Annotated in this window: 192 protein-coding genes, 4 tRNA genes, 4 pseudogenes and 2 riboswitches (1 of these 202 cut by a window edge); of the genes and pseudogenes, 93 read left to right on the forward strand and 107 right to left on the reverse strand. The window is 59.2% G+C overall.

Annotated features, from left to right (window positions below; translation table 11 throughout):
- A protein-coding gene (gene ahpF / locus ACA054_RS17360; RefSeq protein WP_497685350.1) for an alkyl hydroperoxide reductase subunit F crosses the window boundary here: on the reverse strand, positions 1-1,108 show its 5' portion. Its footprint begins 455 nt before the window's first position; the window shows 1,108 of its 1,563 coding nt (coding positions 1-1,108); its start codon is at positions 1,106-1,108; its stop codon lies off the left edge, out of view.
- 139 nt (positions 1,109-1,247) lie between these two features.
- Positions 1,248-1,811: an alkyl hydroperoxide reductase subunit C gene (gene ahpC / locus ACA054_RS17365; RefSeq protein WP_007975937.1), complete on the reverse strand. Its 564-nt coding sequence runs from the start codon at positions 1,809-1,811 to the stop codon at positions 1,248-1,250.
- A 209-nt stretch (positions 1,812-2,020) separates the two neighbouring features.
- Here ahpC and ACA054_RS17370 point away from each other — a divergent pair, with 209 nt between their 5' ends.
- On the forward strand, positions 2,021-3,034 hold the full coding sequence (locus ACA054_RS17370; protein WP_497685351.1) for a DNA-binding protein: 1,014 nt from the start codon (positions 2,021-2,023) through the stop codon (positions 3,032-3,034).
- Here ACA054_RS17370 and gorA read toward each other — a convergent pair.
- From gorA to galU, 4 genes are all read right to left on the reverse strand, one after another.
- The gene (gene gorA, locus ACA054_RS17375) at positions 3,031-4,389 is read right to left on the reverse strand and encodes a glutathione-disulfide reductase (RefSeq protein ID WP_497685352.1); all 1,359 of its coding nucleotides are present in this window, start codon (positions 4,387-4,389) and stop codon (positions 3,031-3,033) included. The genes ACA054_RS17370 and gorA overlap by 4 nt on opposite strands.
- Before the next feature lie 107 nt (positions 4,390-4,496).
- A complete protein-coding gene (locus ACA054_RS17380; protein ID WP_497685353.1) occupies positions 4,497-6,020 on the reverse strand; it encodes an MFS transporter in 1,524 nt (507 codons plus the stop codon).
- A gap of 623 nt (positions 6,021-6,643) precedes the next feature.
- The gene (locus ACA054_RS17385) at positions 6,644-7,948 is read right to left on the reverse strand and encodes an IS4 family transposase (protein ID WP_497690236.1); all 1,305 of its coding nucleotides are present in this window, start codon (positions 7,946-7,948) and stop codon (positions 6,644-6,646) included.
- Between the two features lie 493 nt (positions 7,949-8,441).
- Complete coding sequence (gene galU / locus ACA054_RS17390; protein WP_008065368.1) at positions 8,442-9,281, reverse strand: UTP--glucose-1-phosphate uridylyltransferase GalU; 840 nt, start codon at positions 9,279-9,281, stop codon at positions 8,442-8,444.
- A gap of 292 nt (positions 9,282-9,573) precedes the next feature.
- Between galU and ACA054_RS17395 the strand changes: the two genes are divergently transcribed.
- Both ACA054_RS17395 and ACA054_RS17400 read left to right on the forward strand, forming a co-directional pair.
- The gene (locus tag ACA054_RS17395) at positions 9,574-9,762 is read left to right on the forward strand and encodes a hypothetical protein (protein ID WP_497635128.1); all 189 of its coding nucleotides are present in this window, start codon (positions 9,574-9,576) and stop codon (positions 9,760-9,762) included.
- 131 nt (positions 9,763-9,893) lie between these two features.
- Entirely contained in the window at positions 9,894-10,175 is a 282-nt protein-coding gene (locus ACA054_RS17400; RefSeq protein ID WP_497685354.1) for a hypothetical protein, read from the forward strand.
- Between the two features lie 11 nt (positions 10,176-10,186).
- On the opposite strand, the gene ACA054_RS17405 is transcribed toward ACA054_RS17400, so the two are convergent.
- Positions 10,187-10,417 carry a hypothetical protein gene (locus ACA054_RS17405; protein ID WP_497685355.1) on the reverse strand — a complete coding sequence of 77 codons (231 nt, stop codon included), beginning with the start codon at positions 10,415-10,417 and terminating at the stop codon, positions 10,187-10,189.
- 72 nt (positions 10,418-10,489) lie between these two features.
- Positions 10,490-10,846 carry a hypothetical protein gene (locus ACA054_RS17410; RefSeq protein WP_497685356.1) on the reverse strand — a complete coding sequence of 119 codons (357 nt, stop codon included), beginning with the start codon at positions 10,844-10,846 and terminating at the stop codon, positions 10,490-10,492.
- A 211-nt stretch (positions 10,847-11,057) separates the two neighbouring features.
- On the opposite strand from ACA054_RS17410, the gene ACA054_RS17415 reads away from it, so the two are divergent.
- From ACA054_RS17415 to ada, 5 genes are all read left to right on the forward strand, one after another.
- Complete coding sequence (locus ACA054_RS17415; protein WP_497685357.1) at positions 11,058-11,360, forward strand: DUF1883 domain-containing protein; 303 nt, start codon at positions 11,058-11,060, stop codon at positions 11,358-11,360.
- A gap of 35 nt (positions 11,361-11,395) precedes the next feature.
- Positions 11,396-11,566 carry a hypothetical protein gene (locus ACA054_RS17420; protein WP_497690405.1) on the forward strand — a complete coding sequence of 57 codons (171 nt, stop codon included), beginning with the start codon at positions 11,396-11,398 and terminating at the stop codon, positions 11,564-11,566.
- A 120-nt stretch (positions 11,567-11,686) separates the two neighbouring features.
- Entirely contained in the window at positions 11,687-12,391 is a 705-nt protein-coding gene (locus ACA054_RS17425; RefSeq protein WP_497685358.1) for a 2OG-Fe(II) oxygenase, read from the forward strand.
- A gap of 5 nt (positions 12,392-12,396) precedes the next feature.
- Positions 12,397-13,062, forward strand: a complete 666-nt coding sequence (gene alkB / locus ACA054_RS17430; RefSeq protein WP_497690327.1) for a DNA oxidative demethylase AlkB — start codon at positions 12,397-12,399, stop codon at positions 13,060-13,062.
- 87 nt (positions 13,063-13,149) lie between these two features.
- Complete coding sequence (gene ada / locus ACA054_RS17435; RefSeq protein WP_497685359.1) at positions 13,150-14,214, forward strand: bifunctional DNA-binding transcriptional regulator/O6-methylguanine-DNA methyltransferase Ada; 1,065 nt, start codon at positions 13,150-13,152, stop codon at positions 14,212-14,214.
- A 1,064-nt stretch (positions 14,215-15,278) separates the two neighbouring features.
- Here ada and acuI read toward each other — a convergent pair.
- Positions 15,279-16,262 carry an acrylyl-CoA reductase (NADPH) gene (gene acuI, locus ACA054_RS17440; protein WP_497685360.1) on the reverse strand — a complete coding sequence of 328 codons (984 nt, stop codon included), beginning with the start codon at positions 16,260-16,262 and terminating at the stop codon, positions 15,279-15,281.
- Positions 16,263-16,442: 180 nt separating this feature from the next.
- On the opposite strand from acuI, the gene ACA054_RS17445 reads away from it, so the two are divergent.
- The 8 genes from ACA054_RS17445 (at position 16,443) to ACA054_RS17480 (ending at position 22,408) form a co-directional block, all read left to right on the forward strand.
- On the forward strand, positions 16,443-17,507 hold the full coding sequence (locus tag ACA054_RS17445; protein ID WP_497685361.1) for an NAD(P)H-dependent flavin oxidoreductase: 1,065 nt from the start codon (positions 16,443-16,445) through the stop codon (positions 17,505-17,507).
- A gap of 133 nt (positions 17,508-17,640) precedes the next feature.
- Positions 17,641-18,408: a molybdate ABC transporter substrate-binding protein gene (gene modA, locus ACA054_RS17450; protein WP_497685362.1), complete on the forward strand. Its 768-nt coding sequence runs from the start codon at positions 17,641-17,643 to the stop codon at positions 18,406-18,408.
- Positions 18,409-19,089: a molybdate ABC transporter permease subunit gene (gene modB / locus ACA054_RS17455; RefSeq protein WP_497685363.1), complete on the forward strand. Its 681-nt coding sequence runs from the start codon at positions 18,409-18,411 to the stop codon at positions 19,087-19,089.
- Between the two features lie 3 nt (positions 19,090-19,092).
- Positions 19,093-20,172, forward strand: a complete 1,080-nt coding sequence (gene modC / locus ACA054_RS17460; RefSeq protein WP_497685364.1) for a molybdenum ABC transporter ATP-binding protein — start codon at positions 19,093-19,095, stop codon at positions 20,170-20,172.
- A gap of 75 nt (positions 20,173-20,247) precedes the next feature.
- A complete protein-coding gene (locus ACA054_RS17465) occupies positions 20,248-21,267 on the forward strand; it encodes a DNA topoisomerase IB (protein ID WP_497685365.1) in 1,020 nt (339 codons plus the stop codon).
- Between the two features lie 73 nt (positions 21,268-21,340).
- The gene (locus ACA054_RS17470; RefSeq protein ID WP_497685366.1) at positions 21,341-21,562 is read left to right on the forward strand and encodes a hypothetical protein; all 222 of its coding nucleotides are present in this window, start codon (positions 21,341-21,343) and stop codon (positions 21,560-21,562) included.
- A 130-nt stretch (positions 21,563-21,692) separates the two neighbouring features.
- Positions 21,693-21,923, forward strand: coding sequence for a hypothetical protein (locus tag ACA054_RS17475; RefSeq protein WP_046820095.1), 231 nt, complete (start codon positions 21,693-21,695; stop codon positions 21,921-21,923).
- A 200-nt stretch (positions 21,924-22,123) separates the two neighbouring features.
- Positions 22,124-22,408 carry a hypothetical protein gene (locus tag ACA054_RS17480; RefSeq protein ID WP_497685367.1) on the forward strand — a complete coding sequence of 95 codons (285 nt, stop codon included), beginning with the start codon at positions 22,124-22,126 and terminating at the stop codon, positions 22,406-22,408.
- A 65-nt stretch (positions 22,409-22,473) separates the two neighbouring features.
- Here the strand turns inward: ACA054_RS17480 and ACA054_RS17485 are convergent, their stop codons facing one another.
- Positions 22,474-23,121, reverse strand: a complete 648-nt coding sequence (locus ACA054_RS17485) for a TetR/AcrR family transcriptional regulator (protein ID WP_497685368.1) — start codon at positions 23,119-23,121, stop codon at positions 22,474-22,476.
- Positions 23,122-23,301: 180 nt separating this feature from the next.
- On the opposite strand from ACA054_RS17485, the gene ACA054_RS17490 reads away from it, so the two are divergent.
- Positions 23,302-24,138: an NAD(P)H-binding protein gene (locus tag ACA054_RS17490; protein ID WP_497685369.1), complete on the forward strand. Its 837-nt coding sequence runs from the start codon at positions 23,302-23,304 to the stop codon at positions 24,136-24,138.
- A gap of 93 nt (positions 24,139-24,231) precedes the next feature.
- Positions 24,232-24,441, forward strand: coding sequence for a hypothetical protein (locus tag ACA054_RS17495; protein WP_497690328.1), 210 nt, complete (start codon positions 24,232-24,234; stop codon positions 24,439-24,441).
- Positions 24,442-25,266: 825 nt separating this feature from the next.
- Here the strand turns inward: ACA054_RS17495 and ACA054_RS17500 are convergent.
- The 10 genes from ACA054_RS17500 to ACA054_RS17545 form a co-directional block, all read right to left on the reverse strand.
- On the reverse strand, positions 25,267-26,040 hold the full coding sequence (locus ACA054_RS17500) for a ParA family protein (RefSeq protein WP_497685370.1): 774 nt from the start codon (positions 26,038-26,040) through the stop codon (positions 25,267-25,269).
- A gap of 281 nt (positions 26,041-26,321) precedes the next feature.
- Positions 26,322-26,408 (reverse strand) — tRNA-Leu (locus ACA054_RS17505).
- Positions 26,409-26,652: 244 nt separating this feature from the next.
- Positions 26,653-27,930, reverse strand: a complete 1,278-nt coding sequence (umuC, locus tag ACA054_RS17510) for a translesion error-prone DNA polymerase V subunit UmuC (protein ID WP_497685371.1) — start codon at positions 27,928-27,930, stop codon at positions 26,653-26,655.
- Positions 27,923-28,348: a LexA family protein gene (locus ACA054_RS17515; RefSeq protein WP_497685372.1), complete on the reverse strand. Its 426-nt coding sequence runs from the start codon at positions 28,346-28,348 to the stop codon at positions 27,923-27,925. The genes umuC and ACA054_RS17515 overlap by 8 nt, the downstream gene beginning before the upstream one ends.
- Before the next feature lie 201 nt (positions 28,349-28,549).
- Positions 28,550-28,623 (reverse strand) — tRNA-Cys (locus ACA054_RS17520).
- A gap of 45 nt (positions 28,624-28,668) precedes the next feature.
- A tRNA-Gly gene (locus tag ACA054_RS17525) sits at positions 28,669-28,744 on the reverse strand.
- 63 nt (positions 28,745-28,807) lie between these two features.
- Positions 28,808-29,368, reverse strand: coding sequence for a CDP-diacylglycerol--glycerol-3-phosphate 3-phosphatidyltransferase (pgsA, locus tag ACA054_RS17530; protein WP_497685373.1), 561 nt, complete (start codon positions 29,366-29,368; stop codon positions 28,808-28,810).
- A 33-nt stretch (positions 29,369-29,401) separates the two neighbouring features.
- The gene (uvrC, locus tag ACA054_RS17535; protein ID WP_497685374.1) at positions 29,402-31,225 is read right to left on the reverse strand and encodes an excinuclease ABC subunit UvrC; all 1,824 of its coding nucleotides are present in this window, start codon (positions 31,223-31,225) and stop codon (positions 29,402-29,404) included.
- 2 nt (positions 31,226-31,227) lie between these two features.
- On the reverse strand, positions 31,228-31,869 hold the full coding sequence (gene gacA, locus ACA054_RS17540) for a response regulator transcription factor GacA (RefSeq protein WP_008015884.1): 642 nt from the start codon (positions 31,867-31,869) through the stop codon (positions 31,228-31,230).
- A gap of 128 nt (positions 31,870-31,997) precedes the next feature.
- A complete protein-coding gene (locus ACA054_RS17545; protein ID WP_497685375.1) occupies positions 31,998-32,474 on the reverse strand; it encodes a GNAT family N-acetyltransferase in 477 nt (158 codons plus the stop codon).
- Positions 32,475-33,111: 637 nt separating this feature from the next.
- Here ACA054_RS17545 and ACA054_RS17550 point away from each other — a divergent pair.
- The gene (locus ACA054_RS17550; RefSeq protein ID WP_497685376.1) at positions 33,112-34,188 is read left to right on the forward strand and encodes a 3-deoxy-7-phosphoheptulonate synthase; all 1,077 of its coding nucleotides are present in this window, start codon (positions 33,112-33,114) and stop codon (positions 34,186-34,188) included.
- Between the two features lie 820 nt (positions 34,189-35,008).
- On the opposite strand, the gene ACA054_RS17555 is transcribed toward ACA054_RS17550, so the two are convergent.
- Positions 35,009-36,313 carry an IS4 family transposase gene (locus tag ACA054_RS17555; RefSeq protein WP_497690236.1) on the reverse strand — a complete coding sequence of 435 codons (1,305 nt, stop codon included), beginning with the start codon at positions 36,311-36,313 and terminating at the stop codon, positions 35,009-35,011.
- Between the two features lie 377 nt (positions 36,314-36,690).
- Here ACA054_RS17555 and ACA054_RS17560 point away from each other — a divergent pair, with 377 nt between their 5' ends.
- From ACA054_RS17560 to ACA054_RS17605, 10 genes are all read left to right on the forward strand, one after another.
- Positions 36,691-37,572: an esterase/lipase family protein gene (locus ACA054_RS17560; protein WP_497685377.1), complete on the forward strand. Its 882-nt coding sequence runs from the start codon at positions 36,691-36,693 to the stop codon at positions 37,570-37,572.
- 83 nt (positions 37,573-37,655) lie between these two features.
- Positions 37,656-37,937, forward strand: a complete 282-nt coding sequence (locus tag ACA054_RS17565) for a peptidylprolyl isomerase (RefSeq protein WP_497685378.1) — start codon at positions 37,656-37,658, stop codon at positions 37,935-37,937.
- 135 nt (positions 37,938-38,072) lie between these two features.
- Entirely contained in the window at positions 38,073-39,941 is a 1,869-nt protein-coding gene (locus ACA054_RS17570; protein ID WP_497685379.1) for an extracellular solute-binding protein, read from the forward strand.
- Positions 39,941-40,999: a microcin C ABC transporter permease YejB gene (locus tag ACA054_RS17575; RefSeq protein WP_497685380.1), complete on the forward strand. Its 1,059-nt coding sequence runs from the start codon at positions 39,941-39,943 to the stop codon at positions 40,997-40,999. Before ACA054_RS17570 ends, ACA054_RS17575 begins: the two co-directional genes overlap by 1 nt.
- The gene (locus tag ACA054_RS17580) at positions 40,999-42,021 is read left to right on the forward strand and encodes an ABC transporter permease (protein WP_497685381.1); all 1,023 of its coding nucleotides are present in this window, start codon (positions 40,999-41,001) and stop codon (positions 42,019-42,021) included. Before ACA054_RS17575 ends, ACA054_RS17580 begins: the two co-directional genes overlap by 1 nt.
- A gap of 14 nt (positions 42,022-42,035) precedes the next feature.
- Entirely contained in the window at positions 42,036-43,613 is a 1,578-nt protein-coding gene (locus ACA054_RS17585; RefSeq protein WP_497685382.1) for an ABC transporter ATP-binding protein, read from the forward strand.
- A gap of 137 nt (positions 43,614-43,750) precedes the next feature.
- Positions 43,751-45,166, forward strand: a complete 1,416-nt coding sequence (locus ACA054_RS17590; RefSeq protein WP_497685383.1) for a sigma-54 interaction domain-containing protein — start codon at positions 43,751-43,753, stop codon at positions 45,164-45,166.
- A gap of 287 nt (positions 45,167-45,453) precedes the next feature.
- Complete coding sequence (locus ACA054_RS17595) at positions 45,454-46,845, forward strand: GntP family permease (RefSeq protein WP_497685384.1); 1,392 nt, start codon at positions 45,454-45,456, stop codon at positions 46,843-46,845.
- A gap of 7 nt (positions 46,846-46,852) precedes the next feature.
- On the forward strand, positions 46,853-47,626 hold the full coding sequence (locus ACA054_RS17600; protein ID WP_497685385.1) for a 3-hydroxybutyrate dehydrogenase: 774 nt from the start codon (positions 46,853-46,855) through the stop codon (positions 47,624-47,626).
- Positions 47,627-47,765: 139 nt separating this feature from the next.
- Entirely contained in the window at positions 47,766-49,721 is a 1,956-nt protein-coding gene (locus tag ACA054_RS17605) for an acetoacetate--CoA ligase (protein WP_497685386.1), read from the forward strand.
- A gap of 18 nt (positions 49,722-49,739) precedes the next feature.
- Here the strand turns inward: ACA054_RS17605 and ACA054_RS17610 are convergent, their stop codons facing one another.
- Together ACA054_RS17610 and ACA054_RS17615 are read right to left on the reverse strand one after the other, a co-directional pair.
- A complete protein-coding gene (locus ACA054_RS17610; protein WP_497685387.1) occupies positions 49,740-53,588 on the reverse strand; it encodes a hypothetical protein in 3,849 nt (1,282 codons plus the stop codon).
- Positions 53,589-53,727: 139 nt separating this feature from the next.
- Positions 53,728-54,837, reverse strand: a complete 1,110-nt coding sequence (locus tag ACA054_RS17615; protein ID WP_497685388.1) for a PilT/PilU family type 4a pilus ATPase — start codon at positions 54,835-54,837, stop codon at positions 53,728-53,730.
- Positions 54,838-54,957: 120 nt separating this feature from the next.
- Here ACA054_RS17615 and ACA054_RS17620 point away from each other — a divergent pair, with 120 nt between their 5' ends.
- Together ACA054_RS17620 and ACA054_RS17625 are read left to right on the forward strand one after the other, a co-directional pair.
- Positions 54,958-57,495 carry a PAS domain-containing hybrid sensor histidine kinase/response regulator gene (locus ACA054_RS17620; protein WP_497685389.1) on the forward strand — a complete coding sequence of 846 codons (2,538 nt, stop codon included), beginning with the start codon at positions 54,958-54,960 and terminating at the stop codon, positions 57,493-57,495.
- Between the two features lie 66 nt (positions 57,496-57,561).
- Positions 57,562-57,837, forward strand: a complete 276-nt coding sequence (locus ACA054_RS17625) for a peptidylprolyl isomerase (RefSeq protein WP_007933743.1) — start codon at positions 57,562-57,564, stop codon at positions 57,835-57,837.
- Between the two features lie 170 nt (positions 57,838-58,007).
- Here the strand turns inward: ACA054_RS17625 and ACA054_RS17630 are convergent, their stop codons facing one another.
- From ACA054_RS17630 to ACA054_RS17675, 10 genes are all read right to left on the reverse strand, one after another.
- Positions 58,008-58,943 carry a sugar kinase gene (locus tag ACA054_RS17630; RefSeq protein WP_497685390.1) on the reverse strand — a complete coding sequence of 312 codons (936 nt, stop codon included), beginning with the start codon at positions 58,941-58,943 and terminating at the stop codon, positions 58,008-58,010.
- Between the two features lie 131 nt (positions 58,944-59,074).
- A complete protein-coding gene (locus ACA054_RS17635) occupies positions 59,075-60,292 on the reverse strand; it encodes an amino acid deaminase (protein WP_497685391.1) in 1,218 nt (405 codons plus the stop codon).
- 39 nt (positions 60,293-60,331) lie between these two features.
- Entirely contained in the window at positions 60,332-61,096 is a 765-nt protein-coding gene (locus ACA054_RS17640; protein ID WP_497685392.1) for an IclR family transcriptional regulator, read from the reverse strand.
- 155 nt (positions 61,097-61,251) lie between these two features.
- Positions 61,252-61,641: a RidA family protein gene (locus ACA054_RS17645; RefSeq protein WP_497685393.1), complete on the reverse strand. Its 390-nt coding sequence runs from the start codon at positions 61,639-61,641 to the stop codon at positions 61,252-61,254.
- Positions 61,642-61,670: 29 nt separating this feature from the next.
- A complete protein-coding gene (locus tag ACA054_RS17650; protein ID WP_497685394.1) occupies positions 61,671-62,465 on the reverse strand; it encodes an amino acid ABC transporter ATP-binding protein in 795 nt (264 codons plus the stop codon).
- Positions 62,462-63,124, reverse strand: a complete 663-nt coding sequence (locus tag ACA054_RS17655) for an amino acid ABC transporter permease (protein ID WP_497685395.1) — start codon at positions 63,122-63,124, stop codon at positions 62,462-62,464. Before ACA054_RS17655 ends, ACA054_RS17650 begins: the two co-directional genes overlap by 4 nt.
- A gap of 9 nt (positions 63,125-63,133) precedes the next feature.
- A complete protein-coding gene (locus ACA054_RS17660) occupies positions 63,134-63,796 on the reverse strand; it encodes an amino acid ABC transporter permease (protein ID WP_007960243.1) in 663 nt (220 codons plus the stop codon).
- A gap of 51 nt (positions 63,797-63,847) precedes the next feature.
- Positions 63,848-64,696 (reverse strand): transporter substrate-binding protein, encoded by an 849-nt coding sequence (locus ACA054_RS17665; protein WP_497685396.1) that lies wholly within the window; start codon positions 64,694-64,696, stop codon positions 63,848-63,850.
- 1,077 nt (positions 64,697-65,773) lie between these two features.
- Positions 65,774-67,333 (reverse strand): TerC family protein, encoded by a 1,560-nt coding sequence (locus ACA054_RS17670; RefSeq protein ID WP_497685397.1) that lies wholly within the window; start codon positions 67,331-67,333, stop codon positions 65,774-65,776.
- Between the two features lie 378 nt (positions 67,334-67,711).
- A complete protein-coding gene (locus tag ACA054_RS17675; RefSeq protein ID WP_497685398.1) occupies positions 67,712-68,578 on the reverse strand; it encodes a LysR family transcriptional regulator in 867 nt (288 codons plus the stop codon).
- Positions 68,579-68,681: 103 nt separating this feature from the next.
- Between ACA054_RS17675 and ACA054_RS17680 the strand changes: the two genes are divergently transcribed.
- Positions 68,682-70,226 (forward strand): MFS transporter, encoded by a 1,545-nt coding sequence (locus tag ACA054_RS17680; RefSeq protein WP_497685399.1) that lies wholly within the window; start codon positions 68,682-68,684, stop codon positions 70,224-70,226.
- A 164-nt stretch (positions 70,227-70,390) separates the two neighbouring features.
- On the opposite strand, the gene ACA054_RS17685 is transcribed toward ACA054_RS17680, so the two are convergent.
- The 4 genes from ACA054_RS17685 to cobW all read right to left on the reverse strand — a co-directional run bounded on the left by ACA054_RS17685 (position 70,391) and on the right by cobW (position 77,123).
- Positions 70,391-71,002: a VWA domain-containing protein gene (locus tag ACA054_RS17685; RefSeq protein WP_497690329.1), complete on the reverse strand. Its 612-nt coding sequence runs from the start codon at positions 71,000-71,002 to the stop codon at positions 70,391-70,393.
- 53 nt (positions 71,003-71,055) lie between these two features.
- Positions 71,056-72,054 (reverse strand): magnesium chelatase ATPase subunit I, encoded by a 999-nt coding sequence (locus ACA054_RS17690; protein ID WP_497685400.1) that lies wholly within the window; start codon positions 72,052-72,054, stop codon positions 71,056-71,058.
- A gap of 149 nt (positions 72,055-72,203) precedes the next feature.
- Positions 72,204-76,049, reverse strand: coding sequence for a cobaltochelatase subunit CobN (gene cobN / locus ACA054_RS17695; RefSeq protein ID WP_497685401.1), 3,846 nt, complete (start codon positions 76,047-76,049; stop codon positions 72,204-72,206).
- A 3-nt stretch (positions 76,050-76,052) separates the two neighbouring features.
- A complete protein-coding gene (gene cobW / locus ACA054_RS17700; protein ID WP_497685402.1) occupies positions 76,053-77,123 on the reverse strand; it encodes a cobalamin biosynthesis protein CobW in 1,071 nt (356 codons plus the stop codon).
- A gap of 99 nt (positions 77,124-77,222) precedes the next feature.
- Positions 77,223-77,434: riboswitch (cobalamin riboswitch) on the reverse strand.
- Between the two features lie 176 nt (positions 77,435-77,610).
- Positions 77,611-77,835, forward strand: a riboswitch (cobalamin riboswitch).
- Between the two features lie 121 nt (positions 77,836-77,956).
- Here cobW and ACA054_RS17705 point away from each other — a divergent pair.
- The 4 genes from ACA054_RS17705 to cobM all read left to right on the forward strand — a co-directional run bounded on the left by ACA054_RS17705 (position 77,957) and on the right by cobM (position 80,104).
- On the forward strand, positions 77,957-78,151 hold the full coding sequence (locus ACA054_RS17705; RefSeq protein ID WP_497685403.1) for a CbtB domain-containing protein: 195 nt from the start codon (positions 77,957-77,959) through the stop codon (positions 78,149-78,151).
- A gap of 11 nt (positions 78,152-78,162) precedes the next feature.
- On the forward strand, positions 78,163-78,867 hold the full coding sequence (locus ACA054_RS17710) for a CbtA family protein (protein ID WP_497685404.1): 705 nt from the start codon (positions 78,163-78,165) through the stop codon (positions 78,865-78,867).
- Positions 78,864-79,277 (forward strand): cobalamin biosynthesis protein, encoded by a 414-nt coding sequence (locus ACA054_RS17715; RefSeq protein ID WP_497685405.1) that lies wholly within the window; start codon positions 78,864-78,866, stop codon positions 79,275-79,277. Before ACA054_RS17710 ends, ACA054_RS17715 begins: the two co-directional genes overlap by 4 nt.
- 80 nt (positions 79,278-79,357) lie before the next feature.
- Positions 79,358-80,104 carry a precorrin-4 C(11)-methyltransferase gene (gene cobM, locus ACA054_RS17720; protein ID WP_497685406.1) on the forward strand — a complete coding sequence of 249 codons (747 nt, stop codon included), beginning with the start codon at positions 79,358-79,360 and terminating at the stop codon, positions 80,102-80,104.
- A 143-nt stretch (positions 80,105-80,247) separates the two neighbouring features.
- Here cobM and nfuA read toward each other — a convergent pair whose 3' ends face one another.
- Both nfuA and ACA054_RS17730 read right to left on the reverse strand, forming a co-directional pair.
- Complete coding sequence (gene nfuA, locus ACA054_RS17725) at positions 80,248-80,832, reverse strand: Fe-S biogenesis protein NfuA (protein WP_007912592.1); 585 nt, start codon at positions 80,830-80,832, stop codon at positions 80,248-80,250.
- 188 nt (positions 80,833-81,020) lie between these two features.
- Positions 81,021-83,330 (reverse strand): fatty acid cis/trans isomerase, encoded by a 2,310-nt coding sequence (locus ACA054_RS17730; protein ID WP_497685407.1) that lies wholly within the window; start codon positions 83,328-83,330, stop codon positions 81,021-81,023.
- A gap of 156 nt (positions 83,331-83,486) precedes the next feature.
- On the opposite strand from ACA054_RS17730, the gene metH reads away from it, so the two are divergent.
- Positions 83,487-87,197: a methionine synthase gene (metH, locus tag ACA054_RS17735; RefSeq protein WP_497685408.1), complete on the forward strand. Its 3,711-nt coding sequence runs from the start codon at positions 83,487-83,489 to the stop codon at positions 87,195-87,197.
- 56 nt (positions 87,198-87,253) lie between these two features.
- Here the strand turns inward: metH and ACA054_RS17740 are convergent, their stop codons facing one another.
- Positions 87,254-94,213: an NEL-type E3 ubiquitin ligase domain-containing protein gene (locus tag ACA054_RS17740; RefSeq protein WP_497685409.1), complete on the reverse strand. Its 6,960-nt coding sequence runs from the start codon at positions 94,211-94,213 to the stop codon at positions 87,254-87,256.
- A 171-nt stretch (positions 94,214-94,384) separates the two neighbouring features.
- Here ACA054_RS17740 and ACA054_RS17745 point away from each other — a divergent pair, with 171 nt between their 5' ends.
- Positions 94,385-94,606, forward strand: a complete 222-nt coding sequence (locus tag ACA054_RS17745; RefSeq protein WP_497685410.1) for a DUF2970 domain-containing protein — start codon at positions 94,385-94,387, stop codon at positions 94,604-94,606.
- Between the two features lie 14 nt (positions 94,607-94,620).
- On the opposite strand, the gene ACA054_RS17750 is transcribed toward ACA054_RS17745, so the two are convergent.
- Positions 94,621-94,767 carry a hypothetical protein gene (locus ACA054_RS17750; protein WP_497685411.1) on the reverse strand — a complete coding sequence of 49 codons (147 nt, stop codon included), beginning with the start codon at positions 94,765-94,767 and terminating at the stop codon, positions 94,621-94,623.
- Positions 94,768-95,288: 521 nt separating this feature from the next.
- Between ACA054_RS17750 and ACA054_RS17755 the strand changes: the two genes are divergently transcribed.
- Entirely contained in the window at positions 95,289-96,947 is a 1,659-nt protein-coding gene (locus tag ACA054_RS17755; RefSeq protein WP_497685412.1) for a nitrite/sulfite reductase, read from the forward strand.
- Complete coding sequence (locus tag ACA054_RS17760; RefSeq protein WP_497685413.1) at positions 96,931-97,425, forward strand: DUF934 domain-containing protein; 495 nt, start codon at positions 96,931-96,933, stop codon at positions 97,423-97,425. Before ACA054_RS17755 ends, ACA054_RS17760 begins: the two co-directional genes overlap by 17 nt.
- Positions 97,426-97,511: 86 nt before the next feature.
- On the opposite strand, the gene ACA054_RS17765 is transcribed toward ACA054_RS17760, so the two are convergent.
- From ACA054_RS17765 to sohB, 3 genes are all read right to left on the reverse strand, one after another.
- Positions 97,512-101,414 (reverse strand): leucine-rich repeat domain-containing protein, encoded by a 3,903-nt coding sequence (locus tag ACA054_RS17765; RefSeq protein WP_497685414.1) that lies wholly within the window; start codon positions 101,412-101,414, stop codon positions 97,512-97,514.
- Positions 101,411-106,177 carry an NEL-type E3 ubiquitin ligase domain-containing protein gene (locus ACA054_RS17770; RefSeq protein WP_497685415.1) on the reverse strand — a complete coding sequence of 1,589 codons (4,767 nt, stop codon included), beginning with the start codon at positions 106,175-106,177 and terminating at the stop codon, positions 101,411-101,413. The genes ACA054_RS17765 and ACA054_RS17770 overlap by 4 nt, the downstream gene beginning before the upstream one ends.
- A 238-nt stretch (positions 106,178-106,415) precedes the next feature.
- Positions 106,416-107,438 carry a protease SohB gene (gene sohB / locus ACA054_RS17775; RefSeq protein WP_497685416.1) on the reverse strand — a complete coding sequence of 341 codons (1,023 nt, stop codon included), beginning with the start codon at positions 107,436-107,438 and terminating at the stop codon, positions 106,416-106,418.
- A gap of 201 nt (positions 107,439-107,639) precedes the next feature.
- Between sohB and ACA054_RS17780 the strand changes: the two genes are divergently transcribed.
- From ACA054_RS17780 to ACA054_RS17805, 6 genes are all read left to right on the forward strand, one after another.
- Positions 107,640-108,350 carry a histidine phosphatase family protein gene (locus ACA054_RS17780; protein WP_497685417.1) on the forward strand — a complete coding sequence of 237 codons (711 nt, stop codon included), beginning with the start codon at positions 107,640-107,642 and terminating at the stop codon, positions 108,348-108,350.
- Between the two features lie 72 nt (positions 108,351-108,422).
- A complete protein-coding gene (locus ACA054_RS17785) occupies positions 108,423-108,737 on the forward strand; it encodes an SCP2 sterol-binding domain-containing protein (RefSeq protein WP_497685418.1) in 315 nt (104 codons plus the stop codon).
- A gap of 294 nt (positions 108,738-109,031) precedes the next feature.
- Positions 109,032-110,879, forward strand: a complete 1,848-nt coding sequence (locus ACA054_RS17790; RefSeq protein ID WP_497690330.1) for an amidohydrolase — start codon at positions 109,032-109,034, stop codon at positions 110,877-110,879.
- A gap of 122 nt (positions 110,880-111,001) precedes the next feature.
- Positions 111,002-111,865 (forward strand): LysR family transcriptional regulator, encoded by an 864-nt coding sequence (locus tag ACA054_RS17795; protein WP_497685419.1) that lies wholly within the window; start codon positions 111,002-111,004, stop codon positions 111,863-111,865.
- A 1,119-nt stretch (positions 111,866-112,984) separates the two neighbouring features.
- Positions 112,985-114,136, forward strand: a complete 1,152-nt coding sequence (locus ACA054_RS17800) for a sterol desaturase/SRPBCC family protein (RefSeq protein ID WP_497685420.1) — start codon at positions 112,985-112,987, stop codon at positions 114,134-114,136.
- Positions 114,133-115,221 carry an SMP-30/gluconolactonase/LRE family protein gene (locus ACA054_RS17805; protein ID WP_497685421.1) on the forward strand — a complete coding sequence of 363 codons (1,089 nt, stop codon included), beginning with the start codon at positions 114,133-114,135 and terminating at the stop codon, positions 115,219-115,221. The genes ACA054_RS17800 and ACA054_RS17805 overlap by 4 nt, the downstream gene beginning before the upstream one ends.
- 112 nt (positions 115,222-115,333) lie before the next feature.
- On the opposite strand, the gene ACA054_RS17810 is transcribed toward ACA054_RS17805, so the two are convergent.
- Positions 115,334-115,576 carry a hypothetical protein gene (locus tag ACA054_RS17810; protein WP_497685422.1) on the reverse strand — a complete coding sequence of 81 codons (243 nt, stop codon included), beginning with the start codon at positions 115,574-115,576 and terminating at the stop codon, positions 115,334-115,336.
- Positions 115,577-115,686: 110 nt separating this feature from the next.
- Positions 115,687-115,920 carry a DUF465 domain-containing protein gene (locus tag ACA054_RS17815; protein ID WP_497685423.1) on the reverse strand — a complete coding sequence of 78 codons (234 nt, stop codon included), beginning with the start codon at positions 115,918-115,920 and terminating at the stop codon, positions 115,687-115,689.
- Between the two features lie 217 nt (positions 115,921-116,137).
- On the opposite strand from ACA054_RS17815, the gene ACA054_RS17820 reads away from it, so the two are divergent.
- Positions 116,138-116,659, forward strand: coding sequence for a DUF4142 domain-containing protein (locus ACA054_RS17820; protein ID WP_497685424.1), 522 nt, complete (start codon positions 116,138-116,140; stop codon positions 116,657-116,659).
- 58 nt (positions 116,660-116,717) lie between these two features.
- On the opposite strand, the gene ACA054_RS17825 is transcribed toward ACA054_RS17820, so the two are convergent.
- Positions 116,718-116,906, reverse strand: coding sequence for a hypothetical protein (locus ACA054_RS17825; protein WP_497690406.1), 189 nt, complete (start codon positions 116,904-116,906; stop codon positions 116,718-116,720).
- Between the two features lie 286 nt (positions 116,907-117,192).
- Between ACA054_RS17825 and ACA054_RS17830 the strand changes: the two genes are divergently transcribed.
- Genes ACA054_RS17830 through ACA054_RS17855 form a run of 6 tightly spaced genes read left to right on the forward strand, consistent with a single transcriptional unit; the run spans position 117,193 to position 122,620 of the window.
- Positions 117,193-118,044 carry an STAS domain-containing protein gene (locus ACA054_RS17830; protein ID WP_497685425.1) on the forward strand — a complete coding sequence of 284 codons (852 nt, stop codon included), beginning with the start codon at positions 117,193-117,195 and terminating at the stop codon, positions 118,042-118,044.
- Positions 118,045-118,048: 4 nt separating this feature from the next.
- Entirely contained in the window at positions 118,049-118,411 is a 363-nt protein-coding gene (locus tag ACA054_RS17835) for an STAS domain-containing protein (RefSeq protein ID WP_497635290.1), read from the forward strand.
- Positions 118,408-118,812 (forward strand): anti-sigma regulatory factor, encoded by a 405-nt coding sequence (locus tag ACA054_RS17840; RefSeq protein ID WP_497685426.1) that lies wholly within the window; start codon positions 118,408-118,410, stop codon positions 118,810-118,812. Before ACA054_RS17835 ends, ACA054_RS17840 begins: the two co-directional genes overlap by 4 nt.
- Entirely contained in the window at positions 118,809-119,819 is a 1,011-nt protein-coding gene (locus ACA054_RS17845) for an ATP-binding protein (protein WP_497690331.1), read from the forward strand. Before ACA054_RS17840 ends, ACA054_RS17845 begins: the two co-directional genes overlap by 4 nt.
- Positions 119,812-120,687 carry a sensor histidine kinase gene (locus ACA054_RS17850; RefSeq protein WP_497685427.1) on the forward strand — a complete coding sequence of 292 codons (876 nt, stop codon included), beginning with the start codon at positions 119,812-119,814 and terminating at the stop codon, positions 120,685-120,687. The genes ACA054_RS17845 and ACA054_RS17850 overlap by 8 nt, the downstream gene beginning before the upstream one ends.
- Positions 120,677-122,620 carry a PAS domain-containing hybrid sensor histidine kinase/response regulator gene (locus ACA054_RS17855; protein WP_497685428.1) on the forward strand — a complete coding sequence of 648 codons (1,944 nt, stop codon included), beginning with the start codon at positions 120,677-120,679 and terminating at the stop codon, positions 122,618-122,620. The genes ACA054_RS17850 and ACA054_RS17855 overlap by 11 nt, the downstream gene beginning before the upstream one ends.
- Positions 122,621-122,839: 219 nt before the next feature.
- Here the strand turns inward: ACA054_RS17855 and ACA054_RS17860 are convergent, their stop codons facing one another.
- The 15 genes and pseudogenes from ACA054_RS17860 to ACA054_RS17930 form a co-directional block, all read right to left on the reverse strand.
- Positions 122,840-125,491 carry an excinuclease ABC subunit UvrA gene (locus tag ACA054_RS17860; protein ID WP_497685429.1) on the reverse strand — a complete coding sequence of 884 codons (2,652 nt, stop codon included), beginning with the start codon at positions 125,489-125,491 and terminating at the stop codon, positions 122,840-122,842.
- Positions 125,492-125,654: 163 nt separating this feature from the next.
- Positions 125,655-127,766 carry a hybrid sensor histidine kinase/response regulator gene (locus tag ACA054_RS17865; RefSeq protein WP_497685430.1) on the reverse strand — a complete coding sequence of 704 codons (2,112 nt, stop codon included), beginning with the start codon at positions 127,764-127,766 and terminating at the stop codon, positions 125,655-125,657.
- 255 nt (positions 127,767-128,021) lie between these two features.
- Positions 128,022-129,791, reverse strand: coding sequence for a type VI secretion system baseplate subunit TssF (tssF, locus tag ACA054_RS17870; protein WP_497685431.1), 1,770 nt, complete (start codon positions 129,789-129,791; stop codon positions 128,022-128,024).
- 100 nt (positions 129,792-129,891) lie between these two features.
- Positions 129,892-133,275 (reverse strand): ImcF-related family protein, encoded by a 3,384-nt coding sequence (locus ACA054_RS17875; protein WP_497685432.1) that lies wholly within the window; start codon positions 133,273-133,275, stop codon positions 129,892-129,894.
- Entirely contained in the window at positions 133,268-134,404 is a 1,137-nt protein-coding gene (locus ACA054_RS17880) for a KPHS_23130 family T6SS system protein (protein ID WP_497685433.1), read from the reverse strand. Before ACA054_RS17880 ends, ACA054_RS17875 begins: the two co-directional genes overlap by 8 nt.
- Positions 134,401-134,664, reverse strand: coding sequence for a PAAR domain-containing protein (locus ACA054_RS17885; RefSeq protein ID WP_497685434.1), 264 nt, complete (start codon positions 134,662-134,664; stop codon positions 134,401-134,403). The genes ACA054_RS17880 and ACA054_RS17885 overlap by 4 nt, the downstream gene beginning before the upstream one ends.
- On the reverse strand, positions 134,664-137,018 hold the full coding sequence (locus tag ACA054_RS17890; RefSeq protein ID WP_497685435.1) for a T6SS phospholipase effector Tle1-like catalytic domain-containing protein: 2,355 nt from the start codon (positions 137,016-137,018) through the stop codon (positions 134,664-134,666). Before ACA054_RS17890 ends, ACA054_RS17885 begins: the two co-directional genes overlap by 1 nt.
- The gene (tli1a, locus tag ACA054_RS17895) at positions 137,006-137,521 is read right to left on the reverse strand and encodes a Tli1a family immunity protein (RefSeq protein WP_497685436.1); all 516 of its coding nucleotides are present in this window, start codon (positions 137,519-137,521) and stop codon (positions 137,006-137,008) included. Before tli1a (ACA054_RS17895) ends, ACA054_RS17890 begins: the two co-directional genes overlap by 13 nt.
- Before the next feature lie 76 nt (positions 137,522-137,597).
- Positions 137,598-138,100, reverse strand: a pseudogene (locus ACA054_RS17900) (phospholipase effector Tle1 domain-containing protein); the annotation flags it as partial.
- Positions 138,088-138,609, reverse strand: coding sequence for a Tli1a family immunity protein (gene tli1a / locus ACA054_RS17905; RefSeq protein WP_497685437.1), 522 nt, complete (start codon positions 138,607-138,609; stop codon positions 138,088-138,090). The gene tli1a (ACA054_RS17905) and the pseudogene ACA054_RS17900, both read right to left, overlap by 13 nt.
- 19 nt (positions 138,610-138,628) lie before the next feature.
- Positions 138,629-138,940: a hypothetical protein gene (locus tag ACA054_RS17910; RefSeq protein WP_497685438.1), complete on the reverse strand. Its 312-nt coding sequence runs from the start codon at positions 138,938-138,940 to the stop codon at positions 138,629-138,631.
- Positions 138,928-139,425 carry a Tli1a family immunity protein gene (tli1a, locus tag ACA054_RS17915; protein ID WP_497685439.1) on the reverse strand — a complete coding sequence of 166 codons (498 nt, stop codon included), beginning with the start codon at positions 139,423-139,425 and terminating at the stop codon, positions 138,928-138,930. Before tli1a (ACA054_RS17915) ends, ACA054_RS17910 begins: the two co-directional genes overlap by 13 nt.
- 19 nt (positions 139,426-139,444) lie before the next feature.
- Positions 139,445-139,870: a YceK/YidQ family lipoprotein gene (locus ACA054_RS17920; protein WP_497685440.1), complete on the reverse strand. Its 426-nt coding sequence runs from the start codon at positions 139,868-139,870 to the stop codon at positions 139,445-139,447.
- 55 nt (positions 139,871-139,925) lie between these two features.
- Entirely contained in the window at positions 139,926-140,696 is a 771-nt protein-coding gene (gene tla1, locus ACA054_RS17925) for a toxin Tle1 chaperone Tla1 (protein ID WP_497685441.1), read from the reverse strand.
- Positions 140,697-140,712: 16 nt separating this feature from the next.
- The gene (locus tag ACA054_RS17930; protein WP_497685442.1) at positions 140,713-143,112 is read right to left on the reverse strand and encodes a type VI secretion system Vgr family protein; all 2,400 of its coding nucleotides are present in this window, start codon (positions 143,110-143,112) and stop codon (positions 140,713-140,715) included.
- 599 nt (positions 143,113-143,711) lie between these two features.
- On the opposite strand from ACA054_RS17930, the gene ACA054_RS17935 reads away from it, so the two are divergent.
- A complete protein-coding gene (locus ACA054_RS17935; protein WP_497685443.1) occupies positions 143,712-144,023 on the forward strand; it encodes a DUF6124 family protein in 312 nt (103 codons plus the stop codon).
- Positions 144,024-144,104: 81 nt separating this feature from the next.
- Here ACA054_RS17935 and ACA054_RS17940 read toward each other — a convergent pair whose 3' ends face one another.
- Positions 144,105-144,794 carry a GntR family transcriptional regulator gene (locus ACA054_RS17940; RefSeq protein WP_497635299.1) on the reverse strand — a complete coding sequence of 230 codons (690 nt, stop codon included), beginning with the start codon at positions 144,792-144,794 and terminating at the stop codon, positions 144,105-144,107.
- 140 nt (positions 144,795-144,934) lie between these two features.
- Here ACA054_RS17940 and ACA054_RS17945 point away from each other — a divergent pair, with 140 nt between their 5' ends.
- The 7 genes from ACA054_RS17945 to ACA054_RS17975 all read left to right on the forward strand — a co-directional run bounded on the left by ACA054_RS17945 (position 144,935) and on the right by ACA054_RS17975 (position 152,308).
- Entirely contained in the window at positions 144,935-146,020 is a 1,086-nt protein-coding gene (locus ACA054_RS17945; RefSeq protein ID WP_497685444.1) for an ABC transporter ATP-binding protein, read from the forward strand.
- A gap of 1 nt (position 146,021) precedes the next feature.
- The gene (locus ACA054_RS17950) at positions 146,022-146,939 is read left to right on the forward strand and encodes an ABC transporter permease (RefSeq protein ID WP_497685445.1); all 918 of its coding nucleotides are present in this window, start codon (positions 146,022-146,024) and stop codon (positions 146,937-146,939) included.
- Positions 146,936-147,724: an ABC transporter permease gene (locus tag ACA054_RS17955; RefSeq protein ID WP_020795454.1), complete on the forward strand. Its 789-nt coding sequence runs from the start codon at positions 146,936-146,938 to the stop codon at positions 147,722-147,724. Before ACA054_RS17950 ends, ACA054_RS17955 begins: the two co-directional genes overlap by 4 nt.
- 17 nt (positions 147,725-147,741) lie before the next feature.
- A complete protein-coding gene (locus ACA054_RS17960; RefSeq protein WP_497685446.1) occupies positions 147,742-148,803 on the forward strand; it encodes an extracellular solute-binding protein in 1,062 nt (353 codons plus the stop codon).
- A gap of 149 nt (positions 148,804-148,952) precedes the next feature.
- Positions 148,953-150,149, forward strand: a complete 1,197-nt coding sequence (locus ACA054_RS17965; RefSeq protein WP_497685447.1) for an amidohydrolase family protein — start codon at positions 148,953-148,955, stop codon at positions 150,147-150,149.
- On the forward strand, positions 150,146-151,633 hold the full coding sequence (locus tag ACA054_RS17970; RefSeq protein WP_497685448.1) for an amidohydrolase family protein: 1,488 nt from the start codon (positions 150,146-150,148) through the stop codon (positions 151,631-151,633). Before ACA054_RS17965 ends, ACA054_RS17970 begins: the two co-directional genes overlap by 4 nt.
- Before the next feature lie 12 nt (positions 151,634-151,645).
- Positions 151,646-152,308 carry a flavin reductase family protein gene (locus ACA054_RS17975; protein ID WP_497685449.1) on the forward strand — a complete coding sequence of 221 codons (663 nt, stop codon included), beginning with the start codon at positions 151,646-151,648 and terminating at the stop codon, positions 152,306-152,308.
- A gap of 139 nt (positions 152,309-152,447) precedes the next feature.
- On the opposite strand, the gene ACA054_RS17980 is transcribed toward ACA054_RS17975, so the two are convergent.
- The 5 genes from ACA054_RS17980 to ACA054_RS18000 form a co-directional block, all read right to left on the reverse strand.
- Positions 152,448-155,546, reverse strand: coding sequence for an error-prone DNA polymerase (locus ACA054_RS17980; RefSeq protein ID WP_497685450.1), 3,099 nt, complete (start codon positions 155,544-155,546; stop codon positions 152,448-152,450).
- The gene (locus ACA054_RS17985; RefSeq protein WP_497685451.1) at positions 155,522-156,937 is read right to left on the reverse strand and encodes a Y-family DNA polymerase; all 1,416 of its coding nucleotides are present in this window, start codon (positions 156,935-156,937) and stop codon (positions 155,522-155,524) included. The genes ACA054_RS17980 and ACA054_RS17985 overlap by 25 nt, the downstream gene beginning before the upstream one ends.
- Positions 156,938-156,944: 7 nt before the next feature.
- Positions 156,945-157,562 (reverse strand): translesion DNA synthesis-associated protein ImuA, encoded by a 618-nt coding sequence (gene imuA, locus ACA054_RS17990; RefSeq protein WP_497685452.1) that lies wholly within the window; start codon positions 157,560-157,562, stop codon positions 156,945-156,947.
- Positions 157,562-158,179, reverse strand: a complete 618-nt coding sequence (lexA, locus tag ACA054_RS17995) for a transcriptional repressor LexA (RefSeq protein ID WP_497685453.1) — start codon at positions 158,177-158,179, stop codon at positions 157,562-157,564. Before lexA ends, imuA begins: the two co-directional genes overlap by 1 nt.
- 185 nt (positions 158,180-158,364) lie before the next feature.
- Positions 158,365-159,279, reverse strand: a complete 915-nt coding sequence (locus ACA054_RS18000; protein ID WP_497685454.1) for a LysR family transcriptional regulator — start codon at positions 159,277-159,279, stop codon at positions 158,365-158,367.
- Positions 159,280-159,382: 103 nt separating this feature from the next.
- Here ACA054_RS18000 and ACA054_RS18005 point away from each other — a divergent pair, with 103 nt between their 5' ends.
- The 3 genes from ACA054_RS18005 to ACA054_RS18015 all read left to right on the forward strand — a co-directional run bounded on the left by ACA054_RS18005 (position 159,383) and on the right by ACA054_RS18015 (position 164,008).
- Entirely contained in the window at positions 159,383-161,125 is a 1,743-nt protein-coding gene (locus ACA054_RS18005) for an amidohydrolase (protein ID WP_497685455.1), read from the forward strand.
- Between the two features lie 111 nt (positions 161,126-161,236).
- Complete coding sequence (locus ACA054_RS18010) at positions 161,237-161,974, forward strand: TorF family putative porin (protein WP_497685456.1); 738 nt, start codon at positions 161,237-161,239, stop codon at positions 161,972-161,974.
- Between the two features lie 1,314 nt (positions 161,975-163,288).
- Positions 163,289-164,008, forward strand: coding sequence for an ATP-binding cassette domain-containing protein (locus tag ACA054_RS18015; protein ID WP_497685457.1), 720 nt, complete (start codon positions 163,289-163,291; stop codon positions 164,006-164,008).
- A 95-nt stretch (positions 164,009-164,103) separates the two neighbouring features.
- Here ACA054_RS18015 and ACA054_RS18020 read toward each other — a convergent pair whose 3' ends face one another.
- The 9 genes from ACA054_RS18020 to ACA054_RS18060 form a co-directional block, all read right to left on the reverse strand.
- Positions 164,104-164,379 (reverse strand): DUF971 domain-containing protein, encoded by a 276-nt coding sequence (locus ACA054_RS18020; protein ID WP_497685458.1) that lies wholly within the window; start codon positions 164,377-164,379, stop codon positions 164,104-164,106.
- A complete protein-coding gene (locus ACA054_RS18025; RefSeq protein WP_497685459.1) occupies positions 164,376-165,338 on the reverse strand; it encodes a HEAT repeat domain-containing protein in 963 nt (320 codons plus the stop codon). Before ACA054_RS18025 ends, ACA054_RS18020 begins: the two co-directional genes overlap by 4 nt.
- Complete coding sequence (locus tag ACA054_RS18030; RefSeq protein WP_497685460.1) at positions 165,335-166,183, reverse strand: ABC transporter ATP-binding protein; 849 nt, start codon at positions 166,181-166,183, stop codon at positions 165,335-165,337. Before ACA054_RS18030 ends, ACA054_RS18025 begins: the two co-directional genes overlap by 4 nt.
- Positions 166,183-166,965 (reverse strand): ABC transporter permease, encoded by a 783-nt coding sequence (locus ACA054_RS18035; protein ID WP_497685461.1) that lies wholly within the window; start codon positions 166,963-166,965, stop codon positions 166,183-166,185. Before ACA054_RS18035 ends, ACA054_RS18030 begins: the two co-directional genes overlap by 1 nt.
- A gap of 138 nt (positions 166,966-167,103) precedes the next feature.
- Positions 167,104-168,510, reverse strand: a complete 1,407-nt coding sequence (locus ACA054_RS18040; protein WP_497685462.1) for an ABC transporter substrate-binding protein — start codon at positions 168,508-168,510, stop codon at positions 167,104-167,106.
- Between the two features lie 235 nt (positions 168,511-168,745).
- Positions 168,746-168,991 (reverse strand): 4Fe-4S dicluster domain-containing protein, encoded by a 246-nt coding sequence (locus tag ACA054_RS18045; protein WP_008060065.1) that lies wholly within the window; start codon positions 168,989-168,991, stop codon positions 168,746-168,748.
- A 26-nt stretch (positions 168,992-169,017) separates the two neighbouring features.
- The gene (locus tag ACA054_RS18050; protein WP_497685463.1) at positions 169,018-170,748 is read right to left on the reverse strand and encodes a fumarate reductase/succinate dehydrogenase flavoprotein subunit; all 1,731 of its coding nucleotides are present in this window, start codon (positions 170,746-170,748) and stop codon (positions 169,018-169,020) included.
- The gene (locus ACA054_RS18055) at positions 170,745-171,497 is read right to left on the reverse strand and encodes a GntR family transcriptional regulator (RefSeq protein WP_497685464.1); all 753 of its coding nucleotides are present in this window, start codon (positions 171,495-171,497) and stop codon (positions 170,745-170,747) included. Before ACA054_RS18055 ends, ACA054_RS18050 begins: the two co-directional genes overlap by 4 nt.
- Positions 171,498-171,800: 303 nt before the next feature.
- Positions 171,801-172,685, reverse strand: coding sequence for a Dyp-type peroxidase (locus ACA054_RS18060; protein ID WP_497685465.1), 885 nt, complete (start codon positions 172,683-172,685; stop codon positions 171,801-171,803).
- Positions 172,686-172,947: 262 nt separating this feature from the next.
- Here ACA054_RS18060 and ACA054_RS18065 point away from each other — a divergent pair, with 262 nt between their 5' ends.
- Positions 172,948-174,570, forward strand: coding sequence for an NADP-dependent glyceraldehyde-3-phosphate dehydrogenase (locus ACA054_RS18065; protein WP_497685466.1), 1,623 nt, complete (start codon positions 172,948-172,950; stop codon positions 174,568-174,570).
- A gap of 104 nt (positions 174,571-174,674) precedes the next feature.
- Positions 174,675-175,655, forward strand: a complete 981-nt coding sequence (locus ACA054_RS18070; protein ID WP_497685467.1) for an FUSC family protein — start codon at positions 174,675-174,677, stop codon at positions 175,653-175,655.
- 6 nt (positions 175,656-175,661) lie between these two features.
- Here ACA054_RS18070 and ACA054_RS18075 read toward each other — a convergent pair whose 3' ends face one another.
- A complete protein-coding gene (locus ACA054_RS18075) occupies positions 175,662-176,555 on the reverse strand; it encodes a DMT family transporter (RefSeq protein ID WP_497685468.1) in 894 nt (297 codons plus the stop codon).
- Positions 176,556-176,692: 137 nt separating this feature from the next.
- Between ACA054_RS18075 and ACA054_RS18080 the strand changes: the two genes are divergently transcribed.
- On the forward strand, positions 176,693-177,130 hold the full coding sequence (locus ACA054_RS18080; RefSeq protein WP_272602465.1) for an Lrp/AsnC family transcriptional regulator: 438 nt from the start codon (positions 176,693-176,695) through the stop codon (positions 177,128-177,130).
- A gap of 66 nt (positions 177,131-177,196) precedes the next feature.
- Here ACA054_RS18080 and ACA054_RS18085 read toward each other — a convergent pair whose 3' ends face one another.
- Positions 177,197-177,868 carry a Bax inhibitor-1/YccA family protein gene (locus ACA054_RS18085; RefSeq protein WP_008060078.1) on the reverse strand — a complete coding sequence of 224 codons (672 nt, stop codon included), beginning with the start codon at positions 177,866-177,868 and terminating at the stop codon, positions 177,197-177,199.
- A 123-nt stretch (positions 177,869-177,991) separates the two neighbouring features.
- Between ACA054_RS18085 and ACA054_RS18090 the strand changes: the two genes are divergently transcribed.
- The 5 genes from ACA054_RS18090 to ACA054_RS18110 all read left to right on the forward strand — a co-directional run bounded on the left by ACA054_RS18090 (position 177,992) and on the right by ACA054_RS18110 (position 181,935).
- Positions 177,992-178,079 (forward strand) — tRNA-Ser (locus ACA054_RS18090).
- A gap of 203 nt (positions 178,080-178,282) precedes the next feature.
- A complete protein-coding gene (locus tag ACA054_RS18095) occupies positions 178,283-178,489 on the forward strand; it encodes a hypothetical protein (RefSeq protein ID WP_497685469.1) in 207 nt (68 codons plus the stop codon).
- Between the two features lie 555 nt (positions 178,490-179,044).
- Complete coding sequence (locus tag ACA054_RS18100; RefSeq protein WP_497685470.1) at positions 179,045-180,040, forward strand: hypothetical protein; 996 nt, start codon at positions 179,045-179,047, stop codon at positions 180,038-180,040.
- Positions 180,040-181,083: a hypothetical protein gene (locus ACA054_RS18105; protein WP_497685471.1), complete on the forward strand. Its 1,044-nt coding sequence runs from the start codon at positions 180,040-180,042 to the stop codon at positions 181,081-181,083. Before ACA054_RS18100 ends, ACA054_RS18105 begins: the two co-directional genes overlap by 1 nt.
- A gap of 36 nt (positions 181,084-181,119) precedes the next feature.
- A complete protein-coding gene (locus tag ACA054_RS18110; protein ID WP_497685472.1) occupies positions 181,120-181,935 on the forward strand; it encodes a short-chain dehydrogenase in 816 nt (271 codons plus the stop codon).
- A 102-nt stretch (positions 181,936-182,037) separates the two neighbouring features.
- Here the strand turns inward: ACA054_RS18110 and ACA054_RS18115 are convergent, their stop codons facing one another.
- Positions 182,038-183,156 (reverse strand): hypothetical protein, encoded by a 1,119-nt coding sequence (locus tag ACA054_RS18115; protein WP_497685473.1) that lies wholly within the window; start codon positions 183,154-183,156, stop codon positions 182,038-182,040.
- Positions 183,157-183,676: 520 nt separating this feature from the next.
- Between ACA054_RS18115 and ACA054_RS18120 the strand changes: the two genes are divergently transcribed.
- Positions 183,677-184,174: a hypothetical protein gene (locus ACA054_RS18120; protein WP_497685474.1), complete on the forward strand. Its 498-nt coding sequence runs from the start codon at positions 183,677-183,679 to the stop codon at positions 184,172-184,174.
- A gap of 593 nt (positions 184,175-184,767) precedes the next feature.
- On the opposite strand, the gene ACA054_RS18125 is transcribed toward ACA054_RS18120, so the two are convergent.
- The 4 genes and pseudogenes from ACA054_RS18125 to ACA054_RS18140 form a co-directional block, all read right to left on the reverse strand.
- Positions 184,768-185,766: a serine protease gene (locus ACA054_RS18125; RefSeq protein WP_497685475.1), complete on the reverse strand. Its 999-nt coding sequence runs from the start codon at positions 185,764-185,766 to the stop codon at positions 184,768-184,770.
- A gap of 157 nt (positions 185,767-185,923) precedes the next feature.
- Positions 185,924-186,538: an iron-containing redox enzyme family protein gene (locus ACA054_RS18130; RefSeq protein ID WP_497685476.1), complete on the reverse strand. Its 615-nt coding sequence runs from the start codon at positions 186,536-186,538 to the stop codon at positions 185,924-185,926.
- Positions 186,539-186,600: 62 nt separating this feature from the next.
- Positions 186,601-186,870 carry a hypothetical protein gene (locus tag ACA054_RS18135; protein WP_497685477.1) on the reverse strand — a complete coding sequence of 90 codons (270 nt, stop codon included), beginning with the start codon at positions 186,868-186,870 and terminating at the stop codon, positions 186,601-186,603.
- An 850-nt stretch (positions 186,871-187,720) separates the two neighbouring features.
- Positions 187,721-188,027: pseudogene (locus ACA054_RS18140) on the reverse strand (VOC family protein).
- 533 nt (positions 188,028-188,560) lie between these two features.
- On the opposite strand from ACA054_RS18140, the gene ACA054_RS18145 reads away from it, so the two are divergent.
- Positions 188,561-189,226: a GIN domain-containing protein gene (locus tag ACA054_RS18145; protein ID WP_497685478.1), complete on the forward strand. Its 666-nt coding sequence runs from the start codon at positions 188,561-188,563 to the stop codon at positions 189,224-189,226.
- 299 nt (positions 189,227-189,525) lie between these two features.
- The gene (locus ACA054_RS18150) at positions 189,526-191,385 is read left to right on the forward strand and encodes an ABC transporter ATP-binding protein (protein ID WP_497685479.1); all 1,860 of its coding nucleotides are present in this window, start codon (positions 189,526-189,528) and stop codon (positions 191,383-191,385) included.
- 146 nt (positions 191,386-191,531) lie between these two features.
- On the opposite strand, the gene ACA054_RS18155 is transcribed toward ACA054_RS18150, so the two are convergent.
- Entirely contained in the window at positions 191,532-192,416 is an 885-nt protein-coding gene (locus tag ACA054_RS18155; RefSeq protein WP_497685480.1) for a LysR family transcriptional regulator, read from the reverse strand.
- Positions 192,417-192,582: 166 nt separating this feature from the next.
- On the opposite strand from ACA054_RS18155, the gene ACA054_RS18160 reads away from it, so the two are divergent.
- The 4 genes and pseudogenes from ACA054_RS18160 to ACA054_RS18175 all read left to right on the forward strand — a co-directional run bounded on the left by ACA054_RS18160 (position 192,583) and on the right by ACA054_RS18175 (position 196,473).
- On the forward strand, positions 192,583-193,938 hold the full coding sequence (locus ACA054_RS18160) for an MFS transporter (RefSeq protein WP_497685481.1): 1,356 nt from the start codon (positions 192,583-192,585) through the stop codon (positions 193,936-193,938).
- Between the two features lie 15 nt (positions 193,939-193,953).
- A complete protein-coding gene (locus tag ACA054_RS18165; protein ID WP_497685482.1) occupies positions 193,954-194,409 on the forward strand; it encodes a type II 3-dehydroquinate dehydratase in 456 nt (151 codons plus the stop codon).
- A gap of 130 nt (positions 194,410-194,539) precedes the next feature.
- A pseudogene (locus ACA054_RS18170) lies at positions 194,540-195,836 on the forward strand (OprD family porin).
- Positions 195,837-196,182: 346 nt separating this feature from the next.
- Complete coding sequence (locus tag ACA054_RS18175) at positions 196,183-196,473, forward strand: hypothetical protein (protein ID WP_497685483.1); 291 nt, start codon at positions 196,183-196,185, stop codon at positions 196,471-196,473.
- Positions 196,474-196,572: 99 nt separating this feature from the next.
- Here the strand turns inward: ACA054_RS18175 and ACA054_RS18180 are convergent, their stop codons facing one another.
- Positions 196,573-197,061 carry an Lrp/AsnC family transcriptional regulator gene (locus ACA054_RS18180; RefSeq protein ID WP_497685484.1) on the reverse strand — a complete coding sequence of 163 codons (489 nt, stop codon included), beginning with the start codon at positions 197,059-197,061 and terminating at the stop codon, positions 196,573-196,575.
- A gap of 131 nt (positions 197,062-197,192) precedes the next feature.
- On the opposite strand from ACA054_RS18180, the gene ACA054_RS18185 reads away from it, so the two are divergent.
- Positions 197,193-198,653: an L-lactate permease gene (locus ACA054_RS18185; protein ID WP_497685485.1), complete on the forward strand. Its 1,461-nt coding sequence runs from the start codon at positions 197,193-197,195 to the stop codon at positions 198,651-198,653.
- Between the two features lie 32 nt (positions 198,654-198,685).
- On the opposite strand, the gene ACA054_RS18190 is transcribed toward ACA054_RS18185, so the two are convergent.
- Together ACA054_RS18190 and ACA054_RS18195 are read right to left on the reverse strand one after the other, a co-directional pair.
- The gene (locus ACA054_RS18190) at positions 198,686-199,402 is read right to left on the reverse strand and encodes a class I SAM-dependent methyltransferase (RefSeq protein WP_497685486.1); all 717 of its coding nucleotides are present in this window, start codon (positions 199,400-199,402) and stop codon (positions 198,686-198,688) included.
- A gap of 142 nt (positions 199,403-199,544) precedes the next feature.
- Positions 199,545-199,910, reverse strand: a complete 366-nt coding sequence (locus tag ACA054_RS18195) for a KGG domain-containing protein (RefSeq protein ID WP_497685487.1) — start codon at positions 199,908-199,910, stop codon at positions 199,545-199,547.
- 260 nt (positions 199,911-200,170) lie between these two features.
- Between ACA054_RS18195 and ACA054_RS18200 the strand changes: the two genes are divergently transcribed.
- Both ACA054_RS18200 and ACA054_RS18205 read left to right on the forward strand, forming a co-directional pair.
- A complete protein-coding gene (locus tag ACA054_RS18200) occupies positions 200,171-200,728 on the forward strand; it encodes an ATP-dependent Clp protease proteolytic subunit (protein WP_339552187.1) in 558 nt (185 codons plus the stop codon).
- Positions 200,729-200,840: 112 nt separating this feature from the next.
- Positions 200,841-202,169 carry an SDR family oxidoreductase gene (locus tag ACA054_RS18205; RefSeq protein WP_497685488.1) on the forward strand — a complete coding sequence of 443 codons (1,329 nt, stop codon included), beginning with the start codon at positions 200,841-200,843 and terminating at the stop codon, positions 202,167-202,169.
- 37 nt (positions 202,170-202,206) lie between these two features.
- On the opposite strand, the gene ACA054_RS18210 is transcribed toward ACA054_RS18205, so the two are convergent.
- The 5 genes from ACA054_RS18210 to ACA054_RS18230 all read right to left on the reverse strand — a co-directional run bounded on the left by ACA054_RS18210 (position 202,207) and on the right by ACA054_RS18230 (position 205,754).
- Positions 202,207-202,587, reverse strand: coding sequence for a nuclear transport factor 2 family protein (locus tag ACA054_RS18210; RefSeq protein WP_497685489.1), 381 nt, complete (start codon positions 202,585-202,587; stop codon positions 202,207-202,209).
- On the reverse strand, positions 202,584-203,717 hold the full coding sequence (locus ACA054_RS18215; protein ID WP_497685490.1) for an alkene reductase: 1,134 nt from the start codon (positions 203,715-203,717) through the stop codon (positions 202,584-202,586). Before ACA054_RS18215 ends, ACA054_RS18210 begins: the two co-directional genes overlap by 4 nt.
- A 57-nt stretch (positions 203,718-203,774) precedes the next feature.
- The gene (locus ACA054_RS18220) at positions 203,775-203,930 is read right to left on the reverse strand and encodes a hypothetical protein (RefSeq protein ID WP_497685491.1); all 156 of its coding nucleotides are present in this window, start codon (positions 203,928-203,930) and stop codon (positions 203,775-203,777) included.
- A gap of 25 nt (positions 203,931-203,955) precedes the next feature.
- Entirely contained in the window at positions 203,956-205,215 is a 1,260-nt protein-coding gene (locus ACA054_RS18225) for a cation:dicarboxylate symporter family transporter (protein ID WP_497685492.1), read from the reverse strand.
- A 113-nt stretch (positions 205,216-205,328) separates the two neighbouring features.
- A complete protein-coding gene (locus tag ACA054_RS18230) occupies positions 205,329-205,754 on the reverse strand; it encodes a VOC family protein (protein WP_497685493.1) in 426 nt (141 codons plus the stop codon).
- A gap of 204 nt (positions 205,755-205,958) precedes the next feature.
- Here ACA054_RS18230 and ACA054_RS18235 point away from each other — a divergent pair, with 204 nt between their 5' ends.
- Positions 205,959-206,837: a LysR family transcriptional regulator gene (locus ACA054_RS18235; RefSeq protein WP_497685494.1), complete on the forward strand. Its 879-nt coding sequence runs from the start codon at positions 205,959-205,961 to the stop codon at positions 206,835-206,837.
- Positions 206,838-206,879: 42 nt separating this feature from the next.
- On the opposite strand, the gene ACA054_RS18240 is transcribed toward ACA054_RS18235, so the two are convergent.
- On the reverse strand, positions 206,880-207,116 hold the full coding sequence (locus ACA054_RS18240) for a hypothetical protein (protein ID WP_497685495.1): 237 nt from the start codon (positions 207,114-207,116) through the stop codon (positions 206,880-206,882).
- Between the two features lie 143 nt (positions 207,117-207,259).
- Here ACA054_RS18240 and ACA054_RS18245 point away from each other — a divergent pair, with 143 nt between their 5' ends.
- Genes ACA054_RS18245 through arsH form a run of 4 tightly spaced genes read left to right on the forward strand, consistent with a single transcriptional unit; the run spans position 207,260 to position 210,134 of the window.
- Complete coding sequence (locus ACA054_RS18245) at positions 207,260-207,637, forward strand: metalloregulator ArsR/SmtB family transcription factor (RefSeq protein WP_497685496.1); 378 nt, start codon at positions 207,260-207,262, stop codon at positions 207,635-207,637.
- Complete coding sequence (locus tag ACA054_RS18250; RefSeq protein ID WP_497685497.1) at positions 207,631-208,920, forward strand: arsenic transporter; 1,290 nt, start codon at positions 207,631-207,633, stop codon at positions 208,918-208,920. Before ACA054_RS18245 ends, ACA054_RS18250 begins: the two co-directional genes overlap by 7 nt.
- A gap of 29 nt (positions 208,921-208,949) precedes the next feature.
- Positions 208,950-209,420, forward strand: a complete 471-nt coding sequence (locus ACA054_RS18255; RefSeq protein WP_497685498.1) for an arsenate reductase ArsC — start codon at positions 208,950-208,952, stop codon at positions 209,418-209,420.
- A gap of 12 nt (positions 209,421-209,432) precedes the next feature.
- Complete coding sequence (gene arsH / locus ACA054_RS18260; protein ID WP_497685499.1) at positions 209,433-210,134, forward strand: arsenical resistance protein ArsH; 702 nt, start codon at positions 209,433-209,435, stop codon at positions 210,132-210,134.
- A 14-nt stretch (positions 210,135-210,148) separates the two neighbouring features.
- Here the strand turns inward: arsH and ACA054_RS18265 are convergent.
- The 11 genes and pseudogenes from ACA054_RS18265 to ACA054_RS18315 all read right to left on the reverse strand — a co-directional run bounded on the left by ACA054_RS18265 (position 210,149) and on the right by ACA054_RS18315 (position 221,751).
- Positions 210,149-211,516 (reverse strand): annotated as a pseudogene (locus ACA054_RS18265) (ATP-binding protein).
- On the reverse strand, positions 211,513-212,175 hold the full coding sequence (locus ACA054_RS18270) for a response regulator (protein WP_497685500.1): 663 nt from the start codon (positions 212,173-212,175) through the stop codon (positions 211,513-211,515). Before ACA054_RS18270 ends, ACA054_RS18265 begins: the two are co-directional and overlap by 4 nt.
- Before the next feature lie 11 nt (positions 212,176-212,186).
- Positions 212,187-212,831, reverse strand: a complete 645-nt coding sequence (locus tag ACA054_RS18275; protein ID WP_497685501.1) for a tetratricopeptide repeat protein — start codon at positions 212,829-212,831, stop codon at positions 212,187-212,189.
- Positions 212,828-213,637, reverse strand: a complete 810-nt coding sequence (locus ACA054_RS18280) for an SDR family oxidoreductase (RefSeq protein ID WP_497685502.1) — start codon at positions 213,635-213,637, stop codon at positions 212,828-212,830. Before ACA054_RS18280 ends, ACA054_RS18275 begins: the two co-directional genes overlap by 4 nt.
- Positions 213,624-214,298 (reverse strand): iron-containing redox enzyme family protein, encoded by a 675-nt coding sequence (locus tag ACA054_RS18285; protein ID WP_497685503.1) that lies wholly within the window; start codon positions 214,296-214,298, stop codon positions 213,624-213,626. Before ACA054_RS18285 ends, ACA054_RS18280 begins: the two co-directional genes overlap by 14 nt.
- On the reverse strand, positions 214,295-215,776 hold the full coding sequence (locus tag ACA054_RS18290; protein WP_497685504.1) for an AMP-binding protein: 1,482 nt from the start codon (positions 215,774-215,776) through the stop codon (positions 214,295-214,297). The genes ACA054_RS18285 and ACA054_RS18290 overlap by 4 nt, the downstream gene beginning before the upstream one ends.
- A complete protein-coding gene (locus tag ACA054_RS18295; protein WP_497685505.1) occupies positions 215,766-216,443 on the reverse strand; it encodes a thermostable hemolysin in 678 nt (225 codons plus the stop codon). Before ACA054_RS18295 ends, ACA054_RS18290 begins: the two co-directional genes overlap by 11 nt.
- 223 nt (positions 216,444-216,666) lie before the next feature.
- Positions 216,667-217,464 carry a transporter substrate-binding domain-containing protein gene (locus ACA054_RS18300; RefSeq protein WP_497685506.1) on the reverse strand — a complete coding sequence of 266 codons (798 nt, stop codon included), beginning with the start codon at positions 217,462-217,464 and terminating at the stop codon, positions 216,667-216,669.
- Positions 217,465-217,538: 74 nt separating this feature from the next.
- Positions 217,539-218,774, reverse strand: coding sequence for an NAD(P)/FAD-dependent oxidoreductase (locus ACA054_RS18305; protein ID WP_497690332.1), 1,236 nt, complete (start codon positions 218,772-218,774; stop codon positions 217,539-217,541).
- The gene (locus ACA054_RS18310; protein WP_497685507.1) at positions 218,713-220,368 is read right to left on the reverse strand and encodes an FAD-dependent oxidoreductase; all 1,656 of its coding nucleotides are present in this window, start codon (positions 220,366-220,368) and stop codon (positions 218,713-218,715) included. The genes ACA054_RS18305 and ACA054_RS18310 overlap by 62 nt, the downstream gene beginning before the upstream one ends.
- Positions 220,369-220,404: 36 nt before the next feature.
- On the reverse strand, positions 220,405-221,751 hold the full coding sequence (locus ACA054_RS18315) for an NAD(P)/FAD-dependent oxidoreductase (RefSeq protein WP_497685508.1): 1,347 nt from the start codon (positions 221,749-221,751) through the stop codon (positions 220,405-220,407).
- A 127-nt stretch (positions 221,752-221,878) separates the two neighbouring features.
- On the opposite strand from ACA054_RS18315, the gene ACA054_RS18320 reads away from it, so the two are divergent.
- From ACA054_RS18320 to ACA054_RS18330, 3 genes are all read left to right on the forward strand, one after another.
- Positions 221,879-222,769, forward strand: coding sequence for a LysR substrate-binding domain-containing protein (locus tag ACA054_RS18320; RefSeq protein ID WP_497685509.1), 891 nt, complete (start codon positions 221,879-221,881; stop codon positions 222,767-222,769).
- A 77-nt stretch (positions 222,770-222,846) separates the two neighbouring features.
- The gene (locus ACA054_RS18325) at positions 222,847-223,338 is read left to right on the forward strand and encodes a GNAT family N-acetyltransferase (RefSeq protein ID WP_497685510.1); all 492 of its coding nucleotides are present in this window, start codon (positions 222,847-222,849) and stop codon (positions 223,336-223,338) included.
- 2,198 nt (positions 223,339-225,536) lie between these two features.
- Entirely contained in the window at positions 225,537-225,866 is a 330-nt protein-coding gene (locus ACA054_RS18330) for a hypothetical protein (RefSeq protein ID WP_497685511.1), read from the forward strand.
- An 86-nt stretch (positions 225,867-225,952) separates the two neighbouring features.
- On the opposite strand, the gene cynR is transcribed toward ACA054_RS18330, so the two are convergent.
- Positions 225,953-226,834 carry a transcriptional regulator CynR gene (cynR, locus tag ACA054_RS18335; protein ID WP_497685512.1) on the reverse strand — a complete coding sequence of 294 codons (882 nt, stop codon included), beginning with the start codon at positions 226,832-226,834 and terminating at the stop codon, positions 225,953-225,955.
- A 121-nt stretch (positions 226,835-226,955) separates the two neighbouring features.
- On the opposite strand from cynR, the gene cynS reads away from it, so the two are divergent.
- A complete protein-coding gene (gene cynS / locus ACA054_RS18340; protein WP_497685513.1) occupies positions 226,956-227,423 on the forward strand; it encodes a cyanase in 468 nt (155 codons plus the stop codon).
- A gap of 60 nt (positions 227,424-227,483) precedes the next feature.
- Positions 227,484-228,143, forward strand: a complete 660-nt coding sequence (locus ACA054_RS18345; RefSeq protein WP_497685514.1) for a carbonic anhydrase — start codon at positions 227,484-227,486, stop codon at positions 228,141-228,143.
- 43 nt (positions 228,144-228,186) lie between these two features.
- Here ACA054_RS18345 and ACA054_RS18350 read toward each other — a convergent pair whose 3' ends face one another.
- Complete coding sequence (locus ACA054_RS18350; protein ID WP_497685515.1) at positions 228,187-229,689, reverse strand: aldehyde dehydrogenase family protein; 1,503 nt, start codon at positions 229,687-229,689, stop codon at positions 228,187-228,189.
- A 165-nt stretch (positions 229,690-229,854) separates the two neighbouring features.
- On the opposite strand from ACA054_RS18350, the gene ACA054_RS18355 reads away from it, so the two are divergent.
- Complete coding sequence (locus tag ACA054_RS18355; RefSeq protein ID WP_497685516.1) at positions 229,855-230,646, forward strand: N-acetylmuramidase domain-containing protein; 792 nt, start codon at positions 229,855-229,857, stop codon at positions 230,644-230,646.
- Positions 230,647-230,686 lie beyond the last annotated feature (40 nt).

Raw genomic sequence — 230,686 nt, forward strand, 5'->3', positions numbered from 1 at the left:
TGGCCGCTTCAACGCCGGAGTTGCCTCCGCCAATCACCGCCACGCGCTTGCCTTTGAACAACGGGCCGTCGCAGTGCGGGCAGTACGCCACGCCCTTGTTGCGGTACTCCTGCTCACCGGGCACGTTCATTTCACGCCACCGTGCACCGGTGGCCAGGATCACCGTCCTGGCTTTGAGTTTTGCGCCGCTGGCGAAGTGCACTTCGTGCAGCTCGCCCGCCTTGCCCGGCAGCAGTTTGTCGGCGCGCTGCAGGTTCATGATGTCCACGTCGTACTGCTTGACGTGCTCTTCCAGTGCGACCGCCAGTTTCGGCCCTTCGGTTTCCTGCACGGAGATGAAGTTTTCGATGGCCATGGTGTCGAGCACCTGCCCACCAAAACGCTCAGCCGCGACGCCAGTGCGAATGCCTTTGCGAGCGGCATAGATGGCCGCCGAAGCGCCGGCCGGGCCACCGCCCACCACCAGCACGTCAAAGGCTTCCTTGGCGCTGATCTTCTCGGCCTGACGCTCGATGCCGCTGGTGTCGATTTTGGCGAGGATTTCTTCAAGGCCCATGCGACCCTGGCCGAAGTTCACGCCGTTGAGGTAGATGCTCGGTACTGCCATGACCTGGCGCTCATCGACTTCAGCCTGAAACAGCGCGCCATCGATGGCGACGTGGCGGATATTGGGGTTGAGAACAGCCATCAGGTTCAACGCCTGAACCACGTCCGGGCAGTTCTGGCAGGACAGCGAGAAATAAGTCTCGAAGTTGAACTCGCCCTTGAGCGAGCGGATCTGTTCGATCACTTCGGCACTGGCCTTGGAGGGGTGGCCGCCGACTTGCAGCAAGGCCAGTACCAGGGACGTGAATTCGTGGCCCATCGGGATGCCGGCGAAACGCAGGCTGATATCCGCTCCCGGCCGGTTGATCGAGAACGATGGCTTGCGGGCATCGTCACCGTTGTCGAGCAAGGTAATCTGGGTGGAAAGACTGGCAACGTCTTTCAGCAGTGCGAGCATTTCCTGGGATTTCGCACCGTCGTCGAGGGATGCAACGATCTCGATCGGTTGGGTGACCCGTTCCAGGTACGACTTCAACTGGGTTTTAAGATTGGTGTCCAACATACGGGCGATTTCCTTTTTGCTGATTCATTTAGAGCAGGCATAAAAAAACGCCCGAGCGAATCTCGCCCGGGCGTTTTTATTGGGCGGTGCAGCTTACTGAGTAGGTGCGGCGTTGCGCCCTGATGCAGCGATCACAGACTTAGATCTTGCCGACCAAGTCCAGGGACGGCGCCAAAGTGGCCTCGCCTTCTTTCCACTTGGCTGGGCAGACCTGGCCCGGGTGAGCAGCGACGTACTGGGCAGCCTTGATCTTGCGCAGCAGCTCGGAAGCGTCACGGCCAACGCCGCCGTCGTTCAGTTCAACGATCTTGATCTGGCCTTCAGGGTTGATCACGAAGGTGCCACGGTCAGCCAGGCCAGCTTCTTCGATCAGCACGTCGAAGTTGCGGGAGATGGCGTGGGTCGGGTCGCCGATCATGGTGTACTGGATCTTGCCGATGGCTGGCGAAGTGTTGTGCCAGGCAGCGTGGGCGAAGTGGGTGTCGGTGGAAACGCTGTAGATCTCGACGCCCAGCTTCTGGAATGCGTCGTAGTTGTCAGCCAGGTCTTCCAGCTCGGTCGGGCAGACGAAGGTGAAGTCGGCCGGGTAGAAGAACACCACAGACCACTTGCCTTTCAGGTCAGCGTCCGAGACTTTTACGAAGTCGCCATTTTTGAATGCGTCAGCTTTGAACGGTTTAACTTGGCTGTTGATGATAGGCATCGTTGACTCTCCGTCAGGGGTTAAGAAGTTGATGGAGAGAACTTTACCCACTCGACGGACGGTTGGCTCATTGGCAAACCTCATGTCGCTGATTGGCTTTCGCTATTAGCCAACAGTATTAATAGAAGAAAACTGAATTTACCCCCAACGAATGGTAGAATGCGCCTTTTCGTGGTACGTACCACACAGCAAAAATCGCAGGAGATTTCATGGCCCGTGGCGGCGTAAATAAACAGGTGGTGCAAGCGGCGCGATTGGCGATTCTTGCGCGCGGCGAAAACCCCAGCATCGATGCCGTACGGATCGAAATGGGCAATACCGGCTCGAAAACCACCATCCATCGCTATATGAAGGAACTCGATGATAGCACCCCGGATGCTGACGAGGCACCGTCCGAGCCGATCGACGATGAGTTACTGGCATTGGTAACACGCCTGGCGCAGCGCCTCAAAGAGCAGGCGCAGGAGCCCATTGACCAGGCCCGCGAGCAGTACGAGCAACAACGCAAGGCGCTGGAAACGCAGTTGCATCAAGCCGAGCAAGCCAATACGCAACTGCAGCAGCACTACGAACTGCAGAGCCTGGCACTGACCCAGGAATCCGAGGCGCTGCAAAGTACGGGCTCACTGCTTCAGGGCGAACAAACCCGCAATGCCGGGTTGAGTCAGGCACTGGCTGATTTCGAACTGCGCCTGCAAGACAAGGACGAGCAGATTCGCTCGCTCGAAGAGAAACACCTGCACAGCCGTGACGCCCTGGAGCACTACCGCAACGCGGTCAAGGAGCAGCGCGAGCAAGAGCAAAACCGCCACGAAGGTCAGCTGCAGCAACTGCAGATGGAGGTGCGCCAGGCACAACAGAGCGCCTTGGTGCGCCAGGACGAAATCACCCAGCTGCACCGCGACAACGAACGCCTGCTGACGGAGAATCGCGGCACACTGCGCGAGCTGAGCCTGCTGCAAGAGCAGCTCAAGCAAAGCAATGCCCGCCAGGATCAACTGCTCGACCAGGCCACCCGAGTCGACAGCGAACGCACCCTCCTCCAGGAACGCCTGCGCGTCGCCATGCTGGAAAGCCAGGCGCTCAAACAGAGCGTCGACGAGCAAGCGCAGGTCAACAAGTCACTGGAAATCGAACTGCTGAAAACCCGGGCAGACCTGGAACAAAGCGCACGCCTGGCCGCTGCCGTTGCAGCAGCGCCAGACGTCGCCAGGGACGCTTAACCGTCGACCGGTGTACGCAGGGTGACGAACTCTTCGGCGGCCGTCGGATGCACACCGATGGTTTCGTCGAAGTGGCGCTTGGTGGCGCCGGCCTTCAAGGCGATGGCCAACCCCTGGACGATTTCGCCAGCCTCCGGCCCGACCATGTGGCAGCCCAGCACCTTGTCGGTCTGGGCGTCCACCACCAGTTTCATCAGCGTGCGCTCCTGGCATTCGGTCAGGGTCAGCTTCATTGGCCGGAAGCGGCTTTCGAAGATCTGTACCTCGTGGCCGGCTTCGCGGGCTTCCTCCTCGGTCAGGCCGACCGTGCCGATATTGGGCAGGCTGAACACCGCCGTCGGGATCATCTTGTAATCCACTAGGCGATACTGCTCAGGCTTGAACAAGCGTCGCGCCACCGCCATGCCTTCAGCCAGCGCCACCGGCGTCAGCTGCACCCGGCCAATCACATCGCCCAGGGCCAGGATCGAAGGCTCGGCCGTCTGGTACAGGTCATCCACCTCGACGAAGCCTTTCTTGTCGAGCTTCACCCCAGTATTTTCCAGCCCAAGGTTGTCCAGCATCGGACGCCGCCCGGTGGCGTAGAACACGCAATCGGCCTCCAACTGACGACCATCCTTGAGCGTCACTTTCAGGCTGCCATCGGCTTGCTTGTCGATACGTTCGATGTCGGCATTGAACTGCAGATCCATGCCGCGCTTGGTCAGCTCTTCCTGCAGATGCTTGCGCACGGAACCATCGAAGCCCCGCAGGAACAGCTCGCCGCGATACAGCAGCGTGGTCTGGGCGCCCAGGCCGTGGAAGATGCCGGCGAATTCGACGGCGATGTAGCCACCACCTACCACCAGCACACGCTTGGGCAGCTCCTTGAGGAAAAACGCCTGGTTGGAGCTGATCGCGTGCTCGTGCCCAGGAATCTGCGGAATCTGCGGCCAGCCACCGGTGGCGATCAGGATATTCCTGGCGCTGTGGCGCTCGCCGTTGATCTCGACCGTATGCGGATCGACGATCTTGGCGTGGCCTTCGTGCAGCGTCACACCACTGTTGACCAGCAGGTTGCGGTAAATGCCATTGAGGCGATTGATCTCGCGGTCCTTGTTGGCGATCAGCGTCGCCCAATCGAACTGCGCTTCATCCAGGCTCCAGCCGAACCCCGAAGCCTGCTCGAAGTCCTCGGCGAAATGCGCGCCGTACACCAGCAGTTTTTTCGGCACGCAGCCGACGTTCACGCAGGTGCCGCCCAAATAGCGACTCTCGGCCACGGCCACTTTCGCGCCAAAACCGGCAGCAAATCGAGCAGCCCGCACACCGCCAGAACCGGCGCCAATCACATAAAGGTCAAAATCGTAGGCCATTTTCAATCTCCTCGGCAGGCGAATAGCATACCTGCGGACGGCCACTGAGCAAGCGTTGTGCTGAAATGCTTGGGCCGTGCGATGCGCGGCCCAATCTCCGCTTTCGATCAATGTCCTGCTGCAGATTGCGTTTTCGCTGTCCGCAGAGTGCGCCAAGCAATCAAAATCGCCATGAGTGCCAAGCCGAAGGTCACCCATGAAACCAAACCGATTCCACCTTCAAATGCCCTTCCCGCCTGCGCCATCAATTCCCTTGCTTGATCAGCCGACAATTCTGCCGCCACATGATAAGCGCCAGACAGCGTCTCACTTGCCAGCATCATCTGCACTTCGCTCAGGAACCCTGGAAGCTGCAATGCATCGCGATAGTAGGCGGTGACGACACCGCCGAGCACTGTCGTCCCCAAAACTACGCCCACTTCATAGGCCGTTTCGCTAATGGCCGACGCGGCGCCCGCCTTTGCCGGTGGTGCAGCTGACAAAATCACATCATTGGACACCGTCGCGATCGCGCCCACGCCAATGTTCAGCAAGGCGAAAGCCACCACTAGTACGGTCAGGCTACTGCCCATGCTGGCAACCAGCAAAAACGCCGCGCCAGCAAACGCCATCAAGATTGGTATCAGCACATGCACTTGTATTCGCTGCGCGACAGGCACGACCGCCATCCCCACGACAATCGCCATGACCTGACCAGGAACCAACGCGAGACTGGCACTCAAGGGCGACATCTGAAGTACGATCTGCAAGAACTGAGTGGTAAAGAATACGAAGCCAACGAGAAACGCGAGACTCATCAAATTGATCGCGACAGAGCCGCTAAAGGTGCCACTGCGGAACAGACTCAGGTCCATCAGCGGCATTGGCAGACTTAACTGTCGACGCACAAACATCCAGCCCGCTACTGCGCCTACTGCAAATGCGGTCAGCGCCATCCAGTCGATGCCATTACTGGCGCTGTGTTTGATGCCATAAACAATGGCACCAAGAGCGGACATCGATTGCAGGATGCTTATCGGATCCAACGGTCCTGAAGCATCTCGCCCGGATTCAGGCAACAACAGTGGCCCCAACACCAGCAATGGCACCAACACGGGCACCGCCAACAGGAAAATCGACCCCCAACTGAAAAATTCCAGCAACACCCCCCCCACCAAAGGACCGAGTGCCGAGCCGACCGTCAACGTCGTTGCCCAGATCGCGACTGCCAGTCTGCGCTCCTCTCGGTCCTCGAACACCGAACGTATCAACGCCAACGTTGAGGGCATCAGCATTGCACCGAAAACGCCCATACAAGCTCGCCCGGCAATCAGCTGCGTGGCGGTATCGGAATACGCGGTTAGCACCGACACAATCGCAAAACCCAAGGACCCGGCCAACAACAACTTACGATGACCGACTCGATCCCCCAGACTACCCATCGACACCAGCAACCCCGCCAATACCAGCGAGTAAGCATCGATCATCCACAACTGCTGGCTAGCGCTCGGACGCAGGGCCTCGGCAATCTTTGGCAGCGCGAATCCAAGCACCGTATTGTCAACTGTCACCAGCAATACAGGCAGCATCAGTACGCTTAGGCTTAGCCACCGTGTTGTGTGGCCTTGCGCCGCGCCTCTTGTTAAAGCCATTCACGAACCTCCTTGTAATCATAAGAATCCGGGGTAATCAGCCCCACGACTCGATCCCTACGTGTCGTCGCGGTAAAACATCTATCGTTTAAACACCTTGCGCTCATAATCCCAGTTAAAACGAACGTTAGTAACGAGCAGCTAACATGATTTACCTGCATCTATCTGCAAATCAGAATTTTCTCTCGAGAAACCTGGCAATGGATGTAAGCCAGTACCTACGTGCTCGTGCGCTATATGTGCGAGCGGGCGGCGAACCAGGCGCTGCGGTGTTGTGTCTGGTGCACCGCGTTATCGTTCTTCGCCGGCAAGCCTGGCTCCTACAGAGGTAATGCGTACGGCTTCAAATCAGGCCGGCCGGTCGACCGCCTCGCTTTGGCTTTTGATTTGGCTTTTGATTTTCTTGCCACATCGAGAGGCCGAGTGGAGGTTCTGCGCAGTGGGCAAACCGGCATGGATGCCGGTTTAGCCGCCGCCGGCCATGGATGGCCGATGGCGGCGGGCCCACGGAGCAGGACCGGAGCGAGGGCATGCCGAGCATTAGCGAGGCACCGAACGTCAGGGGCAAGAGCCCTTGGTTACTTGGGGCTTTTCCAAGTGACTCGCTGTAAGAGCCATCCCTTTCAAGGTCTTTTGACTTTTGCGGCCTTGAGCACCCGATCCGTCGACACATGGGCATGCACTGCCTTACCTTCAAGCCACTCCTTGGGCTTGGGCACCTTGGGCCCGCGTGTGCTTTTGGCGACCTGTTTGGGCTTGATATTCCTGGCCAGCGCCAACAGGCGCTGTGCCGTAGTTTCTGAGCTCGATTGAAGTGATAAGTAATCTGCAGGCAACGCGATCTGCATGCCCTCATAACCGCTACGCACTTGCACGGTCAGGTGGAAGATCGAAGCCTCCCATCCCTCTGGCTGCGTTTGGCGATGAGCCTGCTCAACGCTGCGCTTAAGCACTGACAACACGTTGTAGGCCAACACCGCCGAAGCAAACCCGAGCAGGGCCGCCTTGGGGTTGCCCAAGGTTCCGAGTTCACTGTCCAGCACCGACTCCAGGCGCTGGAACATCCCTTCGATACTCCAGCGACGACGGTACAAATCGGCGATTTGCTCAGCGCTGATGGTCTCGGGCAAGTTGCTCCAGAACAACAACGTGGTGTCGCCTGATTCGGTAGCTTTTTGCAGATTCAGCTCGACACGCCGCCACTGACGTCCACCTTTCACTTCGATGATTTGCTCACGCACGCTTCCGGTCGCGACCGCGACAGGTTCCTGCCAGTCGCCTTCCTGAAACAGGCGCGGATGTTTACTCGGCTCACGAACAATGAAGGCAGCCCCGGCGTCTTCACAGGCCTCCATGACCGGGAGCGTGCAGTAGAGTCGATCGGCCATCCACAACTGGCCGGCACGGGCGTTTTCCAGCAACGGCAGCACACCGACACGCTCACTGGCATAAGCATCTTCACAGGGCTGGAGGTCGACGACCTGGTCCAGATCAGGGTCGTAAACCACGACCGAAAAACCAGGCCGCGCGGCACCTCGTTCACGGCGCAAAGCATCCAGACGTTTTTCACTGGCAGGCAGGTGGTTACCGTCAACGACCCGCAGTTGCCAGCCGGGCAAAATGGCAGAACAGCCCAACTCCTCAATCGTCGGCGTCAGGCGCTGCGCACTGCCGCTCACCAAGGCGCGCAGCAGCGCGGGCTCTGTGCGGCTGACCTTGTCGTAAAGCGCCGCCAAGCTGACGGGCAGATCATCCATCTGCCGTGCGGCGGCATGCAGCGAAGGGCGCAACCCCAGTGAAACAAGGGACATCAGCTCAACGATGGTCGAAAACAAAAGCTCGCGCGGGTACTGCCGTTGACGGTGTTCTTCGAACACCTGATCGACCCACTCAGCTGGAATGGCCTGCTCCAACACCAATTTGGCCATGACACTGGCCGGTGTTTTTTTCTCGAACCGCGCTAAAACCTCTGCCCACATCGTCTCGTCTTCCTGACCGGAGTTTTTGGAGGATTTTAACAAAGACCTTGAAAGGGGTGGCTGTAAGAGCGAAACCCTAGGTGGCCGTTACCGTAGGAATGGATATGTACTCTGTCAACAAACTCCACGTCGGCTGTCAGGCCGCCTTCGCGAGCAAGCCCGCTCCCACAGTAGATCGGGTACAGCCGCGAGAGATTGGTCGGTTGTCAGGCCGCCCTCGCGGGCAAGCCTTGCTCCTACAGAAGATCGGGTACAGCCGCAAGCGATCGGTTGGCTGTCAGAACGCCTTCGCCGGCAAGCCTGGCTCCTACAGGAAACCAGGCGCTTTTTTAGCGCGCACAAAAGCAAACGCCCCGATCAAGTCGGGGCGTTTGTTTGGGCCTTCACCAGCTTGATTTCAGCTGGTGAAGATCCCTTTTCAGTACAAGCGGCTGGGGCGCTATCAGTAAGCCTTGCCCGTCTTGTAGAAGTTCTCGAAGCAGAAGTTGGTCGCGTCGATATAACCTTCGGCGCCACCGCAGTCGAAACGCTTGCCCTTGAACTTGTAGGCCATGACGCAGCCGTTCTGGGCCTGCTTCATCAGGGCGTCGGTGATCTGGATTTCGCCGCCTTTGCCTGGCTCGGTCTGTTCGATCAGGTCGAAGATGTCCGGGGTCAGGATATAGCGACCGATGATGGCCAGGTTCGACGGCGCATCTTCAGGTTTTGGTTTTTCGACCATGCTGTGCACGCGGTATATGTCGTCGCGGATCATCTCGCCGGCGATCACGCCGTACTTGTTGGTCTCTTGCGGGTCGACTTCCTGGATGGCCACGATCGAGCAGCGGAACTGCTTGTACAGCTTGACCATCTGGGTCAGTACGCCGTCGCCTTCGAGGTTGACGCACAGGTCGTCCGCCAGCACCACGGCGAAGGGTTCGTCGCCGATCAGCGGACGGCCGGTCAGGATCGCGTGGCCCAGGCCTTTCATTTCGGTCTGGCGGGTGTAGGAGAACGAGCAATTGTCGAGCAGCTTGCGGATGCCGACCAGGTACTTTTCCTTGTCGGTGCCCTTGATCTGGTTTTCCAGCTCGTAGCTGATGTCGAAATGGTCTTCCAGGGCGCGCTTGCCACGACCGGTGACGATGGAGATTTCCGTCAACCCGGCGTCCAGGGCCTCTTCGACGCCGTACTGGATCAGTGGCTTGTTTACCACCGGCAGCATTTCCTTGGGCATGGCTTTAGTCGCTGGCAGGAAGCGAGTGCCGTAACCGGCTGCTGGAAACAAGCATTTCTTGATCATATAAGTCCTTGAAAGGGCTGTGTGTACGGGTTTCGGCGCAGTCTAATCAGGCGGCGTACACCTTACAATGCCCCGCACTGGCTAACCGATGCCATCATAGAGAAATATTCTCGCCGTTAGTTCCGCAGCGAGCACCGCGAATGGATCAGTAGCCTGTTATTGATAGCAGAGTCCGCCAGACTTGCACGACAAGTCAACCCACGGGCACGCGCACCACCGCGTGCGCATCGGCACCCGAACGGTGCATTTGGCGGTATCATGGCGCCATTGAACCAGCCAACGAGGCAAATAGATGTCAGAAGCAAAAAGCGTCAACGGGTACTTGATCAACAAGGCCAAAGACGGCCAGTGGTGGGTAGCCGGCGTTGGCGGTGAGAACATCGCCGGGCCTTTCCCGGCCGAAGCCATGGCAATCGAAGTGGCATCGGTGTTGCAACTGGAACACCCGGCCCCCAAACGACGGGGCAAGGACAAGAACTGATCCAGGCCTGACGCCCTGCTCTTGTGCAGGGCTTTTTATGTGAATGACGGCAAGAAGTGGCCTTTCGCTATAACCTTTTGCTACCCGCGCTGTCACAGGCTTTGCCCCCTCATCCTGACGACGACAACGACATGACCAAATTTTTGCCGCTGATAGCGGTTCTGGCCCTCACTGGCTGCGCCACCTCCGAAACCACTTACCTGAACAATGGCGAACAAGGCCTGGCTATCGACTGTTCCGGCGAGGCCAACTCCTGGGCGACCTGTTACGAAAAGGCCGATGCCTCCTGCGCCGGCACCGGCTACCGGATCGTTGGCACCGACGGCACACCCTCGCTCAAGGAAAGCGACAAGACCCTGGGCGTCGACGTTGGCAACTACAAAAACCGTAGCGTCGTGGTGGTGTGCAAGTAGGGCATCGTGCCCTACATGTGGATTTCCGCGAACTTGATCCCCAGGCCGCGGACGGTCTCGACCAACTCGTCGAGACTGCTGAAGGACTCGACTTCGTCGCTATCGTCCACCAGGAAAAAACTGCGCCCGGCGCTTTTCTTGAAAAACACGATCCATTCCCCCGGATTTGCCGGGTTCTGAATCACATGGGTGGCGCAGATTTGGCCCTCTGCGTGCCGCTCCCGTACCCGCTCTCGCTTCATGTTCGACTCCAGAAATGACAATGCCGCCAAAGGGTCGCTTTGACGGCATCGGTGCTGACGGTCGACAGTCTATCAGCCGGATATGCACGCCGTGGCGGCATCGCGAACATCAAAGGGGCGTAGCGGCACGTTGGAAATGCGCTCATGCAGCTTGATGCCGCTGCCGCCGGAGCGTTCCACGATATCAAACACCGCGGCCGGTCCCGATGAAAGCTTCTGCGGTACGATCACCCGCACTCCGTCTTTCTGCTCCTCGATTTGCAAGGCACCACGGCTGTCGGCGAGTTTTTCGCTCAGGCAATGCGCGTACTCATGGGGCTTCTTGCCTGAAATCACATTCATGGTCGGCAGCGTCTGGTTGATGTCCGAAACACTCGCACAACCACTGATTGCCAAGACCCACGGCAAGCCCCACATGCCCCACTTCATAAGAAACCTCCGATAAAGACCCTCCGACAGCTCAAACACGGGTTTTCTCCGAGGCTGACTGCTTTTTTCTTCCAAGGCGTGCGCAATATCCATTTTTATTGCTCAACCGGGCCCGGACAGCCAGATAATAACGCCTCAGGGCTGATAAACTGCGCCAATCGCCCATGCTATCGTTTTGATTTTGTAGAAAAAACCCTTCTGGAGGCGCCTCATGAAATTTATCCACCAGCGCGAGCACCTCAACGAAGACGACATCGTCGTCATTCAATGCTCGCAAACCTGCAACATACGCTTGATGAACGACGCCAACTTCCGCAGCTTCAAGAATGGCGGTCGTCACACCTATCACGGTGGCGCGTTCGACACCTTCCCGGCCCGCATCACGGCGCCGAGCACCGGCTTCTGGAACATTACCATCGACACGGTCAACCGCCGGCCGATCAGTGTGACGCGCAAGCCGACCCTGAGCCATTCGATCAAGATCATCCGCCGCTCCAGCACGAAACTGAGCTGAGCAGCGCCCCAATACGCAGACAGACAGGTATGACCGTGGCCCAGACGACCAAGTACGTCATCAAATACAAACTCAATGGCGAACGCCGCTTCGAATTTGCCCAGCTGGAAAATGGCACTGAAGAAGAAGCCAAGGCCGCGCTGGACGCTCTTCATGACCAGGGCGAAGACGTGATCAGCGACATCAGTGTCCGCAAAGCGCTGTAACATCGCCTGGAGCGACAACATGGACGTCTGCTCCCTGCCGAGATTTGACCGCAAGTGTCGGAGTGCTCACATTCGTTATGCCCCTTAGTCTCGCCACCTCAATAACCTGAGGGCCCGGCAATGAGCGAGCAATTTCTGGACAGGCTGGACTGGACCTTGCTGGAACAGCAACTCGATCAGGACGGCTGCGCGGTCATCGCATCGCTGTTGAGCCACAAGGCCTGTGATGAAATCAGCACCTTGTACGGCCAATCCGAACGCTTTCGCTCGCACGTGATCATGGCCCGCCACGGTTTCGGCCGTGGCGAGTACAAATATTTCAACTACCCCTTGCCGCCGCTGGTGGCCCGCCTGCGCAGCGCGCTGTACCCGCGACTGGTGCCGATTGCCAATCGTTGGCATGAGCAGATGGGCTTGCCGAGCCGTTTTCCAGACAGCCACCCGGCCTTCCTCGAGCGTTGTCATGCCGCCGGCCAGCAGCGCCCGACGCCCTTGTTGCTGCAATACGGACCACAGGACTACAACTGCCTGCACCAGGATCTGTATGGCGAGCATGTCTTCCCGCTGCAGGTGGCGATTCTACTGTCAGAGCCTGGGGAAGATTTCACCGGCGGTGAGTTCGTGCTGACCGAGCAGCGCCCGCGCATGCAGTCGCGCCCGCAAGTCATCGGTCTGAAAAAAGGTGACGGCCTGATCTTCGCGGTCAACCAGCGCCCGGTAAAAGGCGCGCGCGGTTACTATCGGGTGACCCTGCGCCACGGCGTCAGTCGCCTGCACAGCGGAAAACGGCATACCCTTGGGATCATCTTCCACGACGCATCATGAGCACCATGAACCCGACCACCCTTGACCTGTTTGCCGATGCCGAGCCCGAGCAAGAGCGCCGACGCGAGCAGATCGGCGAACAGTCCTACGTCCTCAGAGGCTTTGCCCTGCCTTGGCTTGCGCGTTTGCTGCCGGCACTGGAGGCCGTGTTGGCGGACGCACCGTTCCGGCAAATGATCACCCCAGGCGGTTTCACCATGTCGGTCGCCCTGAGCAGTTGCGGAACATGGGGCTGGACCACCGACCGCAGCGGTTATCGCTACACCCGCGACGATCCCCGGACCGGCCTGCCTTGGCCAGCCATGCCCGAGGTTTTTTTCCAACTGGCGCAGGCGGCGGCACGGGAGGCAGGATTCACCGATTTCGTGCCGGACTCCTGCCTGATCAATCGCTATGTACCTGGGGCAAAAATGTCATTGCATCAGGACAAGGACGAAAAATCCTACGCTGCGCCTATCGTTTCGGTATCGCTGGGGTTGCCCGCGATGTTCCTGTTCGGCGGCTTCGCGCGCAGCGACAAAAGCCAACGGGTGCCGTTGTTGCATGGCGACATCGTGGTCTGGGGCGGCGTGGATCGCTTGCGTTATCACGGCGTCCTGCCGATCAAGGATGGCCAACACCCGCGCTTGGGCGAGCAGCGAATCAACTTCACTTTTCGTACCGCGCAGTGATGCTGTGGAGTTTGACCGCAAGCGCCGGAGTGTGGATGTATTGGCCGGTGGTTAATCTGCGGCAAACGGGTCAACGGAAGTAAAACCATGACAAGCCAATCGACAACCATCAGCACCGAAAACGATCCACGCTGGGCCGCGGTGGTCGCCCGCGACCCACAAGCGGACGGACAGTTTGTCTATGCGGTGAAAACCACCGGGATCTACTGCAACCCCAGCAGCCTCTCGCGCTTGCCGAAACCGCAGAATGTCGAATTTTTCGATAGCGCCGAACTCGCCCTGGCCGCCGGTTATCGTCCAAGCAAGCGCGCGGCAAAGGATCAAAGCGCTGTCGCCGCGCAACATGCCGCCACCGTGGCCGCCGCGTGCCGCCAGATCGAAACTGCCGAGGCGCTGCCCGCGCTGAACGAACTTGCGCAAGCGGCAGGACTGAGCAGTTTTCATTTCCATCGGGTGTTCAAGTCCGTGACCGGCCTGACACCCAAAGGCTATGCCGCGGCCCAACGTTCGCGCCGAATGCGTGAGCGGCTGGCGGATGGCCGCTCGGTCACCGATGCGTTGTACGCTGCCGGCTTCAATTCCAACAGCCGTTTCTATGAGGCGGCGGATCAGGTGCTGGGGATGAAACCCACTGATTACCGTGCCGCGGGGCAAAACAATGACATTCGTTTTGCGGTTGGCCAGTGTTCCCTCGGCGCGATTCTGGTGGCGCAAAGCGAGCGTGGAGTCTGCGCGATTCTCCTGGGTGATGATCCGCAGCAACTGGTCTGCGACCTGCAGGACAAGTTTCGTCGCGCCAATCTGATCGGCGCCGATCAGGCCTTCGAACAGTTGATCGCCAGGGTCGTAGGCTTCATCGAAGCCCCGGCCCTGGGCCTGGACTTGCCGCTGGATGTGCGCGGCACGGCGTTTCAGGAGCGGGTCTGGCAAGCCCTACGTGAGATTCCCGCCGGCAGCACCGCCAGCTACGCCGACATCGCCCAGCGCATCGGCAACCCAAAAGCTGTTCGCGCAGTGGCACAAGCCTGTGGCGCGAACAGCCTGGCGGTCGCGATCCCCTGCCACCGCGTGGTACGCAGCGACGGTAATCTGTCGGGGTATCGTTGGGGTGTGGAACGGAAACGGCAATTGCTGGAGCGGGAAAAGCCCTGAAAAGAGGGATGCGGGTGATGCGGCAGACAGGCCGGTCGGCCGCCTCGCTTTTGCTCTGGCTTTTGATTTTCTTGCCCCCTCCCGCTCTGAGCCTGTCCGTCAACCTGTGACGACCGCCATCGGCGCCTCTACCAAAGTTGATCCATGCCGCGTCGAAGCCTCTGGGAGATAGTTGTCTGAGTACATATCCATTGCTGCGGTAACGGCCACCTATGGTTTCGCCCTTACGGCGACTCACTTTTCCAAACGCCGAAAAGTAAGCAAAAGGCTCTTGCCCCACCACTCGGTGCCTCGCTTAGGCTCGGCATGCCCTCACTCCGGCATTGCTCCGTGGGTCGCCGCGATGGGCCATCCATGGCCCAGCGCGGCTAAACCGGCGTCCTGCCGATTTACCCACTGCGCAATGCCTGCGTTCGGCCATCGTGGTTTAACGGGGCGCCCAAATCCAAAGCCAAAGCGAGGCGGCCTGACAGCCGACCTGACTTTGGCTGCGTGCGCTTGACCTGATCGTTCCCACGCTCTGCGTGGGACTGCATCCTGTGACGCTCCGCGTCACCGTTGCGCACGGATCACGTCATGCGTCGTCAGCGGAACGCGGAGCGTCCCTGGCGGCATTCCCACGCAGAGCGTGGGAACGATCACTTCTCGGACAGACCTGCAATCAGGTCGGCTTTAAGGCCGCCTCGCTCTGCTTTGGCTCTTGATTTTCTTGCCCCCTCGAGAGGCCGAGTGGAGGTTCTGCGCAGTGGGTAAACCGGCATGGATGCCGGTTTAGCCGCGCTGGGCCAAGGATGGCCCATCGCGGCGGGCCCACGGAGCAGGACCGGAGCGAGGGTACCCCGAGCCTTAGCGAGGGGCCGAACGCCAGGGGCAAGAGCCCTTGGTTACTTGGGGCTTTTCCAAGTGACTCGCTGTAAAAGCGAAACCATAGGTGGCCGTTACCGCAGGAATGGATATGTACACCTGAAAGAGATTGGTCGGCTGTCAGACCGTCATCGCTGGCAAGCCAGCTCCCACAGTAGATCGGGTACAGCCGCAAGCGATTGGTCGGCCATCAGCTCTGATCAGCGATTCACATCCACCACCACCCGCCCCCGCAATTGCCCAGCCAACAGTCGCGGCGCAGCCTCGATCGCTTCACTCAAACCGATTTCATGGCTGATCAGCGGCAACAAATCAAAGTCCAGATCCTCGGCCAATCGCCCCCAGGCCTCTACACGCCTGGCCTTGGGTTGGGTCACACTGTTAATCCCGGCAAGAGTCACCCCGCGCAGAATAAAGGGCGCAACGGAGGCCGGAAAGTCCATTCCCTGGGCCAGACCGCAGGCGGCAACGGTGCCTTCTGATTTGGTGCTGGCACAGGCATTGGCCAGGGTGTAGCTACCCACGGAGTCGATGACCGCTGCCCAACGTTCCTTGGCCAGGGGTTTGCCGGGTTCGGACAAGGTAGCGCGATCGATGATTTCGCTGGCGCCCAGTTGCTTGAGGTATTCGTGTTCCGACAAGCGACCCGTGGAAGCGACCACCCGATAGCCAAGCTTGCTCAGCAACGCAATGGCGAAACTACCCACACCACCGTTGGCACCGGTGACCAGTACTTCGCCTTGCCCGGGCGTCACACCGTTGCGTTCCAGCGCCATGATGCACAGCATCGCCGTGTAGCCTGCCGTGCCGATGGCCATAGCCTGTGCTTCAGTGAATGCCTCGGGAAGCGCGATCAACCAGTCGCCCTTCAGACGCGCCTTTTGCGCAAGACCACCCCAATGCCCTTCGCCCACCCCCCAGCCATTGAGCAGGACTTTGTCACCGACCTTGTAGTCCGGATGCCCGCTGGCTTCGACGGTCCCTGCCAGGTCGATCCCCGGTACCATCGGGAATTTTCGCACCACGGGGCTGCTGCCGGTGATCGCCAGGCCATCCTTGAAATTCAGCGTGCTGTACGCCACACGCACCGTCACATCGCCCTCGGGCAGCTGATCCTCATTGATCTGTTGCAGTGTGGCCCGGTAACCGCTTTCGTCTTTGTCGATCAGAATCCCTTGGAACATTGCTGCCTCCTGGTGAGATCACCTGTTGTGGTGTGATTTAAATACCACATCGCAAAAAAATATCGTACTCGACTTTAAGCCAATTCGCCTGCGGCAAACATGACTGGCATAACCTCGATCATTGCTGCTACAAATCGAACCTGTCGCCCTGCCCGGTTTCAACATTGGAGAACACCTCAAATGAGCCAATGGCCAAATACCCGCATTCTTGACCTGCTCGGAATCGAACTGCCGATCATCCAGGCCCCCATGGCCGGCGCTACCACCGCGGCCATGGTCATAGCGGCGAGCAACGCCGGCGGCCTCGGCTCGATGCCCGCCGCCATGCTGAGCGTCGAGCAATTGCGCGAAGAGCTCAAGAGCATTCGTCAACACAGCCAGCGCCCGATCAACGTCAACTTCTTCTGCCATCAACCGCCGGCGGTCGACGAGCAACGCGCTCAGGACTGGAAGAACCTGCTGCAGCCCTATTATCGCGAACTGGGGGTCGACTTCGATGCGCCGACACCGGTGTCCAATCGCGCGCCGTTCGATCTGGCCGCCTGCCAAGTGATCGAAGAATTGCGCCCCGAGGTCGTGAGTTTCCACTTTGGCCTGCCGGAAAACTCCCTGCTGGATCGGGTAAAAGCCACCGGGGCCAAAGTGCTGTCCTCGGCGACCACGGTCGAAGAAGCCATTTGGCTCGAGCAGCATGGCTGCGACGCAATCATCGCCATGGGTTTTGAGGCGGGCGGACACCGGGGCATGTTTCTCAGTGATGACCTGAGCAGTCAGGTCGGCACCTTCGCCCTGGTGCCACAGGTCGTCGATGCCGTGAAAGTACCGGTGATTGCCGCTGGCGGCATTGCCGATGCGCGGGGTGTTGCGGCGGCGTTCATGTTGGGGGCTTCGGCGGTGCAAGTAGGGACGGCGTACCTGTTCACGCCAGAGGCCAAGGTCAGTGCCTCGCATCACCAGGCATTGCGGACCGCCAGGGAAAGCGAGACGGCGCTGACCAACATTTTCACCGGTCGCCCGGCGCGGGGGATTCTCAATCGGGTGATGCGCGAGCTCGGACCGATGAGCAGCCAGGCACCGCGCTTTCCCCTCGCGGGCGGTGCATTGATGCCGTTGCGCGCCAAAGGCGAGGCAGACTTCAGCAACCTTTGGGCCGGACAGGCGTTTACCCTGGGGGTCGAGTTGAGCACCGCAGAACTGACCCGGCGCCTGGCCGAGGAAGGGTTGGCGAAGTTGCTTCAGCGCTGACGGTTGTGGCGAGTAACCACGTCACTCGCCACAACCGCGCTGCAACACATTCCGTTTACCGGCATTTCGCTATATATTCTTATATATAACGATTCACCCCTCTCGCAACATTTGCCTGTGACGGAGCCGTTTCATGACCCTGCGTGCCTCACGTTTTGCCCCCACCTGCCTGGCGAGCCTGCTCGCCGTGTTCGCCTTCGGCTCTGCCCAGGCGGACGAGGTCCAGGTCGCTGTCGCCGCCAACTTCACCGCGCCGATCCAGGCCATCGCCGCCGATTTCGAAAAGGACACCGGGCACAAACTGGTCACTTCCTTCGGTGCAACCGGTCAGTTCTACACCCAGATCAAGAATGGCGCGCCGTTCGAGGTGTTTCTTTCGGCAGACGACACCACCCCGCAAAAACTTGAAGCCGAAGGCGACGCCGTCAAGGGCTCGCGCTTCACCTACGCCGTTGGCACGCTGGCGCTGTGGTCGGCCAAGGAAGGCTACGTCGATGCCAAGGGCAAAGTGCTGGCCGATAACCAGTATCAGCATCTGTCGATCGCCAACCCGAAAGCCGCACCTTATGGCTTGGCGGCGACCCAAGTGCTGGCCAAAGAAGGCCTGACCGACAAGGTCAAGGACAAGATCGTTGAAGGCCAGAACATCACCCAGGCCTACCAGTTCGTGTCCACCGGCAACGCCGAGCTGGGTTTTGTCGCCTTGTCGCAGATCTACAAGGACGGCAAGATCACCAGCGGCTCGGCGTGGATCGTTCCGGCCGACCTGCACGACCCGATCAAACAGGACGCGGTCATCCTCAACAAGGGCAAGGACAACCCGGCAGCCAAGGCACTGGTTGACTACCTCAAGGGGCCAAAAGCCGCTGCCGTCATCAAGTCCTACGGTTACCAAATCTAAATGTCGCTATCGAGTGCCGACTTTTCCGCCATCTGGCTGACCCTGAAACTGGCGTCCCTGACGACCGTCATCCTGTTGCTGGTTGGCACTCCGCTGGCGTTATGGCTCTCGCGCACCCAATCCTGGCTGCGCGGCCCGGTAGGGGCGATCGTCGCCCTGCCCCTGGTGCTGCCACCCACGGTGATTGGTTTCTATCTATTGCTGGCGCTCGGCCCCCACGGCTTTGTCGGCCAGTTCACCCAATCCCTGGGGCTCGGCACCCTCACCTTCAGTTTTGCAGGATTGGTGATTGGCTCGGTGCTGTACTCGATGCCGTTCGTGGTCCAACCGCTGCAAAACGCTTTTTCCGCCATTGGCACTCGCCCACTGGAAGTGGCCGCGACCCTGCGCGCCGGTCCTTGGGACAGTTTTTTCAGCGTCACCCTGCCCCTGGCCCGACCCGGTTTCATCACCGCGGCCATCCTCGGCTTTGCCCACACCGTCGGCGAATTCGGCGTGGTGCTGATGATCGGCGGCAACATCCCCGACAAGACCCGAGTGGTCTCGGTGCAGATCTACGATCACGTTGAAGCCATGGAATATGCCCAGGCCCATTGGCTGGCCGGGGTCATGCTGGTGTTCTCTTTTGCGGTGTTGCTGGCGCTGTACTCCAGCCGTAAAACCAAAACAGGCTGGAGCTGATCGATGATTCAAACGCGTCTGAAGCTGAGTTATCCGGGGTTCGCCCTCGATGTCGATTTGCAGTTGCCCGGCCGTGGGGTGACGGCACTGTTCGGGCACTCCGGCTCTGGCAAGACCACCTGCCTGCGCTGCATCGCCGGGCTGGAGCGGGCCGATGAGGGTTTTATCCAGGTCAACGAGCACGTGTGGCAAGACAGCGACAAGGGGATTTTCGTCGCACCGCACAAGCGCGCACTGGGTTACGTTTTTCAGGAAGCCAGCCTGTTCCCTCATCTGTCGGTGCTGGCCAACCTGCAATTCGGCCTCAAGCGCATCCCCAAGCCACAGCGCCGGGTGGACATGGCGCACGCGAGCGAACTGCTGGGCATCAGTCACCTGCTCGATCGGCATCCGCAGCACCTTTCCGGCGGCGAACGGCAGCGCGTTGGCATGGCGCGCGCGCTGCTCACCAGCCCGTCACTGTTGTTGATGGATGAACCCCTGGCAGCGCTGGATGCGCAACGCAAAAGCGAAATCCTGCCTTACCTGCAACGGCTGCACGATGAGCTGGACATCCCGGTGCTGTATGTCAGCCACTCCCAGGATGAAGTCGCACAACTGGCCGACCACATCGTCCTGCTCAGCGACGGCAAGGCACTGGCCAGCGGCCCCATCGGCCAGACCCTGGCACGCCTCGACTTACCGCTGGCGCTGGGTGACGACGCTGGCGTGGTGATCCAGGGGCATGTCGCGGCCTATGACGCCCACTACCAGTTGTTGACACTGCAACTGCCCGACACAGACCTGAACATTCGCGTGACTCACACGCCAATGGCCGCGGGTCAGGCGTTGCGCTGCAAGGTCCAGGCGCGAGATGTCAGCCTCAGCCTGCAGGGCGATTACCAAAGCAGCATCCTCAATCGCCTGCCGGTTACGGTGGTCAGTGAAATGCCCGCCGACAACAGCGCCCATGTGCTGGTGCGCCTGGACGCCGACGGCAGCCCTTTGCTGGCGCGTATCACCCGCTATTCCCGGGACCACTTGCACCTGCACCCGGGCCAACGTCTCTGGGCGCAAATCAAAGCCGTGGCGGTGCTGGCGTAACGCCGTGGGCACGACTGCCGCGGCGCGGGGTCAATGGCTGTAACGGCCCCCGATCCCTCGCCCAGGACAATCGCCATGCCCGATGCACTGCCCCGTGACCTGCATTACGTCGACGACACCCAGCCGGGCATCACCCGCAGGAAACTGCGCGGTAAATTCTGCTATTTCGATCCGGCTGGCCAACGCATCGTCGACCCGGACGAAATCCTGCGCATCAATGCCCTGGCGGTACCACCGGCCTACACCGACGTGTGGATCTGCACCGACCCGCGCGGCCACCTGCAAGCCACAGGCCGCGACGCCCGTGGGCGCAAGCAGTACCGCTATCACCCGCGCTGGCGAGAAGTGCGTGACACCGACAAGTACTCGCGCCTGCGGGATTTCGGCCTGGCCCTGCCGAAATTGCGCAAACAACTCGAAGCCTTGCTGGCGGCACCGGGTTTCAGTCGCGACAAGGTCATGGCCACGGTCATCACCTTGCTCGACGCGACGCTGATCCGTGTCGGCAATACCCAGTACGCACGGGACAACCGTTCCTACGGCCTGACCACCCTGCGCAGCCGTCATGTGGAAATCAACGGCAGTGCGATCCTGTTCCAGTTTCGCGGCAAGAGCGGCGTCGAACATCAAATCACCGTCAAGGACCGGCGCCTGGCGCGGATCATCAAGCGCTGCCAGGAGATTCCCGGGCAAAACCTTTTTCAATACCTCGATGAAAACGGTGAGCGACACACGATCACTTCCGCCGACGTCAACACCTACCTGCAAACCCTGACCGGCGCCGACTTTACCGCCAAGGATTACCGCACCTGGGCCGGCAGCGCACTGGCCCTGGCGGTTTTACGCGAGCTTGAGTGGCAACCCGAGTCGCAGGCAAAACAGCATGTGGTGGCCATGGTCAAGGATGTCGCCAGACAGTTGGGCAACACCCCAGCGGTGTGCCGCAAGTGCTACATCCATCCAGCGGTGCTCGATAGTTTTTTGCTCGGTGCCCTGGCGCAACTGCCAAGGCCCAGGGTGCGTAAAAACCTGCGGGCGGAGGAAGTCGCACTGGCAATGCTGCTGGAGAAAATGGCCTCTGAACCGACGAACTGACCTGTCTATTTTTTTGCACGATTGCAAATGACTTCTATAGTTGATCTGTACACGAATCAGCCGCGGTGAAGCCATGGAAGACATTTTCGTCGTCAAGCGCTGCAACAAGATCATCATTCATGGACGCCGGGCTGGAGAAACCGTGCATGAACCCGCTGAGGCCGCTCTCTGGTACCGCATCGCCGATACCCGCACCAACGGCTTCATCGGTGACGGATACGATCTTGAACACGACGCCCAACGCGTATGCCGACAGCTCAACGCCCGGTCACAAATGACGGTCCGCCAAGACTGACGAACATTCGCGAACCGGTTACGGGTCTATACTGAGAAGGCTGAAGGTTCAGCGCCCCATCGGTAGACAGCTCGCTTGCGGCGGGTTTTTTATTGCCAATCTTCAGGTTTCTTCAACGGAGGTGTTCCCCATGTCCGAAAAAGAGTCCATCACCACCCTGCTTACCCTGCTCGATTCCCGTCAGGTTCGCCTGGCTGCCGCGTGCAAGGAAATCGCCGACTGGGTCGATCATCAAGGCGGACACCCGACTGCGCTCAGAATCCGTGATCGTCTGAACGACATCGAGAAGGATACGCCCCTGATCCGCAACACCCTGTCGTCGCTGCGGCCAGTCGAGCCGCCTCTGCCGCGGTTCAGATGATTCCGATCTGGATACCGATGCACAGACACGACCTGACGCGGGACGCATGACCGGCGACGCTATCGTCACCGCGTGTGTGTCTGTCTGATCCTTGAACCCCAACCCAGCCAGGCGCTGGGATTTTTTTTGCGCCCGTGAGCAGCGAACGTCACCCAAGCAGGGTTGTCTAATGATTACCTCGTTACGAAGGAGGCGTTCAGATGGTCACCCACTTCAAAATCAGCGGGCACCTGGCCTGCGGTCACAAGGGCAACAACCTCACCTCCACCCGGGAATTGAATCGGGTGAAATGCAGAAGCTGCCGAAACACCGACGCTTACAAAGAGGCGCGCAAAACCGAACGCAGCGCTACACGCCGCGCCGCACGCAAGGCAAAAGTCGTTCATGTCGCCATTGATTGGCGCCAGTCCTGGATCGAGCGGCTGACCGCCATGGCAGGACTGCAACGGCTGCCACGGGGTTTTCATGGGCAGGCCTTTGTCTAGAGGCAACAAATTTTGGGCCGATCCCGTCGGCCCAATTTTTACTCGTTGTTACCCTGCACGTCTCTTCAACGCTTCTTCTGCACCAGCCCGAGGACTTCCTGCAGCGACATGCGCTTGAAGGACTCCACCAGCCTGCGGCCTTCCTCAGGCCCGGATGAAATGGCCAGCCTCATGGTCGCTTCTCCCAGGTGCCAGATCAAGAAAGCCGCATCCGCCAGTCGCTGAGCGTCGGCCCTTGGTGCTACCCGCAGCATAGCCTGGGCAAGCATGGCGCCGGCGATTCGACTCTCTTGCAATTCCAGCTCAAGCAACTGCTTGTCGGCCTGCATGCCCGACCAGATGTCACGCATGGCCGGTGTCGCCAGGACGATCTCGTAATACTGATCGAGCAGCGCCGAATAGGCCGCTTGCAACCCTTGCACATCCTCGACCGCACCCAGCGCCTCCTCGATACAGCGGCGACTCTGGGCGTTATAGCGTTCGGCCAAGGTGCGAACGATCGAGCTTTTGTCGGGGAAGTACTGGTACAGAGAGCCAATCGAAATCTGCGACAGCCCGGCGATTTCACTCATCTTCACCTGATCGCTGCCTTTGCTCGCAATCAACTCCGTGGCCACCGCCAGAATGCGCTCCTGACGCTCGCGGCTGCGTTGTTGCGCAGGAACGCGTCGACTCGGCACCTGCTGGGACACTTCAGTGGTTTTGTCTGGCACGTGGCTGCCTCTCCGATCAAAAACATGACAATGACTCACCTTAGCATTGCGCGCAGGCGGACCCAACAGGGTGGCATCCATACGTCGGTTTTGCGCTTCGGTCGATTGACGGAAAAACATGAGGGTTTATCATCTTTTAAACATGAGCATCACTCACATTAGTGACTGGAGATGAACGCGATGAAAACCTCTCAAGAACCCATGCTGATTCTCGGCGCGACGGGTAAAACCGGCCGGCGCATCGTTCAACGCCTGCAAGCGCTCGGCTTGCCCGTTCGCCAGGGTTGCCGTGGGTCGAACCCGGCCTTTGACTGGGAGGATCGATCGACCTGGGCCGCGGTGCTTGAAGGTGTTCACTCGGCCTACGTCTGTTATCAACCCGACCTTGCGGTGCCAGGCGCGCTGGAGTGCATCCAGGCATTCACCGACCAGGCCGTTCAACAGGGCGTACGCAAGTTGGTGTTATTGTCGGGCCGCGGGGAGATGGAGGCACAACAGGCCGAAAGCGTGGTGCAGAACAGTGGCGTCGACTGGACAATCCTGAGGGCCAGCTGGTTCTGCCAGAACTTTAGCGAAGCGCACTTTCTCGAGCCGATCCTGCAAGGCGAACTGGCCCTGCCCGTCGGCCCTGTCGCGGAACCTTTTGTCGACGCAGAGGACATTGCCGACGTCACCGTCGCAGCACTGACCCAACCCGGGCACTCAGGTGAGCTCTATGAATTGACCGGGCCACGAGCGCTGACTTTCGCCGAGGCTGTGGCCGAGATTGCCCGCGCGACAAACCGCGACATCGGCTTCATACCCGTACCGGCCGAAAAGTATCGCCAGGCGCTGGAACAGCAACACCTTGCGCCCCCGCTGATCGACCTGGTCATGTACCTGTTCACCACCGTACTCGATGGCCGCAACACAGCGATCGCCGACGGCGTGCAACGAGCGTTGGGTCGGCCGGCGCGGGACTTCAGCGACTACGTCCGGCGCACCGCTGCCGAGGGTGCCTGGGCTCGTCCGATGTGAGGCATTGGCAACAATGGCCTTCCTCGGCTAGGGTCACTTTGCGTATCGAACCGAGGCGTCTTGATTGGCGGAAATCAGCCCATGGAGGAAGCGATGTCATCCACTCGTAATGCCGAACAAACCTATCGGCAGTGGTCCAGCCCGATCCTGCTTGAACTCAAGGAGAGAGAGCATCAAATGACCCCATCAGACCGCGAGGCCCTGCAGACCATTCTGCTGGAAAGAAGACTGATCGATGTCGGCAACCCTAACGGCAGCGATCGGCGCAAGGCAAATTTGAGCAGTGAGGACAAACAGGAATAGCGAGGCGGCCAACCCTTTTTTTGGCGTACATATCCATTCCTGCGGTAACGGCTACTTAGGGTTTCGCCCTTACGGCGACTCACTTTTCCAAACGCCGGAATGCCGGCCCAGCGAAAAGTAAGCAAAAGGCTTTGCCCCAACCACTCGGTGCCTCGCTGTGGCTCGGCATGCCGTAACGAAGGCATTGCTCCGTGGGTCGCCGCGATGGGCCATCCCTGGCCCAGCGCGGCTAAACCGGCGTCCTGCCGGTTCCCCCACTGCGCAATGCCTGCGTTCGGCCATCGTGGTTTAACGGGGCGCCCAAATCTAAAGCCGAGGCGGCCTTATAGCCGACCTGGTTTTGGCAAATCCCCCCAATCCCCTGTGGGAGCGAGCCTGCTCGCGATGGACGTCAACGATAACGCGCCCTGTCTGAATGAACACGTTGTCTGGACGTTTTTCGCGAGCAGGCTCGCTCCCACAGGGGATCGCGGACAAGCCTGCAATCAGGTCGGCTGTCAGGCCGCCTCGCCTGCTTTGGCTTTTGATTTTCTTGCCCCCTCGAGAGGCCGAGTGGAGGTTCTGCGCAGTGGGCAACCCGGCATGGATGCCGGGTTAGGCGCCGCCGGCCATGGATGGCCGATGGCGCCGGGCCCACGGAGCAGGACCGGAGCGAGGGCATGCCGAGCCACAGCGAGGCACCGAACGCCAGGGGCAAGAGCCCTTGGTTACTTGGGGCTCTTCCAAGTGACTCGCTGTAAAAGCGAAACCATAAGTGGCCGTTACCGCAGCAACGGATATACACCCAATCCAAATATGCACCTGCGCCCTGTGCGAAGAACTCTCCTAAGCCGCTCGCTCCAGAGCATCCAGCAAGTTGGCGAACTCCAGCGAAAGCTTATGGCGAGGAGCAAGATGGACAAGGGGAACCGACACTTCGTGAGACTCGCGCATCTTGACCGAGCTGCTCAGGTAAACCGGTAGCAGAGGTATCCCTTCGGCCAACAGCTCATCCACGAGATGCTGGTGCAGTCCGGTGTGTCCGGAGAACTGGTTGACCACCACCCCTTCCACTGTCAGTGACTCATTGTGATCAAGACGCAGCTCTTTTACCTGTGCGATGACGCGATACATTGCCTGGCGAGAAAAGCTGTCGCAGTCGAACGGAATCAGCAATCTGTCCGCAGCCACCAAGGCGCTGAATGTGTAGAAATTCAGTGACGGCGGTGTGTCGATATAGATGCGCTCATAGTCCTCAGACAGTTCAATCAGCAGCTTGCGCAACTTGTTGACCTTGAACTTGCTCTCGAGTTTTGACTGCAGGTCAGACAGCTCAGGGCTGGCGGTCACCAGGTCGAGATTGGCGTAAGGCGTCCTGGTGATGTTCACGCGATTCTTCCTGCCTTCGAAACCGCCGCACAAGGTCTGTTTGAAAAAATCGGCGATGCCCGCAGGAATGTCTTCGTTCATCAGGCCGGTGAGATAGTGAGTCGAATTGGCCTGGGGATCGAGATCAACCAGCAGCGTCCGGTACCCCTCGGCAGCACTCACAGCGGCAAGGTTGCAGGCAATGCTGGATTTTCCAACACCGCCTTTCTGATTGAATACGACACGACGCATGGGACTTGCTCATCCATGAAAAAGGCCAAAGGCCAACTGAAGGAAAGTGTAAGAAGCCGTGTCAATTGTATGACCGAATCATTACAGTTTTACGACAGTGATGGGCGCAAGCCGCGGATTAGAGCGATGGGCTGCCAGTTTGAAGCTTGGTCAGTTTTTTCGAAGCCGCGGCTTGCCGCGAATGATCAAAGAGTCCTTCATGGCGCTTTCAAAGCTTTTTTAAACGTCAGAAACAAACAAGGGTTTGCATCAGCTTTCGCCCGCAAACCCTTGATTTTAGATGGTGCCCGAAGCCGGAATCGAACCGGCACGCCCTTACGAGCGGGGGATTTTAAGTCCCATGCGTCTACCAGTTTCGCCATTCGGGCGGTAGCGCGGTGAAGCAGAGGGGGGAATATATACATCCCGTCCGGGTGAAGCAAGTTTGCGACGATGTTTTTCGCAAACTGGATCGAGCCGATTGTGACAAAAAAAGCTCTTTAAATCATGGATCTACAGAGCTTTTCTACAGCGCTGGGCAAGATCGATAGCAACCCTGCAGCCTTTGCAGCTTGAAATCGACAATATTACCCATTGTTCGAAACGGCCAACCGGCAAGCTCAAACTACCTGATCAAACACACGCGACCCTCCAAAGCTGGTCCAGCTTCGTGGTATAGCTCTGGCTCATCATTTCCCGGCGCATACCCCAATCGGGATGGGTCGGAACACTGGCGGATCGAAGGGTGCCCCTTCCCCACCTTCCGTTGATCTGATCCAGCACCGCCATGACGCGGCTTGCCTCGGCCGGTTGCGAGGTGGCAAACAGATCATCCGTGTACTCGCCTGGCTGGCACAGGTTCAGCAGCATAACCTCCGCTTTGCTATAGGCGAATCCGGGGCGGAATACTCGATCAAGCGCATCGACGGCCGTCCTGGTCAGCAGACGCAGGTCATCGGTTGGATACGGCAAATCCACCACCACACCGTTCGCGTATTTGGCTTCCTCGGGGTTGAACATGCCGGTACGGATACTGACCCTGATCTTCTTGCACAGAGAATTCTGCGCCCTGAGCTTTTCCGAGGCACGCATCATGTAGGTGGCGACCGCCTCCTTGATAGGTGGGAGTTCCTTCAGCCTCATGCCGAACATTCGGCTGCAGCAGATCTCCTGCTTCGGCGGGTCCGGCTCATCCAGCTCCAGGCACGGCGTGCCCGCCAGTTCCCGGGCGGTCTTCTCGATCACCACGCTGAAGTGTTTGCGCAGCGACCAGGCATCCGCCTTGGCCAGGTCCATGGCTGACTTGATGCCCAGCGCGTTCAAGTGCATTTTCATGCGCCTGCCCACGCCCCACACTTCACCCACGTCGGTGTTGCGCAGTACCCAATCTCGCTTTGCCGGGTCGCAGATATTCACGACACCGCCAGTCTGGGCCTGCAAGCGTTTAGCCGTGTGGTTGGCCAACTTGGCCAGGGTCTTGGTGGGAGCGATGCCAACGCCGACCGGGATACCGGTGCACCGCAGCACCTGGCTGCGAATCCGTCGACCGAGAACGTCCAGCCCTTCGATACCGGACAGGTCGGCGAAAGCCTCATCGATGCTATACACCTCGACCGCTGGCACCATCGACTCGATTAGCGTCATCACCCGTTCGCTCATATCGCCATACAGGGCGTAGTTCGATGAGAAGGCGACAATGCCCTGCTGTCGAAGTTTGTTCTTTATCTGGAAATACGGCTCACCCATTTTCACGAAAGGCTTCGCGTCGTAGCTGCGTGCGATAACGCAGCCATCGTTGTTCGAGAGGACGACGATCGGGACCTTGGCCAGGTCCGGGCGAAACACCCGCTCGCAACTGGCATAGAAGCTGTTGCAATCGATAAGACCGTAGACCGGCGCTGGCTTAGACATGGCTGCGCACACTGCCCGTGATCACACCCCAGATCGACAGCTCGTCACTTTCCAGAACATACCGCGGGGGGTATTTGGGGTTCTCCGACAGCAGGATCACGTCCTTTCCCCGAATGCACAGGCGCTTGCAAACCGGATCGTTGTTCAGCAATGCAACGACGATATGGCCATGAGCCGGTTCAAGCGAGCGGTCCACTACCGCCAGATCACCCTCGAAAATTCCCGCCCCTTGCATGCTCTCCCCGGTGATCGATACCAGGTAGACGTGCGGTGCGCGGATGTTCAGCACTTCATCCAGAGAGATGTGCGCCTCGATGTGATCCGCTGCCGGCGATGGAAAACCTGCCGGCACCTGGAACAGACAGAGCGGCAGTTTCCGACCACCCTGGGCAATAGGTCCTAAAATTGCAAAGCTCATGACGCACGACTTCCAATACTGTACGAATATACAGTTAACGACCAGAAGGCCTTGCGGTCAATTTTTTTGTAGGAAATACCTGATGGGCGGGTAAGTTATGTGCGGACGACTTTCGCGCCGCCTAACAATTGCGGAACACACCACTTTCCTGAGACCAATAAAAAACCCCGCAGATCATTCGATCTGCGGGGTTGTTTATAGTGGAGGCCGAGGTCGGAATCGAACCGGCGTAGGCGGATTTGCAATCCGCTGCATAACCATTTTGCTACTCGGCCTCAAAACATCTGTTGTCAGTAGCGCGACATCAAATGCGTAAAACTTGGAGCGGGAAACGAGACTCGAACTCGCGACCCCGACCTTGGCAAGGTCGTGCTCTACCAACTGAGCTATTCCCGCGTCTTGGTGTGGCGCATTCTATAGAATCCAGAAGCCCCGTCAACCCCTTGATTCAAAAAAGTTTTATTTCTTTTGCACGTCAGTCTTCAGATGCGGCCAGGCAGCCCGCAGGTACTGAACCATGGACCACAATGTCAGGCCTGCGGAGACCATCAGCAAGGCGTATCCCAACAGGACCCAAAAGCTGAAATCCGATGGATTGGCCAGCAGGATCACCAGCGCCAGCATTTGCGCGGCGGTTTTCCATTTTCCCAGGTTCGACACGGCCACGTGCGCACGGGCACCGAGTTCGGCCATCCATTCGCGCAAGGCCGAGACCACGATCTCGCGACCGATGATCACGGCAGCCGGCAGCGTGAGCCACAGGTTGCCGTGTTCCTGTACCAGCAACACCAGGGCGACGGCGACCATCAGCTTGTCGGCCACCGGGTCGAGGAAGGCCCCGAACGGCGTGCTTTGTTCCAGGCGTCGGGCCAGGTACCCGTCCAGCCAGTCAGTGGCGGCGGCGAAGGCGAAGACCGAGGCTGACGCCAGGTAACTCCAGTGGTAAGGCAGGTAGAACAGCAAAATGAAGATCGGTATGAGCAGGACACGTAGAACGGTAATCAGATTAGGGATATTCATCGGCACAACTGGCTACGAGGTGAGGGGGGCATTCTACTCGCTGTGCAGATTGGCATAAATCAACTCTGCGAGCTTTTTACTGATCCCGGGGGCTTTGGCGATCTCTTCGATGCTGGCACGAGACAGCTCCTGCAATCCACCAAAATGTTTGAGCAAATCGCGGCGACGTGTCGGCCCGACCCCGGCAACGCCTTCAAGGGTCGAGGTGCGCCGGGTTTTCCCGCGTCGCGCGCGGTGCCCGGTAATCGCAAAACGGTGGGCTTCGTCGCGAATCTGCTGGATCAGATGCAGCGCGGGGGAATCACCGCGCAAGGTGAATTCGTGGGCGGCGTCGTTGAGGTACAGGGTTTCGAAACCGGCCTTGCGCGTCGCACCCTTGGCCACGCCGAGCAGGATCAGGTCGGGGACCGCCAGCTCATTGAGCACGTCGCGAGCCATCGACAGCTGGCCCTTGCCGCCATCGACCAGCAGGATGTCCGGCAGCTTGCCCTCCCCGTCCTTGAGCTTGCTGAAGCGTCGGGTCAGCGCCTGGTGCATGGCGGCGTAGTCATCGCCCGCCGTAACGCCTTCGATGTTGTAGCGCCGGTAATCGGACTTGATCGGGCCTTCGGGGCCAAACACCACGCACGAGGCCACGGTCGCCTCCCCGCTGGAGTGACTGATGTCATAGCACTCGAGGCGCTGGGGTGGCTCGTCCAGCTTGAGCACTTCTGCCAGGGCGTCGAAACGCGCAGCAACGTGTTGCCGGTTGGCCAGGCGCGCGCCCAGGGCCTGCTCAGCATTGGTCACCGCCAATTGCTGCCAGCGCGCACGCGTACCGCGCACCCGGTGGCTGATGGTCAGTTCGCGACCGCGCAGCTCGTCAATGGCCGCGATCAGTGTCGGAAAATCTTCGTGAACCACATTGACGATCAGCTCGCTCGGCAAGTCGCGTTCGGGACTGCTGATGTAGTACTGGCCGAGAAACGCCGCCATGACTTCTGACACGTCTTCTTCGATACCCACCTGCGGGAAGAAGTTCTTGCTTCCCAGCACTCGCCCGCCGCGCACACTGATCAGGTGAACACAGGCGCCGCCCGGATTGACGAACGCCGCAATTACATCGACGTCGCCCGTGCCGCCTTCCATGCTCTGTTGATCCTGAACCCGGCGCAGCAGCGAAATCTGATCGCGCAGTTCGGCGGCACGCTCGAATTCGAGGTTGATCGCCGCCTCTTCCATGGCCGCGGACAACTCGTCGCTCAACGCGTTGCTGCGACCCTCGAGGAACATCACCGAGTGCCGCACATCTTCGGCATACACCTGTGGGTCGACCAGGCCGACACAAGGTGCCTTGCAGCGCTTGATCTGGTATTGCAGGCAAGGCCGCGTGCGGTTCTTGTAATAGCTGTCTTCGCATTGGCGAACGAAAAAGGTCTTTTGCAGCAGGCTCAGGCTTTCGCGAATCGCTCCGGCACTCGGATAGGGACCGAAGTATTTGCCCTTGGCCTTCTTCGCCCCGCGGTGGATGCTCAAGCGTGGAAACTGGCCATCGGAGAGAAAAACGTAAGGGTAGGATTTGTCGTCGCGCAGCAGGATGTTGTACGGCGGACGCCACTCCTTGATCAACGTCTGCTCAAGTAGCAAGGCTTCGGTTTCATTGGCCGTGATTGTCGTTTCGACCTGGGCGATACGGGCGACCAGCGCTGCTGTCTTGGGGGCCAGGCCGGTTTTTCGAAAGTAGCTCGACAGGCGATTCTTGAGATTCTTGGCCTTGCCGACGTAGAGCAGGCGCGCATCGCTGTCGAACATGCGATAGACACCGGGGCGCCCGCTGACCGTCGACAGGAAGGCGCTTGGATCGAATTTTTCAGTCATTTTCAGAGGCTGGCATCAACCATGCCGTGACGCACCGCCAACAGCGTCAACTCGACATCGCTGCTGATCGAAAGCTTTTCGAAAATGCGATATCGGTAGGTGTTCACGGTTTTCGGCGACAGGCACAACTTGTCGGAGATGATCTGGACTTTCTGGCAGCCGACGATCATCAGTGCGATCTGGATTTCCCGCTCCGACAGGGCGTCAAAGGGCGAATCGTTGGTCGGCTGGAAAGACTTGATCGCCAGTTGCTGGGCAATTTGCGGGCTGATGTAGCGCTGCCCGGCAAACACCAGGCGGATGGCCTGGACCATTTCCGGCAATCCGGCACCCTTGGTCAGATAGCCCGCTGCACCGGCTTGCAACAGTCGCGTGGGAAACGGATCTTCCTCGCACACGGTCACCGCGACGACCTTGATGTCGGGATGGCTGCGCAATAATTTGCGGGTGGCTTCAAGACCGCCGATCCCGGGCATTTTGACGTCCATCAAGACCACATCGGGTTTCAACTCGCGCGCCTTGAGCAGGGACTCTTCCCCGGACTCTGCCTGGCCGACTACTTGCAGGCCATCGATGTCAGCCAGCATTCGCGTAATGCCTGTACGAACGAGATCATGGTCATCGACTACTAGCACCCTAATCAAGCAGACACCTCGCGATATGATCTTATTTGGATTGCCCGCCACCTTAGCAAAAAGCATCTGGCAGACCTAGCGCCAAGCGTTATATAAAAAGTTTCCATTCATCTTCTCGGGCCTGACGGCAGCGTGTTTCAGCGTGGCGTAGCGGATACGTCGCGCTCCATGCGCAGGAAACACTCGTCCCTGCCCACCACCTTCAAGCCCTTGCGTTCGTACAAGGTTCGCGCCGGGTTATTTTCGAAAACCGTCAAGCGCAAGACCGGGCGCTGCTCCCTGCACGCCAGTGCCAATACCTGATCGATCGCCCAGGAACCGGCACCCTGCCCTCGATACGCCTGGCCAATATGCAGTTCGCGAATGTACAGCGCCCGGGCATCCCGACTCAGGCTGACGAACCCCAGTCGACGCTCGCCGCGCACAATCACCCGGTTGTCACGTCCGGCCCAGGCGACATCGAAGGCTTCGTCCAGCCACAACAAATCGTGCTGGATGTAATACCGCAGCATGTTGACGCACGTCAGGTCCCGGGCGAAATCGAGGTCGTGGTCCGTCGCCGGGCGCCAATCAACATCCGGCAAGCCCCGGCGAACGTCGTGCAATGGCGTCATGCTTGATCCTGTGACGGTGCGTCGTTTTCAAAAAACAAGGAGTGTGTCACAACCTCACGGGCACTCAAGCGATAGAAAACGCCGTCGATGATCGATAGCATTTTCTGATTGAATCCTCGTACCGGCCTCTAGTAAGCTCGGTGCATTCATCGGAGACCGACCATGTTCAACGCCCGCCCACCGCTTCGTACCGCCAGCGCCCCGCGCTCGGTTGCGGCTGCCCGGGTGAACGACGTGTGCGCTCCGGCAAGTTTTTATTTTGGGTATTGGTTTAGCCACTGGCGCGCCTGATACCCACACGGCGCCCACTTCAAACGGGTCGCCACCAGAGAATTTTCAACCCCCGGTCGGCCTCCCGACCGGGGGTTTTGTTTTTTTGGGGCCGCCACTCGCTCCAGACACGTTTAGCGACACACCGCCATCAAGAGGATTTTACAAATGAACTACGCCACTTATTACCGTCACGACAGTTTTACCGCCTGGCGATTTACCACCCTCCGCTCGGGACAGCCTGCCGCCTCCGATCGGTCACCCACCGGTGGCAAGCACACACACGCAGCCAATCCGGCCAATTGTCGAACACCCCAGTAGGGCCGAGCGCGCGGGAACGACCCGCCGCCGCCCAGGAAGCCTGAACATGAACTCGTCCGTCTCTGCTCTGCCACTGTCGACCCTCAACCCTGCCAACGAAGCGCTGACCCTGCGCCTGCCAAGTTCGTTGCAACTCAAACAACAATTGCCACTGAGCAACGCCCTGGCCCGGCAAGTCGCGGCTCACCGCCAGGCGGTTCGCGCGATCCTCGACGGTGAAGACTCCCGCCTGCTGGTCATCGTCGGCCCCTGCTCGATCCATGATCCGCAATCAGCGCGCGAATACGCCGACAATCTGGCTCGCCTGGCCGTCGACGTCAGCGACCAGATGCTCCTGGTGATGCGCGCCTACGTCGAAAAACCTCGCACCACGGTCGGCTGGAAAGGCCTGGCCTACGATCCGCACCTGGATGGCAGCGATGACATGGCCGGCGGCCTGACCCTGTCCCGCGAGCTGATGCGTGAAATGCTCATGCTCGGCTTGCCGGTGGCGACTGAACTGCTGCAACCCATGGCCGCGGGCTACTTCGATGACCTGCTGAGCTGGGTGGCCATTGGCGCCCGTACCACCGAATCGCAGATCCATCGGGAGATGGCCAGCGGCCTGGGCATGCCGGTAGGCTTCAAGAACGGCACCGACGGCGGTGTCGGCGTGGCCTGTGACGCCATGCGCTCGGCCGCCCACCCGCATCGCCATTTCGGTGTCGACAGCCAGGGCCATCCCGCGATCATCCAGACCCCGGGCAACGCGGACACCCACCTGGTGCTGCGCGGCGGTCATCACGGCCCGAATTACGACCGCGCCAGCATTGCCCGCGTGCACGGCGACTTGACCCGACTGAAGATCCCGGCCCGGATCATGGTCGACTGCAGCCACGCCAACAGCAGTAAAGATCCGCTGCGCCAACCCGCTGTGTTCAATGACGTACTGGAACAACGTCTGCAGGGTGATCGCTCGCTGATCGGCATGATGGTCGAAAGTCATTTGTTCGAAGGCTGCCAGCCGCTGAGCCCGTCGCTGAAGTACGGCGTTTCGGTCACCGACGGCTGCCTGGGTTGGAGCGGGACAGAACAGCTGTTGCGCCAGGCGGCGGAGCGGCTACGGACACAGGAAAACCGCTGACGTGTCCTGCGCCAACCCTTCTTCTTGCGCAGATGGGTTGGGGGCTGCAGGTGCATATTTGGATTGGGTGTATATCCGTTGCCGCGGTAACGGCCACTTATGGTTTCGCTTTTATAGCGAGTCACTTGGAAGCACGGAACGCCGCCCGACCTGTAGGAGCGAGCCTGCTCGCGATGGACCTGAGAGCACCGTGGGGTGTCTGGTGCCCAGCGTCATCGTTGACGACCATCGCGAGCATGCTCGCTCCTACAGGGCCCGCCGCGATGGGCCCTCCTTGGCCCAGCGCGGCTAACCCGGCATCCATGCCGGTTTACCCACTGCGCAGAACCTCCACTCGGCCTCTCGAGGGGGCAAGAAAATCAAAAGCCAAAGCAGAGCGAGGCGGCCTTAAAGCCGACCTGATTGCAGGTTTGTCCGCGATCCAACTGTGGGAGCGAGCTTGCTCGCGATGGACGTCTAGACAACACGATCATCCAGACAGGGCGCGTTATCGTTGACGTCCATCGCGAGCAGGCTCGCTCCCACAAGGGATTGGGGGTATCTGCAAAAGTCAGGTCGGCTGTCAGGCCGCCTCGCTTTTGTTTTTGATCTGGGGAGCCCCGTTAAACCACGATGGCCGAACGCAGGCATTGCGTAGTGGGTAAACCGGCAGGACGCCGGTTTAGCCGCGCTGGGCCAGGGATGGCCGATCGCGGCGACCCACGGAGCAATGCCGGAGTGAGGGCATGCCGAGCCCTAGCGAGGCACCGAGTGGTGGGGCAAGAGCGCTTTGGTTACTTTCGCGCTTTTCGAAAGTGACTCGCCGTAAGGGCCATCCCTTTCAAGGTCTTTTGACTTTTGCGGCCTTGAGCACCCGATCCGTCGACACATGGGCATGCACTGCCTTACCTTCAAGCCACTCCTTGGGCTTGGGCACCTTGGGCCCGCGTGTGCTTTTGGCGACCTGTTTGGGCTTGATATTCCTGGCCAGCGCCAACAGGCGCTGTGCCGTAGTTTCTGAGCTCGATTGAAGTGATAAGTAATCTGCAGGCAACGCGATCTGCATGCCCTCATAACCGCTACGCACTTGCACGGTCAGGTGGAAGATCGAAGCCTCCCATCCCTCTGGCTGCGTTTGGCGATGAGCCTGCTCAACGCTGCGCTTAAGCACTGACAACACGTTGTAGGCCAACACCGCCGAAGCAAACCCGAGCAGGGCCGCCTTGGGGTTGCCCAAGGTTCCGAGTTCACTGTCCAGCACCGACTCCAGGCGCTGGAACATCCCTTCGATACTCCAGCGACGACGGTACAAATCGGCGATTTGCTCAGCGCTGATGGTCTCGGGCAAGTTGCTCCAGAACAACAACGTGGTGTCGCCTGATTCGGTAGCTTTTTGCAGATTCAGCTCGACACGCCGCCACTGACGTCCACCTTTCACTTCGATGATTTGCTCACGCACGCTTCCGGTCGCGACCGCGACAGGTTCCTGCCAGTCGCCTTCCTGAAACAGGCGCGGATGTTTACTCGGCTCACGAACAATGAAGGCAGCCCCGGCGTCTTCACAGGCCTCCATGACCGGGAGCGTGCAGTAGAGTCGATCGGCCATCCACAACTGGCCGGCACGGGCGTTTTCCAGCAACGGCAGCACACCGACACGCTCACTGGCATAAGCATCTTCACAGGGCTGGAGGTCGACGACCTGGTCCAGATCAGGGTCGTAAACCACGACCGAAAAACCAGGCCGCGCGGCACCTCGTTCACGGCGCAAAGCATCCAGACGTTTTTCACTGGCAGGCAGGTGGTTACCGTCAACGACCCGCAGTTGCCAGCCGGGCAAAATGGCAGAACAGCCCAACTCCTCAATCGTCGGCGTCAGGCGCTGCGCACTGCCGCTCACCAAGGCGCGCAGCAGCGCGGGCTCTGTGCGGCTGACCTTGTCGTAAAGCGCCGCCAAGCTGACGGGCAGATCATCCATCTGCCGTGCGGCGGCATGCAGCGAAGGGCGCAACCCCAGTGAAACAAGGGACATCAGCTCAACGATGGTCGAAAACAAAAGCTCGCGCGGGTACTGCCGTTGACGGTGTTCTTCGAACACCTGATCGACCCACTCAGCTGGAATGGCCTGCTCCAACACCAATTTGGCCATGACACTGGCCGGTGTTTTTTTCTCGAACCGCGCTAAAACCTCTGCCCACATCGTCTCGTCTTCCTGACCGGAGTTTTTGGAGGATTTTAACAAAGACCTTGAAAGGGGTGGCCGTAAGGGCGAAACCGTAAGTGGCCGTTACCGCAGCAATGGATATCCCCCCAATCCAATTCTTATATACATGCCCATCCACCCTCAAGTCCCGCGCAAAAACCCTGCGAAGTTAAAGACCAAGGCCACATCCACCTCCGAGCATTCGTACCGTGCCTATGCCTTTTTCCCCAGACCATAGCGGCTATTTCATGCATCGCTACGGCGTTGGAGTCTTTAGAGTGACGTTGAAGTCACTTTCTTGAACCCTGGAAAAAGGAATGAACATGCAACGGAATGCAAAGACTCATTATCCAATCCTGCTGGTGCACGGGCTTTTCGGCTTCGAGCGGATCGGCAGCGCGCACCTCTTCCACGACGTCAAGCAGGCCCTGCGGTGCGCCGGGGCGAGCGTGTTTGTCCCGCATGTATCCGCCACCCACAGCAACGAAGTGCGCGGCGAACAGCTTCTGGCGCAGATCCAGCGGGTACTGCAGGGCACAGGCGCCCACAAGGTCAATCTGGTCGGCCACGGCCAAGGCGCGTTGACCGCACGATATGCCGCCGCGACAGCGCCAGGCAAGGTTGCTTCGGTGACGTCCGTCAGCGGACCGAACCACGGGTCGGAACTGGCCGACTTGCTGCGCGAGGCACTGACGCCCGGCAACCTGCCGGAGACGGTGGCCGAAACCGTTGCCACCTTGTTCGCCGACCTCCTGTCGTTGCTCAGTGGCAAGCGTCGGATACCGCCAAATGCCATCGCCGCCCTGAGCGCCCTGACCACGCAAGGCGTGGGCGCATTCAACCAGAAGTATCCTCAAGGCTTGCCGAAGATCTGGGGTGACAAGGGCCGCGAACAGGTCAATGGCGTGCGCTACTATTCCTGGAGTGGCATCCTGCAGGGACAGCGGCGAGATGAAGGTCTTGACGCAGTGGACCCGTTCCATGGCCTGCTGCGGGCGCTGTCACGTTATTTCACCACCGAGCCCTTGCAGAACGATGGCCTGGTCGGGCGTTACAGCTCCCACTTGGGCACCATCATCCGCTCCGACTATCCGCTGGACCATCTGGGCACCCTTCGCCCGTCAACCGGTCAAAATACAAAGCGCATTGACCCGATTGATCTTTATGTGCAGCACGCCGAGCGCCTGAAAAAAGCCGGGCTTTAATGGCAACGGAACTTTGAGGAGAAATAGCCCACTGAATCCGGTAGGCTCAGCATTTTACCGTACATTCAATGGAGAGTTTTACCATGGCCAAAGCCACTGCCCGTCACATCCTTGTTGCCAGCGAAACCAAGTGCAACGAACTGAAGGCCCAAATCGAGGCGGGCGCAGACTTCGCCGAAGTCGCCAAAGCCAACTCCACGTGCCCTTCCAGCCGCCAGGGCGGTGACCTGGGCTCGTTCGGCCCGGGCCAGATGGTCAAGGAGTTCGACACCGTGGTCTTCAGCGCACCGCTCAACGTGGTGCAAGGTCCGGTCAAGACCCAGTTCGGCTACCACCTGCTGGAAGTGACCAGCCGCCAGGACTGATAGCCCCCTGGATTGGCTGTGCAACGGCCCGCCTTCTGGTGGGCCGTCGTGTTTCAGATACTTAATACGGCTGGCGAGGGACGCGCCGCTAGCGTACAAATCGTGGTTAACCACCACCCGGCTCTAAGGCTGACAATGCGACTGGCTTTCCCGACTTTATTGTTCACTGCCGTGGCCCTGCTCCTGGGCGCCGCCGGTGTGAATGCCGCACCGCAACATGCGTTGACCGTATACGGCGAGCCCGCCAAGTACCCTGCCGGCTTCAGCCATTTTGCCTACACCAACCCGCAGGCGCCCAAGGGCGGGACAATGCGGCGTTCGGCGATCGAGATCGGGCATTTCGATCACGTCCTGCCTTATATAGACAAGGGCATCGGCGTGACGCAGATCGATGGCCTGCTCTACTCCCCCCTGGCGCAGCGCTCGCTGGACGAGCCTTACACCGTGTACGGCCTGGTGGCGCAGAAAATGGAGCGCTCCGACGATGGCCTGTCCCTGCGTTTCTACCTCAACCCCAAGGCGCAATTTGCCGATGGCAAGCCGATCACTGCCCAGGACGTGCGCTACACCTTCGATCTTTTGATGACCCAGGGCAGCCTGCGCTATCGCACGCAGTTCGCCGACGTCAAAGGTGTAGAAATCGAATCGCCATTGACCGTGCGCTTCGACTTCAAGAACAACGAAAACCGCACCCTGTCGCTGGACATCGCGACCTTGCCGGTGTTTCCCGAACACTGGTGGAAGAGCCGTGATTTTGCCGATGGCGGTGGTTACGAACCGCCCCTGGGCAGCGGACCGTACAAGGTCGGCAAGGTCGATTCGGGGCGCAGCATCACCTTCGAGCGCAACCCCGACTGGTGGGGCAAGGACCTGCCGGTCAGCCGCGGGCTGTACAACTTCGACCGTTTCAGCATCGAGTACTTCGGCGATACCGATGTCGCGCGCCAGGTATTGCGCGGCGGTGCCTACGACTACAACCGCGAGTTTTCCGCCACCGGATACTCCATAGGCTATGACAGCCCGGCCCTGAGCGACGGTCGCCTGCAAAAGGCTCACCTGGCCACCGAAGCGCCACAATCGGCCCAGGGTTTCGTGTTCAATCTGCAAAAGCCGATGTTCCAGGACCGCCGGGTGCGCCAGGCGCTGGCGATGCTCTGGGATTTCGAATGGAGCAACCGGCAGATGATGCGCAACCTGTACATCCGCCAGCAGAGCTACTTTTCCAATACCGACCTCGCGGCCCGGCAGTTACCGGATGCCGGTGAGCTGGCGATTCTGGAACCCTTGCGTGGACAGGTCCCCGATGAAGTCTTCAGCCAAGTGTTCGAACCACCGAAAACCGATGGCAGCGGGTTGATTCGTGACAAGCAGTTGCAAGCCCTGGACCTGCTCGAACAGGCCGGGTGGAAACCCCAAGGCGATCAACTGGTGAACGCCGACGGCGAGCCACTGAGCTTCACCTTCCTGGTCAGCCAGAACGGCATGGACCGCTTGCTCCTGCCCTACAAGCGCACCCTGAAACAGATCGGCATCGACCTGAACATCCGCCGCATCGATTCGTCGCAGTACGTCAATCGCCTGATGAGCCGCGACTACGACATGATTGTCACCGGCTATCCGGTCACCACCTCTCCCGGGGGCGAACTGATCAACTACTTCGGCTCGGTCTCGGCCAACGATCCCGGCGCCAACAACTACATGGTATTGAAGAACCCGGCGGTGGACACCCTGATCAACGGCCTGATACGCGCCAACACCCAGGCCGACATGCTGCACTATGCCCATGCGCTCGACCGGGTGCTGCAATGGAACTACTACTGGATTCCCAACTATTACCCGCCGGGCAGCTCCACCGTGTGGTGGAATCGCTTCGGCATACCGAACGTGCAGGCGAGCAATGACGAAGCCATCGAGAGCTGGTGGGAAATGAGCACTACGCCGCTGACCAACCAGCAAATGACCGCCGAGCGCATCCGTCGTGGCAGACCCGGAGGACCGCATTGATGTGGGCTTATATCGTGCGGCGCCTGCTGCTGATCATCCCGACACTGGTGATCATTCTCCTGGTCAATTTCGTCATCGTCCAGGCCGCACCGGGTGGCCCGGTGGAACAGGCCATCGCGCATTTGCAGGGCATTGGCGGTGGCGGCGTCGGTGGCAGCTCCAGCGAGACCATGGGCCATTCCCGGGCCAGCCGCGGTCTCGATCCGCAGTTGATCAAGGACATCGAAAAGCAATACGGCTTCGATAAACCGGCACCCGAACGCCTGTGGCTGATGCTCACCAGTTACGCGCGCCTGGACTTCGGCAAAAGCTTCTTTCGCGGCGCCACCGTCACCGACCTGATCCTGGAAAAAATGCCGGTCACCATCTCCCTCGGGCTCTGGGCGACGCTGATCACCTACCTGGTGTCGATTCCCCTGGGGATCCGCAAGGCCGTGCACCACGGCAGCCAATTCGATGTCTGGAGCAGCACTGCGATCATCATCGGCTATGCCATGCCGGCCTTCCTGTTCGCCATGTTCCTGATCGTGATGTTCGCCGGCGGCACCTCACTGAACTGGTTCCCGGTACGCGGGCTGGTCTCGGACAATTTCGAGTCGCTGTCGACCCTGGGCAAGATCGCCGATTACTTCTGGCATCTGGTACTGCCGGTGACAGCGCTGGTGATTGGCGGTTTCGCGACCCTGACCATCCTGACCAAGAACTCGTTCCTCAACGAGATCACCCGTCAGTACGTAGTCACCGCCCGCGCCAAAGGCTTGAGCGAACGCCGGGTGCTGTACGGCCACGTGTTCCGCAACGCCATGTTGCTGGTGGTGTCGGGAATTCCCCAGGCCTTTATCAGCGTGTTTTTTGCAGGCTCGCTGCTGATCGAAGTGATTTTCTCCCTCGATGGCCTGGGGCGCATGAGCTACGAAGCGGCGGTGTCACGGGACTACCCGGTGGTGTTCGGTTCGCTGTTCATCTTCACGCTGTTCGGCCTCCTGATAAAACTGGTCGGCGACCTGTGCTACACCCTGGTCGATCCGCGGATCGACTTCGCCGCGAGGAACGCCTGATGCTGAAGCTTTCGCCGTTAGGCCGACGCCGCTTCGAGCGCTTCAAGAAAAACCGCCGCGGCTGGTGGTCGCTGTGGTTGTTCGTCGGGCTGTTCCTGCTGACCCTGGGTGGCGAACTGATCGCCAACGACAAACCGCTGGTCGTCAGCTATCAAGGCTCGTTGTACTTCCCCGCGCTCAAGCGCTACACAGAACAGGAATTTGGCGGGCAACTACCCTTCCAGGCCGATTACCGCAGCGATTATGTGCAGAACCTGATCAAGAAGGATGGGGGCTGGCTGCTGTTCCCGCCGATCCCCTTCAGCGACGACACACCGAACTACGACCTGAACCAACCGGCCCCGAGTCCGCCTTCGAATGTGAACTGGCTGGGCACCGACGACCAGTCGCGGGACGTGTTGGCGCGGGTGATTTTCGGCGCGCGGGTTTCGATCCTGTTTGCCTTGATGCTGACCTTCGTCAGCGCGCTGATCGGCATTGCCGCAGGCGCGCTGCAAGGCTATTACGGTGGCTGGGTCGACTTGCTCGGTCAGCGCCTGCTGGAGGTCTGGTCCGGGTTGCCGGTGCTGTACCTGCTGATCATCCTCTCGGGGTTCGTCGAGCCGAATTTCTGGTGGTTACTGGGGATCATGGCGCTGTTTTCCTGGCTGGCCCTGGTGGACGTGGTGCGTGCCGAATTCCTGCGTGGGCGCAATCTGGAATACGTCAAGGCCGCCCGTGCGCTGGGCTTGACCGACCGCAAGGTGATTGTGCGGCACATTCTGCCTAATGCCATGAACGCGACATTGAGCTACCTGCCGTTCATTCTGACCGGGGCCATCTCGACCCTCACCGCGCTGGATTTTCTCGGTTTCGGCATGCCGGCCGGCAGTGCATCGTTGGGTGAGCTGATTGGTCAGGGCAAGCAGAACCTGCAAGCGCCTTGGCTGGGTATGACGGCGTTTTTCACCCTGGCGTTGATTCTTTCTCTACTGGTGTTCATCGGCGAAGCATTGCGTGACGCCTTTGACCCTCGTTCGTGACGCGGACTGTTGATATGAGCAACCTGATCGAAATTCGTGACCTCAGCGTCGCCTTCAGTGGCCAGACAGTCGTGCGCAATCTGTGTCTGGACATCCGCCCCGGCGAATGCCTGGCGCTGGTGGGCGAGTCGGGTTCGGGCAAGTCGGTGACGGCCCACTCGATCCTGCAATTGCTGCCCGAATGCGGCACCGAGACGACCGGCAGCATCCGTTATCGCGGCCAGGAACTGGTGGGCGCCGATGCGCGCAAATTGCGCGAACTGCGGGGCAATCGCATCGCGATGATCTTCCAGGAGCCGATGACCTCCCTGAACCCGTTGCACAGTATCGAGAAGCAGATTGGCGAGACCTTGCTGGTGCACAAGGGCCTGGCCGGCAAAGCGGCACAAGCGCGGATTCTCGAGTTGCTGCATCTGGTGGGCATCCAGAAGCCCAAGGAGCGGCTCAAGGCCTATCCGCACCAGTTATCCGGTGGTCAGCGCCAGCGGGTGATGATCGCCATGGCCCTGGCTTGCGAGCCGGAATTGTTGATCGCCGATGAACCGACCACGGCGCTGGACGTGACGGTGCAACGCAAGATCCTGCTGCTACTCAAGTCGCTGCAGCAGCGACTGGGCATGTCGTTGCTGCTGATCAGCCACGATCTCAATCTGGTGCGCAGCATTGCCCAGCGAGTCTGCGTGATGAAAGCCGGGGAAATAGTCGAGCAAGCCACCTGCGAGACGATGTTTACCGCACCGAAACACCCTTACAGCTGCGTGCTGCTCAACGCCGAGCCGGAAGGCGAAGCCCTGCCCCGGGACGAACGGGAAAAAGTCCTGGAAGTGCACGACCTGCGGGTGCAATTTGTCGTCGGTGGCGGACTGTTCCAACGCAAGACTTACCTCAAGGCCGTGGACGGCATCAGCCTGAGCATCCAGCGTGGCAAGACCCTGGGCATCGTCGGCGAATCGGGTTCCGGCAAGTCCACGCTCGGCCAGGCGATCCTGCGCCTGCTGGACTCCGAGGGCGGTATTCGCTTCCAGGGCCAGGCGCTCGATGGCCTGACGCAGAAGCAGTTGCGGCCGTGGCGCAAGAAAATGCAGGTGGTGTTCCAGGACCCGTTTGGCAGTCTCAGCCCGCGCATGTCCGTGGCGCAGATCATCAGCGAAGGCCTGGAGGTGCATAGTCAGTTAAGCACCGAGCAATGCAACGCCGAAGTGATCCGGGCGCTGCAGGAAGTCGGGCTCGACCCGCAAAGCCGGCATCGCTACCCCCACGAGTTCTCCGGTGGCCAGCGCCAGCGCATCGCCATCGCCCGGGCGCTGGTGTTGAAACCTGCGCTGATCCTGTTGGACGAACCGACCTCGGCGCTGGATCGCACCGTGCAAAAGCAGGTGGTCGCCCTGCTGCGCCAGCTTCAGGAAAAGCACGGGCTGACCTACCTGTTCATCAGCCATGACCTGGCGGTGGTGCGCGCCCTGGCCCACGACATGATCGTGATCAAGGACGGCAAGGTGGTCGAAAGCGGCGCCAGCCATGATGTGTTCGAATCGCCGCAGCATCCGTACACCAAAGAGCTGTTGGCGGCGGCGCATGTGGGGCAGGCATAATCCCGTCAGACCGCGTCGCGGCCTTCGCGAGCAGGCTCGCTCCCACATTGGATTTGTGAACGACACAGATCAATTGTGGGAGCGAGCCTGCTCGCGAAGGGGCCAGCAAAGGCAACACATAATCAGGATCAACCCCCATGAACACCACCGAAAGCCTCAAGGACTACCAGCGCGTGCGCCTGCTGGCGATCCGCTCGCTGTTCGAGATCATCGAGCAGTCAAGTGAAGGCACGGTGATCGTCGACCGCGACGCCAACATCGTCTGGATGAACGAGCGCTATGCCAAGCGTTTCGGCCTGCCATCGGCCGAAGGCGCGATTGGCAAGGCCTGCGAAAGCGTGATCCCCGGCAGCCTGTTGCGCGAGGTGGTGCGCACCGGCCGACCGATTCTGCTCGACATGCAGGACACCCCCAAGGAACCGCTGGTGGTCATGCGCCTGCCGATTCACGACGACGCCGGCGAGGTGATCGGCGCCATTGGCTTTGCCTTGTTCGACGAGTTGCGCAGCCTGTCGCCGATGCTCAAGCGCTACATGAGCATGCAGGAAGAACTTGCTTCCACGCGCTCGCTGCTGCGGGCGCGGCAGACCAAGTACAACTTTGCCCACTTCATCGGCACCAGCGCCGCCAGCCTGGAAGTCAAGCGCCGTGCCCGGCGCAGCGCCAGCACCGACTCGCCGGTGTTGCTGCTCGGTGAAACCGGCACCGGCAAGGAATTGCTGGCACAGGCGATCCACAATGCGTCGCCGCGAGCACACAAGGCGTTTGTCAGCATCAACAGTGCGGCGATTCCCGAATCCCTGTTGGAAGCCGAATTCTTCGGCACCGCCCCTGGTGCCTTTACCGGCGCCGACCGCAAAGGCCGCGCTGGCAAACTGCAGATCGCCCAGGGCGGTACGCTGTTCCTCGATGAAATCGGCGACATGCCATTGCCGCTGCAAAGCAAATTGCTGCGGGTGCTGCAGGAAAAGGAATTCGAACCGGTCGGTTCCAACGAGGTGATCCAAAGCGATGTGCGGGTGATCGCCGCGACCTCGACCGACCTGGAAGCGGCGATCAAGCGTGGCGAGTTTCGCGCCGACCTGTACTACCGCCTCAACGTCCTGCCGATCCAGGTTCCACCGCTGCGCGAGCGTCTCGATGACCTGCCCGCCCTCAGTGAAGCGATTCTTGAGGAACTGCGCAGCCAGCACGAACTGAACAGCGATGCGCTGGCACTCCTGGGTCAACATGCCTGGCCGGGGAACATTCGCGAACTGCGCAATGTGCTGGAGCGGGCGGCGTTGCTCAGTGATGACCTGCGGCTGACGGTGGTGGATATCCGTGCTGCGATCGGGACTTTTTCGCCGGTTGAGCGCGTGGCGCCGTTGCCTGTGGAAGTGGTGGAGCATGAGACGTTCAGTGCCGCGCGGGAGCGCTTTGATCGGCAATTGATTGAAGCGGCCCTGGCGCAATGCGGGGGCAAGGTAATTGAAGCGGCGGCGCGGTTGGGGCTGGGGCGGTCTACTTTGTACAAGAAGATGGTGGCGTTGGGGATTGCCGATTCTCCATAAAGAGACATGAATCTCCATTGCTAGACAGTCCATCGCGAGCAGGCTCGCTCCCACAGTAGATCGAGTTGCCAAGGAAAACGCGGTCCAATGTGGGAGCGAGCCTGCTCGCGAAGAGGCCTCCACCATCACCGCAAGTCTCAAAACAGAGACACCCCATCTTGAGCCGCCTACAGAAAACGAAATATCTCCTTATATTTCAACGCCTTACACTTATGGCACGAAACTCGCTTTAGCCCTTCCCCACAAAAGATCCACCCTTAAAAAAATAACAATCCAGGAGACACACCATGAGTGTGATCATTGCCTTGGCAGCCCTCGCGCTGCTGATGCTGGCTGCCTACCGTGGCTATAGCGTTATCCTTTTTGCCCCGATTGCCGCCCTCGGCGCCGTCCTGCTCACCGACCCTTCTGCCGTCGCCCCTGCCTTCACCGGGGTGTTCATGGAAAAAATGGTCGGGTTCATCAAACTGTATTTCCCGGTGTTCCTGTTGGGCGCGGTGTTCGGCAAACTCATCGAGTTGTCCGGCTTCTCGCGCTCCATCGTCGCGGCGGCCATTCGTTTGCTCGGCACCCGCCAGGCGATACTCGTGATCGTGCTGGTCTGCGCCCTGCTGACGTACGGCGGCGTCTCGCTGTTCGTGGTGGTGTTCGCGGTCTATCCGTTTGCTGCGGAAATGTTCCGCCAGAGCAACATTCCCAAACGCCTGATCCCGGCGACCATCGCCCTCGGCGCCTTTTCGTTCACCATGGACGCCCTGCCCGGCACCCCGCAGATCCAGAACATCATCCCCAGCACCTTCTTCAACACCACCGCCTGGGCCGCGCCATGGTTGGGTTTGATCGGGTCGATCTTCGTGGTCTGCGCCGGCATGCTGTTTCTGCAGCGCCAGCGCAACAAGGCTCAGCATAGCGGCGAAGGCTATGGCACCGACCTGCGCAACGAGCCGGAAACCGCTGCCGACATCAAACTGCCCAATCCGTGGATCGCACTGTCGCCGCTGCTGGCCGTCGGCATCATGAACCTGTTGTTTACCCAGTGGATTCCGCAGTGGTACGGCAAGACCCACAGCCTCGCGCTGCCGGGCATGGCTGCGCCGGTGACCACCGAAATCGCCAAGCTCACGGCGATCTGGGCAGTTCAGGCTGCGTTGCTGGTCGGCATCATCATGGTGCTGGTGTTCGGCTTCCAGGCGATTCGCGGCAAATTGGCCGAAGGCAGCAGAAGTGCGGTCAGCGGTTCATTGCTGGCAGCGATGAACACGGCGTCGGAATACGGTTTTGGTGCGGTGATTGCGTCGTTGCCGGGCTTTCTGGTTCTGGCCGACTGGCTCAAAAGCATCCCTAACCCGCTGGTCAACGAAGCGATCACCGTGACCCTGCTGGCGGGCATCACCGGTTCGGCGTCCGGCGGCATGAGCATTGCGCTGGCAGCCATGGCCAATGACTTCATCGCAGCGGCCCATGCGGCCAACATTCCCCTGGAAGTACTGCACCGCGTCGCCGCCATGGCCAGTGGCGGCATGGACACCCTGCCGCACAACGGCGCGGTGATTACCTTGCTGGCGGTGACCGGCCTGACCCACCGCGAAGCCTACAAAGACATTTTCTGTATTACGCTGATCAAGACCCTGGCGGTTTTCGTAGTGATCGGCACTTTCTACGCCACTGGCATTGTGTGAGGTATTGATGACGACTCTTTCGGGCAAGACCGCATTGGTTACCGGTTCCACCAGCGGCATCGGCCTGGGCATTGCCCTGAGCCTGGCCAAGGCTGGCGCCAATCTGATTCTCAACGGTTTTGGAGATGCATCCAAAGTAATTGCCGAGGTAGAACAGTTCGGCGGCAAGGTGGGCCATCATCCGGCCGATGTCAGCGACCCCGCTCAAATCGCCGACATGATTGCCTACGCCGAGCGTGAATTCGGCGGTGTCGACATTCTGGTCAACAACGCCGGCATCCAGCATGTGGCGCCGGTGGACGAGTTCCCGGTGGAGCGCTGGGATTCGATCATTGCCATCAACCTGTCATCGGTGTTTCACAGCACTCGCCTGAGTTTACCGGGTATGCGTGCCAAGGGCTGGGGCCGGGTGATCAACATCGCCTCGGTGCATGGCCTGGTGGGTTCGACGGGCAAGGCCGCTTATGTCGCCGCCAAGCACGGCGTGATCGGGCTGACCAAAGTGGTCGCTTTGGAAACGGCCACCAGCAACATCACCTGCAACGCGATTTGCCCGGGCTGGGTGCTGACGCCGCTGGTGCAGAAGCAGATCGACGATCGCGCCGCCACCGGCATAGACCCGCAGCAGGCGCAGCATGACCTGCTGGCCGAGAAGCAGCCGTCGCTGGAGTTCGTGACGCCGCCGCAGCTGGGTGAACTGGTGCTGTTCCTGTGCAGCGAAGCAGGCATGCAGGTGCGTGGCGCGGCATGGAATATCGATGGTGGGTGGTTGGCGCAGTAGCCCACAGATGATCGTTCCCACGCTCTGCGTGGGAATGCAGCCCGGGACGCTCTGCGTCCCAAGAGCCGAACGCGGAGCGTCCGTTGAGGCATTCCCACGCAGAGCATGGGAACGATCCGATCACAAGAAGAGGCAAATCATGTCCGAAGTACTGTGGCAACCCACCGCCGAACGCATCGGCAAGACCCGCATGGAGGCCTTTCGGCGCTTCATCAATCAACGGCACCACCTGCACATCGACGACTACCCCGCCCTGCACCAATGGTCGATCGATCAGCGCCCGGACTTCTGGCAGGCCATCGTCGACTTCTTCGACATCCGCTTCCATGAGCAGCCCGACGCGGTGTTGCTGGAAGGCGCGCAAATGCCCAGCGCCCAGTGGTTCCCCGGCGCGACCCTGAACTTCGCCGAACACCTGCTGAGCCGTCGCGACGATGCGGTGGCAGTCGTGGCCGTGGGTGAAAACGGTCAGCGTGAACAGTTGACCTGGGCCGAATTGGCGGAGCATGTCGCCGGTTTTCAGAATGGCCTGATCGCGGCCGGTGTCGGCCTTGGCGACCGGGTCGCCGCGTGTATGCCCAATACTTGGCAAACCCTGGTAGCCATGCTCGCCACCACCAGCCTCGGGGCGATCTGGTCCTGCTCGTCGCCAGACTTCGGCACCCAAGGGGTGATCGACCGCTTCGGCCAGATCGAACCGAAAGTGCTGATCACCTGCGCCGGCTATCGTTACGCCGGCAAGGTGATCGACCAGAGCGCCAAGGTCAACGAAATCCTAGAACGTCTGCCGTCATTGCAGCAGTTGGTCATCGTGCCTTACGCGCGCCCCGAAACACACATCGAAGATTTCCGTACCCAGGCCAACGTCACACTTTGGGACGATTTCTATGATCCGGGTGGCGACCCTGATTTCGTCCCGGTGCCTTTCGCCCATCCGCTGTACATCCTCTACTCCAGCGGCACCACCGGCGTGCCCAAATGCATCATCCACAGCACCGGCGGCGTGCTGTTGCAGCACGTCAAGGAACACGGCCTGCATTGCGACCTCGGGCTCGGCGACCGCTTGTTTTACTACACCACTTGCGGCTGGATGATGTGGAACTGGCTGGTGTCGGCCCTGGCCGTCGACAGCGCCGTGGTGCTGTACGACGGCTCGCCATTTCATCCCGGCCCGGAGCGCTTGATCGACCTGATCGACGACGAACGCATCAGCGTGTTCGGCACCAGTCCCAAATACCTCGCGACCTTGGAAAGCAACGGCGTGAAGCCTCGGCAAAGCCATGATCTCGGCACGCTGAAAACCCTGTTGTGCACCGGTTCTGCGCTATCGCCGCAAAGCTACGACTACGTCTACCGCGACCTCAAGGCCGACCTGTGCCTGGCATCGATGTCCGGTGGCACCGACATCGTTTCGTGCTTCGTGAACGGCAATCCGTTGCTGGCGGTGCGGCGCGGCGAAATCCAGGGCAAGAGCCTGGGGATGACGGTCGAGGTCTGGAACGACGCCGGTCGTGCGGTCATTGGCGAAAAAGGTGAACTGGTCTGCACCCGACACTTCCCGGCCATGCCCGTCGGCTTGTGGAACGACCCGACCGGGGAAAAGCTGCGCGCGTCTTATTTCAGCCTGTTCCCCGGCGTTTGGGCCCAGGGCGATTACGCCGAACAATTGGCTCACGGCGCGATGATGATTCACGGGCGCTCGGACGCGGTACTCAACCCCGGTGGCGTGCGCATCGGCACGGCGGAAATTTACCGTCAGGTGGAGAAAGTCCCGCAAGTCACCGACAGCGTGGCCATCGGTCAGCAATGGCAAGACGACGTGCGGGTGGTGCTGTTCGTGCGGTTGGTCGAGGGGGTGGAGCTGGACGAGGCGCTGCAACAACAGATTCGCCAGGTCATTCGCGCCAACACCACGCCACGCCACGTACCGGCGAAGATTGTCGCGGTGACGGACATTCCGCGCACCATCAGCGGCAAAGTGGTCGAGTTGGCAGTGAGGAATGTGGTGCATGGCGAGCCGGTGATAAACACCGATGCGCTGGCCAACCCCGAAGCGCTGGAGCAATTTCGGGATCGGCCGGAACTGGCTTTTTAAACGGCCTGCGCTTCTGATTTATCCAACGGACGCACCAGGCCTGCCTGACGCAGGCCTTTGCGCTGTCACGTCAGGGTTGTTCAGCGTGATCCGCACCGGAACGCCGATCGCGCTATCGGGATTTGCTTCAATTGCACCCCGCAGCAGGGAGATGTTGCGTTCATACCCGCCCTTGTCCGTGTACAACTGGCTCAACAGCGAAGTGGCCACCGCCAGTGAGTCGGCGTTTTCAAAGGCTTTGGAACTGACGTGGAGGTCATTGCCTTCATCGGTCACCGCGAGCTGCCCGCCGGCAAGGTTCAGCAGCGCCGACACGTCCAGTGACTGTCCACCGCCGACGTTGCCGGCGTCGCGGGCATAGGCGACATCACCGATCTGCGCAGGTCCGTGAAACAGTTCATGGATCAAGTCGTCTGCGACCACATCATGGTTGAAACCCAGGCCGATGAAGTGCCTGTTGAGATTGGGGGTGTAGATTTCAATGAACGCCGTATCGGATTGCCCGGTTGCACTTTTCCACCGTCGGTAAGCGCTAGTATCGAAAGCGGCAATGTGGTGGGTTTCCTTGAGCGGATCGAGAATAAAATTGCTGATGGACACGCCCGCAAAGTCCGCCCTGACCGCTCTCAGATAGTTCAGCAACTGATTGATTGCCTCGTTCGAGTCGCTTCCCATCAGCAGTCTGGCGACCAGCTTGCGTTGTGCCTCGAAGTCACGATGGGTGAGGGCATTGATCGCGTTTTCGATTTTGGTCCGGGCCCGCGGCAGGCTTTGCTCAATGAACTGTCGGGTATAACTGATGGGCAATGTCTTGGTGGAGCGCGGCAAGCGGACAGGGGCCACATAGGCAAAGTTGTTCAGTTTTGGCCCCCAGGTTTTACCCAGCCGGTCGAGGGCGTACCATTGAAAATTACTTCGCGCCGCCACCACCGTGAGAGTCTCACCGACTGCACCACGGGGGCGCCAGTTACCCTGTCCGGCATGGAGGCTATTGGCCGCGCGGACTAGGTCATAGGATTTATGGCTGCCATGGAGTCTGCCCAACTGGGACTTCGCCAGCCCGAGAAGCTCTTGCGCCTGCCTGCTGAAACGTAACGTGCCCTTGTGGATGAGCTTCCCGGCGCCATAAAACACTGTTGGTACATCATCCACGGGGTTGAAAAGGGAAACGGACGTCATGAAGGCCAACTGGGTCAAGCGCGCAGCTTTGGTCGTCGTAGAGATGGCTTTTGCCGAAATGCTCAGCGCTTTGGCGCCCGCCCCCACGAAGGCGCCTCCCAATGCAATTGTGTCCATGACGCATCCATAGATCCCGTCGACGACCTTGTTGTGTTCTCCCGAAGATAAATCTTCGATGCATTTCTTAAAGGGAACCACCAGGTTCACGATGTAATCTGCAGTCTCTTCACCCCTTTTGCGTTCGCTTTCGAGCGCTGTCGGCACGGTCGCCATTGATTCGATTTCGTCAAAAGTACGGAACGGATGATTGATCACAACGAACTCGGCAATTCGCACCAGCTGTGGATTACCGAAGCTCCTGTAGGTACTCTGCTGCCGCGTCGCCACAGACGCTGGCGCGGGGACTTCACCGAGCTTTTCAATAATCGCCATGGAGCTGCTGGCGTCATTCTCAGCGACAACCCCGTCCGTGTATTCAACAACAGAGAGCGGCAACGATTCGGGAGGCGTAGGTCGAAGGGGCGCATTCAGATCCCCGTTGAAGTCCATTCTGGCGGCAGCCCGCAACTTGCCTGTTGAGATGATCAGCGCCGCGAGCGTGTTGTTTTTCCGCAGCTCACCACGCAAGGTAAACAACTCATAACACGCGGCCGTGTTTCCGTGGGTAGCGCACATGACAATGCCAAAGCGCCCCTTGACAGCATCGTTACTGTGCTGGGTTTCATAGGTTGTTGAAACAGGCACAGGCGATATTGAGAAGTAAGACTCGGTCCTGGTCGCCGGAAGACGAACGGTAAAAAAAGTAATCTTACCTTTCAGAAAGATGTCCAGATCATGGGGAAGCATGTGTGAAAGGGCCAGCTTCACATTGGTCATCAGCGCTTGGTTCAAATTGCCGTGATAATCCCGCAATTGGCGATGGTATTCGACATTGTTGGGCGGCAGCCTCTGCAACCTGGGAAAGCGACTATAAAGGCTGGTGACGGAAGGATCGTAGTAGGTTGGCCTTTTGTAATTGGTCTGACCGGCCAGCAAATCAGGTGTTCTGGAAATAACTTTGTCGGGAAAGACCGCACGAAAATCCCACTGTCCACCTGTCAGATCTGCCGACATGTGCAAGTCGACGATCGACATGGGGTTTGGGGATGCATAGAGGCCGGGGTGTTGATAGATCACTTTATCGTCGAGGAAATCACACTCCGGCACCGCGCCTTGCAACGCTTCACGCGCGATGGTTTCGCGGTTGGGCATGGGGCTGGAATAGACGCGCGCCAGATGGGTGAAGTTCTCCGCGTATTCCTGGAACGCCGTGATTGCCCGTTCCGCGGTTTCCTTCGCCGCTTGAGTGAGTTCGCTTGCGCTGATAACTCCATTCATCAGTGCCCAGTCAACAATCGGATCGATCATTGCCAAATCCCGCAGTCGGGACAGCGGTTCGCTGACAGGCTCCAATTCGACATACGCCATGATTTGCGCAAACGTCAGCACTCGCGATGCACCCTTCCTGACCGCTTCCGCCAAGGCAACACCATGGCAAAAGGTCACCCAGGCAACCGAGCCCATCGTCAGCGCCGATGGAACGCCCCTGACCAGAAATTCCGGTGCGATCTCCGCCAGTAGCAGGTGGCACGCCAGCGGCGCCGTGGCAGGATCAACCCAGCCTTTGGTATAGAGAAAGGCTTGCAGCTCTTCACGCACTATGGCTGGCGAGCGCTCAACATTGCCTGGCGTATATAAAGCGAAACCACCGATACTCTTGCGGTCCTGGGTGCTGCCGAGAGTTGGATAAAGGTCCAGCAACAAACTCGTTATCAGCAGTTGCTCGAGATCTTGCGAAGAGACAGCTTGCCCGGATTGGGCACCGAACCAATCCAACGCCTCCAGCAGTGTCCTGGCGCTGGCCTGGGCCACAGGATGCTTGACCAACTGAACCATCCGTTCAGCGGCGTTATCGTGCGTCGCCAGACCGCGGCCCGTTTCGCGGTACAACTTATCCAGCAGCTTGGTGTTATTGGCGACAAGCGGGGTGACCTGCCGAATGGCAGTACGTTGTTCAGTCGACAAGACGGCTAACGACGGGTCATCCGAAACGAGCTGGCCCCAATAGTTACCCAACTCATCAACATCAGGATCAAACTCGAATAGCGCAATCAGGTTTTGCACTTCGCTCGCATTTCGAGGAACTGCCAGGCCATGAAACTTCAGCCATTGTTCCACATCCACTAAATCCTCGGTATAAACGTAACCGCCGGCTTGCCTGGCAATATCCCCGATCACCAGCAGCTTCTGGTAGTAGTGGGACTCCTGGACGATATCCACGTCGACGACTTCCCACACTGAACTGTCTTCTCGAAATATCTCCAACCCACTACTTTCATTAATTCGGGTTGCTGCCATCTTCTCGGGGCGGTGACGACGGAGTTCATCCATCACGACCGTGTAGTTGGCCAGGTGATTCCACGCCACTCGGCCAGGCATATGGACTTCATGAAGCGAAGACCCTTCTACCAATTCCAACTCATAGCCTTGCCAGCTGTAATCCCCGTCGCCCTCTTGCTCCTCGATAATAGTTGGCAACAGGCTTAGTACGGATTGTCGCTCTGCAGCATCGGCCTTTAACCACTGATGCTGCACTTCGGAAACAGCACCGAAAATCTGATAGCTTTTATATTTAAGTTTTTCACACATAAAACAACCTCATGGATTTTATTTGTCGACTGGTTAAGCACCCCTGAATCCTTACTTATCCAGGAGCAACTAAACAGCAAAAATCTATAAGGCGACGTTTCAAGCATTCGAATCAACAAATTTCAAGCGACGCCTATAATCAATCAGCCAACCCCCAACCATCACTGGACGCGCTTAATATCGACGTTCCGTCCCTGTGCAACTTGAGTCGCAACTTTAAATTATTCAGCGAGTCCGCATTTTTTAACGCTTCGTCTTCGCTGATCACACCGTCCACCACCAGGGCATACAGTGCGCCATCGAAGGTCTGCATCCCGGATTCAACAGACTTTTCCATGATGTTTTTAAGTTCATCCAGTTCATTGCGCCGTATCAGGTCGCCAACGGTCGGTGTGCCCAGCATCACTTCTACTGCTGCCCTGAGCTGACCGTCACGAGTGCGCACCAGACGCTGGGAAACAAAGGCTTTAAGATTGTTACTCAGGTCATGCAGCAGTTGCATCCGCCGTTCCTGCGGGAAGAAATTGATAATGCGATCCAGCGCCTGATGGGCGTTGTGAGCATGCAAGGTGGAAATCACCAAATGCCCGGTGTCGGCAAACGCCAGGGCATGCTCCATGGTTTCGCGGTCGCGGATCTCGCCGATCAGCACCACGTCCGGCGCTTGGCGCAGAGTGTTTTTCAACGCGGCATGAAAACTGCGGGTATCGACACCGACCTCGCGCTGGTTGATGATCGATTGCTTGTGCCGGTGGATGTACTCGATCGGGTCTTCGATGGTGACGATGTGACCGCTGGCGTGACGATTGCGGTAGTCGATCAATGCCGCCAGCGAGGTAGACTTGCCCGAGTCGGTAGCGCCGACGAATAGCATCAGCCCCTGCTTGAGCATCACCGTTTCGAGCAGCACCGACGGCAGCTTGAGGTCTTCGAAGCGCGGAATGTCGAGCTTGACGTTGCGCACCACCATCGACACATCGTTACGCTGTTTGAAAATATTCACCCGAAAGCGCCCGATCCCGATCAGGGAGATCGCCAGGTTCATCTCCAGTTCCCGATCGAACTCAAGGCGCTGTTCGGCGTCCATGATGGACGCCGCAATCGTCGCAACCTCTCCCGGCTTGAACGGTTGATCGGCCAGGGCGGTGAGCATACCGTCGAACCGCGCACTGGGCGGTGCACCCGTGGACAGGTACAGATCGGAGCCATCCTGGCTGGCCAGGCGTCTTAACAACGCGTCGATTTCCATGGCAAAAAGCACCCGCGAAGCATTCAATGATAAAAAATGACCTGAAGCAGGTCATCCGGCGTCTACTGCCCTGCAAGGATAGTAGAAACAGCCACACCGACTTATGTGCAGGACATCTTGATGAACGCATCACCGACCGGCAGCGATGCCCAGGCCTTGATTGCCAGACTCGACTGGGCGAACAGCCCGCTAGGCGCTGCCGGCACCTGGCCGCAGAGCCTGCGTACCGCCGTGGACATCGTGATTCATTCGCCGATGCCGATGCTGCTGCTATGGGGACCGCAGCTGACGCAGATCTACAACGACGGCTTCGCGCTGCTGGCCGGCAGCAAGCATCCGCACGCTTTCGGACAGCCAACCCACCTGATCTGGCCCGAATTAAAGGACTTTACCGACCCGATTTACAGCGCGGTCCTACAAGGCCAGGTGCGAACCTACAGCGAACAGCGCTTCACCCTGCAGCGCGACGGTATCGATTCCGACTTCTGGCTTGACCTGACCTACAGCCCCATCCGCGACGAAAACGCGCAGGTCGCCGGGATCCTGGTCACCGCCATCGAAACCAACGAACGCCGGCGCATCGCCCTCGAACTGGAACAGCGCTCCGCCGCGAGCCTCAAGGCCCAGCAAGATACCGAAGAACGCCTGCAACTGGCCCTCGCCGCCACCGACGCGGTCGGCACCTGGGACTGGGACATCAGTGAGGACCGTTTCATCGCCGACGCTCACTTCGCCCAATTGCACGGCATCGAACCGGCCCTGTCCGGCCAATTGCCGATCAGCGAATACCTGCACGGCGTCCACCCCGAAGACCGCACCCTGATCGCCCGCAGCATCAAGCATTGCATCACCCATGGCAGCGAATACGCCGAGGAATACCGACTGCTGCAACCCGATGGCCAGTTGCGCTGGGTCTTCGCCCGCGGACGCTGCTACAAGGATCACCATGGACGGCCGATCCGTTTCCTCGGCGCCGCCCTCGACCTGACCGATCGCAAAAACACCGAGCAGGCCTTGCGCCAGAGCCAGACCGAACTGCAGTTGATCATCAACGCCATGCCGATCCTGATCAGCTACGTCGACCGCGAGGAACGCTTTCGCCTGAACAACGCCGCCTACCTGGACTGGTATGGCCTGACGCCCCAGGAACTCTACGGCCGCACCATACGGGAAGTGCTGGGTGATGAGGCCTACGCCTTGCGTGCCGAGCACATCGCCCAGGCACTGACCGGCAAGGCCTGTTGCTTCAGCATCAGCACCCCGCACCGCGATGGCAGCATCCGCCAGGCGCTGATGAATTACCTGCCGCGTCACGGCCCGGATGGCGCGGTGAATGGTTTCTACATCTTCGTCATCGACGAAACCGAGCGTAAAAAGACCGAAGAAGCCCTGCGCAACCTCAACGAAACCCTTGAAGAACGGGTGAGCGCCCGCACCCGACAATTGGCCGAGGCCAATGAAAAACTGCTCAGCGAAATGTTCGAACGCGAGCGCGCCGAAGAAGCCCTGCGGCATGCGCAGAAGATGGAAGCGGTTGGCCAGCTCACCGGCGGCATTGCCCATGACTTCAACAACATGCTCACCGGAATCATTGGCAGCCTCGACCTGATGCAACGCTACATTGCCGACGGCCGCGCCGCCGAGATTGCCCGCTTCACCGAGGCCGCGGTGTCCTCGGCCAACCGCGCCGCCGCCCTCACCCATCGACTGCTGGCGTTCTCAAGGCGTCAGTCGCTGGATCGCAAGACGCTCAATGCCAATGACCTGATCCACTCTCTGGAAGACTTGCTCAGCCGGACCAAGGGCGACCATATCGTACTCAAGCTGCAACTAACCAAAGACGTCTGGCCGGTCAGCACCGACGTCAGTCAACTGGAAAACGCCCTGCTCAACCTGGTGATCAACGCCCGGGACGCCATGCCCGATGGTGGCCAGTTGTGCATCGAAACCGCCAATGTCTATCTCGACGGCAGTGACATCACTACCCTGGAACCGGTCAAGGCCGGTGATTACCTGATGATCGCGGTCAGCGACAACGGCACCGGCATGACACCCAAGGTATTGGCCAAGGCGTTCGACCCGTTCTTCACCACCAAACCCATCGGCCAGGGCACCGGATTGGGGTTGTCGATGATCTACGGTTTCGCCCAGCAGTCCGGTGGCCATGTGACCCTGTTCAGCATGCCCGGCCAAGGCACCAGCGTACGCCTGTACCTGCCGCGACTAGTCGGCATGCAGCCGCAGGATGTGCTATCGCCCGTGATCAGCGAAGCACCATCGGCGATTGCCGGCGAAACGGTAGTACTGGTGGAGGACGACCCGGCGGTGCGCATGCTGGTATTCGATCTGCTCAAGGAGTTGGGTTATCACGCCTACGAAGCCGAAGACGCGAAGACCGCCCTGCCCTTGCTCGAATCCGACTTGCGGGTCGATCTGTTGGTCACCGACGTAGGCCTGCCCGGGATGAATGGCCGGCAACTGGCGGAAATTGCCCGTCAGCATCGGCCCGAGCTGAAAGTGCTGTTCATGACCGGTTACGCGGAGAAAGCCGCTGAACGCCAGGGCTTTCTCGAAGAAGGCATGGACATGGTGGCCAAACCCTTTTCCATTGATCTGCTCGCCAACAAGATTCGCACGATGATCGGTCAACCGCAGTGAGTTAGGGCATAATCGCGCGCCCCCGCTTCACCACCCATGCCACCACCGCTGCAAGGTACACGCCCCATGAAAGCTCAAGCCCGCCATATTCTGGTGAAAACCTCGGAAGAAGCCGAGCAACTCAAGCAGCGCATCGCCAAGGGCGAAGCCTTCGATGTGCTGGCCAAGAAGTACTCCACTTGCCCGTCGGGCAAACGCGGCGGTGATCTTGGGGAAGTACGGCCGGGCCAGATGGTCGGTGCGATCGATGCGGTTATCTTTAAGAAACCCCTGCGGGTAGTGCATGGGCCGATCAAGAGCAAGTTCGGTTATCACCTGGTGCAGGTGTTTTATCGGGATTGATTGTTCGCTTCAGGTTTCTGTGGTGTAGGGATTTTTGTGGTCAATGGATTTTTGTGGCGAGGGGATTTATCCCCGCTGGGTCGCGGAGCGGCCCCAAAAAATGGGCCTGCTGCGCAGTCCAACGGGGATGAATCCCCTCGCCACAGATCCGCCTGAGCAAAAAAGGTGAATCAGCCCTTCGGAATGAGTGCCCCCGGCACCTGGATCACCTTGCTCGCCAACCGATGCCCGGCCTCTGCAGCCTCAACCGGGCTCCCACCCTTGAGCCGCGAGGCCAGATACGCCGCACTGAACGAATCCCCCGCCGCCGTGGTATCCACCACCCGCTCGACCTTCTGCGCCGGCACTTCGAATGACTCGCCGTCACACCGAATCAGGCAAGCCTCAGCGCCGCGCTTGAGCACCACTTCAGGCGTGCCAATCTGCTCGTACGCTGCAAACACCGCCGCACAATCGGAGAATTGGAACAGCGCCTGCTCGTCATCGACGGTCAACAGTGCCAGGTCGACATAGGGCAGGACCTTGCGATAAGCCACCCGCGCGTCTTCCACCGAGGCCCACAAACGCGGTCGGTAGTTGTTGTCGAAGACAATCCGCGCATCGCGCTGGCGGGCCTCGATCAGGGTTTCCAACAGTTTTTCCCGACCTTGTACGCCCAATACCGCAAGGGTGATGCCGCTGAAATACAACACGTCGTAATCGGGCAGCGCGGCCAGGATCGGCGCGGCGGCCGGGGTGGTGAAGCAATCGCGCACTGCCGCTTCATTGCGCCAATAGAGAAAACGGCGCTCGCCGGTGGCGTCGGTCTGGATGCAATACAGCCCCGGCAAGCGGCCGGGCAAGCGCTGGACCATGCCCAGGCCAATGTTTTCGGCGGCCCAGCTCTGGCACATGGCATCGCTGAAACTGTCATCGCCCAGGGCGGTGACGTAATCCACCGAACCCGCCGCGCCCAGCTCTCGGGACAGGTAGACCGCGGTGTTCAAGGTATCGCCGCCAAAACTCTGTTGCAGACTGCCGTCGGCGCGGTGTTGCAGCTCGATCATGCATTCGCCGATCAGGGCGATGCGCGGGGTGTTGGGGCCCAGGGTGTTGATGGTGTTCATGTTGTGGGTCTCTGGTGTTGCTGTGGTGTCTGTCATGGCCCCTTCGCGAGCAGGCTCGCTCCCACATTGGAATGCATTCCCCTTGTGGGAGCGAGCCTGCTCGCGAAGGCCGCGCCGCGGTCTCAAACCTTTTAGAAACAGGTCTCCATGGTCTCGACGACGTTCAATTGCTCATCCACCAGGCAACCCACGCGCCACTTGTCGAACGTCAGGCACGGATGCGAAGTGCCGAAAGAAATGATGTCGCCCACCCGCAGATCAACCCCCGATGCCACGGTCATGAAGGCATGCTGGTCCATCACGGCGGTGACCTTGCAGGTGCTCACATCATCGCCCTTGGCCGGCACCACACCGGGCTGGTAACGCAGCAACGGCACCGGCAATCCCGCGTCATAGGCCACGTCGCGTTTGCCCAGGGCAATCACCGCAAAGCCTGGCTCCGGCAAGGACTGCACATGCGCCCAGACCTCCAGCGCCGCACGCAAGCCCTCATGCAGATCGCTGCGACGGTCGAGCACGCAGCATTGCGCTTCCTTGTAGATACCATGGTCGTGCGCCACATAGCTGCCGGGACGCAAGACGCTGAGGAAACGTCCGCCAGCGTTCTGCGCCTCGAACTCTTCGGCAATCAAGTCATACCAGGCCGAACCTGAAGCCGTGATGATCGGCTTGGTAATCGCGAAGGTGCCGCTGTCCTGCAACTGCACCGCCAGACGTACCAGGGAGCCGGCGAAAGCGCGGATGCCGCTCACCGCGTGATCGCCGTGGATCACGCCTTCATAACCTTCGATCCCGGTCAGGGCCAGCGCCGGTTGTGCGGCGATGGCCTTGGCCAGGTCGAGCACCTCTTGCTCGCTACGGCAACCGCAACGACCGCCAACCACACCGTATTCGATCATCACGTTCAGGCGCACACCCCGTGAAGCGAAATAGGCGCCGAGGTCGGCGACGTTGTCCGGGTGATCGACCATGCAATAGAAGTCGAAGCCCGGATCAGCCAGAAGATCGGCAATCAAGGCCATGTTCGGGGTGCCGACCAGTTGGTTGGCCATCAGCACCCGGTGCACGCCGTGGGCGTAGGCCGCACGGGTTTGCGTGGCGCTGGCCAGGGTGATGCCCCAGGCGCCCGCGTCCAGTTGCCGACGAAACAGCGCCGGGGTCATGCTGGTCTTGCCGTGGGGCGCGAGTTCAGCGCCGCTGTTGCTGACAAAGTCCTGCATCCAGCGGATGTTGTGTTCCAGCGCTTCGCGATGCAGCACCAGCGCTGGCAGGCTGACGTCGCGCACCAGGTTGGCGCCAGTGTGGGCAAAGCCCTTTTCCACGGCGGCAGTATTTTTCGCAGAAGACATGGTCGAACTCCTCACATTCGCGGCTGCGGACAGCCGCTGTTATTCGTTGATGCGACGGGCCAGGCTGTTGGCGCTGTCGATCAGCACCCGGCGGTAGTCGGTGTAATGGGTCTTGGCATCGGCCCGTGGGGCGACGATGCACAGGGTCGCAATGGCCACGCCATCGGGGTCTTTGACCGGGGCGGCGAAGCAATGGGTAAAGGTGTCGGCCACGCTGTCGAAGGAGAAAAAGCCATCGATGCCGGCCTGACGGATTTCCTTGAGAAACTGTTCCAGCGGCAAACGTTCGCCGTTGGGCAGGATGAAGTCGTCGTGGTCGATCAGGTCGACGATTTCCTCGTCACTCAGATGCGCCAGCAACAGGCGCCCGGACGCGGTCCAGGGGATGGGCGCGTTCTCGCCGATGTCCGAGGAAATGCGGAAATGCCGCTCACCCTCCTTCATCAGCGCCACGGTGTATTTGCGCCCGTTGAGCAGGCACATCTGGGCAGTCTCGTGGGTCTGGCTGACGATGTCCTGCAGGGCGTGATCGGCCTCGCGGGTCAGGTCGAAATGGCGCAGGTGCGCCTGGCCGAGGAAATACAGCTGTCGGCCGAGATAGACGTGACCGTCCTTGCCCACCGGTTCCAGGATCCGCCGCTCGAGCAACGAGGCCACCAGCTCGTAGACCGTGGATTTCGGACTGCCGATGCCGTTGGCGATGTCGTTCGGGCGCAGGGGCTGGCCGATCTCCTTGAGGAAATCGAGGATATCGAACGCCCGGTCCAGACCGCGTGCCCGGCGCTTGATGGTGTCTTCGCTCATGTCAGTGGTTCCCAATCAAATTCGCCAGGATTCAATGATCGTTCCCACGCTCTGCGTGGGAATGCAGCCCGGGACGCTCTGCGTCCCAAGAGCCGAACGCGGAGCGTCCGTTGAGGCATTCCCACGCAGAGCGTGGGAACGATCAGTGCTCGGGTTCAGGCCTTTTTCTTGTACGCGATGCAGTCGATCTCGACCTTGCAGTCGACCATCATGTTCGCCTGCACACAGGCCCGGGCCGGTGCGTGTTCAGGTTTGAAGTACTCGGAGAAGACCTTGTTGAAACTCGTGAAATCCCGCGGATCTTCCAGCCACACCCCGGCACGCACCACATCTTCCAGGCCGAAACCTGCCTCTTGGAGAATCGCGATCAGGTTCTTCATGGTCTGGTGAGTCTGCTCGACGATGCCGCCAACAATGATCTCGCCATCCACCGCCGGCACCTGGCCGGACACGTGCAGCCAGCCATCGGCTTCAACGGCGCGGGCGAAAGGACGAGGCGTACCGCCAGCGGCGCTGCTGCCGGTGCCGTAACGAGTAATGCTCATGAGTGTTTCTCCTGATTGAAAAGTGAGGATCAAAAACGTGTGCTTTTGAGAAATTCCGCCAGTCGTGGCGATTGCGGGCGCTCGAACAGTTCCTTGGGCGGACCCTGCTCTTCGATGCGCCCCTGATTCATGAAAACGATCTTGTCCGAGACCTCGAATGCGAAGCGCATTTCGTGGGTCACCAGCAGCATGGTCATGCCGTCTTCGGCCAGGCCCTTGATCACGCTGAGCACTTCGCCTACCAACTCCGGGTCCAGCGCCGAGGTCACTTCGTCGAACAACATCAGGCTCGGGTTCATCGCAATCGCCCGGGCAATCGCCACGCGCTGTTGCTGACCACCGGACAACTGGCCGGGAAAATGATCGCGGCGATCCAACAGGCCGACCCGTTCCAGCCACTTTTCCGCCAGGGCCACCGCTTCGTCCTTTTGCAACTTCTTGACCTTGAGCAAACCGAGGGTGACGTTCTGCAGCGCGGTCAGGTGGGGGAACAGGTTGAATTGCTGGAACGCCATGCCGGTCATGGCGCGATGGCGGGCGATGACCTTCTCCGGGTGGCGGATGCGCTTGCCATTGACTTCGTCATAGCCGATGGATTCGCCGTCGAGCAGGATCTGCCCGCCCTGGAATTCTTCGAGCATGTTCACGCAGCGCAGCAGCGTGGTCTTGCCCGAACCGCTGGAACCGATCAGCGTCACCACGTTGCCGCGCTGCATGCTCAGGTCGACGCCCTTGAGCACTTCGAGCTGGTCGTAACGCTTGTGCAGGCCGCGAATGTCCAGCAGCGGCTGGCCGTTTTGTGCATGGGTTTGATTCTGAGTCATGGCAAGGCCACCCGCTTTTCAATGTGCCGGCCGAGTAATTCGATGCCGTAGTTGATCACGAAGAACAGAAAACCGGCGAACAGGTAAAACTCCAGGGTCATGAAGTTTCGGGCGATGATCTGCTGGGTGCTCAGCAGCAGTTCGGCCACGCCGATCACCGACAACAGCGTCGAAGCCTTGACGATCTCGGTGGACGAGTTGACCCAGGTCGGCAGGATCTGCCGCAGCGCCTGGGGCAACAGCACGTAGCCGAGGGACTGATAGAACGTCAGGCCGATGGCCTTGCTCGCTTCCATCTGCCCGCGCGGCAATGCCTGCAACGCACCGCGCACGATCTCGGCGACGTGGGAACCGCAAAACAGCGTCAGCCCCAGGGCACCGGCCTGAAACGCGCTGATCTGCCAGCCCAGCGCCGGCGCCATGTAGAAGCAGGCCAGCACCAGCACGAACACCGGAGTACCGCGAATCACATCGACGTAAAAACGAAACGGCGCGCGCATCCAGAACTTGCCATAGGTCAGTACCAGACCGGCGAACACACCGAGCACCGTGCCGAGCAAAATCGCCAGCGCCGACACCTGCACACTGGTCAAAAAGCCTTGCCAGAGCGGCTCGCGCGCGATCCACAACTCATGCAACCAACTGGGGGATTCGTACATGGGGGCCTCCTATCGGCGGATCGCCAGACGCTGCTCGAGGTAACGCAGCAGCATGGCAATGAGGTAACAGGCCGCCACATAGAGCGCCGTGGTCACCAGCCAGGTTTCAATTACCCGGTAGCTCTCGACATTGATTTTGCGCGCGTAATAGGTCAGCTCCGGCACGGCGATCGCCGCTGCCAGCGAGGTGTCCTTGAACAGCGAAATGAAGTTGTTCGACAGCGCCGGCAAGACATTGCGCAGCATCACCGGCACGGTGACATAGGCCTTGACCTGCCACTCGCCCAAACCGATGGCCAGGCCGGCTTCGCGCTGTCCCTTGGGAATGCTCAGCAGGCCGCCGCGGAACACTTCGGTCAGGTAGGCCCCGGCATACAGCGACAGGGTGATGATGAACGACGGAATCTTGTCCAGACGAATCCCCAGGCTAGGCAAGGCGAAGTAGATCAACAGAATCAACACCAGGATCGGCGTGTTGCGGATCACCGTGACATACACCGAAGCCAGCACCCGCAACGCGCGATGCCTGGACAACAAGGCAAACGCCATCAGCAGGCCGATCACGCAGCCGATGGCGATCGACACCAGCGCCAGTTCAAGGCCCAGGCCGAGCCCCGCCAGCAAGGTGTCGAAATCGCGCCACACGGCGGCAAAGTTCAACTGATAGTTCATGGTCGGCAGTACCTTGAGCGGGGCGCATTACGGCGCCCCACTCTCGCGGGATCATTTGAATTCGACGGGGAAACCGATGGCCGGTGAAGGCAGATCGACACCGAACCACTGTTTGAACGATGCCGCGTAGGTCGGGAATTCAACGCCGGTCATGGCTTCATGCAGGGTGGTATTGATGAAGTTCAGCCAGTCCTGATCGCCGCGCTTGACCGCACACGCGTAGGTTTGCGGGCTCCAGGCGTAGGCCGGGCTGCGGTAGCGGCCAGCGTTCTGCACCATCAGGTACTTCACCGAAGACTGGTCGGTGGCCGCCGCGTCGGCACGGCCTGAGTTCACCGCCTGGTACATCAGGTCCACGCTGTCGTACTGATCGACCTTGGCCTTGGGCAGCGCCTGGTGCACCAGCTCTTCGGCGTAGACGTTTTGCAGTACCGCCACGGTGACGCCGTCACCCGCGGCTTTCATGTCGTCGATTTCCTTGTACTTGCTGTTGGCCGGCAACAGCAGGCCGACGCCTTCGCGGTAGTACGGCAGGGTAAAGGCTACTTGCTGGGCCCGGCTGGCAGTCACGGTGATGAACTGGCAGCTCATGTCGACCTTGTCGGTCAGCAGGTTGGGAATCCGCGCATCGGACGACTGCACCACGAACTCAACCTTGGTCGGGTCGTTGAACAAGCCTTTGGCGACCATGCGCGCAATATCGATATCAAAACCCTGCAACTTGCCATCCGCGCCCTGGAAGTGCCAAGGCGCATTGGTGCTGCCGGTGCCCACGATGAGTTTGCCGCGGGCCAGAACGCTGTCGAGCTTACTGTCCGCCGCCTGGGCCACGCCCACGGCCGCAGCAGACGCTGCAAAAAGAAAAACACACGCTTTGAACAAGGAAGGTCGGCGATGCATGGCAAGCACTCCAGGGTGATGTTTATTCCGCTATACCGGAACACGGTATGTAACAACGGAATAGACAGCAGAAAGTGTGCCACAGGTAGTGAACAGAATGTAGGGGGATTGAAAAGTGTTTTGAATCAGATGGATGGAATGAAGCGAGGAAAAGGCGTTACTAAAGGAGACGGTGGCGTAGCGCTACCGTTGGCTACGGATGGCGGGTATCTGGTTCACAAATGGTGCGTAAGTGTTTCTGAATCGCGTCTTCCAATTGGCTGAGTATTGCCCCTATTCCTGTCGGAAAATTCCATATGCCCCTTTTCGCGAGCAGGCTCGCTCCCACATTGTGAATGCGTTTCCCTGTGGGAGCGAGCTTGCTCGCGATGGACGTCAACGATAACGCGGGTTGTCTGAATGCCCGCGTTGTCCGGGCGTTTTTCGCGAGCAGGCACGCTCCTACATTGGAATGCGTTTCCCTGTGGGAGCGAGCTTGCTCGCGATGGACGTCAACGATAACGCGGGTTGTCTGAATGCCCGCGTTGTCCGGGCGTTTTTCGCGAGCATGCTCGCTCCTACATTGGAATGCGTTTCCCTGTGGGAGCGAGCTTGCTCGCGATGGACGTCAACGATAACGCGGGCTGTCTGAATGCCCGCGTTGTCCGGGCGTTTTTCGCGAGCAGGCACGCTCCTACATTGGAATGCGTTTCCCTGTGGGAGCGAGCTTGCTCGCGATGGACGTCAACGATAACGCGGGTTGTCTGAATGCCCGCGTTGTCCGGGCGTTTTTCGCGAGCAGGCTCGCTCCTACATTGGAATGCGTTTCCCTGTGGGAGCGAGCTTGCTCGCGATGGACGTCAACGATAACGCGGGCTGTCTGAATGCCCGCATTGTCCGGGCGTTTTTCGCGAGCAGGCACGCTCCTACATTGGAATGCGTTTCCCTGTGGGAGCGAGCTTGCTCGCGATGGACGTCAACGATAACGCGGGTTGTCTGAATGCCCGCGTTGTCCGGGCGTTTTTCGCGAGCATGCTCGCTCCTACAGGTGCAGCGCGGATCCTCGCTCGCGAAGGGGTCCTCAGGTCGGGGATAAAATCAACCGCCAACGCGCGCCAAATACACCCGCGTCACCCGCCGCTCTTCAACCGACATGACGGTCAACCGCCAGCCTTCCCACTGATGGCTGTCACCGATCATCGGCAGCCGATCCAGCAGGCTCACCACCAGACCGGCCAGGGTTTGATAGTCGTCGGTCGGTTCTGCCGCAAACCCGGTCCGTTGACGCACCCGCGCCAGGTTCAAGGCGCCGCTGACCACGAACCCGCCCTTCGCCTCGACCACATCCGGGCCTTCGATCTCGCTGGCGTCGGGCAGCTCTCCGGCAATCGACTCGAGGATGTCGGTCATGGTCAGCACGCCGACGAAGTCACCGAATTCGTTGACCACAAACGCGATGTGGGTCGAGGCATTGCGCATCTGCTCCAGGGCATTGAGGATCGAATAGCTGTCCAGCAGGTTGATGGTATGGCGCGCCAGGTGTGCAAGATCGGGCTGGTTGCCTGCCAGGAACTCCTTCAGCAGCTCCTTCTTGTGCACGAAGCCCAGCGGCTCATCCACCGCGCCGTCGCGAATCAGCGGTAGACGGGAGTAGGACGAGTGCATCAGCCGTGTACGAATCGACTCGGCGTCTTCAGCCAGGTCGATGTGATCGACGTCGGCACGCACGGTCATCAGTGTCCGGATTGGCCGCTCGGCCAGTTGCAGCACGCCGCTGATCATCACCCGCTCGCGGCGATCGAACAGCTCTTCGCCCGGTGCCTCACCGTTATCCAGCATGTCGGCAATGTCTTCCCCGACCTCTTCCACCGCTAGCTTGCGCCCGCCGAGCAAACGCATCACCGCATGGGCGGTACGCTCACGCATCGGCCGCAAGCCCTGCATCGAGCGCTTGCGCCGTGCCCGGGCAATCTGGTTGAACACCTCGATCAGGATCGAGAAGCCGATGGCCGCATACAAATAGCCCTTTGGAATGTGGAACCCCAGGCCTTCGGCGGTTAGGGCAAAGCCGATCATCATCAGGAAGCCCAGGCACAGCATGATCACCGTGGGGTGCGCATTGACGAAGCGGGTCAACGGTTTGCTGGCAACGATCATCAGGCCGATGGAAATGATCACGGCGATCATCATCACCGCCAGCTCATCGACCATGCCCACCGCGGTAATCACCGCATCGAGGGAGAACACCGCGTCGAGCACCACGATTTGCGCCACGATGGGCCAGAACAAAGCGTATGCCGTACTGGACGTGCGCTCGCCAACATGGCCTTCGAGCCGTTCATGCAGCTCCATGGTCGCCTTGAACAACAGGAACACACCGCCGAACAGCATGATCAAGTCACGGCCGGAGAAGCTCTTGTCGAACACTTCGAACAATGGCTGGGTCAGGGTCACCAGCCAGGAAATACTCGCCAGCAGGCCCAGGCGCATCAACAACGCCAGGGACAGACCGATGATTCGCGCGCGGTCGCGCTGTTCGGGCGGCAATTTGTCCGCCAGAATCGCGATGAACACCAGGTTGTCGATGCCCAGTACCAGCTCCAGCACAATCAACGTCAACAAGCCCAGCCACGCGGTGGGGTCAGCTAACCATTCCATGAAAACGTCTCGATCTCTTCAGTGAATTCAGAATGCCGGGCACGGCAAGGCATGGCGCAGGGGGCGGGGAACTGCAATGACAGGGAGATCGGAACGCCAGAAGACCGGATGTTTCGCGTGCATCAGGAGCGCGCGTTGGCGCGAGGGGAAAGGATAACTGGGGGGCTCCGTAAGGGTGTTCATGCAAGTCCTGAAAAGGAAAAAGGACTTGAATCGTACAGGCGATAGCGACAGTTCCTACAGTCAGAAATCATTTCAACATCTGTAGCACCGTTGGAGTTGTGTTGTTCTGGAGGACGTCATCGCGAGCAAGCTCGCTCCCACAGGTTATGTGAACGACACAGCTCAACTGTGGGAGCGAGCTTGCTCGCGATGCTTTCAAAGGTTCTTCACACGCTCGATGTAACGCACAACGGCCGGCGATTTCTCGAACCGCCGATGGACCAACGCCAGCCATGACGTCGCGGCGCAATCGGTGATCGGGCGGTATAGCACATTCGGCAAACTGACATGCCCGACCACCGACGCCGGCACCACCGCCACGCCTTGACCGAGGGACACCAGGGCAATCACTGCCACCAGCCCACCTGGCTGTGCGCCCAGCTTCGGCACGAAATTGCCCTGACTGGCGACTTGCAAGGTGCCAACGACTTGCTCGGGAAGAATGAAGTTTTCGTTGTTCAAATGTGCACAGGTAATGGCCGGCAAACGGCTGAGCCACGAGTCGACTGGTAGCGCCAAAACAAAGCCTTCATCGCTCAGACGCACACTATCGATACCCTCGGGCAGTGCCAGCGGGCAGCGGATATAGCCCAGGTCGAAGCGCCCTTCAAGGATCATGTTCGGCAGGCTGGCCATGGGGCTTTCCCGCACATTGAGGCTGACATCCGGGTATTGGCCGGCGAAATCCTGCACCTGTTTTTGCAGCAACCCCGAATATACCGCCGATGCGACATAACCCAGTTCGATGTGGCCAATGTCCCCGCGCCCGGCGCGCTGGGCGTTTTGCTGGGCGTATTCGAATTGCCGCACCGTCGCCTCGGCTTCGATCAACAGTGCAGCGCCGGCTTCGGTCAAGCTGACTTCACGCGTCTGGCGCACGAACAGGCGCGTGCCGAGTTCGTTTTCCATGTCCTGGATCTGCCGAGTCAAGGTCGGCGGTGCGATGCCGAGTTGTTCGGCGGCGCGAGTGAAGTTGCCTTGCCGGGCAACAGCGAGGAAATAGCGGAAATGACGGATATCCATCGATGCGTTAGCTCAAAGGTAATGAAGTGACGGTGCGCGCCTAACAAAGGGATCGTCAGCCAGCGATAAGCTGCACCAAACCTCACAGTAGAGAACCCTGGCCATGTCCGTCAAACCCAAGGTGAGCCCGCGTCTGACCTTGCTCACCGCCTCGGCGGTATGCTCGCTGATTGTGCTCGACACCAATATCGTCGCCGTTACCTTGCCTAGCATCGCCCGAGACCTGGGGGCGAATTTCGCTGACATCGAATGGGTGGTCAGTGCCTACATGCTGGCCTTCGCCGCGTTGCTGTTGCCCGCAGGCAGCCTGGCGGACCGTTTTGGCCGGCAGAAAACCCTGATGTGGGGGCTGGGTATTTTCATTATTGCCTCGATCGGTTGCGGCGCCGCACCGAATGCACTGTTTCTCGACATCGCCCGCGCGATCAAAGGCGTCGGCGCGGCGCTGCTTTTGACCTCGGCGCTCGCCTCCATCGGCCACACCTTCCACGATGAAGTCGAGCGCGCCAAAGCCTGGGCGTTCTGGGGCGGTTGCATGGGCGTGGCCATGACGGCGGCGCCGACCTTGGGCGGCTTGATTACCGAATACGTCGGTTGGCGCTGGATTTTCTACCTCAACCTGCCAGTCGGGATGTTCCTGATGTTCATGGTCTGGCGCGCGGTGCCGGAATCCCGCGACGCCCAGGCCGCGCGCCTCGACCCATGGGGCAGCCTCGCCTTCAGCGCCAGCCTGTTGTGCCTGATCTGGGGCTTGATCGAAGCCAACCGGATCGGCTGGAACAACCCCTTCACCTACGCTCGTCTGGTGGGCGGCGCCCTGTTGCTGGGTTTGTTCGTGGTGATCGAGCGTCTGCAACAGCGGCCGATGATCGACCTGCAACTGTTCCGTCACCCGCGTTTCATCGGCGCGTTGCTCGGCATGTTTTCCTACGCGGCGTGCGCCCAAGTGATGATGACCATGCTGCCGTTTTACTTGCAGAACGGCCTGGGTTTTAGCGCCATTTCCGCGGGGTTGGGCATGCTGCCGTTTGCCGTGACCATGTTGATCTTCCCGCGCATTGGTGCACGACTGACGGGACGCGTGACTCCCGCGAACATGATGGCCATCGGTCTGACCCTGGTGGGCAGCGGTAATTTGCTCAGCGCCTGGGCGGTCAATAGCGGCGGTTACCTGCCCTTGGCCCTGGCGATTGCCGTGACCGGTGCCGGCGCCGGCCTGCTCAATGGTGACACGCAGAAAAACATCATGGCCTGTGTGCCACGGGAGCGTACCGGCATGGCCTCGGGTATGAGCACCACCATGCGTTTCAGCGCGGTGATGCTGGCGATCGGTGTGTATGGCGCATTGCTTTCGGGGCATAGCGAACGGTTGCTGCACGACGGCCTGGCGGCACAGGGCGGGCAATGGCTCGAACACACCCAGGGCGTGGCTTCGCGGGTGGTGGCGGGTGACATGCCGGCAGCGCTGAGTCTGTTGCCGGAGGCCGCGCAGTCGGTGGTCGAGCCGCTGGCGCGACAGGCGTTCGTGGGTGGTTTCAGCCTGTTGCTGTGGGTCGCGGGTCTGGCGGGATTGTTGGGGGCGGTGGTGGTGGGCACGCTGATGCGTAATCCTATTCCAGCGCCTCAACCGATCTTGACCTATGAATGACGTCACTACGGATCATGCCGTCGGTGCAGCATTGGTGGGTCTATCGCCTTCGCGAGCAGGCTCGCTCCCACAGGGGATTCCGGTGCTCATGAAACCTGTGTCTCACCCAGATCACTGTGGGAGCGAGCCTGCTCGCGAATAGGCCAGCACAGGCACCACAGGAATCACCCTGCAAACAGCTCGTCGATATGCCGATACTCGGATTGCAACTGCACCGCCAATACCTTGCTGCGTCCGAGACGAATGGGCCCGCGCTCGATGTCGATCACCATCCCCGGACAATCGAGCGCGGGCAACGACGGCCACTCTTTCAGACGGCCATCGGTCACCACCAATAAGCGCTGCTGCTCCGCCGGAAAACGCTTTCGCCGCAAGGCAAGCCAAAGCGCCGCTTCACCCAGCGCCGCCAGCAACGGCGTGCCGCCACCCGCGCCGAGTCCGTCGAGCCAATGGCGCAAACCGCTGGACGCCTTCAAACCCTGCACCTGCCACTTCGGCACCGCACCGCTGGCCGTCAGCAATGCCAGGCGCGCGCGCTGGCGGTAGGCGTCGTCGAACAACTGCGCCAGCAAACCCTTGGCATCGCTCAAGGCTTGATGACGGCGGGTCGAAGCCGACGCGTCGACAATCACCAGCCACAGTTCATGAGCCGAGCGCGTGCGCAGCTGGAACAACACATCCTGGCGCTGACGCGGCCGGCCGTTGAGCAAGGTGCCGGGCCAATTGATCGAGCCGTTGCGGGCGGCATGACGTTTACCCTGCTTGCCGTGATCCAGCCGTCCGGCGCGGGGTCTGGCATTCGCCCCCGCGTCAGATCGAGGGCGAATGCCTAGGGCTTTTTTGGCCAGCTCGGCACTTCACGCCGCGCGCCGACCGGCAACGCTTGAGCGGGCATTTCGCCCCACTGGCCCTGGCCTTCGCTCGGGTTGGAATTTTGGCCGGATTGGGCCTGGTTTTGTTGTGGTGCCGGTGGCGCGTGCTCACGACGACGATGGCGCAAGGCAAACTCGGCGACCGCGTCGATATCCGCTTCGCCAATGGAGGTTGCGCCCCGCCAGGCAGCATGCGCACGCGCCGCACGCAACCACACCAGATCGGCGCGCAAGCCATCGACACCGGCGGCAAAGCAACGCTCGGTAATCTGCGCCAGCGCTTCATCGTCGAGGGGAATGCTCGCCAATGTGCTGCGCGCTTTTTGGCAGCGCTCACGCAACGACTGCTGCTGGCTCTCCCATTCGACGCAGAATTGTTGCGGATCACTGTCGAAATCCAGGCGCCGACGGATGATTTGCCCGCGCTCCGTCGGTGCGGTGTGGCCACTCAGGGCGACGTTCAAACCAAAGCGATCGAGCAGCTGCGGACGCAACTCGCCCTCTTCCGGGTTCATGGTGCCGATCAACACAAACTTCGCCGAATGCCGATGGGAAATGCCGTCGCGCTCGATCAGGTTAGTGCCGCTGGCGGCCACATCGAGCAGCAGATCGACCAGGTGATCCGGCAGCAGATTCACTTCATCGACATAGAGCACACCACCGTCGGCCTTGGCCAGCACACCGGGGGAAAATTGCGCGCGACCTTCACTCAGGGCCGCGTCGAGGTCGAGGGTGCCGACCAGGCGTTCTTCGGTGGCACCCAAGGGCAAGGTGACGAATTGGCCGCTGGCCAGCAGGTCTGCAAGGCCGCGAGCCAGGGTCGACTTGGCCATGCCGCGCGGGCCTTCGATCAGCACACCGCCGATTTTCGGGTCGATGGCGGTCAGGTACAGCGCGAGTTTCAAATCGTCGGCGCCGACCACGGCGGAGAGCGGGAAATGGGGGGTGTCGGTCATGTCGGGTTACTCATCATGGTCGGTAAGTGATCGTTCCCACGCGCAGCAAAGGAATGCAGCCCGGGACGCTCTGCGTCCCCTCTAAAGCCGAACGCGGAGCGTCCGTTGAGGCATTCCCACGCAGAGCGTGGGAACGATCTCTAAACCCGTTAACTGTCTTCTTCTATATCCAGCAACAAGTTCTCCAGCGCTTCGCGGTAATCCCCCGGTTCTTTCCACATCCCCCGCTGTTGCGCTTCGAGCATGCGCTCGGTCATGTCGCGCAGGGCATGAGGGTTATGCTCGCGCACGAAATCCCGGGTGCCCGGATCGAGCAAATAGGCATCCGCCAGCAGCGCGTACTGGTGATCGTCGATCAACCGGGTGGTGGCGTCGAAGGCGAACAGGTTGTCGACCGTCGCGGCCATTTCGAATGCGCCTTTATAGCCGTGACGCTTGACCCCGTCGATCCACTTCGGATTGGCCGCCCGGGAGCGGATGACCCGGTTCAGCTCTTCCTTGAGTGTGCGGATCTTCGGCAAGTCCGGCTGGCTGTGATCACCGTGATAACTGGCCGCCGCCTCGCCACGCAGGCTTTCCACGGCGGCCAGCATACCGCCCTGGAATTGGTAATAGTCATTGGAGTCGAGCAGGTCGTGCTCACGGTTGTCCTGGTTTTGCAGCACCGCTTGCACCTGGCTCAGGCGCTGGGAGAACTGTTCGCGCGCCGCGGTGCCTTCGTCAGACCCGCCGTACGCGTAGCCACCCCAATTCAGGTAAACCTCGGCCAGGTCCTCGCGGCTCTGCCACAGACGACCATCGATGGCGCCCTGCACGCCCGCGCCGTACGCGCCGGGTTTGGCACCGAAGATCCGCCATCCGGCCTGCCGTCGCGCCGCGTCTTCATCCAGCCCCGATTGCAACAACGCTTCACGCTCGGCGCGTACCTTGGCCGCCAGCGGATTGAGATCGTCCGGTTCATCGAGCGCGGCGACCGCTTGCACGGCCGCATCGAACAAGCGAATCAGATTGGCAAAGGCATCGCGGAAGAAACCCGATACCCGCAAGGTCACGTCCACCCGCGGTCGATCGAGCAAGCTTAACGGCAGAATTTCAAAGTCGTCGACCCGCTGACTGCCGGTGGCCCAGACCGGCCGCACGCCCATCAACGCCATGGCCTGGGCGATATCGTCGCCGCCGGTGCGCATGGTCGCGGTGCCCCAGACCGACAGGCCGAGTTGACGCAAATGATCACCATGGTCTTGCAGGTGGCGTTCGAGAATCAGGTTGGCCGACTGGAAACCGATGCGCCACGCGGTGGTGGTCGGCAGGTTGCGCACGTCCACCGAATAGAAGTTGCGCCCGGTGGGCAGCACGTCGAGGCGACCGCGACTCGGTGCGCCACTGGGGCCGGCGGGGACGAAACGGCCACTGAGGGCGTCGAGCAGGCCGCGCATCTCGGCCGGGCCGCAGGCGTCCAATCTTGGAGCGACGACTTCGCGCAAGTTGTCGATGATGGCGTTCACTTCAGACCAACTCGCCTCCTGTGGGAGCGAGCCTGCTCGCGAAAGCGGTGTGTCAGATGATATTGATGTGGCTGACACTCCATCGCGAGCAGGCTCGCTCCCACAGGGGTCATTCAATGTCTGTGAAATAAGCTGTGTGGCGAACAGTTCGAGACGCTCGCGGGTATCGCCGGTGGTACGCCAGGGTTCATCGCTGATCGACAACAATGCATCTGGGCGCGGGCCGATCCATGGTTGGGCCAGCGCACAATCCAGCGGATCGAAGCCCAGCGCAAACGCCTTGGCCAGCGCCCGCAGCAGACTCGATTGCGCCCCACGGCCATCGCCCCGGGGGATGCGCAGCAGGGCGAGCAAGGTGTCGATACGCAAGCTTCCGGCCGGCGACTCGCCAAACACGTGCAAGCCATCGCGGATCTGCGACTCTTTCAAGTCGCACAGGTAAGTGTCCAGGCGCGGCAGCCAGATCGCCGCATCGGCATTGCTGTCGAGTTGTTCGTCCAGTTGCAGTTCGCGATCGATGTGCGTGTCACGCACCAGTTGCAGGATGTCCCGTTGCAACTCCCGGGCGCGGCGCGGATCGAGCAGTTGCGCTTCGTAATACTCGTCGGCCAACAGCTCAAGGTTTCGCAATGGCCCATAGGTTTCAGCGCGCGTCAGCGGCGGCATCAAATGGTCGATGATCACCGCCTGGGTACGGCGCTTGGCCTGGGCACCCTCGCCCGGGTCGTTGACGATAAACGGATAGATGTTCGGCAGCGGCCCGAGCAGCGCATCCGGCCAGCACTGCTCCGACAGCCCCACGCCTTTGCCCGGCAGCCATTCCAGGTTGCCGTGCTTGCCGACATGGATCACGCCGTGGGCGCCGTAAGTGTTGCGCAACCAGAAATAGAACGCCAGGTAGCCATGGGGCGGCACCAGGTCCGGGTCGTGATACACCGCACTTGGATCGACCTGGTAACCCCGCGCGGGCTGGATGCCGACGAAGGTCAGGCCAAAGCGCAACCCGGCGATCATCATCCGCCCGCCTCGGTACATCGGATCGCTGTCGGGCGTGCCCCAACGCCCCAGCACTGCCTGACGATTGGCTTCTGGCAGCGCGTTAAACATCTGCAGATAATCGTCCATGGCCAGGCTTTGCTGGCACGGGCGTTGATCCAGGGTATCGAGGTCGTTGCTGACACCGCCGAGCAATTGCTGGATCAACGCGGTGCCGCTGTCCGGTAACTCGGCTGGCAGCGGATATCCATTGACGTGCAGCGCTCGCAGGATGTTCAGCGCGGCCGCCGGAGTGTCGAGGCCAACGCCATTGCCGATGCGACCATCACGGGTCGGATAATTGGCAAGAATCAGCGCAATGCGTTTTTGCCCGTTGGGCACCCGCGCCAGATCGATCCAGCGCTGCGCCAGCTCCGCGACAAAGTCCATGCGTTCCGGCTGCGCGCGGTAGCAGACCACGTCGGACTGACTGCGCTCACTGCGCCACGCCAGGTCCTTGAAGCTGATCGGCCGGCTGATGATGCGTCCGTCCAGTTCCGGCAACGCAATGTGCATCGCCAGATCCCGCGGGCCTAGACCCTGCTCGCTGGCACGCCATCCGGGCTCGTTGTCCTGGGCGCAAATGGCCTGGATCACCGGGATGTTGCGGCGAAACGGTCGCAAGTGCGGTGCTTCAGGGCTGGATTGGGCGAAGCCGGTGGTGTTGAGAATTACCCCTGCCTCGACTTCATCCAGCCAATCCTCGACCACCGAAAGGCAGCCGGGCTCTTTTAAACTGGCCAGCGCAATCGGCAACGGATTAAGCCCCGCCGCCTGCAAGCGCTGGCAGAAAACATCGATGAAAGCGGTGTTTGCCGCCTGCAAATGCGAGCGGTAAAACAGCACCGCCGCCACCGGTTGCCCGGTCTGCCAGTCGGCTTGCCAGTCACTCAGTGCTGCGGGGCTTTTTTGCGGGTGGTAAATCGCCGTGCGCGGCAGGGTTTGCGGCTCGGCCCAGGCGTAGTCGCGATCCAGCCAGCGATTGGCCAGGCAGCGGAAAAAATCGAGGGCATTGCTCATGCCACCCTGGCGCAGGAACTGCCAAAGCCGGTCGCGGTCTTCAGCGCCCACGGTGCTCAGGTCGCTGAGCTCCGGGTCAGGGCGATCATCGCCCGGCACCAGGATCAGCTGCACACCACGCTGCGACAATTCCACCAGCCGCTCCACGCCATAACGCCAATAGGCAATGCCGCCGTGCAGCGAAATCAGAATGACTTTGGCGTGGCGCAATACTTCGTCGACATACAGATCGACCGACGCATGATTCTGCACCTGCATCGGGTTGGCCAGGCGCACGCTCGGGTAGTCGTCTGGCAACTGCTGCGCCGCTTCGGCGAGCAGCGCCAGGCTGGAGTCGCCGCTGCACAGGATCACCAGCTCGGCGGGGGTTTGACCAAGGTCGGCAATGTTGTCATCCGACACGAATCCGCCGGGCTGGGTCCTGAGCAGGTGCATGGGTTACACGCTGAGCGCGGCGCGCAATTGCGCTTCGAGCAAGGCGGCGTCCAGTGCCTGGCCGATCAACACCAGACGGGTGGTGCGCGCTTCTTCAACGCCCCACTGGCGGTCGAAATGCTTGTCGAAACGGGAGCCCACGCCCTGGATCAGCAGACGCATCGGTTTGTTCGGGATCGCCGCGAAACCCTTGACCCGCAGGATGCCGTGCTGGACCACCAGTTGGGTCAGCGCGTCCATCAACAGGCTTTCGTCGGATGCCGGCAGTTCGATGGAGATCGAATCGAAGGCATCGTGATCGTGGTCATCATGATCGTCGTCGCCGTCATGGTGGTGATCGTGGTGGCTGTGACGGCTGTCGATGTGTTCTTCGGAACCGGCGCCGAGGCCGATCAATACGTCCAGCGGCAGGCGACCGCTACTGGCTTCGATGACTTTCACCGCTGGCGGCAATTCCTCGGCGACTTCCAGGCGCACACGGGCCAGGTCTTCAGGGCTGATCAGGTCGGCCTTGTTGAGGATCACCAGGTCGGCGCTGGACAGCTGGTCGGCGAACAGCTCGTGCAGCGGCGATTCGTGGTCCAGGTTCGGGTCGAGTTTGCGCATGGCGTCGACCTGGTCCGGGAACGCGGCGAAGGTGCCAGCCGCCACGGCCGGGCTGTCGACCACGGTAATCACCGCATCAACGGTGCAGGCGCTGCGGATTTCCGGCCACTGGAAGGCCTGGACCAGAGGTTTTGGCAGGGCCAGGCCGGAAGTTTCGATCAGGATATGGTCGAGATCGCCGCGACGGGCCACCAGTTCGCGCATCACCGGGAAGAACTCTTCTTGTACGGTGCAGCACAGGCAGCCGTTGGCCAGCTCGTAGACGCGGCCGTTGGCTTCTTCTTCGGTGCAACCGATGGAGCACTGCTTGAGGATTTCGCCATCGATGCCCAGCTCGCCGAACTCGTTGACGATCACTGCGATGCGGCGGCCCTGGGCATTGTCGAGCATGTGCCGCAGCAAGGTGGTTTTGCCCGAGCCGAGGAAGCCGGTAACGATGGTGACGGGGAGTTTGGCCAGTGTTTTCATCGGATGCCCTTTGGCAGATGGCGGGCATACGGGACGAGAACCGGCCACGCACAAGCGCGCCGCAAGCGTTTCGCCACCGGATCACCCCGCCCGGTTGTAGTGAGAATCTGTATCGAGGCAGGTCTCCTGGCTGACGGCTGGCCAGTCGTTGGACTGGCGGTTGCTGCGCCTTCCCGCGCGCGCCATGGCTGGCGCATGCAGTGGCATGGCAGAAACTGAACCGTTCACAGTTGCGGGGGCAGCCGCGGCATTGACCGCGTTCCCTTCTTAGCTTCGACAAACGCCGAAGAACCTCGAAAGCGCAAGGCTACGCATGGTATTGGGACGGGTCAATGTCTTGTGTCGCCCGCATCGGCCCCTTCGCGAGCAGGCTCGCTCCCACATTGGAATGCGAACACCTGTGGGAGCGAGCCTGCTCGCGAATGAAGCGACTCGGTCTCGAGTTGAGAACCCTTGCCAATTGACGCCCGCCCCTCGCCCATGCTCTCCTACGCATCTTGTTACGGGTGCCCTTCACAGGGTGAAACGGGAAACCGGTGCCGCATGTGCTTTACTTCAAGCCATGTCAGTCCGGTGCTGCCCCCGCAACGGTAAGCGAGCGAAGCGTCAGATCCACTGTGCCAATGTGGCATGGGAAGGTGATGCTTGCAGGTCAAGGCGAAAGCCTGCGCCCCTCGTGAGCCCGGAGACCGGCCCGCAACACAAAGTGACCAACACGATCACTGAAATAACAAACCCGCGGTGGGCGGGCGCTGTTTGAACCTCTGCGCGCCCGGTCGTGCAGGGTTTTGCATGCGCCTTCATTCCCCGCTGACAGACCAGAGGGAAACGCCATGTCGATCATCAGCAGCACCGGCCATAGCAGCACCGCCAGCACCACCACAACCCTGACTCAACGCCTGACCGCCGCCGTTTGTGCGTCGATCCTCGGCGCTAGCCTTGTGTATTTCGCCGGTTTCTCGCACATCGAAGCCGTTCACAACGCTGCTCACGATACGCGCCACAGTTCCGCGTTCCCGTGCCATTGAGACCTGCCGACATGATCAAGCGTATTGCGCAAACCGCAGGTTTCACCGGGCTGCTGGCCGCCCTGCTGCTGACCCTGCTGCAAAGCTTCTGGGTCGCCCCGCTGATTTTGCAGGCCGAAACCTACGAAAACTCCGAACCGGCCGCCGTTGAAGTCCACGAACACGCCGCGGGCGTCGCTGCCCACACCCACGACGCCGAAGCCTGGGAGCCGGAAGACGGCTGGCAGCGCGTGCTGTCGACCACTGGCGGTAATCTGGTGGTGGCGGTCGGTTTCGCCCTGATGCTCGCCGGTCTCTACAGCCTGCGCGCGCCGACCAAAACCTCTCAGGGCCTGCTCTGGGGTCTGGCTGGCTACGCGACTTTCGTGTTGGCGCCGACCCTCGGCCTGCCGCCTGAGCTACCAGGCACCGCGGCTGCCGATCTGGCGCAACGGCAAATCTGGTGGATCGGCACCGCCGCCTCCACAGCAGTCGGCATCGCCCTGATCGTGTTCAGCCGGCACTGGCTGATGAAGATCCTCGGCATAGCGATCCTTGCCGTTCCTCATGTGATTGGCGCACCGCAACCGGAAGTGCATTCGATGCTCGCCCCGGAAGCCCTGGAGGCGCAGTTCAAAATCGCTTCGCAGCTGACCAACGTGGCGTTCTGGCTGGCCCTGGGCCTGATCAGCGCCTGGTTGTTCCGCCGCAAAAGCGATGGCCAGTACCACGCATGACTAACCTCGGCACAGCGCCGACCCTGGTGGTCGGCCTGGGCTGCCAGCGCGGCTGCCCCGTCAGCACGCTGCGGGCCCTGCTTGACCAGGCATTGCAGGCGCACCAGATCGAACTGCATCAGATCAAGGCCCTGGCCAGCATCGATTTGAAGCGCAACGAACCGGCCCTGATCGAGCTGGCCGAGCAGCTTGGGTTACAAATGCTGTACTTCAGCAGTGAACAATTGGCGGCTTATCAAGCGCACCTCAGCCACCATTCGCAGATCGCGTTCGAGCGTACCGGCTGTTACGGTGTGGCGGAAAGTGCCGCTCTGGCACTGGCCGAACAGCTGACCCAGTCACCGGCGAAACTGCTGATCCCGCGACAAAAATATGCCCAGGCCACCCTGGCATTGGCTGGCGCCGCGTAAAATCCCCGATAATCCGCATTCGATCATGAGCAATCTTCATCTGAAGCCTTGCCCAGCCCCATTTTCAACAGGAGCCGACGATGACCGTCTACTTCATTGGCGCAGGTCCCGGCGACCCGGAACTGATCACCGTCAAAGGCCAACGGCTGATTCGCAGCTGCCCGGTGATCATCTATGCCGGCTCGCTGGTGCCCGCCGCAGTGCTGGAAGGACACCGCGCCGAGCAGGTGGTCAACAGCGCCGAACTGCACCTGGAACAGATTATCGAATTGATCAGAACCGCCCATGCCAAGGGTCAGGACGTGGCTCGCGTGCACTCCGGTGACCCGAGCCTGTATGGCGCCATAGGCGAGCAGATTCGCCATCTGCGTGAGCTCGCTATTCCTTTTGAAATCATTCCCGGCGTCACCGCAACGGCCGCCTGCGCGGCGCTGTTGGGCGCGGAACTGACCTTGCCGGACGTGTCACAGAGCGTCATCCTGACTCGCTACGCCGACAAAACCGCGATGCCCGCTGGAGAAGAACTGGGCAGCCTGGCTCAGCACGGGGCGACCATGGCGATTCATTTGGGGGTCAAGCATCTGCAGAAAATCCTCGCCGAATTGCTGCCGCATTACGGCGCGGACTGCCCGATTGCGGTGATTCATCGGGCGACCTGGCCGGATCAGGACTGGGTGGTGGGGACGTTGGCGGACATTGCCGAAAAGGTTGAAGCCAAGGGGTTTCGGCGGACGGCGTTGATTCTGGTGGGTCGGGTGTTGGGTAGTGAGCAGTTCAGCGAGTCGTCGCTGTATCGTGCGGGGCATGCACATTTGTATCGCCCCTGAAGGCCCCTTCGCGAGCAGGCTCGCTCCCACATTGGAATGCGATCAACTGTGGGAGCGAGCCTGCTCGCGAAGGGGTCAGTGAATTTTACTCATAAAAAAACGGCGCTCACGGGGCGCCGTTTTTTCATTTCGCAGTGAACACCTTAGTAGTAGGCGTTTTCTTTCTGCGTGTGGTCAGTCACGTCACGCACACCCTTGAGCTCGGGAATACGCTCGAGCAAGGTGCGCTCGATGCCTTCCTTCAAGGTTACGTCAGCCTGGCCGCAGCCCTGGCAACCGCCACCGAACTGCAGGACGGCGATGCCGTCTTCGACCACGTCGATCAGGCTGACCTGGCCGCCGTGGCTGGCCAGCCCCGGGTTGATCTCGGTTTGCAGGTAGTAGTTGATGCGCTCGTTGACCGGGCTATCGGCATTGACCATCGGCACTTTGGCGTTAGGCGCCTTGATGGTCAGCTGGCCGCCCATGCGGTCGGTGGCGTAGTCGACAACGGCATCGTCCAGGAAAGCTTCGCTGAAATGGTCGATGTACGCGGTGAAGCTTTTCAGCCCCAGCGCGGTGTCTTCGGGTTTTTCTTCGCCCGGCTTGCAGTAGGCAATGCAGGTTTCGGCGTACTGGGTGCCAGGCTGGGTGATGAAGACGCGGATGCCGATGCCCGGGGTGTTCTGCTTGGAGAGCAGATCAGCCAGGTAATCGTGGGCGGCGTCGGTGATGGTAATAGCGGTCATGGAAACTCCTCGCAGGCTTGGGCGCAGTTTACGCCAATCATCGCGCCGGACAAAGTCCTAGTATTTTTGTCGGGAAAGATTCCGACAATCCCCCCTGTAGGAGCTGCCGCAGGCTGCGATCTTTTGATTTTGATTTTCAAGATCACAAGATCGCAGCCTGCGGCAGCTCCTACAGGGGTTTAGCGTGTTTACAGGTTCTCGTAGCGATTCATGTCCAGCACGCCCTCTTCCACCGGTTCGGTTTCGTGGATGTAGCGACTCAGGTCATGGAAATATTGCCAGAACTGCGGATGACTGCGACGGATCCCCCAACGTTCGACGATTTTCTCCAAACGATCGGCATCCTTGGCGTTTTCCATCGCATCCACGAATTCCGGGACTTGATCGGCGGGAATGTTGAACATGAAGTTCGGGTAACTGCTGAGTACGCCCGGGAAAATGGTGAGCGTATCGAGCCCCGGCTGAAATCGCAGCGACTCGCCCAGCAGGAACGCCACGTTGCTGTGCGCACGGTTGCGCAGCAGGCTATAGACCACACGCTGACCGCTCGCGGTTTCGACGCGCAGCATGGTCGCTTCCGGCAGTTGATCGATGACCCTGAGGCCGGCCGCCGGACGTGAGGCCAGGCGACTCAATGCCTGCTCGGCTGACTGCAGGACCGGATCGATGTTCGGCCGCGAGCAATAGGCGCCGTCGCAGCGATTGATCGGATCAGGCTTGGCGTTCAGCTCGCCGTAGCGCGCCAGCAGCTGCATGGCGAAGTCGCGCTTGGGGTCCTTTTCATCGAGTTTCAGCGCGGTCGGCGTGTCGTCGTCAATGGCTTCATAGTCCAGCCACATCTTGAATTTCCCGCTGTTCTGGTACCAATCGTCAAGGAAGCCCTCCCGGGAATCAGCCGGCATCAGGCGCAGGAAATTCTGCTCGGCGCCATTGCGGATCAGGTCGAAATACAAGCGCGTCTGGGCCTGGTGGGAAACATTGCCGAACACGTCGAAATTCACCGCCAACTGATAATAAGTACGCTCCAGCAGCGGAAAGTCGAACAGCCACATGGTTTGCGGCACGTCGCCGATCAGGCCCTTGGTCACTGCAGCGCTGTCGAAATGGCGGAAAATGCTCAGCAATGCGTTGTCGTTACCGGCCCACAGGCTCGACCAGCTCGGCGCCGGCAGATCGGCATAGCTGTCCCGGCGCAGGGCTTCATATTCGTTACGTTTGTCGCGGTAGTCGTGCCACAGGCTCAGGACACTGCCAACGTCGTCATTTTGCCCCGGCATCGCCAGCAACGGCGTGGCCTGGCCGCGGTAGTTTGGGTCAGTGATATAGAGGTCATGCTCCGGCGCCTGGAACAGCGCCCAGAAGTTGTCGCGGATCACATCGGTTGCGATCTGCCCCCGGCAGACCGGACCGCGAATAAAGGTGCGCACGAAATACTCGGCGTTATCGAGCATGAACTGATAACGCGCCTGGGCCGGGATCGCTTCGAAGGTCGTAAACGGATTGGCCCGGCGTTCCGGGCCGTAGCCCGGCAAGGCGTTGACCTGCCAGTTGCCGTTATAGAATAGGCTTTTGACCCGGGCCATCTTCGCCGCGCTCAGCGCATAGGTGATGTGGGTCTTGTGCACGGTCACGCCCTGCACCGGCCACAGGCGGTAATAAACCTGAGTGCCAGGGTCGTCATTCGGCCGGCGGGTGTTGATCAGGTCGATGGGCTGGCCGGTCGGCGTGCGCGAACGCACCCACTGGAAGAAATGCCCCGGCTCGCCATCCTTGAAATAGATGTGCGCAAGAAACCAGTGCTCGAACAACCAGCGCCCTACCAGACTCTGCCGGGCGCCCGGTGCGTTGAGCAGGTTTTCCCACTGTACTACCTGCAACGCTTCTTTCGCGCTGGGTACCAGGCCCTGCTCATCGATCGGTGCACCGGAAGCCAGCCAGCGTTGCAGCGTCTGGTACTGCTGGTCGGTCAGGCCGGTGACCGCCAAGGGCATGCCTTCCTTGGGATGCGCGCTGGCATATCCGCCGAACTCGGCAGGCAGCGCGCACATGTTGTCGCGATTGAGGCCCAGGACGATGTCCTCGGGCAATTTGGCATTGGGTTGCAACCTGTTGGTGTGACCCAGTTCAAGCATGCGCGCCATCAATGCAGCCTGGCTGCCCTGGGCGTCGAGCACCGAATAGAAGCCTTTTTGTTGCCAGGCCCGCTTGCCAAACGCGTCATAAAACAGCCGGCTCGGCGCAACAGCCTGGCTGCGATCACCGTCATACACCGGGACTTTCGTCGCACCACGTGCCGCGCCCTCCCCGCTGCCCAGGTTGAGCTGACAGGCGGCGTCGTTGCAGGCGTGGCAGGCCACGCACTTATCGGTGAAGATCGGCTGAATGTCGCGACTGTAGGAAATAGCTGAGGAAATACCTAGGGAAAGCGCCGGATCTTGCGCAACCGCGCCAAAGCTTAAAAGCAGCAATACACTGCCGATGACGACGCGATACGACATGTCCCTGGTCCCGATCCTTTAGAAAACGCCGCGATTCTACCGGGCTGGCCACCACACCAACATGAGCGATATTCATGGAAAACCCGGACATGCTCTAAAAGCGCACAGGTTTGCTATCATCCCGGCCCTTCGTCATGGTCTTTCCGAGTAGTCCCAATGTCCGATCGCAGCGTTCGCCTCCAAGCCCTCAAGCACGCCCTCAAAGAGCGCATCCTGATTCTCGATGGCGGCATGGGCACGATGATCCAGAGCTACAAGCTCGAAGAGCAGGATTACCGTGGCAAACGCTTCGCCGACTGGCCGAGCGATGTCAAAGGCAACAACGACCTGCTGGTGCTGACGCGCCCGGACGTGATTGGTGGCATCGAGAAAGCCTACCTGGATGCCGGTGCCGATATCCTGGAAACCAACACCTTCAACGCCACGCGGATTTCCATGGCCGACTACGGCATGGAAGAACTGGCCTTTGAGCTGAACGTAGAAGGCGCTCGCCTGGCGCGCAAGGTCGCCGATGCGAAAACCCACGAGAACCCGGACAAGCCACGCTTCGTCGCCGGCGTGCTCGGTCCTACAAGTCGTACCTGCTCGCTGTCGCCGGATGTGAACAACCCCGGTTACCGCAACGTGACCTTCGATGAACTGGTGGAAAACTACACCGAGGCCACCAAAGGCCTGATCGAAGGCGGCGCCGACCTGATCCTGATCGAAACCATCTTCGACACCCTCAACGCCAAGGCCGCGATCTTCGCCGTACAAGGGGTGTTCGAAGAGCTGGGTATCGAGTTGCCGATCATGATTTCCGGCACCATTACCGATGCCTCCGGCCGCACCCTGTCCGGCCAGACCACCGAAGCGTTCTGGAACTCCGTGGCCCACGCCAAGCCGATTTCGGTCGGCCTGAACTGCGCACTGGGCGCCAGCGAATTGCGCCCGTACCTCGAAGAGCTGTCGAACAAGGCCAACACCCACGTTTCCGCACACCCGAACGCCGGCCTGCCCAACGAGTTCGGCGAGTATGACGAACTGCCGTCGCAAACCGCCAAGGTCATCGAAGAGTTCGCCCAAAGTGGCTTCCTCAACATCGTCGGCGGCTGCTGTGGTACCACGCCTGGCCACATCGAAGCCATCGCCAAGGCCGTGGCCGGTTATGCGCCGCGCCAGATTCCGGAAATCCCCAAGGCCTGCCGTCTCTCGGGCCTGGAGCCGTTCACCATCGATCGCAACTCGCTGTTCGTCAACGTCGGCGAGCGCACCAACATCACCGGTTCCGCCAAATTCGCCCGCCTGATCCGTGAAGACAACTACACCGAAGCCCTGGAAGTCGCCCTGCAGCAGGTCGAAGCTGGCGCCCAGGTGATCGATATCAACATGGACGAGGGGATGCTCGATTCGAAGAAGGCCATGGTGACCTTCCTCAATCTGATTGCCGGCGAACCGGACATCTCCCGCGTACCGATCATGATCGACTCCTCCAAGTGGGAAGTGATCGAAGCCGGCCTCAAGTGCATCCAGGGCAAGGGCATCGTCAACTCGATCAGCATGAAAGAAGGCGTCGAGCAGTTCATTCACCACGCCAAACTGTGCAAGCGCTACGGTGCCGCGGTGGTGGTGATGGCCTTCGACGAAGCCGGCCAGGCCGACACCGAAGCGCGCAAGAAAGAGATCTGCAAACGCTCCTACGACATTTTGGTCAACGAAGTCGGCTTCCCGCCGGAAGACATCATCTTCGACCCGAACATCTTCGCCGTGGCCACCGGCATTGAAGAACACAACAACTACGCTGTGGACTTCATCAACGCCTGTGCCTACATCCGCGACGAACTGCCCTATGCGCTGACGTCGGGCGGCGTGTCCAACGTGTCGTTCTCGTTCCGCGGCAACAACCCGGTGCGTGAGGCGATTCACTCGGTGTTCCTGCTGTATGCGATCCGCAACGGCCTGAGCATGGGTATCGTCAACGCCGGTCAGCTGGAGATCTACGACCAGATCCCGGCCGAGTTGCGTGACGCCGTGGAAGACGTGGTGCTCAACCGCACCCCGGAAGGCACCGACGCCCTGCTCGCCATCGCCGACAAGTACAAGGGCGATGGCAGCGTCAAGGAAGCCGAAACCGAAGAGTGGCGTGGCTGGGACGTCAACAAGCGTCTGGAACACGCCCTGGTCAAAGGCATTACCACGCACATCGTCGAAGACACTGAAGAGTCGCGCCAATCCTTCGCCCGTCCGATCGAAGTGATCGAAGGCCCACTGATGTCCGGCATGAACATCGTCGGCGACCTGTTCGGCGCCGGCAAAATGTTCCTGCCGCAAGTGGTGAAATCCGCCCGGGTAATGAAGCAGGCCGTGGCGCACTTGATTCCGTTTATCGAACTGGAAAAGGGCGACAAGCCAGAGGCCAAGGGCAAGATCCTCATGGCGACCGTAAAAGGCGATGTGCACGACATCGGCAAGAACATCGTCGGCGTGGTGCTGGGTTGCAACGGCTACGACATCGTCGACCTCGGCGTCATGGTGCCGGCGGAGAAAATCCTACAGGTGGCCAAGGAACAGAAGTGCGACATCATCGGCCTGTCCGGCCTGATCACGCCGTCGCTGGATGAGATGGTCCATGTGGCTCGTGAGATGCAGCGCCAGGATTTCCACCTGCCGTTGATGATCGGCGGCGCTACTACCTCCAAGGCGCACACGGCGGTGAAGATCGAGCCCAAGTACAGCAACGACGCGGTGGTGTATGTCACTGACGCCTCCCGCGCTGTCGGCGTGGCGACCCAGTTACTGTCCAAAGAACTGAAGGCCGGCTTCGTCGAAAGAACCCGCGAGGAATACATCGAAGTCCGCGAGCGCACCGCCAACCGCAGCGCCCGTACCGAACGCCTGAGCTACCCGGCTGCGATCGCCAAGAAGCCACAGTTCGACTGGAGTGCCTACACGCCTGTCAAACCGACCTTTACCGGCGCCAAAGTGCTGGACAACATCGACCTGAAAGTACTGGCCGAATACATCGACTGGACGCCGTTCTTCATTTCCTGGGATCTGGCCGGCAAGTTCCCGCGCATCCTTCAGGACGAAGTGGTCGGTGAAGCCGCGACCGCACTGTACGCCGATGCCCAGGAAATGCTCGCCAAACTGATCGACGAGAAACTGATCAGCGCCCGTGCGGTGTTCGGCTTCTGGCCGGCCAACCAGGTGCGCGACGACGACATCGAAGTCTACGGCGATGACGGCAAGCCCTTGGCCAAGCTGCATCACCTGCGCCAGCAAATCATCAAGACCGACGGCAAGCCGAACTTCTCCCTGGCTGACTTTGTGGCGCCGAAGGATAGCGAAGTCACCGACTACGTGGGCGGTTTCATCACCACCGCCGGCATCGGTGCCGAAGAAGTGGCCAAGGCTTATCAGGACGCCGGCGACGATTACAACTCGATCATGGTCAAGGCCCTCGCCGACCGTCTGGCCGAGGCCTGTGCCGAATGGCTGCACCAGCAAGTGCGCAAAGACTACTGGGGTTACGCCAAGGACGAGACGCTGGACAACGAGGCGTTGATCAAAGAGCAATACACCGGCATCCGTCCTGCACCGGGCTACCCGGCGTGCCCGGATCACACCGAGAAAGCCACGCTGTTTGCACTGCTCGACCCACAAGCCCGTGAAATGCAGGCCGGCCGCAGTGGCGTGTTCCTCACCGAGCACTACGCGATGTTCCCGGCGGCAGCGGTCAGCGGCTGGTATTTCGCCCATCCGCAGGCGCAGTATTTTGCCGTGGGCAAGATCGACAAGGATCAGGTGCAGAGCTACACGTCGCGCAAGGGTCAGGAGTTGAGCGTCACCGAGCGCTGGCTGGCGCCGAACCTCGGTTACGACAACTGACCGGGTGAGCTCTGGAGTCGAGCCTGAGTCGACTCCAGAGTGCCGTCAGCTGAAGATCAGCTCGGGGCCTGCTGGGCCAACTCACGGGATGTGAGTTCGCTCAGCAGGTTCTGCCGATCGACCCTGTTGTCGGCCTGAAGCGCTTCCAGCGCCTGGAAGTACGCCTGATTGAACTCCGAATACCTGTCCTCAAGTGCAGTGCTTACGGCCTGGAAGTCTTCCTGCAGCCGGGTGAACTCGGCCGGGTATTTTTCCTCCAGGTAATCCCTCCAGTACTTGCGCGCCATCAGTTGCTGGCTGAACTCGGGTGTCTGCTCCTCGGCGATGATCCGCGCATAGGCCAGGTCGAGATCCGCCGCTGTCACCTGCGCCAGATTGGCATAGAGCATGCCTTTAGGCTGGCCGGGCAAATCAAGGCGTTGCGCCAGACCGATGCGATAAGCCAGGCGGATTTCCGCCGGATCGATATTCGGGTGCGCCACAATCCTGATCCTGGCGACTTCCTCGACTTGCGCCAGGCGAAACAGGCGCCTGGACAGGTTGAGCAGCTCGCGACCTTTATGTTCCGGGACAATGGATTTCAAGGCTTCGTACTCGAAGACCTCGACTTCCAGCTCGTTGAACAACAGGATTCGGCCATCGCCACAGGTCGCCCGATGCCGCAGCGCCTTCGCCAGCCCCATCAGGCGTTGGCTCAGCGCCTCGTCACCATAAGCGGATTCGAGAACGCGCCAGACCCGCTGCGTCAGGCCCAGGCGATCCACGCGGTAGTCTTCGGTGTGCTGCAGCTGCGAAAAAATATAAGCAAAATCCTGGGTAGTGTCCTGCGCCATCAAGGCGTTCCACATCGCATGCTTCTCCGAGTCAGCCGCCACGTTGTCGAACCAGCGGTCCTTTTGTGCAGTGGGTGTCTCCTGATCGGGATGCACATCGCCCTCACCTGCATCCGATGATTCTGTGGATTCGTAACCTGCCAGCAGGTCGTCGATTTCCCGGGAGGTGAACCCCAGCCCTCGTCCGGTTTCATGCAGGTAGCCCTGCAGGCGAATGAACTCGTCCGGCTCCAACATGTTATCGAGCAGGCTGGTACCGGCCATCAAGTTTGCATGCTGGGGCTGCAATGCCGCTGCAGGTATGGTGGAGATTTGATTGCCCGCCAGTTCCAGGGTTGTCAATGCTGGCGCTTCCAGCACCCCCGTCGGCCACTCACGCAGATTGTTGCTATGCATATCCAGGGTATGCAGTTGGTCGAGACCGGTCATATCGAACTCCCACAACTGGTTCTCACCCAGATTCAGCCATTGCAAGCGCGGCAGTGAGCGTAGCTGGCGTTGCAACGGCGCACTGGCGCGGATATCGCAATAAACGACGTTTAATCGGGTGAGATCTTCACAGCGCGTGACCGCTTCCGGCAAGCTGCCCAGACCGTTGTGATCGAGTGTAAGACTGCGCAGACGGGGAAATGAGCGCAGAAACGCATCCGAATGGGTCGAGAGCCCAACCCTTGTCAGATCCAGCTCGACGACATGATTGAATGTAAACGGCATGGCCGGCAGTTCGCCGATGATCAGGCCGGTAAAGTCAATAACGGTACCGGGCGGTGCACCCTCGCCCCCAGGGGCGTCCCGTAACGTGCTGCGCCAGCTTTCCAGCAATTTATCAGCCGCACGGCGGCGGTCCACCGCATTGATCCAGGTGCGGCCGTGGCGCGAAGCCGGGACATCGATCCACTCATTCAAACTTTTGATCAATTGAGAGTGTTGTTTTTCCCATTCGACAATGCGGTTTTCAATTTCAACCGCGCCCAGTCCTCGGTCGAGCCATCCCTCGGTAAGCCCGACGGCCTCGCGCTCGGCCAGTTGAGGATCAAGTCGTTGCAGTCGGGCAGCCAATGTCCCGGGGGCTTCACCGGGCGTCAGCTCCAGCGGTAATAAAAGATCGGGGCGCTCCGATGCTTCCACCGGAAAGAACTCGGGATCGCCACCGGTTCGACCGGCCTCCAGTTGCGCCCGAGTAATGCCCATTGGGGTCTGGGAGGGCGTGCGTTGCGCGTACGCGCGAACTGCCGCCAAACCATCCGGGCTCAGCCGGCAACCTTGCAGCGAGGTGATGCCCAGGAGTCGATCATGGCCGGTCATTGCAGCCACCGGGATGTCGGTGACAGCGCTGTGATTCAGGGAAAGGCGGTGCAAGTCGCGCAGCGATAGTACGCCTTCGGGCCATCCCGTCAGGCGGGTATGCCCCAGGTTCAGGCTCTGCAGGTTGGTCATCGAGCTGACGTCCAGGGCGCCGACCCGGTTGTAGGCAAGATTCAGCGTCTTCAACGATATCAAGCGGTTCAACCGGGACTGAGCCAACGGGGTGATCGTCAGTTCGTTGAACGCAAGATCGAGCGCGGTCAATTCCGTAAGCGTACTCAATATCTGGGGGATTTCGGTCAGTCGGTTGGCGCTCAGTTCCAGAGCTGTCAGCTTGGGGAAGCCCGGCAGAAAATCGCTGACTTGCCTGGTCGTTACGCCCATGCCGCTCAGGTTCAAGCGTTCGATATGGGCAAACACCGTATCGCCCAGTTCGGGCAGGTCCCCTATTGCCCCAAACCCGGTCAGGTCCAGCACTTCGCTGCCATTCAGGGGAGCTGCCCACGATGGTCCTGCCACGGCTTCGCGTGGCGCATACTGCGCGCGTAACCCGTTGCGCGCGCATTCGCGAACTCTCTCGGCAACCAGTTGACGATGGTGCAGTTGCACCTCTTCGGCACTCACCCTGACTGGCGTGTTCTGCCACGCGTCCAGCGCCAGATTCAACGCGCTTCGCTGTCGGTACAATGCATCAACCTGATCCAGCAATGCTACGCCCATTACTCCTTTGGCATTGAACCGGGCCAACGCCTGGGAAGCGAAAGAGTAATCATCCGGCATCAGTGATGACAGGCGCGCACGACAGTAGTGGTCAACCATCTGCGGTTCCTGAACCAAATGGGCCGGGTGATCGTGGACATAGTTGTAGGCCTTGCGGAAAGCTTGCGGCTCCATGGCACCCCAGTTCATTTTCAAGCCACGCCAGAGCGCCTCATGTCCGCTGTACAGCCCGGCAGGCAGCTCCTGAATCCGAACCGCCTGCAAGTCCAAAGCTTCAAGCCTGGGCAGGTTCAATACTCCAGAGGGCCAACTGTCCGGCTGGCCGGCCAATCGCAGGGAGCGCAGGCTCGTCAGCTTGCTGAAGTCCATCGCGACCCCATCGCCTTGAAGCGACAGGGCTTCCAGCTGCGTCATGCCCTCAAGCGCCTGCAGGAACTCGGATGTATAAACCTGAGCAATGCCGTTGAGATTCAATTCGGTTATAGCGGTCAACTCACCGAGCTTCCCGGCCAGGGCAACAATGTCCTGCCCGTGCACGGTGATTTCGAGTTTTTTCACCTGCGCGAATTTTTCCAGGACCGTCACTCCGGAGGCACCGGTAAGCTGGCTACTATTGAGTCGGACCGTGCGTACATGGCTGAAATCGGCAGCCCATTCGGGCAATGCGTCAGCCCCGCGCAAGTCCAGCTCGAAGGCGGGTTCCTGCCCTCGATACAGCCCGGAGCGCCAGCAGCGGAGTATCTTTTCCGCTTGCAACCTGCGCGCAGACTCGCCTGCACCAGTGCCGATCCAGGCGTTCAACTGTTGGTCCAGCGCCGTGAATTCCCGCTTGCGATTGTTCAGTAGATTGAACACCTGCTGGTGGCTATCCCCGGCGCTCAGACGACTCCTGACAAATTGGCTGGCTTGCGCGTCGGAAATGTTGGGGTAGAGGTCACGCACCCTGGTGACCAGCCCCGCATCGGGAAAACCTTCTCCCCGGCCGCTGGCCAGGTAACCGAGTTGGCCTGAGGGCAAGCGCAGGTATGGGCCAGGGCCGTCGACGGGACGTTGATTCAGTACCCGCGACATCTCCTCGCGATGGGTGCTGGCATAGCTGGCCAATTCCTGTTGCAGTGCCTGGCCCGGATTACCCTGCAGGTTCAGCCGGGTGGCTTGCGGTGCCACCTCCACCAGCGATTCGTATAGATTGCGCCCGTGCGCTGGCACGCTATTGAGCGCCCCTCCCTGAGCGTTGAACGCGCGATAACCACCTTCATGCTTGACCAGATAATGGCGCACGGTCGCGCTATCGCTCCCAACACTGTCCAGCAACGGCCCCCTGATAGATCTGGCACGAATTTCCACGCGTATTTGTGCTGTCCAACCGGGCAAATGCTGCAAGCCGTGCACCGCCAGCCGGTCACTGGCCACTGAAGCCATGCTTTCCAGGCGCATGCCGCAGAGCGCGCGGGTCAGGGCGCTCTGCTGGATATGCGGACGAATTGCCTTGGCCTGGCGCAGCGACATTTTTCCGTTGCTGCGCAATTGGGTCATCTCGCTGGCACTGGAGCCATTCAGCACTTCCCGGGCGGCCTCGGAGGATAGTGTGGGGAAAGTGCGCTGCAGTCGCTGGATATCCGCGTCCGGCGACTGCTCCGGGATATGAAGACGTTCAAACAGGGAATTTTTGCTGGTCAACGCCTGGTCGGCCAAGCGGTCCCTGAGCATCTGCACCGGGTCCGCACCTCTTTGCGCGCTGCGCGCCCCCAGCAATTGAACCCTTTGCTCTTCATCGAGCGCCGAGACGACGGCTTCTGGCAGTTTGCCGGCGCGGATTTCGGAACGCGTGAGCTTGATGGTCGGCCTGGTACTTTGCTGCGCTGCGGCAGAACCGTAGCGCTGGGAAGCGCCCCAACGTTCGGCGCCCTCGAAGACCTCCAGAACTTCTTCGACGGGCCAGTCTGGCAGCTCCAGAACCAGAGGAACGACAAGATCAGTTGCGCTGTCAAGGCGGGTGCCGGTGCGCAGCCCCACGACCAATTCGTTTACCTGCTGATCAGCCCTGAACGCCGCAATTGTCTCGGCCAGACGCGGTGGTGGCGACTGATTATCGAAGTGCATCTGGCGCAACGCATCATCACTGACCCCGCTAACCTGCGCGAGCTGCTGCAACTGCGCATCAGAGAAAGCCTCCATCTGCGGTCCCATGCGGCGCAACAGCGTCAAGCGATCCCACTCCAGCGGTCGCTCATGGAAGTGACGCCAGGCACCCCGTTGATTGTGATGTAACGTTGGCTGGTAGGCCCCGGGATCGTCGGGGTGCTTGATCCGCCACTGTTCAAGCGCCGGATCGAAGGTTTTCTCGAAGACCTCACCCTCAATTTTGATATAGGTTTTGCCCCCTACTTCGTATTGCCCCAAGGCGTTTGGCGTCAGGCCATCAAGCTGAACGGCACTCTCGTAGCCGGTCAGGACAGGATTCCACAGGCGCGACTCGCCAAACGGCGTGGTGATGGTGTGCATTCCATCGACGAACCGCGATGCAGTGATCGGTGGTGCCTTGCTCGCCAATGCGCCGAGTACGGCCATGAAGGCCACATTTCCCATCACCGACTTGAGGTGTCCCCAAGCCTCTTCGGCATCCCCCTCCTTCCACGCTTCCACCCCTTCATAGACCTCGTAACCCAATTGCACGACGGTCACCAGCAGCATCGCTTCGCCCAGGCCCGGAACGAAAAAGGCGGCGACGTTGAGTACATTCAGGCCCCACTCGGCCAGGTGTTTGAGGCGTTCGATCCAGGCCTGGTGGTCGACTGCGGCAGTTGGAATCGCCAGCAACCGGGCATTGGACTTGACCCTGGCCAGATGAGCCTCGTAGCGCGCACCGAACACTTCGACGTCGAAGTATGTTTCGCTCAGGGCCAGGTTGACGTCGTCGTTCCAGACCTCTTCGTACATGCCGCCGCTATAGGCCGCTGGGTTGTAGGGTAGGCCCGGATAGACCGGGCTGGGGTTCCATCGATGGGTTTTGAGCTGGGTCTTGAGCCGGCGGAAAAACCTCGGCGACTCGTCCTGTGGCAGCAAACCGGCGATGAAGCGCTGGAAGGTTCGCGAACGCAGGCGGATAGTCAGGTCTTTGGCAAACGCCCCGAGTGAGGAGAACTCCTTGACTGGCTGCCGCGGGTCGCCCGGCATGCAGACGATGATTCGCGCATTCGGCTCGAGCCCCATACTCCAGGCGGGTACCGGTAAAAACGCTTCGGCGATGTCCTCCAGCGTCGAAGTGGGTTTGCGGGTCACCGGGCCGATGATCAGCACATCGCTCAACTGCGAGCCCAATGCCGTCAATTGACTGCAGGCCACCGCTCGCCCGTCGATCATCGGATCGGGGCTGCCATCGAGAACTGCCAGCAACGTGGTATACGCCGAATGACTGAGGTCCGATTTCATCCGCGCGATATGCGCCTGCAGACGCATCATTTCCTTGTTTGCCGTAATCGTCTGCTCGCGCACCGTCGTACGGGCGCCGGGCGCATCGAACACGGCGCTCAGGTGATCCTGGTACTGCTGGCCCAGGTCCAGCTGCCGGCACAGGCTGGCGAACTCCCCCGGTTTGATCGACATTTTGTCGCGGATCTTGTAGCGCGTACTCCAGAACGGGTAACTGTTGCTTTCATCGTAAAGTTCATGCTCCATCGCTCCGGCCGGAGCCAGCGCACTGGTTTCCTGCAGGGAAACTTCATCAAACGGTTCATCCGCCTCGAAGTTGCGTAAAGCGGCCTGCAACAGAGTCTGCTCATCGGCCCGGTTGGGCGCGCGCAGATGGTAGAGCATGGTCTTGGTCACATCCGGCGACTGGCCGAAGGTCTTGTTCATGGCCTCTGTCAGTAGCGGCTTGGCGAATTCGGTGATGCCCTTGAAGTCTTTCAGGGTCTTGGCCAGCGCCCGGGTAGCACTGTTGCTGCTTACCTGGCTGTTGTACAACGCCAGGCGCATCGCTGGAGATGCCTCGGCGTATAGCAGCGGATAGTTTTTGGCGAACACCTGGGCGGGATACAGGGGCTGGGCCAGGCTGGCAATATGTGTGGGCGCGAGGTGTTGAATCCAGTCGGGCAGACGCTGCTTGATAAACTGAACATGAAATCCATGATCGACAGGTTTGGAGAGCTCGGGCATTAGGTAAGTCCTGATGACTGTTAGGTAAACCATCAGGAAATCACGGCCCTCAAGGCGCATGGCGGTACATAGTTATGGCGTGCACGAACCTTTCGCAGTTGCCCAAGGCTGCGTTCACCTACGCTGTTATTTGACTATGCTTACAGCTCACACCGGCATGACGAGGGGTATATGGACGATCCAGTTGACAACAATAAGCCGCCGACCTTCTGGCAGATGTTGCACAGCGTCATGGCGGCGGCATTCGGCGTGCAGAGCGGGAAAAATCGTGCGCGCGATTTCACCCACGGCAAACCGAGTCACTTTGTGATCCTGGGGATTCTGTTTACGGCGGTGTTCGCCCTGGCGCTGTTCGCCATCGTCAAGCTGGTGCTCTACCTGGCAGGTATCTGACGCGGTTCAGCGCATCAGCGTGTACCCGTGAATTGCGCGTAGGTGACCCAGAAGCTTTCCCGGGTCGCACCAGGGCTGAGGAACAGCACCGATTCGGCGCGCGCGGCCGGTCCCCAGGCAGCGCCGAGCGCCAGCAAAAAGGTGAAGCAGTAATTGAACATTGGTCGTCCGGGCCCCGAAAATCCGCCGCGCATTCTAGCCAGCGAACTGCGGCAAATCGGCCTTTACTGTGGGTTTTGTCCGACAATCGTCGAAATCAGGCCCGGACGAGGTCGGTTACTGATGGCTGACCCAGAAAATGGCAGTTCCAACGACCAGGATGATCAGGAACAAAATGGCCCAGGCATCCACCGTGCTATCGGGTTTTGAAGCTTTGGTAGAGTTGCTCATTGCATCGCCTCTTGTCGGTTTTATCGGTGATTGCAGGAAGACACGCCCACAGTAAAGCCGATGATTCCCCACACCACAAACATGGGTTTGGTAACAACGATTCTCGTTAGTCGTTTTGGTTCTTTACATATACTCAAACATCACTTTTGCGCATAACTACAAACTGGTATCTTGCCCCCGGCTCCGTTGGGAGTGCGCGGCCGTGCGCGCAGAATTGCCGAGGCAGTATCGGCTTCAGCAAGCCAAAAAAGCAGCTGGAACCGACCGGCCCAAGCCTGAGAACAGGACTTATATGTACGTATACGACGATTACGATCAGCGGATCATCGAGGACCGCGTCAAGCAGTTCCGTGATCAGACCCGACGCTATCTGGCAGGCGAGCTGAGCGAAGAAGAATTCCGCCCCCTGCGCCTGCAAAATGGCCTTTACATCCAGCGCTTCGCGCCGATGTTGCGGGTGGCGGTGCCTTACGGCCAACTGACTTCGCGCCAGATGCGAATGATGGCAAAAATTGCCCGTGACTATGACAAGGGCTACGCCCACATCAGTACCCGGCAGAACGTGCAGTTCAACTGGCCGGCGGTGGAAGACATCCCGGACATCCTGGCGGAACTGGCCACCGTGCAGATGCACGCGATCCAGACCAGCGGCAACTGCCTGCGCAACGTCACCACCGACCAGTTCGCCGGTGTCGCCGCCGACGAGCTGATCGATCCGCGCCCGTGGTGCGAAATCGTCCGCCAGTGGACCACCTTCCACCCGGAATTCGCCTACCTGCCGCGCAAGTTCAAGATCGCCGTCAACGGTTCGACCTCCGACCGTGCCGCCATCGAAGTCCATGACATCGGCCTTGAGCCGGTGCACAACGCCGCGGGCGAACTGGGTTTCCGCGTGCTGGTTGGCGGTGGCCTGGGCCGTACGCCGGTGGTGGGCGCGTTCATCAATGAGTTCCTGCCGTGGCAGGACCTGTTGAGCTACCTCGACGCCATCCTGCGGGTCTACAACCGCTATGGCCGTCGCGACAACAAGTACAAGGCGCGGATCAAGATTCTGGTCAAAGCCTTGACCCCTGAAGTCTTCGCCCAGAAAGTCGACGCGGAAATGGAACACCTGCGCGGTGGCCAGACCACGCTGACCGAAGCCGAAGTGCATCGCGTCGCCAAACACTTCGTCGACCCGGACTACAAGGCCCTGGACAACCAGAGCGCCGCGCTGGCCGAACTCGACCAGCAGCACCCGGGCTTTGCCCGTTGGCGCGTGCGCAACACCCTGGCCCACAAGAAGCCCGGTTATGTCGCCGTGACCCTGTCCCTGAAGCCGACCGGCGTTGCCCCGGGCGACATCACCGACAAGCAGCTCGACGCCGTGGCCGACCTGGCCGACCGCTACAGCTACGGTCAGCTGCGTACTTCCCACGAGCAGAACATCATCCTGGCTGACGTCGAGCAGGACAAGCTGTTCGCCCTGTGGGGCGAGTTGCGCGAGCAAGGTTTCGCTACGCCGAACATCGGCCTGCTGACTGACATCATCTGCTGCCCGGGCGGCGATTTCTGCTCCCTGGCCAACGCCAAGTCGATCCCGATCGCCGAATCGATCCAGCGCCGTTTCGACGACCTGGACTACCTGTTCGACATTGGTGAACTGGACCTGAACATCTCCGGTTGCATGAACGCCTGTGGTCACCACCACGTCGGCCACATCGGCATTCTCGGGGTGGACAAGAAAGGCGAAGAGTTCTACCAGGTTTCCCTCGGCGGCAGCGCCAGCCGCGACGCCAGCCTGGGCAAGATCCTCGGCCCGTCCTTTGCCCAGGAAGCCATGCCTGACGTGATCGAGAAGCTGATCGACGTGTACATCGAACAACGTACCGAAGACGAGCGCTTCATCGACACCTACCAGCGTATTGGCATCGACCTCTTCAAGGAACGCGTCTATGCAGCGAATCATTAAGAACAACGAAGTCGTCGACGAAACCTGGCACACGCTGCCCAAGGATTTCAGCATCGACGAGATCACCAATTGCGACGATTACATCGTCCCGCTGCAGTTGTGGCGTGAGCACAGCCGTATGCTCCTGGCCCGCGACGGTGGCTTGGGTATCTGGCTGGACGCCGATGAAGAAGCCGAGGAAATCGGTGAAGACGTGGCGCAGTTCCAGGTCATCGCCCTGAACTTCCCGGCCTTCACCGATGGCCGCAACTACTCCAACGCCCGTTTGCTGCGTGACCGTTACGGTTTCAAAGGCGAACTTCGGGCCATTGGCGACGTGCTGCGCGACCAGTTGTTCTACCTGCACCGTTGCGGTTTCGATGCGTTCGCGATTCGCGCCGACAAAGACCCGTACGAAGCCCTGGAAGGTCTCAAGGACTTCTCCGTGACTTATCAGGCCGCCACCGACGAACCGCTGCCGCTGTTCCGTCGCCGCTAAAGCTGGCGAGTTTGCTCGCGAAGGGGTGTCCAGCCACATCAGTGGCAACGGACACACCCTCGCGAGCAAGCTCGCTACTACCCTGGTTAATGTTCTCCGACCGGAAACGGTTGCCCCATCGCTACCCAGTTGGCGTAAAGCCTTGCTCGGTCTTCCAATGCGGTGAATACCGCGATCGGGTTATTGAAAGCGCCCCCCGGCATCGGAGGATTCAGGGTCAATTGCCCCCACAATTCATCCGAAGCATCCGCTTGCGCCAGCAGCTGCCATACCCTTGCCTGAAGATCCGGATAATTGACCACGAAATCCGGAGTGAGGGTCAATGTATTCATGGTCCCTAGTAACCGCATACCACGAGGCTTCAGCGCCACGCTATTCCAGACCTGAAGCCTCAGACCGCGCTGCCCCGCCTCAATGCCGGCTAACCAGGCCGCCGGCTCCGAATAGTCAGGCCTCGGCGCACTCAGCCACAGGTTGATGCCCGTTTGCTGGCGATGCGTGATTAGCCGTTGCAGGGTGTCCTCATCGGTTAACGGGTTGTTCCACAGCAGCACCCGGTCAGGGGCGATCGCTTGATTAAGTACGGCCTGCGGGACACGATGAATCTGGTTACCCCTTAAATCCAGGGTTGTCAGGTATGGCTGATCCATGATCCCGACGGGGCACCTCGTGATGCGGGCATTTCTCAAATCCAGAGATCGCAACTGGTTCATTCCCAATACAACGGGAGGGATGTCCAATGGATTGTCGCTCAGATCCAGCGCTTGCAGATTAACCAACTGACTCAATTGCCCTGCCGTATTTTCCCTTAACGTCAGGTGAGTGGAGCGCAAATTCAGCGAAGTGAGATGCTGTAACTGAGGAATTACTGGCGGCAACACGCTTTCCAGTTGCCCATTAAGGTTGGGTAATCGCAGGTCCGTATCTTGCAGGTTCAATATCCGTAAGTTTGGAAAGCCTTCGATAAAGCCGTTAAGCGTTTGCGCTTCAATCATGTGAAAGTGTTGAAGATTCAACTCGACGACATCATTGAATCGCACATTGAGCTCCGGCAATCGATGGAAGTCTTCGTGGCTCATATTCATCGTGAAGCCTTGGGTATGGTTCCCTGCATAGTGGCTATTTTGCTGCGGATTGCGTTTTTGTAAGATTGCAATCAATTCATCGGCCAGTTCTTGCCTGGTGGCGAGCTCACTCGCTACCGTAGTTTGCAGCAAATCGAAATTATGAACCGCAATTTCCCGGACTGTCCGTCCCACAGCCTCAGGATCCCCGGCTCGCAGGAAGGGGATGTCGGTGTCGTAGACGTCAACCCAGACCTGCATAAACCAGGTGTCCATATCCACATGCAATTGCTGCAACCGCAGTTTTGCGCTGTCGATATGAGCCTGAACATCGCTTCCAAGTCGCTGCAATATCAAATCGGCGTCTTCATTGGAAAATTCCGGGTAGATCTCCTTGAGTTGTAATCTCATCACATGATGAGTCAGCTCCGCATTTTGAAAAGTACCCGGGAATGCTCCCCCTCTTAACCCCTGCGCTTCAAAGGACAGCTTCGAGTCCATTCTGGCAAGACCAACGGCCAGTTCTGAACGGGACAACAGTTGATCGTTGACTTTAACCTTCAATTGCGCCGCAGGGGTTTTGGACGTCAATCCCAATGCCGAACACTCGTCCCCGGACAGAATCTCGACGACCGCCTCATAAAAATCTGTCGCAGCGGCAGGCTGAGTGGACAAGTCACTGTGAAGATAGCGCTCGCCGGACTTGACCACTGTTCGGCAATCGGGCGTGTCCAGTGGCCCACTACGATCCAGAAGCCGACCACCGATCGAACCTTCGCGGACTTCAATTCGCATACCCTCAGGCCAACCAGGCACGTACTTCAATGAGTGCAAGGCCAGGCACTCCGCCTCGGGGTTGGCGATCGAGCGCAGATAAAGACCTTCATAAGCACGATTGAGGCGCACATGTTGCTGATATTGGCGAGCCTTACTGTCCAACTGATTGAACAGCCGTTTTGCTTCGGTAACATCCGGCAATGCCTTGAGATCAACGCCGTAACGGTCAAGCATCTGTTCCACGGCAGCTCTGGGTAAATCGGGATACTGTCGTTGAAACAACCGCACCCATTCGTTCTCTGTCTTTTGCAGTTCCTGATAGCGACGATCGAACAACTCGGCACGTGCAGCGGGTGAGTCAGCCAGCCCTGCTACTTCCTGATCGATCCTGAAGCGATTAATGGTGTCGGCCAGTAACGGGGTCGGCGCACGTCCTGCCTGCATCAGGCGCAGCATGTCATCGTCGACTGCGCTGACCCTGCCAATCTGAGCCAGCACTTCGTCACTGAATGTGCCTGCCGGAACACCAATTCCACGCAAGAGATCGGTACGCGTCAGCAATGGCAAGGCCGGCGTAGTGTTGATGTCTGGCCCGGAAACAATACCTGCCTCGGGAAATTTCGACGATTCGCCGCTGCCTTGCCCTGCTTTGGCCAAGCCCGCCTCCCCAGCCCCTTCGTGGCTGATCGACGCCGCCTCTGCGACCAGCGGCAGCGCATTGAGCACGCCGAACACCGTGCGAGTGATACCTTGCGAACGCTTGTCGGCCGTATCACCGTTGATGGCCTGGTCCAACCCGTATCCGGCATCGATCAGCCCGGCCAGCGCCAACACCCCCTCGCCGCCCGGTACAAACAATGCCAACGGACCAAACTGATTGACCCATTGGACGATCGGTTCGACCACGGCACTCAGATTGTCGCGATTGACTTGCGCGTCGTCACGGATGGTTGTGACACTGTCCCGTTCCGCCCGCTTCATCGTCAGCACAAGCTGTGCGAACGGATCGGTCGCCGGTGCCTGATCGTCGAAGCCGATGTAATCGGCGGGATCCCAATAACCGTCATTGTTGAAGAAGCCGGCATTGTTGGTCAGCCAATGCTTTTTGGGGTACATCGCCATGCCGTCCAGCGCGGTCAGCACACCCGCATGGAAAGTGCCATCCTGACGATCATCCTCGGTAAAGTGGGACGCCAGGGCCTGCTTCGTGTCCTCGACGTTGCTCTGTTTCACCACCCATTGATGCAGCTTCGAGACGTCAGTGAACTCATGCAGCGGCGAAGAATTGCCCGGGATGTACACCAGCACCCGGTCACTCGCCGCTTCGCGAAACATCCAGATATCGATAGCGGTATAGCGATAAAGCTTCAGACGGCTCGCCGTGACCTTAGGCGGCATCCGGGTGGGTGCTTGCAGCTGTTCGATTTTCAGGTTTTCCCAGGGCTTATCAGGTGGCAGACCCGCCGCCCGTAGCGCCAGCTCCACGCCCTGTGAGCTCAGGCGTCGCTCCTGCCGTTGCAGCCACGCCGCCATGACAAACGCTGCCTTGACCAAGGTTCTCAAACCACAGGGCTGGGGGGCGACGAGGACTTCATCTTCAGGCCAAGCCTGATCAAGGTACGTTGCATACAGGACCTTCAGGTCCAGTTCCCAGACCCACTGTTTGAACTTCGCAGGCCTCAAGTCGATCTGCGTGAGCGGCCCATAGGCTTGTGGCGTGGTTCGGCGATAGATGCCTTCATAGGTCTGGTGATTGCCACTTCCGTGGTCGGCAAACTCATCGACCTTGTCCACGATGCGTACGGCGGGCCCGACATCGGGCGGTGCGTACAAACCGAAGGCGTTCTCAGCGAAACGACCGTCACCCACGGTTTGATAGTTGGACAACAGTGTCTGCAGCAATGATCGGGAACTGGCCACTCGGCCCTGCTCGACACCTTCGAGTGCAGGATGACCCTTGAAGTGGTAATCCAGGGTCACCAGCAAGGCCGTGCGCGGATCGATGTCCGCCCCCCATTTGTCCTTGATCACACGCTCGGCAAATTCCCCAGGGGTCTGTGGCAAGGTCATGTCGAGTACGGCTTTCAATTCGTTACGCAGGCCCGGCGCGCTTGGCGCATTCGCGCTGCCTTTAGAAAGAGCGGTCATGACGATGCCTCCGACTGAGAGCTGATACCGGGAACCACTGGTGCGGGATGACGAGTCAAAGCCTGCGAGGTCAGCTGCCTGAACAATGTCCGTCGATCATTCTTGAAATTGTCGACAACGGCATTCGTGCGCTGGGTAGAGACCTCTCGAGTCAGCTGAGGTTGTCCGTCGATTTGCGCAAAGCCCAACGCCGCCCGGTCGGTGATCGCCAGGAACTGATCAGGGTGAGAGGCTTCCAGATACTCCGCCCAAAATCTCTGCGTGAGCATCCATTCCTGTAATGCGCTGGTCCCTTCGGCGGTCAGCACGCTCTGATAAGCCTGTTCCAGGGTCGCCGCGGAAACTTCGACGTTCCATCCCGACAGTATCGACCGGGGCTGAGACGGCAACGCCAGGCGTTCGGCCAGGCCCACGCGATAGGCAAGGCTGATCTCCAGGGCGTGGGCGTAGGAGGCAGACTCGGAGCCAGGCCGCGCATTGATATCCGCCAGGGCTATCCCTTCGACTGCCTGCAGCCTGAACAAGCCCCGCAGCAGAGTGATGAGTTGCTGCTCCAGCGACTCGATGCCGGTAGTGGCCGCGACCTTGGCTCGGTAGCACAACACCTGGACTTCCATCTCGCTGAAGATTGCCGAATAACCATCTGCGCTGAACCGGCCGACCTGAGCCTGGCGAAACAGCGAACGTCGCAGCCGATCATCGGTGGCAGCGGCCTCCATGACATTCCAGACCCGTGCACTGAAGTGGCTGTAGACACGGGTGAAATCGGCCGTGTTCGACAACCGTGCCAGTACGTCGAAAAAGCGACTGGAATCAGGGTAGGCCTGTAATGAATCCCACAGCCTTTGCCTGCGCTGCGCCTCCACCGAGCCAAGTCCCACCAGCCACTCCAGGCTCTGTGCCTGGGTCGGGCTATATGTACCGGGCCTGCGGTACTCAGAGGCAATGATTCCCAGGCTCATACCGGTATTGCGCTGGTGCTCGGCGACCTTTTTCAGGGAGTCGGCGGACAACGGGTTGCCATGAATATTGATTCCCCTGTTCTGCAACGCGTTACCCTTGAACGCCTCATCCGGCAGGGTCTCTATCTGGTTGTCGCGCAAGTCGAGTTCGCGCAGCTGCAGCAATTCCGAGACTCCCGCAGGCCACTGGGTGATCCCGGTCCCCCGCAGGTTCAGTTGTTCCAGGTGTTGCAGTCGGCTGACATCGGGGACCCTGGTCAGTGCCGCATTGAACGACAAATTTACCGATTCCAGGCGGGTCATTCCTGCCAACAGCGTCACCGACTCGGTGGTCAGCTGGATCAGGTTTTCGCTCAGGTCCAGCTGCACCAGCCTGGACATGTCACCCAGGGCCAACGGCAACCTGGTCAGGTGATTTGCGCGCAATGACAAGTGGCGAAGATTGCGAAAGTTGTGCAGAAAGGTGTTCAGTCCGGCGCTGGCACCAACGCCGTTCATCACCAGGCGGCCGACATGACTGAAGTCGCCGACAATGACCGGTAGATCGCCCAAAGGTTGGGCATCGAACATCAGTGTGGAAAGAAGCGTGTCGCCGGACTCGGTGAATTCGGGCTCTTTGCGCCAGCAGCGAATGATCGTCTGGGCGGTGCGATATTTGCCGATACTTGCGACCTCCTGCCTTGAGCCATCGGGCTGCTGGTGCCAGGTTTTACGCACGACCCACTGGCTCAGGACCTGACGGATCGTTTGAAATTCCAGCCGCAGCGCTTCCAGCCTGGTCAACACTGCAATTTCGTTGGTCCCCAGGGAATTCACCAGTGCATGTATCTTTGTCGGGGAAAGCAGCGGATACAGCTCCAGCGCCCGACGCACCACGACGTCGCTGCTGGTATTGATCAGCATAGGGTCCGGTCTGCCGGCTCCAACTCCGGTAACAGGTCGGTCGGCCAGTCTCATGGGAGACGTATAGCCCGACCATAGCGGCAAGGCATCGACGACTTGCGCAATGGCTGTTCGCCGGGTCAAGGCCAGCTGGGTTATTTTCTGGCGCAATGCGGCGCCAGCGTCGTTCGAGCTCACTCCCAGCGCGTCCTTGCGTTGGGCCGAGAGTCCGTGCCACAGGGCCTCGAAATAGCGTTCCCGGGTACGTTTGAGAAATGTTGTGGACGTTGTCTCGGCATCGACCGAGACACGGTATCCATCAGCCAGAATATCGACTCGCACCTTCTGCGCAGCTTGTGCCGAGCCGATACTGACCAGTCGGTTCACTGCACTTGATGGCTCGCTTATCTGCACCCACGTATCGTCGGTCCAACCCGGAAGTTGCTTGAGGGTATCGAGGACCAGCTGGTCCGTGGACATGCCTCCCGTCGAGCCCAGGTACAACCCTTCGTAAGCCCGACTCAGATGCGTCACCTGCAGATAGCGGCGCGCCTCCTCAGCCAGCCGCAAAGGTACGTTGCCAGCCTCCAAAGCTTCCAGTTCACCCGCTTGGGCATATCTCAGCAGTTCCTCGGCAATGGCCCGGGGAAGATGGGTAAATTGTCCCATCAAGAACGTTACCCGGGCATCACTGGTGAGTTCGCTGCGCTGGTAGATGCGCTCGAACAGCTGAGGCTTGTGACTTTCAGCCTGTTCGGCAACGATCCTGGCCAAGGCCGTTTTCTGGACTGTCGCGTCCGCAGAGTTGGTGCCCAGAAGCCTTTCTCGTTGTGTCTTGTCCAGGGCCGACAGCAACGAGGCCTGGAGTTGCCCCCTGCGTAACACGTCTTGATTGAGAGTGATGATTTTCCCCGCCCCGGCAGTGATCGTGCCATGCAGATCGACTTGCCGACCGGCAGCATTGACCACCTTTACTGCGTAGATGCCTGGCCAATGGCTGGAAGCAGTGAGCAGGTGCAATTGCAGATCAGGGTCTGCCTGGGAAGCCCTGGACGGATCGTTGATCTGCCCGATAAAGTCCGTGACTGCGGCGTCGGCGCGAAATCGTTGCACGGTATCGACCAGCAATGCCGGAGGCTGACTGCGGTCGACGTGGGCTTGACGCAACACAGAATCATCGATGGCGCATGCGGAAAGTATTTGCCGGGCCGTGGTATCGGACAACTCATCGCGGCTATAACCGAAACGGCGGAACAATTTGAGCCGGTCCCATTCTTGCGGCAGCTCCGAGTCATGGCGCCATGCACCCACATCGTTGGTTTCAAGCACAGGTGAATAGGTCTCGTCGCTCCCCACCGGGGGCAGCACTTCCCATAGATCCGTGGTGGCTTTCGGGCGAACGGCATACAGGCCGGTATCGATTGGCAGGTAGGCCTGGCCGCCCAGCCAGTGCAGGCCCCTGGCATCCGCTGCCAGTGTGCTGGGCAGGCGCAGACTTTGCTGATATACCGCCAGATCGGGATTCCACAGGCGCCCCCGTGAGTTCTTGCCGGGGATTTCCCTCAGGCGCTCGACGAAAACCGAGGTCCTGATGGATGTGAAAATTCTGCCAGCGGCCGCCGTACCTGCCGCGAGAGCCGCCATCAGGATCAGGTTTTCCAAGGTATCAAACAGGCAGTCCGTGGCCTGTTCCTGCTCGCCCTTGGCCCAACTGGCGATTCCCTCATACACCTCTGACAGCGTCTGCAGGGCCGTCACAGCCAACAGAATGTGGCCAACCACCGGTACGAAAGAGGCACCAAACAAAAGAATGTTGAGGCCGATGTTTTTGTAGGTCTCAAGTCTGTCAAGGCGGGTTTTTTCGTCTTCATCGTCCGTTGGCACTACCAATAGCCTGGCGTCCGCCAGCACCAGACTGGTGTGCTGACGAAACACCTGCTGAAACGGATCACCCTGGATGTCGACGCCAGAGACGCTGACGAAAATGCTGCTGACAGGTAACGGTGAGCCGCTGGGCAACGCCAGGCCTTTATCAAGGGCAAGCAGAAACGCCGAGCGCTCACCCAGTTTGATGTAGCGCATGAAATGTTGGCGGAAATCGTTGACCCTCAATCTCTGACTCAACTCCAGCTCAAAATCACTGAACGAGGCGTATTCCTTCAACGGGTGCAGCGGGTCATCCGGCAAATAGACCACGCAGCGGTTATCGACATCATCGTGTTCGTCTACCGGCCCGATAAACAGCGCGCCATTGATAGTCACATCACACATCTTCAACGCCTGGTAACCCAGTGTGTTGTTGCCCAAATTGAGCGATTGTCGAGATTTGACGCCCTGCAAGGCCTCGTGCATTTCAACACTGATGGCCTTGGTCATCAGCGCTACATGTCGCTTCACGTCAAAGCTGTTCTTCGCGTGCGCAACATACTTCCCGGATAACCCGTCCGCCTCGACGGCAGGTTCAAACATTGATTTGATATGCGCCTGGTATTGCTTGCCCAGATCCAGTTTGCGGCATAACAACGCAAACTCATGGGGTTCAATGGCCAGCACCTTATTGACACTGCCGGTGATTTTTTCGGGAATGTATATCGTGGATGTATCGCTGTAGTTTGCGGAGAGTGTTTCGCTGAGTTCGAAATTCTCGCAGGCCGCAGACAGCAAATCCCGGTCAATCGGCAATACCAGCTTCTTGCGCAAGCCCAGCAGGCTGGAGGTTGAGCGTACGTGCTGGAACACCACGCCCACTGTTTCAAATGGCGTGCCCAGCTGGTCCGACATGGCTTTGGCGAGTAGCGGCGTGCAGAAGCTTGCAGGCGATTGCAGCCCCTTCAGGCGACTGGCCAGTTCACTTCTGGAGTCATGGCTGGCGGTCAAGCTGTCATGGAGTTGACGGCGACGTTCACTTGATGCGGTCAATAACCAGGCGGGGACATTGGATTTTATCTGGTCAAAAAAAACACCCTTTTGATCTGGCGTCAAAACGGGAATGTTGGGTGTTGCGGGTTCAGCAGGCATGATAGATCACTCGAAACTGACGGAGAACATCAGCTTATCGAGCCTTTTTTTTTAACTGCCCTACATATGTATAGCCATAAACAAAAACGGCCCGTTTCATTGCACAACAATGAAACGGGCCGAACGTTAGTTGCCGTTGTTACCAGAAGCGTTGTTGAGTCAACCGGCTCCACCAGCTCAGCAGCAGGCGATCGACCGAACCGCTGGCCGCCATGCCGATACGTTCCTGCAAGCTTTTACGTTCGGCATAGTGCAAGTGATACAACTCGGATTTTTTCGCCCGTTCCGCCAGGTACTCGTCGCTGGTCTTGAGCTCGTCCACCAGTTGCAGATCGAGCGCCGCGATGCCCAGCCAGATCTCACCAGTGGCGACCTCATCGATGGCCAGTTGCGGGCGATAACGCGAAACGAAGTTCTTGAACAGCTGATGGGTGATGTCCAGGTCTTCCTGGAATTTTTCCCGGCCTTTCTCGGTATTTTCGCCAAATACGGTCAAGGTGCGTTTGTATTCGCCGGCGGTCAGCACCTCGAAATCGATGTCGTGTTTTTTCAACAGGCGGTTGACGTTGGGCAACTGCGCCACCACGCCGATCGAGCCAAGGATGGCGAACGGCGCGCTGATGATCTTCTCGCCGATGCACGCCATCATGTAGCCGCCGCTGGCCGCGACCTTGTCGATGCACACCGTCAGCGGCACGCCAGCGTCACGGATGCGCGCCAGTTGCGACGACGCCAGGCCGTAGCTGTGAACCATGCCGCCGCCGCTTTCCAGGCGCAGCACCACTTCATCCTTCGGCGTCGCCAGGGTCAGCAGCGCAGTGATCTCGTGGCGCAGGCTTTCAGTGGCCGAGGCCTTGATGTCGCCGTTGAAGTCCAGCACGAATACCCGGGGTTTGGCGTCGGGCTGTTTCTTCTGTTTTTTCTCGGTCTTGGCCTGGGTCTTGCGCAAGGCCTTGAGCTGGTCCTTGTCGAGCAATGTTTGCTCCAGGCGTTCGCGCAGCCCCTTGTAGAAATCATTGAGTTTGCTGACCTGCAACTGGCCGGCTGACTTGCGTCGACCCTTGCTGCGCAAAGCCGCAAAGCTGGCCAGGACCACCAAAATGGCGATCACCAGGGTCACGGTCTTGGCCAGGAAAACGGCGTACTCGGACAAAAACTCCACAGGGACTCCTTAAACGTTGCGCGGCATGCAAGCGCGCGGGATATCACCAGCATACCCATGCGCCGCCCCTGCTACCAGCCGTGAAACCTTTGGCAACAGGGCTCTAACAAGCATTTCAAACAAGCGTATGTTTTTTCATTGACAGCTCAGCGCCATCCCCATAACCTCGCCAAACCTTCAACGTACCGGGATGACGCGGACGTGGGCAGCATCTATTTGATTCGACATGGCCAGGCCTCCTTTGGTGCAGACGACTATGACGTCCTGTCGCCCACCGGTATTCGCCAGGCGGAAATCCTCGGCCGGCACCTGGCCGAACTCGGTATCAGCTTCGATCGGTGCCTGTCGGGCGACCTGCGTCGCCAGCAACATACGGCCAATAGCGCGCTCGAACAATACGCCGCCGTGGGCCTGCCGGTGCCGATCCTGGAGACCGATTCGGCATTCAATGAATTCGACGCCGACGCGGTGATCCGCGCCCTGCTCCCGGCGATGCTGCCGGACGAGCCCGAAGCGCTGAACATTCTGCGCAACGCCGCACAAAATCGCGCCGAGTTCCAGCGTATTTTCGCCCTGATCATCGAACGCTGGCTCGCCGGCAGCTATGACACTCCGGGCCTGGAAAGCTGGCTGGGTTTTGTCGAACGCGTGCAGGCCGGTTTACAGCGCATCCTCGAACTAGCCGACAACACCCAGAAAATCGCCGTATTCACCTCCGGCGGCACCATCACCGCCCTGCTCCACCTTATTACGCAAATGCCGGCAAAACAGGCTTTTGAATTGAACTGGCAAATCGTCAACACCTCGCTCAACCACCTGAAATTCCGTGGACGCGAGGTGGCCCTGGCTTCCTTCAACAGTCATGCGCACCTGCAACTGCTGAAGGCCCCGGAACTCATCACGTTTCGCTGAGTCCGGACTATTGTGACTGTAATCACCCAGCACTTATTACCCTGCTCTAATTACCAAAAAAAGGATCAAACCATGACCTCCGTAGCAGATGCCGTACAAGCAATGAAAGCCAAGTTCAACCCAGCCGCTGCTGCCGGTCTGGACCTGGTCTTCGGTTTCCGCATCGACGAAGACAAGAACTTCTCGCTGGTCGTCAAGGACAGCACCTGCGAACTGCTGGAAGGCGAAAACCCGGACGCCCAGGTGACCCTGGTGATGGATGGCGAAACCCTGGAAGGCATCGTCAGCGGCGAAACCGACGGCATGCAGGCATTCATGGGCGGCAAACTGCGCGCTGAAGGCGACATGATGCTGGCGATGAAACTGTCCGAGCTGTTCCCGGCCTAAGCGCGCCGCTTGCGACTTTCGCAAGCACGCCTGGCTGCAAACGAATCCCGCCCCTTGTGGCGGGATTCGTGATTTTCGGCGCATGGAAACAGCTACCTGTGGATTTGCCGTCTATATTCCTTCTGGCCGCATGCGGCTGCTTTGAACTGTTTGCCCTCAACTTACGTTTCGCGGAGGACTGACATGAGCCCACCTGAGGATCACAACGGCATCAACCGCCGCCATGTACTCCAAGGTCTGTCTGCAGGCGCCGTCGGTGCCTGGATCAGCCCGCTATTCGCAGGGAGTAAAACCATGCCAGACACCCCCGCCGACCTCATTCTCTATAACGGACGGCTGCACACCGTCGATCGCAAGAAACCCCAGGCCAGTGCCGTCGCGATCAAGGACGGGCGCTTCGTGGTGGTCGGCAGCGACGCGCAGGCCATGGCCCTGCAAGGCCCTGGCACACAAGTCGTCGACCTGCATGGGCGCACGGTGATTCCCGGCCTCAATGACTCACACTTGCACCTGATCCGTGGCGGCCTCAACTACAACCTCGAACTGCGCTGGGAAGGCGTACCGTCGCTGGTCGATGCCTTGCGTCTGCTCAAGGACCAGGCCGACCGCACGCCAACGCCGCAGTGGGTACGGGTGGTCGGTGGCTGGAATGAATTCCAGTTCGCCGAAAAACGCCTGCCCACGCTCGACGAACTGAACAAGGCCGCGCCCGACACCCCGGTGTTCGTCCTGCACCTGTACGACCGTGCACTGCTCAATCGCGCCGCGTTGAAAGTGGTGGGTTATACCCGCGATACGCCAAACCCGCCGGGCGGCGAAATCCAGCGCGATGCCAACGGCGATCCCACCGGCATGTTGATAGCCCGGCCCAACGCCATGATTCTGTATTCAACCCTGGCCAAGGGGCCGAAGCTGCCGCTGGAGCATCAGGTCAACTCCACCCGGCAATTCATGCGTGAACTCAATCGCCTGGGTGTCACAAGCGCGATCGACGCGGGCGGTGGCTATCAGAATTACCCGGACGACTACCAGGTCATCCAGCAACTGGCCAAGGATCAGCAGCTGACCGTGCGCATCGCCTACAACCTGTTCACCCAGAGACCCAAGGAAGAACTGACCGATTTCAAGAATTGGACCAGTACCTCACGCTACGGCCAGGGCGACGATTTCCTGCGACACAACGGTGCAGGGGAAATGCTGGTGTTCTCGGCGGCGGACTTCGAAGACTTCCTTGAGCCGCGCCCGGACCTGCCGTCCACCCTGGAGCAAGACCTGGAACCGGTGGTACGGCACCTGGTGGAGCAACGCTGGCCGTTTCGCCTGCATGCCACCTACAACGAATCCATCAGCCGCATGCTCGACGTATTCGAGAAGGTCAACCGCGACATTCCGTTCGACGGCTTGCCGTGGTTTTTCGACCACGCCGAAACCATCACCCCACAGAATATCGAGCGGGTCAAAGCACTGGGTGGCGGGATCGCCATCCAGGATCGCATGGCGTTCCAGGGCGAATACTTCGTCGACCGCTACGGTGCCAAGGCTGCCGAACACACGCCGCCGATTGCACGCATGTTGGCCGAGGGCGTACCGGTAGGCGCCGGCACGGATGCGACGCGGGTGTCGAGCTACAACCCCTGGACGTCGCTGTACTGGCTGGTCAGCGGCCGGACGGTCGGCGGCCTGGCGTTGTACCCGGAGGGCTTGAGCCGTGACACCGCGCTGGAGCTGTTTACCCATGGCAGCGCCTGGTTCTCCTCCGAGCAAGGCAAGAAGGGCCAGATCAAGGTCGGGCAACTGGCGGACCTGATTGCGCTGTCGGCGGACTATTTCCATATGGAGACCGAAGGCATCAAGGGTATCGAATCGGTGCTGACCATAGTCGATGGCAAGGTTGTCTACGCCAGCGTCGAGTTCGAAAAACTCGGGCCACCGCCCATCCCCGTGGTGCCAGAGTGGTCGCCGGTGGCCAAGGTGCCCGGCCACTGGAAGCCATCGGCACCGCTGACGGCGCAGGTTCATCAATGCGTCGGGGCTTGTGCGGTGCATGCGCACAGTCACGAACGGGCACGCTTGTCGGATGCGCCGGTCAGTGACTTCCGCGGGTTCTGGGGGGCCTTTGGCTGCTCCTGCTTCGCGTTTTGACCTGAAGAGCAAAAGATCGCAGCCTTCGGCAGCTCCTACAGGGAAATCTCTGTAGGAGCTGCCGAAGGCTGCGATCTTTTGATTTGTCTTACAATGCGAGCACCTCCCGCAACGGCCGCCTCATGGACATCGATCTCGCCCGCACCTTTCTGGAAATTGTCCGCCACGGCAGCCTTGCCGCGGCCGCCGAGAAACTCCACGTCACCCAGACCGCGATCACCGCGCGGGTACAGAAGCTGGAAAGTCACCTGGGCAGCACGCTGTTCGTACGTAACCGTGCCGGTGCCCGCCTGACGCCCAATGGCGAGGCCTTCGTGATTTATGCCAATCAACTGGTGGAAACCTGGGAAGCCGCGCGCCGAGACTTGCCCTTGCCCGAGGGGTTCCACGACGTCCTGCACATCGGTGGCGAGGTCAGCCTGTGCAATCCGTTGATGCTCAGTTGGGCCGGCGTATTGCGCGACAGGATTCCCGGCCATGCGCTGCGCATGGAAATCCGTGACGGCGAAAACCTGCTGCGCCAACTCGAGCTTGGCGTGCTCGATGCGGCACTGGTCTATCAACCCGAATACTGGCCGCGCTTGCAAGTCGAGCAGATCCTCGAAGAAAAACTCATCCTCGTCCGCCACCCCGAACGCCCCGAACCCTACGTGTACATCGACTGGGGGCAGCACTTCCGGCGTCAGCACGACGCCGCCCTGCCGGAAAAAGCCAAGGCAGCGCTCAGTTTCAACCTTGGCCCCCTGGGTTTGCAGTACATCCTCGAACACGGTGGCAGCGGCTACTTCCGTACCCGGGTGGTCCAGAGCTACCTGGAAAACGGTATGCTGGAGCCCGTACCCAAGGCCCCGGAATTCAGTTACCCGACCTATCTGGTTTACTCCCGCGACCGCGACTCGGCAGCACTGCAACGGGCTTTCGATCTGCTGCGCGAGGTGATCAAGAGCGATGACGACTGGTCGCAACGCTGGAACCCGCTGAGCTGAATTCGCTTCCCACAGGAGATCTCGTTCACCTGAGATCAGGCCGGCCGGTCGGCCGCCTCGCTTTGGCTTTGGCTTTGGCTTTGGCTTTGGCTTTGGCTTTGGCTTTTGATCTTCTTGCCCGGCCTGAGAGGAGCGCTTTTTTTTGCTGGATTTTTTTGGCGTACATATCCATTGCTGCGGTAACGACCACTTATGGTTTCGCCCTTACGGCGAGTCCCTTTTTCAAACGCCGGAGTGCCGGCCCAGCAAAAAGGAACCAAAAGGCTTTGCCCCACCACTCGGTGCCTCGCCTGGGCTCGGCATGCCCTCTCTCCGGCATTGCTCCGTGGGTCGCCGCGATGGGCCATCCCTGGCCCAGCGCGGCTAAACCGGCGTCCTGCCGGTTTACCCACTGCGCAATGCCTGCGTTCGGCCAGCGTGGTTTAACGGGGCGCCCAAATCTAAAGCCAAAGCGAGGCGGCCTGACAGCCGACCTGACTTTTACGGCTGTACCTGCTCCCCTGTGGGAGCGAGCCTGCTCGCGATGGTCGTCAACGATAACGAGCCCTGTCTGGATGAACGCGTTGTCTGGAAGTCCATCGCGAGCAAGCTCGCTCCCACAGTTGGATCGCGGACAGACCTGCAATCAGGTCGGCTGTCAGGCCGCCTCGCTTTGGCTGTTGCTTTTGATTTTCTTGCCACATCGAGAGGCCGAGTGGAGGTTCTGCGCAGTGGGCAACCCGGCATGGATGCCGGGTTAGCCGCGCTGGGCCAAGGATGGCCCATCGCGGCGGGCCCACGGAGCAGGACCGGAGCGAGGGCATGCCGAGCCACAGCGAGGCACCGAACGCCAGGGGCAAGAGCCCTTGGTTACTTGGGGCTCTTCCAAGTGACTCGCTGTAAAAGCGAAACCATAAGTGGCCGTTACCGCAGGAATGGATATGTACACCATTAAAACCTACATCGCCTGACGCAACGCCTTCGCCGGCAAGCCTGGCTCCTACAAGACCTTCATCAGCCGTGAGAGCGGAACTATAAATCGCCATGACCGCAGCATCACCAAAAATCCTGATCAGCTACCAACCAAATCGCCGGGATCGACTAATCTGCTGGAGATAACAATAACAACAGGTGATTGCAGTGAGGCAGACCACCGAAGCATTCCGCGCCCGTTACCGTTGCGACATTCATCCTCGCTACAACCCTTGGCTGCATGGCACCTTCGTGCTGGTGTTCGGCCTGATGGCGATCGCCGCTTTCTGGAGCACCGTGCACCAGGTACAGCCCCTTGAATGGCTTGCGGTACCGCTGGCCTTGTTGTTCTTCAACTTCGTTGTGTACATGGTGCATCGGCACCTTGGCCATCACAAAAAAAACTTCGCGCGGATGTTCTATGCCCGCCATGCCGGCGACCATCACAGCTTTTTCGCCCCCGGCAACATGACCTACGACAGCGCCCGCGATTGGCGGGTGATCCTGTTCCCGGCCTGGCTGATCGTGTTGCACACACTGCTGATCACCCTGCCCCTGTGGTGGCTGCTCAAGCCCTTGGACGCCAACGTCGCCGGGCTGGTCGGCGGCTGCCTGGTCCTGGGGTACCTGACCTATGAAGTGTTCCATGCCTGCGAGCATCTGCCGCCGCAAAATCGCGTCACGCGCCTGCCATGGATCCGCCAGATGCGTCGCCTGCATGAAGTGCATCACCGCCGCGAGATGATGCAGCAACGTAATTTCAACATCGTTTTTCCGTTGATGGATTACCTATTCGGCACCCTCTACTGGGAGCCGGAACCGGAGCCGGCCATCGAGTACCTGAAGAGAACGCCCATGACCCGCATGCAGCATCAGATCGACATCGCCGGTAATCCGGTTGCCGTGCTCGCCTATGCCAGCACCGTGACCAACTGGCCGCAGTGGCATCCATCTTCCCTCAGGATCAACAGCCCGAAGGGACCTTTGCATGCTGGCGCGCGATTCGAGGAAGACATCCGCGCCGGTGGGCGTGATGGACACTTGAGCTGGGTGGTCGATGAGTATCTGCCTGGACGCCGCTGGATTGCCCGGGCCCATGACGATAATGGCCTTTCATTGATGCTGACCTACGAATGCGCGGCCGAGGGCGATGGCACGCGGTTTGTGCGCACGCTGGAATACCGGTTCAGCGGATGGGCGATGCGAATGGCCAACCAATTGCTGCTCAAGCGCCGGATCGATCGTGAATCGGCGACGTCGATGCTGGCGCTTCGCGACACCGCGGAAAAACACCTGGCGCAGTCGGGAGTCCGTGCGTGAGCCGACCGATCAGGTTTCACCATGGGGTATTGCTGCTGATCGTTGCCCTCGGCGCCTTCCTGCTATTGATGCCGACCAAGGTCGACCCCGTGGCCTGGACGCCGCAACCGGCGCCGTCCCTCAGCAGCGGCCTGTATGCGGACAACCAGCGCCTCAAGGGCGTGGCACGCGTCGGCGCCGCGGACATCGACGGCCCCGAAGCGCTGCTCATGGAAAATAATGGGCTAATCACCGGGTTGCATGATGGCAGGGTCATCCGCACCAGCCTGGACGGCCAGGACACCAAGCTATTGACCGATACCGGCGGCCGGCCCCTGGGGTTGGCTCGCCACCCCAATGGCTTGCTGGTGATCGCCGACGCCGCCAAGGGCTTGTTGTCCCTGGACGCCCAAGGTCGACTGGTGGCCTTGACCACCAGCGCCAATGGCGTGCCGTTGGGTTTCACCGACGACGTGGCCATCGATAAACCCGGGCACTACGCCTACTTCAGCGACGCCTCCAGCCGTTTCGGTTACGGCAAGGATGGCGAGGCAATCATCGAACATGGTGGCGACGGACGCTTGCTGCGTTATGACTTCCAGACCGGCAAGACCTCGGTGCTGTTGGACAAGCTGGAATTTGCCAATGGCGTCACCCTGGGTCCGGACGATGCCTTTGTGCTGGTCAACGAAACCGGCGCGTATCGCATCAGTCGCTACTGGTTGAGCGGGCCGAAAGCCGGCACCCATGACCTGTTCATCGACAACCTGCCGGGGTTGCCGGACAACCTGGCTTTCAACGGCCGCGACCGTTTCTGGGTGGCACTGTATGCGCCGCGCAACGCCTTGCTCGACAAAACCGCAGCACATCCTTTCGTGCGCAAGATGATCGCCCGAGCGATGACCGTTCTGCCCAAGCCGGTGGAAAAACGCGCCTTTGTACTGGGCCTGGACCTTGAGGGCAAGGTGATCGCCAACCTGCAGGACGGCAGCAGCGGGAATTACTCGCCGATCACCACCGTGCGTGAGTATGGAGAGTGGTTGTATTTTGGTTCATTGAAGGCGAAAAACATGGCGCGATTGCCGCTAGGTACCGCATTGCAGTGAACCTGTGGGAGCGAGCCTGCTCGCGAAGACGGCAGCACATACAACATCGATGTTGACTGTCAGGCCGTCTTCGCGAGCAGGCTCGCTCCCACAGGGTTTGTCGTGAACTGGATTACCGCGAATCGAACTCGCCATCGCGTTCCGCATTATCGGTTTCTTCACGCACCCGCTCAGGATCAATGTCAGTACCGTCATCCTGATCCATGGGGATGGCACCTTCGTTGTTCGGCAATTCATCGATTCCCGGCTCATCCTCCGGATTGACGGCAGTGCGTCCGGGACTCAGGGGTTCGGGATGGGTCGGAATGGGGTCGTAACCACCCTGCTCTTCGCTGGGAAATTTTGGATCAGACATGAGGCACCTCGCATGTAGCCACGTCATCGGGCTCTGAACATTCGAGGTGCCGGTTAATATCGCCGTTCCAATTATTCAGCCACCGATTGTCGGTGGCTCATCACGGTGCATCAGGACGACGCCTGGAGTTGCCTGACGATCTTGTCCTTGACCTCCAGGCGCTTCGCCTTGAGCTTTGTCACTGCGTCATCGCTGGATTTGGCTTGCTCTGCCTTCACCACTTCGGCATCCGCCTGCGAGTATTTGTTGATCAGTGAATCCAGTAACGGATCCTTGGTGCGTTTCTGCTGGATTTCTTCCTTTGTGCAACTCAAATCCTGAAAAAGGTCGTGGGGCACCGGCATGGAACACCTCCGTTTGTTAATCGGTAGCAAACGCGACTGATTGCGTTCGCCAACTATCAGAATGGCCTTGGTTGACCGGTTCTGTCGACCATCTGTCAGACCAGCGGTGCCCGTTCGTCGTCCTGTCGCAAAGGCGATAAAACCTTTGCCCCATCCGCGACCTCCACAGCATAACGATCAATTCGATCGCCCATGAAAACTGTGTGGAGAAGAACCAATGGACGGATTTAACCTGCGCCATCTCACTCTGGCCATCGCCTTGAGCACCTGCATGGGCGCGGCATTCGCGGCAGACTCCAATGATTTTGTCGACAAGGCAGCCGCCGGCGGCATTGCCGAGATCGAGACCAGCCGACTGGCGCTGGAAAAAAGCCAATCGGCAGACGTGAAGGCATTCGCCAACATGATGATCACCGATCATTCCAAGGCCAACGATGAACTCGCGGCCATTGCGAAAAAAAATGATATTGAAGTGCCGGACAACACGACTCTGGTGAAACAGGCCAAGGAAAAGATCCTCGATATGCGTGACGAGTCTTTCGATGCGGCTTATGCCAACAACCAGGTCAAGGCTCACGAAGACACTATCGAGCTGTTCAAGAAGCAAGCCAATACCGTGACCGACGACAGGACCAAAGGTGCAACAGCGCTCAAGGGCTTTGCGCAAAAAATGTTGCCCGGACTGGAAAAACACCTGGATATGGCGAAGAAACTCCAGGCCGCCCATCCGGACAAATAATCCTCATCAAACAAAAAGACCGCATCAATGGATGCGGTCTTTTTATTCGCGCCTAGGCCTAGCCGCCGTCGGTGTCGATGTCGGCGTCCGTGTCATCGCCAGGCTTGGGCCGATCAGGATTGGGCTTGAAGCCTGGGCTGAACTCGTTGTCGTTGTCGCTGTGGACATTTTTCTGATCAACCGCTTCGTCGGCACTTTCCGGCGCTGGGGTCTTGGCGTTTTCGTCTAGTCCATTTTCATCTTTCATAGGTACCTCGTTCGTCACTGCGCGGCCGAAACAGTCGGGTCATAACAGTTCGAAGCCGCAAAACAGGCAACGTTCCCTTCGCTTCTGCAGGAGCTGGCGCAACCTGCGATTTTTTGATTTTTTTTAGTGAAAAAAGATCGCAGGCTGCGCCAGCTCCTACAGTCCATGTACAGCGAATGAAAATTGCTGTCGAACGCGAACAACTATTTCATGCGGCAAATGTCACTGCTTTTGGACCGATCATTTTTTCGGCAAGCCAACACCCACCAGCAAGGAGCCAAATCTCATGGCGGCACTGCAATCCAGCACCCTCGATGCGATGAAAAAAAACCAGTCACAATTGCTTGCCGAATGGACCCACGGCCTCGAAGCCAGCGGTGCCGCGCGTAACCTCAAGGAGCAGGATCTCAAGCTACAGACGTCAGAGTTCCTGCAGTTGATCGTCTCGGGACTGGAAAACGGCAACGGCCAGAACATTACGACTCCCGGCTGGGAAGAAATTCGCCAGTTCCTCGAAAAACTCTCCCACAGCCGCGCCCTGCTTGGCCAGGATTCGCACCAGACCGCCAGCTTCATTTTTGCGCTGAAGGGTCCGCTGTTTGCGCTGCTGCAAAATCATTATCAGGACACCCCGGCTCTTCTGGCCGAACAACTGTGGGAAATCTCCGAGCTGCTCGATGCATTGGGCATGCACATCATCCGCACGTTCCAGAAATCCCGCGAGGCGGTGATCAAGCGCCAGCAGGAAGAACTGCTGGAGCTGTCGACCCCGGTGGTCAAGCTCTGGGACGGCGTCCTGGCCCTGCCGATGATTGGCACGCTGGACTCGCAACGCACCCAGGTGGTGATGGAATCGCTGCTGCAGCGGATCGTCGACACCGGCTCCGAGATCGCCATCATTGACATCACGGGCGTACCGACCGTCGATACCCTGGTGGCCCAGCACCTGCTCAAGACTGTCACCGCGATTCGCCTGATGGGTGCCGACTGCATCATCAGCGGGGTTCGCCCACAGATCGCCCAGACCATCGTGCACTTGGGGCTGGACCTGCAAGGCGTGGTCACCAAAGCCAACCTGGCCGATGCCCTGAAGCTGGCCCTGACCCGTTTGGGACTGACTGTCAGCAAGGCGGGCTGAGCCGATGGAACGCATTCCGATTCTGCAAATGGGCGACTTCCTGCTGGTGACCATCCAGGTGGACATGCATGACCAACTTGCGCTGACGCTGCAAGACGACTTGTCCGAGCGCATCAGCAGGACGTCCGCCCGCGGCGTGCTGATCGATATCTCCGCCCTGGACATGGTGGACTCATTCATCGGCCGGATGATCGGGACCATTTCCGGGCTGTCGAAAATCATGGATGCCCAGACCGTGCTGGTCGGCATGCAGCCTGCGGTGGCCATCACCCTGGTGGAGCTGGGCCTGACCCTGCCCGGTGTCAGTACCGCGCTCAATGTCGAGCGCGGGATGAAACTGCTTCAGGAACGAGTACGCAACCAATGACTGTGCGCAGCAGCGGCACTCATCCGATTCACATCGAGCAGGACGTTGTCCTGGCCCGCCAACTGGCGCGCAAACTCGCCCAGGAATGCGGCATGCGCCTGATCGACCTGACCAAGCTGGTGACCGCGGTCAGCGAGCTGGCGCGCAATACCATGGTCTACGGCGGTGGCGGCGACATGGACTGGCAAATCCTCGATGAAAACCCGCGCACGGGCCTGCGCCTGGTCTTTCGTGACGAAGGGCCGGGCATCCCCGACATCAAGCTGGCAATGACCGATGGCTGGACTTCCGGTTCCGGCCTGGGCCTCGGCCTGACCGGTGCCAAGCGCCTGGTCAATGAATTCGAACTCGACACTGCGCCAGGAAAGGGTACTCGCGTAACGATTACCCGATGGACATGAACATCGGCGGTTCGATGACCCAAGTGCTGGTCATCGAGGACCAAAGCCAGATCGGTCATGCACGCCGCACCGCGCAGAAACTCGCGGAACAATACGGCTTCGACAGCACTGATGCGGGACGCGTCGCGCTGGTTGCCACCGAGCTTGCCAGTAATATTCTCAAACACGCCGGCCGAGGCGAATTGCACCTGAGGGTCTTGCCCCGTGCGAGCGGCGCCGGCATCGAGATGCTCGCCATTGACCGCGCACATGGCTTTGATGTGCACGCATGCCTGGCCGACGGCTTCTCCACCGGCGGCACCCAAGGCATCGGACTTGGCGCCGTATCGCGCCAGACTGAGGTGTTCGATGTCTATGCCGATTCACGGGGTGCCGTACTGCTCACGCGATTGTACCCTCGCACGGACAAAGCCCCGGACCGGCGCATGGGTGTCAGCCAGCATTCGTTGCATGACGATCCCGCCTGCGGCGATACCTGGCACCTGGCGTTTGACGGGCCGCGCATCAGCGCCCTGGTGATCGATGGCCTGGGCCATGGTGAAGAAGCCGAACGCGCCGCCCTTGCCGGCGAGAAAGCCTACGCGTTGCTGCCATTCGCCTCACCACTGCTGGTGCTGGAGGACATTCATCAAGCCATGACCGGCACCCGTGGTGGTGCGGTGGCCATTGCCCAGTTCGACGCTGGCAGCGACGCCTTGAAATTCGTCGGCATCGGCAACATCGGCGCCTGTCTGGTCACGCCGGACAAGTCCCGCGGCCTGGCCTCCCACCCCGGCATCGTTGGCGGGCAGTATCGAAAGGCGCAGCCCTTTGACTATGCTCAGGTAAGCGGACAACTGCTGATCATGTACAGCGATGGCCTGCAGTCGCGCTGGAACCTTTCGGATTACCCCGGCCTGGTGCACCGCCATCCCGCCGTGATTGCCGCCATTCTGCACCGCGATTTCTGTCGTGGGCGCGACGATGTCACGGTACTGGTCATTGCTCTGGAGGCAGACCATGGCTGAATTACCCATGAGTCAGATGGACGAACAAACCGCGCTGATCGCACAACTGCAAGGCGAAACCAACGCCCTGCGTGAAGAGCTGGATGAAACCAACCAGGGCGTCCTGGCGCTGTACGCCGAACTCGACACCCAGGCCGAACAGCTGCGCCAGGCCTCGGACCTCAAAAGTCGCTTCCTGTCCTACATGAGCCATGAGTTTCGCACGCCATTGGGCTCGATCCTGAGCATCGCCAGCCTGCTGACCGATGAACTCGACGGACCACTGAGCAGCGAACAGCACAAGCAGGTGGCCTTCGTCAGCAATGCCGCGCGGGAGCTGAGCGACATGGTCGACGACCTGCTCGACCTGGCGAAGATCGAAGCCGGGCGTATCACCATTTCACCGGCCTGGTTCGACATGTTCGATCTGTTCGCAGCCCTGCGCGGCATGTTTCGCCCGATTGTCGATACCAGTGCCGTGGACCTGATCTTCGAGGAGCCAATTGGCCTGCCCCGGTTGTACACCGACGACAAGAAGCTCGCGCAGATCCTGCGCAATTTCATTTCCAACTCGTTGAAGTTCACCACCCGCGGGGAAGTCCGGGTCTCGGCGCAACTGGAAAACCGCGACTACGTGCGTTTTGCCGTCAGCGATACCGGAATAGGTATCGCTCAGGAGCTACATGGCGCATTGTTTGAAGACTTCTCCCAAGTCGACTCCCCGCTGCAAAAGCGCCTCCGTGGAACCGGGCTCGGGCTGTCGCTGTGCAAACGCTTCGCGCTGCTGCTGGGCGGCGAAGTCGGGGTACAGAGCACGCCGGGCGTGGGCTCGACCTTTTTCGTGATCATCCCGCTGGCCATCGCCTTGGAGCCTGCCGATGAAACGTGACCTGCGCTTGCTGATCGTCGATGACAACGTTGCCACGCGCTACGCCTTGCGGCGGCGCCTGGAACGCCACGGCTATGAGGTGCTGGAGTCCGGCACCGGCAGTGAGGGCCTGGAGTTGATTGCCAGCGTGGCGATCGACGCCTTGATCCTCGACGTCAACCTGCCGGACATGAGCGGCTTCGACATCGTGCGCAAACTGCGATCAGATCCTGCTACCGCCCTGCTCCCGGTGATTCATGTGTCCGCGGCGTCGATCCAGACCGGCGACATCATCACCGGCCTCGACGCCGGTGCCGACGCTTACCTGATCCACCCGGTGGACCCGGATGTACTGCTGGCGACCCTGCGCACCTTGCTGCGGGTGCGCGAAACCGAAAATGCCCTGCGTGAAAGCGAGGCGCGCTTTCGCGAGATTTTCGTCAATGTGTCGGCACCCATCGCCGTGCTGGATGCAGAACTCAAAGTCCACGAATGCAACCATGCGTTCGCCCAACTGATCCAGGACAACCGCAACCCGGATACCCTGCGCCAGTGTTTCGCCGACGATCAGTGCGCCATCATCGAGGAACTGCGACTGCGCCTGGCGTATGGCGAGCGCTGGAAAGGCACCTTGAGCATGCGGGTGCAGGGTGAAGTTCGCGAAACCGAGTGGCAGATTTCACCTTACCGCACACCGGCATTGAGCCTGGTGTTCGTCGAGGATGTCACCGAGCACAGGCACCGCGAACGCTCGCACCTGGCGCGCCTGGACGATGCCACGACCCAACTGGCCAATGAAGTCGCCGAACGCGCGCGCACTGAAGCCCAGCTGTTGCAGGTGCAAAAAATGGACGCGCTGGGCAAGCTGACCGGAGGCATTGCCCACGATTTCAACAACCTGCTCACCGGCATCATCACCAGCCTGGAATTGATCCAGAAGCGCGTTGCCGAGTCCCGCACCGACAAGGTGGCCTTCTATGCCGAAGCGGCATTGAACTCGGCCATGAGTGCCGCCTCCCTGACCCATCGCCTGCTCGCGTTCGCCCGTCAGCAGCCACTCGATACCCGGCCCGTGGACATCAACGAGCACATTCGTTCCCTCGAGGAATTGCTGGTGCGCACCATCGGCGAACGCATTGCCTTAAGGCTTGAACTGACGAGCAAACCCGCCATCGCGCTGGTCGATCCGATTCAACTGGAAAGCGCCGTACTCAACCTGGTGATCAATGCCCGCGACGCCCTGCCCCAGGGTGGCAATATCTGGGTCAACACCTATGCCGCCTATTCCCACGGCGACCCCAACCTGGCCGATGGCGCCTATGTCGCCCTGTCGGTGCGCGACGACGGTACCGGTATCGAACACAACGTCATCGACAAGGTGTTCGACCCGTTCTTCACCACCAAACCCCTGGGCCAGGGTACCGGGCTAGGGTTGTCGACCATCTACGGTTTTGCCCGCCAGTCAGGTGGCGATGCGCACATCCGCAGCGTGGCGCGACGCGGAACCGAAGTCACCATCATGTTGCCGGCCAGCGCCGACCCCACCGCCAGCGCAGTCGAATCGACGACGATGCCCGCTCAGGGCGGCGGTGAACATGTGCTGATCGTCGAAGACACGCCATCAGTGCGCATGTTCGTGGCCGAAGTGCTGGTGGATGCCGGCTACCGTTGCACCCAGGCGGGCGACATCGAAGGCGCCCTCGAACGGCTGCAGAACGACGAATCCATCGACCTGTTGCTGACCGATGTCGGCCTGCCGCGCATGAGCGGCCGCGAACTGGCCGATATCGCCCGAGGCTGGCGCGAACATCTGCCGATCCTGTTCATGACCGGCTATGCCGAAACCGCGATCAACCGCCAGGTGTTTCTTGGTGAAGGCATGGAGATATTGATCAAGCCGTTCCAGATCAATGAGCTGCTGGACAAGGTGCGGCGCACGATCAACGGCGCTTAAGATCAAGGATCGCAGCGATGGCGGCATAACGGTCACCACCGCATCGCCAGCAAGCCGGCTCCTACAGATGTGCGTCACGCCACAAATTCAACATACACCGCAAATACTGTAGGAGCTGGCTTGCTAGCGATGGCGGCATAACGGCCACCATCGCATCGCCAGCAAGCCGGCTCCTACAGATGCGTGACACGCTGCCGCAGGCTGCGATCTTTTGATCCATCACGCCCCAAGAACCCGGGCGAGGAACGGCGCCGTCCGGCTCTTTCTGCTGTTCGCGACTTTCTGCGGCTCACCCGCCACAACAACCTTGCCACCCTGATCCCCCGCCCCCGGGCCGATATCGATCACCCAGTCACTCTGCGCCACTACCCGCATTTCATGTTCGACAACGATTACCGTGTGCCCTGCCGTCACCAGGTTGTTCAACTGCTCCAGCAAGCGATCGACGTCACGCGGGTGCAGGCCCGTCGTGGGTTCGTCGAGCACGTAGAGCGTCGCCCCGCGCTGGTTGCGTTGCAGTTCGGTGGCCAGCTTGATGCGCTGGGCTTCACCACCGGACAGCTCGGTCGCCGGTTGGCCGAGGCGCAGGTAACCCAGGCCGATATCGCGCAGCACCTCCAGGGAACGGCGCACCGCCGCTTGTTCGGCGAACACCTCCACTGCCTGGTCCACGGTCAGTTGCAGCACCTGGGCGATGGTCCGGCCTTGCCAGGTGATCGCCAGCGTCTCGGGGTTGTAGCGCGCGCCGTGGCAGGTCGGGCATGGCGCGTAGACGCTAGGCATGAACAACAATTCGACACTGACGAAACCTTCACCTTCACAGGTCGGGCAGCGGCCCTTGGCGACATTGAAGGAAAACTGCCCGGCGTCGTACCCCGCCGCCTGCGCTTCGGGCGTGGCGGCGTACAGCTTGCGCACATTGTCGAACAGGCCGGTGTAGGTCGCGAGGTTGGAGCGCGGTGTGCGGCCAATGGGCTTCTGATCGACCTGCACCAGCCGCTTGATCGACGCCAACCCCGCCGTGACCTGCCCGCCACTGACGGTCGGTGCTTCATCTTCCAGGCTCAGCTCCTGCGCTTCACTGTCGGCACCGGGGCGCCCGAGATGCGCGCCGACCAACTCAAGCAACGCCTGGCTGACCAGGCTGGATTTACCCGAACCCGACACACCGGTCACCGCCGTGAAACAGCCCAACGGAAACTCGGCGCTGAGATTGTTCAGATTGTTGCGCGTGACGCCTTCCAGACGCAGCCAGTCACTGGCCTTGCGCGGGCGACGGGGTTGGCTGACGTGTTCGGCGAACAGGTAGGCGCGGGTCTGCGAATCCCTCACCGCTGCCAGCCCCGCCGGTGCACCGCTGTACAGCACCCGACCGCCGTGCTCGCCCGCCGCCGGTCCGACATCGATCAACCAGTCGGCGCGGCGCATGGTTTCCAGGTCGTGCTCGACCACGAACAAGGTATTGCCCGCCGCTTTCAGGCGTTGCAGGGCTTCGAACAGCGCCTCACCGTCGGCCGGGTGCAAACCGGCCGAAGGTTCGTCGAGCACGTAGATCACGCCGAACAACTGCGAGCCCAGTTGCGTCGCCAGGCGCAGGCGTTGCAACTCACCGGACGACAGCGTCGGCGTGCTGCGCTCCAGGGCCAGGTAACCGAGGCCCAGGTCGGTCAGGGTACTGACCCGCTCCAGCAAATCCTGGGCAATGCGTTGCGCGGCGAGGCGTTTTTCCACCGAGAGATTCGGCGTGTGACGCACATCGGGGGCGTTGGCGTGGCCACTGGCGCCGTGGGCCACGCGCTCTTCACGGGCCTGGCGGGTCTGCAGGTGAGTCAATACCTCACCCGCCTCATCGCCCCCTTCGCCCTCTTCGCCTTCTTCAAGATAGTGTCGGGCCGCCACCGGCTTGAGGACTTCGGCGACTTGCAGCAATGGCATCTGCGACAGTTCGCCGATGTCGTAGCCGGCGAAGGTCACCGACAATGCTTCGTGCTTGAGGCGCTTGCCCTCGCACAACGGGCAAGGGCTGCCGAGCATGAAGCGCGAGACGCGCTTCTTCATCAGCGCACTTTGCGAATGGGTGAAGGTGTGCAAAATATAGCGCCGTGCGCCGCTAAAGGTGCCCTGGTAACTCGGTTCCATCTTGCGCTTGAGGGCGACCCGGGTTTCCTGCGGTGTGAGCCCGGCGTAGACCGGGACCGTCGGGGTTTCTTCGGTGAAGAGAATCCAGTCACGCTGCTTTTTCGGCAGGTCACGCCAAGGAATATCGACGTCGTAGCCCAGGGTCACCAGGATGTCCCGCAGATTCTGGCCTTGCCAGGCCATGGGCCAGGAGGCAACCGCACGCTGGCGAATGGTCAGGCTCGGGTCCGGAACCATCAGCGCTTCGGTGACCTCGTACACCCGGCCCAGGCCGTGGCATTGCGGGCACGCGCCCTGGGGTGTGTTCGGGGAAAAGTCTTCGGCATAGAGCATCGGCTGTCCCGCCGGGTAACTGCCGGCGCGGGAATACAGCATGCGGATCAGACTCGACAAGGTCGTCACGCTGCCCACCGAGGAACGCGTGCTCGGCGTGCCCCGTTGTTGCTGCAAGGCCACCGCTGGCGGCAAGCCCTCGATGGAATCGACATCCGGCACGCCCACCTGATCGATCAGACGCCGCGCATAAGGCGCCACGGACTCGAAATAGCGGCGCTGTGCTTCGGCATACAGGGTCGAAAACGCCAGGGACGACTTTCCTGAACCGGACACCCCGGTGAACACCACCAAGGCATCGCGGGGAATGTCGACATCGATGTTCTTGAGGTTGTGTTCCCGGGCGCCGCGCACCCTGACCATGCCTGAGGGAGGGTTGCACGTGCGCTTGTCAGTCATGGGACAGCCTTGATCGGAAGGTTCAAAAAAAACACAAACTGTAGGAGCTGGCTTGCCAGCGAAGAGGCCCTCAAGTCTTGCAGGGATTTCGAGACCGCCTTCGCTGGCAAGCCAGCTCCTACAGTCCGGACGTGTTCAGCCGTTAAGTACGGTACGGACATGTTCAGCCGTTGAGTACGGTACGAATCATCTGGGCCAGCGCTTGCGGCCCGTAAGGCTTGCTCAGCAAATGGGTGTCCGGGCTGAGCTGGTGGTTGCGCGAGATAATGTCACGGGTGTGACCCGAGGTGAACAACACCGCCACCGGGGGATTCTGCACCTTGGCCCATGCCGCCAGGTCCGAGCTTTTTATCAGGCCGGGCATGACCACGTCGGTAAAGATCAGGTCCACCGCCGCCCCCTCCAGCAACATCTGCATGGCAACGTCGGCATTGCCGGCGGTGAGCACCTGATAGCCCTCTTCGCGCAGCAACTCCACGGTTGAAACGCGCACCGCCTCATTGTCCTCGACCACCAGGATCCGCTCGTTTGCCCCCCGTTGCTGCACATCGGCACGGGGCGTTTCACTGTCCATTGAACGCAGGCTGCGCGGAAAATACATCTGCACCCGGGTGCCCTGCCCAACGACGCTGGACATCTCGATATGTCCGCCACTCTGCTTGACGAAGCCGAACACCATGCTCAAGCCCAGTCCCGTGCCCTGGCCGTCAGGCTTGGTGGTGAAAAACGGTTCAAATGCCTGGGCGAGCACGTGCGGCGGCATACCTGCACCACTGTCGGCCACGGATACCCGCACATAGTCGCCGGCGACGATGCCCCTGCCAGCGCAAAACCCTTGATCAAGGCAGATGTTCTCGGCGCAAAGGTCAATGGTCCCCTCACCCTTCATGGCGTCTCGAGCATTGATCGCCAGGTTCAGGATGGCGTTTTCCAGTTGATTGCGATCGACGAAGACCTGCCAGGAGTCTGCAGGAGCGCTCATATGGACCTGGATGGTTTCGCCCAGCGCGCGCTGCAACAGTTCACCCAAGCCATCGAAAATCTGCTGAGGCGTACAAATCGCCGGGGACAACGGCTGGCGACGGGCAAACGCGAGCAATTGCGAGGACAATTTTGCACCGCGTTCGACGGCGGCAATCGACGCCGCCACCCGGCGCTGGACATTGGCGTTCTGCGGCTCATGCCGGGCCAGCAAGTGCAGGTTGCCGGCGATCACTTGCAACAGGTTATTGAAGTCATGGGCCACGCCGCCCGTCAGGCCACCAATGGCTTCGAGTTTCTGTGACTGACGCAACTGTTCTTCCGCCGCCAGCCGCGCTTCGACTTCGTCGGCTACACGCTGCTCCAGATCGCGGGTGAACCTGAGCAAGGATTCTTCGGCGATTTTGCGTTCATGGATGTCGATCAGCACCCCGGGAAACCGAAATGGTTCGCCCTGTTCGGTGAACTCGCAGCAGCCACTGGCGAGTACCCAACGATAGCTGCCATCGGCGCGCAGGACCCGGTATTCGGCATTGAAGGGCGCGCCGGTCTCCACGGATTGCTGGACCTGTTCTTGCAGCCAACCGAGGTCGTCGGTGTGAATCCGTGCCTGGGCAATGTCCGATGGCAGGTCGGCCAGGTCTTGCTCGACCGGGTAGCAAAAGGTGCGGGCGAAACGCTCGTCGCCGCTCAGCACATTGGCCTTGACGTCCCAGACAAACGAACCGAGCAAGGCGCCGGCATTCAGTGCCAGGCGTACCCGCTCGTTGTCGGCGCGATAAGCATCTTCGGCAGCACGGCGACGACGTTCGGAAATCACATGCTCCGTCGTCTCCACGACCATTGCCATGACCCCGGCCGGCTTGCCATCATCGTTAGCCACCGGGCTGTAATAGAGGTCCAGCCAGACATCTTCGGGAACTCCGTCCCTGAGCAGCACCAACTCTTTACCACGGTAGGACAAGGTGCCCCCGGCCAGACAGGTATCGACCACATGCCGATTGAATTCGGCAACTTCCGGCCAGCCCAGTTCTACCGGAGAACCCAATAGATAAGGATGGCGCCCGCCGGCAAATTTCGAATAGGCGTCGTTGTAGATCATGTAGCCGGGCCGCCCCCACAGCATCACCATCGGCAGTGGCGAGGCGAGCATCAACTGCACCGAGCTGCTCAGGCTTTTTGGCCAGGAATCGAGGCTCCCAAGCTCAGTCCGGCTCCAGTCGAACGCACGAATACGCTCGGTCATTTCGCCGTTCCAGCCGGCACACCCGTGGCTATCCTCTAGAAACTGCATCGGTTGGCTCTATCCCGGAAATCCACACCCGTTTGTTTCGAGCATCGCGGATGGCAATGGTTTCATAGAGGTATAGCTGATTCTCGCGGCCCATCTTGATCGACCCGAATCTGCGGCTGGCGAAATCCCTGTGGAAGAGAGCTTGAACTGGTCTACAGAGGGGATGGTGATCGTGCCGTGTTCCGCTTCGTGCCAGGTGGCGCTGCTCGCCGTCCAGTACCGGATCCGTCCATTGCCTGGAGCAATCCCGGGCTTTCAGCCGGGAACACGCTGACTGTGATTCTCAGTCCATCGCAGGCACTTCCCAGAAGGTTGAAGGATCAGCGTGAGCTGGTTGAACAGGTGGATATCGGCGTACAAACCGAAGAAGCGATTGAGCATCTCGCCGAACAGGCTGATGTCACCGTCGCCGGAAAAACCGTTGGCATCGAGCGTGACTTCGATGTCAACGCCACGCAGCAGAAAGCCTTTTTCAAAACGCTGCATCAAATGGTGCCTGACCTCGACGATGGCCGCCAGACGCCGCCGGTTCAGTTCGTCCCCCGTCCAGTCATACAACGCCAGCGTGCCGCGCAATACTTCGGCATTGTCGAGCATCGGCAGGAAGTTCGAGCCCAGGTGGCTGAGCACTCGCCAGTGGAAACGGTCGCGGTTCGGCGGGTAACACGGCAATGTGGGCGCGCACAGATTGCGCACCTGCAAACCGATCTTTGAGGATTGCCCCGGTGTGTCGAGCAACGTGCTTTGCAATGCTTTGCGCGGGAGCTGGCCGTTTGTACCGGTCAAGCGCAGCGACAGGCTCTGGTTGAGGCCCAACTGGTCCTTGTCAAAACCCTCACCGCCGAGAATCAGCCAGGTGTCTTGCAGGCCATTGGCCCCGCGTTTCAAGCGGGTATGGAAATAACGCTCGGGCACATCATCACGCAACATGCCACCCTTGTGGCGAAAGCTGGTGAACGGTACGTAATCCTGGTGCTCGCCATTCCACGACGCAGTAACCTGATCCACCGAATAGATTTCAGTATGACCGTCCTGCAAACGCATGGGACGAAGCAGGTAGTCGGTTTGTAGCGGCTGCAGCGTCAGCGGGTCGGACTCCAGTGTAAACGCATTGATCACCGGCACCGCATGCAGGCGAATGTGCCCGGTGCTCAGGTTGAATGCTTGCGGCCAGGGCTCGCGTAACACCACGTCCAGTTCGAACCAGCGATCGCCCGGCTTGATACTCAAATGCTCCAGCCCACACAGGGTGACGAACATGAACTTCTCGCGGAAGGTGAAATACTCCAGCAACAGCTGATAGCCGCTGAAGGCGCTGTCGCCCTTGGGCCACAATCGATCGTCATCGGCAAACCCCTTGGGCGAAAAATAACCTTCCAGCACAGAGCGGTCCGCCTGTTCAGGCAGGCGTACATACAAGGCTTGAGCGTTGAGGGTCAGTGCCTGGTGCAGTGCACTGGCCAGCGGTGCGTCGGCATTCAGGTACAGCGGCAGGCGACTCAGGTCGATCTCGCTCCAGGCGCTCATCGCCCCCCGGGCGAAGCGCAATCGTAGTACTGAACGCCCGTCCGGCTCATGGGCCAGACGCACAGACTCCAGGGCGAGTGGCCGCAGTGTCAGGTCCTGGGTGGTGGTGTATCGACAACGGGTGCGCTGCGCACCGATGGGCTGCGACAGCACTTCGAAGCCGGTGGCGATCAACTCGCTGCGCTTCATCTGCGCAAGCTCCGGTGCCAGCTCGACGATGCAGAGCGAGGGAATGGTGCGCAGGTAATGCGGCCACAACAGACTGACCAGGCCTTCGGTCAGCTCCGGCAGGTCATCGTCGAGCTTTTCGCGCAATCGCCCCATCAGGAAGGCAAAGCCCTCGAACAGGCGCTCCACATACGGATCACGTGCGCCCGGCTTGTCCAGATTTAGTTGCGCCGCCCGGTCTGGAAAGGCTTCGGCAAACTCCTGGCCGGCCTCACGCAGGTAGCGCATCTCGGCGTCGAAGTAACGCAGTGTCAGATTTTCATTGCTCAAAGAAAGACTCCTGATGAATGAGGTTTAACCGCAGAACGCGACGGCGCGTACCGAAGGGCGTCGCGTTAGCCGAGGCATGGGGCAAACAATTTGCGCAAAATCATTTTTTAACCCTCCCGTTTTGTGCCGCCGCCCCCCCTTCACCCAGGAAGATCTGCGTCGGCAATTCAAAGCCCCGCAACTTGAGCAACGCCATCGGCCCTGCCCCCAGTTCGGTGCGCAGGTACCAGGTCAGGCCGATGCCATCGGGCGCCTTGAGCACCAGGCGAAAACGGCTGTCGCCGTCGTCCAGTGGCGTGACCTGGGCCTGTTCCAGCAAGCGGATCAGGCCCCAGGTGCCCGGGTAGTCGCCGAACAGCCGTTCGTTGGCCCGCACGCTGGTCCAGGTCAGGCTCGCGCCGGGGTATTGGCTGCGACCCGGCCAGTTGAAGCGCTGCCAGCTTTCCTTCTGGTTGAAGTACTCGTGTTTTTCGCCATTGAGGGTGAAGGTGGTTTGCACCACATCGCGCACCGGTTTGCCTTGCAGCTCGAAGCTCAGGCCCATGCCGCCGTCGGTAAACAGCACGTCGGCCAGATGGCTGAGCTGGTTGATCGCAGTGATGAACTGCGGGTTGAAGCGCAGGCCCTGGCTGTGTTGCGTGTCGGCCACCCAGCGACTGCCTTCCTTGCGCAGCAAGCCGCCCAGTTCGCGCTGCAGGAATTGCTCAAGGCGCCCGGAGTCGGCGCGGATCATCTGCCCGAGCATCGGCAGCGAGGCGTCGCTGGCAGTCGCAGCGAAGGGAAAACGACCGGTGAACGCTTGCTGCCATTCGTTGACGATCGCCCGTTGCCACTGGCGGTTGAGGCTACTGGCCGAGGGTTGCAGGACGCGCTGCCAGGCTTGCTCCAGCGGCTGCACGAACAGGGTCTGGCCGATACCACCCCACTCCGCGCCGAGGCTGGCGGCCAGCTGGCTGCCGTAGGCGCGGGTGTCGGTGAGGTCGACGCTCTTGCCCTGGAACACCGTCTGCGCCAGGGTCTGGGTCATGTCCTGCGGGTCGGCGGCGTGGTTTACCTGTTGCAGGGTCAGGCGGGTGCGCGTGACCTGGTTGAGGAACGCCTGCAGGCTCAGGCGCTCGCGGTCGTCCTGGCCTTCGGGGGTTTTACCGAGCAGGGCCAGCAGCGGGCCGAAGGTAGCGTCCAGGGGGCTTTTGGGTCCCTGTTGCTCGATCAACGGCACCGGGGCCTGTTGGGCAATCAGCTTTTGCGCCGAGCTGATCAGCGAGTCGGCCAACGCCTGAGTGCGCGTGCCGGCCTGCCCCTGATAGGCCAGGGTGTTCATCAGGGCAATCAGCGGTGATTGGCGCACGTCGCTCATCAGGGTCAACTGGTCGATCACCTCGCCCAGGCTGTTGGCCGGCTGCCAGCGCAGGCGGTTGAGGAACTTCAGCCAGGCGCTGGCGTAGTCCTGGAAGTAGCGTTGGGTCAGGCGCTCGCGCAGCATGTCCGGGGTCAGCTCGGCGGCGATGTCGCCCGGCTGGTCGCTGAGCACCCAGTCGATTTCCTCGCGCCGCGCTTCGGCGATAGCCTCGATCGCCGGCCGCACTTGGCCTTCCCAGGCCTGGCGGGTAAACACCCCCGGCACGCTGGCCTGGCTGACGAACAGCGCCCGTGCCTCGGTGTCGCCGACCATCTGCGCCAGGTTCAACGCCGGGTAATGATTGGCCGAGGCGTCGAGCACCTGGCGGTACAGGCTGGCTTCGGCATTACGCTGTCCCAACTGGCCGAGCAGCAGCTGGCGGACCTGGGCCACCAGCTTCGGGTCGGCCGTGCTGCGCCAGTCCGGATGTGCCGCCAGTTGTTCGCCATAGAACTGCCAGAGCATCGGCGACAGGCCGTGCCACAGCCCCGGCGAAACCCCGCCGGCGCTCGGCTCGAGCGTGCCCAGGGTCTTGACCAGAAAACCCGCATCGGATTTTTCCGGGCGCGCCAGCATCAGGTAGGCCTTGAGTTGCTCGTAGGCCAGCGGCGCGCGTTTGACCCGTTCGGGGCTGTCGGCGGGCAACTGGACCAGAGCGCCGAGCTGCTGTTGCAGGCTGGCCAACGCCGGGTCGCGCAGCAGGCGCTGGTTGGCTTCGACGTAGGTGGGCCAGAGCATTTGCAGCAGTTCTGGATTCTTGTTCAGGCCGAAACGCTGGTACCAGGGCGTGCCGTGGGCGGCGCGGTAGTCCAGGCGGCCGAGCTCGCGGGTCAGCTCGTTGAGGGCGAGGAATTGTTCGTCACGGGTGGAGGATTGTTGCAAGGTCGCCAGCGACGTTTGCACCTGGGCGATGTGTACGCGGTTGCTGATGAAGGACAGCAGCATGCCGGTGCTCCAGAGCAGTGCCAGCCCCAGCGCCAGTGCATAGCCCACTCGCGTGACACCCCAGCCCAGCCGGCGATGGTGCTCCTTCTTGTCACCGAGCACGCCGTCCCAGGGCGGTGTGGCGTGCCACAGGTTGTCCGTTTTTTCTAAGGTGTCTTGACCGCTCTGCAGCGGCAGGCTGAACCACAACCCGCGCAATGGCACGCCCCGGGCGAACACGCGGAACAAAGGCGCCAGCGCCTGCCGCCAACGGGCGATACCCTCGGCCTGCAGATCGCGGGACAGGCGCAGCAGGAAATCATGATGATTGGCGTCGTAGATCTGCGCCCAACCGCTGTCGCGCAGGGGTTCCAACAAATCTTGCAGAGCACCCTCCACGGCCAGCGGCGTCCCCCCTGATGGCAGCAGACAACCGACCGCCTGGGTCTCGCGTTTGTCCTGATCCCAGCCACTCTCGCAGACCTGCCATAGGTGCAGCGGCAACTGCCAGCGCAGCTGGCGGGCCAGTTCTTTCAAGTGACGTACGCCGGCGTCCATCGCCCGGGCATCAGTGCTTTGCTGTTTGTTTAGAGCCCAAATCACGCCGTCGAGGGCGCGCCAGCGGCTCAGGCCTTGCCATGGGGCGAGGCGGTTATAATCGAATTTGCTTTGGATGCTGCCGCCCCAGAGCAAAATGGTGTCGTGGCCGGCGAGCCATTTTTTATCTTTCAGGTTTGGGGCAATAGCAGTGATCTGGTCGGGTTCCCCGACGACCAGCAGCAGGCGGATTTTGCGGCGCCAAAGGAAACTGTGGTTCTCGTGCAGGTATTCCTTCAACTCAACGACCCAGGAATTGTCTGGCGGAGCACTCTCTTTGCTTAATGGCGAAATCGGTGCATCAACATCCACTCCTGTCACGCGCGTCGCCCAAGCCACCGCCAAACGATCCCAGGCCAGAAGTATCACCGGACAGAACCCGCACAAGGCAAACCAGGTACCCGCCCCCCACAGCGCCAACGTTTTGAGTGGCAGTCGAGGCCAGCCGAAGTACTCGCGGCTCAAGTCGTACAGCAGACACCCGAACACCACCACGACCGTCACGACCAGCAGATAGCCCAATCCCACCTTCATCAGAGAGCCTTGGCTCGTTTGCTTAATCATTGCCATGAGGCACCGCCATTCCAATAGCCAATCGATTATTTCCGTCCTGACTCAGCCAGCCACAAGGCTGTCCGGCCTCCCTTGCCTGCAACAACGCCAGGGACATGCCGATGAAGGGCGCCAGTTGCGCCAACACGCCCCAGTGCCCGGACAATTGATGTTCGCCAGACTGCCAACCACCTTTCAGAAAAGTGCCGTGGCTGGTTTTATCCAGCGCCAGGCAATCCGGTGGTGCTGCCTCCAACCCGGCGTAGCGCTGGATCTGTACACAGAGTTCAGCGGGTGATTCGTCGAGCTCGCTCAACAGGTACTCGCCCCTGTGCAACAACTGCCGCCCCTGGCGGCTCACCAGCCAGAGAAATCCTGCTTCACCGGGTAGCCCAGGCGCTTCGGTCTCCGGCACCGACACCACTCCGGCGCACAACAGCCAATCAGCCTTGTCACAACAATCCTGGTGAAAGGCATCGATCATTCGATCAAGATCGGACAGGTCCTGCAGAGGCAAACGCGTTTCGGGCAACGTCACGCCGGTTTTGGCCAATACCTCGACAAAGGCAGCCTGGTCGCGCTCGTCCCCCACCCAAGCGATACCTCGCAGGTGCGGCCAGCGGTCATTCAATTGCGTAAGCGCAAGGGTTAACCGAGCCAAACGTCCGGCCAAAGCCGGCGCACGCTCAGCGGTCGTACCCAGCGACACCGCGCAGCGCAACATGGGCTGCGCAGCACCCTCCGGCTTCGATGGCTTGGGTGCGGGCACGCCGGCCATCAAGCCGTGGTAATGCGTTTGCTCATCGCCCACGGGCCCCAGTAGTAATACCTGCTCCACCGGCAAACCCAAGCGGCGACGCCCCCACCAGCGCTGTAACGCGGCATCAACCGTGCGTTGATACACATCGCGGTTAAACAGGCCGATTTGCCACCCCAGCACGCGCAGCGCCATCGCCAACGCCCAGCAAAAAGGCATGACGGCACTCCACATCCACAGCTCTATCCTTGGCTGCTCCTCTGGCCATAACGACAACAAAAACGCCGACTGCAACCCCCATAGCAGCAGCAAAGCCAGCCACCAGCGTCGCCAACGCGGTTCGCGCGGTTCGATAACGTCCGGGTATTGCGGCGCGTGGTTCATGGCGCCACTACCATGAACGAGGCCGCAAGCGAGCTGACCAGGGTGCAACCACACTCACACTCATGCCCGTCCAGGGCCACGGGCTTGCCGTCCATGATCGCCACCGTGGTGCCCTCTGCGATGTGCGTCAGGCCGTGCAAATCGCAGCGGGCCTGATCGCCCACGCAGGCGACCGGCTGACCGAATGCCTCGTAGTGACCTTCAAGCACTTCACCACCAAAAGGGCTCATCGAGTCCCCCACACGTACCAGAGGCAACATCAGACGACCTCCCCGGTGAGTTCGAACAGACTGCCCGCCTCGCGCAGAAAGGCGGTGGTGCGGTCGATGCGTTGCGCATAGTCTTCCTGGGCAATCTGCTGCTTCAGCTCAGCCGCCACCTTGCCGATATGCGCCGTCGGTTTCAGCAACTGCGCGGCCTCCGGCAGGAACGGCAGCGCCACACCACGCGCCTTGTCGATCACTTGATAGCCGATGGTGGCGCCACCGATACCCGCGACCAGCCCGCCAACCCCACCCAACGCCCCACCCCGTTTGATGCCGTACACCGTTGCGCCGGCCAGCATCGCAACGCCCAGTATTCGTCCCGCTACCACCACCGGTGCCAGGTCCCGGCTGTTGTCATTGCCGAAATACGTCATGCGATAGAAGAAGTAGCCCGCCCATATCTCACGCGATCCCAACGCGTCATGCATGAACCAGGCGCGTGAGTCGTGTATCTGGTCATCGAACAGCGCGACCACCAGCGCCATGCGCGGGTCCTTGCTGGGCGTGCCTCGGGCGTCGCTGAACAATTGTTTTGTGCGCAGTTCACCTGCCGCTTTGATCGCAGCGTGGTCCTGCAACTCATCGTTTTCGTTGAGCAGATAGATAGCGTCGCGCAACAGCACATCGGTGATCGTGCCGACCGCACTGGTTTGCTTGCGGTCGAAGCCTTTGTAGTCGCGCTTGAATTCCGCTGCCGCCTGGCTGAGTTGAGTCTTGTCGATCTGCGGTTCGTAGATGGGCGGGCCGGGGTGGTTCGTCGCCGCCTCGGGTGTTTTCAGCCGATCGGCAAAAATGATTTTTTTCTGTTTTTCATAGGCCTCGCGTTGATCACTGGTGTCGAAGACCGTGACTTCATTGGCCTGGGTGAAGAACGGCTGATGTTTGTAGCTGTCGTTATTCTGCAACGGGTCATCGGCGTAACGACCAATGCGCCAGCCGGTGATCCAGCCGAGTTGATCGGCCAGGGTTTCTTCCACGGTGATGCCGAGTTGCTGTGGTTTGTACTCCCAGGGTTTTGTGTGGGTGGGGGTGTCGGTGGTGATGCCTGGGAGGGTGTGGCGCCAGGCGTTGAAGCGCTCGATTAGCTTCTCACTGAGTCCAAACTCTCTATCGGTTGCCGGACTCATGACACGCCATTGTCTAGACGGCTGCAGGCATTTTGGTAGCACCGTATCCGGCACCTGCAACGGCGCGCCTCCAGCGAAAGCTTCGGAATACATGTCGTGCAGGACGATTTGTGACACCAGCTCATTGGTGCCACCTCGGGCTTTGCCTTGGTCATTCTGCGGATAACCGCCACCGACATCGGAATGCACACCGGGATACACCACTTCATAGGTGTTGAGCGGGTACTGACCGTCCTCATTGCGGATCGAGTCCAGCGGAAAACACGAGCGCTGCTCGAAGGCCGCGACGAAGTGTCGGCAACGTTTGACGAAGTTCGGAAATTTCGCGGCGTCAGGCAGCAGCTGACTGTCATCGGCCCAGTCCATGTGCCCGGCAAAAAAAGGCGCCGCATGGGCGATGCCGACGGAGGCAACGGTGTCCAGCACACCGAGAAACTCGACGCTGACCGGCAGGCCGATCAGACGTTGCTCAGGCAACGTGGCACCGGCCGGCGTGTCGAACAACTGGCTCAGCCAAGTCACGAAGGTGCGGGCCTCTGCGGCACCGCGCGAGAAGCCGTATACGTACAGCTTGATTCCCAGCACCTTGGGGCGCCTGGACTTTTCTTTGCATTTTTCCAAAGGATCCAACACCCCTTTCATGATTCGCCGTCGCTTGCCTTCCCCCTGGACGCTCATCAACGGAGCCTTCCAGGTGCTCATATTTTCGACATGTTTTTTGGCAATGGCGTCATCAATGCCGTTTGGAGTTAGAGCAATCGACAGTGCACTGGCCACCTGTATTAACGCCCAGTTGATCCGATCTTCACCTCCCGTCGCGAAACGTAGCCCGTTTGCGCTGTAATCGAGTTCACCAATTTCCGGAAACGCCGTGCCGACACCGGGCATGTAATAAGAGAAGTAACCCTCTTCTTCCGCTTTCTTGCCTCTTAGCGACGCATGGTAGAGTCTGGCTATATTGCTCGGGTGGTTCTTCTTCGTGTCATTGAACTCGTTATTGTTAGTTCCATCGAAGAACAAACTGATGTGCAAGCTGTGACAGCACTCGAAACCCTGGGACTGTCCTTTGGAATTCACGCCTTGCTGATGGCAATGCTCCTCGGCGGTTTGTTTTTTGTAATTGGCAGTCACCGTCACAACATCACCAGGCAAACGCCCCTCCGTCGGAAAAACCGGCGGCGCCCACACTTTGGCGCTTGAATTGCTTTTTACTTCGGACATACGGCTGGCTCCTTCATATCCAGAGGTTCTTTAATTGGGTAGTTTGGCGAGTAATAAGACCAGCAGGAACTGGTAACCTTGACTTGATTGCAAACTAAAAAGTGCACACTCAATCCACACCGTTTAGTTTCTGGCCATTCTGGGATATCCACTATTGTGCTGTAGTGCTGATATTTAGATTTGTGCCCTTCCATAAACTCTCTGAACTCATTCGTCCCGAGTGGGGGTGACTTAGCAAAAGGCTCCAGATCAACTTCCCATTCAATATGCGCCTTCAAACCAGGACGCCATTTAATCGGCATGATAATGCAACAAGAGCGCCCCCCTCCACCGTCCGCCCTATAGCCATTAACCGCGAGCCAATTAATATTATTCAGTGTATGGTTAACAGCCTGTATATTCCCTCCGGCCATTTCATTGTCCGCCGTGGAACATCCAATTAACGCTAATCCAAAAAAACCCAATAACCATCGCCCCCTGGTTTTTTTCATTGTTATCTCCATCGCCCATCACTCCCTTATTTCATTTAAGGCTGCATGGGAAAAAGCCTGCATGGCCTCTTTCCAATGCAGCCTGAATTTTGGCTACGGCGTCATCAATGCCGTTCGGAGTCAGCGCAATCGACAGTGCACTGGCCACCTGTATTAACGCCCAGTTGATCCGATCTTCACCTCCCGTCGCGAAACGTAGCCCGTTTGCGCTGTAATCGAGTTCACCAATTTCCGGAAACGCCGTGCCGACACCGGGCATGTAATAAGAGAAATAACCCTCTTCTTCCGCTTTCTTGCCTCTTAGCGACGCATGGTAGAGTCTGGCTATATTGCTCGGGTGGTTCTTCTTCGTGTCATTGAACTCGTTATTGTTAGTTCCATCGAAGAACAAACTGATGTGCAAGCTGTGACAGCACTCGAAACCCTGGGACTGTCCTTTGGAATTCACGCCTTGCTGATGGCAATGCTCCTCGGCGGTTTGTTTTTTGTAATTTGCTGTCACCATCACAATATCACTGGCAAACGACCTGACACCGGAAAAACCGGCGGCGCCCAGACTTTGGCGTTTGAATTGCTTTTTACTTCGGACATACGACTGGCTCCTTCATATCCAGAGGCTCTTTAATTGGGTAGTTTGGCGAGTTAAAAGACAAGCAGGAGCTGGTAACCTTGACTTGATTGCAGACTAAAAAGTGCACACTCAATCCACACCGCTTCGTTTCAGGCCACTCGGGAATATCCACAACAGTGTTGTAGCGCTGAAACTTCGCCTCATGTGCAGCCCACGCTTCTTCATCGAACCCATATCCAGATTTTTTTCGTTTTATTTTTGCATATGGCGCAGGATCAACTTCCCATTCAATATATGCCTTCAACCCAGGGCGCCATTTAATCGGCATAACAATGCAACAAGAGCGCCCCCCTCCACCGTCGGCCCTATAGCCATTAACCGAGAGCCAATTAATATTATTCAGCGTATGGTTAACCGCCTGTATATTCCCTCCGACCATTTCGTTGGCAGCCGTGGAGCATCCAACCAACGCCAATCCAAACAAACCCAACAGCCGCCGCACCTTGGCTTTATTCATTATTATTTCCATCGCCCATCACTCGCTTATTTCATTTCAGGCCGCATGAGAAAGATCCCCCGGGGAGCTTTCCCATATAGCCTCTCGGGTAATTCTTATTCGTATCGTTGAACTCGTCATTGTTAGTGCCATCGAAGAACAGACTTATGTGCAGACTGTGACAGCACTCGCCCACATGGGACTGTCCTTTGGAATTCACGCCTTGCTGATGGCAATGCTCCTCGGCGGTTTGCTTTTTGTAATTGGCAGTCACCGTCACAACATCTCCTGGCAAACGGCCCTCCATCGGAAAAACCGGCGGAGCCCATACTTTGGTGTTTGAATTGCTTTTTACTTCGGACATACAGTTGGCTCCTTCATCTGCTTAGGTTCTTCAATTGGGTTATTGGGTGATCCGTACCCCCAACACGAAGTCGTAACTTTTATTTGATTGCACGTTAAAAAATGCACACTCAAACCACACGAGTCTGTTCCCGACCATTCTGGAATTTCCACGATGGTGCTGTAGCGCTGAAATTTCGCTTCATGTGCAGCCCACGCATTTTCATCGAATCCGTAGCCAGTAGTTTTTCTTTTTATTTTTGCATAAGGCTCAGGATCGACTTCCCATTCAATATGCGCCTTCAAACCTGGGCGCCATTTGGTTGGCAGAACAATGCAGCACGAACTTCCACCGCCACCGTGAACTCTGTAACCGTTAACCGAAAACCAGTTAATCGAATGCAGGGTATGATTAACCGCTTTTAGATTACCTCCCGCCATTTCATTGTCCGCCGTGGAACAACCAAACAACACCAACCCAAAAAAGCCGAACAACCATCGCGACATCGGTTTTCTCTCCGCAAGACTACAGCACGACTTTGGTAGGACAGGCATTCACGTCGAGATCATAAAACTCAAGCTTTTCCTCATCAGGGAGCCCTTTATCAGTCAGACAATACTTATCCAGAAGGTAGCCTTTGAACTCCCTGTCAGCGATGAGTTTTCTCTTGTGATCGCTGTGTAACAGCATCGTGTCGACAAGAAAATCCACGGGCATGCCGAGGACAATAATGAAGGGGCACGCAATGCTCAGATAACAAAGTACAGGCGTATAGTCGTAACCTCCACGACCTTCTAGCGTGAGCATAGCCCAATCATATTGTATGGCTGGATAGTAATAGTTCGAGCCATGGCTTTTCTGCGACGACGCGTCTCGCTCAATCAAAGTCCCGCAGCCAACAGTAGAAAACACAAAAATCAACAACGGTATAAGCATCATGCGCTTCAGCATGCGCGCCTCCTTCGCTCGTTTATCCATATAGCTCGCCACGAGCATTAAACAGCTATCAACATTGCACATTCGGAATGGGTAAGTTCTGCCGAACGTAGTCGCTCAAATCGCCAACATAACTTTGCTGTTTGGCTTGCACCATCAATGAGTACAGCAGGTTGAAACGCTGTTCCTGATCACCCTCCAAATGATCAAACTCGCCGCCATTGAGCAGTTCCTGAGCGGCGCCGATGCTCATGATCCATGCGCATTGCTCATTACTAAGACTTACAAAGGGACTGACTTTGACGCCGCTCTGGTCCCTCAAGCGAGTGCCTGGCAGCCATTGCAACTGGTTGTCGCGATCAAGCCAGCCAAAGAAGCAGGCGACTCGCAGGAACTCAGCGCGCTGTTCACTGGTGAGGATGGCGTTCATCAGCATGGGAAAGATTCGCGGATCGTAAAAACGCAACAAGCCGGCCCGCTCGCCCCACTGCATTTGAAGCAGAGCTTGCAACGCATGACTCAGTTCTTCAAACGGCAGGGACGAGACCAGTACCATCAGCCGAGCCTCTGATGCGCCGTGTTCGATCAGCTCTTCCAGCCAAGCCCTGTGTTGCCAGATGCTCAGGTCCAGGCGCATCAACAACGGTGCCTGGTCCAGCAGGTTTTCCTCCGGCGTGCCCGTGAACAATGAGAACCATGGCGCCTTGGGGCTTAGCTGTTGCAGTCCGGGAACGGCGCATTTGCTCCACGCGGCCTGATCAAGCAAAAGATCAACTTCCTGTACTTCGGCTCTGGCGCACACCTGCTCGATCTGCTCCAGCCATTGAGTTGGCGTTTTCATCTTTGTCTTTCCTCCATCAACCTTGGCGCATCAGCAAACCAATGGCCTTTGCTTGAGCCTTTTTCAGGCACTCCTCGCACACCGACTTGGGCAGCACCGCCAACGGGAAACGCTGGCCACCAGGCCCCTCCCAGATGTGTTGCCCCCTGGAGCGAATCTTGGCGTGACTGTCGAAAAGGATTCCTTCCTCCGGGTCGAGGTGGATCGCCGCATTTCCACTGCCAAGCGTGATGCCTTTTTCGGACAACAGCTTCAGACGCCCCTGCACCGACTGCACGGTGATGTCCCGCTGGGCGATCAGGTTCATCAGGTCGCCGTGGGATTCGATTTCCAGTGGGCCCTCGCCGGAAACCAGGCGCATGCCTTCTCGCTGGGCGAGCAGCGAGATGCCTTTTTTGGCGTGTGCCGACAGACGCTGGTCGGCGGCAAGGTTGATGTCGTTCCGGCTTTGCAGGTACATCCCATCGCCACTGTTGAGCAGCAGACTGGCCGGCGTTACCGCACCGATGCCGTCGGGGGCGCTCAAGAGGATGGCCGGGGCGGACAGCCCTTTGGCGTCCGCTTGTAGTTGCTGCAGACCGTCGATGGCGGGTGGTCGACTGTTATGGGCCTGGGCAATTTCCTGCCACTCGGCCATTTGCTGGCGGGCGCCTTCGATCTGGCTGGTGGCCGGCGCCATGGCGAGTACATCGTCAGCAGCCTTGATTTGTTCATCGGCGCTGATGAACAAACCCTTACCCGCGCGCAATGCACCCCAATCGTCCGTGCGCAGTTCAAACCCTTCCCCGCGCTTCTCCTTCCGGGCATCCACCAGATGCCCCAAATTCAGCTGGCTCTTGCCGCCATACTCGGTGCTGAGCTTGACGTGCTCCTGCCCGCGCCGATCTTCCATGCGCAACTTGTTGTTGGCCGGGGTGCGCAGCACGTTGCGGGTGTAGTCGCGGTTGCGCAGGGTCACGTGGTCCGGGTGTTCGCTGTCGTGCAGGGCGTGGGCGATGTAGGGGCGGTCGGGGTCGCCTTGTTCGAAGGCGATGGCCACTTCGGTGCCGCAGATCAGCGGCAGGTGCAGGCCATGAGTGTCGCCGGCGTAGGCGCGTGCCTGGCGCAGCCACATGCTTTCCTCGCCGAGTTTCCAGGGGTCGCGGTCGAATAGGAAGTTGACCTTGTAGCGGCCTTGGAGATCGATTTCGGCGTATTTGTCGTGGGCTTCGCCGCTGGTGACCCGGGCGGGGACGGTGCCGGCGATTTGGGGTTTGGCCGGCAGTGGCGGGCGAAAGCACAGGGTTTCCGAATAGGGCATGGCTTCAAAGCGGCACTCGAAGCTGGCATCGCGGGCGGCACGGGTGCGCACGGCGATGATCGCGCAACGCGGGGTGAAGGCCTGCGGTGCTCCGCCGCCGGTGATGGTCAGCACCTGGCCCGGTGCCAGGGTGGCGCTACTACTGATACCGCTCAGGTGGGTCTGGTCGTTGAGGTACCGCTCGTGGCGCAAGCGTGCGTAGAAGTAGCCGCTTTCGCTTTCCAGGTCTTCGTGCTGATCGTAGGCGCCACCGAGCACGCGGTAGGGCTCCGCGTAGTGGTAGGCCTCGCCGTAGGTGATTTTCGCACCGCGGGTCTGGTCGACATCGGCGTCGAGGTGGGCGCTGGCGTCAAGGGGCTGATAGGTACGGATGTTGACGTTTTTTTCCACCACCTGGTGCCTGGTTTGCAGGCTCCACACGCCATCCGCATCGTTGCTGCTGAGCCCGGCGGGCGAGAAGTTTGGCAACTCGACGTCGAACTGGTAGCCGCGCTGGCCGTCGCAGAATTCCACGACGTCGATGTGCAGGCGTTGGTCGCTGGTGAGGCGGTACCAGATGCCCACTTCAGCCAGCAGGCGGCTGATGAAGGCCAGGTCGCTTTCGCCGTACTGCATCACTTGTTCGCGCCGGGGGTACTCTCGTGCCAGGCGGAACAGGAAGTCCTGGCCTCGGAAGTCGTGGCGGCTACGCAGGATGCTTTCGACGATTTCCGGTACCGACTGTTGCTGGTAGATACGGTATTGCCGGCCGCGCTTGAGCAACGCCAAACGCGGTTGCAGAGTCAGTTCGTAGCGGGCTTCGTCGACGGAGGCAGACAGGCGTTTTAACGCTGTGATCACGCCGTTCAGGGTGCGCAGCGCTTTGATTTCAGGGGTGGGCAGGCCTTTTATCAGCGGGGGTTGCTTGGCGGCGTACAGGCTGAAACTGGCGTCCTTGCCCAGCAGTTGTTTGGCCGCGAGATCCTGCTCTGTGCTGGTGAATTCCACGTGGTAGGTGAAGGGTTGGCTGAGGCGTTCTTCACCATGGAAGGCCAGGACGTCGAGGTGGGTCGCAAGATCGCGGACCCAGAGTTTATGATGGCTGTGGCTGAAGAAAACGGTTCGTGCGGTGTTCATGTACAGACCTCCCTGAGAGCATACGGGGAGGCTTCATTTCCATCCCTCGTTCAAGTGCTCGACAGCATTGGGGAAGCTGACACGCGCTGAAAATAAGACGTTTCCTTATTGCGCGTAGGACGCGTCTGGGTATTGGTATAACTGATATGTAGGAGTTTTCCTGCTCTTGGGCGCGGGCGATTTCTGACAGCAAAAATCCGTTCGCGCCAAGGTCGGTTCAGCCTTGGTTCGCCGCTCTGTTGCGAGCCATTTGCAGCGTGTTTAAAGCCCCGCCAGGTTACTTCCCGAAAGCCACAGCGCCTTGCGCCATTGCCTACAGTTACGCCAGAATCCGCCGGCTTGTGCGCCTTGGGGCCGGTCGGTAACTTGATCGCCGTCACTGATTGTCAGTGATCGGGTTTAGTAGCCCGGCTCATCTTCTGAAACGGTTGCACAAGCGTTCCTCAGTCAGACGTTCGTCTGCACTTGATGGTAGCTGTGCGCATGGCATCTTCGGATGCGCCGGGTTTGGAAGGTTACCGGTCTACTAACTTGCGCACAGCTGCCACCCTTTTGTTTAGTAGCGGGACAGGTTGCAGCTCTAACGAGAGGTACCTTCCATGTCTAAACCAACATCAAATTCGCCCGAAACCGATCCGGCAACTCCTTCAGACCGCATCCCCTCTGCCGCCGACATCCAAGCGACCCCGCGCAAACTCTGCACCATGTTCATCGTCAACCCGGAACTTGATAGCGAAACGTTACTGGCGCATGCCTGTGAGTCGCTAGCTTCGGCCAATGTCATGACCCTGGATCTGGCGGATCGTACGCAGGGGAGCAATCGCAATACGCTGCTGGGTATTGCCCAGGTCATCATGCTGGGTGAGTTGGCGGTGAATAGGGTGCTGGATCGGATTGATCCGCCTGAATAGAGCAACGAGGCTGGGATCTTTTGATCTTGAAAAATCAAAGTCAAAAGATCGCAGCCTTCGGCAGCTCCTACAGGGGGAGCATTAGACCTCGATCAGGTGCTTGAGCGGGTGATAGCCGGTTTTCAGAGTCGCCGCCACATCCAGAATCGCCTTCTCGATACCGTTCAAATGGATGCAAGTCAGCTCGATCGCCGCGCTCTGGTTACCTGCCTCGATGTACTCGATCAAACGCAGGTGTTCGTCGTCGCGGCAGGCTTCGTGACTGTCGTCATCCAGCGCGGCGGCGTACAGCGAGGCTCGGGAGATCAGCTTCTGGAACCAGTCGAGCAACACCGGATTGTTCAGGCTGCGGGCCAGCTTGATATGGAACTCGCCGAGCAGGTGGATCAAGCGTTCGTGGTCACCACTGCGATGCGCCTCATCCTCAAGCAGCAAGTGATCGCGTAAATCCCGGGTCACCGCCGTATCGCGCCGGCGACACAGTTCGCTGACGATGCCGATCTCGACCAGGCGCCGGGTTTCGAACAACGAACGGATCTCTTCATCGCTCGGCAGCGACACCGACGCACCTTTATTGGGCTCGGTGGTGACCAGTCCATCGGCCTCTAATTGCTTGAGCGCGGCACGAACCGACGTGCGGCTGACATTGAAAAGTTCGGCCAGCGAAGCCTCGCCCAGCTTCATGCCGGGACGCAGCGAGCGTTTGCTGATCGCCTCGTAAACCCCTTGGTAGACGCGGTCGACCGTGGTTTCCAGTTTCTTTTCCGCCATTCGATGACTCCTTCAGCGCTACGCAACCCGCCCCAGGCGAATGAACAGCCTTGCAAAAGGGGGTTGCATGAGCAGATTAATCCGGGTATTTCTAAATTGCATCCAGATTTTGCATACAATAATTAGAGGAATGCACCATTATGGGTCATCCAGTTGCAATCGAAGTGCGTAACGTCTCCAAACGGTATTCCGACGATCCAGGGCTGGCTCCAGCCCTCGACAACGTTTCTGTCGACATTGCCGACAACGAGTTCTTCACCCTGCTCGGTCCTTCCGGCTGTGGCAAAACCACCCTGCTGCGCACCATCGCCGGTTTCGAGCATGTCAGCGAGGGCGAGATTCGCCTGGCCGGCGAACCGGTCAACGATCTGCCGCCGTTCAAGCGTCGGGTCAACACGGTGTTCCAGAGCTACGCGCTGTTTCCGCACATGAGTGTCGCGCAGAATATCGCCTTCGGCCTCGAGATGCAGGGTCTTGATCGCAAGCAGATCGCGCAACGGGTCGATGAGATGCTGGCGCTGGTGCAAATGCAACACCTGGCCAAGCGCAAACCGGCGGAGTTGTCCGGTGGCCAGCAGCAACGGGTGGCGCTGGCCCGGGCCCTGGCGCCCAAACCCAAAGTGCTGTTGCTGGATGAACCGCTCTCGGCGCTGGACCTCAAGCTGCGCAAGGAAATGCAGGTCGAACTCAAGCGCGTACAGAAGGAAGCCGGGATCACCTTCATTTTCGTCACCCACGATCAGGAAGAAGCCTTGACCCTGTCCGATCGCATCGCCGTCATGTCCGCCGGCAAGATCCTGCAGATCGGCACCCCGAACGATATCTATGAACACCCGCAGCATCAGTTCGTCGCCCAGTTCATCGGCGACATCAACTTCCTCCCCGGCCACCTCAAGCGCGGCCAGCAAAATGAAAAAATCTTCGTGCCCAACGGCATGCCGGTGGAAATCCCCTGCCCGGCACAAGGCTTCGAGGGCTCGCGGGTGCAACTGGCGTTCCGCCCGGAACGTTCGCAACTGGTCGACCCGGCGCAACCGCACCACCTGCGCGGGGTGATCGAGGCAGTGCTGTATGTCGGCACCGCGACCCTCTACCAGTGCCGCTTGAACAACGACATCAAAGTCATGCTGCGCGAAAACAACGAAGGCCTTAACCGCAATCGCGGGGTCGGTGACCGTGTCGCGGTCAACCTGCCACCCCACGCCTGCCTGTTGATGGAGGCTTGAGATGAGCGTCAGCAGCACTTCCCCCGCCCTCAACCGTGCGCTGCTGCTCAGCCCGGTGGTTCTGACCCTGCTGGCCCTGATCGCCATTCCGCTGGGCATCATGGGCTACATCAGCCTGTTGCCGCGCAACGTCTATGGCGGCGTCGACTGGCAGGCCGACTGGCAATTGCAAAGCTACGTGCAGCTGTTTTTCCAGGAAGGTTTCGATGGCGAACTGGAGCTGAACTGGGTCTACGCCCAGGCGCTGCTCCGCTCGGTGTGCCTGGCCGGTGGCACCACGGTGTTGTGTTTCCTGTTCGGCTTTCCGGTGGCGCTGTGGATGTCGAGCCTGACCCCGCGCCGGCGCAACCTGATGGTGTTGCTGATCACCATCCCGTTCTGGACCAACCTGCTGATCCGCAACTACGCCTGGTTGATCATCCTGCGCGAACAGGGCTGGGTCGCCCAGAGCCTCAACGCACTGTTGCCCCAGGCCGGTGGCATCACCCTGCTCTACAACGACTTCGCGGTCAGCGTCGGGCTGGTCTACAGCTTCCTGCCGTTCATGATCCTGCCGATCTACTCGACCCTGGAAAAACTCGACTGGCGTCTGGTGGAGGCGGCCTATGACCTCGGTGCCAACCGCTGGCACGCGCTGCGGCGGATCATCCTGCCGTTGTCGATGCCGGGGGTGATAGCCGGCTCGCTGCTGGTGTTCGTGCCGAGCCTGGGTGCCTTTATCACTCCGGCGATTCTCGGCGGCGGCAAGACCCTGATGATCGGCAACCTGATCCAGCAACAGTTCGGCACCGCGCGCAACTGGCCCCTAGGCAGCTCATTGTCGTTCCTACTGCTGGGGATTCTGCTGCTGTCTTTGGTGCTGTATGCCCTCTATAGCCGCAGCGCTGCCAAAACTCTTCGTCGGGGAGCCACCGCATGATCGCCCTGCACCTGAAAAAACTACCCATGACCCGGGAAGTCAGCCTGCTGATCCTGGCCTACCTCTACTTGCCGATCTTCGTTTTGATCGCCTACAGCTTCAACGCCAACCGTTCGGCGACGGTGTGGACCGAGTTCTCGTTCGCCTGGTACGGGCGGATCCTGGCCAACCCGTCGATCCAGACCGCCGCACTGAACTCGATCATCGTCGCCGGCATCGCCACGGTCTGCGCCACGGCGATTGCACTGCTCGCGGCATTGGCGACCTACCGGCCGTTCTATGGGCAGAAGATGGTCGAAGGCGGGATCAACCTGCCGTTGATCCTGCCGGAGATCGTCACCGCCGTGGCCACCCTGCTGCTGTTCATGGCGCTGGGAATCAAGCTTGGGTTGCTGACGGTAATCGTCGCGCACATCGGCTTTTGCATTCCTTTCGCTTACCTGCCGATCCGCGCACGGCTCAATGACCTGGACAAGAGCCTGCTGGAAGCGGCGAACGACCTGTACGCCAATCCGTGGCAGGTGTTCCGCCGGGTGACGCTGCCGCTGTTGTGGCCGGCGGTGCTGTCCGGTTCGGTGCTGGCGTTCGTGGTCAGCCTCGACGATTTCATCATGACCTTCTTCGTCGCCGGTCCCGGTTCGACCACCTTGCCGGTGTACATCTTCTCCGCGATCAAGGCCGGCGTGACGCCGGAGATCAACGCGATCTCGACCCTGATGCTGGTGATTTCCATCGTGCTGGTGGTGCTGGCCTTCTGGCTGGGACAGCGCGGCAAACAACAATGAGCCTGGAGTGTTCGTCCATGAAAGTGAAAAGCATGCGTTTCGCCGTTGCCGGTCTGGCCTTGAGTTGCTTCACCGCACTCACTGCGTTCGGCGCCCAGGCCGCCGAGCCCAAGGAACTGTTCTTCTACAACTGGACCGATTACTACCCGGTCGATCTGCTGGCCAAGTTCGAAAAGGAGACCGGGATCAAGGTCACCATGGACGGCTACGACAGCAACGAAACCCTGCTGGCCAAATTGCAGGCCGGTGGCGCGGCGTACGACGTGATCGTGCCGTCGCAATCGATCATGCGCACCTTGATCAACCAGAACCTGCTGTTGGAAATCGACGCCTCGGCCCTGCCCAACTTCCAGCACGTCAAGCCGGCGTTCCGCGACCCGAGCTTCGACCCCGGCCGCAAGTTCTCGGCACCTTACCTGTGGGGCACCACCGGGTTCTCCTATGACAGCGCGCGGGTGCCGGGCGGCAAACTGGACGACTCGTGGAAAGAGTTCTTTGAACCGCGCAAGGAACTGCAAGGACAACTTGCCGCCCTTGACACCTCCAGCAGTGTGATCAACGCCGCCAGCCATTACCTGAATGTCGATGAATGCAGCGAAAACCCGCAGGACGCCAAGCGCATTCTCGAACTGCTGCAAAAACAGAAACCCTTCCTGAAGATGTACAGCTCGGACAACACCGTCGACCGCATGGCCTCCGGTGAAGTGATCATGATGCAGAACTGGAACGGCTCCACTGCTCGGGCCACTTTGCAGAAAAACACCATCAAGTACGTCTACCCGCGCGAAGGCCTGGCCATGTTCCAGGACAATTTCGCCGTGCCGAAAAGCGCACCGCACCCCGGCAACGCGAAGATTTTCATCGACTGGATGATGAAGCCGGAAAACGCCGCCGCCGTGTCCAACGCCATCGCCTACGCCAACGGCATTCAGAGCGACAAGCTGATCGATGCCAAGTGGCGAGTCATGGACGCCATCAACATGCCCGACGAATTCGCCTCGCGCCTGCGCCCGGAGAAGGAATGCAGCAACAAGGCGCGTGAACTGCAGGACCGGATCTGGGCGAAGCTCAAGGGCTGATCCAAAACCGAGTCGCGGCCTTCGCGAGCAGGCTCGCTCCCACAGTGGTTTTGTGTTGATCACAAATATTGGGAACAACTCATAAACCTGTGGGAGCGAGCCTGCTCGCGAAGAGGCCCTCCCACACAACACAGAATTTGAGGTATGCAATGACTCAACCCCGCTGGCTACGAAATGTACGCCCCTACGGTTCAACCGCCGAAGACCTGCTGATCGAAAACGGCCATTTCACTCAACGTCGCCTCGCCTCGACTTCCGAGCTGCTGGCCACCGACATCGACGGCCAAAACCAACTGCTGACCCCTGCCCTGGTGGAAAGCCACGTGCACCTGGACAAAACCCTCTGGGGCCAACCCTGGCGTCCGAACAGCGCCGGTCCCACCCTCAAGGACTACATCGCCAACGAGCGGCGCATCCTGCGTGAAGTCACCGCACCGATTGCGCAACGGGCTGGCGCCCTGCTGGAAAACTGCATCGCCCGGGGCTCCCTGACCCTGCGCTGCCACGTCGATATCGACCCGGAATTCGGCCTGCGCCATGTCGAAGCCATGCAGCAACTGCAGGAAACATACCGCGACCTGATCGACCTGCAACTGGTGGTGTTCCCGCAAACCGGCCTGATCAGCCGCCCCGGTACCGCCGAGCTGATGCGCGATGCCATGGCCCTGGGCGTGGAGAACGTCGGTGGTCTTGATCCGTGCGGCATCGACAACGACCCGATCGCGCAACTCGACTTCGTGTTCAAGCTGGCCAGCGAGTTCGACCGCGGCGTCGACATTCACCTGCATGACAAGGGCGAGCTGGGCCTGTGGCAGATCGCCCTGATCGCCGACTACACCGAGCGCTTCGGGCTTCAAGGCCGGGTGATGATCAGTCATGCCTATTGCCTGGGCATGTTGCCGTGGAGCCAGGTCAAGCCGGTGGCCGAACGGCTGGCAGCGCTGGGAATTTCGCTGATGAGTTCGGCGCCGGCCGATTGCGCGGTGCCGCCGTTCCTCGCCCTGCGCGAGGTCGGGGTGAATGTATGCCTGGGCTCGGACGGCATCCGCGACGCCTGGTCGCCCATGGGCAACGGCGACATGCTGGAACGGGCGATGTTGCTGGCGTTTCGGTTCGATTTGAACAAGGACGAAGAACTGGCGGCGGCGTTTGAAGCGGCAACGGTCAATGGCGCTCGGGCGTTGGGTTGTGAAAGCTATGGCGTGGAACTTGGCCGGCCAGCGGACTTCCTGCTGATGCCAGTGCAGACCCTGGGCGAAGCCGTGGTTTCACGACCGGTGCGGCAGGTCTATCGCGGTGGGCAGTTGATCGCTTCCGGCGGTCGTTTGCTGGAACGCCGTTTGTGAAGCGCATCGGACTTCGGGCCACTTGCGTGGTCGGCTTCGACGGCACGCAGCATGTGCTGTGGCGCAACGGCGAAGTGGTGTTCGAAGGCTCACGGATTGTGTTTGTCGGGCGTGATTATGCCGGGCCGGTGGATCAGTGGATCGATTACGGCAACGCGCTGATCGGCCCAGGTTTCATCGATCTGGATGCCCTGGGCGATCTAGATTCCACGGTGCTGACCCTGGACAACGGCGACGAGAGCGACATGGGTCGGATGTGGTCGGCACAGTATCTGGCGCGCGGTTCAAAGGAAAGTTACAGCCCCGAAGAAGAAGTCTTCAAGTACCGCTACGCCTTCACGCAATTGATCCGCAACGGCATCACCACGGCCATGCCGATCACTTCGATGTACTACCGCGAGTGGGCCGAGACCTATGACGAATTTGCCGCGGTGGCCGACGTGGCGGCCGAGTTGGGGCTGCGCACCTACCTCGGCCCCTGCTACATGAGCGGCATGAGTTATTGGCAGGCTGACGGCACGCTGGCCCATCACTGGGACGAAGCCCGGGGCATGGCCGGGCTCGATGCGGCCGAGCGGTTTTTCCAGGATTTCGAGGGTGCTCATGCAGGGTTGATTCGCGGCGCGCTGTTTCCGGATCGCATCCAGACTTGCACGCCAGCGTTGCTGCAACGCACCGCCGCACTGAGCCGGGAACTCAACGCCCCGATGCGTTTGCATTGCTGCCAAGGGCTCGGCGAAGTGGCGATGGTTGAACAACTTCGCGGTTATTCGCCGCTGGGCTGGCTGGAAGATCTGGGCCTGCTAACCCCGCGCAGCCTGTTGCCCCATGGCATATATACCCGGGGCGATGACGACCTGCAACGGCTGGTGGAAGGCGGCGCCAGTCTGGTGCATTGCCCGGTGGTGTTTGCCCGGGATGGCGAGGCGCTGAATTCGTTTGGTCGCTATCGCGCCAAGGGCATCAACTTCGCTCTGGGCACCGACACCTGGCCGGCGGATTTGCTCGACAACATGCGCCAGGGTTTAAACATCGCGCGCTTGATGGAAGGCGGCAATTCGCTCACCAGCACGCTGGATCTGTACAACGCCGCCACCCTCGGCGGTGCCAAGGCCCTGGGCCGCGACGATCTCGGGCGCCTGGCGCCGGGGGCCAAGGCCGACATCACCGTGTTCAGTCTGCGCGGCCTGCACTTGGGGCCGCTGTTCGACCCGCTGAAAAACCTGGTCCTGGCCGGGCGCGGTGACGATTGCATCGCCAGTTACATCGATGGCCGCTGCGTGATGCAGGACGGTCAGGTTCAGGGTGTCGACTACCCCGCCCTGCAACGCCAGGCCCAACAGCAATTCGAAAAACTGATGCGCAGCCACAGCGACCGGGCCTTCGGCCAACCGGACTGGAAGACCCTGTTCCAACCGGCCATCCCGTTCGCCGACGACTACAGCGCACAGGCGCCGCTCTGCGCCATTGATCCACTCCTTTAGAGAATTCTGCCCATGCAAAGCTTCGACTTCAGCCAACTGAGCCCACGGGACAAGTACAAGATTCTGATCGGCAGCGTGGTGCCACGGCCGATTGCCCTGGTCACCACCGTCGACGCTGAAGGCCGGATCAACGCCGCACCCTTCAGCTTTTTCAATGCGCTGTCGGCCGATCCACCGATCCTTGCGCTGGGCGTGGAGAACTACGGCGACCAGAGTCCCAAGGACACCACGCGCAACATCCAGCTCAACCAGGAGTTCACCGTGAACATCGTCAGCGATGCCCTGGTGGAAGCCATGAACGTCTGCGCCGTACCCTTCGCCCCTGGTTTCGATGAACTGACCGCCGCCGGTCTCACCGCTATCCCCGGCACCACGGTCAAATGCCCGCGAATCGGCGAGGCTCCGGTGGCACTGGAATGCCGGCGGATGATGGCGCTGTCCATCGGCCAGTCGCGGGAGATCATCTTTGGCGAAGTGTTGATGGCCCATGTGCGCGATGAGCTGATCGACCCGAAGACTTTGTACATCGATCAACTGGGGCTTGATGCGATTGGGCGGATGGGCGGGCATGGGTATGCGCGCACGCGGGATTACTTCGATTTGCCGACACGCTCGTTGCAGGCGTGGACGGATGCGCCGGGGGGTGGGGAACGGTTTTGGCCGCTAGCTAAGTAGTACGCTGCGCACGTGATCGTTCCCACGCTCCGCGTGGGAATGCCGCCAGGGACGCTCCGCGTTCCGCTTCTGTAGGTGACGCGGAGCGTCACGGGATGCATTCCCACGCGGAGCGTGGGAACGATCAGCGTGCGGGGGGTCAGCGGAAATCGTGGCTACGCACGCTGATGCCATCCAGTAGCGGACTCAAATCACTCAACCGCCCGGCAATCAGGTGCCGCACCTCCCCCTCCTTCTCCCAACGCCCATCGACCTTGAGCAACTGCGAGCCCACAAGCACCTGGCGCTGGCGCTCCGCCAGGTCGCGCCAGACCACCACGTTGACGTTGCCGAACTCGTCTTCCAGGGTGACGAAGGTCACGCCGCTGGCGGTGCTCGGGCGTTGTCGCCCGGTTACCAGCCCGGCGACGCTGACCGGTCGCCCATGCTCCACCTCCAGCAACTCCTTCGAACTGCGGCAGCGCCGGGCTTTCAACTCACCGCGCAACAATGCCAGCGGATGCGGCCCAAGGGTGGTGCCGAGACTGTTGTAATCGGCCAGCAGATCCTCACCGACCGTAGGTTTGGGCAGCGCCACCGCGCTCTCCTCCTGACGAGGCAGGCCGGCAAACAGGCCAAGCTGCTTTTGCACCCCCGCCACTTCCCAGCGTGCTCGGTGCCGGTCACCGGCCATCCCACGCAATGCACCGGCATCGGCCAGTTGTTCCTGGGCGCGAGCATCCAGGCATGCCCGTTCGCCAAGGTCGGCGATGTCGGCAAACGCGCCTTTCAAACGCGCCGCCTCGATGCGCCGGGCATCGTCCTCGCGAAAACCCTTGATCATGCGCAAACCCATGCGAATCGCCGGTTGCGCACCGGCAATCGGTTCGAGGCTGCAATCCCAGTCGCTGGCCCGCACGTCTACCGGGCGAATCTGCAAATGGTGACGGCGCGCGTCCTGCAGAATCTGGTCCGGGCTGTAGAAACCCATGGGCCAACTGTTGATCAGGGCACAGGCGAAGGCCGCCGGTTCGTGGCATTTCAACCAGCAACTGGCGTAGGTCAGCAAGGCAAAACTGGCGGCATGGGATTCGGGAAACCCGTAGCTGCCAAAGCCTTTGATCTGCTCGAAAATCTGCGCGGCGAAATCCGCACTGTAGCCTTTATTCTTCATCCCGGCGGCCAGACGATCCTTATGGGGCTCCAGTCCACCATGGCGTTTCCAGGCAGCCATTGAGCGGCGCAACTGATCGGCCTCGCCGGGGCTGTAATCGGCGGCGACGATGGCGATCTGCATCACTTGCTCCTGGAACAGCGGCACGCCGAGGGTACGTTTCAACACCTCGCGCAACTCTTCGGAGGGATAGCTTTCGAGTTCTTCCTTGTTTCGCCGACGCAGGTACGGGTGCACCATGCCGCCCTGGATCGGCCCGGGACGAACGATGGCCACCTCGATCACCAGGTCATAGAACTCGCGCGGCTTGAGCCTGGGCAGCATCGACATTTGTGCCCGGGACTCGATCTGGAACACGCCAATGGTGTCGGCGCGGCCAATCATGTCGTAGGTCAGCGAGTCTTCGGAGGGAATCGTCGCCAGACTCAAGTCCAGGTTGCGATGCCGCCGCAGCAAATCGAGACAACGACGAATTGCGCTGAGCATGCCTAATGCAAGGATATCGACCTTGAGCAGGCCGACCGCGTCCAGATCGTCCTTGTCCCACTGGATGATGGTGCGCTCGGTCATGGCAGCGTTTTCCACCGGCACCAGAGTGTCCAGGGGATGCTCGGAAATTACGAAACCGCCGGGATGCTGGGACAAGTGCCGGGGGAAGCCGATCAGTTGTTGCGTCAAACTCAACACCCGGCGCAGCACCGGGCTCTCGGGGTCGAAACCGCCTTCACGCAAGCGCTCCACGGGCGGTGTTTCATCACTCCAGTGACCACAGCAATCGGCCAGGGCATTGATCTGGTCCGGCGGCAACCCCAACGCCTTGGCCACATCGCGCACAGCGCCTGCCGCATGGTAGGTGCTGACCACGGCGGTCAACGCCGCGCGGGTCCGGCCATAACGCTGGAACACGTACTGCAAGACTTCTTCGCGGCGTTCGTGCTCGAAGTCCACATCAATGTCCGGCGGTTCGTCGCGCTCCTTGGAAAGAAAGCGCTCGAACAACATGTTCATCCGGTCGGGGTCGATCTCGGTGATGCCCAAGGCGAAACACACCGCCGAGTTCGCCGCCGAGCCACGGCCCTGACAGAGAATTTTCTCGCGCCGGGCGAAGGCGACGATGTCCTGGACGGTGAGGAAATAACTCTCATAGCCCAGCTCGGCGATCAGCCCCAGTTCCTTGTCGATCAGCCCGCGCACCTTCTCGCTCGCACCCTGGGGCCATCGCTCGCGAATGCCACGCTCGGTCAATTCCCTCAGCCAGGACGCTGCGCTGTGTCCATCGGGCACCAGCTCCCGCGGATACTGATAACGCAACTGACCAAGATCAAAGGTGCAGCGCCGGGCAATGTTCAGGGTTTCGTCGAGCAAGGCTGGGGGATAGAGCTCGCGCAACACATCGAGGCTGCGCAGGTGCCGTTCGCCGTTGGGGTGCAGGCGCAGCCCGGCATCGGCCACCGGCAGGTGATGACGGATCGCGGTCATGGTGTCCTGCAAGGCGCGGCGACCACGAGCGTGCATGTGCACATCGCCGCTGGCCACGGCCGGTATGTGCAGTTCCCTGGCCAGGGTCAGCAGATCATGCAGGCGCCGGGTATCGTCCTGAGCGCGATGCAGCTGGACCGCCAGCCACAGGCGTTCGGCGAAGACCTGCTTTAACCAATGACCCTGTTCAACGTCATTGACCAAGTCCGGCACCCACAGCGCCAACAGCCCTGGCAACGGTTCGCCGAAGTCTTCGCGCAGCACTTGATACTGACCTTTCTGCGTACGGCGTCGGGCTCGGGTGATCAGTCGGCACAGCGTCTGGTAACCCTCGAGGTTTTCCACCAGCAACACCAGTTTCGGGCCATTCTCGATGCGCACTTCACTGCCGATGATCAATGGCAGCTCCACGGACTTCGCCGCTTGCCAGGCGCGGACGATACCGGCCAGGGTGCACTCATCGGTGATCGCCAGGGCCTGATAGCCCTGTTTTTTCGCCCGTTGAAACAACTCAAGGGCACTTGAAGCACCGCGCTGGAAACTGAAGTTCGACAGGCAGTGCAGCTCGGCATAACCGGCGTTCATGCGAACCAGCCCTGCAGCCACAACGGACCACCCTCGCCCACCGCGCGGTAGGCCCAACCCTGCTGGCCGGCACGGGTTTCGATCAGGTAGTAATCGCGACGCACGTCGTCGCCATCCCACCAACCGGACTCGATGCGCTCCGGTCCCATGAGAATGCGCGTCGAGTCTTCGTGCACCGCCAGCGGTTCAGTCAGCAGCCACCCCGGTCGCTGCACGGTCGGGAAGCTCGCACAGGGCTGGTTGTCGGCACTGGCCTGCCACGCGCACTCGGGTCGGTGATCGGCCTGAAAGCGCAGGCCGTGCACCGCGTCATCCCCCAGCCGTGCGCGCAGGCGCTCGCGCAGTTGCTCCCAGGGCAAGGTCTGCTGCGGGCGATCGTCGAACAGCTCCTGAAACTGCGGAACGAAGCTCGGCAAGTCTTCGGCGCGCAGGCGAAAACCGCGCACCGGGGCCTCGACCTGGACTTGCTCCAGGCGCCCCCGGGCCAGTTCGAACAGCATCGCCGGGTCACGCTCGGCGCTGAGCAGGCCGACCTTGATAACCGTGTCCGGCAATCCGGCATGCTCCAGGTGCAGGTCGAAACGCTGCACACCGCTGTCCCGACCGCACAGGAACGCCGACAGATCCCCCGTCAATCGGCGCAACGGAAACAGCAAGGCCTGATGGGATTGCACATCGAAATTGAGCTCGATGCGTACATCAAAACGGTCGGGCGGCAGGTAGAACGCTAGCGCCAGACGTCGTGTACCCAGCAAGGCATCCAGGTGCTTGAGCACCTGGGCTTCGAAACGCCGGGCCAGGCTATTGCGGGGCAGCGCCTGCACCTGAGTCAAGGTGCGCAGGCCCATGCGCGACAACGCGGTGGCGACGCTGGCCTCCAGCCCGATGCGGTCAATGGGCAATTGCCCCAGGTGATGCTGCAAGGCTTGCTCGTCGGGCACCACCAGGCCGTCATAGGCGTTGGCCAGCATCCGCGCTGCCACCGGATTGGGCGCAGCGACGATGCGGTGACGAAAGCCCAGTTCACCGAGTTCGCTGCGCAGTCGCGCCTCGAATTGCGGCCAGGCGCCGAACAACCCCAGGCTGGACTCGATTTCGAACACCAGCGCCCGTGGGTAATGCACGCTGACCTGGGAACTGAAGCGATACGCCCACGCGGCCAGGAATTGCTGCCAGTGTTCGATGTCGGCGGCGTCGTACTCGGCGGTGGCAAAGCCCTTGCTCAAGGCCTGGGCGGCGCTCATGGACTGGCCGGGACGCAGACCCAGCGCCCGCGCCGGGCCATTGACCGCCTGCAACACCCGACGCTGGGCCGGCCCGGTCAACAGCGCAAGAGGCTCTTCGGGGTCGGCGCGCTGACGCAGTACCGCGTCCAGCGCCAATTGCGGGAACAGAATACAGACCCAGCGCATGGCAACCTCAATGCCCCACGGCGAAGGCAATCGGTGCCGAACGAGCCAAGCCGCCGCGGCACTTGAGTATCCGCAGTTGCGCAGGCTTGGCATCGATGGCGATACGCAGGGCCGCCGGCGACGGGTTGATCGCTTCACTGAGCGAGCGATAGGCGAACGCCAGGGTCGAGCCGGTTTCCGCGGCCACCTGCAAGCGGCGCAAGGCGCGGTCATCGGCCTTGTGCGGCCAGCACAACACCGCGCCGCAACTGCCCGAACGCAGGCATTGTTCCGCCGCCCACAACGCATCGCGCTCGCTGGCCTGGATGATCGACAACTGACGCAGATCGACCCCGGCGCTCTGCCAGGCTTGGGGGTATGGCACGTAGGGCGGCGCCACCAGCACGATGCGCTCGCCCGCCGCCGCCAGCCGCGCCAGCGCCGGCCACACCAGTTGCAGCTCGCCCACGCCCTGCCCGGCCAGGAGGATTTCCGTCAGTGCCGCCTCCGGCCAGCCGCCCGTGGGCAGCGCCGCATCCAGCACGGCATGCCCGGTGGGTTGCGGGCTGACGGCCGGCGGCGCAGGCCGGCCCTTCCAGACCTGGCCGCCATTGAACAGCGTATCCAGCGCAACGACGGCACCCATCAGCCTTGCCTCACCAGACCGCAGAACACCCCTTCGATGGCCAGGTCCCGGTCGGCTTCGACGATGATCGGCTGATAGGCCGGGTTGCGCGGCAACAGGCGAACCCGGTCGCCGACCCGCTCGAAACGCTTGATGGTGACTTCGCCGTCGAGCCGCGCCACGACGATCTGGCCATTGACGGCCTCGGGGCTGCGGTGCACGCCCACCAGGTCGCCGTCGAGAATCCCGTCCTCGATCATCGAGTCGCCGCGAACCCGCAGCATGTAGTCCGGTACCCGCGAGAACATCGACGGATCGAGCAGCAAGCGGCTATGGACCTCGGCATCGGCACCGATCGGCGCACCGGCCGCCACCCGGCCAAGCACCGGGATGTCCAGAAGCTCGGGACGCGGCGGCTGCCCGAGCAAGCGAATGCCCCGGGCCTGATGCGCGTTGACCTCGATAAACCCGGCTTCGGTCAGTGCCAGCACATGCTTGCGCGCCACGCTGCGGGAGGCGAAACCGAACGCCTCGCTGATCTCAGCGAGGCTCGGAGACTGACCGTGCTCGGCGATGCGCTCGCGGATAAAGGTCAGGATGGCGGTACGGCGGGGAGTCAGAGTCGTCATGGAGTACATTTGTACTCTTTCCGTATTTTCCTGGCAAGCACTTGCAGGAACCGCCTGTCGACGCGTTATCGTTAACGTCCATCGCGAGCAAGCTTTGCTCCTACAAGAGGACGGTGGTGTTTACAAAATTCAGGCACGCCACCAATCCGTTGTAGGAGCAAAGCTTGCTCGCGATGGCGGCGTGTCAGCCGACATCAGTGTTGGGTATCAGCCAGATACGCCGCGATGTAATCGATGAACGCCAGCACCTTGGCCGTGGCCCGCCGATGGCTCGGGTACACCGCCAGGATGTGTGGGCCAAAACTGTCCGGGTCGATGTCATAGTCGGCCATCACCCGCACCAATCGCCCATCGGCGATGTACGGCGCCGCGCTCCACAACGGCGTATGCAACAAACCACGCCCGGCCAAGGCATTGGCCAGCAACAAATCGTAGTTGTCGCTGCGCAACCGTGGCGACTGATGCTGCGGCAGGCTCAAGCGCTGGCCGTCGCGCTCGACCCACCAGAATTCACGGCTGAGCAACGGATGGCGATACAGCAACCATTCGTGATCATCGACGGTTTGCGGGGTGACCGGCAGCCCTTTGCGCGCGAGGTATTCAGGGCTGGCGCACAGCGCCAGGCGATTGCTGCCGACCACACGAGCGATCAACCCCGGCAAGTCGTCATGGCCTTCTCGCAAAGCCAGGTCGTAGCCGCTTTCCAGCAGATTGACGAAGTCATCGCACAGGTCCACTTGCAGGTTGATCTGCGGGTATTGCTCAAGAAAACCGCCACACACCTGATCGAGAAATGCCTGCCCATAGGCCAGCGGCGCGGTGATCTTCAAACTGCCGCGCAGGCCATGCTGCAACTGCTCGATTTCCTCGCCGGCCTCGTCCAGTCGCTGCAACACCTGACGCGCGGTTTCCAGGTAGAGCCGCCCCGATTCCGTCAGCGAAATCCGCCGGGTGCTGCGCTCGAACAAGCGCGCACCCAGTTCTGCCTCAAGGTGATTGACCGCTTTGGTCAGGGCCGACGGGGTCTTGCCCAATTGCTCGGAGGCGCGACTGAAACTGCCCAGTTGCGCCGTGACCACGAACATTTTCAGTGCACCCAGCTTGTCCATTCTTTTTCCATTCAGGCAAAAACGTTTTTCGTGAGCGAGGCGTTCTGCCGAAGGCGGCAAGCCACTAATCTGGCCATCAGACGCAATAACAAGGAAACATTCAATGAAAAGATTCATCCCGAATCTCTTGATGCTGGCAGTCAGTTTTGCCTCGTTGGAAGCCATGGCGGCGACTGATCTGGTGCTGTTCAACGGCAAGATCTTCACCGCCGACCGCAACCAGCCCAAGGTTCAGGCGTTGGCGGTACAGGACGGCAAAGTGTTGCAAGTCGGTAGCGATGCGCAGATCAAACCCCTGATTGAGTCAGGAACCCAAGTCATCGACTTGGGCGGCAAGACCTTGATGCCCGGTTTGATCGATAGCCATTCCCACGCCATTTTCGGCGGCCTGGAAATGAGCTCGGCCAACATGGAAGATGAAGTGGTCGACCTCGACGAGCTGGAAAAACGCCTGCTTGCCTGGCGTGAAGACGGCAAGGCCAGGCACGGCGATGTCCTGAGCGTGGCCGGCATGAGCTCGACTTACTGGGCACAGGCCGAAGCCCTGGGCAAAAAATTCAACAGCGGCGAATGGGCCGACGTGCCCGTGGTGTTCACCGGCAGCGACCATCACACGGCCTGGGCCAACAACGTGATGCTCAAACGCGCAGGCATTGATGCAGCGCTGCTGAAAAAACTGCCGGACGCCGAGAAAGACACCATCGGCAAACTCGCCGATGGCAGTCCCAATGGATTTCTGGTGGACGCCGGTTGGGACCGGGTCGCCTCGAAAATGCCGGTGCCGAGTGCCGCCGACATGCTGAAAGCGGCGCAAACCGCCGTGAGTTACAACAATAGCCTCGGCATCACGGCGTGGATGGACCCCGCCGCCAACGCGGCTCCCGGCGAGCCGGTTTTTGCAATGAAGCCCACGGAGAAAACCGTCGGTGTGTTGCCGGTGTACAAGGCGTTGGCCGAGAGCGGCGGCATGAGCGCCCACGTCGCCGCGCTGCTGGTGGCCAATTCGAAAAGCGTGCCGGCCGATCTCGATACACTGGACAAGGTCCGCCAGCAATTCCAGGGCATCCCCAACCTGACGCTGCCCGGCATCAAGATCTTCGCCGACGGCGTCATCGAGTACCCGGCGCAAAGCGCAGCGATGATCGACCCTTACACCAACTCGCACAAACCGGGCGAATTGTTGATCGATCCGAAACGCTTCGGTGAGCTGGTCAGCGCCATCGACCAGCGCGGCTGGCTGGTGCACATCCACGCCATCGGCGACCGCGCGGTACGCGAATCGTTGAACGGCATCGCCCAGGCGCGCAGGGACCGGCAGAGCGGCGTGACCCACTCCATCACGCACTTGCAGATCGTCAATCCGAAAGAGTTCGCCCGCTTCAAACCGCTCGACGTCATCGCCTCGATGCAACTGCTCTGGGCCAGCGGCGATGAATACACCCTGGACATGATCAAGCCGTACATCAGCGCCCAGGCGTTCCGTTACCAGTACCCGGCGCACTCGTTGCTCAAACAGGGCGCGACCATCGCCGGGGCCAGTGACTGGGCGGTGTCTTCGCCCAACCCGTGGAACGCCATGGCCCAGGCCATCACCCGGGAGGGTCCGCTTGGGGTGCTCAACGCCGATGAACGCATCGACCGCGAAACCATGTTCTACGCCTACACCCTCAACGCCGCCCGCACCATGGGCCTGGACAAACAGATCGGCTCACTGAGTGCCGGTAAACAGGCCGACTTCATTGTGGTCGACCGCGATGTGTTCAGCGTCGATGAGAAAGCCCTGAACGATACCCAGGTGCTGCAGACCTGGTTCGCCGGCCGTCAGGTCTACGCGCAAACCCTCTAGAAAAAAAACCGCAACGCCTTCCCTGCCCGACCTTGTGTTTCTCGACACGAGGCTCGGCGCAGCCTTGCCTGAAATCTGCCCATAACAATCACAATAGCGGGACGTACCCCCATGAAAGCTTTCACCCTGTTCGCCCTCGGTTCCTTGAGCCTGCTGCCCTTGAGCAGCCAGGCCGTGACCTTGAACGATGATTTCTCGTTATTAATGGATGTGACCCTGGCCAGCGACTACCGCACCCGCGGCATCTCGCAAACCCAGAATGATCCGGCCCTACAAGGCTCCATCACGCTGGCCCACAGCAGCGGCCTGTACCTGGGTGCGTGGAGTTCCAACGTCGATTTTGGCGGTGGCCTGAAAACCCGGCAGGAAGTCGACTACTACGCCGGTTGGCTGTGGCAGGCCACCGATGACGTCAGCCTCGACCTGGGCTATCTCAAATACTCGTATCCGAAAGAGAGCCAGTTCAATCAGAGCGAGGGCTATGGGATTCTCAGCGTCTATGGGGTGAAACTCGCGGCCTATTACTCCGCCGATGCGCCGGGCATCGACAGCAAGCAGAACTCGCTCTACAGCTACGTCGGTTACGAGACCGAATTGCCCTACGATGTGGGCCTGAAATTGCGCTATGGCTTGATGGACTTCAAGGATCTGCACCTGTATTCGAGGTCGGGTGAAGCCGAGGATTCGTACCACGAATGGGAGGTCAAGCTGACCCACGAACTGGCGGGTGTGATGCTGGGCCTGAGCTACATCGACACCGACCTGTCGAAGAGCCAGTGCATCAGCAATTGGGGCTTCGACGATGTGTGCAGCGCGACGGTAGTGGCGAGCGTCAGCAAGTCTTTCTAATCGCCATAGATCCCTGTGGGAGCGAGCTTGCTCGCGATAACGGACTGCCATTCACCATCGATGCTGACTGTGCTGCTGTCATCGCGAGCAAGCTAGCTCCCACATTAGACCTCAGTCGTTTCGGGGGGCGAGTTGTGCCAGGTAGGTCCTGCAGAGTGACTTATTAAAAAACGAGAGCTACCGCCTGTCGCTTTTTTTAAAAAAGAGAAAATCAATAAAATTACCGCCCATCAAAAAATGGAAACCGCACATTTTTTCCTACAGAAATTCTTTACCTACGCCAGCAAAGTTTCTTCCCTTCGCCAAAAACTAAATCTCAGTCTTTAAAAGACTTCCAAAGCCATATCTCTAAGATTCACATTCCCACCACCAGAACGAACAACTTTCACTTCCTAAAATCATGTAAGACCCGTCCTAAAATCGAAAAGAAACTTCCTACGACGCAAAACTCCACCACTTGCACCAAAAACCAAAAGAGACTAAACCTAACAACACCACTTAACTCCAAGCGGCAAATACAACGAATGAAATCAATGAAAAACATGATCCCCTTCCCGCAGAGAAATTGATCATGACCAAAAACATCCTCCCCAGAGTTCTATCCCTAACATCCATATTCATAAAGGAACAACTAAAAGAACCAATTGCCTTCTTTTGGATCATGATATCACCCTGCGCAATGTTCTACTTTTTTGCAGCAACCAGGCAAGACCAAAACTACTTTTCGAATAACTACACATCGATATCAGCATGGTTCTACGCCTACATCTCCTCTAGCGTCGCATTATTTGGATTTGCTTTCTACATCATCGGAAGAAGAGAAAGCGGATTCACCCGGTCATTCATCTACTCACAGGAATCGAAACTGATTTTTCTTTTATCGCATTTTCTTGCATACTCCCTGATATCAATAGCGTATTGCACAACTTTTTACCTGACAACCAAACTCCCATTTGGAGACTATACCCCCTTTGAGCTATTGGACATCGTGCTACGTTTTTACATTTGCTTTATGATGTTTTGCGCTTTCGGCGCAGCATTTTCATTGCTGCCCATCAACTTTCAGAACTCGAATACATTGCTCTCTATTTTTTCGTTCTGCATGCTGATCCTCGGCGTTATGAGCACCAGTATAGCCAACCACATTACCGACAGTTTAAATCTCGCAAACCCTCTAACACTTGCAAGCCACTTAATGGAGCAGGGCCTTGAGTCCAACAAGCTCATCACAGCAACAATAATTATTTTATTTCTAATAACACTGCACAGAACTTTCAAGTACCTAAGAATCAACCCCGTGTGGAGTCGATACTAATGAAAAAATTCAAGGCGCAAGGCATTGATTTTGCCTACCCAAACACCCCCCTTTTGACCCAGGCTTCCCTCGAAGTATCTCAAGGTGAAATTGTCGGCATTCTAGGGCCCAACGGATCAGGCAAAACGTCTTTTTTTGACATTGTCTGCGAACTTAAAAAAGCAAACTCCGGCTTGATAAAAAACGACTTCAGTCACTTCTTATACCTCTCTCAAATCATCAGTACTCCCCCGCCGCTTCGCATGCGTGACGTTTTTAGAATGGTGACCGCATTGTCTTCAAGTGAACCCATGACACAAGATAAAACGCTAAAAAAACTATCTGCATGGAGCCCTGCGATAGTGAGCCGCTACCAAGACATATGGAACAAAAAATCGGCGCTGTGCAGTTACGGAGAGACACGCTGGTTCTTTACCCTCACTCTGCTTTCAATGCCTGCAGAGTTCGTGATTCTCGACGAACCGACCGCGGGTGTAGATCCGGAGTTTCGTCACTATATTTGGCAATGCCTTCACGGCGCGGCAAAGGAAGGCACTGCCATTCTGGTTTCTTCTCACAATGTCGAGGAGGTGATCAACCACTGTCATTACTTCTATATGATCAGCCAGCAACGCTTCAATCGCTTCGCCAATGGAAATGAATTCATGCATCGGTATGGAACAAAAACTGTGGATGATGCGTTTATCCGAGCCGTTACTGAACCTGTATTCGCTGCATAGGCCCCTGTAGGAGCTGCCGCAGGCTGCGATCTTTTGATCTGTTTTTCTTAAAGACAAAGTAAAAAGATCGCAGCCTGCGGCAGCTCCTACAGAGTTCAGGTCAGGCTGGAGAGATAGGCCCATGGATAGATTCCGCGTTCATGCCCATCACTGAATACCAGTTGCAACCCATACCCCTGCGAATTCACCTCGATCAGCCGTACGCGGGCGTCGACCATCGGCGGTGTCCCGCGCAATCGAAACGCCCGGCACTGCGAACACGGGCACTGGCGGCGTAACTCGGCATGATCCAGCCACTGCTCGCGGCCATCCGGCCAGTTCAGTCGCAACTGCTGCCTGCTGGGGGAATTGCCGATGGTCACCGGGTTCATTGCAGTTGGCTCAGGGCAATGCGTACGGCTTTGCGCACTTCCGGGTCGCCATCGTCCTGCGCGGCCAGCAGCGGCGCAATCGCGCCTTTTTCATTCAATTCGCCGAGGGCCAGGGCGGCTTCCTTGCGCAGGTTGCTGATGCGGTGGCCGAGGGTTTCGATCAGGGGGTCGAGCGCCGGGGTGTAGCGCAAACGGCCGAGGCTGCGGGTGGCGCGCAAGCGGACTTGCCAGTAATCGTCGCTCAGGGCTTCGACCAAGGCCGGGCCGGCGTCGATGTGTCCGACTTTGCCCAGGGTAGTGGCGGCTTCTTCGCGCACTTGCCAGGCCTGATCCTGCAATGCCTGGCGTAACGCCGGCAGAACCTGTGCATCAGAGGCCAGGCCCAACGCGCCGGTAGCGGCGCGGCGGACTTCGGTGTCCGGGTCAGTGCTGGCCAGTCGAGCCAGGGCCGGCAAGGCGTCGAGCTGCTTGAGCCAACCCAGCACGCCGACGGCTTCACGACGGACATTGGCGTCCTGATCGCCCAACGCCAACAGCGCCGCCGATACCGCTTCTGGGTAGCGCAACTCGCGCAAGGCCCTGAACGCAGCAATGCGCACGCCGATGTCGGCATGCCTGGTCCACGGCAGAATCACCCTCCCCGCTGCTTCGCTCTTGAGCAAACTGAGGCTTTGCGCGGCGGCAGCTTGCACCGCTGCGGATGAATCGGTCAGCGCCTGGCACAGCGCTTCAACCACGGGCTCATCCTCCCAGGCTTCCAGCAACCGCGCGGCTTCGGCACGGACGTCGGCGGCCGGGTCTTCGGCCAGTCGATTGACCAGCCACAGCAGGCCGTCCGGTTCTTCCAGATCGGCCAGCTCGATCAGCGCGATGCGGCGTACGCCGGCGTCCTCATCGGTCAGGCGTGGTTGCAGGGCGAGAATGTCATCGTTATCGGTTACATCGAATAGTGAGGTCATAGGGCAAATCGCGGCAGTTTGTTTTCTGGGGGAAGTCCGAGAGGGTTCAGGCGGGGCAGCTGCCGACCGTCTTCGTGACGCAGTAATTCGAGGCAGTGACGCTTCAAGCGGGAGAACTCATGGCTGGTCACCAGTTCGGTGGTGCGTGGCCGGGGAAAATCCAGGCGTAGGTCTTCGATGATTCGCCCAGGTCGCGAGCTCATGACCAGCAAGCGGTCAGCGAGGAACAGCGCTTCGTCGATGTCATGGGTGACGAACACCACGGTGGTGCGAATGCGCGTCCAGATTTCCAGCAGCAGTTCCTGCATGTTCAAGCGGGTCAAGGCATCTAGGGCGCCGAACGGCTCGTCCATCAGCAACAGGCGTGGTCGGTTGACCAGCACCCGGGCGATTTCCACCCGCTGCTGCATGCCACCGGAGAGCTGATCCGGCCAGCGTTCGGCAAAGCCTTCGAGGCCCACCAGCGCAATAATTTCATCGGCGGCCCGGTACCGTTCGGCTTTGCCGATGCCGCGCATTTTCAGGCCGAAGGCGACGTTGTCGCGTACCGTGCGCCAGGGAAACAGCGTGTGTTGCTGGAACACCATGCCGCGTTGCGGCGACGGGCCGAACACCGCCGTGCCATCGACCTTGAGGCTGCCAGCGCGCGGTTGCAGGTGACCGGCCAGGGCGCCGAGCAAGGTGGACTTGCCGCAACCGGACGGCCCGAGGATGCACACGAACTGCCCCGGTTCGATCTGGCAATCGAGGCCCTGCACGGCTTCAAAAGCGCCGCGGCCCTCGCCCAGGCTGATCGACAATCCGCAGATATCGATCCGCCCTTCAGGCTGTTGAAAAACACTCATCAGGCTTTTCCTCGTGGTCGATGCCAGGGCGTGAACACGCCGCCCAGGCGTTTGATCAGCAGACTGCTGCCCATCCCGAGTACGCCGATCAGCAACATGCCGACCACGATGTCGGGGTAGTTCTGGATGGTGTAGGACTCCCAGGTGTAATAGCCGATGCCGTATTGGCCGGAGATCATCTCGGCGGTCACCAGGCAAAACCACGACGTGCCCATGCCGATAGCCAGGCCGGTGATGATGCTCGGTGCGGCACCTGGCAGAATCACTTCCAGCAACATCGCCCGTCGCCCTGCCCCGAGGCTTTTCGCCGAGGCGATCAGCCGAGGATCGACGCCTTCGACGCCGTGCACGGTGTTGAGCAGGATCGGGAACAAGGCGCCGGTAAAGGTGATGAAGACCATCGACAGCTCGGACGAGGGAAACATCAGGATCGCCAGGGGAATCCAGGCCACAGCGGGGATCGGGCGCAGCACTTCCAGTGGTGGCAGCAACAGATCTTCGGCCCATTTCGAGCGGCCGATGGCCAGGCCCAGGCTGATGCCGATGACCAGTGCCGCGAGGTAACCGGCGAAGACCCGGCTGAGGCTGCTGCCAAGGTGTTGGCCGAGTTTGCCGGAGTCGCCGAGGCCCAGGGCCGCTTCAATCACGGCAAGCGGTGTCGGGACGTTGGCGAAGGTCACAAGGCCGAGGTTCCAGTGGTGACTGGCGGCGAGTTGCCAGAACAGCAGGCAGAGCAGCAGTGAGGCGGCTCGAGGGATCCAGCGGTTAAATGATCCGTACACAATATTTCCTCTCAACCAAGATCACTGTGGGAGCGAGCCTGCTCGCGAAAGCGGTGGGTCAGTCGACATCGATGGTGGGTGTCAGTACGCATTCGCGAGCAGGCTCGCTCCCACAGGGGGATTGCGGGGCTCTAGGTGTTAGCGCACGGCCACGGCCTGGGTCGTGGCATCGGTGAAGTCGAACACCTTGCCGCCCTGTGCCGTAGCGAATTGCTGGGCCTGGCCCTTGAGCAGAAACGCGCTGAGGTGTCCTTTCGCATCACTGGCAAACCACGCCTGATCAGCCAGCAACTTGATCCCGCTGTCACTGGCTTGGGCATACACCGCGCGGATGTTCTTGCCTTCCTGCTTCAGCGCGGCCAGCGCGGCGAATGCCGCTTGTGCCGAGGCGTACTGACGGACTTTCGGCTCGCCGCGCACCCAGATCTCGGCCACGTGGCTGAAGTCGGTGATGGCTTCGCCACTGGCTGCATCGACGGCTTTGAGCGGCGTCTGCTGGTAATTTGCAAGCTGCGCGCTGTAGTCCAGGTTCGACGCCTTGAACGCGGCGCGAATGTACTGGTCGTCGATGAAGGTATTCAGATCGAGTCCGCGATCAGCCTTCTTCAGCAACTTGAGGGTGTCGATGGCAGTGCCGACGGCCTGGCGGTATTCCGGCTTCCAACTCAGGTCGCGGGTCTGCACGCCCAACGGGCCGTGGAACAGATAGTTGACCTCGGCGTCGACCCCGGTGACTTTGGCGATCAGCTCGCTGTACTTCTCCGGCTCGGCGGCGAGTAGCTGGTTGGCTTCGATACTGGCGCGCAGGTAGGCGACGACGATTTCCGGGTACTTCTTCGCGTAGCCCTGATCGACCAACGCACCATGGAAAGTCGGCGCGCCGGCCTGGGAACCGTCGTAGATCTTGCGCGCGAACCCCCGACTCGGGAACAGCTCGGCGAACGGCACGAAGTCGGCGTGGGCGTCGATCTTGCCGGCCTGCAATGCGGAACCGGCGACTTCCGGCGGTTGGGCAATGATGTTCACGTCCTTGAGCGGGTCCCAACCCTGGGCCGCCACCGCGCGCAGCAACATGCCATGGGCAGTGGACGCGAACGGCACGGAAATGGTCTTGCCCTTGAGCTCGGCCAGCGATTGCACGCCCGATGCGCTCGGCACCACGATGCCGTTGCCACTGCCCTTGGTGCTGCCCGATAGCACGCTGATAAACAGGCTGTGCTTGCCGGCGGTTTCAAACGCCACGCCGTTGAACGAACCGGGGAAATCGGCCATGGCGCCAAAATCAAGTTTGCCGGCGACCATCTCATTGGTCAGCGGTGCGCCACTGGTGAAGTTCTTCCACTCCACTTCGTACTTGGCGTCCTTGTATTGGCCGTCGTGGGGCAGGTATTTGTCCAGCAGGCCCAACTCGCGAATCAACAGGCCGCCGGCGGCGCAGTTGATGGTGGTGTCCTGGGTGCCAATGGCGATGCGGATGGTTTCCGCCTGCGCCGACAAGGTGAATGAAGCCAGTACCAGACCGGCAAATGCTACACGCAATAACATGGTGAATCCCCTCGAATCATTTATAGGATATTCGTCTCCGCCACGATCAGGGCGTGGTGGGAAACGAGGGGTGTTTTTGAAGCAGGCGTCCGGGTGTTGCCGGATGGCTTTTTGAAGCTGGCCTCGATCCATTGTGGGAGCGAGCCTGCTCGCGAAAGCGTCCTGTCAGTCCACAGAGATGCCAGCTGTGCCGGCCTCTTCGCGAGCAGGCTCGCTCCCACATTTGGACTGTCATTCAACGCAACAAATAAGGGATATCCACTTTCACCGCCCCGGTCGGGCAGTCCTTTTCACAGGGCATGCAGTACCAGCACTCATCGAAGGCCATATAGGCCTTTTGCGTGGCCGGGTTGATCGCCAGCAAGTCCATCGGGCACACGTCTACGCACACGGTGCAGCCCTTGTGGGCGATGCAAAGGTCCTCGTCGACCGTGACGGGGGCATTGGAGCGAAAGAATATTTCCTGGGGTTGATAGGCCATGTTCGGTCTCTCTTTTATGGACGGCATCAAGCCGCGTCGGCACCGACCCGCAACCGGTCGTAGGCCTGCATTTCATCGGCGTCCAGCGGGATGATGTAAGGCTCGACGGCTTTCTTGAAACTGGTCATCACGCCGTTTTCACCCTTCTTCAGGTGGCAATGGCAGAACCAGTCGCTGTCGTTGCGCTGCGGGTGGTCGACCCGGTAGTGGTAAAGCCCCCAACGGCTTTCGGCGCGGAACAACGAAGCACGGGCGGCCATTTCGGCGCAGTCGCGGATCATGCTGACTTCCATGGCGCGCATCAGTTCGTGGGCGTTATGGGCCTTGATCTGATCGAGGTCGCGCTGGATATCGCTGAACCGCTGCAGGCCGATCTGCATCTTCTTGGTCACTTTCGGCGGCTGCAGGTAGTCGTTGACGAAGCGGCGCAGCTTGTACTCGACCTGGGCCGGTGGCAGGCCGTGTTCGCGGTCAAGGGGAGCATAGACCCGTTGTTTTTCGGTTTCGATCTGCGCGGCATCCAGCGCGGAAAACTCGCGCCCCGCGACAAAGTCCGCCGCATTGTTGCCGGCAAACCAGCCATAGGTGAACGCACCGAGCATGTAGTTGTGCGGCACCGCGGCCATGTCACCTGCCGAATACAGGCCTTTGACCGATGTCTCGGCCTTCTCGTTGACCCACACTCCCGACGCCGAATGGCCGCTGCAAAAACCGATTTCGGAGATGTGCATCTCGACCATCTGCGTGCGGTAATCGGTGCCGCGATTGGCGTGGAACTGACCGCGACTCGGGCGCTCGTTGCTGTGCAGGATCTCTTCGATGTTCTGGATGGTTTCTTCCGCCAGGTGATCGAGTTTTAGGAACACCGGGCCGTTGCCGCTTTCCAGTTCCTGATGGAACTCCCACATCATCTGGCCGCTCCAGTAGTCGCACTCGATGAAGCGCTCGCCCTTGTTATTGGCGGTGTAGCCGCCCAGCGGACCGGTGACATAGGCGCAGGCCGGGCCGTTGTAGTCCTTGATCAGCGGGTTGATCTGGAAGCATTCCAGGTTCGCCAGTTCCGCCCCGGCGTGATAGGCCATGGCGTAGCCGTCGCCGGCATTGGTCGGGTTCTCGTAAGTGCCCATCAGATAGCCCGAGGACGGTAGGCCCAGACGCCCAGCGGCACCGCAGGCGAGGATCACGGCTTTGGCCTTGATCACATGGAAGTCGGCGGTGCGGCAATCGAAACCCATCACGCCGTTGACCGCACCCTCTTCATCCTTAAGCAAACGGGTGCAGACCAGCCGGTTGGTGATGCTGACCCGCGCCCGCTTCAACTGGCGGTACAGGACTTTCTTGATGTCATGCCCTTCCGGCATCGGCAGCACATAGGCGCCCATGTGGTGGACCTTTTTCACCGCGTAGTCGCCGGTCTCGTCCTTCTCGAACTTCACGCCCCAGCGGTCCAGCTGTGAGAGGGTCTCGAAGCTGTGGGTCGCGTAGGCATACACCGCGGCCTGATTGACGATGCCGTCGTTGGCGATGGTGATTTCCTTGGTGTACTGCTCCGGCGTCGAATGGCCGGGGATGATCGCGTTGTTCAGGCCGTCCATGCCCATGCTGATCGCGCCGCTGCGCTTGACGTTGGCCTTGTCGATCAACAACACCCGCAGATCGCGGTTGCGTTCCTTGGCCTTGATCGCCGCCATGGGACCTGCGGTGCCGCCGCCGATCACGACGATGTCGTATTCCTGTTCGAGAGTCGTTCGGGTCATGCCTGCGCCCCTTTTTGCCGGTCGATCCGCAAGCGGTACTGGAAGGCATCGCCACGGTAGTAAAGGTGTTCGAAATCCACTGGGCGGCCTTCGGCGTCGTGGGTCAGGCGCTCGATGCGCATGATCGGCGAGCCGGCCTCGACGTTCAGCGCCTGGGTCAGGTCGCTGTCGGCCAGTACCGCGTCGATGGCCAGGTCGGCGTGACCGAGGGCCAGGCCGCAGTCGTTTTCAAGGATGAGGAAAATGTCGCGAGTCACCAGATCGGCCTTCTCAAGGCGCTCGCCGATGGCCTTGGGCAGGTAGGTGATTTCCAGCGAAATCGGCTCGCGGTTGATCAGGCGAACCCGCTTGATCTGCGCCACGGTCTCGCCTTCGGCGACCTGCAAGCGTTCGGCGACCAACTTGTCGGCGGCGATGAACTTGAAGCTGCGCAGGCGGTTGATCACCTCATAGCCACGACCGGTCATGGACTCGGCCAGGCCTTTCAAGGTGCTGACGTTCTGGAAGGTTTTCGGTTTGGCGACGAAGGTGCCTTTGCCGTGGATCTTGAAGATCAACCCTTCCTTCTGCAGATCGCCGAGGGCCTGGCGCACGGTGATGCGGCTGACCTTGAACAGCGTGCCGAGCTCGCTTTCGGAAGGCATCTGGCTGTCCTGCGGGTATTCACCGTCGAGGATGCGTGCGCGCAGCACATCGCGTAGCTGGGTGTGCAGGGGAACGCTGCTAAGGGATAGAACGTTATCGGTCATGAAGATCACTTATCATAACGAGTTATGACGTGATCTTAGAGTTCTAAGGAAGGGCTTGAGAAATACTGTTTGAGCATAAGGTTAGATGCGCCCGCCTACCTGACACACCGCAGCGCCTGGTTCACCTGTAGGAGCCAGGCTTGCCGGCGAAGAACGATTACGCGGTGCAACAGGTAAACCGCAGCGCCCCGTTCGCCTGTAGGAGCGAGGCTTGCCCGCGAAGAACGATGACGTGGTGCAACAGATACACCGCGGCGTCTGGTTCGCCGGCAAGCCTGGCTCCTACAGCACGTGCATGCGGGATCAGGTGAGCAATGCGCACAAGTCCAGTCGACTATCTTTCAACGGCGGACACCAGTAGTAGCCCCCGGTGATCGGCCGGCTGATACGGTACAGACCGTCGGTGATGCCATCTTCCAGACCGCTCATGCGCCGTAGCTGGACTTCGAAGGCATCGAGGGAAAAGCCGAAGGCCAGGAACATCAGCCCGGCGCGGTCGCCTTCGATCCACGGCATCGAGCGGCGAACCACGAACGCTTCGGGGGCAAAGCTCTCCTGGGCGGTGCGTTTGACGTGGGCAGAGATCGGCGCGTCGTCGAGTTCTTCGTTGTCGCTCAGGCGACGACCCATGATGTCATCCGTCTCATGGGACGGCATCGCACGAAAGCCCTTGAGGTCATGCTGCCACTGCTGGAGCGCGGCGAAGCTGCCGCCCACCATGCCCTCGGCGCCCTGACCCACCAGCGCGGCGGCCGCAGCGGCTTCGTCACGGGGATTTTCGGTGCCGTCTTCGTAGCCGGTCAGGTCATGACCGTCACGGTGACGGAAACCCTCGGTCACTTGCACCAGGCGCAGGGCTGGCGCCAATGCTGCCTCGAAGGCGTTACTGCGGTTAAGCAGTTCGCCACGGTCGACCCCATGCAACCAGCACCAGAGCGCCTGTTGCGTCGACGGGTTGTCGACACCGACACCGGTCAGCGCCGGAAAAGCCCGCAGGCCTTCGATATGCCCGTCGAGGGCCTTGACCAGGGATTCACCGAAACCGACCACCGCCGATTTGCCATCCACCAGTTGCATCAGCTTGTCCAGCGCGGCCGGCAGTGCCGCGGCCGATTCCAGGGCGAAGAACATATGACGGGCGAGAGGCGGAACAGGGGTGGCGAGAATGCCCGGCTGGTAGTGACTCATGTGAACTCCTTATGAAAGAGCGCGAAGTTTAACCTCGGCACCGGCCATTGTGTGCGCCCAGGTCAAAAGATCGCGTTTCACCCAACGCCGATTGCGGTCTACGCTTGAAGCACAATAGCCACACCTTCACCCCTCTACTCTGCCCATCAGCGCTCGATTGCAGTTAAAAAACCGCATCAACAAGGCGTATAACCCTTGAATCGGATTCTTCAACGGCTAGCCATAAGCGCACGGCTGACATTACACACGGGGTAGCGACATTATGACCGCACAGATTCTTGGCAACCTGTTTCCAGACGCCGCCGGCATCCCGGAAAAATACCGTCTCGACGGCCAGACCGAACAACGTGAGTACCTGGTCGACGGCGTCTTGAAAACCTGGCCAGGTCCCCTTGCCCAGGTCCGCAGCCCGGTGTACCTGAGCGGCCCTGGCGGCGATGAACAAGTCATCCTCGGCAGCACGCCGCTGCTGGATGCCGCCACCGCCTTGACCGCCCTCGACGCCGCCGTGCGCGCCTATGATCGCGGCCAGGGTCTGTGGCCGACCATGCGCGTGGCCGAGCGCATCCAGCACGTCGAAACCTTCCTGGGGCACATGCGTGAACAGCGCGAAGCGGTGGTCAAGCTGCTGATGTGGGAAATCGGCAAGAACCTCAAGGACTCGGAGAAGGAATTCGACCGCACCTGCGATTACATCGTCGACACTATCAACGCCCTCAAGGAACTCGACCGTCGCTCCAGCCGCTTCGAACTGGAACAGGACACCCTCGGCCAGATCCGCCGCGTACCGCTGGGCGTGGCGCTGTGCATGGGTCCCTATAACTATCCGCTCAACGAAACCTTCACCACGCTGATTCCGGCGCTGATCATGGGCAATACCGTGGTGTTCAAGCCGGCCAAGCTTGGCGTGCTGTTGATTCGCCCGTTGCTGGAGGCATTCCGCGACAGCTTCCCGGCCGGGGTGATCAACGTGATTTACGGCAGCGGGCGCGAGACGGTCAGTGCGCTGATGGCCAGCGGCAACATCGATATCTTTGCGTTCATCGGCACCAACAAGGCCGCCAGCGACCTGAAGAAACTGCATCCAAGGCCGCATCGCCTGCGTGCGGCGCTGGGACTCGATGCGAAGAACCCCGGTATCGTCCTGCCGGAGGTGGACCTGGACAACGCGGTCAACGAAGCGCTCACCGGCGCCCTGTCATTCAACGGCCAGCGTTGCACCGCGTTGAAGATCCTGTTCGTCCACGAAGACGTGGTCGAGGCCTTCATCGAGAAATTCAACGCTAAACTCGCCTCACTCAAACCCGGCATGCCGTGGGACAGTGGCGTGGCGCTGACGCCGCTGCCGGAATCGGGCAAGGTCGATTACCTGCACGCGCTGGTGGCCGACGCCGAGAGCAAGGGCGCCAAGGTGGTAAATCCCAATGGCGGCGAGGCCCGCGCGTCGTTCTTCTACCCCGCCGTGCTGTACCCGGTGACGCCGCAGATGCGGGTCTACCAGGAAGAGCAATTCGGCCCGGTGGTGCCGATCGTGCCCTATCGTCACCTGGACACGGTGATCGACTACGTCCTTGAATCGGACTTCGGCCAGCAGCTGAGCATCTTCGGCACCAACCCGGTGGCGGTCGGTCGACTGGTCGACACCTTCGCCAACCAGGTCGGGCGCATCAACCTCAACGCCCAATGCCAGCGCGGCCCGGACACCTACCCGTTCAACGGCCGGAAAAACTCCGCCGAGGGCACCTTGTCGGTGCATGACGCCCTGCGGGTGTTTTCGATCCGCACGCTGGTGGCGACCAAATTCCAGGAGACCAACAAGGATCTCATCAGCGAGATCATCAGCGGTCGCAGCTCGAGCTTCCTGACCACTGATTACATCTTCTGAGGAGAGCCGACCTGAGCGCATCCACGGCTCTTCGCCTGCCACCGCTACTGCGCCGGTTTCTGCGTCCGCTGCTGGACCCGTACCGGCGCTATCGCCATGCGCGGATGATCCATGCGGTGCGCGTGTCGCTCGGGTTACTGGCGACGATCCTGCTGACCACCGGCATCCACCTGCCCCACGGTGAGTGGGCCTCGGTGACGATGCTGGTGGTGATTGGCGGCTTGCAGCACCACGGCAACATCGGCAAGAAAGCCGCCGAACGGGCCATCGGCACCCTGGTCGGGGCGGCTATCGGCCTGGTCCTGGTGGTGCAACAGTCCTGGCTCGGCATGCCGTGGCTGACCTATTTCGCCATGGCGGTGGTGTGCGGATTCTTCTCGTACCACGCCATCGGCAAAGGCGGATACACCGCGCTGCTGGCCGGCATTACCGTATTCATCGTCGCCGGGCATGGCGACAACCCAGTCTCTGACGGGCTGTGGCGCGGGGTAGATATCCTGATCGGCATCGCGCTAGCCCTGGCGTTTTCCTTCGCCCTGCCGCTGTATGCGGTCTATTCCTGGCGTTACAACCTGGCTGACGCCCTGCGTGATTGCGCGGCGATTTACGGGCGCATCATCGATGGCCAATCGGTGACTGCCGACGAACACCTCAAGTTGATGGGTCGCCTGAACACCGTGATGGTGCAACTACGCTCACTGATGCCATCGGTGTCCAAGGAGGTGAAGATTTCCATGAACGAATTCGATGCCATCCAACGTCACCTGCGTCTGTGTGTCAGCACCCTTGAGATACTGGGCAATACCCGGCCGGATGCCAGCGACCCGCAGAGCATGGTTCACCTGCAATCGGCCTTGAAGGCAGAGCATCGGCTGATTCGCGTGCAACTGATCGGCATGGCCCGGGCGCTGAAGTCCGGCGTCACCCACCGGCTGGACCGTCCCGCGGCGTTACCGATCGTCAGTCTTGATGCCCCGGTCTATAACGCCCTGGACGGTTACCGCCTGTTGACCGAGCAACTGCTGGTCAACATCGGCCAGATGCGCCAGCGACTGGCCAAGACCGCGCCGTGCTGGAACATCTGAATCGCTTTACGGGGTAACGGTCCGCCGGAACTTCAAGCTCCAGCCCTGCTGCATACCGGCAGCGGCCAGCAGAATCGCGGCAACCCCGATCCATTGCAGTGGTTCCAGGCGATGGCCGAAGGCAAACCAGTCGACGAAAATCGCCGCAATCGGGTAGATGAACGACAGCGCGCCGGTCAGCGCCGTCGGCAGTTTCTGGATCGCTCCATACAACAGCACGTACATCACGCCGGTGTGCACGATGCCCAGGGTGACCAGACTACCCCAGGCGCTTGGCCCCTGCGGAAGGGCCGAAAAGTGCGCAAATGGCGCGAGCAGCAACACACCAGTGCTGACCTGAACCAACGCAATCAGGTGCGGCGGTGTACCGGTCAGGCGCTTGATGATCAACGCGGCAATCGCGTAGAGGAACGCTGCACCCAAGGCCAGAACGATACCTATCAGATACTCGTTACCGCTTTCGCCCTCCCCGCCATGTGCGCTGACGATCGCCAACATCCCGAGAAACGAAACAGCCAGCCAGGCCAGTTTCTGCAGGGTGATTTTCTCGTTGAGAAACACCGCCGCCAGCCCCACCAGCATGAACGGCTGGACGTTATAGACCGCCGTACCGATGGCAATCGAGGCCCGGGAATAGGACGCGAACAACAACACCCAGTTACCGACGATCGCGACACCGCTGAGCACCGCCAGCAGGAAGGTGGTGCGGGTCAGGATGCCCGGACGCAAAAAGCCGAATGCCGCGCAAATCAACAGCAAGGTGCCGGCCCCGAACAGGCAGCGCCAGAACACCACATCCAGCACCGGTTGCCCGGACACCAGCACGAACCAACCGATGGTTCCGGAGATCAGCATGGCGGCGGTCATTTCGAACGAGCCGCGGCGTATTGAGTTGTCCATCATCAGACTCCCGTGATTGATGGGCAAAGTATGCCAATCCACCGGGATGCTGCTCCAGCGCAAAAAGCAGGCTAAACTCGGAATTTGCCTTTAATGCGAAGGCGATTTTGCAAAACTGCCTAATAGAGGTTTTCGCCATGACCGATGACATCGACCAGGTGCTGATCACGGCCTTGATGGAAGACTCGCGACGTTCGCTCAAGGCCCTGGCGCAAATCAGCGGCCTGTCCTCGCCCAGCGTCGCCGAGCGCCTGCGTCGTCTCGAAGAACGCGGCGTGCTCAAGGGCTACACCGTGGAAATCGACCCGAAATGCTTCGGCTATCAACTGCAGGCCATCGTGCGCGTTCGCCCGCTGCCCGGCCAATTGCAGGAAGTGGAACGGCAGATCATGGCCATTCCCGAGTTCACCGAATGTGACAAGGTCACCGGTGACGACTGCTTCATCGCCCGCCTGCATGTGCGTTCGATGGAACAACTGGACACCCTGCTGGACCGCCTCAACACCCACGCCGAAACCAACACTGCCATTGTCAAGAAAACCCCGGTCAAGCGGCGCTTGCCGCCAATGGCATAGCCGCCGGTACGTTTACCGAGGATAAAAAAAACCCGCCGAAGCGGGTTTTTCAATCATGGCTTGCGATCAATCATCGCGGCTCATGATGCCAAACAGCTGCAACAAGCTGATGAACAGGTTGTAGATCGATACATACAGGCTGATGGTGGCCATGATGTAGTTGCGCTCGCCGCCGTGGATGATGGCGCTGGTCTGGAACAGAATGCAGACCGAGGAGAACAGCACGAAGCCCGCGCTGATCGCCAGTTGCAGGCCGCTGATCTGGAAGAAGAAGCTGGCAACCACCGCACCCAGCAACACGAAGAAACCCGCAGTAATGAAGCCACTGAGGAAACTCATGTCCTTGCGGGAGATCAGCACATAGGCCGACAGGCCGCCAAACACCAGTGCTGTCATGGCAAAGGCCGAGCTGACCACTTCAGCGCCGCCCTGCATGCCCAGGTAACGGTTGAGGATCGGGCCGAGCAGGAAACCCATGAAACCGGTCAGGGCAAATGCCGACACCAGGCCCCAGGCGGAATCACGAAGCTTGTTGGTCAGGAAGAAAAGGCCGTAGAAACCGATCAGCACCACGAAAATGTTCGGGTAGCCGACACGCATCTGCTGGGCGACATACGCCATCACGCCGCTGAATGCGAGGGTGAGAGCCAGCAAGCCATATGTGTTGCGCAGGACGCGGCTAACCTCTAGCTGCTCAGCCTGCACGCTGTTATTAACTGCGTAATCCTGTTCGCGCATGGCGACACTCCTGTTGGTTTGAAACGTTCAGTCGCAAAGATCATAGCAGACCCCCTGTAACAAGCTATGCAGAGAGTTTGACAGTGTGTTTCATTCAGGTATTATGGCGCCCGCAACACAAACGGAGGTGTGGCCGAGTGGTTTAAGGCAACGGTCTTGAAAACCGTCGACTGTAACAGGTCCATGAGTTCGAATCCCATCGCCTCCGCCATCTTTATACGACAAAGCCCTGATTATTCAGGGCTTTGTCGTTTCTGGGGTTTGACGAAAATCCATCCTCGAAGCGTTACAAAATTTTTCGGGTAGCGTTACAAAACTTTCCGGTTTTCCCCTCATCGGCGCCCTGTCGACCGCTACGTTTTCGCATCGGGTGGTACAACATTTCAGATGCTACCTCTTCAAGGAGGATTCACGATGCCAAACTCAGACCTGCTCCCTTCCCTGCTATTCAAGATCAACGAAAATCAGCTCCCCCTTGAAGCTGCCATCCTAGAGCTTTCTAACTGGGTGGAGATGCGTGGGTCAGACGTCGCTTACAACGTTCGCGGCGCCTTAAAAACAATTGACCGGAACGAAGAGTTCATCAAGATAACGCTCGCCGTACTCATGACGCCAGAGTGAAACCCTCATACTCCTCGCTTAGCTTATCGCTGACGGTTGTAGCAGTCGCTCACGAATGAACAGAAATTTTCGATGCGGCAGTTCACGCGACGACCAAGAGAAGGGTAGGTAAGCTCGGTGTGTTCGACGGTTCAGGGAAGCCTGGCGATTGCCAATATAAAGCCTTTCGTTAGTCCGCTTTCGGCTCATCCGATTGAGGTGCGCTAAATTTCACCATCGCCCACTTGGAAAGGTAGACTGTATTTCTCAGCAAGCGGCCCAATCAAAAGCATCTCTGGGTCGTGTCAATGCCTATGCAGTTCGTGTAGGAATCTATATTGTAGGCAACTATCAGAATCGTCGGTGTAGCTGGCAGTACTTTGTCGTCTCACTCAAACAAGGAGCTTTTTAGTGGATTTGATACATGATCGCCGCACAGATTGTTACTCAGCTCTCGGAAAGATGACAACTGGAGAATACCTTAGTTTGGTCCGAGGGGCGCACGCGCAGCGTGGCGGCATTACAGGATAGCGAGAAGTTCTTAAAACCACAACAGCAAAGCGGATACGAGATCGAATGATTGCTGACATTCGCGCCGGTGCAGTTTTGCCGCCAGTCGTGATCGGCGTTATTGTAGATGAATCCGTAGTAAACGATATCTATTCTGGGAATTTATCAGATATCACATCATTTCTTGAAGCTGTTTCGCGCCATGAGCTTACAATAATTGATGGAATGCAACGAACGGCGGCATTGATTGAGGCATGCGAAATTGATGTTAGCATTACATCTCGAGAGATGCGAGTGGAGTTTTGGGTTGCGAGATCGGTTAGATCACTAGTCTACAGAATGTTGGTGCTAAATACAGGGCAAGTCCCTTGGACGCTCGCGCGCCAGTTATCAGTCGTATATGCGCCGTTGCTGGAAGAAATAAAGAACAAAGTTTCTGGTATCGATCGAATTTTTTCACCCGACAAACCTGGCAGACGTGTGGCTAGCGCCCAATTTAGCTCAGATGCATTAGTTGAATTATATTTGGCGTTTTCCCTAAGAAAAACAAATGTTGACACAAAGGAAACATTATCAGAAGAATTTTCACGTCTAGACTTCGTAGACAATCTCGCTGATACAGGGTTTCAAGATCATTTTTACAGCGCTCTATCGATGCTTGTTGAACTTGACAAGGCCTTTGATCGCTACGGCAACGGGAATAGCGGACGATTTTCACGTGGTAAAGAGGTATTCGGAAGCCAGCCTGCTCGAATTGGCTTTATGGTCGCCACAGCTCAATATGTTTTGGGACGACCAGGACTCGATAGAGATGTAGAAGATAGAAGTACTCGGATGGAAACCGTTGTTAGCCATGCCACTACCATGGTGAACAAGTTGAACAATTTGGATCCAGTTGAGGTTGGTAACTTTCTTCGCTTAGATGTATTGAGCGAGATTTTAGATAAAAAAGTAGGACAGGTCGGCCGGTATGAGCGGAGCGTATTCGTAGAGGCATTTAAGGTCCTCATAGAGGATGGCTTTGAAATACCAAACATGGAACCATGCTGGCGTGCAAGCTAATGGCCTCTAGGAATAAAATTGAAGCAAACAAGATAATATTTGCAGGCTTAGATGAGTACTGTTCCGCAAATGGAGAGCCACTTCCGAATGCCGGAGAAGGACGGTGGATCGTAAGTGCAAAAGGAACAGATCAACGACGCTTAGTAAAAGCGGACTTGACATCCACGATATCTTTGAGCACGTCATTGAAGCTTGCCCGCTTTGATGTTGATGGTGTTTCATTGTTCTGCACTGTGGGCCTTGAACTGCTAGATGAAATAGCAGGCCTGCTTGACGAAGGAGTGGGCGGCGGAATGATGACTGCGGTATTGTCAGAACTTCACCCAATGCCCAAGGCTACACCGCTTGAAGTTAGAAATGCTATTGGAACAGGCATAAATACAGATGGATATATGGGGCATGAGGTTCTTGAAATCTCGCAATTGTACCCGACACTTAGGGTCTTTTCAGGCGTGGATATTAGCGAGGACGAAACGCCTCGGGTATTTTTTTTAATCTGTTTAGCAGATCGCATTCGTGCTGGCGTTTGGATGGACAGGCGATTAAGGGCGAATCTAAAACTGATTGCTGACCTAAGCCCAGTCGCTATCCCATATAGAATTCTGTGCCGCTCTCTGTTTGATACGGATCCCAGCGCTGTCTTTTTAGCATTGTACAGATGCCTGGAAGCGCTTTACGCCTATTCCCACACATCTGAGCTTATGGGAAAACTTGGCATGAATCTGGAATGGAATCATGTCGCTCAAGTGTTAGAGGAGACACTTGCTTGGCGTCCGCGCGAGGAACCAAGCTTGGGATTGCTGTTGCAACAAGCAGTATCGGAAGACTTGAGAACAATGCTTTCTGCATTGGGCGCCACCTTGCCTGCAAATGCCGACTTAGTCAATTATACAACGAAGCAGATGTATCAACTACGCAACTCCTTAGTTCACTATAGGGCGTTTCATCAGTCATTTGATCCCGACAAGGTTGATTGGAATCGTCTATGTGAAGCAACGGCCCTGATGGTTCTTCATATATATTCATCGATAGTTGGCGATTAAAATCGTTTAGTTACTGACTACCCAGAGAACCGACCCATGAACACCGAAACAAAAGCAACGAAACACCTAAAGCTCCCTACGGCCAATGAATTTTGCCTTACTGTGCCACTTTATGAGCCATTCCAATATGAAGACAATGAAGACAATCCGTTTTTTCATTTAGAACATATCGATTCCACATTGGACTTTTATTGTCCCGAATGTGGACAGCACAGTGTTTTCACAGCGCAAAAAAACACTTACAACAAGCAAAGCAACTACATTAACTATGTCTTCAGCTTACAATTTCGCTGCTCAAGAAAGTCAGCACATCAAGCCCTGTTCATTTTTAGAGCTCATCGGGGCACTATACAAAAGATAGGTCAGTTGCCGTCCCTTGCAGATCTAGCTATGCCAGATCTTCGGAAATATCGACAAGTGCTTGGAAACGAAAGATTTAAGGAGCTTACGCGTGCTATTGGATTAGTAACGCATGGAGTGGGTGTTGGTGCCTTCGTTTATCTTCGACGAATTTTTGAGTCGTTAATTGAGCAAGCACACATTACGATGTCGACCGAGCCTACTTGGGATGAGGACGCTTATATCAAGGCTCGTATGGATCAGAGAATCGAACTTCTTAAAGAGCACCTGCCAGACTTTTTGGTTCAGAACCGTGGTCTGTACAGTATTTTGAGCGTCGGCGTTCATACATTGACTGAGGAAGAGTGTCTTGCGTCATTTCCTGCGGTCAGGCTTGCAATTGAGCTTATCCTTGACGATCTTCTCGAGCAGGCAGAGAGACAGAAAAAATTAAAAGACGCCGCACAATCTCTTGCGGCGCTCAAAGCGTCTGGTGGGCGTGCAGAGTCGTAGTCAATTCCTCCTTGCACATCTACTTTCCTCACTACGTACCAACGCAGCCCTACGCGATGCGGCGTTGGGACTGCATTGCTCCGGATTAAAAAATTCTCTCGCTTATCTCATTTGAGAAATGAACCTGGCGACGAGCGTGTCCATGTCGGAAAGCTTATCAATAAGACGCTGATCAATATCCTGAACTACCTGCATGAGTTCAGCGCTCAGCATATTCATGGTCGATACGCGTGACAGGTCAAGATCCTCTATTTCAACTAATGCCAGACCCAGTGGAATACCGAGCCTTGCATTTAGCTCCTGTAAAATCACGTTCCCCAGATCTTGGTATCTCACCTGGGTTTCCTGGATCTTTCCGGCAAGAAAGCCTTTTGCATACTCTAGCCCGTGCTTTGCAGCGTAAGCAGCAATAAAAGGACTAAATAATTCATTCTCAACTACTTTGACAGGATCTAATATATCAAGTGAAATGCGCTGCTCAAAGCAATAGCAGCAAATAAGATAGGTTAAGTACGTATAGATAAAAGCCCCAAGGGCACCTCTTCTCTTTTCGATACTTCCACAATCTTGCAGATAACGAAACTGACAATAATACGCTACAGCTTCAGCTAGACTTTGATGTCGAAACAGGACATTATCATCAGCGGAGTCTTGCCGAGCATTAATGAAGTCAACTGCGTGCCCAATCTCGTGGCAGAGCATGTCCACGGAGCTAACTTGATTGCTGTCGAGTGAATAATAAACGTGGTGATTGTCCATGTTGCACGCTACACACTCCGCTTCAATGTATGCGCACTCATGATGCTCTAGTTTTACCTCCTGTATTTTGAAAAGCTCAATCTTGGTAATAGCATTTACATAGCTAATAGCTTCCCCAAAGGAAGAAGCGGTAATATCACTCAGGTCGTTCACATCCACATTTATTAAGTCGCTCAACGTCCGACTTGACAATCTTATTGAGTTATATATCGCAAAAATTGATCGCAATTCTCTTTGGGACCATTTATTCCAATCCGGGCAGTTCTGCAGTAGCAATGAACTGATGCTGCTACGAACCTGATCTGCCTTAGCGTCATCACGCTTGTAGTATTTGCAGTATTCAAGTTCCAGATCATAGAGTTCTTCCCTAAACAATGAGCGCTGAGGTGGCACGGTTTCTCGCATCTGCCTTATTTTCTCAAAGTAGCATAGTGGAAAATTGAGTAATGGGGTTGCACCCAAGCTTCTTCCCAATCCCTGGACGTAGCCCAGGATCGGGTGTTACGTCGAACAGTTCGGTAACTTCTCACCGCAAGACGTGTTGGTCAAGGTTCACGTTATAGATCACAGGCGCCTCCCGCTATCGCTAAGGCCTAGGGATACCTATTTGAGTGAGGTGAAGGGGTGAAATCGCCGAGATAGACGCATCACCGTCATCCGGTACCGGAATAGTTTTACCCCTAACCGGAAAAACTTTTCCGACCTATGCTGACCGCACGCAATACGTGCAAACAAAGGGGGCCCCGCCAGCCAGCTTTAGTTCGACGCTGCAATGACTGCGTTCGGCCAGGAGCGGACGGTGGAATGCGTGACGGTAAATGGGCTGCATCACCGATGCTACTTTCGAATCTAGAAGGTAGCAGGGCTTGCCGTCACCCTTGCCGTGTATCTCCGGGCGATGTCGCGTTTTGCGCAACCACGTCTAAACTTTGACAAGGATTAACAGAGCGATCAGGAGCGTTGTACGACGTGCCGTCGCAACATGGCACGCCGTTTAATAGTAAAAATCATGAGCTCAAAACACGACGACCAATTGGCGCTTGTGCACCTCGCACTCATAGACATGGAGAGAACCGAAAGATCAGTTGGATATCTGCTTCGTGAAGAAGACAAGTACCTAAAAGGCGCGCTATTCAGAAATGCGGTGATTTCGTATGCTAAACCATTTCTCAATAATAAATTCAGAGATGGAACGAAAGGGCTGCGAATTAGCACAAACTACGTACCGTCTGAACTGAAAATTTTCCATGATGAGATTCTTGCGCTTAGAAATCAACTTGTCGCGCATACAGATATGACACGGCAACGCCCAGTTATAGAGCAGCATAAAAATGAAATCAGGCACAACTTCTCCATGATGATCAAGGGGTATGAGACAATCCACGAAGACCATCTTATCGAGCCTTTGCTTAAGTTGGCTAAAGCTGTTCACAGGAATCTTATGAATGAACATTCCAATCAGGTAAAAAAAGATTTCTAGCAAGGAGTTCCACCCGAGGTCCCTGTCGCCGCTTCGCGTCGTCAGGGCCGCTGGCGCAAGCGCTCGTAGCGTTCCACTGTCGGACGTCCAAAATCAAGAAGATGGCCGAAGGACGAATACATAGCCAAAATTGCCGCAATCCTTGAAGGTTGCCCCGAAGGAGATCACCAGTGGCTACAGCATAAGCTCAACTTCGACAACGAAAAAACCATCACTAAAAGGCTGCACTAATTGATTGACCGCTTTGCAAGCGCGCTTGGTGGAGAGGCATCAATATATTCAATTGTCCGAGGCACAGTAAGAACCCGCGACTACCATGCTCACTACGATCCATAAGGCGCAAACAGGGCACTCCTCTCATTAACTTTCCGCTTGCGAGCTTTTTTCGCATTAATCTTTCTGGTTCGTCTTGGATTGACCGTGGAGGAAGCTATCGACCTGACTCGCCCCCCTCAAGCGGCCGCTTCGCAACACCACTTACATCGAGCAAAACGGAGACTAGAAGCTAGTACGCTTCTAGGTCTCCGCAATTTCAAGTGACAAGACAGAACGGATCGCAACAGGTAGAAAACTTTCGGCTATATATAATTTTATTATGACCCTACTGATTCTTGTATCCAGCTTTTATATTTTACTACGCGAGTGTATACGCCTGGAAACCCCTCACGTCCGCAGCCATATCCATAACTAACCACACCAACCAACACGCGCCCCTCAGTACTAGCCCCATGTAGCGGCCCTCCACTATCACCCTGGCACGAGTCGAGGCCAGTTTTCCCTGCGCACACCTGAAATGGAGTTATCGAGTTATCGTACGACTTCGTACAGCTATCATTAGCAACTATTGGAACTCCTACTTTCAATAGAGTCGTAGATATCGCTCCTTGCTCTGTCGTATGTCCCCAGCCGGATACTGTAAGATTTGAGTTTTCTGTAACAAGGGAAGCTTCAACAGCGTCTAGAGGTAGAGCAATGGATGGTAGGGTGTCCTGAACGTCGATATGCAAGAGAGCTATATCATTTTGATGCTTATCGCCGTTTTCGCTTGTAGGATTCCACTTAGGATGTGTTAGTGGGTCGGAAAGCAGTTTAATTCGGCTACCACCACCTGTCAGACTATTGGTTCCTATCATGACCAATATATCATCTTTTAAAAGCGGAGATCTATACCTGTCACTTATGCAGTGTGCGGCGGTAACAATCCAACCATTACCGATATGACTACCACCACAAAATAACGCTCCGGTCTTAGAGTTAAGTAGAGCAACTTGCCAGGGAAATTCGTTTGGACCAACCGGAATCCCACCAAGTATCCTGTCGAGCCCATCCTGACTATTTAGCCTCAATATCAGAGGTGAGTTCAATGATTCAAATGCGATTCCCTCTATCGATGTCAGCCTATATTGAAGCGGGCCGTGAGATGCGTTTAGCTCATCAACAGATCTGTTTTGGGGGGGCACCAACTCTTGGAGCTTTTGTAGGATTTTAATATTCTCATTGATTGTAACTTGTTTTTGGTTTTCGGAAAACACTTCTCCAGAATTGCAGATCAATAATGTCAACAGCAGAAGGCTCATTTTTTTATAGATCATTATTTCTCTCCCACACCCTATTGATGAATTATTTTTTTGCCATAAGCGTAGACCTAACCCCGAACAATAAATCTTTGAATTACTTTAAAACTTCTAAGACCGGTTAGTAATGCGGTTACTAATTCGCCGCCTCACACCTTCCTATTCACGCCCCATTTCAAAGCCAATGCTTGGCAGCTTTTGATATACAGTCAAGCGTAATATTGGCGCTCCAGGCAATACTCTCTACAACCTGCACCGGCGCGCTATCAATATACTCAAACAAGGCATCCTTATGCTCCTCATCCTTTATTGAGTGAAATCTTGAAAATCTGAATAGCTTTTTCCCATATATAAGCTCAAGCTTTTCTATTTCTGATATTGGCGTCGGCGTACCTTCGACTACAGCCATATAACCTAAAAGACAATAAGGATTTTTATGGTGTATCATGTAGTATTGAGCACCTATCATAAACATAGCGTCTTCATCACAACTAGAAAGTTCTACTCCGTGTGCGGTCAAGTCATCTGAGAGCCATCTTGCGTGATCACGCTCTTCCTCCAAGTGCTCAATAAAATATGACAACACACTATCGCGATAAGTGCTAGACTCAACTTCCTTTAGCCGTTCTATCGCAGATGATATAAGATTTTCGGTTGCAACAACTGAGCTGTATACGAACTTTAGGTTTCTCACTATACATTGTATTTTGTCACCATTTACATAAAAGAAATCCTGCTTTCTGCGGATAATCATTTGCCTTAAATCCGAAGCAAAACCATTACTAATCATGAAAATTCGCTTCTCCAAATTTTATATTTGGGTGAGGTTCAACCTCACCCAGCCACTATTAATTAAAAACCTCCAGAGGCGATCGCCACGCCGATGCTAGTTGCGATAATAACCTCTGGAAGATCATCTCCTTTTGCTCCTCCATTGAGAGCGATTGCTATTGCAGTTTGATCTGCTTTAGATTCTTCTATATCTTGCGCGGTGATCGAATACCCAGCTTCTTTAATGACGTTATACGCAGCAAGGACTGCGGCGCTTTGCACCTTCCGTCTAAGATCACCATTTACTGCTAGAATTTCCCTAAGAGTTTGTTTCGTCTGCGAATCACTCATGGCTATCTCCAATAAATGAATGGATGCGATTTCGTTAACTTCAAAAAATCTGTTTGCGCACTCCTGCTGCCTTTTATTCGCGCAGATTAATCCCTGTTACTTTTATCGATGAAACCACCCTAAAAATTTAGATTTTTATTTGCCCAACGGACACCTTGCATTGTTTGATTCTCGGCATATCCGAATTTGACATCTTGAGAATCATCCAACCGCGCAACTTTACGGTAGTTCACTGCGCTGAAGAGCAATCAATTATTTTGAAACTAAAATTTTTTTTAAATAGCTAAAAACTATAAGGTACTTAGAAGTATTAAATTGATTTAACCGGCGCTAGAATTGACGCATCCTTTCGAATGTAAACTGCGCCAATGAGTGTGGATTAGAATTTTGGTCACTATAATAAGTCTCTTTAACGATTCTAATAGGTGACGGCATAACAGTCGGAGCTTGAGCGGGGAAGGGAATCGGATTCGGTTGTTAGCTGGCGGCGTGCTAGTGGCGGTTATGACCATCCCTCTTCGCGGTGTTCATATTCTAGAGTCAATCCAGTCATCGCTGCGCATATGGAGATGGCCGTGGTCTGGAAGGCGCATGTACCAGAATTGCTGGGAGTGCTGTCTTTAATCACTGGTGCGAAGCTACCGCGTCTGCCTTGCCCATCCCCATTCCATATCTTTCGGAATCGGACAAGCTCACGCTCCTCACGGAGCGGAGGGTGTCAACGGCCGCACTTGATGAATCTTCACTGACGTAGACTATATGCCGGCAGAATTGAACGCCACGGAATCATTAGGTAAGACTGAACGAAACGCTCGGCAGCTTCCAAACGGCCAGTTCTTAGCCGTCTAGATCAATGAAACCTGCTTCCACCAGGGAACGAGAATACTTCACGGGTGATAACAGGCCCAAAGCTTTGAGGCGCTGCTGCGCCTCATCGATATCATCCGAGTAAAAAATGATCAAAGGGCCACCAGACCCAACCGGATCTCCCATAGTGAAGCCACCGGTAAGGCGGCCATCGCTAAACTCCGTATAGGCAGGGCCGTAGTCGACGAATGTCCAGCCGAACGCGGCGCCGTAGAAAGCTTTGCTGCGGGCAATGTCTGCGACATTAATTCAATATTGTCGATCTGCCGGTCTTGACCACGCACGCTCATGGATGCCTCCTTGGCTGATTTCAAAGAGACAATAGTAACGCATTGACCATTCATGTGGAGTTTGAGCAAAAAGCCGATTCCAACAGTCAGCATCTGGCCCTCTTCTGCAGGTGTCACCAGCAGCTATAGATCGAAGGTGACCCTTCATGAGCGACCTTTTCAGGGCAGAAGCGAGTCTGCTCTTCGGGAATACCGTGGGTGGCATAACTGGACGTTTTTACTGTCGCGTCAGCGCCATCGCGAAGCCGTCAAAATAACGGAAAAACGCGTTACAAAACGCTGATATCGCCCCTTCTAGAACGCGGCCTTCAGAGGAGCCAAAAAATGATCGTATTACAACGAAAATAAGCTGCAGGCCTCGAATTAAGGGCATTTGTATATCGGACTTGAAAACCGTCGACTGTAACAGGTCCATGAGTTCGAATCCCATCACCTCCGCCATCTTTATACGACAAAGCCCTGATCTTTCAGGGCTTTGTCGTTTCTGGGGTTTGGGTTTCCCCGTCGGCACTTCTGTGAAACAAGGAGGTTGTATGAACAACATGGACACGATGAAGCTGATGCTTGCGCTGCTGGCGAGCACGACCAGTTACGCTGCACTGGCCGCAGAAAAAACTTTTCCGCTGACCGCCTTTAGCAGCGTTGAAGTCCAACAGGGCATCAACCTGTCGATCAAATGCGCTGCAACGCCATCAATGGTGGTCTCGGGCCCTGCCGATACGCTGAACGCGCTTCAGGTGACGACAACCAATCAGGCGTTATTGCTCGTGAATGACGCAGCGGAAAATGTTCGCTTCGCCTCCCCTACGCTGGATATCACGCTGTATACCAGCGAGCCACTGACGGGGCTGACAGGAAAAGCAGGGGTAAAAATCGTGGTACCTGCATGTGCCGTCGATCAGTCCAGACTGACGGTGGCAGGCAGCATGGGCACTGACATCCAGATCGAGGGCAAGACGGGTGAGCTGGTCCTTGACCTGGTGATGGGCGGCACGTTTAACAAAAAACCGCTGCCCTTCACTGCGGATGTGGCAAACGTGCGTATGAGCATGGGAGCGGAATCATCCCTGTGCCACATTCCCAGGATCAAAGGCAGCTTGTCTGCTGGCGCACGGATGTCTGTAAGCCCATCGGCTCAGGTCGATACCGGCGCCACGGGCTCTTTCGCCAGCGAAATTTCAACCTCTGATTGTTCCTAAACGGTAGGGGTGAACAGGCCACTTTCAGCTTGATGGCAGCCGAGCTGCCATCAAGCTGACGGTTGTTGCAAGAAAAACAATCCGCCCCCCTTTACAGTCCCTCGCCCCCTTTACACTCCTTTACACCCTTCTCACCTTACATCTGTAAGAGTTCCACCCAGCGCGTTAGATGCGAGCCCCTTCATCCCCCGCCACCTTTAGCCTAGCGGTGGCTGAAGCTGTGTCTGCCCGCAAACCCAACCCTCAAAGCACCCGTTAAATGGCAGAATCCCCTCACCTTGATCATTTCGGAGACCACAATGCTTCGCGTGTTTGAACGAAGGCTCGACCCATTCCCCCCTGACGAAGCACCACCACCGCCTGTCGGCCTGCTGCGGTTCCTGTGGGCCTGCACGCGAGGAGCCCGTGGCTATATCCTTGTGCTTGCGCTGCTGAGTGCCAGTGTTTCGATCTACGAAGCCTGGTTGTTTTCCTTTCTTGGGCAGGTTGTGGATCTGCTCTCGACATGGCAGGCCGGTGGCGATGCGAACGGGCAGGAAAGCCGAGTGCTGTGGGGTATCGGGATAGTGTTGCTCACCAGCATTGGGCTGGTGGCGCTTCGCACCATGGTACAGCACCAGATATTGGCGATTAATCTGCCGCTGCGGCTGCGCTGGGACTTCCATCGGCTGATGCTGCGACAAAGCCTTTCATTCTTTTCCGATGAGTTCTCCGGCCGGGTTACGACCAAGGTGATGCAAACTGCATTGGCCGTGCGCGAAGTCCTGTTCACCCTCATCGAAATCGCACCCGGAATCGGCGTTTACTTCATTGCGATCATTGCACTGGCCGGCGGCTTCGCCCTGAAACTCATGCTGCCTTTTATTGCCTGGGTCGCGTTGTTCGGGCTGGCCATGCTGTACTTTGTGCCACGCCTGGGGCAAGTCGGGCAGGAACAGGCCCATGCGCGATCGTCGATGACGGGGCGTATTTCAGACGCCTATACCAACATCACCACCGTGAAACTGTTCTCGCACTCCAATCGTGAAGCGCACTTCGCGCGCGCGGCGATGGAGGATTTCAAGCACACCGGTTTTCGCCAGATGCGTCTGGTCAGCCAGTTTGAGATCGTCAATCAGGCACTGGTGGTCGCGCTGATAATTGGAGCAGGCGGCTATGCCCTGTGGCTGTGGCACCAAGGCGAAGTCGGTACGGGGGCCGTGGCGGCGATTACTGCCATGGCGTTGCGTATCAATGGCATGTCGCATTGGATCATGTGGCAAATGGCTTCACTGTTCGAAAACATCGGCACCGTGCAGGATGGCATGGCAACCCTGACCCGTGGCCCCAAGGTGCAGGATGCGCCGAACGCTGGCGTGCTGGTGCCCTCTGGCGGCTCGGTGACCTTTGACAATGTGAGCTTCAACTACAACGGTGAACGCCAGGTGCTCGACGGCTTGAGCCTGAACATCCGTGCAGGCGAAAAAATCGGCCTGGTGGGCCGTTCCGGTGCAGGCAAGTCGACCCTGATCAATCTGCTGCTGCGGTTCTATGACGTAGACAGCGGTGAGATTCGCATCGACGGGCAAAACATCTCTCAGGTGACACAAGACAGTCTGCGTGGCGCTATCGGCATGGTCACTCAGGATACTTCCCTGTTGCACCGCTCCATTCGCGACAACATCGCCTACGGCCGGCCGGACGCGACCGACGCCCAGGTCCGCAGCGCCGCGGCTAATGCCCAAGCCGACGGTTTCATCAGCCAACTGAGCGATCGGCAAGGCCATACCGGCTATGACACCCTGGTGGGTGAGCGCGGCATCAAGCTCTCGGGCGGCCAGCGCCAACGCATAGCCATTGCTCGAGTGATGCTCAAGAACGCCCCGATCCTGTTACTTGACGAGGCCACCAGTGCCCTGGATTCTGAAGTCGAAGTCGCCATCCAGGAAAGCCTCGATGAAATGATGCAGGGCAAGACCGTCATCGCCATCGCCCATCGGCTGTCGACGATTGCGGCCATGGATCGGCTCATTGTCATGGATGAGGGACGCATCATCGAACAAGGTACCCACGCTGAGTTGCTGGGAAGAAACGGCATCTACGCGCGGCTCTGGCAGCATCAAAGTGGTGGCTTCCTGGGTGAGGATCAGGGGGTGGCTGAGGCGATGGATCGGGCATGAGCGTGATCGGTCGGGAGCGGTTCAGGCGCACCTGATCAAAGACCCGAACAGGCATGCCCGCCGTCAACTGTAATCTTTTCCAAATCGGTATCAAGTATTCAAGGAAGCGCTTGGTGTCGCTTATTACCGCGTTGTTTACCACGACATCATCCCCAACCATGAGCCTCCTCGATGAAGTGAAGCACTGCACTGGAACGCTCATCAATGCGCGAAATCAGCGAAAGCTCACTGATCATCTCCGGTTGAGCCAGCGGGATTATTCGCACGCCTGGCATGCTCAGTCGGGTCATCGTTTCCGGCACGATGCTCAGGCCGATACCCGCTGCAACCAGGCCCGGTATGCTCATCAGCGACGGCACATACATGATGTTCTCGGGATGCAGCTGATTTTGCCGGCATGCCTGCAGCGTGTGTGAGGTCAAGCCGATGCCGGCGGTATCCTGCAAAAAGACAAATTTTTCATGCCGCAGGCTCGCCAGGTCTCCGGTAAACGTCTCTGCCAGTTCATGGTTGTCCGGCATGAGCAGGACGAGGTTGGACTGGCTGAAATGATGGGTACGCAAGCGGTCTGGCAAGTGATCCTTGAACACTCTGGCAAACGCCAGATCCAGCTTGTGGTCGAGCAACATTTCAAACTGCGCGCGGATGCCCGCGTCCACCAGCGACACTTTGACTTCGGGAAAAGTGCTGAAGTAATGCCGCAGCAACTGCGGCAAATTGGCCTCGAACAAAGCCGAGTGATAACCGATGTTGATTTCGCCGACCTCACCCCTTCTGGCTCTACGGGCTGCCGCAATCGCCAATTCGCTGGACTCGATCGATTGTCGTGCATGCGGGAGAAACGCCATACCGGCCGCGGTCAATGCGACGCCCCGGTTCTCGCGTCTGAACAGCGCCAGCCCCAATTCCGATTCCAGGGTTCGCATCAATTGGCTGAGCGCTGGTTGTGCAATGCCCAGCTGTTCGGCTGCCTTGCTGAAATGCTGCAAGTCGGCCGCCACGACGAAGGCTTTCAGGTGTCGCAATTCCATAATTCCTACCCATAAGGCCAGCTTATCTATTTGTCTTGATTTTGATAATTATTTTGCAAGCAGGATGGGCTAACGTCTACACACTTCGACGTTTCCTGCCAGCACGTCAGCCCGAGCGGGATCGTGTGGGTACCCCATAACCATAAAAACAAAGACGAGCACCTTTATGAGCACAACCAGTCAAGAGACTCATGATTTGCTCATGCCACGCAAAGCGGTGACCGCCGCGACCATTGGCACCGCTCTGGAATGGTTTGACTTCACGCTGTATGGCGCGGTGTCGGCGACCATTCTGCCCAAGCTGTTTTTCCCGGCCATGGAGCCGACCGCCGGCCTTCTCGCTTCACTCGCAACGTTCGGCGTTGGCCTGGCAGCGCGGCCACTGGGCGCCATTACGTGTGGCTACCTCGGTGACAAACTCGGCCGCCGCAACCTGATGCTGGCCACCGTGACCATGATGGGTCTGGCTTCGGTATTGATGGGCTTGTTGCCCACCTACGGTCAGGTTGGCATCTGGGCGCCGATCCTTCTGGTGTTGCTGCGGATCATTCAAGGCTTCGCGCTGGGCGGTGAGTCCACCGGCGCGCAACTGATGGCGCTGGAACACGCCTCCCCCGATCGCCGCGGACGTTATTCCGGCATGCTCGGTTTGTGCTCACCGCTCAGTCAGATATTGGCCAACGGCGTGTTGATGGGCCTGGCAGCTTCGCTTTCAAGCGAGCAATTCGAAAGCTTTGGCTGGCGGATACCCTTCCTCATGAGTTTCGTACTGGTGGTGGTTGCGATCTTCATCCGCCTGAAAGTCGATGAAACCCCAGCCTTCGTTGCCTTGAAAAAGACCCCGGTGAAACAGGAAAAGAGCCCGCTCAAATCCGCTGTCGGCAGCCACTACAAAACCATCCTGCGCCTCATGTTGTTCTTCTGCGCGCCCGCTGCGCTGTTCTATTTGATCGTGATTTTCTCCCTCAGCTACCTGACCAAGCACCTGGGCTTTAGCCAGTCAACGGGCTTCATGTCGCTGATGGTGGCTAACATGTGCGCGATTTTCGGTGCGCTGGCCGGTGGTTATCTGTCCGATCGTTGGGGCCGTAAAAAGGCGCTGGCTTTTGGTTCGTGCATGACCTTGCTGATCCTGTTCGTCTACTTCCCGATCCTCAACACGCTGAACGTCCCCGCCATCATGGCAATCATGGGGTTGTTCCTGGGCTTCACCCAGTTTCAGAGCGGCATCCAGCCGGTGGCCTTCGCCGAAGCGTTCCCGACCCAGGTTCGTTATTCGGGTTCCGCACTGGCCTACACCGGCGCCAACCTGGTGATCGGCGGCCCTATGCCAATGATCGCCGTCTATCTGATGAGCCAGTCGAACAACTCGCCATGGCCTCTGGTGACGCTATGTGCCGTGATCAACCTGATTTCGCTGGCCATGATCGTCATCGGCCCGGAAACCCGCGGCATCGACCTTAACGCTGTCGCCAAAGACGATGCGGTCGACACTCGCTCTACAGCCATTCTTTCCAAATAACGCAGCAGGACGACCATGAACCGCACCGTCTTCATTCTCAACGGCCCTAACTTGAACCTGCTGGGTCGTCGTGAGCCGCACATTTACGGTCACACCACGCTCGAACAAATCCGGCAACGCAGTGAAAGGTTGGCCGTGGAACTTGACCTGATATGCGACTTTCGCCAGACCAACCACGAAGGCGTGATGGTCGACTGGATTCAAGAGGCCTTCGAGCAAGGCGCAGCTGTGATCATCAACCCGGCCGGCCTTTCGTTCCACTCGATTCCGGTACTGGATGCGCTGAAGTTGCTCGACGCACCGCTGATTGAGTTGCACCTCTCGAACATCCATGCACGGGACGAACTGCATCGCCACTCGATCATGTCAGGCGTGGTCAATGCGGTGATCTGCGGCATGGGTGCCGACGGCTATCCTCTCGCACTCCGGGCCATCGATGACCTGCTGCGTCGTCAGGTAGCCAACAACTAACACCTCTTCACCAGACGCTTACCCGGCGGTCCTTCGGCAGATTGTTGCCAGGGCCGCCTGCGCCTGAAATTCAGCCGCCGCCTTAAAAAATACCTGAAAAAAAATAATAATTCATCACGAGACAATCACCATGCGCCACACCTGTTTTCGCCGCAACGTGCCCGCACATTACTCATTGATCGGCCTGATCCTGGCACTCAGTGCCGGCTCGGCGACTGTCGCTCATGCCGATGAAAACAGCGGTTTTATCGAAGGCTCGACTGCCACGCTCAATCTTCGCGCCGCCTACATCAATCGCAACTTCGTCAATCCCGCCTACCCGAACAGTGCCGCACCGCAGAACAAAGCGGAGGAATGGACGCAAAACTTTATCCTCGATGCCCGCTCCGGCTACACCTCAGGGCCGGTAGGATTCGGCGTTGATGTACTGGGGCTTTATTCGCAGAAGCTCGACGGCGGCAAAGGCACCGGCGGTACGCAATTGTTGCCAATCCACGATGATGGGCGCCCCGCTGACAACTTCGGACGGATTGGGGTTGCCACCAAGGCCAAGGTCTCGAAAACAGTGGTCAAGGTTGGCGAGTGGGTCAGCACATTGCCGATCTTGCGCTCGGATGACGGCCGCTCGTTGCCGCAGACTTTCCGTGGCGCGCAGATCACCTCTCAAGAGATCAACGGATCTGACGTTGTATGGCGGGCAGATCAGGCAAAACAGTCCGCGCAACGATGCCAGCATGGAGGACATGTCCATGAACGGCAAAGCCGCCTTCACCTCCGACCGGTTCAATTTCGGCGGTGGTGAATACAGCTTCAACGACAAGCGCACCACCGTCGGTCTTTGGTATGACGAACTAAAAGACATCTATCAACAGCAGTACTTCAGCCTGAGTCACAGCCAACCGGTGGGCGACGGAACCCTGGGCGCCAACATGGGCTTTTTCACCGGCAAGGAAAACGGTGCCAGTCTCGCCGGCGACATGGACAACAAAACCGCGTTCGGCCTGTTCTCGGCAAAATTGGGCGGCAACACATTCTATGTTGGCCTGCAAAAGCTGACCGGCGATACCGCGTGGATGCGGGTCAATGGTGCCAGTGGGGGCACATTGGCGAACGATAGCTACAACTCCAGTTTCGATAACGCGCAGGAGCGCTCCTGGCAAATTCGCCATGACTTCAATTTCGTAGCGGTCGGGATCCCGGGACTCACGATGATGAATCGCTATATCAGTGGCGATAACGTGCACACGGGAGCCGTTACCGACGGCAAGGAATGGGGGCGCGAGTCGGAGCTGGCCTATGTGGTGCAATCCGGAGCCTTGAAAAACCTGAGCGTCAAATGGCGAAACTCAAGTATCCGCAGGAACTTCAGCACCAATGAATTTGATGAAAACCGGCTCTTTATCAGCTACCCGATATCGCTGTTGTAGTGCTGTTCACTTGAGCAAGCGGCGACTCATCTAAAGAAAAGCGACTGGGACAAATCGTTATCCGGTCGCGTACCCGCATAAAACAAAGGGCCCTCGAAGGGCCCTTTTGTATTGAAATGATGATGACTTCTTCAGCCAAGAGGATTAACTGCCTGCCTTGGACGGTTCAATTTGGCTCGCCCCATCCCGTACTGCCTGCGCGAACAATCGCAGGTGAACGGGATTGTGGAAACCACAACAGGCTAGACGTGGCCGGCGGTCGTTGCATCTCGCTTGCCGCCGATCTGTGGCTAAGCTTAATAAATCGGGGAGAATTGGAACCTTCGCACTCCCAAAGGAGACGACTATGTATGCGGTTATAAGAACCTACTTGGGTACTGGAGCAAAGCAGCTTTTCGAGCGTTTGGAAGAGCGCAAAACCGACGTCGAAGCTGCCCTGCGGACTGTGCCTGGCCTCGTGAGCTATACACTGCTCAATACGGGTGATGGTGGTACGTCGGTGACTGTTTGCACGGACAAGGCCGGCAGCGATGCGAGCTTGAAAGTTGCACGTGAGTGGATTCAGAAAAATGCATCGAATATCCACGCGGACCCGCCGATCGTAACGGAAGGTCCGGTCATTGTGCAGATCAAGTAACGCGTCCTTGCGATTGATCTCACGACACTGTCGCTGTCGCGGGGTAGTCTTGGCTGTGTTCCAGGAAGCTCGATACCCAACACACTCTTGAGCCTGCAGTTACCCAGGCACGCTCGGTACATCCAGCCCTACCTTTACCCGATCCAGCGCCACGATGGTCTTGAACCAGGTCACGTTGGCATTTTCGGCAAACAGGCGCCGCGCCAAGGCCTGGTATTCCTGCATGCTGGCAACGGTCAACACCAGGACGAAATCCACTTCGCCTGTGACGTAGTAGCACTGCTGGACTTCGGGCACCGCGAAGTGTGCCTTCATCGCCTCCAGAGCTTCGATGCTGGTGCGCTCGGCCATCACTTCCACAATGATGGTGATCGGCCGTCCTACCGCGGTGGGGTCGACGATGGCTACATTGCCCGTGATGACGCCCCTCTCTTCCATTCGCTTAATGCGGCGCTGAACGGCGGCCGTGGAGAGATTGACCTGCTCGGCCATCAAGCGCAGCGGTGTGGTGTTGTCGCGCTGGATGAGATCGAGAATGGCACGGTCGAATTTGTCCAGCGATTCAGATGTAACGTCGTGTTTTGTCATGGTCGGCTCGTGAGAAATTTTCTCGAAAACTACCAGAAAACAGCATCCCTTTATCTAGCCATGAGAAATATTATCTTGCTCGCCGTCTGCATTTGCAGCCTGGTTGGAAACTCACACAGGATAGTATTGGCATGCTCGCACTGTTTCATCTTTCCCCTGTCCTGTTGGTTACGGCCATGCTCGTCGGGCTGCGCCGGCCACCCGTTCACGCCGCTATTGCAGGCACCCTGCTTGTCGTAGTGCTGTGGCTCGCCGGCGCCGGCGATGCTTGGCGCCCGGACAGCATGCTGGCCGCCGCTCAGGATACGGCCGTGCTGTTTGCAAGTACTGCGTTCGTGATCGTGCCGGGTCTGGCCTTCGTGATTTTTATCGAGCGCCTGGGCGTCAACCTGGCGCTGAGCCAATGGGTGCGTTCACTGGGTCTGGGACGCGGCGATCAGGTCGTGTTCATCGTCCTCGGGCTGGCGCCGTTGCTGGAAGCGATGACCGGCTTCGGCGTGTCATTGATCGCCACGGTGCCGCTGCTGCTCAGCCTCTTCGAGCGTCGGGTCGCGCTGCGAATAGCACTGACCGGCATGGCAATCATGCCGTGGGGAACGCTGGGCCTGGCATCGGTCATAGGCGCCTCCCTGGCTCACTTGGACGCCCCCGCGCTGGCATCGACCTCGGCACTGACCAGCGCACCGGTGTTTTTCGGCCTCAGTGCACTGGCGCTGTATCTGGCAGGCGTTCGCGAGTCGCGGGAATGGGGGGCGCTGGGCGCTTTCTGGCTGCTGTTTGTGGGTGTGCTCTACAGTGCCAGCCGCTGGTTGGGGCCGGAAGTGGCCGGCGTTGCCGCGGGCCTGGTGACGGCAGTTGCCGTACTCTCTTGCGGGCTGTGGCGCCTGCGCCGCAGCGATAACGAGCGCAGTTCAGTGCAATGGCCGCGTCAGGCATGGCCGTATCTGTTGCTGATTGTCTACATCGTCGCGTTGAAAATGCTGTGGACGATCACTTCCTGGCAGGGTAGCTGGGCCATACAGGGCGCCCAGGTCACCTGGAAGCCACTCGCCTCACCCGGCCTGGCACTGATTCTGGTGCTGATCGGGCTAACGTTCCACGCGCGCAGTTCACAACGCCATACGGGGCCTGACGTCAACCTGCCTGCTGCATTGGCGGCGCGGGTGAAGCGGCCATTGTTGACCATTTTCTTCTTTCTCGCGATGTCGCAGATGATGGTGAAGGCCGGCTTCCTGGCGGGCTTGATGCAATTGCTGGAAGGCCTGTCCCCCACCGCCGCGACGTCAATGGTCGCCATGCTTGGCGCGCTTTCAGGCTACATGACCGGGTCGAACGTGGGCGGCAACGCGATCTTCATGCCGGCCATCGCGATGCTGCCCGAGCCATCTCGCCTATTGCTCGCAGCGGTCCAGAACAGCTCGGCGGGACATGCCGCACTGGGCTCCCTGTCGATCGTCATGCTGATTCTGGGGCTCGCTAAAACCCAGGCCAGGGAAGAAGGCGAACTGGTAAGGTTTGGCTTTGCGCTGGTGTGTCTCAATACGGCGTTGATAGCGTTGGGCGCAGGGTTGCTGAGTGGATGGTTTGGATAGCATTAAAAAATGTATTATTTGATGCGCCATGTTCAGCCCGCTTTACACGTCAACCAGGCACCCCAGAACAGACTGCTGAAGAAACGGGTAGTGTCGCCAAATCCGCTGTCATGCAACAGTTTTTGCACCGCCGCCTCGGAATGTGGAGGGTCAGCGCCTTGAAGGATTTTCCCCAGCTTAACCTTCACTTCATCCGGGCTGGCTCCATGCTGGCGCCACCGTTGCCCCCAGGCAGCGAGCAGTAACGGCTGGCTGGCATAAGCGAATTGATTGCCCGCGACAATCAGTGGCGCACCGGGCTTCAGATGAGGTCGAATGGATCGTAGAATCTGTCGCTTGGCCTCATCCCCTTCCAGATGATGGAGTACGCCGATCAAGGTGGCTGCATCGTAAGACGCGTCTGCTGCCAGGTCATCCACATGCCCAAGATGCAGGGTCGTTCTTTCAAGCAAGTTGTTGGCCTCCAGCTGCTGCTTCGCAGCCTCCAGCATCGGCTCGGAGGGATCAACCGCCGTGAAGCGCCATCTCGGCTCAAGCCTGGCCATGGCAATGATTTCCTGCGCCGTACCGCCAGCGCCAACCACTAGTATTTTTGCCGAACCTGTGTTGTCCAGGCTTGCCGCCAGCATGCACGCGGCCAAGTCCTGGCAGGCATCATATCCTGCCAGCGCTATACGGGACTGTCGCGCGTATTCTGTGGCTCGTGAGGTATCAAATTTTTCAGCAGCGTTCGAAGAGGATGATTTCAAGGCGGTTCTCCATGTCCTGAAATCAAGCTACGTCATCCCCAGCAATAATAAAAATTCATTAATTTTATGTATTGCATTCCTGTTAGGAATGCATAGCAACATCAAGCCCCGAAAGATTCGAGGCTTGATGGGTCAGACGGCATCAGGATTTGCGACCTCCACCTCCGCTCATCCCATCGTCCTTGCGTCCCGTATCAGTCGATTTATCGCGGTCATCGGCAAGATTGCTACCGCGTCCGCTTCCCTGCCCACCGGTGGACGATTGATCAGCTTTGTTGGGTTGTTGTCCACCTGAAGCCTGGCCGCCTTTTTGGCCTGGTTTGGACATGTTTTCCTTATCGTCGGCAAATTCGCCTCCACGATTGGTGCCCTGCCCGCCTCCGGACATGCGATCGCTATCACGCGATTGTTGTCCGCCGGAAGCCTGACCTCCTTTTTTACCGGCTTCAGTAGCCTTGTCCCGATCATTGGTTGTATTGCCGGGATTTTTATTTCCTGTATTGGCCATTTTCTTTCACCTCTACATCGTTGGCACGAGCTTGGGCTCGTTTAATTCGGAGGACGCACAAAAGAGAAAGTTTGAACGAAAATATCGGGCTCGCGACGAGTGGGTTCGGGCATTTGGTTCCATTGAAAATGCGCGTATTCGATGGACGGCGAATGCCTGATGGAGGGGCAATTCGCGACGGTTTGCAGATCAAATGCTCGATGTTTACTAGACTTGATAACGCGTGGAAGTCCTCCATGCATCACACCCAGGTGTCATCGATGACTGAACACATCGTGCATTTTCACTGCCAGATCGATCAGGGAACCACTGAGCGCTTTCGGGACTGTTGCCTCGAAGCCATCGATCAAGGCGCTACCTCCCTGCTCCTCAATCTGTCTACGAGCGGGGGCAGCACGAACTTTGGCTTCACCCTCTACACCTTCCTGAAATCACTGCCGGTACCGCTCTGCGCAATCAACGCGGGCAACATCGAATCAATGGGCATCATTATGTTTTTGGCGGCAGGCCGACGTATCACTTCGCCCCACTCGCGCTTCCTGATTCACCCGATGAACTGGTACTTCAGCCAAAAATCGGTCGACCATCAGCGCCTGCGTGAATACCTGTCGAGCCTCGACAACGACCTTGCGCGTTACGTGCAGATTTTCACAATCGAAACGGCTGACGCAGAGACCAAACTCGACATTTTTCATTGCCTTTCAGCGGAAGAAAAAGTCATCGCTGCGCACGAGTCCCTGGCCTATGGCATTGCTCATGAGATGAAGCAAATGATGTTTGCCGATGATGTCAAACATTGGAAAGTCAGCGGTGGATGAACCGAGCGCACTTCAGTTTCCCCATTATGCCGCCGAGCTTTCTGTCATCTCGATGGAACATTGATATCAGCCCGTCCTCTATCGCAACACCAGCAAACCCGAGGATGTCCTGATGATCGATTCACTAACCGGTATGAAGCCAGGCGAGCGTTACACCGTCGAGAGCCTCGAACGCACACGACATTTTCCCGGGTTCTTTCTCGACGGAAAGTATTACCTGGGGCCCGAACTAATGACCGCGGTCGGGTGGCTGGAAGGTCAGCATTTTTTTTATGACGAACTTGATCCCACGGGCGAACCGGTATTTCCAGATCGGCTCGCTGGCAGCATCGAAGACCTGACGTTGATTCTGGCTGATGGCGCACGCCTTAAACTCAACAAAGTCCGCTTTAACGCCCCGCTGGATTCACCCTCACCCGCGGTCAGAGCGCGGCCCGATACGTCCCGCAGTCACACGGCAAAATTGCTCCACAACAAACTGGTGGTGATCACCGGCGCATCCAGCGGCATTGGCCGAGCGGCTGCGCATGCGTTCGCCAGCCAAGGCGCCCGCCTGGTATTGGGGGCGCGTGACGAAGCCGCCCTCAATGAAGTCGTCGAAGAATGTGCCGCACGGGGCGCCACCGCCCTGGCAGTTCGCACGGATGTGACCAACAGCGAACAGATGCGAGCTCTGGCAGATCAGGCTGCCGCCTTTGGCAATGGTCGCATCGACATCTGGATCAACAACGCAGGTGTCGGCGCAGTGGGCAGCTTTGAGGACACGCCTCTCGAGGCCCACGAGCAAGTACTGCAAACGGATCTGCTTGGTTACCTGCGAGGTGCCTATGTCGCGTGGCCCTACTTCAAAAAGCAAAGACGCGGAACCTTGATCAATACCCTTTCGCTGGGGAGCTGGGTCGCGCAGCCCTATGCCGTGGCGTATTCGGCCAGCAAATATGGATTACGCGGTTTCAGCGAGGCACTGCGCGGTGAACTGAATGAATACCCGGACATTCATGTGTGCGACATCTATCCAGCCGTCATGGATACCCCTGGATTTCGCGATGCCGGTAATTTCACCGGCCATGCGCTCAAGCCGCCGCCACCGCTCTATGACCCGCATCTCGTTGCCCAGGCAATGGTCGCCTGTGCGATACGACCAAGGCCCAGCACTACCGTGGGAAGCGCTGCCACACTGGCGCGCATCGCGCATTTCCTGACGCCTGGTTTCCCCCGTCTATCCGGGTGGTTGACGCGGCTGGGTCTGGAATTCAGTCCAGAGTCGGCGACGTCGTCCGGCAACCTCTTCGAGCCGCCCGCCGGGCAACGGCATATCGAGGGTGGCTGGCGCAATACAGAGAACAAGCCTTCCTTGCTGGTAGCGGTATGCGCATCATTGTTGCTGGGTGGATGCCTGTACGCGCTCAATCGTCGTGGACGGCAAGAGCGTTATCGCTAGAGGCTGTATCCTCTAAAAACGATACAGGATCGAGGAATCACGCGCTCGGGTGGGTGTGGTAAATCTTGCTGACGATCGTCCACTTGCCTTCCACCTTCAGCAGGTTGAAGAAGTCGGTGAAGCGAAATCCCGAAACGTTGTCGGTATCGACCCGGGCGCTGGCGGCAGTGCCCACGATGTCGATGCGCACGATCGCGGCTCTGGCTTCTGGGGATGGGCGGAAAGCGTTGTCGATGACGTCGTACAGATTCTGGATCGCACCGCCGACGAGCTTGTCGCCGTCGACTCCGAACATGGTGGCCTGCTCGTTGAACGCGGGCTTCATCAAAGTACTGTCAGCCTTGGCGCCACCTTCGTTGTACTGGCTAAGCACGTCGACGATAGCGTTGTATTCCTGGACGTAAGTTGGGTTGCTCATGATGTACTCCTGGTTGCGTGTTTCCGGTTGCCGTTGGCCGTTGGCCAATCGGTGTAGCCCTTGGCGCCTCCGCCGTAGTAACTCTCACGTGGCGCGATGGTCAGTTCGACACCACGACGCAGGCGCTCTACAAGGTCTGGATTGGCAATGAACAAGCGACCAAACGCTACCGCGTCAATCCGGCCTTGCGCCCGGCGTTCCAGCGCCATATCCAGGTCATAGTTGTTGTTACCAATGAACGGCCCATCGAACTGCGCACTCAGCGCGTCCAGATCCACGCCTTCAGGAACGGTGCGAGAAGTGGCGGTTGCGCCTTCGACGAAGTGCAGATAGGCCAAGTTGAACCTGTTGAGCTGTTGAATCAGGTAGCCGTAGGTCGCCATGACGTTGCTGTCGGGAGGCGTGTTACCGGCATCAGGCGTCACCGGCGAAAGACGAATACCGACCCGGTCACTGCCCCAGATCGCTACCACGGCTTCGGTGACTTCAAGCGTCAGCCGCGCCCGGTTCTCGATCGAGCCGCCGTACTGGTCAGTGCGCTGGTTGGTGGAATCCCGCAGGAACTGGTCGAGCAGATAGCTGTTGGCAGAATGGACTTCCACACCATCAAAACTGGCTCGCTTGGCATTTTCTGCCGCATGCCTGTACTGCTCGATGATCCCCGGGATCTCTGAAGTCTCAAGCGCCCGAGGCATGGACACTTCGACCATGCCATTGTTGGTGTAGGTGGTACCTTCGGCCTTGATTGCCGAGGGAGCCACCGGCGCCTCGCCGTTTGGCTGTAACTCGACGCTGGAAAAGCGGCCCACGTGCCATAGCTGGCTGACGATTTTTCCGCCTGCCGCGTGCACAGCGTCAGTGACTTTTTTCCAGCCTGCCACCTGTTCTTCCGACCAGATCCCCGGCGTCATCGCATAACCGCGCCCTTGGGCGGAAATGTTCGTGGCCTCGGCGATGATCAAGCCTGCGCCGGCACGCTGGGCGTAATAGGTGGCGTGCAATTCATTCGGCACCCCATCTTCGGCCATCCGGCTGCGAGTCACCGGAGCCATGACGATACGATTGGCCAGTTGCAAGGCGCCCATCTGCGCGGGCGAAAAAAGGTCGGTGTTATGACTGTTATCAATCACGTTGAATACCTCAAATATTAGACCGGTCGTCTATCAAGCCGGTTAAAAAAAACGCCCCTAGGCCAGCAGGCATTTACTTGTGATCAGTGCGGTTTCAAAGGGAGCCTTGGTCTTCTTGACCTTTACCAACAGCGAGGCGCCAAGCCATAGCTGATACAGCGCTTCGGCCAATGTCCCCGCGTCCTGGGTCTGCGAAATGGAACCATCGGCCATGCCCTGCTCAACACAACGAGGATTGCTATGCTTTTTGCCCCACCTGAATGACTCGTGAAGGCTCAAGGGCCGCCCTCTCCCACTTGGCGATTACCAAGGGTGCGATGGCATTGCCCAGCACGTTCAATGTGGTGGTACCGCTATCGATAATCCTGAAGATGCCCGCGATCAATGCCACCCCTTCCAATGGAAGACCAGCAGACGCCAATGTCGCAGACAAGATGATGATGGCAAAGCCAGGTACTCCGGCAGCACCCTTGGAGGTCAGCACCATCGTGACCACCAGCAGAATCTGCTGAGAAAGCGACAGGTCGATACCATAGAGTTGTGCGACAAAAATCGTCGCCACGCCAAGGAAAATCGACGCGCCATCCAGGTTGAACGCATACCCCACCGGCACCACAAAACTGACGATGCGGCGCGCAACGCCATAGCTCTCCAGCTTGCTCATCAGCTGCGGCATCACCGCTGCCGACGCGGCACTCGAGAACGCGAGAATGAGCTCATTTCGGAAATACTTGATCAGCTTGAAGATGTTCTCGCCGATCAAATAGCAAATGCCGCCGAGTACCACCAACGCAAAGACAATCAGTGCCAGGTACACCACACCAATCAGCTTGAGCAACGGCAATAGAGAGGCAAAGCCAAAGGTCGCAACGGTAGCGCCGATCATGCCGAATACACCTATCGGTGCGTAGGCCATGACGATTGAGACAACCTTGAACATCGCATCGGAAATACCCTGAACCACCGCGACCACTGGCGCGCTTTTCTCTCTAGGTAGTGAGTTCAAGGCCATGCCGAACAACACCGCGAAGAAAAGCACCGACAGCAGCTTCGCTTCCGACATCGCAACGAAGACATTGTCCGGGACAATGTTCTGCACAATGACGAGAGCGCCCTTCGAAGGTTCCATCGTGATGGACGCAGAGCTATGGGTAATGCCCGAAATATCGGTGCCCGTGCCAGGCTCGAAGATATTTGCGAAACACAGCCCCATCACAATCGCCAGGCCGGTGATCGCAAAGAAATATCCCAGCGATTTTATGCCCATACGACCAAATGACTTGTTATCACCGCCTCCTGCGATGCCCAGGATCATGCAACAGAACACGATCGGCACAACCACCATCTTCATCATCTTGATGAAGATATCGCCGAGCGGTTTGAGGACTTCCGCGCTAACCCACGATTGATACTGCGGATGCGTATTGAAATACCAACCGACGAGCACGCCAAGCAGCAGCCCGGCAATGATTTGCCACACCAAGGGAATACGTTTCATGTCTAGCCTTCTTGTTGGAATGAAAGGACTGCATTAACTGGCAGTTGCTAGAGTCATGAGCTTCCAGCTCACTTGAGTTCAAATGGCACAACGCGGTTGTGCCAACACTGTTCTTACTTTGCGAAGAGCTGGCTCATATCCTTGAACGCCTTGAATTCAAGGGCATTTCCACAAGGGTCAAACAAAAACATGGTGGCTTGCTCGCCGACCTGCCCTTTGAAACGAATGTAGGGTTCGATCACAAACTCCGTGCCAAAAGACTTCAAGCGCTCGGCCAGCGCTTCCCATTCTTCCCAGCCCAGGATGATGCCGAAGTGCGGAACAGGTACGTCGTGGCCGTCTACCGGGTTGCTATGGACGCTTTCCTGGGAGGCGGTCTTTGGGTGTTCGTGAATAACCAGTTGGTGGCCATAAAAGTTGAAGTCGACCCACTGGTGACTGGAACGACCTTCTTCCAGGCCGAACACTTCGCCGTAAAATGTGCGAGCGCCAGCAAGGTTGTAGACGGGGATTGCGAGGTGGAAAGGCGAAAGGTTCATCAGAACTCCAATATAGTTTTTTTGTTGGTGAAGAACGGCGTATGAGTGCTGGCCGTTGGTTTTTCGCGACGCTTCAAGTTCCGCCGTCCCACCGGCATCGGCTTATTGATTCAGGCAGTTGCCGGGGGACAGGCATATCGTAGGGCGGTCTACCAAGCAAAAAAATCAATATAATTTTCTTAGAAACACAATTAATATTTGTGAATGATCAAAGAACTCAAGACACTCATCGCCGTTGCACGGGAAGGTACGTTTGCCGCTGCCGGGAATAAAATCGGCCTCACCCAGGCAGCGGTGAGTGCCCAGATCCAGCGTCTGGAAGCCGAGCTCGGCTTCGAGATATTCGACAGGAAGGGACGCTCGGCCCACCTCAACAGGATGGGCCACCAAATACTCCTGCAAGCGCAGGAGCTGCTTCGCCTTTACGACAATCTGGGCTCCACCACTGTCGGACTTCCTGCAAGCGTCCTGGTGAACATCGGGGCTATCGCTTCCGTGCAGCGATCCTTTCTACCGGACGCATTAGCCAGGTTTCACCAACAATGCCCGCAGTGCCGTACCCGTGTAATCCCGGGGCTATCGATGGAGCTGGTGAACCTCGTGGATGCCGGCGAAATCGACATGGCCGCAATCATTCGCCCGCCCTTCTCACTGCAAAGCGATCTGCGCTGGACGACCTTGGCGCTTGAGCCCTACCGCTTGATTGTGCCGCGTGAACTGCCGGGAGAAGACTGGTCAGAACTACTTTCCAGCCAACCGTTCATTCGCTATGACCGATCATCATTCGGCGGCAGGCAGGTGGATCGCTTCCTTCGGCAGATGCATTTCACCTTGCGTGAGGTTTGCGAGCTGGATGAACTGGAGGCCATCATCAAGCTGGTTGAAAATGGTGTCGGCGTTGCTTTAGTGCCGCAGACAGCAACCCATCAGGAATGGCCCGCGGGTGTACGAGCGCTCGATCTTGGACAGCACACCTTCCACCGCGATATCGGGCTCGTACATAGGTCTCGACAGAGCTTTACCGAACCGGTGCGGATACTCGCCCAACTTATTAGCGAGCAAGTAAAGGCTGGCACTGAATAAAACCCGGACGGCAAAAAGGGTTGCTGCTCGCTGCAACTGCCATCAATCGGGTTGATCGATAACCTTGATCTGCGTCAGCCCTACCAGTTCAGCCTGCTTCAGAACCTCCTCTGGCGTCGCGTCCGCGTTGGGCATGATCAGGCTGTTCTCGCCATCCCCGACATGCAGTTGCAGCAGGTGCATTGCCGCCTCATGGATGGGCAACCGAGGTTGCTTGAGTTCGAAGATGTGGGTGCGCGGTTCGCCGTTGAACAGGTATTCCACGGTGTAGTTGTGCATAGCGGGTTCCTCGATACAGCCCTGCCCTTTCATGCCAGGCCTACCTTTTGGCAAATGATCAGTAGCAAAGGTTCGATTCTTTGCTTGCTTACTACATATGGATATCCGTATATTTGATTATCCATATGTAATAGGCCTGCCGAATGATCACGCCTCCAGAGGTATTCAAAAGCCTGGCTGACGAGACCCGTGCCCGCGCCACCTTGCTGATCGCCAACCAGGGTGAGCTGTGTGTCTGCGAGCTGATGTGCGCTCTGGACGACAGCCAGCCGAAGATCAGCCGCCATCTGGCGCAGCTGCGCAGCAGTGGACTTCTGCTCGATCGCCGTCAGGGACAGTGGGTTTATTACCGTCTCAATCCGGACCTGCCCGCCTGGGTGCACGAGATCCTGCAGGTGACGTTGCAGGCCAATTCCGATTGGCTCGGGAGCAACGCTTCGCGCTTGCAGAACATGGACGGGCGCCCTGTCCGCGATGCTGCCTGTTGCAGAATTCCTGATCGAGTGAGCTTTGAATGCTGATCGCCTTTGCTGTTTTTGTCTTCACCCTCGTTCTGGTCATCTGGCAACCCAAGGGGCTCGGCGTCGGCTGGAGCGCTACTGCCGGTGCGCTTATCGCGTTGGCGGTGGGCGCGGTGTCGCTGCAGGATATTCCCACGGTGTGGGCCATCGTCTGGAACGCGACCGCCACGTTCATCGCCGTCATCATTATCAGTCTGCTGCTGGATGAAGCCGGCTTCTTCAAATGGGCGGCGCTGCATGTGGCGCGCTGGGCGAAGGGCAGTGGCTACCGGTTGTTCGCGTTTTGCATACTGTTGGGCGCGGCGGTCTCTGCGCTGTTTGCCAATGATGGCGCGGCGCTGATCCTGACGCCCATTGTCATGTCCATGCTGTTGGCGCTGCGCTTCTCGCCCGCCGCGACCCTGGCCTTCGTGATGGCTGCCGGGTTCATCGCCGACACCGCCAGCCTGCCGTTGGTGGTGTCCAACCTCGTGAACATCGTGTCCGCCGACTACTTCGGGTTGGGCTTCGCCGAGTACGCTTCGGTGATGGTGCCGGTGAATCTGGTCAGCGTCGCCGCCACTTTGCTGGTGCTCTTTTTGTACTTCCGTCGGGACTTGCCGCAACGCTATGACGTCGAGGAACTGCAGGAACCTGAAACAGCGATTCACGACCGCGCCACCTTTGTCGTGGGCTGGTGGACTTTGCTTGTCTTGCTGGTCGGCCTGTTTGTCCTGGAGCCGCTGGGCATTCCCATCAGCGCTGTCGCGGCGGCCTGTGCGGCGATTCTTTTTGCGGTGGCGGCGAAGGGGCACAAGATCTCTACCCGGCGTGTATTGCGGGAAGCCCCCTGGCAGGTCGTGGTTTTCTCGCTGGGCATGTACCTGGTGGTGTATGGCCTGAAGAACGCGGGGCTGACGGATTCACTCACCCACGTGCTCGACCGCCTGGCCGAACAGGGTCTGTGGGGCGCCGCCATCGGCACCGGCCTGCTGTCCGCGCTGCTGTCGTCGGTGATGAACAACATGCCCAGCGTGCTGATCGGCGCCTTGTCGATTCAGGCCAGCGGCGCGGACGGTCTGGTTCGCGAGGCGATGATCTACGCCAACATCATCGGCTGCGACCTCGGCCCGAAGATCACCCCCATCGGCAGTCTCGCCACCCTCCTCTGGCTGCACGTGCTTGAGCGCAAGGGCATGCGTATCACCTGGGGCTACTACTTCAAGGTCGGCATCGTGCTGACCCTTCCGGTTCTGTTGATCACCCTTTCAGCCCTGGCGTTGCGCCTGAGCCTGAGTCTTTGATGTCCGCCCCGAGCGGCAGGAGCAAATCCATGCGAGTCCTGTTCATGTGCACGGCCAACAGCTGCCGCAGCATCCTTTCAGAAGCCATGTTCAATCACTTGGCACCTGACGGTTTCGAAGCGGTGAGTTCCGGAAGTTTCCCCAAGGGCCAGGTGCTGCCACGCAGTCTCGTCACCCTGCAGCAGGCCGGCATTTGCATCGACGGGTTGAGCAGCAAGGGCAATGACGCCTTCGAGGACAACCCGCCGGATATCGTCATCACCGTGTGTGACAAGGCGGCGGGCGAATCCTGCCCGGTGTACTTCGGCCCGGCCGTGAAATCCCATTGGGGCCTGGAGGATCCATCCGACATCGTCGGTGATGAATCGGTCGTTGACGCCGCCTTCCGCGCCACCCTGGCGCACATCGAGCAACGCTGCAAGGCCTTCCTCGCCCTGCCCTTCAACACACTCAGCCGCGATGAACTCAAACGCGAGCTGGATCGAATCGGCTCTCTCTGAGCAGGAGGACATATGTCAGACCACCTTCCCAACCTTGATCTCACGCTGTTCGATGGCACGCAGCTACCGAACCAGCCCACCGGGCACAAGCCACGCATCCTGCTGCTGTACGGCTCGACCCGAGAGCGCTCGTTCAGCCGTCTGCTGGTCGAAGAAGCCGCGCGCCTGCTGGAGCACTTCGGTGCACAAACGCGCATCTTCAATCCGTCCGGTTTGCCGCTGCCCGACGATGCTCCCGTCGCCCACCCCAAGGTTCAGGAACTGCGCGACCTGATGCAGTGGTCGGAAGGTCAGGTCTGGTGTTCGCCGGAACGGCATGGCGCGATGTCGGCAGTGTTCAAGGCGCAGATCGACTGGGTTCCCCTGGAACTCGGCGCCGTTCGCCCCACCCAGGGCAAGACGCTGGCGGTGATGCAAGTGTGTGGCGGCTCGCAGTCGTTCAACGTGGTCAATCAGCTTCGTGTTCTGGGACGCTGGATGCGCATGTTCACCATCCCTAATCAGTCCTCGGTGCCGAAGGCCTACATGGAGTTCGATGAGGCGGGTCGGATGAAGCCGTCGGCGTACTACGACCGGGTCGTCGACGTGATGGAAGAACTGGTGAAGTTCACTGTGCTGCTGCGCGACCGTCAAGCGTTCCTGGTGGATCGCTATTCTGAACGCAAAGAGAGCGCCGAACAGCTCATGGCCCGGGTCAATCAGCGCTCCATCTGAAGGCAATGCCAGCGTCACGCGCGGCAAATTTCCAACGTGGCGCGCAACCCTGCCGGGCTGCGATTCTCCAGTTTGATCTGCCCACCAAGGCGATCTGCAATGGCCTGGACGATGGTCAGTCCCAGCCCAGCACCCTGGCCATTTCCGCGGCTGTAGAAACGCTCGAAAAGCCGATCGCGATCGTCCTCATTGATACCCGGTCCCTCATCTTCGACTGACAGTTCGTAGCCATTTTCCTTGGCGGCCAGCGTTACCCTGATGAGTCCATGCCGTGGGGAGAAGTTTGCAGCATTGGTGACCAGGTTGTTCAAGGCAATATCAATCGCAGCGGGGTCGACTCTCACGAGGCCGAGGTCGTCACTGACGTCGAACACCAGTTCAAGATCCTTGCTCAACAGCCAGGGCGTCAGCTGAATCAGGCTGTCGCGAACGGTGGCGGCCAGATCGATGGGTGCAGGCGGTTGAGTGCCTGTTTCAGGCTCGATACGCGCCATCGTGAGTAATTGGTTGACCAGTCGGCTGGTACGGTCGACGCCGGCAATCAGGTGTTCAAGCGATGCGCGCCGCTCCTCTTCACTCCCTGCTTCCATCAGGTTTTCGGCATGCACCCTGAGCACGGCCAGTGGTGTGCGCATTTCGTGGGCAGCGTCAGCGATGAAGCGTCGCTCGCGACCCATGACTTCCTGAATTTGCGCAAGCATTCGGTTGAGCGCTGCCTGCATCGGTTCAAGCTCAGTAGGGAGCGGCGTCAATTGCAAAGGGTCGAGTGAACCGGGAGGCCTCGCCCGCAGTGTTGCCGCCATATTGACCAGGGGTTTCAATCCCCAGCCGATGGCCAGCCAGATCATTGCCGCCAGCATCAGACTTCCCAGGATATTGGGCCACAAAGTGTGGCGTACGATCCGGTCTACCAGGTCCGATCGGACGTCGTCGCGTTCGCCCACCCAGATGCGCTAGTTGTTTTGTTTGTCTTCGAGCAGGAAGGCGCGCCAGTGCCGGTTGTTCAGATCGACTACATCACTGAAGCCTGGCGTAGCCGGTGGTGCACTGAAGGACGGTGAGCTCACCGTGTGCACCAGCATCTCTCCCTTGAAGTTCCAGACCTGAAAGGCAATCTTCGTTTCATAAGGATGGCCGTCGACTCTGGGCGCCGCCTCGCTCAAGGCCTGATTGAAGGCCCGATACAGATCGGCATGTTCCTTGCTCGCCATGGGCATGCGCATGACGCCTTGTAAAAGGCGGGCGTTCTGGGCTAGTTGGGCATCGTAGACTTCGGCAATTTCGTGGTTGCTGTCGTACAGGTTGAGTACGCTGATCACCGTCAGGCCGGCGAGCATCAGGCCAATAATCAAGGTCAGGGTGCGACGCCTGATCGAGGTCATCGGCGCTCCTCCACCAGATACCCGATCCCGCGGATGGTGCGGATCAGGTCGGTAGAAAACTTTTTGCGCAGGTGATGGATGTGCACTTCCAGTGTGTTGCTTTCGGCTTCCTCGTTCCAGCCATAGAGCAACTGCATCAGATGATCGCGAGTCATCACCCGGCCGGGTGGCGACAGTAGTTCATGCAGCAACTGGTATTCCTTGGGTGTCAGGGCTACTGGCTCGCCCTTGTAACTGACTTGCTGGGTGCCTGGGTTCAGGCTGATACCGGCGTGCTCGATCAGCGATTGCGCGCGGCCAGCGCTACGCCGAAGCAGCGCGCGTATGCGGGCTTTCAACTCCGCCAGGTCGAAAGGCTTGATCAGGTAATCATCGGCTCCGGCATCCAGCCCGGCGATGCGGTCTTCGGTGGCATCGCGCGCGGTCAGGATCAGCACCGGCAGAGTGGAGCCGCTGTCACGCAGGCGCCTCAACACCTGGAGACCGTCCATGCGTGGCAGGCCAAGGTCGAGTACCGCCAGATCGAAGATTTCACTGAGCAGCGAGTGCAAGGCGCTGCCGCCGTCCTGCAACCAGTCGACGGTGTAGCCTTCACGACTGAGGGCCTGATGAATGCCCTCGCCGAGCGCCACGTCATCCTCTATCAGTAATAAGCGCACACGGACTCCTGTCAGCCGAGTTTCTTGTTCACATCAACTAGTAGCGTTTCAATCTCTTTGCGGCGCCCCGCGTCGGCGCTTTCGCGGCCGGGACGAGGCGCGGCCAACAAGGCTTTTTGCAGGGCTGCGCTGGCCTCGACGTAACGCTTTTGACGGTAGAGGTGATCCCCCCAAAAGTACAGGCTATCGATGCCGTTGGGGTTCATTTGCAAGGCTAGCTTGAGCAATTGTTCGGCCTTGTCCGAGTCGCCAAACCCAATCGGCCAACCCGGCACACGGTCGTACAGCGCGCCGAGGCTGGTGTAGGCAGAGCCTTGCAACGCCTTGGGATCTAAAGCCAGGGCTTTTTCCAGGTCGGCCTTGGCCTCTTTGACCTTGCTCAGCCCCCCGAGCCCGCCCTGGGCACCGGCCCAACTGCTGGTGACGATACCCGCCCAGATCCATGCCTCTGCTACGGCCTGACGTTCCTGTGAGAAGCTTGAAGCTTGCGCGGCGAGTTTTTCGAAGGCCGCGGTGCGTTGTCCCTCCGGCAACTCGTACTGAATGTGCGCCCAGCTTTGCTGGATACCGTTGAGGCGTTGCTGGTCGGCGGCATCCAGCGCCCACACACTCTGGCTCAATACGCCAGACAGCAGGCAAGCAATGATTTTTTTCATGGTTTGAGATTCTCCTGGTCGGGTTTCTGGCTCAAGTGGCGGATCAGCGGCAATTGCTTGCGCAAGCCACGGTCTACCAGGTGCGGCAGCAAGCTGTTGAGGCGTACGAAAAAGCGCTCCGGCCAGCCCAGGTACAAGTCGCGACGGTCACCGGCAATGGCGTGAATCACGGCGGCTGCCACGGCTCGCGGATCGTCGACATTGGCCTTGAGGGCATCGTTGAGCGCCTGGGCCGCCGGGCTGTTCATGCTGGTGCGGGTGGCTCGAGGGGCGACGTAGAGCACACTGACCCGGGTATCCGCCAGTTCCCGGCGCAGGGCTTCGGAGAACCCGCGCAGGGCAAACTTGGTCGCGCAATAACTGGCGTATCCGGGGTAGCCAATGGAGCCATAGGTCGAACCGACGTTGACCACCATGGCACTGTCGGCCTGCTTGAGCAGTGGCAGCAGCAGTTTTGTCAGGCAGATCGGCGCACTGATGTTCACCGCCAGCATCGCGTTGATCTCACTGTCGTCCAGCTGTTCGAGCATGGCGAAATGATTGACCCCGGCGGCATTGATCAGCAGGTTAATGCCGTCGATGCTTTCGGCCTCGGCCAGCACTTCGCGGCGCTCGGATTGCAGCGTCAGGTCAGCACCGATCCAGCACAGGTTGCGCGGGTAAAGTTCAAGCAGCGACGCCAGCGGTTGCCGATTCCGGGCTACGGCCAATACCCGCGCACCGCTGACGCACAGGGCGGTGGCGATGGCCAGGCCGATGCCGCCGCTGGCTCCGGTCAACACCACGCGAGCTTCAGACAGGCGCATGCAGGTTCTCCCCGTCACGCGGTAAACCGCGAAACATATCGGTGTACAGCCGGTACACCACTGTGGAGGCGTGAATGACCGCGGCCTGATCGTCCGGGTCTTCCAGCTGGTTCATCAGCCGGCGGTAGGTCTGCATGTGTTCGATATCCAGTGAGCCGTGGGAACTGAGGTAGCTGAAGGCGCTTTGCGGCAGATCCAGGCGTTCACGAATGCTGCCGGCGGCGCGGGTGGCCAGGGCGATGCTGGTGCCTTCGAGCACGTTGACCATGCCGAACAGTCCCACCGGGTTGTCCCGGGCAATCAGGTCGTAGAGGAAGCTGACCATCAATTCGATCGGCAAGGACGGACGCCCGTCACGTACAGCGTCCTTGTCACCGCCGCAGGCCTGGATGTCATCGAGGACCCACTTTTCGTGGCCGTATTCATCCTCGATGTACTCACACACCGCTTCACGCAGCCATTCCAGACGTAGCGGCAGGCGCGCACCGCAGGCCATCATCAACGGCACGGTATGGCGCACGTGGTAATAGGCCTGTGTCAGAAAGGCGCGGTAACTGTCCAGGCTGACGTTGCCCTCCAGGGCGTCACGGATGATCGGCAAGTTGAACAACTCAATGCGTTGTTGTTGCGTGGCGTCTTGCAGCCTGTCAAAAAAACTCATGACGCGGATTCCTCGGAAAATGCAGATTCATTCAGTTGCATCCGGTAGCGTTCGACGATGGCGTCACGGCGCGGCCGGCCATTAGCGGTGAGCAAACCGTTGGCGACAGTGAAGGGTTGATCGAGACGGGTCCAGTGACCGACCTGGGCGTACCCGGGCAACGCCTCGTTGGCCTGGCTTATGGCGACAGCCAATTGTTGGTCAGTGCAATCCGGGCGATGTGGCCAGAGCAGCGCATGGTTGTGCGGCATGGCCTCGCCATAGACGAAGGCCTGGGCGATCTGCCCGCGCTGGGTCAGTTCCGCCTCCACCCACTCGGGATTCACGTTGCGCCCGAAACTGGTGACGAACTGATGTTTCTTGCGTCCCTTGAGGTAGAGAAACCCCTCGGCGTCGAACTCGCCGAGATCGCCGCTGGGCCACCACGGCGCGGTGTGCGGCGCCTCTCCCAGATAGCCGAGCAAGGTTGAACCCTTGATCAGCACTTCGCCGTCGTCCGCCAGGCGAATCTGCACATGGGGCAACGGCTGTCCAACACTGCCGGGGCGGCACGCTTGTGGGCGATTGAGGCACACCACTGATGCACATTCCGACAGTCCATAACCTTCGTAGACCGGCAGGCCCACACGCTGGGCCCGACGCAGCAGATCCTCGCAAACCCGGGCACCGCCCACTGCGGCAAAATGCAGATGCTGTGGGTCGAAGACTTTCTGTTCGGCAGCGCCGACCAGCATCATCAGCAACTGCGGCACCAGGATCAGGCTCTGAGGGGACCGGCTGGCCAGGCATCCCAGCAGTTGCGGCACATTCACGCCGCTGGCACCTTGAATCCCCCGGGTTTTCTCGCTGGGGAGGCTCAAGGTCGCGCCGGCATGCAACGCGGCATAACAACCGATGTTTTCCAGCAAAATGGCGAGCGGCAACAGGGCCAGATGGTGTTGCGGGTCGGTGGGTTTGCTGGCCAAATCCAGCTCGCGGGAGACCCGCAAGATACTGTCCGCACTCAAGCACACACCCTTGGGCGTACCCGTGGTGCCCGAGGTGAAGGTCAACTTGGCCGTGCCTTCAGGCATCCGGTTCGGGCCGCTGAAGCTGCGCCGCCAGAACTCGCCGTTCTGCTGATATCCAGCCGCTTGCAGTTCGTCGTGCAGTGGCGGCTCGGCGATGACCCGTTCGGCCCGGCTTTGCTCCAGGCAATGCTTGCGTTGCGCCGGACTGAAAAAGCCCGGCAAGGTCACACAGGCCAGGCCTTCGAACAGTGCAGCCAGATACCAGAGCATGGCGTCGACGCCGTTGTCCAGCGCCAGTGCAACGACCTTGATCTGCTCGTCACGCAGACGCTGCTGGCGATCCATCACTTCGGCGTACAGCGTGGCGTAGTCCAGTTTCAGCTGATCGCCCCACAACGCAGTGGCATTTGCCTTACGCTCGGCATGGTTGCGCAGGATCTGTTTGAAACGTTCCACTTCAGGCGACATCGCAGCAAGCCTCAATGGACGTTGGCAAACCCAGGCGGCTGAACAACCCGATATCGCGTAAATGAATGAAACCGGCGCGGATGTTGCCAACGTGAACCCAAGGCTTGCTTTGGTAGTAACTGCCCCAGGCGTGGCGGTCCTCACCGAGTCGCGCAGGGTCGGCGGCACACAGCGTGACCGGCTTCAAACCCAGGCGATGAAAGCTGTTGACTAACCCCAGGTTGCCGGTAAAAGCCACCCATTCCAGCCCCCCCATGGCCAGCAGGTAGGTCATCGCGATGATGCTCATTCGAGCGTTTGCGGTGTCGCTTGCTGCCAGGTTGCCCACCTCGACGATGGCCGATCGGTCTACGGTCTGGTCGGCGGCGGCACTGATCAGCGGATCGATTGCCTCGTCCAGGTAACACTCCAGAAACAGCGGTCCGGCGCTTGCCAGACGTACACCGACCACCGCACACAGCGCATCGCACGCATCGATCATGCCGAACAGTTCCGGCATGAAATGGCGAATGTCGGCACCGTGGGCCTGACGAAAACGTTGCTGGATAAAGGTTTCGAAGGTGCACCGTTGCGGGTCCTCCGGCAATGCTCTGGCAAAATGCATTCGCGGCGTTTCGGCTTGGCCAAAGTGCAGCGGCAACTGAACGTTCCAGTTGAAATCGGACATTGGGAAACACCTCCCCCGGATCAATTGGGGGGAAGTATCAAAGGCATTTCTTAACGAAGTCTGAAGGTGACAAAGAGATCAGCCGAAGTGGTCTTCAGATTACCTTAAGGCTCAACGGGCGGTGTGACGCGCCAGCATCCGCCTGGTCGATCGGCCCCTTGAGCGTTGCGAGTCGATGCGGGGGCGGTCATGCGCGGGTTTCCCGCCATCCGCCCCCACCCGTTCATTGTGGCCAGAGATCGACCGGAAAGTACTTCTGCGATATCTGCGTGTACTTGCCCGAATCATGCAGTTGCGTGAGCGCCTGGTCGATTCGGGTCTTGAGTGCGGTGTCACTCTTGCGCAGGCCCGCCCCTACCCCCAGACCGTATTGCAATGGGTCCATTTTGACGCTGCCGGTGCCTTTCTCCTCGTACGCCGCTCCGTCTTCGGACGTCAGGAAAGCGATGTCGCCGAGCTTGTCGAGGAACATGACGTCGATACGGCCAGACAGCAGATCGGCATTGCAGTCGTCCTGCGTGTTGTAGATACGGATGTTCGCCGTTTTGCCGTAGGCGGACAGGATGAAATCGGCGTTGGTGGTCGAGCCCTGCACACCGATGGATTTACCGGCCAGGCCTTGGGGTGTCAGGGTCAGACTGGTGTCCTTGGAGGCGACGAAAACCCCCGTCGTCTCGTAGTACGGACGCGAGAAGGCAATGACTTTCTGGCGTTCCGGACTGATCCCCATCGAGTTGAACAGCACGTCGAACTTGTTGGCCAGCAGTGCCGGGATGATGCCGTCCCATGACACTTCCTTGATCTCGCATTCGGCTTGCATCTGCTCGCACAGCGCGCGAATCAGGTCCGGCTCGAAACCGGTGAATTGCCCGGTGGGGGTCTTGACCAGAAACGGCGGATAAGGCTCGGCGGCAACACCAAAACGCAGCGTATCCTTCTCTGCGCTGGCGGACGCTGTAAAGGAGCACAAGGTCATGCCGATAGAGGCCAGTAAAGCCAGTTTGCAGAACATTCGTTTCATGGTCGATCCCTTTATGGATGAGGATGATTGCACAGAGAACGGTTCAATGGCGTACCGCAATTCCAGCTGCTTTTTTACCCTGTGGATGCGGGCAGCGGTAGCCAGCCCTGGAGGGTTTGCCAGTCAGATTCCAGGGTCGTGAACCGTGACAGCGAGAAGGTCGACAGGTCGGCGAAACTGCACGTCCCATCGACGACGAGGTCGCGAATGGCATGGCCGCTTGCCGGCGACAGTCCGAAACCGACACCGGACATCGTCGCGACCGTGAGGTTATCCAGCGCCGCGGGACGATCGATGACGGGGCGACCGTCCGGCGTGTTTTCGATGAACCCCGCCCAGCTGCGAATCACCCGTTTGTGCGCGACTTTGGGGAACAGTTCGGCGAGTCGTCTGGCGATATTACATTGCAGCGGCGTCGATTGCGCCCGTGTGCCGCGCAGGTCGCCGAGCTCGACCCATTCGTGCGGGCCGCCGCCATACGCCAGGTTGCCACGCAGGGTTTGCCGGCCATACAAACCGTTGCCATCCACACCACCGACCTGCAACAGCGGGAGCGGCTCGGTCACGATCATTTCTGCGCGCGCGGTGACCAGCGGGATGTCTACGCCGAGTTGGGCCGCCAACTCACCGGTGTGCGGGCCTGCGGCAATCACCAGGTGGTCGCAGCTCATCAGGCCAAGAGCTGTGCGCACGCCCGTCACACGGTCGCCCTGGCGTTCGATTTCGACGACGGGCGCGTGCTCGATAATGCGACCGCCGAGATTTTTCAGCGCCCACGCGTAGGCCTGCAGGGTGCGGTGCGGATTGGCATGACCGCCGAAATGGTAGTAAAAGCCAGCCAGCACGTTATCGCCAGCAAAGGGCACCAGTTCGCGAACCTGCCCCGGGTCCAGGCGGTCGACGCGCAGGCCGTACCAGGCGGCTTCATCCACGACTTTCTGATCGAGGGCAATCTGCTTTTCAGTGAGGTCGATACTGATGCGGTCCGGGCGATACTCGGTCGGATAACCGAGCAGTTCATCCATCATCGGCCACAGCCGTTGTTCTTCGACAAACAGCGGACTGTGGTGATGCGAGCACCCGCCTCCGTTTCGGCCCGAGGCGCCCCAGCCGATCAGGCTCGCTTCGAGGACCAGCACATCGACGCCGTCGCGTGCCAGCCACCAGGCGGCGCTCAATCCCGTCACGCCGCCACCCACGATGACAACGGACGCATGGTTAGATGATTTCCTGACTGCCTGCATGGTGTCAGCCCTCGTTATGTGGCGCGATGGTGGGATGGGCGGTGTCTTGCGCTCGCCTGGCGACAGTCTGCTGCCCGTTGCACAGCCAGAACGGTGTCCACTGCGACGGCATGTCGAACCAGGCATCCCATCGGCTGTGCATCTGCGGCGTTTCTTGGATCTGCCCTGCCTGGTGCAGTGACAACGGGCGCACCGGCGGACGATACGAAGCCAGGGCAATGGCTTCGACACCGAGGCCGGCGCCGATGCCGAGCAAGGTCGCCACCTGTTCGCGGCAACGACGCCCCTGGCAAGGTCCCATGCAGGCCCGAGTGAGACGCTTGGTCACGTCCGGGTGGGGCGTGTCGTTTTGCATGTCGTTGTTCAACTCCGCATCGGCGGCTGTCCAGTCGAGATAACGCGGTGGCTGTTGCCCGAGGATTTCGCTGGCGGTCACTTCTTCGCACAGGCACACGAAGGGTTCGTTCTGGGCATGGAGAGTGGAGGCCTGGACCCAGGCCGTGCGATTGGCAGCGATGTCGCAAACAGGTTCATCGGCTATCGGTGCGGTGTCGATCTGACCGATATCGACACCCAGTGCGGCCAGCGCGGTGTGCGCGGCGATCCGGCCTTCGCGCCGGGAAATCTCGTCGTCGCGGCTTTTCGAGGCCCAGACACCGGCGCAATCGCCGGCCACCAGGACGAATGGCAACGACGTGCGCAGCAAAGGGTCGGTGTCGGGGACGTGGCCGCCACGGTCGCCTTGGAAAGACGCGCTGCACCCGGCTGCCTCGAGCAGTTCGATCGCGGGAATGGCGGCCACGCCAAGCAGCACCGTGTCGCATTCGATCTCTGTCAAAGACCCGCTGACGGGACGCCCCTGGACATTGACTGCGACGGCGGTAATCCGCTTGACGCCGAATGCGTCCCCGCTCGCCACGCGAACGACATGCCCGGTCAATACCTGAGCGCCCTGCTCGACCAGCAGGCCGAGCAGCGTTGGATCACCGCTCACCTGTGCGGCCTGCTCAATGATTGCAACGATTTGCACGCCTGTGCCGATCAGCGCAAGGGCCGTCGCCAGGGCCTGGGTGTCGCTGCCGACCAGCACCGCGCGCTTGCAGTCCAGCGCCTGGTAAAGGGTCGCAAGTCGATAAGCCGCGCTGACGCCCATGACACCGGGGCGCTGCCAACCATCGAAGGCCAGCCCCATGTCCCGCCTGCCGGCGGCGACGATCACCTGCTTGAAACGCAGCAACCAGGCGTTTTCATCATCGGCCAGGCCAGCGATGTGGCCCTCGATCCACGCCGTGGTGCGTTGCTGGGGAAACAGTCCCCAGACCGCCGCGCCGAGCCGCACGTCAACACCGGCTTCGAGCGCCTCGGCGATCTGCGGGCGCGCGTCGAGAAGGCTCTGCAGCACGCTGTTGCGGTTGGAGACCGCGGCGCCCATCCGGCCACCGAAATGCAGAGGAACCTCCTCCCCCATGGTTTCGATAGGGATCGGATTTTCGTCCACCAGTGTGACGCGCAGGCCATGCCCGGCGGCAGTCAAGGCGGCCGCAAGTCCCGCCGGGCCGGCACCGACGATGAGAATATCGGTCTCGTCGCTGATCGGCGGCGCTTTGCCTGCCACCGACGCGAGATCGTAGTAAATGTCTGGCGTGAGAGGTCGTTTCACGGTTTTCTCCCCAAAAAGTAGGCGCGTGGGTATCGACTAGAACAGCGACGACGGCGGCTTGACGTCGCCCTCGGCGAATCGCGACAGACGCAGCTGGCGCATTTCCAGGCCCGGATCACCCGCGTCGATCCAGTTCGCCAGGGTCTTGCCCACGATGGGGCCCATGGCAAAGCCGTGGCCACAGAACCCGGTGGCTACGGCCAGGCCGCGCGGCGATGTCTGCGCATCGATGACGGGAATGCCGTCCGGCAAGACATCGATAGCGCCCGCCCAGCGGTCGGCGATCTGCGTGTTCAGTTGTCCGGGGAACGCCGCCTTGAGCGCGCTGATGGCCGTTCCCAGGCCTTTTTCATTCGGTTTGATCAGCGGATTGCGCAGGTGGATCCCTGTACCTAGTCGCGACGACTCCGACCATGGCATGCGCTGGTGCAGATCGGCGAGGCACGCGCCGTTCAGATTGAAGCGAAAGGATTTGCGATGGGCCCACAGCGAGGGCGCATACCAATGGAGTGCGCGCAGGTGGCCGAGCGTCATGTCGACGTCGACATGGGCGTCGTCGGCGATATTGAAGCTGCCGTCCAGCCGTTGCCGGAAGCCCACGCCGTTGGCGATCGTGGAGATGCCGCTCAGCGTCGGCCCGGACGTGGTGCGCGCCACCGTGCCCCTGACCAGCTGCTGTGGCAGGTCGACGCCGAGCAATTTCAACAGGCGAAAAGACGTCACGCCAGCGGCACACACCAGGGTTTTCGCCTTCACGTAGCCCCGCTCGGTTTCAACCCCCACTACTTGGCCCGCGGCGACATCGATGCCTTTGGCACCACAGTGTTCGACGATCTGTGCGCCCAGCTCGCGGGCCCGCATAGCGAAGGCGCGAGCCACCAGAGTGGGTTCCGCCTGACCGTCGCTGGCAGTAAACAGGCCGCCCATTTGCGGGACGGCATAACCCGGCAGTTTCTTTGCCACCTCACGCGGCGACAGCATCACGGTGTCGAGCGAAAAGCTGCGTGCGACGGACAGCCAGGATTCGTAGCCGTCACGTTCGGCCTCATTGCCCGCGACAAACAGGCAGCCGTCGTTGCGCCATCCCAGATCGGTCTGCAGTTCACGTTCCAGCGAACGCCAGATCTCGATGCTGGCTTGCATCAGCGGCACTTCCGCTTCGTCACGCGATTGTTGGCGAACAAAGCCCCAGGCCCGTGACGATTGCTGCCCCGCCAGCGTGCTTTTTTCGAGGACCAGAACCTTGGCGCCCGCTTTGCTTAGGTAGTAGGCGCACGCACACCCCATCAGCCCACCGCCAATGATTGCCACGTCGACTTCACGCGGCAGGCGCTCGTCCCCGGGCGTCGACACGCTGGCCAATGCTGCTTGTGCAATGTTCATGAGGGGCACCGTCAGGTTGAAAAAGACGCGTAGCGCAGCGTCGTTGTTTCGGCTAAGAATGTGCCCCGATCCTGCGAAATTACAGTGATGTATCTGCATTAATCCCATGCGAGGAGCGCATAGAAACATGAGCCGCCAACTGCCATCGATCGAGCTTCTGCAGGCATTCCTCATGGTTGCGAAGACCGGCAACTTTGGTCAGGCCGGTGAGCAGCTGCACCTGAGCCAGAGCGCGGTGAGTCGCCAGGTCGCGCAACTGGAGGCGCGTCTGGATAGCCGCCTGTTCGAGCGGCACACGCGCAAGATCGTGCTCACCGCCGAAGGCCGATCGCTGGTACCGGTCGCCGAGCAGGTCATCGGCCTGCTGTCGGATGCCTCGCACATGCTTGCAACCGTTGGGCGAAGTGTCAGCCTGCGCGCGCATCCGACCATGGCGGCGCGCTGGCTGATACCTCGGCTCACGGCGTTTTATCGTTTGCATCCGCAAGTGACCGTCAGTGTCGACACGGTGTATCACCGCTTTCCCGACTTTGCGTTTGAATCGATCGACGCGATGATCGCGTACGGAACAGCCACCTGGCCCGACTTCGAAGCCCTGGAGTTGTGGGAAGAGGAACTGATACCGCTGTGCTCGCCGGCATTGCTCGTCGGAACGACCCCGCAGGAACTGCTCAAGACCGCGCGACTGGTGGACTCGAGCATGGATCGCCTGGACTGGCGGCGCTGGGATGAGTATTACCCGGGGTCAACCGGTGTCGATAACGCACATCTGACGTTCGATACGCTGGAATCGGCGATCGTCGCGGTGAAATGTGGTCAGGGCATCGCCCTCGTCGACGCTGTGCTCGCACGCGATGAACTGCTCAACCAACAACTGACGCGAGTGCATTCGGGCAGCATCATCACCGGCGGACGCTACACGCTGGTCTATCCAAAGCGGGTGAAGCGTTCAAGTGGCTTTTGCGAGTTCCTCGAGTGGTTGGAGCAGGAAACAGCCGGTACCGGATCGAGAGAGTAGTCGCCTGCCACTTGCCAACGAAACTGAAAGGCTTCGGCCATAATGACCCTGTACTGCAATCGACGGGAACCTGTCAGATGATCTCGATTGAACTGCACGCGGCCCAGCGCGATGAGCTGCAGACCATTGAAAACCTGATGCAGTTCTACACCTACGATTTCAGCGAGTGGTTACCACTGGCACTGGGCGAGCATGGCTTCTTCAGTCTCCTGCCCCTCACGGACTACTGGCGAAAACCTGCGACCCAGGCATTTCTGATCAAGGTCGACGGGGAGTTGGCCGGATTTGTGACCGTGGATGACGAAATCCATGTACCCGACGCCCGCTACAACATCGGTTACCTGTTCGTCAGTCGGCGCTTTCGCGGCCAGGGTGTCGCCAAATTTGTCGTTTCCACCCTGTTGAACCGCCTCCCTGGTCGATGGCAGATTTTCCATGTCGAAGCGAACCAGCCGGCACGGCTGTTTTGGGCTGCTGTGATACCTGAGGCGACGCAAAACCGGTTCAGTCTTCATCAGCTGTTGATCCAGGGATTGCCGTGCAACGTTTACTGTTTTGAAAAAACGTAAGTCCTGTGTAGGTGCCAGGCTTGCCGGCGATTGCGTCCTTGAGCATTGCGTGGGTCTTTCGGGCCCCATCGTCGGAACGCCGCCCGCAGCAAGCCGGCTCCTACAGGGGATCACGGACCAGCCTGCAATCAGGTCGGCTGTCAGGCCGCCTCGCGTTTACTTTGGCTTTGATCTTCTTGCCCCTCGAGAGGCCGAGCGCAGGTTCTGCGCGTGCGGCCTGAGAGGACCGTTTTTTTTTGCTGGATTTTTTTGGCGTACATATCCATTGCTGCGGTAACGGCCACTTATGGTTTCGCCCTTACGGCGAGTCCCTTTTTCAAACGCCGGAGTGCCGGCCCAGCAAAAAGGAACCAAAAGGCTTTGCCCCACCACTCGGTGCCTCGCTGTGGCTCGGTATGCCGTAACGAAGGCATTGCTCCGTGGGTCGCCGCGATGGGCCATCGTGGTTTAACGGGGCGCCCAAATCTAAAGCCAAAGCGAGGCGGCCTGACAGCCGACCTGACTTTGACGGCTGTACCTGGATCCCCTGTGGGAGCGAGCCTGCTCGCGATGGACGTCAACGATAACGCGCCCTGTCTGAAGGATCGTGTTGTCTGGACGTTTTTCGCGAGCAGGCTCGCTCCCACAATGGATCGCGGGCAAACCTGTAATCAGGTCGGCTGTCGGGCCGCCTCGCTTTGGCTTTTGATGTTGCTTTAGCTTTTGATTTTCTTGCCCCCTCACGCCCTGAGCCTGTCCGTCAACCTGTGACTACCTCCATCAGCCTCTAGCAACGTTGATCCATGCTGCGTCAGAGCCTTTGGGAGATTGTTGTCTGAGTACATATCCATTGCTGCGGTAATGGCCACCGAGGGTTCCGCTTTTACAGCGGGTCACTTTGAAAAGCGCAAAGTAACCAAACGCTCTTGCCCCACCACTCGGTGCCTCGCCTAGGCTCGGCATGCCGTAACGAAGGCATTGCTCCGTGGGTCGCCGCGATGGGCCATCCCTGGCCCAGCGCGGCTAAACCGGCGTCCTGCCGGTTTACCCACTGCGCAATGCCTGCGTTCGGCCATCGTGGTTTAACGGGGCGCCCAGATCAAAAACCAAAGCGAGGCGGCCTGACAGCCGACCTGACTTTGGCAGATACCTGTGATCCCCTGTGGGAGCGAGCCTGCTCGCGATGGACGTCAACGATAACGCGCCCTGTCTGGATGAACGCGTTGTCTGGACGTTCATCGCGAGCAGGCTCGCTCCCACAATTGGATCGCAGACAGACCTGCAATCAGGTCGGCTATAAGGCCGCCTCGCTCTTGCTTTGGCTTTTGATTTTCTTGCCCCCTCGAGAGGCTTCGTTCCGGTTCTGCGCAGTGGGCAAACCGGCATGGATGCCGGTTTAGCCGCGCTGGGCCAAGGATGGCCCAGCGCGGCGGGCTCTGTAGGAGCAGCCGGTCGACGCTCGAATGCTCGCGAAAAACCTGAGAGCACCGCGGAGTGTCAGGCTCCCCGCGTCATCGTTGACCTCCATCGTCGGAACGCCGCCCGGAGCATGCTCGCTCCTACAGGCCGGGCGGCGTTCCGTGCTTCCAAGTGACTCGCTGTAAAAGCGAAACCATAGGCGGCCGTTACCGCAGCAATGGATATGTACTCCGTCAACAAACAACAGGTCGGCTGTCAGGTCGCCTTCGCCGGCAAGCCTGGCTCCTACAGCCCCCCTTTCTAATTCCAAATCAGCTTTGTCCGACAATATGTAGTGACTGAAAATATTCACTACAAAACCGTTGACGCCTTCGATTTGCCCTTGCATGATGCAGACGTCTCCCCGATCGGGAGTACTGGCAACACGCTTGAGCAAGCTCGTCTGACCGCCGAGCTGTTTTTTCCGGATACACGCTGCCCACAAGGCAGATTGAAGAAGCTGACCTGGCCTGAACGTCCAGTACAAGGGCGAGAAACGCTGGCGATCCATCCTCATGAAGCTTGTGGCCGACCCTGAAAACGTCGGCAGGGGCCAAAGGTTATCGCCGCTTCTCTTCGTTGTGACGCTTTTGCGTAGCAGTTATTCAACACGACTACATGCAACAGACGCGGTACCCCGTCGATTTCGGCGGACGACTGCTGACGTCCTGGTTTCGGTGCCAGGGATCAACTAACCGATGGGCTACTTGTATTAGCGAATCAACTTTGAAAGATCACCAAATGGTCAAGGGAGCTTTATCATGAATCTGAACAATCAACCTACTATCGAAGAACTGGCTCGTATGTTCGCGGCGCAAAAAGACAGCCACGACAGCCATATCCTGTGGATCAGCAAATCGGGCCAGGTGCATATCGACTGCCTGTCGCCACATGCCCATGAAGCGGAGTTCGACCAGAACAACCAGAACCTGCTCGCCCGACTGAAAATGTACCGTCGCGGCCAGGGCTATGTCGGCAAGAAAGCCGCAGCCGACAAGAACTTCATCGGTAATGTTCTGCAAACGCTGAAACAGGCCTGGGACTCGCTGCAGAACCAGAACGAAGTTCGGGTGATTGACCGGTTCTACTGATTGAAGTGAGTTATCGCTGACTTGCTAATAAAAAGGGCCTACTCCCAATAGGAGCAGGCCCTTTTTAATGCCCGGTATTCCTGCGATCAAGAGAACTCAGTGCCCAGCACCATCTCCATAAACGCCACCGACGCCGCACTGTGATAATTGTTCTTGCGCCGAAGCAGCGCGGCCCCGCGCTTGGGTCCCTCACCCATCAATGGAATCCTGCGCAACGCACGTTCTGAAGTGGCGATGGGCTCCGGGAGGATCGTGGCAATGGCGGTGTGCTGAATGACCTCCAGCAGCGTATTGACCGAATTGACCTCGATGGCCACCTTGGGCGTGATCTGCGCTGTGACGAAGTACTCATCAATACAGGTACGAGTGATGAAGTCCGGGCTCAACAGCGCAAATTCCAGTAGCGCCACTTCTTCAGCGCTCAACGCAGTCTGGCTTTCATACAGCGGGTGAGCCCGGCCCACCATCAATCCCAGCGTTTCGGTAAACGCCGGGATCGATTCAATCTCGGCATTTCTCACCTGATCGAACGCAATCGCGATGTCCAGCGAATCATCTGCCAGCCCCGCCTCGATGTCGGCCATCGACAACTCGAAAATCTGCAGATGGATGTTCGGGTAGCGCGCCACGTAATCGCGCACCAGCGGCCCTACCAGATAGGCCATGAAGGTGGGCGTCATGGCCAGGCGCAAGGTGCCACGGGACAAGTCCTTCACGTCATGCAGCGCACGTTTGCCCGCCTCCAGTTCCACAAGTACCCGCCGGGCGCATTCAATATAGGCCTCGCCCGCGTCAGTGGGCTTGACCGTGCGCGAGGTGCGGTCAAACAGACTGACGCCGAGTGTTTCTTCCAACTGCCGAATCTGTTGCGACAGTGTCGGCTGGGACACGTGCAGTACTTCGGCGGCGCGGGTAAAGCCGCCGTTGTCGGCGACGGCCAGCAAGTAACGCAGATGACGCAGCAACATGGAATCACCATCTATAGGCAGTACTTATGCATCGCATTGTATATCGGTCTTGGACGCTATTAATGGATCGGCAGAAGATTGCTTCACACCCAGCACATCTCACTGCGACAGGAGAATCACCATGCAACAGTCCCACGCCTATAACGATCCAAGCCTGGCCCTGACCACTGAACTACTGGATGCCAAGGCGCGTAAAAACCTGTCCTGGCAGGAACTGGCTGAAGGCACTGGCCTTGGCCTGGCCTACGTCACCGCTGCCCTGCTCGGCCAACACCCGCTGCCGGAAAGTGCCGCCAAAGTGATTGGCGAAAAACTTGACCTGGACGCCGACGCCGTCGCTCGCCTGCAGATCATTCCGCTGCGCGGCAGCCTCTCGGGTGTCCCGACTGACCCGACGATCTACCGCTTCTACGAAATGATCCAGATCTACGGCACCACATTGAAAGCCCTGGTTCATGAGCAATTCGGCGACGGCATCATCAGCGCGATCAACTTCAAGCTCGACCTGAAGAAAGTCGAAGACCCGGAAGGCGGCTCCCGCGCCGTGATTACCCTCGATGGCAAGTTCCTGCCCCTGCGTCCTTTCTAAGTTGATAGCGGCCCGCACCCACGTGCGGGCCAAACCCGGCTCACCCCTGAGGACGCAAACATGCAAGCGCTCATTAAAGGTTTCTTGAAGTTCCAGAAGGAAGTCTTTCCGCAACGCACCGACCTGTTCAAACACCTGGCCACCACGCAACATCCCGGCACCTTGTTCATCACCTGTTCCGACAGCCGCGTCGTGCCGGAACTGCTGACCCAGCAAGAACCCGGTGAGCTGTTCGTCATCCGTAACGCCGGCAACATCGTGCCCTCCTACAGCCCCCATCCCGGCGGTGTGTCGGCCACGGTGGAGTACGCAGTCGCCGTGCTGGGCGTGACCGATATCGTGATCTGCGGCCATTCCGACTGCGGCGCGATGACGGCGGTGGCCAAGTGCACATGCATGGACCACCTGCCCGCCGTCAGCGGTTGGCTGCAACATGCCGAATCGGCGAAGGTCATCAACGAGTCGCGGCCACACGCGGATGACGCGGCGAAAGTCAGCTCGATGGTGCGCGAGAACGTCATCGCGCAATTGGCGAACATCCAGACCCATCCGAGCGTGCGCCTGGCGCAGGAAAAAGGCCTGTTGAACCTGCATGGCTGGGTGTACGACATCGAGACCGGCTCGATCGATGCGCTGGATGCCAGCAGCCGCACTTTCGTGTCGCTGGCCGAGCACCCGACGACTTGCGCCGTATATGGCAAAGCCGTCGAAGCCGCCTGAGCTTGACCGCAGCGACCGCCCAGGCAGTCGCTGCGCAAGATTTTTAGCGTTTGACCGACAGATCGACCTGGGTCATGCGACTGCGAATGGTAAACACACCATCGCCCGAGAGAATCGCGCTGCGCGCAAACAGGCGCCCGCTCTCCCAGTTCGACAAGCCCAGTTCCGGCTTGTTGAGTGCGTACTGACCATCGACCCAACGGGTAATTCCGTTGCCGACAAAGGGCGCATTGACCGCGTTGTAGAAGCGTTCCTGTGTCGCGGCATCTTCACTGAGCAGCGACACAGTGAATTGCGGACTGTAGCGGTTGAACAAGACGATGGCGCTGTCCAGGTCGTCGACGATCTTCAGGCTGACTTCCGGGGTTTCTTCCCATTCCCACTCACGACCCAATTGATCTTCCGGCAAGGGTTCGGCCAGTGCTTCGGTGCGGTAGCCTTCGGCACGGTAGACCTCGACGCTGGCGGTTTGCCAATCCGCCGGCAGGAACGATTCGCTGCCTTCCACGATGTGCAACTTGCAGCCTTGGCCGCGTGCCTTGCCGGCCTGTTGCAGCGCGTCGAGAAACAGCGGCACCAGTTCAGCGGCGCGATCGCGCTGGATCAGGCAGACGTTCAGGGTGTTGCAGACCTTGCGGTCGAGGGAGTTGCGCACCACGGCGGCAAAGCGCTTGGCATCGGCGTCAGCGTCGGCGATCAACCAGGCACCGCCAGTGCCATGCAGGCTGACGGCGGTGCCGGCCTGTTGCGCGATGCTGCCCAGTTGACTGACAGCGCGCCCCGAACCACGGGCCACGGCCAGTGACAGCCGGCGGTCAGCGAACATCGCCCAACCGGCGGCGTGATTGACGCTTTCCACCAGCGACACCGCACCGGTCGGCAATCCGGCGTCGTTCAGTGCCGGGTTCAGTGCGTGAGTGACGATGGCCTGGGCGGTGCCCAACGCATCACTGCCAATGCGCAGCACCGCGGTGTTACCGGTGCGCAACACACCGGCGGCATCGGCGAAGACATTCGGCCGGCCCTCGAAGACGAACGCGACGATGCCCAGTGGCGACACCACTTGCTCGACTTTCCAGCCGTCGTGCTCGACGCAACTGAGCACTTTGCCGCGGGTGGCCGACGCATCGCGCCAGGCGCGCAGGCCGGCAATCATGTCGCGGCGCATGCGCTCATCGGCCAGCAAACGCGTGGTCGAGCGGCCACGACCCTTGGCCCGTTCGATGCCGGCCAGGTTCGCGGCCTCGATCAAGGCCCAGCACTCGGGCGTCTCCAGACGTTGGGCGAACAAATCGAAGAAGGCGCTGATGGCGTTATCCGACACCGTCGACATCGCGGTAAACGCCGCTTCAGCATGTTCGATCGCGACGGCTGCCGCTTGCTGGTCAGCCACCGGGATCAGCAACAGTTCGCCGCTGACCTGCTCTACCAACAGGTGGTCACCGGGCTGAAAGCGTGCCGCCAGTTCGGGGCTGACCACAGTGACACGATTACCGGCGAAAGGGATCGGCGTGCCAGCGACTAGACGTTCGAGCGCAAGAGACATGAAGCGGTTACACCATGCAATGGGCGGGCGGAAAATGTATAGCAAAAGTCCCCGAGCGTCATCCGCCACGCCCCTGCGCCGATGATCGCAAACCCGCCTGTGCCGGCCTGGCGCACCTACGCTTAAAGCGTACCCCCCGCGTTTGCTGTTTCGAAGGAGGCCGTCATGAGCGATGAATTCAGAAGCCATGGCGCAGCTCTTGACGACGAAGGTCTGGAAAATGCCCTGGACCTGGCCAAAGTCAGCGCTGCACAACTCTGGGCTGTTCTGGCAGTAGAAACCTCCGGCAACGGATTCTTTTCCGACCGCCGTCCGAAAATCCTTTTCGAGCGTCACGTCTTCAGCCGCTTGACCCACCAGAAGTTTGACGCACAACACCCCGATATCAGCAGCAAAAGCCCTGGCAACTATGGTGCGTCGGGAGATCACCAGTACGACCGGCTGAATCAGGCTATCGGCCTGAACCGCAATGCGGCGCTGCAATGCACTTCGTGGGGGCTGGGTCAAACCATGGGGTTCAATTTCGCCTCCACAGGTTCTGCAGACGTCGAGTCGATGGTCAAGCGCATGGTCCTGTCCGAGAACGAACAACTGCTGTGTACCGTTGGCACGTTGATCGGGGGTGGTTCAGTAGCCGCGCTGCGGGCCAAGGACTGGGCGAATTTCGCCCGGCGTTACAACGGCCCCAACTACGCCATCAACAACTACGACGTGCGGCTCAGTGCCGCGTATCAAAAGTTCTCCTACGGCGGTACGCCCGACCTGAGGATTCGCACCGCGCAAACCTACCTGACGTACCTGGGCTGGCACCCCGGCAAGATTGACGGCATCGTCGGCAAACAGACCCGGGATGCGATGAATCTGTATCAGGCCCGGGAAGGTCTGGAGCAGACCACGGTGCTGGATGACGAGACGCTGGAGCATCTGCGCAGCCGAATTCTGGGGTTGTCGCTCTGATCCCGCACGAGAGACATCCCCTGTGGGAGCGAGCTTGCTC

The sequence above is a fragment of the Pseudomonas sp. LBUM1653 genome (assembly GCF_059716115.1).

Coding starts and splice junctions, on each gene's coding strand:
- ahpC (WP_007975937.1), bottom strand. CDS start 1,811: ATGCCTATCATCAACAGCCAAGTTAAACCGTTCAAAGCTGACGCATTC.
- ACA054_RS17370 (WP_497685351.1), top strand. CDS start 2,021: ATGGCCCGTGGCGGCGTAAATAAACAGGTGGTGCAAGCGGCGCGATTG.
- gorA (WP_497685352.1), bottom strand. CDS start 4,389: ATGGCCTACGATTTTGACCTTTATGTGATTGGCGCCGGTTCTGGCGGT.
- ACA054_RS17380 (WP_497685353.1), bottom strand. CDS start 6,020: ATGGCTTTAACAAGAGGCGCGGCGCAAGGCCACACAACACGGTGGCTA.
- ACA054_RS17385 (WP_497690236.1), bottom strand. CDS start 7,948: ATGGCCAAATTGGTGTTGGAGCAGGCCATTCCAGCTGAGTGGGTCGAT.
- galU (WP_008065368.1), bottom strand. CDS start 9,281: ATGATCAAGAAATGCTTGTTTCCAGCAGCCGGTTACGGCACTCGCTTC.
- ACA054_RS17395 (WP_497635128.1), top strand. CDS start 9,574: ATGTCAGAAGCAAAAAGCGTCAACGGGTACTTGATCAACAAGGCCAAA.
- ACA054_RS17400 (WP_497685354.1), top strand. CDS start 9,894: ATGACCAAATTTTTGCCGCTGATAGCGGTTCTGGCCCTCACTGGCTGC.
- ACA054_RS17405 (WP_497685355.1), bottom strand. CDS start 10,417: ATGAAGCGAGAGCGGGTACGGGAGCGGCACGCAGAGGGCCAAATCTGC.
- ACA054_RS17410 (WP_497685356.1), bottom strand. CDS start 10,846: ATGAAGTGGGGCATGTGGGGCTTGCCGTGGGTCTTGGCAATCAGTGGT.
- ACA054_RS17415 (WP_497685357.1), top strand. CDS start 11,058: ATGAAATTTATCCACCAGCGCGAGCACCTCAACGAAGACGACATCGTC.
- ACA054_RS17425 (WP_497685358.1), top strand. CDS start 11,687: ATGAGCGAGCAATTTCTGGACAGGCTGGACTGGACCTTGCTGGAACAG.
- alkB (WP_497690327.1), top strand. CDS start 12,397: ATGAACCCGACCACCCTTGACCTGTTTGCCGATGCCGAGCCCGAGCAA.
- ada (WP_497685359.1), top strand. CDS start 13,150: ATGACAAGCCAATCGACAACCATCAGCACCGAAAACGATCCACGCTGG.
- acuI (WP_497685360.1), bottom strand. CDS start 16,262: ATGTTCCAAGGGATTCTGATCGACAAAGACGAAAGCGGTTACCGGGCC.
- ACA054_RS17445 (WP_497685361.1), top strand. CDS start 16,443: ATGAGCCAATGGCCAAATACCCGCATTCTTGACCTGCTCGGAATCGAA.
- modA (WP_497685362.1), top strand. CDS start 17,641: ATGACCCTGCGTGCCTCACGTTTTGCCCCCACCTGCCTGGCGAGCCTG.
- modB (WP_497685363.1), top strand. CDS start 18,409: ATGTCGCTATCGAGTGCCGACTTTTCCGCCATCTGGCTGACCCTGAAA.
- modC (WP_497685364.1), top strand. CDS start 19,093: ATGATTCAAACGCGTCTGAAGCTGAGTTATCCGGGGTTCGCCCTCGAT.
- ACA054_RS17465 (WP_497685365.1), top strand. CDS start 20,248: ATGCCCGATGCACTGCCCCGTGACCTGCATTACGTCGACGACACCCAG.
- ACA054_RS17470 (WP_497685366.1), top strand. CDS start 21,341: ATGGAAGACATTTTCGTCGTCAAGCGCTGCAACAAGATCATCATTCAT.
- ACA054_RS17475 (WP_046820095.1), top strand. CDS start 21,693: ATGTCCGAAAAAGAGTCCATCACCACCCTGCTTACCCTGCTCGATTCC.
- ACA054_RS17480 (WP_497685367.1), top strand. CDS start 22,124: ATGGTCACCCACTTCAAAATCAGCGGGCACCTGGCCTGCGGTCACAAG.
- ACA054_RS17490 (WP_497685369.1), top strand. CDS start 23,302: ATGAAAACCTCTCAAGAACCCATGCTGATTCTCGGCGCGACGGGTAAA.
- ACA054_RS17495 (WP_497690328.1), top strand. CDS start 24,232: ATGTCATCCACTCGTAATGCCGAACAAACCTATCGGCAGTGGTCCAGC.
- ACA054_RS17500 (WP_497685370.1), bottom strand. CDS start 26,040: ATGCGTCGTGTCGTATTCAATCAGAAAGGCGGTGTTGGAAAATCCAGC.
- umuC (WP_497685371.1), bottom strand. CDS start 27,930: ATGTCTAAGCCAGCGCCGGTCTACGGTCTTATCGATTGCAACAGCTTC.
- ACA054_RS17515 (WP_497685372.1), bottom strand. CDS start 28,348: ATGAGCTTTGCAATTTTAGGACCTATTGCCCAGGGTGGTCGGAAACTG.
- pgsA (WP_497685373.1), bottom strand. CDS start 29,368: ATGAATATCCCTAATCTGATTACCGTTCTACGTGTCCTGCTCATACCG.
- uvrC (WP_497685374.1), bottom strand. CDS start 31,225: ATGACTGAAAAATTCGATCCAAGCGCCTTCCTGTCGACGGTCAGCGGG.
- ACA054_RS17545 (WP_497685375.1), bottom strand. CDS start 32,474: ATGACGCCATTGCACGACGTTCGCCGGGGCTTGCCGGATGTTGATTGG.
- ACA054_RS17550 (WP_497685376.1), top strand. CDS start 33,112: ATGAACTCGTCCGTCTCTGCTCTGCCACTGTCGACCCTCAACCCTGCC.
- ACA054_RS17555 (WP_497690236.1), bottom strand. CDS start 36,313: ATGGCCAAATTGGTGTTGGAGCAGGCCATTCCAGCTGAGTGGGTCGAT.
- ACA054_RS17560 (WP_497685377.1), top strand. CDS start 36,691: ATGCAACGGAATGCAAAGACTCATTATCCAATCCTGCTGGTGCACGGG.
- ACA054_RS17565 (WP_497685378.1), top strand. CDS start 37,656: ATGGCCAAAGCCACTGCCCGTCACATCCTTGTTGCCAGCGAAACCAAG.
- ACA054_RS17570 (WP_497685379.1), top strand. CDS start 38,073: ATGCGACTGGCTTTCCCGACTTTATTGTTCACTGCCGTGGCCCTGCTC.
- ACA054_RS17575 (WP_497685380.1), top strand. CDS start 39,941: ATGTGGGCTTATATCGTGCGGCGCCTGCTGCTGATCATCCCGACACTG.
- ACA054_RS17580 (WP_497685381.1), top strand. CDS start 40,999: ATGCTGAAGCTTTCGCCGTTAGGCCGACGCCGCTTCGAGCGCTTCAAG.
- ACA054_RS17585 (WP_497685382.1), top strand. CDS start 42,036: ATGAGCAACCTGATCGAAATTCGTGACCTCAGCGTCGCCTTCAGTGGC.
- ACA054_RS17590 (WP_497685383.1), top strand. CDS start 43,751: ATGAACACCACCGAAAGCCTCAAGGACTACCAGCGCGTGCGCCTGCTG.
- ACA054_RS17595 (WP_497685384.1), top strand. CDS start 45,454: ATGAGTGTGATCATTGCCTTGGCAGCCCTCGCGCTGCTGATGCTGGCT.
- ACA054_RS17600 (WP_497685385.1), top strand. CDS start 46,853: ATGACGACTCTTTCGGGCAAGACCGCATTGGTTACCGGTTCCACCAGC.
- ACA054_RS17605 (WP_497685386.1), top strand. CDS start 47,766: ATGTCCGAAGTACTGTGGCAACCCACCGCCGAACGCATCGGCAAGACC.
- ACA054_RS17610 (WP_497685387.1), bottom strand. CDS start 53,588: ATGTGTGAAAAACTTAAATATAAAAGCTATCAGATTTTCGGTGCTGTT.
- ACA054_RS17615 (WP_497685388.1), bottom strand. CDS start 54,837: ATGGAAATCGACGCGTTGTTAAGACGCCTGGCCAGCCAGGATGGCTCC.
- ACA054_RS17620 (WP_497685389.1), top strand. CDS start 54,958: ATGAACGCATCACCGACCGGCAGCGATGCCCAGGCCTTGATTGCCAGA.
- ACA054_RS17625 (WP_007933743.1), top strand. CDS start 57,562: ATGAAAGCTCAAGCCCGCCATATTCTGGTGAAAACCTCGGAAGAAGCC.
- ACA054_RS17630 (WP_497685390.1), bottom strand. CDS start 58,943: ATGAACACCATCAACACCCTGGGCCCCAACACCCCGCGCATCGCCCTG.
- ACA054_RS17635 (WP_497685391.1), bottom strand. CDS start 60,292: ATGTCTTCTGCGAAAAATACTGCCGCCGTGGAAAAGGGCTTTGCCCAC.
- ACA054_RS17640 (WP_497685392.1), bottom strand. CDS start 61,096: ATGAGCGAAGACACCATCAAGCGCCGGGCACGCGGTCTGGACCGGGCG.
- ACA054_RS17645 (WP_497685393.1), bottom strand. CDS start 61,641: ATGAGCATTACTCGTTACGGCACCGGCAGCAGCGCCGCTGGCGGTACG.
- ACA054_RS17650 (WP_497685394.1), bottom strand. CDS start 62,465: ATGACTCAGAATCAAACCCATGCACAAAACGGCCAGCCGCTGCTGGAC.
- ACA054_RS17655 (WP_497685395.1), bottom strand. CDS start 63,124: ATGTACGAATCCCCCAGTTGGTTGCATGAGTTGTGGATCGCGCGCGAG.
- ACA054_RS17660 (WP_007960243.1), bottom strand. CDS start 63,796: ATGAACTATCAGTTGAACTTTGCCGCCGTGTGGCGCGATTTCGACACC.
- ACA054_RS17665 (WP_497685396.1), bottom strand. CDS start 64,696: ATGCATCGCCGACCTTCCTTGTTCAAAGCGTGTGTTTTTCTTTTTGCA.
- ACA054_RS17670 (WP_497685397.1), bottom strand. CDS start 67,333: ATGGAATGGTTAGCTGACCCCACCGCGTGGCTGGGCTTGTTGACGTTG.
- ACA054_RS17675 (WP_497685398.1), bottom strand. CDS start 68,578: ATGGATATCCGTCATTTCCGCTATTTCCTCGCTGTTGCCCGGCAAGGC.
- ACA054_RS17680 (WP_497685399.1), top strand. CDS start 68,682: ATGTCCGTCAAACCCAAGGTGAGCCCGCGTCTGACCTTGCTCACCGCC.
- ACA054_RS17690 (WP_497685400.1), bottom strand. CDS start 72,054: ATGACCGACACCCCCCATTTCCCGCTCTCCGCCGTGGTCGGCGCCGAC.
- cobN (WP_497685401.1), bottom strand. CDS start 76,049: ATGCACCTGCTCAGGACCCAGCCCGGCGGATTCGTGTCGGATGACAAC.
- cobW (WP_497685402.1), bottom strand. CDS start 77,123: ATGAAAACACTGGCCAAACTCCCCGTCACCATCGTTACCGGCTTCCTC.
- ACA054_RS17705 (WP_497685403.1), top strand. CDS start 77,957: ATGTCGATCATCAGCAGCACCGGCCATAGCAGCACCGCCAGCACCACC.
- ACA054_RS17710 (WP_497685404.1), top strand. CDS start 78,163: ATGATCAAGCGTATTGCGCAAACCGCAGGTTTCACCGGGCTGCTGGCC.
- ACA054_RS17715 (WP_497685405.1), top strand. CDS start 78,864: ATGACTAACCTCGGCACAGCGCCGACCCTGGTGGTCGGCCTGGGCTGC.
- cobM (WP_497685406.1), top strand. CDS start 79,358: ATGACCGTCTACTTCATTGGCGCAGGTCCCGGCGACCCGGAACTGATC.
- nfuA (WP_007912592.1), bottom strand. CDS start 80,832: ATGACCGCTATTACCATCACCGACGCCGCCCACGATTACCTGGCTGAT.
- ACA054_RS17730 (WP_497685407.1), bottom strand. CDS start 83,330: ATGTCGTATCGCGTCGTCATCGGCAGTGTATTGCTGCTTTTAAGCTTT.
- metH (WP_497685408.1), top strand. CDS start 83,487: ATGTCCGATCGCAGCGTTCGCCTCCAAGCCCTCAAGCACGCCCTCAAA.
- ACA054_RS17740 (WP_497685409.1), bottom strand. CDS start 94,213: ATGCCCGAGCTCTCCAAACCTGTCGATCATGGATTTCATGTTCAGTTT.
- ACA054_RS17745 (WP_497685410.1), top strand. CDS start 94,385: ATGGACGATCCAGTTGACAACAATAAGCCGCCGACCTTCTGGCAGATG.
- ACA054_RS17750 (WP_497685411.1), bottom strand. CDS start 94,767: ATGTTCAATTACTGCTTCACCTTTTTGCTGGCGCTCGGCGCTGCCTGG.
- ACA054_RS17755 (WP_497685412.1), top strand. CDS start 95,289: ATGTACGTATACGACGATTACGATCAGCGGATCATCGAGGACCGCGTC.
- ACA054_RS17760 (WP_497685413.1), top strand. CDS start 96,931: ATGCAGCGAATCATTAAGAACAACGAAGTCGTCGACGAAACCTGGCAC.
- ACA054_RS17765 (WP_497685414.1), bottom strand. CDS start 101,414: ATGACCGCTCTTTCTAAAGGCAGCGCGAATGCGCCAAGCGCGCCGGGC.
- ACA054_RS17785 (WP_497685418.1), top strand. CDS start 108,423: ATGACCTCCGTAGCAGATGCCGTACAAGCAATGAAAGCCAAGTTCAAC.
- ACA054_RS17790 (WP_497690330.1), top strand. CDS start 109,032: ATGCCAGACACCCCCGCCGACCTCATTCTCTATAACGGACGGCTGCAC.
- ACA054_RS17795 (WP_497685419.1), top strand. CDS start 111,002: ATGGACATCGATCTCGCCCGCACCTTTCTGGAAATTGTCCGCCACGGC.
- ACA054_RS17810 (WP_497685422.1), bottom strand. CDS start 115,576: ATGTCTGATCCAAAATTTCCCAGCGAAGAGCAGGGTGGTTACGACCCC.
- ACA054_RS17815 (WP_497685423.1), bottom strand. CDS start 115,920: ATGCCGGTGCCCCACGACCTTTTTCAGGATTTGAGTTGCACAAAGGAA.
- ACA054_RS17820 (WP_497685424.1), top strand. CDS start 116,138: ATGGACGGATTTAACCTGCGCCATCTCACTCTGGCCATCGCCTTGAGC.
- ACA054_RS17825 (WP_497690406.1), bottom strand. CDS start 116,906: ATGAAAGATGAAAATGGACTAGACGAAAACGCCAAGACCCCAGCGCCG.
- ACA054_RS17830 (WP_497685425.1), top strand. CDS start 117,193: ATGGCGGCACTGCAATCCAGCACCCTCGATGCGATGAAAAAAAACCAG.
- ACA054_RS17835 (WP_497635290.1), top strand. CDS start 118,049: ATGGAACGCATTCCGATTCTGCAAATGGGCGACTTCCTGCTGGTGACC.
- ACA054_RS17840 (WP_497685426.1), top strand. CDS start 118,408: ATGACTGTGCGCAGCAGCGGCACTCATCCGATTCACATCGAGCAGGAC.
- ACA054_RS17845 (WP_497690331.1), top strand. CDS start 118,809: ATGAACATCGGCGGTTCGATGACCCAAGTGCTGGTCATCGAGGACCAA.
- ACA054_RS17850 (WP_497685427.1), top strand. CDS start 119,812: ATGGCTGAATTACCCATGAGTCAGATGGACGAACAAACCGCGCTGATC.
- ACA054_RS17855 (WP_497685428.1), top strand. CDS start 120,677: ATGAAACGTGACCTGCGCTTGCTGATCGTCGATGACAACGTTGCCACG.
- ACA054_RS17860 (WP_497685429.1), bottom strand. CDS start 125,491: ATGACTGACAAGCGCACGTGCAACCCTCCCTCAGGCATGGTCAGGGTG.
- ACA054_RS17865 (WP_497685430.1), bottom strand. CDS start 127,766: ATGCAGTTTCTAGAGGATAGCCACGGGTGTGCCGGCTGGAACGGCGAA.
- ACA054_RS17875 (WP_497685432.1), bottom strand. CDS start 133,275: ATGATTAAGCAAACGAGCCAAGGCTCTCTGATGAAGGTGGGATTGGGC.
- ACA054_RS17880 (WP_497685433.1), bottom strand. CDS start 134,404: ATGAACCACGCGCCGCAATACCCGGACGTTATCGAACCGCGCGAACCG.
- ACA054_RS17885 (WP_497685434.1), bottom strand. CDS start 134,664: ATGTTGCCTCTGGTACGTGTGGGGGACTCGATGAGCCCTTTTGGTGGT.
- ACA054_RS17890 (WP_497685435.1), bottom strand. CDS start 137,018: ATGTCCGAAGTAAAAAGCAATTCAAGCGCCAAAGTGTGGGCGCCGCCG.
- tli1a (WP_497685436.1), bottom strand. CDS start 137,521: ATGGAGATAACAATGAAAAAAACCAGGGGGCGATGGTTATTGGGTTTT.
- tli1a (WP_497685437.1), bottom strand. CDS start 138,609: ATGGAAATAATAATGAATAAAGCCAAGGTGCGGCGGCTGTTGGGTTTG.
- ACA054_RS17910 (WP_497685438.1), bottom strand. CDS start 138,940: ATGTCCGAAGTAAAAAGCAATTCAAACACCAAAGTATGGGCTCCGCCG.
- tli1a (WP_497685439.1), bottom strand. CDS start 139,425: ATGTCGCGATGGTTGTTCGGCTTTTTTGGGTTGGTGTTGTTTGGTTGT.
- ACA054_RS17920 (WP_497685440.1), bottom strand. CDS start 139,870: ATGCTGAAGCGCATGATGCTTATACCGTTGTTGATTTTTGTGTTTTCT.
- tla1 (WP_497685441.1), bottom strand. CDS start 140,696: ATGAAAACGCCAACTCAATGGCTGGAGCAGATCGAGCAGGTGTGCGCC.
- ACA054_RS17930 (WP_497685442.1), bottom strand. CDS start 143,112: ATGAACACCGCACGAACCGTTTTCTTCAGCCACAGCCATCATAAACTC.
- ACA054_RS17935 (WP_497685443.1), top strand. CDS start 143,712: ATGTCTAAACCAACATCAAATTCGCCCGAAACCGATCCGGCAACTCCT.
- ACA054_RS17940 (WP_497635299.1), bottom strand. CDS start 144,794: ATGGCGGAAAAGAAACTGGAAACCACGGTCGACCGCGTCTACCAAGGG.
- ACA054_RS17945 (WP_497685444.1), top strand. CDS start 144,935: ATGGGTCATCCAGTTGCAATCGAAGTGCGTAACGTCTCCAAACGGTAT.
- ACA054_RS17950 (WP_497685445.1), top strand. CDS start 146,022: ATGAGCGTCAGCAGCACTTCCCCCGCCCTCAACCGTGCGCTGCTGCTC.
- ACA054_RS17955 (WP_020795454.1), top strand. CDS start 146,936: ATGATCGCCCTGCACCTGAAAAAACTACCCATGACCCGGGAAGTCAGC.
- ACA054_RS17960 (WP_497685446.1), top strand. CDS start 147,742: ATGAAAGTGAAAAGCATGCGTTTCGCCGTTGCCGGTCTGGCCTTGAGT.
- ACA054_RS17965 (WP_497685447.1), top strand. CDS start 148,953: ATGACTCAACCCCGCTGGCTACGAAATGTACGCCCCTACGGTTCAACC.
- ACA054_RS17975 (WP_497685449.1), top strand. CDS start 151,646: ATGCAAAGCTTCGACTTCAGCCAACTGAGCCCACGGGACAAGTACAAG.
- ACA054_RS17985 (WP_497685451.1), bottom strand. CDS start 156,937: ATGCGCTGGGTCTGTATTCTGTTCCCGCAATTGGCGCTGGACGCGGTA.
- imuA (WP_497685452.1), bottom strand. CDS start 157,562: ATGGGTGCCGTCGTTGCGCTGGATACGCTGTTCAATGGCGGCCAGGTC.
- lexA (WP_497685453.1), bottom strand. CDS start 158,179: ATGTACTCCATGACGACTCTGACTCCCCGCCGTACCGCCATCCTGACC.
- ACA054_RS18000 (WP_497685454.1), bottom strand. CDS start 159,279: ATGGACAAGCTGGGTGCACTGAAAATGTTCGTGGTCACGGCGCAACTG.
- ACA054_RS18005 (WP_497685455.1), top strand. CDS start 159,383: ATGAAAAGATTCATCCCGAATCTCTTGATGCTGGCAGTCAGTTTTGCC.
- ACA054_RS18010 (WP_497685456.1), top strand. CDS start 161,237: ATGAAAGCTTTCACCCTGTTCGCCCTCGGTTCCTTGAGCCTGCTGCCC.
- ACA054_RS18015 (WP_497685457.1), top strand. CDS start 163,289: ATGAAAAAATTCAAGGCGCAAGGCATTGATTTTGCCTACCCAAACACC.
- ACA054_RS18020 (WP_497685458.1), bottom strand. CDS start 164,379: ATGAACCCGGTGACCATCGGCAATTCCCCCAGCAGGCAGCAGTTGCGA.
- ACA054_RS18025 (WP_497685459.1), bottom strand. CDS start 165,338: ATGACCTCACTATTCGATGTAACCGATAACGATGACATTCTCGCCCTG.
- ACA054_RS18030 (WP_497685460.1), bottom strand. CDS start 166,183: ATGAGTGTTTTTCAACAGCCTGAAGGGCGGATCGATATCTGCGGATTG.
- ACA054_RS18040 (WP_497685462.1), bottom strand. CDS start 168,510: ATGTTATTGCGTGTAGCATTTGCCGGTCTGGTACTGGCTTCATTCACC.
- ACA054_RS18045 (WP_008060065.1), bottom strand. CDS start 168,991: ATGGCCTATCAACCCCAGGAAATATTCTTTCGCTCCAATGCCCCCGTC.
- ACA054_RS18050 (WP_497685463.1), bottom strand. CDS start 170,748: ATGACCCGAACGACTCTCGAACAGGAATACGACATCGTCGTGATCGGC.
- ACA054_RS18055 (WP_497685464.1), bottom strand. CDS start 171,497: ATGACCGATAACGTTCTATCCCTTAGCAGCGTTCCCCTGCACACCCAG.
- ACA054_RS18060 (WP_497685465.1), bottom strand. CDS start 172,685: ATGAGTCACTACCAGCCGGGCATTCTCGCCACCCCTGTTCCGCCTCTC.
- ACA054_RS18065 (WP_497685466.1), top strand. CDS start 172,948: ATGACCGCACAGATTCTTGGCAACCTGTTTCCAGACGCCGCCGGCATC.
- ACA054_RS18070 (WP_497685467.1), top strand. CDS start 174,675: ATGATCCATGCGGTGCGCGTGTCGCTCGGGTTACTGGCGACGATCCTG.
- ACA054_RS18075 (WP_497685468.1), bottom strand. CDS start 176,555: ATGGACAACTCAATACGCCGCGGCTCGTTCGAAATGACCGCCGCCATG.
- ACA054_RS18080 (WP_272602465.1), top strand. CDS start 176,693: ATGACCGATGACATCGACCAGGTGCTGATCACGGCCTTGATGGAAGAC.
- ACA054_RS18085 (WP_008060078.1), bottom strand. CDS start 177,868: ATGCGCGAACAGGATTACGCAGTTAATAACAGCGTGCAGGCTGAGCAG.
- ACA054_RS18095 (WP_497685469.1), top strand. CDS start 178,283: ATGCCAAACTCAGACCTGCTCCCTTCCCTGCTATTCAAGATCAACGAA.
- ACA054_RS18100 (WP_497685470.1), top strand. CDS start 179,045: ATGATTGCTGACATTCGCGCCGGTGCAGTTTTGCCGCCAGTCGTGATC.
- ACA054_RS18105 (WP_497685471.1), top strand. CDS start 180,040: ATGGCCTCTAGGAATAAAATTGAAGCAAACAAGATAATATTTGCAGGC.
- ACA054_RS18110 (WP_497685472.1), top strand. CDS start 181,120: ATGAACACCGAAACAAAAGCAACGAAACACCTAAAGCTCCCTACGGCC.
- ACA054_RS18120 (WP_497685474.1), top strand. CDS start 183,677: ATGGCACGCCGTTTAATAGTAAAAATCATGAGCTCAAAACACGACGAC.
- ACA054_RS18125 (WP_497685475.1), bottom strand. CDS start 185,766: ATGATCTATAAAAAAATGAGCCTTCTGCTGTTGACATTATTGATCTGC.
- ACA054_RS18130 (WP_497685476.1), bottom strand. CDS start 186,538: ATGATTAGTAATGGTTTTGCTTCGGATTTAAGGCAAATGATTATCCGC.
- ACA054_RS18135 (WP_497685477.1), bottom strand. CDS start 186,870: ATGAGTGATTCGCAGACGAAACAAACTCTTAGGGAAATTCTAGCAGTA.
- ACA054_RS18145 (WP_497685478.1), top strand. CDS start 188,561: ATGAACAACATGGACACGATGAAGCTGATGCTTGCGCTGCTGGCGAGC.
- ACA054_RS18150 (WP_497685479.1), top strand. CDS start 189,526: ATGCTTCGCGTGTTTGAACGAAGGCTCGACCCATTCCCCCCTGACGAA.
- ACA054_RS18155 (WP_497685480.1), bottom strand. CDS start 192,416: ATGGAATTGCGACACCTGAAAGCCTTCGTCGTGGCGGCCGACTTGCAG.
- ACA054_RS18160 (WP_497685481.1), top strand. CDS start 192,583: ATGAGCACAACCAGTCAAGAGACTCATGATTTGCTCATGCCACGCAAA.
- ACA054_RS18165 (WP_497685482.1), top strand. CDS start 193,954: ATGAACCGCACCGTCTTCATTCTCAACGGCCCTAACTTGAACCTGCTG.
- ACA054_RS18175 (WP_497685483.1), top strand. CDS start 196,183: ATGTATGCGGTTATAAGAACCTACTTGGGTACTGGAGCAAAGCAGCTT.
- ACA054_RS18180 (WP_497685484.1), bottom strand. CDS start 197,061: ATGACAAAACACGACGTTACATCTGAATCGCTGGACAAATTCGACCGT.
- ACA054_RS18185 (WP_497685485.1), top strand. CDS start 197,193: ATGCTCGCACTGTTTCATCTTTCCCCTGTCCTGTTGGTTACGGCCATG.
- ACA054_RS18195 (WP_497685487.1), bottom strand. CDS start 199,910: ATGGCCAATACAGGAAATAAAAATCCCGGCAATACAACCAATGATCGG.
- ACA054_RS18200 (WP_339552187.1), top strand. CDS start 200,171: ATGACTGAACACATCGTGCATTTTCACTGCCAGATCGATCAGGGAACC.
- ACA054_RS18205 (WP_497685488.1), top strand. CDS start 200,841: ATGATCGATTCACTAACCGGTATGAAGCCAGGCGAGCGTTACACCGTC.
- ACA054_RS18210 (WP_497685489.1), bottom strand. CDS start 202,587: ATGAGCAACCCAACTTACGTCCAGGAATACAACGCTATCGTCGACGTG.
- ACA054_RS18220 (WP_497685491.1), bottom strand. CDS start 203,930: ATGGCCGATGGTTCCATTTCGCAGACCCAGGACGCGGGGACATTGGCC.
- ACA054_RS18225 (WP_497685492.1), bottom strand. CDS start 205,215: ATGAAACGTATTCCCTTGGTGTGGCAAATCATTGCCGGGCTGCTGCTT.
- ACA054_RS18230 (WP_497685493.1), bottom strand. CDS start 205,754: ATGAACCTTTCGCCTTTCCACCTCGCAATCCCCGTCTACAACCTTGCT.
- ACA054_RS18235 (WP_497685494.1), top strand. CDS start 205,959: ATGATCAAAGAACTCAAGACACTCATCGCCGTTGCACGGGAAGGTACG.
- ACA054_RS18240 (WP_497685495.1), bottom strand. CDS start 207,116: ATGCACAACTACACCGTGGAATACCTGTTCAACGGCGAACCGCGCACC.
- ACA054_RS18245 (WP_497685496.1), top strand. CDS start 207,260: ATGATCACGCCTCCAGAGGTATTCAAAAGCCTGGCTGACGAGACCCGT.
- ACA054_RS18250 (WP_497685497.1), top strand. CDS start 207,631: ATGCTGATCGCCTTTGCTGTTTTTGTCTTCACCCTCGTTCTGGTCATC.
- ACA054_RS18255 (WP_497685498.1), top strand. CDS start 208,950: ATGCGAGTCCTGTTCATGTGCACGGCCAACAGCTGCCGCAGCATCCTT.
- arsH (WP_497685499.1), top strand. CDS start 209,433: ATGTCAGACCACCTTCCCAACCTTGATCTCACGCTGTTCGATGGCACG.
- ACA054_RS18275 (WP_497685501.1), bottom strand. CDS start 212,831: ATGAAAAAAATCATTGCTTGCCTGCTGTCTGGCGTATTGAGCCAGAGT.
- ACA054_RS18280 (WP_497685502.1), bottom strand. CDS start 213,637: ATGCGCCTGTCTGAAGCTCGCGTGGTGTTGACCGGAGCCAGCGGCGGC.
- ACA054_RS18285 (WP_497685503.1), bottom strand. CDS start 214,298: ATGAGTTTTTTTGACAGGCTGCAAGACGCCACGCAACAACAACGCATT.
- ACA054_RS18290 (WP_497685504.1), bottom strand. CDS start 215,776: ATGTCGCCTGAAGTGGAACGTTTCAAACAGATCCTGCGCAACCATGCC.
- ACA054_RS18295 (WP_497685505.1), bottom strand. CDS start 216,443: ATGTCCGATTTCAACTGGAACGTTCAGTTGCCGCTGCACTTTGGCCAA.
- ACA054_RS18300 (WP_497685506.1), bottom strand. CDS start 217,464: ATGAAACGAATGTTCTGCAAACTGGCTTTACTGGCCTCTATCGGCATG.
- ACA054_RS18315 (WP_497685508.1), bottom strand. CDS start 221,751: ATGAACATTGCACAAGCAGCATTGGCCAGCGTGTCGACGCCCGGGGAC.
- ACA054_RS18320 (WP_497685509.1), top strand. CDS start 221,879: ATGAGCCGCCAACTGCCATCGATCGAGCTTCTGCAGGCATTCCTCATG.
- ACA054_RS18325 (WP_497685510.1), top strand. CDS start 222,847: ATGATCTCGATTGAACTGCACGCGGCCCAGCGCGATGAGCTGCAGACC.
- ACA054_RS18330 (WP_497685511.1), top strand. CDS start 225,537: ATGAATCTGAACAATCAACCTACTATCGAAGAACTGGCTCGTATGTTC.
- cynR (WP_497685512.1), bottom strand. CDS start 226,834: ATGTTGCTGCGTCATCTGCGTTACTTGCTGGCCGTCGCCGACAACGGC.
- cynS (WP_497685513.1), top strand. CDS start 226,956: ATGCAACAGTCCCACGCCTATAACGATCCAAGCCTGGCCCTGACCACT.
- ACA054_RS18345 (WP_497685514.1), top strand. CDS start 227,484: ATGCAAGCGCTCATTAAAGGTTTCTTGAAGTTCCAGAAGGAAGTCTTT.
- ACA054_RS18350 (WP_497685515.1), bottom strand. CDS start 229,689: ATGTCTCTTGCGCTCGAACGTCTAGTCGCTGGCACGCCGATCCCTTTC.
- ACA054_RS18355 (WP_497685516.1), top strand. CDS start 229,855: ATGAGCGATGAATTCAGAAGCCATGGCGCAGCTCTTGACGACGAAGGT.